This is a genomic window from Streptomyces sp. NPDC001493 (assembly GCF_053597235.1).
On the sequence record NZ_JBSFHV010000010.1, the window covers coordinates 1 to 211,778 of the forward strand.

At 72.4% G+C, this 211,778-nt stretch carries 142 protein-coding genes and 3 pseudogenes; 79 read left to right on the top strand and 66 right to left on the bottom strand.

Going from position 1 to position 211,778, the window contains the following annotated elements:
• The 3 genes and pseudogenes from ACWCWD_RS16160 to ACWCWD_RS16170 all read right to left on the bottom strand — a co-directional run.
• Positions 1 to 94 (bottom strand): annotated as a pseudogene (locus ACWCWD_RS16160) (electron transfer flavoprotein subunit beta); the annotation flags it as partial.
• 482 nt (positions 95 to 576) lie between these two features.
• Positions 577 to 1,083: a flavin reductase family protein gene (locus ACWCWD_RS16165; protein WP_450773418.1), complete on the bottom strand. Its 507-nt coding sequence runs from the start codon at positions 1,081 to 1,083 to the stop codon at positions 577 to 579.
• A gap of 196 nt (positions 1,084 to 1,279) precedes the next feature.
• Positions 1,280 to 1,606, bottom strand: a complete 327-nt coding sequence (locus tag ACWCWD_RS16170) for a TlpA family protein disulfide reductase (RefSeq protein ID WP_450773419.1) — start codon at positions 1,604 to 1,606, stop codon at positions 1,280 to 1,282.
• A gap of 216 nt (positions 1,607 to 1,822) precedes the next feature.
• Between ACWCWD_RS16170 and ACWCWD_RS16175 the strand changes: the two genes are divergently transcribed.
• Positions 1,823 to 2,545 (top strand): lysophospholipid acyltransferase family protein, encoded by a 723-nt coding sequence (locus ACWCWD_RS16175; protein ID WP_450773421.1) that lies wholly within the window; start codon positions 1,823 to 1,825, stop codon positions 2,543 to 2,545.
• A gap of 55 nt (positions 2,546 to 2,600) precedes the next feature.
• On the opposite strand, the gene ACWCWD_RS16180 is transcribed toward ACWCWD_RS16175, so the two are convergent.
• The 4 genes from ACWCWD_RS16180 to ACWCWD_RS16195 all read right to left on the bottom strand — a co-directional run bounded on the left by ACWCWD_RS16180 (position 2,601) and on the right by ACWCWD_RS16195 (position 6,527).
• The gene (locus tag ACWCWD_RS16180) at positions 2,601 to 3,200 is read right to left on the bottom strand and encodes a transglutaminase-like domain-containing protein (RefSeq protein WP_450773422.1); all 600 of its coding nucleotides are present in this window, start codon (positions 3,198 to 3,200) and stop codon (positions 2,601 to 2,603) included.
• A gap of 83 nt (positions 3,201 to 3,283) precedes the next feature.
• The gene (locus tag ACWCWD_RS16185; protein ID WP_450773423.1) at positions 3,284 to 4,363 is read right to left on the bottom strand and encodes a threonine aldolase family protein; all 1,080 of its coding nucleotides are present in this window, start codon (positions 4,361 to 4,363) and stop codon (positions 3,284 to 3,286) included.
• Positions 4,342 to 5,103 carry an SDR family NAD(P)-dependent oxidoreductase gene (locus ACWCWD_RS16190; protein ID WP_450773622.1) on the bottom strand — a complete coding sequence of 254 codons (762 nt, stop codon included), beginning with the start codon at positions 5,101 to 5,103 and terminating at the stop codon, positions 4,342 to 4,344. The genes ACWCWD_RS16185 and ACWCWD_RS16190 overlap by 22 nt, the downstream gene beginning before the upstream one ends.
• A gap of 26 nt (positions 5,104 to 5,129) precedes the next feature.
• Positions 5,130 to 6,527: a DUF6421 family protein gene (locus ACWCWD_RS16195; protein WP_450773425.1), complete on the bottom strand. Its 1,398-nt coding sequence runs from the start codon at positions 6,525 to 6,527 to the stop codon at positions 5,130 to 5,132.
• Positions 6,528 to 6,775: 248 nt separating this feature from the next.
• Between ACWCWD_RS16195 and ACWCWD_RS16200 the strand changes: the two genes are divergently transcribed.
• Positions 6,776 to 7,444 (top strand): glycerophosphodiester phosphodiesterase, encoded by a 669-nt coding sequence (locus ACWCWD_RS16200; RefSeq protein WP_450773427.1) that lies wholly within the window; start codon positions 6,776 to 6,778, stop codon positions 7,442 to 7,444.
• A gap of 137 nt (positions 7,445 to 7,581) precedes the next feature.
• Here the strand turns inward: ACWCWD_RS16200 and ACWCWD_RS16205 are convergent, their stop codons facing one another.
• Positions 7,582 to 8,133, bottom strand: coding sequence for a GNAT family N-acetyltransferase (locus ACWCWD_RS16205; protein WP_450773429.1), 552 nt, complete (start codon positions 8,131 to 8,133; stop codon positions 7,582 to 7,584).
• A 247-nt stretch (positions 8,134 to 8,380) separates the two neighbouring features.
• On the opposite strand from ACWCWD_RS16205, the gene ACWCWD_RS16210 reads away from it, so the two are divergent.
• From ACWCWD_RS16210 to ACWCWD_RS16235, 6 genes are all read left to right on the top strand, one after another.
• A complete protein-coding gene (locus ACWCWD_RS16210) occupies positions 8,381 to 8,962 on the top strand; it encodes a DUF5134 domain-containing protein (protein WP_450773431.1) in 582 nt (193 codons plus the stop codon).
• Between the two features lie 138 nt (positions 8,963 to 9,100).
• Positions 9,101 to 10,039 carry a M56 family metallopeptidase gene (locus tag ACWCWD_RS16215; RefSeq protein WP_450773433.1) on the top strand — a complete coding sequence of 313 codons (939 nt, stop codon included), beginning with the start codon at positions 9,101 to 9,103 and terminating at the stop codon, positions 10,037 to 10,039.
• Between the two features lie 165 nt (positions 10,040 to 10,204).
• Positions 10,205 to 10,999: a phosphatase PAP2 family protein gene (locus ACWCWD_RS16220; RefSeq protein ID WP_450773435.1), complete on the top strand. Its 795-nt coding sequence runs from the start codon at positions 10,205 to 10,207 to the stop codon at positions 10,997 to 10,999.
• Between the two features lie 19 nt (positions 11,000 to 11,018).
• A complete protein-coding gene (locus tag ACWCWD_RS16225) occupies positions 11,019 to 11,732 on the top strand; it encodes an HAD family hydrolase (protein ID WP_450773436.1) in 714 nt (237 codons plus the stop codon).
• A gap of 73 nt (positions 11,733 to 11,805) precedes the next feature.
• A complete protein-coding gene (locus tag ACWCWD_RS16230) occupies positions 11,806 to 11,991 on the top strand; it encodes a hypothetical protein (protein WP_450773437.1) in 186 nt (61 codons plus the stop codon).
• A gap of 86 nt (positions 11,992 to 12,077) precedes the next feature.
• Positions 12,078 to 12,593, top strand: a complete 516-nt coding sequence (locus ACWCWD_RS16235) for a GNAT family N-acetyltransferase (RefSeq protein ID WP_450773438.1) — start codon at positions 12,078 to 12,080, stop codon at positions 12,591 to 12,593.
• A gap of 185 nt (positions 12,594 to 12,778) precedes the next feature.
• On the opposite strand, the gene ACWCWD_RS16240 is transcribed toward ACWCWD_RS16235, so the two are convergent.
• Positions 12,779 to 14,272 (bottom strand): LVIVD repeat-containing protein, encoded by a 1,494-nt coding sequence (locus ACWCWD_RS16240; protein ID WP_450773439.1) that lies wholly within the window; start codon positions 14,270 to 14,272, stop codon positions 12,779 to 12,781.
• A 177-nt stretch (positions 14,273 to 14,449) separates the two neighbouring features.
• Here ACWCWD_RS16240 and ACWCWD_RS16245 point away from each other — a divergent pair, with 177 nt between their 5' ends.
• Positions 14,450 to 15,112 (top strand): DUF305 domain-containing protein, encoded by a 663-nt coding sequence (locus ACWCWD_RS16245; RefSeq protein ID WP_450773441.1) that lies wholly within the window; start codon positions 14,450 to 14,452, stop codon positions 15,110 to 15,112.
• Positions 15,113 to 15,170: 58 nt separating this feature from the next.
• Here the strand turns inward: ACWCWD_RS16245 and ACWCWD_RS16250 are convergent, their stop codons facing one another.
• From ACWCWD_RS16250 to ACWCWD_RS16265, 4 genes are all read right to left on the bottom strand, one after another.
• Positions 15,171 to 15,572 carry an ArsR/SmtB family transcription factor gene (locus ACWCWD_RS16250; RefSeq protein ID WP_450773442.1) on the bottom strand — a complete coding sequence of 134 codons (402 nt, stop codon included), beginning with the start codon at positions 15,570 to 15,572 and terminating at the stop codon, positions 15,171 to 15,173.
• Positions 15,573 to 15,639: 67 nt separating this feature from the next.
• Complete coding sequence (locus ACWCWD_RS16255) at positions 15,640 to 16,449, bottom strand: class I SAM-dependent methyltransferase (protein ID WP_450773444.1); 810 nt, start codon at positions 16,447 to 16,449, stop codon at positions 15,640 to 15,642.
• A gap of 95 nt (positions 16,450 to 16,544) precedes the next feature.
• A complete protein-coding gene (locus tag ACWCWD_RS16260) occupies positions 16,545 to 17,642 on the bottom strand; it encodes an NADH:flavin oxidoreductase/NADH oxidase (protein WP_450773446.1) in 1,098 nt (365 codons plus the stop codon).
• A gap of 232 nt (positions 17,643 to 17,874) precedes the next feature.
• Positions 17,875 to 18,282 carry a hypothetical protein gene (locus tag ACWCWD_RS16265; protein ID WP_450773448.1) on the bottom strand — a complete coding sequence of 136 codons (408 nt, stop codon included), beginning with the start codon at positions 18,280 to 18,282 and terminating at the stop codon, positions 17,875 to 17,877.
• A 253-nt stretch (positions 18,283 to 18,535) separates the two neighbouring features.
• Between ACWCWD_RS16265 and ACWCWD_RS16270 the strand changes: the two genes are divergently transcribed.
• From ACWCWD_RS16270 to ACWCWD_RS16285, 4 genes are all read left to right on the top strand, one after another.
• Positions 18,536 to 19,624 carry a WD40/YVTN/BNR-like repeat-containing protein gene (locus ACWCWD_RS16270; RefSeq protein ID WP_450773449.1) on the top strand — a complete coding sequence of 363 codons (1,089 nt, stop codon included), beginning with the start codon at positions 18,536 to 18,538 and terminating at the stop codon, positions 19,622 to 19,624.
• Between the two features lie 95 nt (positions 19,625 to 19,719).
• Entirely contained in the window at positions 19,720 to 20,397 is a 678-nt protein-coding gene (locus tag ACWCWD_RS16275; RefSeq protein ID WP_450773451.1) for a uracil-DNA glycosylase, read from the top strand.
• Positions 20,382 to 21,503 carry an N-acetylglucosamine kinase gene (locus ACWCWD_RS16280; RefSeq protein ID WP_450773623.1) on the top strand — a complete coding sequence of 374 codons (1,122 nt, stop codon included), beginning with the start codon at positions 20,382 to 20,384 and terminating at the stop codon, positions 21,501 to 21,503. The genes ACWCWD_RS16275 and ACWCWD_RS16280 overlap by 16 nt, the downstream gene beginning before the upstream one ends.
• Positions 21,504 to 21,636: 133 nt before the next feature.
• On the top strand, positions 21,637 to 22,560 hold the full coding sequence (locus tag ACWCWD_RS16285) for a sirohydrochlorin chelatase (RefSeq protein WP_386888660.1): 924 nt from the start codon (positions 21,637 to 21,639) through the stop codon (positions 22,558 to 22,560).
• 116 nt (positions 22,561 to 22,676) lie between these two features.
• Here the strand turns inward: ACWCWD_RS16285 and ACWCWD_RS16290 are convergent, their stop codons facing one another.
• The 4 genes from ACWCWD_RS16290 to ACWCWD_RS16305 all read right to left on the bottom strand — a co-directional run bounded on the left by ACWCWD_RS16290 (position 22,677) and on the right by ACWCWD_RS16305 (position 27,526).
• Positions 22,677 to 23,732, bottom strand: a complete 1,056-nt coding sequence (locus ACWCWD_RS16290) for a lactonase family protein (RefSeq protein WP_450773453.1) — start codon at positions 23,730 to 23,732, stop codon at positions 22,677 to 22,679.
• Between the two features lie 201 nt (positions 23,733 to 23,933).
• On the bottom strand, positions 23,934 to 25,445 hold the full coding sequence (locus ACWCWD_RS16295; protein WP_450773454.1) for an FUSC family protein: 1,512 nt from the start codon (positions 25,443 to 25,445) through the stop codon (positions 23,934 to 23,936).
• A 246-nt stretch (positions 25,446 to 25,691) separates the two neighbouring features.
• A complete protein-coding gene (locus ACWCWD_RS16300) occupies positions 25,692 to 26,579 on the bottom strand; it encodes a helix-turn-helix transcriptional regulator (protein ID WP_450773455.1) in 888 nt (295 codons plus the stop codon).
• A 203-nt stretch (positions 26,580 to 26,782) separates the two neighbouring features.
• Entirely contained in the window at positions 26,783 to 27,526 is a 744-nt protein-coding gene (locus ACWCWD_RS16305; protein ID WP_450773457.1) for a DUF4232 domain-containing protein, read from the bottom strand.
• A 425-nt stretch (positions 27,527 to 27,951) separates the two neighbouring features.
• Here ACWCWD_RS16305 and ACWCWD_RS16310 point away from each other — a divergent pair, with 425 nt between their 5' ends.
• The 5 genes from ACWCWD_RS16310 (at position 27,952) to ACWCWD_RS16330 (ending at position 32,775) form a co-directional block, all read left to right on the top strand.
• Positions 27,952 to 28,968, top strand: a complete 1,017-nt coding sequence (locus ACWCWD_RS16310; RefSeq protein WP_450773458.1) for a zinc-dependent alcohol dehydrogenase family protein — start codon at positions 27,952 to 27,954, stop codon at positions 28,966 to 28,968.
• A 67-nt stretch (positions 28,969 to 29,035) separates the two neighbouring features.
• Complete coding sequence (locus ACWCWD_RS16315) at positions 29,036 to 29,446, top strand: (R)-mandelonitrile lyase (RefSeq protein WP_450773460.1); 411 nt, start codon at positions 29,036 to 29,038, stop codon at positions 29,444 to 29,446.
• 44 nt (positions 29,447 to 29,490) lie between these two features.
• Complete coding sequence (locus ACWCWD_RS16320; protein ID WP_450773462.1) at positions 29,491 to 30,531, top strand: NAD(P)-dependent alcohol dehydrogenase; 1,041 nt, start codon at positions 29,491 to 29,493, stop codon at positions 30,529 to 30,531.
• Between the two features lie 142 nt (positions 30,532 to 30,673).
• Complete coding sequence (locus tag ACWCWD_RS16325) at positions 30,674 to 31,156, top strand: Lrp/AsnC family transcriptional regulator (RefSeq protein ID WP_390964450.1); 483 nt, start codon at positions 30,674 to 30,676, stop codon at positions 31,154 to 31,156.
• A 362-nt stretch (positions 31,157 to 31,518) separates the two neighbouring features.
• Positions 31,519 to 32,775, top strand: a complete 1,257-nt coding sequence (locus tag ACWCWD_RS16330) for a protein kinase domain-containing protein (RefSeq protein WP_450773624.1) — start codon at positions 31,519 to 31,521, stop codon at positions 32,773 to 32,775.
• Positions 32,776 to 32,808: 33 nt separating this feature from the next.
• Here the strand turns inward: ACWCWD_RS16330 and ACWCWD_RS16335 are convergent, their stop codons facing one another.
• Entirely contained in the window at positions 32,809 to 33,801 is a 993-nt protein-coding gene (locus tag ACWCWD_RS16335) for an aldo/keto reductase (protein WP_450773464.1), read from the bottom strand.
• A 129-nt stretch (positions 33,802 to 33,930) separates the two neighbouring features.
• Here ACWCWD_RS16335 and ACWCWD_RS16340 point away from each other — a divergent pair, with 129 nt between their 5' ends.
• Positions 33,931 to 34,491 carry a DNA polymerase ligase N-terminal domain-containing protein gene (locus tag ACWCWD_RS16340; RefSeq protein WP_450773466.1) on the top strand — a complete coding sequence of 187 codons (561 nt, stop codon included), beginning with the start codon at positions 33,931 to 33,933 and terminating at the stop codon, positions 34,489 to 34,491.
• Between the two features lie 73 nt (positions 34,492 to 34,564).
• Here the strand turns inward: ACWCWD_RS16340 and ACWCWD_RS16345 are convergent, their stop codons facing one another.
• Positions 34,565 to 34,747, bottom strand: a complete 183-nt coding sequence (locus ACWCWD_RS16345; protein ID WP_450773468.1) for a hypothetical protein — start codon at positions 34,745 to 34,747, stop codon at positions 34,565 to 34,567.
• Between the two features lie 28 nt (positions 34,748 to 34,775).
• Positions 34,776 to 35,366, bottom strand: a complete 591-nt coding sequence (locus ACWCWD_RS16350; protein ID WP_450773469.1) for a TetR/AcrR family transcriptional regulator — start codon at positions 35,364 to 35,366, stop codon at positions 34,776 to 34,778.
• A 111-nt stretch (positions 35,367 to 35,477) separates the two neighbouring features.
• Here ACWCWD_RS16350 and ACWCWD_RS16355 point away from each other — a divergent pair, with 111 nt between their 5' ends.
• Positions 35,478 to 35,858: a DUF4267 domain-containing protein gene (locus ACWCWD_RS16355; RefSeq protein WP_450773470.1), complete on the top strand. Its 381-nt coding sequence runs from the start codon at positions 35,478 to 35,480 to the stop codon at positions 35,856 to 35,858.
• A 25-nt stretch (positions 35,859 to 35,883) separates the two neighbouring features.
• On the opposite strand, the gene ACWCWD_RS16360 is transcribed toward ACWCWD_RS16355, so the two are convergent.
• Entirely contained in the window at positions 35,884 to 37,701 is a 1,818-nt protein-coding gene (locus tag ACWCWD_RS16360) for an SLC13 family permease (RefSeq protein WP_450773471.1), read from the bottom strand.
• A gap of 337 nt (positions 37,702 to 38,038) precedes the next feature.
• Here ACWCWD_RS16360 and ACWCWD_RS16365 point away from each other — a divergent pair, with 337 nt between their 5' ends.
• Together ACWCWD_RS16365 and ACWCWD_RS16370 are read left to right on the top strand one after the other, a co-directional pair.
• Positions 38,039 to 38,209, top strand: a complete 171-nt coding sequence (locus tag ACWCWD_RS16365; RefSeq protein WP_327174161.1) for a hypothetical protein — start codon at positions 38,039 to 38,041, stop codon at positions 38,207 to 38,209.
• 192 nt (positions 38,210 to 38,401) lie between these two features.
• Entirely contained in the window at positions 38,402 to 39,013 is a 612-nt protein-coding gene (locus ACWCWD_RS16370) for a Dps family protein (protein ID WP_450773473.1), read from the top strand.
• An 85-nt stretch (positions 39,014 to 39,098) separates the two neighbouring features.
• On the opposite strand, the gene ACWCWD_RS16375 is transcribed toward ACWCWD_RS16370, so the two are convergent.
• Both ACWCWD_RS16375 and ACWCWD_RS16380 read right to left on the bottom strand, forming a co-directional pair.
• Entirely contained in the window at positions 39,099 to 39,887 is a 789-nt protein-coding gene (locus ACWCWD_RS16375) for a hypothetical protein (RefSeq protein ID WP_450773475.1), read from the bottom strand.
• Between the two features lie 121 nt (positions 39,888 to 40,008).
• Positions 40,009 to 40,272, bottom strand: coding sequence for a hypothetical protein (locus ACWCWD_RS16380; protein ID WP_450773477.1), 264 nt, complete (start codon positions 40,270 to 40,272; stop codon positions 40,009 to 40,011).
• A gap of 579 nt (positions 40,273 to 40,851) precedes the next feature.
• On the opposite strand from ACWCWD_RS16380, the gene ACWCWD_RS16385 reads away from it, so the two are divergent.
• From ACWCWD_RS16385 to ACWCWD_RS16425, 9 genes are all read left to right on the top strand, one after another.
• Positions 40,852 to 42,723: a flavin-containing monooxygenase gene (locus ACWCWD_RS16385; RefSeq protein WP_450773478.1), complete on the top strand. Its 1,872-nt coding sequence runs from the start codon at positions 40,852 to 40,854 to the stop codon at positions 42,721 to 42,723.
• Positions 42,663 to 44,414: a hypothetical protein gene (locus tag ACWCWD_RS16390; RefSeq protein ID WP_450773480.1), complete on the top strand. Its 1,752-nt coding sequence runs from the start codon at positions 42,663 to 42,665 to the stop codon at positions 44,412 to 44,414. Before ACWCWD_RS16385 ends, ACWCWD_RS16390 begins: the two co-directional genes overlap by 61 nt.
• Positions 44,415 to 45,153: 739 nt before the next feature.
• On the top strand, positions 45,154 to 46,323 hold the full coding sequence (locus tag ACWCWD_RS16395; RefSeq protein WP_450773482.1) for an acyl-CoA dehydrogenase family protein: 1,170 nt from the start codon (positions 45,154 to 45,156) through the stop codon (positions 46,321 to 46,323).
• Between the two features lie 76 nt (positions 46,324 to 46,399).
• The gene (locus tag ACWCWD_RS16400) at positions 46,400 to 48,061 is read left to right on the top strand and encodes an ABC transporter substrate-binding protein (protein ID WP_450773484.1); all 1,662 of its coding nucleotides are present in this window, start codon (positions 46,400 to 46,402) and stop codon (positions 48,059 to 48,061) included.
• The gene (locus ACWCWD_RS16405; protein WP_450773486.1) at positions 48,058 to 49,002 is read left to right on the top strand and encodes an ABC transporter permease; all 945 of its coding nucleotides are present in this window, start codon (positions 48,058 to 48,060) and stop codon (positions 49,000 to 49,002) included. Before ACWCWD_RS16400 ends, ACWCWD_RS16405 begins: the two co-directional genes overlap by 4 nt.
• 3 nt (positions 49,003 to 49,005) lie before the next feature.
• Positions 49,006 to 49,908: an ABC transporter permease gene (locus ACWCWD_RS16410; protein WP_450773487.1), complete on the top strand. Its 903-nt coding sequence runs from the start codon at positions 49,006 to 49,008 to the stop codon at positions 49,906 to 49,908.
• On the top strand, positions 49,905 to 51,782 hold the full coding sequence (locus ACWCWD_RS16415; RefSeq protein ID WP_450773488.1) for a dipeptide ABC transporter ATP-binding protein: 1,878 nt from the start codon (positions 49,905 to 49,907) through the stop codon (positions 51,780 to 51,782). Before ACWCWD_RS16410 ends, ACWCWD_RS16415 begins: the two co-directional genes overlap by 4 nt.
• A complete protein-coding gene (locus ACWCWD_RS16420; protein ID WP_450773490.1) occupies positions 51,779 to 52,555 on the top strand; it encodes a thioesterase II family protein in 777 nt (258 codons plus the stop codon). Before ACWCWD_RS16415 ends, ACWCWD_RS16420 begins: the two co-directional genes overlap by 4 nt.
• Positions 52,556 to 52,635: 80 nt before the next feature.
• The gene (locus ACWCWD_RS16425) at positions 52,636 to 55,569 is read left to right on the top strand and encodes an ATP-binding protein (protein ID WP_450773492.1); all 2,934 of its coding nucleotides are present in this window, start codon (positions 52,636 to 52,638) and stop codon (positions 55,567 to 55,569) included.
• Here ACWCWD_RS16425 and ACWCWD_RS16430 read toward each other — a convergent pair.
• From ACWCWD_RS16430 to ACWCWD_RS16445, 4 genes and pseudogenes are all read right to left on the bottom strand, one after another.
• Positions 55,503 to 56,666: an LLM class flavin-dependent oxidoreductase gene (locus tag ACWCWD_RS16430; protein ID WP_450773493.1), complete on the bottom strand. Its 1,164-nt coding sequence runs from the start codon at positions 56,664 to 56,666 to the stop codon at positions 55,503 to 55,505. The two genes, ACWCWD_RS16425 and ACWCWD_RS16430, sit on opposite strands and share 67 nt — an antisense overlap.
• A 101-nt stretch (positions 56,667 to 56,767) precedes the next feature.
• On the bottom strand, positions 56,768 to 60,775 hold the full coding sequence (locus ACWCWD_RS16435; RefSeq protein WP_450773494.1) for a type I polyketide synthase: 4,008 nt from the start codon (positions 60,773 to 60,775) through the stop codon (positions 56,768 to 56,770).
• A gap of 330 nt (positions 60,776 to 61,105) precedes the next feature.
• Positions 61,106 to 69,553 (bottom strand): annotated as a pseudogene (locus tag ACWCWD_RS16440) (type I polyketide synthase); the annotation flags it as partial.
• A gap of 189 nt (positions 69,554 to 69,742) precedes the next feature.
• Positions 69,743 to 77,995 (bottom strand): type I polyketide synthase, encoded by an 8,253-nt coding sequence (locus ACWCWD_RS16445; protein ID WP_450773495.1) that lies wholly within the window; start codon positions 77,993 to 77,995, stop codon positions 69,743 to 69,745.
• A gap of 393 nt (positions 77,996 to 78,388) precedes the next feature.
• On the opposite strand from ACWCWD_RS16445, the gene ccrA reads away from it, so the two are divergent.
• From ccrA to ACWCWD_RS16460, 3 genes are all read left to right on the top strand, one after another.
• Positions 78,389 to 79,744, top strand: a complete 1,356-nt coding sequence (gene ccrA / locus ACWCWD_RS16450; RefSeq protein ID WP_450773496.1) for a crotonyl-CoA carboxylase/reductase — start codon at positions 78,389 to 78,391, stop codon at positions 79,742 to 79,744.
• Between the two features lie 152 nt (positions 79,745 to 79,896).
• Positions 79,897 to 81,783 (top strand): fatty acyl-AMP ligase, encoded by a 1,887-nt coding sequence (locus tag ACWCWD_RS16455; RefSeq protein ID WP_450773497.1) that lies wholly within the window; start codon positions 79,897 to 79,899, stop codon positions 81,781 to 81,783.
• On the top strand, positions 81,783 to 82,790 hold the full coding sequence (locus ACWCWD_RS16460; protein ID WP_450773498.1) for a beta-ketoacyl-ACP synthase III: 1,008 nt from the start codon (positions 81,783 to 81,785) through the stop codon (positions 82,788 to 82,790). Before ACWCWD_RS16455 ends, ACWCWD_RS16460 begins: the two co-directional genes overlap by 1 nt.
• Positions 82,791 to 82,799: 9 nt before the next feature.
• On the opposite strand, the gene ACWCWD_RS16465 is transcribed toward ACWCWD_RS16460, so the two are convergent.
• Both ACWCWD_RS16465 and ACWCWD_RS16470 read right to left on the bottom strand, forming a co-directional pair.
• Positions 82,800 to 83,645: an SDR family NAD(P)-dependent oxidoreductase gene (locus ACWCWD_RS16465; protein WP_450773499.1), complete on the bottom strand. Its 846-nt coding sequence runs from the start codon at positions 83,643 to 83,645 to the stop codon at positions 82,800 to 82,802.
• A 562-nt stretch (positions 83,646 to 84,207) separates the two neighbouring features.
• The gene (locus ACWCWD_RS16470) at positions 84,208 to 85,203 is read right to left on the bottom strand and encodes a GNAT family N-acetyltransferase (RefSeq protein WP_450773500.1); all 996 of its coding nucleotides are present in this window, start codon (positions 85,201 to 85,203) and stop codon (positions 84,208 to 84,210) included.
• A 170-nt stretch (positions 85,204 to 85,373) separates the two neighbouring features.
• Between ACWCWD_RS16470 and ACWCWD_RS16475 the strand changes: the two genes are divergently transcribed.
• Positions 85,374 to 86,249, top strand: a complete 876-nt coding sequence (locus ACWCWD_RS16475; protein WP_450773501.1) for a maleylpyruvate isomerase family mycothiol-dependent enzyme — start codon at positions 85,374 to 85,376, stop codon at positions 86,247 to 86,249.
• A gap of 193 nt (positions 86,250 to 86,442) precedes the next feature.
• Here ACWCWD_RS16475 and ACWCWD_RS16480 read toward each other — a convergent pair whose 3' ends face one another.
• From ACWCWD_RS16480 to ACWCWD_RS16490, 3 genes are all read right to left on the bottom strand, one after another.
• Positions 86,443 to 87,441 (bottom strand): MerR family transcriptional regulator, encoded by a 999-nt coding sequence (locus tag ACWCWD_RS16480; protein ID WP_450773502.1) that lies wholly within the window; start codon positions 87,439 to 87,441, stop codon positions 86,443 to 86,445.
• Positions 87,428 to 88,117 carry a HEAT repeat domain-containing protein gene (locus tag ACWCWD_RS16485; RefSeq protein WP_450773503.1) on the bottom strand — a complete coding sequence of 230 codons (690 nt, stop codon included), beginning with the start codon at positions 88,115 to 88,117 and terminating at the stop codon, positions 87,428 to 87,430. The genes ACWCWD_RS16480 and ACWCWD_RS16485 overlap by 14 nt, the downstream gene beginning before the upstream one ends.
• Before the next feature lie 139 nt (positions 88,118 to 88,256).
• Positions 88,257 to 89,657: an FAD-binding oxidoreductase gene (locus ACWCWD_RS16490; RefSeq protein WP_450773504.1), complete on the bottom strand. Its 1,401-nt coding sequence runs from the start codon at positions 89,655 to 89,657 to the stop codon at positions 88,257 to 88,259.
• Positions 89,658 to 89,775: 118 nt separating this feature from the next.
• On the opposite strand from ACWCWD_RS16490, the gene ACWCWD_RS16495 reads away from it, so the two are divergent.
• The 3 genes from ACWCWD_RS16495 (at position 89,776) to ACWCWD_RS16505 (ending at position 94,532) form a co-directional block, all read left to right on the top strand.
• Entirely contained in the window at positions 89,776 to 90,717 is a 942-nt protein-coding gene (locus ACWCWD_RS16495) for a LysR family transcriptional regulator (RefSeq protein WP_450773505.1), read from the top strand.
• 141 nt (positions 90,718 to 90,858) lie between these two features.
• Positions 90,859 to 92,529: a cellulase family glycosylhydrolase gene (locus ACWCWD_RS16500; protein WP_450773506.1), complete on the top strand. Its 1,671-nt coding sequence runs from the start codon at positions 90,859 to 90,861 to the stop codon at positions 92,527 to 92,529.
• A 560-nt stretch (positions 92,530 to 93,089) separates the two neighbouring features.
• Positions 93,090 to 94,532 carry a hypothetical protein gene (locus tag ACWCWD_RS16505; protein WP_450773507.1) on the top strand — a complete coding sequence of 481 codons (1,443 nt, stop codon included), beginning with the start codon at positions 93,090 to 93,092 and terminating at the stop codon, positions 94,530 to 94,532.
• A 68-nt stretch (positions 94,533 to 94,600) separates the two neighbouring features.
• Here ACWCWD_RS16505 and ACWCWD_RS16510 read toward each other — a convergent pair whose 3' ends face one another.
• The 3 genes from ACWCWD_RS16510 to ACWCWD_RS16520 all read right to left on the bottom strand — a co-directional run bounded on the left by ACWCWD_RS16510 (position 94,601) and on the right by ACWCWD_RS16520 (position 117,547).
• On the bottom strand, positions 94,601 to 102,232 hold the full coding sequence (locus ACWCWD_RS16510; RefSeq protein ID WP_450773508.1) for an amino acid adenylation domain-containing protein: 7,632 nt from the start codon (positions 102,230 to 102,232) through the stop codon (positions 94,601 to 94,603).
• Positions 102,229 to 116,742 (bottom strand): amino acid adenylation domain-containing protein, encoded by a 14,514-nt coding sequence (locus tag ACWCWD_RS16515; protein WP_450773509.1) that lies wholly within the window; start codon positions 116,740 to 116,742, stop codon positions 102,229 to 102,231. Before ACWCWD_RS16515 ends, ACWCWD_RS16510 begins: the two co-directional genes overlap by 4 nt.
• A 586-nt stretch (positions 116,743 to 117,328) precedes the next feature.
• Positions 117,329 to 117,547 carry an MbtH family protein gene (locus ACWCWD_RS16520; RefSeq protein ID WP_450773510.1) on the bottom strand — a complete coding sequence of 73 codons (219 nt, stop codon included), beginning with the start codon at positions 117,545 to 117,547 and terminating at the stop codon, positions 117,329 to 117,331.
• A gap of 844 nt (positions 117,548 to 118,391) precedes the next feature.
• Here ACWCWD_RS16520 and ACWCWD_RS16525 point away from each other — a divergent pair.
• Both ACWCWD_RS16525 and ACWCWD_RS16530 read left to right on the top strand, forming a co-directional pair.
• Positions 118,392 to 118,952 (top strand): SUKH-4 family immunity protein, encoded by a 561-nt coding sequence (locus ACWCWD_RS16525; protein ID WP_450773511.1) that lies wholly within the window; start codon positions 118,392 to 118,394, stop codon positions 118,950 to 118,952.
• Positions 118,953 to 119,027: 75 nt separating this feature from the next.
• Positions 119,028 to 119,791 (top strand): annotated as a pseudogene (locus tag ACWCWD_RS16530) (transposase).
• 10 nt (positions 119,792 to 119,801) lie between these two features.
• Here ACWCWD_RS16530 and ACWCWD_RS16535 read toward each other — a convergent pair.
• The 4 genes from ACWCWD_RS16535 to ACWCWD_RS16550 all read right to left on the bottom strand — a co-directional run bounded on the left by ACWCWD_RS16535 (position 119,802) and on the right by ACWCWD_RS16550 (position 122,566).
• The gene (locus ACWCWD_RS16535; protein ID WP_450773512.1) at positions 119,802 to 120,083 is read right to left on the bottom strand and encodes a hypothetical protein; all 282 of its coding nucleotides are present in this window, start codon (positions 120,081 to 120,083) and stop codon (positions 119,802 to 119,804) included.
• A 514-nt stretch (positions 120,084 to 120,597) separates the two neighbouring features.
• Positions 120,598 to 120,993, bottom strand: coding sequence for a GNAT family N-acetyltransferase (locus ACWCWD_RS16540; protein WP_450773513.1), 396 nt, complete (start codon positions 120,991 to 120,993; stop codon positions 120,598 to 120,600).
• A gap of 139 nt (positions 120,994 to 121,132) precedes the next feature.
• Complete coding sequence (locus ACWCWD_RS16545) at positions 121,133 to 121,855, bottom strand: alpha/beta fold hydrolase (RefSeq protein ID WP_450773514.1); 723 nt, start codon at positions 121,853 to 121,855, stop codon at positions 121,133 to 121,135.
• 132 nt (positions 121,856 to 121,987) lie between these two features.
• On the bottom strand, positions 121,988 to 122,566 hold the full coding sequence (locus tag ACWCWD_RS16550) for a Dps family protein (protein ID WP_450773515.1): 579 nt from the start codon (positions 122,564 to 122,566) through the stop codon (positions 121,988 to 121,990).
• Positions 122,567 to 123,170: 604 nt separating this feature from the next.
• On the opposite strand from ACWCWD_RS16550, the gene ACWCWD_RS16555 reads away from it, so the two are divergent.
• The 4 genes from ACWCWD_RS16555 to ACWCWD_RS16570 all read left to right on the top strand — a co-directional run bounded on the left by ACWCWD_RS16555 (position 123,171) and on the right by ACWCWD_RS16570 (position 127,134).
• Complete coding sequence (locus tag ACWCWD_RS16555; RefSeq protein WP_450773625.1) at positions 123,171 to 125,051, top strand: amidohydrolase; 1,881 nt, start codon at positions 123,171 to 123,173, stop codon at positions 125,049 to 125,051.
• A gap of 122 nt (positions 125,052 to 125,173) precedes the next feature.
• On the top strand, positions 125,174 to 125,836 hold the full coding sequence (locus tag ACWCWD_RS16560) for a hydrolase (protein ID WP_450773516.1): 663 nt from the start codon (positions 125,174 to 125,176) through the stop codon (positions 125,834 to 125,836).
• A 49-nt stretch (positions 125,837 to 125,885) separates the two neighbouring features.
• Positions 125,886 to 126,425, top strand: a complete 540-nt coding sequence (locus ACWCWD_RS16565; RefSeq protein WP_450773626.1) for a DoxX family protein — start codon at positions 125,886 to 125,888, stop codon at positions 126,423 to 126,425.
• Positions 126,406 to 127,134, top strand: a complete 729-nt coding sequence (locus ACWCWD_RS16570; RefSeq protein ID WP_450773517.1) for a YoaK family protein — start codon at positions 126,406 to 126,408, stop codon at positions 127,132 to 127,134. The genes ACWCWD_RS16565 and ACWCWD_RS16570 overlap by 20 nt, the downstream gene beginning before the upstream one ends.
• Positions 127,135 to 127,238: 104 nt before the next feature.
• On the opposite strand, the gene ACWCWD_RS16575 is transcribed toward ACWCWD_RS16570, so the two are convergent.
• Entirely contained in the window at positions 127,239 to 128,321 is a 1,083-nt protein-coding gene (locus ACWCWD_RS16575; RefSeq protein ID WP_450773518.1) for a helix-turn-helix domain-containing protein, read from the bottom strand.
• Positions 128,322 to 128,777: 456 nt separating this feature from the next.
• On the opposite strand from ACWCWD_RS16575, the gene ACWCWD_RS16580 reads away from it, so the two are divergent.
• Positions 128,778 to 131,543, top strand: a complete 2,766-nt coding sequence (locus ACWCWD_RS16580) for a helix-turn-helix transcriptional regulator (protein ID WP_450773519.1) — start codon at positions 128,778 to 128,780, stop codon at positions 131,541 to 131,543.
• 15 nt (positions 131,544 to 131,558) lie between these two features.
• Here ACWCWD_RS16580 and ACWCWD_RS16585 read toward each other — a convergent pair whose 3' ends face one another.
• The 9 genes from ACWCWD_RS16585 to ACWCWD_RS16625 all read right to left on the bottom strand — a co-directional run bounded on the left by ACWCWD_RS16585 (position 131,559) and on the right by ACWCWD_RS16625 (position 148,847).
• Entirely contained in the window at positions 131,559 to 132,323 is a 765-nt protein-coding gene (locus ACWCWD_RS16585; RefSeq protein ID WP_450773520.1) for an ABC transporter ATP-binding protein, read from the bottom strand.
• Complete coding sequence (locus ACWCWD_RS16590; RefSeq protein WP_450773521.1) at positions 132,320 to 133,120, bottom strand: ATP-binding cassette domain-containing protein; 801 nt, start codon at positions 133,118 to 133,120, stop codon at positions 132,320 to 132,322. The genes ACWCWD_RS16585 and ACWCWD_RS16590 overlap by 4 nt, the downstream gene beginning before the upstream one ends.
• Positions 133,117 to 134,007, bottom strand: coding sequence for an ABC transporter permease (locus tag ACWCWD_RS16595; RefSeq protein WP_450773522.1), 891 nt, complete (start codon positions 134,005 to 134,007; stop codon positions 133,117 to 133,119). The genes ACWCWD_RS16590 and ACWCWD_RS16595 overlap by 4 nt, the downstream gene beginning before the upstream one ends.
• Positions 134,004 to 134,969, bottom strand: coding sequence for an ABC transporter permease (locus tag ACWCWD_RS16600; protein WP_450773523.1), 966 nt, complete (start codon positions 134,967 to 134,969; stop codon positions 134,004 to 134,006). Before ACWCWD_RS16600 ends, ACWCWD_RS16595 begins: the two co-directional genes overlap by 4 nt.
• The gene (locus tag ACWCWD_RS16605) at positions 134,969 to 136,489 is read right to left on the bottom strand and encodes an ABC transporter substrate-binding protein (RefSeq protein WP_450773524.1); all 1,521 of its coding nucleotides are present in this window, start codon (positions 136,487 to 136,489) and stop codon (positions 134,969 to 134,971) included. Before ACWCWD_RS16605 ends, ACWCWD_RS16600 begins: the two co-directional genes overlap by 1 nt.
• Positions 136,490 to 136,541: 52 nt before the next feature.
• Positions 136,542 to 137,282, bottom strand: a complete 741-nt coding sequence (locus ACWCWD_RS16610) for a DUF1684 domain-containing protein (RefSeq protein WP_450773525.1) — start codon at positions 137,280 to 137,282, stop codon at positions 136,542 to 136,544.
• Positions 137,283 to 137,906: 624 nt separating this feature from the next.
• On the bottom strand, positions 137,907 to 138,422 hold the full coding sequence (locus tag ACWCWD_RS16615; protein ID WP_450773526.1) for a hypothetical protein: 516 nt from the start codon (positions 138,420 to 138,422) through the stop codon (positions 137,907 to 137,909).
• 17 nt (positions 138,423 to 138,439) lie between these two features.
• Positions 138,440 to 144,811: an RHS repeat-associated core domain-containing protein gene (locus tag ACWCWD_RS16620; protein WP_450773527.1), complete on the bottom strand. Its 6,372-nt coding sequence runs from the start codon at positions 144,809 to 144,811 to the stop codon at positions 138,440 to 138,442.
• A 277-nt stretch (positions 144,812 to 145,088) separates the two neighbouring features.
• Positions 145,089 to 148,847, bottom strand: coding sequence for a LamG domain-containing protein (locus ACWCWD_RS16625; RefSeq protein WP_450773528.1), 3,759 nt, complete (start codon positions 148,845 to 148,847; stop codon positions 145,089 to 145,091).
• Between the two features lie 805 nt (positions 148,848 to 149,652).
• On the opposite strand from ACWCWD_RS16625, the gene ACWCWD_RS16630 reads away from it, so the two are divergent.
• The 3 genes from ACWCWD_RS16630 (at position 149,653) to ACWCWD_RS16640 (ending at position 155,823) form a co-directional block, all read left to right on the top strand.
• The gene (locus tag ACWCWD_RS16630; protein WP_450773529.1) at positions 149,653 to 151,686 is read left to right on the top strand and encodes a DUF4139 domain-containing protein; all 2,034 of its coding nucleotides are present in this window, start codon (positions 149,653 to 149,655) and stop codon (positions 151,684 to 151,686) included.
• Between the two features lie 8 nt (positions 151,687 to 151,694).
• Positions 151,695 to 153,257 (top strand): mucoidy inhibitor MuiA family protein, encoded by a 1,563-nt coding sequence (locus ACWCWD_RS16635; protein ID WP_450773530.1) that lies wholly within the window; start codon positions 151,695 to 151,697, stop codon positions 153,255 to 153,257.
• Between the two features lie 190 nt (positions 153,258 to 153,447).
• On the top strand, positions 153,448 to 155,823 hold the full coding sequence (locus ACWCWD_RS16640) for a GH92 family glycosyl hydrolase (protein WP_450773531.1): 2,376 nt from the start codon (positions 153,448 to 153,450) through the stop codon (positions 155,821 to 155,823).
• A gap of 51 nt (positions 155,824 to 155,874) precedes the next feature.
• Here the strand turns inward: ACWCWD_RS16640 and ACWCWD_RS16645 are convergent, their stop codons facing one another.
• A complete protein-coding gene (locus tag ACWCWD_RS16645) occupies positions 155,875 to 156,039 on the bottom strand; it encodes a winged helix-turn-helix transcriptional regulator (RefSeq protein WP_450773627.1) in 165 nt (54 codons plus the stop codon).
• Between the two features lie 272 nt (positions 156,040 to 156,311).
• Between ACWCWD_RS16645 and ACWCWD_RS16650 the strand changes: the two genes are divergently transcribed.
• Positions 156,312 to 157,568 carry an MFS transporter gene (locus ACWCWD_RS16650; protein ID WP_450773532.1) on the top strand — a complete coding sequence of 419 codons (1,257 nt, stop codon included), beginning with the start codon at positions 156,312 to 156,314 and terminating at the stop codon, positions 157,566 to 157,568.
• A gap of 60 nt (positions 157,569 to 157,628) precedes the next feature.
• On the opposite strand, the gene ACWCWD_RS16655 is transcribed toward ACWCWD_RS16650, so the two are convergent.
• Positions 157,629 to 158,402 (bottom strand): MBL fold metallo-hydrolase, encoded by a 774-nt coding sequence (locus ACWCWD_RS16655; protein ID WP_450773533.1) that lies wholly within the window; start codon positions 158,400 to 158,402, stop codon positions 157,629 to 157,631.
• Between the two features lie 83 nt (positions 158,403 to 158,485).
• Between ACWCWD_RS16655 and ACWCWD_RS16660 the strand changes: the two genes are divergently transcribed.
• The 3 genes from ACWCWD_RS16660 (at position 158,486) to ACWCWD_RS16670 (ending at position 162,233) form a co-directional block, all read left to right on the top strand.
• Positions 158,486 to 159,094, top strand: coding sequence for an ABATE domain-containing protein (locus tag ACWCWD_RS16660; RefSeq protein WP_450773534.1), 609 nt, complete (start codon positions 158,486 to 158,488; stop codon positions 159,092 to 159,094).
• A 145-nt stretch (positions 159,095 to 159,239) separates the two neighbouring features.
• Positions 159,240 to 159,791 (top strand): hypothetical protein, encoded by a 552-nt coding sequence (locus ACWCWD_RS16665; protein WP_450773535.1) that lies wholly within the window; start codon positions 159,240 to 159,242, stop codon positions 159,789 to 159,791.
• 882 nt (positions 159,792 to 160,673) lie between these two features.
• A complete protein-coding gene (locus tag ACWCWD_RS16670) occupies positions 160,674 to 162,233 on the top strand; it encodes an alpha-L-arabinofuranosidase B (protein ID WP_450773536.1) in 1,560 nt (519 codons plus the stop codon).
• 60 nt (positions 162,234 to 162,293) lie between these two features.
• On the opposite strand, the gene ACWCWD_RS16675 is transcribed toward ACWCWD_RS16670, so the two are convergent.
• Positions 162,294 to 163,346, bottom strand: a complete 1,053-nt coding sequence (locus ACWCWD_RS16675) for a glycoside hydrolase family 43 protein (RefSeq protein ID WP_450773537.1) — start codon at positions 163,344 to 163,346, stop codon at positions 162,294 to 162,296.
• Positions 163,347 to 163,913: 567 nt separating this feature from the next.
• Between ACWCWD_RS16675 and ACWCWD_RS16680 the strand changes: the two genes are divergently transcribed.
• On the top strand, positions 163,914 to 164,411 hold the full coding sequence (locus ACWCWD_RS16680) for a sortase (RefSeq protein ID WP_450773538.1): 498 nt from the start codon (positions 163,914 to 163,916) through the stop codon (positions 164,409 to 164,411).
• A 92-nt stretch (positions 164,412 to 164,503) separates the two neighbouring features.
• A complete protein-coding gene (locus ACWCWD_RS16685) occupies positions 164,504 to 165,391 on the top strand; it encodes a class F sortase (protein ID WP_450773539.1) in 888 nt (295 codons plus the stop codon).
• A 99-nt stretch (positions 165,392 to 165,490) separates the two neighbouring features.
• Here the strand turns inward: ACWCWD_RS16685 and ACWCWD_RS16690 are convergent, their stop codons facing one another.
• Entirely contained in the window at positions 165,491 to 167,239 is a 1,749-nt protein-coding gene (locus ACWCWD_RS16690; RefSeq protein ID WP_450773540.1) for an FAD-dependent oxidoreductase, read from the bottom strand.
• Between the two features lie 255 nt (positions 167,240 to 167,494).
• Here ACWCWD_RS16690 and ACWCWD_RS16695 point away from each other — a divergent pair, with 255 nt between their 5' ends.
• The 7 genes from ACWCWD_RS16695 (at position 167,495) to ACWCWD_RS16725 (ending at position 172,837) form a co-directional block, all read left to right on the top strand.
• Entirely contained in the window at positions 167,495 to 168,613 is a 1,119-nt protein-coding gene (locus ACWCWD_RS16695; RefSeq protein ID WP_450773541.1) for a TcmI family type II polyketide cyclase, read from the top strand.
• A 71-nt stretch (positions 168,614 to 168,684) separates the two neighbouring features.
• On the top strand, positions 168,685 to 169,137 hold the full coding sequence (locus ACWCWD_RS16700) for a cupin domain-containing protein (protein ID WP_450773542.1): 453 nt from the start codon (positions 168,685 to 168,687) through the stop codon (positions 169,135 to 169,137).
• A complete protein-coding gene (locus tag ACWCWD_RS16705; protein WP_450773543.1) occupies positions 169,134 to 170,402 on the top strand; it encodes a beta-ketoacyl-[acyl-carrier-protein] synthase family protein in 1,269 nt (422 codons plus the stop codon). The genes ACWCWD_RS16700 and ACWCWD_RS16705 overlap by 4 nt, the downstream gene beginning before the upstream one ends.
• On the top strand, positions 170,399 to 171,658 hold the full coding sequence (locus tag ACWCWD_RS16710) for a ketosynthase chain-length factor (RefSeq protein ID WP_450773544.1): 1,260 nt from the start codon (positions 170,399 to 170,401) through the stop codon (positions 171,656 to 171,658). The genes ACWCWD_RS16705 and ACWCWD_RS16710 overlap by 4 nt, the downstream gene beginning before the upstream one ends.
• A 16-nt stretch (positions 171,659 to 171,674) precedes the next feature.
• Positions 171,675 to 171,932: an acyl carrier protein gene (locus tag ACWCWD_RS16715; RefSeq protein ID WP_327174252.1), complete on the top strand. Its 258-nt coding sequence runs from the start codon at positions 171,675 to 171,677 to the stop codon at positions 171,930 to 171,932.
• 1 nt (position 171,933) lies between these two features.
• Positions 171,934 to 172,413: an SRPBCC family protein gene (locus ACWCWD_RS16720; protein WP_450773545.1), complete on the top strand. Its 480-nt coding sequence runs from the start codon at positions 171,934 to 171,936 to the stop codon at positions 172,411 to 172,413.
• Positions 172,414 to 172,516: 103 nt separating this feature from the next.
• Positions 172,517 to 172,837, top strand: coding sequence for a TcmI family type II polyketide cyclase (locus ACWCWD_RS16725; RefSeq protein ID WP_328723156.1), 321 nt, complete (start codon positions 172,517 to 172,519; stop codon positions 172,835 to 172,837).
• A gap of 81 nt (positions 172,838 to 172,918) precedes the next feature.
• Here ACWCWD_RS16725 and ACWCWD_RS16730 read toward each other — a convergent pair whose 3' ends face one another.
• The 3 genes from ACWCWD_RS16730 to ACWCWD_RS16740 all read right to left on the bottom strand — a co-directional run bounded on the left by ACWCWD_RS16730 (position 172,919) and on the right by ACWCWD_RS16740 (position 176,231).
• Complete coding sequence (locus ACWCWD_RS16730) at positions 172,919 to 174,019, bottom strand: methyltransferase (protein ID WP_450773546.1); 1,101 nt, start codon at positions 174,017 to 174,019, stop codon at positions 172,919 to 172,921.
• A 34-nt stretch (positions 174,020 to 174,053) separates the two neighbouring features.
• Positions 174,054 to 175,259 carry a right-handed parallel beta-helix repeat-containing protein gene (locus ACWCWD_RS16735; RefSeq protein WP_450773547.1) on the bottom strand — a complete coding sequence of 402 codons (1,206 nt, stop codon included), beginning with the start codon at positions 175,257 to 175,259 and terminating at the stop codon, positions 174,054 to 174,056.
• 138 nt (positions 175,260 to 175,397) lie between these two features.
• On the bottom strand, positions 175,398 to 176,231 hold the full coding sequence (locus ACWCWD_RS16740; protein ID WP_450773548.1) for a GntR family transcriptional regulator: 834 nt from the start codon (positions 176,229 to 176,231) through the stop codon (positions 175,398 to 175,400).
• A 193-nt stretch (positions 176,232 to 176,424) separates the two neighbouring features.
• Between ACWCWD_RS16740 and ACWCWD_RS16745 the strand changes: the two genes are divergently transcribed.
• The 5 genes from ACWCWD_RS16745 (at position 176,425) to ACWCWD_RS16765 (ending at position 182,569) form a co-directional block, all read left to right on the top strand.
• Complete coding sequence (locus ACWCWD_RS16745) at positions 176,425 to 177,681, top strand: extracellular solute-binding protein (RefSeq protein ID WP_450773549.1); 1,257 nt, start codon at positions 176,425 to 176,427, stop codon at positions 177,679 to 177,681.
• Between the two features lie 184 nt (positions 177,682 to 177,865).
• Positions 177,866 to 178,753: a carbohydrate ABC transporter permease gene (locus tag ACWCWD_RS16750; RefSeq protein ID WP_450773628.1), complete on the top strand. Its 888-nt coding sequence runs from the start codon at positions 177,866 to 177,868 to the stop codon at positions 178,751 to 178,753.
• Positions 178,750 to 179,595: a carbohydrate ABC transporter permease gene (locus ACWCWD_RS16755; RefSeq protein ID WP_450773550.1), complete on the top strand. Its 846-nt coding sequence runs from the start codon at positions 178,750 to 178,752 to the stop codon at positions 179,593 to 179,595. Before ACWCWD_RS16750 ends, ACWCWD_RS16755 begins: the two co-directional genes overlap by 4 nt.
• Positions 179,596 to 179,609: 14 nt before the next feature.
• Entirely contained in the window at positions 179,610 to 181,118 is a 1,509-nt protein-coding gene (locus ACWCWD_RS16760; RefSeq protein WP_450773629.1) for a beta-N-acetylhexosaminidase, read from the top strand.
• Positions 181,115 to 182,569: a cellulose binding domain-containing protein gene (locus tag ACWCWD_RS16765; protein ID WP_450773551.1), complete on the top strand. Its 1,455-nt coding sequence runs from the start codon at positions 181,115 to 181,117 to the stop codon at positions 182,567 to 182,569. The genes ACWCWD_RS16760 and ACWCWD_RS16765 overlap by 4 nt, the downstream gene beginning before the upstream one ends.
• 92 nt (positions 182,570 to 182,661) lie before the next feature.
• Here the strand turns inward: ACWCWD_RS16765 and ACWCWD_RS16770 are convergent, their stop codons facing one another.
• Complete coding sequence (locus tag ACWCWD_RS16770) at positions 182,662 to 183,405, bottom strand: 3-keto-5-aminohexanoate cleavage protein (protein ID WP_450773552.1); 744 nt, start codon at positions 183,403 to 183,405, stop codon at positions 182,662 to 182,664.
• 13 nt (positions 183,406 to 183,418) lie between these two features.
• Positions 183,419 to 184,447: a LuxR C-terminal-related transcriptional regulator gene (locus ACWCWD_RS16775; protein ID WP_450773553.1), complete on the bottom strand. Its 1,029-nt coding sequence runs from the start codon at positions 184,445 to 184,447 to the stop codon at positions 183,419 to 183,421.
• 121 nt (positions 184,448 to 184,568) lie between these two features.
• Here ACWCWD_RS16775 and ACWCWD_RS16780 point away from each other — a divergent pair, with 121 nt between their 5' ends.
• The 10 genes from ACWCWD_RS16780 (at position 184,569) to ACWCWD_RS16825 (ending at position 194,380) form a co-directional block, all read left to right on the top strand.
• Complete coding sequence (locus tag ACWCWD_RS16780; protein ID WP_450773554.1) at positions 184,569 to 184,718, top strand: hypothetical protein; 150 nt, start codon at positions 184,569 to 184,571, stop codon at positions 184,716 to 184,718.
• Between the two features lie 3 nt (positions 184,719 to 184,721).
• The gene (locus ACWCWD_RS16785; RefSeq protein WP_450773555.1) at positions 184,722 to 185,951 is read left to right on the top strand and encodes an ATP-grasp domain-containing protein; all 1,230 of its coding nucleotides are present in this window, start codon (positions 184,722 to 184,724) and stop codon (positions 185,949 to 185,951) included.
• 163 nt (positions 185,952 to 186,114) lie between these two features.
• On the top strand, positions 186,115 to 187,113 hold the full coding sequence (locus ACWCWD_RS16790; protein WP_450773556.1) for a hypothetical protein: 999 nt from the start codon (positions 186,115 to 186,117) through the stop codon (positions 187,111 to 187,113).
• Positions 187,114 to 187,118: 5 nt separating this feature from the next.
• A complete protein-coding gene (locus tag ACWCWD_RS16795) occupies positions 187,119 to 187,856 on the top strand; it encodes an SDR family oxidoreductase (RefSeq protein ID WP_450773557.1) in 738 nt (245 codons plus the stop codon).
• A gap of 46 nt (positions 187,857 to 187,902) precedes the next feature.
• Positions 187,903 to 189,243: an aminotransferase gene (locus ACWCWD_RS16800; protein WP_450773558.1), complete on the top strand. Its 1,341-nt coding sequence runs from the start codon at positions 187,903 to 187,905 to the stop codon at positions 189,241 to 189,243.
• Positions 189,244 to 189,259: 16 nt separating this feature from the next.
• A complete protein-coding gene (locus ACWCWD_RS16805) occupies positions 189,260 to 190,243 on the top strand; it encodes a 3-oxoacyl-ACP synthase III family protein (RefSeq protein WP_450773559.1) in 984 nt (327 codons plus the stop codon).
• A 50-nt stretch (positions 190,244 to 190,293) separates the two neighbouring features.
• On the top strand, positions 190,294 to 191,484 hold the full coding sequence (locus tag ACWCWD_RS16810) for an acyl-CoA dehydrogenase family protein (protein WP_450773560.1): 1,191 nt from the start codon (positions 190,294 to 190,296) through the stop codon (positions 191,482 to 191,484).
• A 63-nt stretch (positions 191,485 to 191,547) separates the two neighbouring features.
• Positions 191,548 to 192,813 (top strand): MFS transporter, encoded by a 1,266-nt coding sequence (locus ACWCWD_RS16815; RefSeq protein WP_450773561.1) that lies wholly within the window; start codon positions 191,548 to 191,550, stop codon positions 192,811 to 192,813.
• Positions 192,810 to 193,958 carry a GNAT family N-acetyltransferase gene (locus ACWCWD_RS16820; RefSeq protein ID WP_450773562.1) on the top strand — a complete coding sequence of 383 codons (1,149 nt, stop codon included), beginning with the start codon at positions 192,810 to 192,812 and terminating at the stop codon, positions 193,956 to 193,958. Before ACWCWD_RS16815 ends, ACWCWD_RS16820 begins: the two co-directional genes overlap by 4 nt.
• Complete coding sequence (locus ACWCWD_RS16825) at positions 193,955 to 194,380, top strand: thioesterase family protein (protein ID WP_450773563.1); 426 nt, start codon at positions 193,955 to 193,957, stop codon at positions 194,378 to 194,380. The genes ACWCWD_RS16820 and ACWCWD_RS16825 overlap by 4 nt, the downstream gene beginning before the upstream one ends.
• A 117-nt stretch (positions 194,381 to 194,497) precedes the next feature.
• On the opposite strand, the gene ACWCWD_RS16830 is transcribed toward ACWCWD_RS16825, so the two are convergent.
• The 8 genes from ACWCWD_RS16830 to ACWCWD_RS16865 all read right to left on the bottom strand — a co-directional run bounded on the left by ACWCWD_RS16830 (position 194,498) and on the right by ACWCWD_RS16865 (position 206,188).
• Complete coding sequence (locus ACWCWD_RS16830) at positions 194,498 to 195,271, bottom strand: class I SAM-dependent methyltransferase (RefSeq protein WP_450773564.1); 774 nt, start codon at positions 195,269 to 195,271, stop codon at positions 194,498 to 194,500.
• 60 nt (positions 195,272 to 195,331) lie between these two features.
• Positions 195,332 to 196,078 (bottom strand): SDR family oxidoreductase, encoded by a 747-nt coding sequence (locus ACWCWD_RS16835; protein WP_450773565.1) that lies wholly within the window; start codon positions 196,076 to 196,078, stop codon positions 195,332 to 195,334.
• Complete coding sequence (locus ACWCWD_RS16840) at positions 196,075 to 196,971, bottom strand: TauD/TfdA family dioxygenase (RefSeq protein ID WP_450773566.1); 897 nt, start codon at positions 196,969 to 196,971, stop codon at positions 196,075 to 196,077. The genes ACWCWD_RS16835 and ACWCWD_RS16840 overlap by 4 nt, the downstream gene beginning before the upstream one ends.
• A 66-nt stretch (positions 196,972 to 197,037) precedes the next feature.
• Positions 197,038 to 198,300 carry an aspartate aminotransferase family protein gene (locus ACWCWD_RS16845; RefSeq protein WP_450773567.1) on the bottom strand — a complete coding sequence of 421 codons (1,263 nt, stop codon included), beginning with the start codon at positions 198,298 to 198,300 and terminating at the stop codon, positions 197,038 to 197,040.
• A 131-nt stretch (positions 198,301 to 198,431) separates the two neighbouring features.
• On the bottom strand, positions 198,432 to 202,823 hold the full coding sequence (locus ACWCWD_RS16850) for an AMP-binding protein (protein ID WP_450773568.1): 4,392 nt from the start codon (positions 202,821 to 202,823) through the stop codon (positions 198,432 to 198,434).
• Complete coding sequence (locus ACWCWD_RS16855) at positions 202,820 to 203,386, bottom strand: DUF6309 family protein (protein ID WP_450773569.1); 567 nt, start codon at positions 203,384 to 203,386, stop codon at positions 202,820 to 202,822. Before ACWCWD_RS16855 ends, ACWCWD_RS16850 begins: the two co-directional genes overlap by 4 nt.
• Before the next feature lie 20 nt (positions 203,387 to 203,406).
• Positions 203,407 to 204,255: a phytanoyl-CoA dioxygenase family protein gene (locus ACWCWD_RS16860; RefSeq protein WP_450773570.1), complete on the bottom strand. Its 849-nt coding sequence runs from the start codon at positions 204,253 to 204,255 to the stop codon at positions 203,407 to 203,409.
• Between the two features lie 421 nt (positions 204,256 to 204,676).
• Positions 204,677 to 206,188 carry a cryptochrome/photolyase family protein gene (locus tag ACWCWD_RS16865; RefSeq protein ID WP_450773571.1) on the bottom strand — a complete coding sequence of 504 codons (1,512 nt, stop codon included), beginning with the start codon at positions 206,186 to 206,188 and terminating at the stop codon, positions 204,677 to 204,679.
• Between the two features lie 327 nt (positions 206,189 to 206,515).
• On the opposite strand from ACWCWD_RS16865, the gene ACWCWD_RS16870 reads away from it, so the two are divergent.
• From ACWCWD_RS16870 to ACWCWD_RS16880, 3 genes are all read left to right on the top strand, one after another.
• Positions 206,516 to 207,457, top strand: a complete 942-nt coding sequence (locus tag ACWCWD_RS16870) for an ABC transporter ATP-binding protein (RefSeq protein ID WP_450773572.1) — start codon at positions 206,516 to 206,518, stop codon at positions 207,455 to 207,457.
• Between the two features lie 71 nt (positions 207,458 to 207,528).
• A complete protein-coding gene (locus ACWCWD_RS16875) occupies positions 207,529 to 208,893 on the top strand; it encodes an ABC transporter permease (protein ID WP_450773630.1) in 1,365 nt (454 codons plus the stop codon).
• A gap of 4 nt (positions 208,894 to 208,897) precedes the next feature.
• Positions 208,898 to 211,642 (top strand): alkaline phosphatase family protein, encoded by a 2,745-nt coding sequence (locus ACWCWD_RS16880; protein WP_450773573.1) that lies wholly within the window; start codon positions 208,898 to 208,900, stop codon positions 211,640 to 211,642.
• Positions 211,643 to 211,778 lie beyond the last annotated feature (136 nt).

The following is a 211,778-nucleotide window of genomic DNA, read 5'->3' on the forward strand; positions in this document are numbered from 1 at the left end:
CGTCCTCACGGTCCACCGTCAGGTCATCGGCGAACCCCCGGTCACCGGTCGCGTCGGGCACGTACTTCACACAGACAACGATCCTCAAGCTCACGCCGGCTCTCCTACTGCATCGTGAATTCTGGGCTGCCTCGGTCGGTCGCAGCATAGGCGCCCCAGGAGGCGGTTTCCCGGTCAGGGCGACCGGCACACCGAGCGAAATATTACTCGCCAGTACACCTTTCACGTGCCCGGTGAGCAAGCGCTTGGAACTGTGATGTGGCCAACGCGGCGGGCCCGGAGAAAGGCGGCCGCGGGCGGGGCGGGACCAGGCCGGAAAGAGACGGCTGCGGCGGGGCCGGAGCAGGCCGGCTCCATGGGGCGCGTCTTCTGAACGCCCTCGTTCGGACGGAGGCCGGGCCGGGCGACGTCCGGTGCGTACGCCCGCAAGGCGGAGGATCGTCCTCGTACTGGATGTACGAGGACGATCCGGCGACGCCGCGAGCGTGCGGGCCGGACGTCGCCCGGCAGAAAACACTTCGAAGACGCGCCCCGGGGGTCCCGGCGTCGGGAACGGCCCCGCGACAGCACCTCGGGTCAGTCCCGCAGCGCGGTGAAGCGGCCCTCGTGGTAGACGAGCGGACGGCCCCCGCCCTCGGGGTCTCCGACCTCGACCTGGGCGATGACGATGCAGTGGTCGCCCGCGGGAACCCGGGCCACCACGCGGCAGACCAGCCACGCCAGCACCCCGCCGAGCACCGGCACACCCTCCGGCCCGTGGTGCCAGTCGGTGTCCGGGCCGAAGCGGTCCGCCCCGGAGCGGGCGAAGGTGGCGGCCAGTTCGGCCTGGTCCTCGGCGAGTATGTGCACGCCTATGTGCGCGGCATCGGCGACCACGGGCCAGCTGGAGGACGTGGTGGACACGCCGAACGAGATGAGCGGCGGCTCGGCGGCGACGGAGTTGAGTGAGGTGGCGGTGAATCCGACGGGCTTCCCACCGGAGGCGGTGATCACGGCGACCCCGGCGGCGTGCTGCCGGAAGACGGAGCGCAGCAGCTGGGGGGAGGCGGGCACGGCGGTGCGGAGCTCGGGCGAAACCGTCATGGAATTGGCCTTCTGCGAGTCGGGTGTACGGGGCCGTAGGTGCTCAGGCACCCGGACAGCGCGCACTCGCGTTGCGTGCCAGGTCGACGTGGACCCGGCCGTAGAGAAGGATTTCCGGTGGCATAACGTCAGACTGACGATGGGCGACCGCTACCGTCAAGTGTGTATCGCCATGTGGGAGCGGGGTCACGGCCCGTCACATCGCCTGACCGAGTGCGGCGACGACGTCGACGGTGCGTGGCTGCCCGGCCGCGCGGCGGACGACCGCGCCGTCGGCGTCGAGGACGAGGACGGTCGGCGTGCTGCGGATGCCGAGCCGGCGGACGAGCGCGAGACGGGCCTCTGCGTCGATCTCGACGTGGGCGACACCTTCGACCATGCCCGCGACCTCGGCGAGCGTGCGGCGCGTGGCGCGGCAGGGCTGACAGAAGGCGGTGGAGAACTGCACCAGTGTCGCCCGTTCGCCGAGCTCCGCGCCGAGTTGGGACGCGTCCAGCCTCTGTGCTCCCGTGGTCCTGTCCACCGTCGTCCTTCCGTCGGATTCCTCGCAGGAGGTCAGCGCCGGGGGACGGCGGCGCATTCCCGGCAGGGGCACGTGATGAGAATCTCGCCGCCCGGCCCCATCGGGACTGGCCACCGCGTCGCACATGGGGCACCATCGCCACAATGCCGAAAACCTACGGCCGCGTAACTTCCGCCGGGAGAACCCCCCAGGCGCAGAAGAAGGAGTCTTCTCCAGATGGCAGAACTCGTCTATCGACCGGTCATCGGCGCCGCTCGCACCATGTTCAAGGCGCTGGACCTGAAGATCGACACTCAGGGTTCGGAGAACATCCCGAGAACCGGTGGCGCGGTGCTGGTCAGCAACCACATCAGTTATCTCGACTTCATCTTCTCCGGCCTCGCCGCCCTTCCGCAGAAGCGCCTCGTCCGGTTCATGGCCAAGGAGTCGGTGTTCCGGCACAAGGTGTCCGGTCCGCTGATGCGCGGGATGAAGCACATCCCGGTCGACCGGAAGCAGGGTGAGGACGCCTACGCGCACGCGCTGGCCTCGCTGCGGTCCGGCGAGATCGTCGGGGTGTTCCCCGAGGCGACCATCTCCTCGTCCTTCACCCTGAAGAGCTTCAAGTCGGGTGCTGCCCGGCTGGCCCAGGAGGCGGGGGTCCCGCTGATCCCGATGGCACTGTGGGGCACCCAGCGGATCTGGACCAAGGGGCACCCGCGCAACTTCCGGCGGAACCACATCCCGGTGACCATAAGGGTCGGCGCCCCGGTCGAGGCCCCCGTGGACCAGTACGCGGGGGCCATCACCCGGCGGCTGCGCGAGCGGGTCCAGGAGCTCCTGGAAGCGGCACAGCGCGCCTATCCGGTGCGGCCGAAGGACGCGGGCGACACCTGGTGGGTGCCCGCCCATCTGGGCGGTACGGCTCCGACGGCGGCGGAGGTCCGCGAGCGCGGCTGATCCGTGCGACCGGCCCGCGCGGGTGGACTCGCGCGGGCCCGCACGGGTCCGCTCGTCAGAGTGCGCGCGGCAGCGTCTCCCACAGCTCGTGGCGGTCGCGCGCCCGGCGGAGCACCTCCAGCACCTCGGGGTGGGGGCTCGCGTGCAGGACCGGGTAGTCCACTCCCCCGAAGGCCGGGTGCACCGGCCACGCCAGCCGCTCGCGGTCGAGGGAGAACCGCGCGTCGACGCCGGGCTTGTTGCCGCGCGGGTCGATCCGCGACCAGTGGCCCCGGCCCGGAAGCCGCAGGGCGACGAGCCCGTGCACCCCGGGGACGCCGCCCTCCTCGTCCACGAGCCTCTGGTAGCAGAGCGCGGCGGGAATGTCCGCGACGCGCAGCAGAGCGGCCAGGGCGTGGGATTTGGCGTAGCAGATGCCGTTCCGGGTGGCCAGGACGTCGGAGGCGCGCCAGGCGACCCGGAGGTCCCCCGAGTCCGCGGAGTGCGGGATGGTGTCGCGGACGAAGGTGAACGCGGCCTCGGCGTATGTGTATGCGTCGCTGGTCTCGGCTCCGAGGCGCTGCGCGGTCTCGCGCACGTACGGATGGTGGTGGTCGATCGCCTCGTCCGCCGCGAGATAGGCGTTGAGGTCCGGGTTTTCCTGGATCATTTCCATACCCGCCGACCATAGAAGCGCGGCCGACCGGGAGCAAATACTTTTCCGGTCGGCCGCATTTTCATGCACGTGGTGCCACGGATTCAGCTCTTCAGCTCTTCGGCGAGTGCCTGGACGAAGGCGTCCACGTCGCTCTCGCGCGTGTCGAAGGCGCACATCCAGCGGACGTCCCCCGCCGCCTCGTCCCAGAAGTAGAAGCGGAAGCGCTTCTGGAGCCGCTCGGCGACGTCGTGCGGCAGCCGGGCGAAGACGCCGTTGGACTGCACGGGGTAGAGGACCTCCACGCCGTCCAGGGCACGGACGCCCTCGGCGAGGCGCTGGGCCATCGCGTTGGCGTGCCGGGCGTTGCGCAGCCAGAGGTCGCCCGCGAACAGGGCTTCCAGCTGCACGGAGACGAAGCGCATCTTGGAGGCGAGCTGCATCGACGTCTTGCGCAGGTGCTTCATCGCGCGGACCGCGTCGGGGTTGAGCACCACGACGGCCTCGCCGAAGACCGCGCCGTTCTTGGTGCCGCCGAGGGAGACCACGTCGACGCCCGCGTCGGTGGTGAAGGCGCGCATCGGCAGGTCCAGGGAGGCCGCCGCGTTGGCGATCCTGGAGCCGTCGAGGTGGACCTTCATGCCGAGTCCGTGGGCGTGGTCGCAGATCTCGCGGATTTCCTCGGGGGTGTACAGGGTGCCGAGCTCGGTGCTCTGGGTGATCGAGACCACCTGGGGCATCGCGCGGTGCTCGTCGTCGAAGCCGTACGCCTGGCGGTCGATGAGCGCGGGCGTCAGCTTGCCGTCCGGGGCCGGGACGGTGAGCAGCTTCAGCCCTCCCACGCGTTCCGGGGCCCCGCCCTCGTCCATGTTGATGTGCGCGGACTCGGCGCAGATCACCGCGCCCCAGCGGTCCGCCAGGGCCTGGAGGGACACCACGTTGGCCCCGGTTCCGTTGAAGACCGGGTAGGCCTCGGCGGCCTCACCGAAGTGGCCGCGTACGACGTCCTGGAGGTGTTCCGTGTACGCGTCCCCGCCGTAGGCGACCTGGTGGCCGTCGTTGGCGAGGGTGAGGGCGGCCAGGATCTCCGGGTGGGTACCGGCGTAGTTGTCACTGGCGAAGCCGCGTATCTCCGGGTCGTGATGACGACGCGCGTCGGTCGTTACGGTTGCGGAGTCAGCCACAGGCGCTTTCCGTTCACATCGGGGGCGGGACGCTCCCAGACGCCGGCGATGGCCTCGGCCAGTTCCGTCACGTCGGTGAATCCCGCGAATTTCGCAGTCGGGCGCTCGGCGCGCATCGCGTCGTGCACCAGTGCCTTCACGATCAGGATCGCAGCAGCGGTCCTGGGCCCTTCCTCGCCCCCCGCCTTGCGGAAGGCGTCGGCGAGGGCGAGGGTCCACGCCTCGGCGGCGGCCTTCGCCGCCGCGTACGCCGCGTTTCCCGCAGTGGGCCGGGTGGCACCGGAGGCGCTGATCAGGACGTAACGGCCCCGGTCACTGCGCTGCAGGCCCGCCTGGAAGGCGAGGGAGGTGGACTGCACGGTGCGGATGAGCAGCTTCTCCAGCGCGTCCCAGTCGGAGAGATTGGTGTCGGCGAAGTTCGCGCTGCCTCGCCAGCCGCCGACGAGGTGGACCAGGCCGTCGATCCGGCCGAACTCCGTCTCCGTCTTGTCCGCCCACTCGCGGGCGGCGTCCGGGTCGAGCAGGTCGACGGTCTCCCCGGTGACGGCGGCCCCGCCGTGCGCGTACCGCGCGGCGTCCACCGCCTCGGCGAGACGCTCCGGGTGGGCGTCGGCACCGACGACGGTCGCACCGGCCTCGGCGAGGCGGAGCAGCGTGGCCCGGCCCGCCGGACCGGCCGCGCCGGCCACCGCGATCACGGCTCCTTCGAGTGCGCCGGTTCCGTTACGGACACCGTTCATGGCCACCGCCTCCTTGGGACCCTCGCTCACGCGGCCACCTGCTCGGCGCTCGCCGCGGTGATCCCCACCGTGGACGCGATCACGTGCTTCAGCTTCTTGGAGAGCGCCTCATAGAACATGCTCAGGGGAAACTCGTCCGGAAGCACGTCGTCCACGAGTTTGCGCGGCGGAAGTGTCAGGTCCAGCGCGTCGGGACCCTTGGCCCAGCGCGAGCCGGGGTGCGGGGCGAGATACTCCGCGACCAGGTCGTACGCGGCGAACCAGTGGACGAGCTTGGGACGGTCGATGCCGTCGCGGTAGAGCTTCTCGATCTCGCCGCAGAGCTGGTTGGTGATCTGCGGGGCACGGTCCCAGTCGATCTTCAGGGTGTTGTCCGTCCAGCGGACCACGTCGTGCTTGTGGAGGTAGGCGAAGAGCAGCTGGCCACCGAGGCCGTCGTAGTTGCGCACCCGCTCGCCGGTGACGGGGAAGCGGAACATGCGGTCGAACAGCACGGCGTACTGGACGTCGCGGCCCTGCGGGAAGCCGTCGGCCTCCAGCTTCACGGCCTCCTTGAAGGCGGTGAGGTCGCAGCGCAGCTCCTCCAGTCCGTACATCCAGAACGGCTGGCGCTGCTTGATCATGAAGGGGTCGAACGGCAGGTCGCCGTGGCTGTGGGTGCGGTCGTGGACCATGTCCCACAGTACGAAGGCCTGCTCGCAGCGCCGCTGGTCGCCGACCATCTCCTGGATGTCCGCCGGCAGCTCCAGGCCGAGCAGGTCGACCGCGGCCTCGGTGACCCGGCGGAAGCGTGCGGCCTCGCGGTCGCAGAAGATGCCGCCCCAGCTGAAGCGCTCGGGGGCCTCGCGCACGGCGATGGTCTCCGGGAAGAGCACCGCGGAGTTGGTGTCGTACCCGGAGGTGAAGTCCTCGAAGGTAATGCCGCAGAACAGCGGGTTGTCGTAGCGGGTCGCCTCCAGGTCGGCGAGCCACTCGGGCCAGACCATGCGGAGCACGACCGCTTCGAGATTGCGGTCGGGGTTGCCGTTCTGCGTGTACATCGCGAAGACGACGAGGTGCTGGAGGCCGTCCGCCCGGTTCCTGGCCGGCTGGAAGGCGAGCAGGGAGTCCAGGAAGTCCGGCACTCCGAAGCCGCCCTCGGCCCAGCGGCGCAGGTCGCCGACGAGGGCGCGGTGATAGGCGGCGTCGTGCGGCAGCAGCGGGGAGAGCTCCTCCACCGCGCCGACGATCCGGTCGAGGACGGCGCCGGCGACGGCGGCCGTGGGGGCGCCGTCGGACTCGAAGTCGATCGAGCCGTCCTTGGACTGCCAGGGCCTGATCTCCTCCACGGCGTTCCTGAGCACGGGCCACGCAGCGTGGTCGACCACCCGCTCGGCAGCGACCACGCCGCTGCCGGGGGCGTCGTGTACCAGAATTTCCGTCATAACCGTTTCCTCCACAGGGCCTCGCGTTCGGCGAGCGTATCCGGGCACGGTTCCCCAGGACAAGTGAGATCCAATAAATTATCCTGCCCGACCCCCATGGTCACCGCCGATTTTCCTGCGACTACTCAGAACCACGTTACTTCCGTCACTCGTGTCGTGCCGTGTCGAAGGCTGGGTAGATACGCCCCCGGCAGCCGGGGCGGAGCGAGGAACACGCGCCGGGCCACGTGAGGAATCAGGAGAGTGCCTTGTCCTTCGTCACCATCGGTCATCGCGGGCTCATGGGCGTCGAGCCGGAGAACACGCTGCGGTCCTTCGTCAGGGCGGAGCGGGCGGGGGTGGACGCCGTCGAGCTGGACCTGCATCTGAGCAAGGACGGCGCGCTCGTGGTGATGCACGACGCGGAAGTGGACCGCACGACCGACGGCACGGGCCGGATCGCGGACAAGACGCTGGCCGAGCTGCGGGAGCTGGACGCCGGGCAGGGCGAGCGGGTGCCCCTCTTCGAGGAGGTGCTCGACGCGGTGGGCTCGCCGGTCCAGGCGGAGATCAAGGGCGTCGCGGCGGCCCGGGCGCTGGCCGAGGTGATCACCCGGCGGGGTCTGACGGGCCGGGTGGAGGTGTCGTCCTTCCACGACGAGGCGGTCGCGGAGATCGCAGGGCTGCTGCCGGGCGTGCCGACCGTGCTGATCGCGAGCCGCTGGGGCCCGGACGTGGTGGACCGCGCGCGGGCGGCGGGGGCGGCCACGCTCGCGCTCAACATCCGGCGGCTGACGCTGGAGACCGTGGAGCAGGCGCGCACGGCCGGGCTGCGGGTCATCGCCTGGGTGGTGAACACCCCCGAACAGCTCGCTCTGGTGCGGGCGTTCGGGCTCGACGGCGCGACGACCGACCGTCCGGAGATCATCGGAGCCTGAGCGTCACCGGGTGGGCGGAGAAACGTGGAGGGACCCGCCGTACAGCGGGTCCCTCCACTCGTGCGGGAGCGGAATCAGCGCTCACCCGGGCCGTGTCCGACCCACCGCCCGCCCGACGAGAATGGTCAGACAGGGCTTCAGCGGAGCACCTTGACCAGCAGCTCGAACTCCAGGTCGTCGCGGAGCGGGACGCCGAAGCGCTCGTCGCCGTACGGGAAGGGGCTCATCCGGCCCGTACGGCCGTACCCGCGGCGCTCGTAGAAGGCGATCAGCTCGGCGCGCACGGAGATCACCGTCATCTGCATCTCGGTGGCACCCCACTCCTCGCGGGCCACCCGCTCCGCCTCGGCGATGACGGTCTTGCCCAGTCCGGCGCCCTGATGGCCCGGCCGGACCGAGAACATGCCGAAGTAGGCCGCGTCGCCCCGGTGTTCGAGCTGGCAGCACGCGACAATCGCACCGTCCCGCTCGGCCACGAGCAGGCGTCCACCGGGGGTCGCGATGATCCCGCGCACCTCTTCGTCGTTGGTCCGCCGGCCTTCGAGGATGTGCGACTCGGTGGTCCAGCCCGTGCGGCTGGACTCTCCCCGGTAGGCGGACTCGACCAGCTCCACGAGCGCCGGCACGTCGTCCTCGGCCGCGTCGCGGAAGGTGAGCCGGTGCGTGACGCGCGGCGGGGCGATCTCCATGGAACGGTCTCCGTTTCTCCGCCCTGCACGACAGGCCCTCGGGCCCGCCCGCCGGGCGGTGCTCTGCTTCGGCGCCGGACCTCTGCTCCGGCGCCGCGCACGAGGGTAACCCGACCGCCGGAGCCCACCACGAACCCGGTCACTCCCCCTTGTGCACCCCACGCGCCACTGTGCGCCGGGTTGTCGCGGCGGCCCGCCGGGAATCGAGTACGGGACAGCTTTGGCACACCGGAGGGGGAGGTGCGCTGTGCACGGACCGGCGCTGTCCGGCTGGCTGCTCATGGTGCTGTGCACGGCGACGGGCGCCTACTGCCTGCTGCGGGCGCGCGCCGGAACCGGGGAGGAGCGGCGAGTCGCTCACGCCGAGGCGCTCATGGGGTTCGGCATGGCCGCGATGGCCGTTCCGGCCGCTCTGCTCACGCCCCCGGAGTGGGCGTGGGCGGCGTACGCCGTGCTGTTCGGCGCGGCCGCGCTGCGGTCGGCCTGGTCGGCACGCCGGGGCGGGCACCATCTCCACCATCTGGTCGGCTCCCTGGCGATGGTCTACATGGCCGTGTCCATGGCCCCCGCCACGGCGCCCGGAGCCGGTGGCGGCCCGCACGCCGGACACGCCGGCGCCGGAGCGGGTCTGCCCCTGCTCACCGGGGCGCTCCTCGTCTACTACGCGCTCTACGTGCTGGGGGCCGCCGGGCACCTGATACCCGTCGCCACCGGTGCCGGTACGGGTACGGCCGCGGTGACCGGGAGCTGGCGTGCCCGGCCCGAACTGGCGCTCGCCTGCCGGGTGACGATGGGCCTGGCCATGCTCGCGATGCTGGCGGGCCTCTGACGCGACGGCCGGGCGAGGCTCTCCGGCGCCGCGCCCGAGTCCCGCGCCGTGCGCTCCCATGCGTCCGTGCGCCGTGGCGTACGTCACTTGACCGCCGGAGCCGTATCGGCGCCCCCCGCGCGCTCATAGGCTGACCGCATGTTGGTCTCCCTCGCCCTGCTGTCGCTCGGCGCACTGACCGCCGTGCTGGCTCCCCGCCTGATGGCGAGGGCCCGGTGGCCGGAGCGCGAGCCCGTGGTGGCGCTGTGGGTCTGGCAGTGCGTGGTCGCGGGAGTGCTGGTCTCCTTCGCCCTGTCGATGACGTTCAGCGCGGCGGCGGCGTGGCAGGCGGTCCGGGGCCATGTCTTCGCGCCTGCCCCGCACACGGTGGTCGAGGCGTACGCGCTGGCCGGGTACGGCCCCTGGTCGGCGGTGGTGGCCGTGGTGCTGGCCGCCGCAGGCGCGTGGAGCGGCGCGATGCTGCTGCGCGAGGTGCGCCGCGCGCGCCTCCGCCGGCGTCTGCGCCGCACCGAACTCCTCGTGCGGTCACCGCTGTTGGACGGCGAGGAGCCGGGCGACGAGCGGCTGGTCATCCTGGAGGGCCGACGCCCGGACGCCTGGTGGCTGCCCGGACCGGCCCCGCGGCTCGTCATCACCACCGCGGCACTGGGGCGCCTGAAGGGCCGTCAGCTGGACGCGGTCCTCGCCCATGAGCAGGGGCACGCCCGGGCCCGGCACGACTGGCTGCTGCACTGCTCGGCGGCGTTGGCCAACGGCTTCCCGCAGGTACCGGTCTTCGCCGCGTTCCGCGACGAGATGCACCGGCTGGTCGAACTGGCCGCCGACGACATGGCCTCCCGGCGCTTCGGCCGGCTGACGACCGCCCTCGCGCTGGTCGGACTCAACGAGGACCGGGGCGTGTTCGACCCGTGCCGCGCCCACGACGGACAGGTGCCGCGGCGTGTCAACAGGCTGCTGGAGCCGGGGGAGCGGCTCACCGCCGGGCACCGGCTCCGGCTCACCGCCGCGGCCTCGCTGGTGCCGGTCGTTCCGCTGCTGGTGGCGTTCGTACCGGCGATCGGCACGCTGCGACCGTAGGCCGTGTCCTGCCACCCCCTCGGGCGGCCGGTGCCCGCTGATCCCGGGCGCGTGGCGGATACGACGGACACGGCCTGGAGACACCGGGCGGCCCCGGCCGGAACCCGCCGTTCCGTGCGGGGCCGCGTCCACCGGAAAACGGGCGGGTTCGACGAGGATCTGCGCATGTCCTCTCCCGCCTCTCCCCCAGCGCGGCCCTCCGGACCGGCGAAGGTCACGCGTGCCGTGCGGACCGGGGCGGTCTGCGGCGCGCTCGCCCTCGTCCTGTTGGTGATGGTGGCCACGGCATGGCCGCCGCTGACGACGCTGGACCACGCCGTCGCCGAAAACCTCCACCGCCGTGCCGTGGCCGGGCCCGGGGAGGTCCGGGTCGCCCGGGTGCTGACGGACTGGGTGTGGGATCCGTGGACCGCGCGCGCCCTGATCGCGGTCGCCGTGGTGACGCTGTGGTGGCGCGGGGCCCGGCTGCTCGCGGCGTGGATCGCGGCGACCATGCTGTTCTCGGCCCTCCTCCAGCAGGGCGTCAAGGCGGCCGTGGGCCGGGACCGCCCGCACTGGCAGGATCCGGTTGATTCCGCGCAGTACGCGGCGTTCCCCTCGGGCCACGCGATGTCGGCGACGGTGGCGGGCGGCCTGCTGCTGTGGCTGCTCTGGCGGGCGCGGCCGGCTCCCCCGGTCCGTGGCGCGGCGGTCCCGGTGGCCTGCGTCGCCCTGGCCTGCGTCGCCCTGGCGGTGGTCTCGGTGGTGGGTGTCTCCTTCACCCGGGTCTACCTGGGGGTGCACTGGCTCTCGGACGTGGTGGCCGGGGTGCTGCTCGGGATGAGCGTGGTGGCGTTCTCGGTCGCGGGTCACGCGGTGGTCAGCGCCCGGGCGGGCGGCGGGCGGGACCGGTCGGGGAGCCGCCGGGACCGGTGGAGCGGCGGCCGGGACCGGGCGGGGAATTTGTCACACCGATCCTGAGGGCGACAGGATCAGCCCCATGACGATCAAGGGCGTGCTCTTCGACTTCTCCGGGACCCTCTTCCGCATCGAGTCGGTCTCCTCCTGGCTCCGCGCGGTCTTCGACGAGCAGGGCACGGAGACCGACGAGGAGAGCTTCGACCGGTACGTGCGCGAGCTGACGGAGGCCGGAGCGCTGCCGGGCGGGCCGAGCCCCGTGCGCGTACCGGCCGCGCTGGCCGAGGCGTACGCGGCGCGCGACGAGAGTGCCGAGCTGCACCGCGCCGCGTACTCGGGGCTCGCGCGCGAGGTCGAGCTGCCGGGTGAGGGGACGCACGACGCCCTCTACGCGCGCCACATGTCGCCGGACGCCTGGCTCCCCTACCCGGACGCCGCCGAGGTACTGCGTGGTCTGCGGGCGAACGGCACGGCGGTCGGGGTGGTCAGCAACATCGGCTGGGACCTGCGCCCGGTCTTCCGGGCCCACGGGCTGGACGAGTTCGTGGACACGTACGTCCTCTCCTTCGAGCACGGCGTGCAGAAGCCGGACGTGCGGCTCTTCCGTACCGCCTGCGAGCGCCTCTCCCTGCGTCCCGAGGCCGTGGTGATGGTCGGTGACGACCGTCACGCCGACGGCGGCGCCGCCGCACTGGGGTGCGGGGTGCGCTTCGTGGACCATCTGCCGGTGACCGAGCGGCCGGACGGGCTGCGGCGCCTGGGGCTGGTGGCCCAGGCGGGCGGCGAGGCGGTGTGAGGTGCGTCGGGTGTGAGATGTCCCGCCCGCTCGGCGACCGGATCGCCGGATTCTGCCCCGTAGCCTGGTGGACATGTCCCGTCCTCCCACTCCGTCCCGTTCCGTCCGTCCCGCCGCGGTGATCAACCAGGAGATCCGCGATCTGCTGCAGCGCTCGGACGGCCTCGTGCTGTCCGCGTCGGACGAGGCGACGTACCAGGGGCTGCTGGTCGAGTGGGCGGCCGCCACGGGGACGAGCGCTCGGCGGACGGCGGCCTGAGCCACCGTCCGGGCCCGGGCGCACCCACGTCGCACCCGCGCCGGGCCCGGCCGTACCCGCGTCGGGCCTGCTGCGATGATTCCGGGATGAACGACCGGCCCGCTTTCCGCACCCTGCGCCTCCCCGGCGCCCAGGTCTCCGCCGCGCACGGCCTCACCGCTCTCCTCACCGCCTACCATCTGCGCACGGAGGAGGAGAAGGGCCTGGGTGTCACGCGTCCGGAGGACCTTCCCGAGCGGTACCTCTCCGAGATCCGATCGCCGGACACCGCGTTCGCCGGTGACCTCGTCCTGCTGGCCGTCGACGACGAGACCGCCGTGGGGTGCGCGATCCTGACCGCCCCCGACGACGAGGGGCGCGCGGAGATCAAGCGGCTGTGGGTCGGCCCCGCCTTCCGCGGCGGTGGCGTGGCGTCCTGTCTGCTCCGGGAGGCGCTCGCGGCGGCCGAAGGGAACGGTGTCCGCACCGTGCGTCTCTCCGTCTGGAACTGGCGGGCCGGCGCGATCGCGCTGTACGTACGCCACGGCTTCACCGCCGTCGAGTCCTGGGAGGACCGGCGTGAACTCGTCTGCATGGAGCACCGCCCGGGCTCCGGAAGCTGATCCGACTCCGGCGATCCCCTGCGCCGCCGGAATCAGCGGTGCCGGCGTCTCCCCGCCACCGCTCACCGGCCACCGTTTCACTCCGTCCCCGCCACGTGCCGGGCGACGCGGGGCGGTCCGCCGGGTCCGGACCCGGCGGACCGCGTGATGCTGTTTCTGCTGCGCGCCGCCGATGTGTCGGTGGGTCAGCGGGCGAAGTAGTCGGGCTGCGTCTGGACGTTCAGCTCGTCGAGCCGGACCCGCTTCGCGGGGTCGGTCCGGCGGTCGTGCAGGGCGAGGACGTCCAGGCCCTTCGCGATGTCGTTGGAGTAGATGTAGCCGTTGTAGTAGTACGCCGACCAGGGGCCGGCCGTGGTGACGGCGTCGAGGTTGACGGGGCCGCGCTCGAAGTAGGCGATCTCCTTGGGCTTGCCGGAGTCGGTGAAGTCCCAGACGGAGATGCCGCCCTGGTACCAGGCCTGGACCATCAGGTCCCGGCCCTTGACGGGGATGATCGAGCCGTTGTGGGCGACGCAGACCTCGACGTCGGCCTGGTAGCGGCCGATCTTGAAGTAGCTGCGGAAGACCAGCTTGCGGTGGTCGCCCTTGCCGACGATGTCGTAGATGCCGTCGGCGCCCCGGTTCGGTCCGGTCTCCTCGTTGCAGGTGGCCGCGCCGCCGCCGCCGAGCTCGTCGGTGAAGACGACCTTGTCGGCGTCCTGGTTGAAGGTGGCCGAGTGCCAGAACGCGAAGTTCACGTTGTCCTGCACCCGGTCGATGATCTTCGGGTTGGCCGGGTCCTTGATGGAGAAGAGCAGGCCGTCACCCATGCAGGCGCCCGCCGCGAGGTCCTTGGAAGGCAGCACGGTGATGTCGTGGCAGCCGGTGGTCTTGGAGACACCGGGGTTCGCCGGGGCCCCCGGGTTGCCGCCGTCCGGGAAGAGCACCGGGAAGTTCACGATCCGGGCCTGCTCGGGCGCCTTGCGCGGCACCTTGATGACGGAGATCCCGTCGTGCGGCGGCTGGCAGTCCGGGAACGCCTCGTTGGGCGAGTACGAGGACACGTACACGTACACGTCGTTGCGCTTCGGCACGATGGTGTGGGTGTGCGAGCCGCAGGCCGTCTCGACGGAGGCGACGTACTCCGGGTGGCGCTTGTCGCTGATGTCGAAGACCTTGATGCCCTCCCAGGAGGACTTCTCGGTGGCCGGCTGGGTGGTACTGGCACAGGAGTTGTCGCTGCGCGAGGAGTCGGTGGAGAGGAAGAGCAGGTCACCGGAGACCGAGATGTCGTTCTGCGATCCGGGGCAGAGCACCTGGGCGACGGTCTTCGGCTTCTTCGGGTTGCTGATGTCGAAGATGCGGAAGCCGTCGAAGTTGCCGGCGAAGGCGTACTTCCCCTGGAAGGCCAGGTCCGTGTTGATGCCCTGCAGCGCGTCCTTCGGCACGTTGACGAGGTGCTCGATGTTGTCGCTGTGGACGATCTCGTCGACGCCGGGTATGTCGCCGCTCGCGATGGCCGCCTCCGCCTGCGCGCGGGTGTCCGACGAGACCGTAGCGGCCGCACTCGTGGTGGTGTTCCCGGGTTCGGGCGACGCGACGGCGCTGGTGGCTGTCAACAGTGTCGCGAGGAGCCCGGCCGCGGCTGCTGCCACGCCCAGCCGTCTCCGTCGCACGCTGGTGGTGTGCAACAAGGTCACTTCTTCCTCCCTTGATGCCGTTCGGGGTCGAACGGTTCTCGGTCCTCGGAAGTATGGCTTCTTCCATGTACACATCAACAGCAGGCAACAGAGACGTAATGAAAGTTTCTGATCAACGTGGCGCGGAAGCATGCTAGTTGTTGGTCACCAACACTCCCTTTGGCAACGGAGGCCACCGTGCTGTTCGACCGACGGACGTTCCGCCCGCGTGCGGCGGTCCTTGCCGTGTCCTTGATCGCCGCCGTGTCCGTACTCGCCCTCTCCTCGTGCGACGCGGACGAGGACACGTCGTCCCGGAAGACCACGGGTCAGAGCGTTGTCGCCCCCGGGAAACCCGGCGAGAAGGCCAGAACCCTCACGGCGGACGAAGCGCGGAAGGAGGCGGTCACCGACACCCCGAACTCCGCCGACTTCCAGTACGTGCAGAGGATGATCCACCATCATCAACAGGCTCTCGTGATGACGGATCTGGCCGCGCAGCACGCCACCTCGCCCTCGGTGCGCCGGCTCGCGGAGCGTATCTCGGCCGGGCAGAAGCCGGAGATCGAGGCCATGCGAGGTTGGCTGAAAGACAACGACGGCGAAGAGCGTGCGGCACACGATCACGCCGTGATGCCCGGCATGGCGACCGAGGCGCAGCTGGCGCGGCTGAAGGCCGCACGGGGCAAGGCGTTCGACCAGCTCTTCCTCACCCTGATGATCGCCCACCACCAGGGGGCCATCACGATGGCCACAGCGGCGCTCACCGACGGCAACAACGTGCGGGTGGAGGAGATGGCCACCGACGTCGCCGCACAGCAGGCCGCGGAGATCGACCGGATGCGGGCGCTGCAGGTCTGACCCGCCACCGGAACCGGTCCGCGCGCCCGTCCTTCAGGCCGTGCGCTCGACCGGTCGGTCAGACTCCGGGAAGCCGTGCCGCTTCCTCGTCGGCCGCCCGCAGGACGCTGTCGAGCAGGCCGGGGAAGAGCTTCTCCAGGTCCTCGCCGCGCAGTTCGTTCAGCTTCGCGGTACCCCGGTAGATCTGGTGGATGACCCCGCTCTCCCGCAGCACGCGGAAGTGGTGCGTCAAGGTGGACTTGGCGACCGGGAGTTCGAAGTACGAGCAGACCAGCCCGGTCGAGGCGACGGCCATCTGCCGGACGATGCGGAGCCGTATCGGATCGGACAGCGCGTGCAGCACGTGCTCCAGCCGGATCTCGTCCAGCGCGGGATGGGCGAGCACGCGGGCACCGCCGGCCGCCGCCAGGCGTCCCCGGGTGAGGGACGCGGCGGGGACGGTGTCGCTGGCGGGGGTCACGGTGGGCTCCACTTCGTCCGAAGGTCTCCATGGTACGAAAGCCGCGTGGGCGGCCATGCGGTACGGGTCATCGCGCGGTGGCCACCACGAGCCGGGCCCGCGGGCTGCCGTCCGGGCGCGTCCCCAGGTCCGCGAGGGGGCTCAGGCGCACCGAGAATCCGGTCGCCGCGAGGTCCGTGAGCACGTCGGGCAGCCGGAACGTGCGGTAGTACATGACGAAGCGCGGGCGCCACAGGGCGTTGCGCACGCGCATCGCCGCGTCGAACCCGAGGAGCGTCCAGTACGCGCGCGAGCCGACGGCGGGCGGGGCGCCCACCGGGAAGACGAACCGTCCGCCGGGCCGGAGCGAGGCGTGCACCTGGGCGAAGAGCTCGGGGCGCTCGCGCGGCAGGAAGTGGCCGAAAGCGCCGAGGCTCAACGCGAGGTCGAAGGCCGGCGCGAAGGGCAAAGCCCTGGCGTCGGCCCGTACCCAGTCGACCACGGGCCCGGGCGGGGCGACCGGATCCTCCGCCCCTCCGTCCGGATCCTCCGCCCCTCCGCCCGGGGCCTCTGGCCCTCCGCCGGTGCCCGCCACCGCATCCAGCAGCGAGGACCGGCCGACGGCGAGCATGCCCGCGCTGAAGTCGACGCCGGTGACCCGTTCGTGGCACACCTGGCGCAGCACGCCGATGCCCGCGCCGGTGCCGCAGCAGACGTCCAGCCCGCGGGCGAACGGCCCGAGCGGCCGGAGCGCCCCGGTCACGGCGTCGAGGACGCGGTCCGGGGTGCGGTACGGCGAGTGGTCGAATTTCGGGGCGAGCAGGTCGTACCCGCGCTCGGTCGAGGAGAGCGCCTGGACGGCGAGTTCGCGGAAGGTGGGGCCCTGTGTGGTAGGCATCGCGGCCAGCCTACCGAGGAGCCCGCCTCTCCCCCGGTCCGCACACCTCCGAGAAGATGCGGACCGGGGTTATCCGCGTACGGGCCGGACCGGAGTCAGACCGAGCGGCCGTACTGGTTCGGGACGCGGACCTCGCCGCCCAGTTCGCGCGCCGCGCTGCGGGCGAAGTAGGGGTCGCGCAGCAGTTCCCGGCCGATGAGGACGGCGTCGGCCCGCCCGTCGGTGACGATCTTCTCGGCCTGCACCGGCTCGGTGATGAGGCCGACCGCGGCGACCGGCAGGCCGGTCTCGGTCCGCACGCGCTCGGCGAAGGGGACCTGGTAGTCGGGGCCCACGGGGATCTCCGCACGGGGCGCGTTGCCGCCGGTGGAGACGTCGAGCAGGTCGACGCCGTGCGCCTTGAGGTCGTGTGCGAAGCGGACCGTGTCGTCGCCGGTCCAGCCCTCGCGCGGGTCGTCCGTGTTCTCGGTGAGCCAGTCCGTCGCGGAGATGCGGAAGAAGAGCGGCAGCTCCTCGGGCCACACCTCCCGTACGGCGTCGACGACTTCGAGCGCGAAGCGGGTGCGGTTCTCGAAGGAGCCGCCGTAGGCGTCGGTACGGTGGTTGCTGTGCGGGGAGAGGAACTCCCCGATCAGGTAGCCGTGGGCGCCGTGGATCTCGACGACCTGGAAGCCCGCGGCGAGCGCGCGCCGGGCGGCGTCGGCGAACTGCTGGACCACATCCTTGATCTGATCGACCGTCAACTCGGCCGGGACGGGGCTTCCTTCGTCGAACGCCAGCGGGCTGGGCCCGAGCGGCCGCCAGCCGCCGTCCGCCTCGGACAGCGCGCCGCCACCGAGCCAGGGCGCCTCGGTGGACCCCTTGCGACCTGCGTGACCGAGCTGGATTCCGGAGATGGTCCCCTGGGCTGCCAGGAAGGAGGTGATCTTCCGGAACGCTTCCACCTGTCGGTCGTTCCAGATGCCGAGGTCGGCGGGGCTGATGCGGCCCTCGGGGCTGACCCCGGTCGCCTCCACCAGGATGAGCCCGGTGCCGCCGACCGCCCGGGACGCGTAGTGCGCGAAGTGCCAGTCGTTGGGCACGCCGGCGTCGGGGCCGGTCGGTGCCGCGCTGTACTGGCACATCGGCGGCATCCAGACGCGGTTGGGCACGGTCACCGACCGCAGGACGTAGGGCTCGAAAAGGGCGCTCACGCCGGACTCCGTTTCGCAGGAACGACCGCGCCGCCGGGCGGAGGGCACCGACGACGTTAGTACGAGATCCACCGTACTACGACGATCGCCGAACTAAGGAAGGGGCCTTACGGCGTTCATACAGCCGTTCGCGCAGGGAAGCCTGCAGCCGTTCGCGCAGGAGCACGCCTTGACCCGCAGCCCTCGGCCGTCAGCCTTCCGCCCGCAGCCCTCCGCCCTCTACCCGCAGCCCTCACCCTTCCGCCCGCAGCCGTCGCCGCAGGGTGATCGGCGTCTCGGCGTCGTAGACCTGCGTCCAGCTCCGGCCGCCGGAGCCGGACATCCAGGTGACATGGACGCTCGCCCCGTCGACCCTGGCGCTCTCCACGGTCATCACGCGAGGGCCGTCCCGCACGTCGCCCCGGAGCAGCTCGTCCGCCCGTACGGTGACGGGGCCGGCCGGACTGGAGCGCTCCACCAGGTCTGCCGCGGCAAGGAGTGCCGCCGCCAGTTCCCGGGCCGCCACCGGGGTGCACCCGAGGTCCAGACGCCGGTCCGGAGTCACGATCCTCAGCCCGACCCGGAGCGGATCTCCCGGGGTGCCGGGCTCCACCTCCCAGGCAGCCGTACGCCCCTCGGCGTCCTCGAACCCGCTGCTCATCCTGGTGCTCCGCTCCCGCTCCGGGGCCGCGCGATCTGTGTACCGGGCCCGCCCCGGCATTCCAGCACATCCGCCGCATCCGCCCCATCGGTACGTCCGGGCCGGCGCGCGGCGGAGCCTGGCGCCCCGCTCCCCCGCCGGTCCGCTCCCCCATCGGCCCGCTCCCCCACCGGCCCGGCCGCCGCCCGGCCGTCCGCGTGCGGGTGCAAACTGGCGGATATCCGGTAACCACGATGTTTCGGGAGGTTCGGTCATGACCGACGTTCTGCTCACGGTGGGCACGCGCAAAGGTCTCTTCATCGGACGCAGGCACCATGGCACTTGGGAGTTCGGCGCCCCTCATTTCAACGCGCAGGCCATCTATTCGATCGCGATCGACACCCGCGGCCCGGCGCCACGGCTGCTGGTGGGCGGGGACAGCTCGCACTGGGGGCCGTCCGTCTTCCACTCGGACGACCTCGGTGCGACCTGGGTGGAGCCCACCCGGCCCGCGGTGAAGTTCCCGCAGTTCACCGGAGCGTCCTTGGAGCGCGTCTGGCAGTTGCAGCCGGCCGGGCCCGAGGCACCGGACGTGGTCTACGCGGGGACCGAGCCCGCCGCACTGTTCCGCTCGGAGGACCGGGGCGAGTCCTTCGAGCTGGTCCGGGCGCTCTGGGAGCACCCGACGCGTTCGCGCTGGGTGCCGGGCGGCGGGGGCGAGGGGTTGCACACCATCCTCACCGACCGGCGCGACCCCCGGGCCGTCACCGTCGCCGTCTCCACGGCCGGTGTGTTCCGGACAAGTGACGGCGGCGAGAACTGGGAACCTGCGAACAAGGGGGTGTCCGCATCCCATCTGCCCGACCCGGAACCGGAGTTCGGCCAGTGCGTCCACAAGGTCACCCGTGACGCGGCCGATCCCGACCGTCTCTATCTGCAGAACCACTGGGGCGTGTTCCGCAGCGACGACGGGGGTGACCGGTGGACGGACATCGGGACGGACCTGCCGTCCGACTTCGGCTTCGCGGCGGTGGCGCATCCCCGCCGGGGCGGGACCGCCTACATCTTCCCGATCAACGCCGACATCGACCGGGTGCCCGCGCAGCACCGCTGCCGCGTGTTCCGCACCACCGACGCGGGCGCGAGCTGGGAGCCGCTGTCGCAGGGGCTGCCGGAGGGCGACCACTACGGAACGGTGCTGCGCGACGCGCTCTGCACGGACGGCGCCGACCCTGCGGGCATCTACTTCGGCAACCGCAACGGCGAGGTGTTCGCCAGCGCGGACGACGGCGACAGCTGGACGCAGCTCGCCGCACATCTGCCGGACGTGCTCTGCGTCCGGGCCACGACCCTGGCGACGTGACGCCGCGGCGCGTACCGGCTGCCGACACCGCCGGGCAGCACGCGTACGGACCGGGCAGTTGATCGTTCCGGTCGTACGCCCAGTAGAGTGCGCCCGTGGCAGCACGACCGTTGAAAGAAATCATCGAACCCGGCTGGGCCGAGGCCCTCGAACCGGTGGCCGGGCGCATCGCGGCCATGGGCGACTTCCTCCGTACGGAGATAGCCGCGGGTCGCACGTACCTCCCGTCCGGCGCGAACGTCATGCGGGCGTTCCAGCAACCCTTCGCCGACGTACGGGTCCTGATCGTGGGTCAGGACCCGTATCCGACGCCGGGTCACGCGATCGGGTTGAGTTTCGCGGTGGCGCCTGACGTGCGTCCGGTGCCGGGAAGCCTCGACAACATCTTCCGCGAGATGCACAGCGACCTCGGACTCCCCCGGCCGTCCAACGGCGACCTGACACCCTGGACCCGCCAGGGGGTGCTTCTCCTCAACAGGGCTCTGACCACGGCGCCGCGCCGTCCGGGCGCCCACCGCGGCAAGGGCTGGGAAGAGGTCACCGAGCAGGCGATCCGGGCGCTCGCCGCGCGCGGCACTCCGCTGGTCTCCGTGCTCTGGGGCGCGGATGCCCGCAGGCTGCGACCGCAGTTGAGCGCCTACCCCGCCATCGAGTCCGCGCACCCTTCCCCGATGTCGGCGGACCGCGGCTTCTTCGGCTCGCGCCCCTTCAGCCGGGTCAACGAGTTCCTGGAGCGCCAGGGGGCGCAGCCGGTGGACTGGCAGCTGCCGTGACGCCGGGCGCCGGGGCGTACGTGGTCGGGGTGGACTCCGGCGGGTCCGGGCTCCGGGTCGCGCTCGGCACCGCCGACGCGTCCGTTCCCGCTGCCACGACGGTCTGCCCGGAGCCCGTGCGTACGGGCCCCGACGGCATCGACGCCGAGCATCTGCTGGGCCAACTCCTTCCGGCGGTCGACCGGTTGATGCGTGACGTCACCGATGCGCCGGCGCCCGGCGGAGGAGTGCGCGTCGCGGCGCTCGCGGTGGGAGCCGCCGGGATGGCGACCCTGGGCGACGACCTGCGCGCGCGGCTCCCGCAGGCGCTGGCCGCGTCGCTCGGTGTCCCTCTGCTGGCTCTCGCGGCGGACGGGGTGACCGCGTACGCGGGCGCGCTCGGTCAGCGTCCGGGCGCCGTTGTCGCGGGCGGCACCGGAATGATCGCGCTCGGCACCGACCTCGGCGCGTGGCGGCGGGCGGACGGCTGGGGGCATCTGCTGGGCGACAGCGGGGGCGGTGCGTGGATCGGCCGGGAGGGCCTGGACGCCGCGCTGCGCGCGCACGACGGCCGGCGCGGCGGCTCTCCCGCTCTGCTAACGCGGCTGCGGGCCGTGTTCGGTCCGGCGGCCGGGCTGCCCGGACTGCTCTATCCCCGCGCCGACCGGCCGGCGCTGCTCGCGTCGTTCGCCCCCGAGGTCGCCGCGTGCGCCGAGGAGGACGCCGTCGCCGCGTCGATCCTGCGCCGCGCGGCCGCGCACATCGCCGAGTCGGCCGCTGCCGTGTGTCCGCGGGCGGAGAACTCCGGAACCCGGGGAGCGGCCCCGGAGTCCGGAACCGGGGAACGCGCCACCGGGTCCGGAACCCGGGACCGTACCACGGGCTCCGGCGGGGAGGCCGCCGAAGTAGCTCTTACGGGTGGCCTGTTCCGGATGGGTGATCCGCTGCTCGGGCCGCTGCGGGAGGAGTTGGGGCAGCTGCTGCCGCACGCGTCCCTGGTGCCCGCCGCCGGAGACCCGCTCGCCGGTTCGCTGCTGATCGCACGGGCTCTGGCCAGGTCGGACCTTCGGCTGCCCCGTCACCCGACCCTGCTGCACGTCGTCGGCGACGACATGGGGGACAGTTGAGGAACAGTCATGGAGGCCAGACAGAGCGGGGCAGTTGACCGGTACGTCACTCATCGGACATAAACGGACAGATAACGCCCTGCTGGACCCTCCCTGAACGAGGGGGCAACCAAAACCAGTAGCATGCGGCGCCATGAGCACCCCCACTGGGCCCGCTTCCGGCCTGCCTGTACGAATGCCGCGACCTCGCCAGTCCGGACGGCACCGCCGCCCGGAGCCCGTGGTCGCACCCGAGGGCGCTGCCGCGCTCGTTCTCGCCGTTCCCGGCACCCCTTCCCCGGCCTCCCGAAGCGTGGCCGAGGAAGTCATCAGCATCGCCCGTTCCGAGCTGCCCGGCCTCAACGCGGTCATCGGCTACCTCGAAGGCGACGACGAGGAGTTCCCCGCGCTCGCCTCCGTCCTCGCCCAGCAGGCGACCGAGCGCGTCGCGGCGTACGAGCAGGCCACCGCCGCGGGCCGCGAGGTCCCGGCGCCCGAGGGCCCGTCCGCCGTGGTGGTTCCGCTGCTCGCGGGACCCGACAGCGCCCTGATCCGCCGGATACGGCAGGCGGTCATGGAGAGCGGCACGCAGGTCGAGCTGACCGACGTGCTGGGTCCGCACCCGCTGCTGGCCGAGGCGCTGCACGTGCGGCTGTCGGAGGCCGGTCTGGCGCGTGCCGACCGCGCCCGGCTGTTCACCGTCGCCACCGCCGCGGACGGCATCGTGCTGGCCACGGTGGGCGGCGACGAGGCCGTGAAGGCCGCCGGGATCACCGGCATGCTGCTGGCCGCCCGGCTGGCCGTGCCCGTGATGGCGGCGGCGCTGGACGTGGAGGGCTCGGTGTCCTCGATCGCGGACCAGCTGAAGAACGCGGGTTCCGTCCAGCTCGCGCTGGCGCCCTACCTGGTGGGTCCCGAGGTCGACACGGGCCTGCTGGACGCGGCGGCGAAGGAAGCGGGCTGCGCGACGGCCGAGCCGCTCGGCGCCTACCCGGCGATCGGCAAGCTCGTGCTGTCCCTGTACGCGTCGGCGCTCGGCATCTCCCCGGCGATGCCCCAGGGCGTCCCGGCGCACTGATCGCGCGCCCCTGACAGCACCGCGCGGTGCGTACCCGCCTCGAAGGGGGTACGCACCGCGCGGTGCTGCCGGATGCGGGCCCGGACTCCGGTGCGGGCCCGGACTCGGACGCCGGCTCAGACGAAGAGGACGCAGGAGGCGGCCGGTGCGTCGATCGAGCCCGCGTGGCTCGGCACTCCGGTCTCCTGGTCGACGGCGAACCAGCTGACGTCTCCGGAGCGCTCGTTGGCCGCGTACAGCCACTGCCCGGTGGGGTCGAGCGCGAGGTCGCGCGGCCAGTTGCCGCCGCAGGGGACGGACGCGGCCAGCTGGGCCTTCTCGCCCGTCTCGTCCAGGGTGAGCACGGAGATGCTGTCGTGCCCCCGGTTGGCGGTCCAGACGAACCGTCCGTCGAGCGAGACGACGACCTCGGACGGGTACGTGCGGTCCGGGGCCCCGACCGCCTCCTCGGGCAGCACCGGAACCTCGTGGAGCGGCTCCAGGACGCCCGAGGCCGCGTCCCAGCGGCAGACGGTGAGGGTCGGCTCCAGCTCGTTCAGTACGTAGGCGTGGCCGCCCGCCGGGTGGAAGGCGAGGTGGCGGGGTCCGGTACCGGGGCGCAGCGCGGTCTCCCCGTGGGGGCGCAGTTCGCCGGTGACCCGGTCGACGGCACCGACGTACACCGAGTCGGTGCCGAGGTCCACACTGAGCAGCCAGTCGCCGGACGGGTCGGGCAGCACCTGGTGGGCGTGCGGTTCCGACTGCCGTTCGGCGTCGGGGCCGCTGCCCTCGTGCTGCTCGACGAAGACGGCGGCGCGCAGCGATCCGTCCTCCCGGAGCGGCAGCACGGTGATGCTGCCGGAGCCGTAGTTCGCGGTGACCAGGTGGTTCGCCGCGAGGGTGAGGTGGGTCGGTCCGTCGCCGTTCACCGAGCGCAGGCAGCCGCCGATGAGCCGGGGGGTCTCTCCGGTGATGTCGAGAGCGGCGGCCGCGCCCTCGGACGCCTCGCTGACGGCGTAGAGGATCGTGCCGTCGGCCGATGCCACGAGGAACGACGGGTCGGGGACGGTGTCGGTCGAGCCGACCACAGTGAGCGCGCCGGTCTCCCGGTCCACCTCCGCGACGGTGATGCCCTGCCCGCCCGCGGTGGTGAAAGATCCTATGAACGCCCGCCCGGCGCTGTTGCCGCTCATCGCGCTACCCCTCTTGCCCGTACCTGGTGTCTTGGGTGCGGGCCGTGCGGTCCGCCCGGCCGACGGTAGCAGGGACTCGGCGCCCGGCAGGGCCGGGCACGGGCCGGTGCCGGTGCCGGGGCGGCGGTCCGGGGCGACGGCCCGCGGCGCTCGTGGCGCTCGTGCGGTGCGCCCCGGACCGGAGGGGGTGCGGCGCGGTACTCAGGCGCCGGTCGGCACCGGCCCGGTCCGCCGCAGCGGGACGGCGAGTTCGAGCAGGGCCTGCTCCAGCGCGTGGAGGTGGGCGAAGACCGGTTCGGTCTCCCGTACCGCCGGCGCGACGGGGGCGGCGTGCCGGTGGCGCGGCTCCGGGACCGGCGGTTCGGTGAGCGCCTCGACGGCGGCCTCCACCCGTCGGCAGGCGGCGGCGAGCCGCGCGTCGTGCGAGGCCTCGGGGTCGGCGGCGACCGAGGCGAGCCCGCGCACCTCGCGGGCGCAGCCGTCGAGCAGGGCGAGCACCTGGCGTGCCCGCTCCTTCCGCGCCCTCATGGGGCTCAGCGGGTGGACGAGCGGTGCCAGCGAGAGCCGTACCCGGCCGAGGATGGCCTCCAGTTCGGCCACCAGGGGCGCCGGGTCGGCGTCCGGGCCGCCGGCGAGGCGGGCTGCGGTCTCCGCGGTGCAGGCGTGCACGCAGCGCAGCGCCCGCTCGACCCACGCGTCGGTCACGGAGTGCGTGGTCACCGGGAGGACGAGCAGGACCGCCAGGACGGCGCCGAGCGCGCCGACGGCGGTCTCGCCCACCCGCAGGGCGAGGAGTGCCGGGTCGAGCACGCCGAGGAGCCCGTACAGCATGCTCGCCATGACGGTCACGCCGAGCATCATCCAGGTGTACGAGACGGCCGCGGTGTAGAAGATCACGAAGACGCTCAGCGCGACGACCACCGCCGCCGCGACCGGCTGGTCGTGCAGCGGTACGGCGACGGCGAAGCCGATCCCGATGCCGAGGACCGTCCCCAGGACGCGCCTGAAGCTCCGCACCACGGTCTCCCCGCGCGAGGTGGTGGCCACGAACACCCACCAGGTGGCGCCCACGGCCCAGTACCACCGCTGGTCCGACAGCACCTGTCCGACCGCGAGGGCGAATCCCGCGCCGGCGGCCGCCTGCACGGCCTGTCGGGTGGTGATCCGCGCGAGTCCGGCTCCGCCGGTCGGGGCGGGCACCGCTGCCGGTGCCGGCAGCCGTCGCTCGTAGCACCACGCCCCGAACCGGACGGCCGCCGCGGCGGCCACCGAGAGCAGGACGGCTCCGTACAGTTCCGGAATCCGGGCCGGCACGGCGTGCAGGAACTGCGCCATGAAGCAGGTCATGAAGGCGAACACCCCGAGCGAGTGCCCGCGCGGACCCCACCTCCGCGCGTACACCCCGCCCCCCACGGCGGCAAGGAACACCAGGTCCCGGGCGACGGGCACGGTGTGCAGGGCGCTCGCGAGCACCAGCACCGGCAGCCCGACGACGGGCAGCAGCGCGGTCGTCACGGCCTGTCCGCGCACCGTGGGATCGCCCACCGTGAACAGGGCGAGCAGTGCGGACAGGCCGCCCGCGACCGTGGCCACCAGTGAATGTCCGGTGATCCCGCACAGTGCGACGGCCAGTCCGATACCGAGCACGGCCCTCCCCGCGAACCGCAGCCGCATCCGCCCGGGATCCGGCGCCATGAACGCCCTCCTCAGCAAGTCGCCCGCCCTTCCGTCCGTCGTCCATCCGTATGAGCGCATGAGAAAGGCGCTGCGGAGCCCCTCAGGGGGTTCCGCAGCGCCATCGCTCCGCACATCTCACCATCGACCCGGCCGACGGTTCAATCGACAGCGAAAAGGGTGGTCCATTGGCCCAGATTCTTGCCGTGGTGCTGGACCAGGGCAGAGCCAACGGATCACCGCCGGGCGTGCATGTCCGCCAGGGCCGTCGAAGCAGGTGCGGCGTCAGCCGGAGGACGGAGTCCTCGGTACGGCGGACTCCTGGGTGGCGGCCCAGGAGGCGAGCAGGCGCAGGCCCTCCTCGGAGGGGGAGCCCGGTTCGGCCGTGTAGACGGTCATGGTGAGTCCGGGCTCGGCGGCCAGCTCCAGTACCTCGTAGGCGAGGGTGAGTTCGCCGACCACGGGGTGGCGGAACCTCTTGGTACCGGTCCCGTGACGGCGCACGTCATGGGCGCCCCAGCGGGTGCGGAAGTCCTCGCTGCGGGTGGACAGTTCACCGACGAGGTCGTGCAGGTCCTTGTCGTGGGGGTCGCGGCCGGCCTCGCGGCGCAGGATGGCCACGGCCATGTCGCCGAAGAGTTCCCAGTCCGGGTAGAAGGAACGCGAGGCCGGGTCGAGGAAGTTGAAGCGGGCCAGGTTTCCCTGGTTGTCCGGGTTGGCGAGGAGCTCACCGTAGAAGGCACGGGCGAGCGGGTTGGCGGCGAGGATGTCCGCCCGGCCGTTGCACACGACCGCCGGCCCCGCCGTGATCGCGTCGAGGGTCCACTGCAGGCTCGGGTGCGGACTCCACCGGCGGCCGGTCCGCCGCCGGGGACGCGTCAGCGCGTCGGAGCCGTCGGCGGCCCGGGCGAGGTGGAGCAGGTGGGCGCGCTCGGCGTCGTCCAGGTGCAGCGCCCGGGCGACGGACTCCAGCACGGCCGGGGAGGCGCCCGCGAGGTTGCCCCGCTCCAGCTTCGCGTAGTACTCCACGCTCACGTCGGCCAGCGCGGCCACCTCACTCCTGCGCAGTCCCGGCACCCGCCGCCGCGACCCGCCGGGCAGGCCGGCGCGCTCCGGGGTGATCTTCGCTCGCCGCGAGGTCAGGAACTCGCGGACCTCTTCACGGTTGTCCACACTACGACGATACGGCCTGCTCCCCGGGGACGAGATGCGCGGCCGGTACCCCCGTCCCGGTCGGCACCCACCCTGTGACCTGCGGTTCTTCGAAGACACTCGGCGGCCGACGGGCGCCCGGCGGCTCCGTACCGGGAGGGAGCGGCCGGCCGAAGACTCCTCACCGGGAAAGAGCCCCAGGCCGAGGCGGCGGGTGGGGCCGGTCAGAGCTGGTTGATCGGGCGCATCGCCAGGCCCTCGGTGCCGGCCCAGCCGTTCACCCGTGCCGCGTCGTCGTAGGAGACGGAGTCGAGGCCGTCGGGCAGGTCGAAGACGAGCGTGCCGCCCAGTTCGGTGCCCTCGCCCGCGACCAGGGTGGCCGTGAACCGGTCGGCCTGGTCGTACTCCGCCTCGCCGCCCTCGTCGTTGCCGAAGATGTACAGCCCTGCGTACGCCTTTCCGTCCCCCGCGACGACGAGCGGTTCGGTGTCCGGCTCTTCCAGTGTCGCGACGGTCGGTGCGTCGGCGCCGACCCCGAGCCGTACCAGCGGAGCTTCGTTGAGGACGCACGGCGTCCTGCCGCCGTTGGTGACGGTCAGCAGGAAGTGGCGAGGGGTCTCCCCGGACGAGTCCTGGAGCTCGACCGCGGTGGTGAGGCCGGTGACCTCGCAGTCCTGGTACTCGGTGCCGTTGCCGCCGCCGGTTTCGCCGCTGTCTCCGGCCGGCTCGGCACTCGGGGTGCCGCTCCCGGTACCGGCGCTACCGGTGCCGGAGTCGCCCGAGGGCGCGCTGCTCTTCGGCATGGTCGCCCCGGCCGACACCGGGCCGGAAGGTCCTGCGGCCTCGTCGTCACCCCCGGAGGACTGGCAGGCGGTGGCCGTCAGCAGAGCCGCGGCCACGGCCGCCCCGACGAGGATGCCGCGCGAGCTCCGGTGTACCGAACCGGCTCTGACCGTCTTCGAGTTCATGCCGTTCCCCTACTCCCCCGAGACCGGCCCCCAGGGCCGGCCGTCCGCAAGCTTTCCGGCCATGGTGAAGGTGACCAATCGGTCGCTCCACCCGTAATCCGGCTCTGTTACAGCCTTCGCACCAACTGGGCATCTTGGCGTGACCCTGCCGAATTCGGCACGGGCGCCCACGGTCCGGGCCGTCGCCCGTCGGGCGGGACGCGGTGGGGTGTACTGCTGGTACACCCCTCACTGGTAACTCGCTCGCCGCGCGGAAAGCGGGTTACCTGAAAGACGTGGCACTTCCCGGCCGCGGCGCGACGGCGCGGCGGCCCGAGGTCTGCCCGTCCAGTCGCTCGCGGCGTCGGCGAAGACACCGCCGAGCGCACCCGGGCCATTCGTACGGGCACCAGAGGCCCGTCCCCCAGCACGTAAGGAACCCCCTCATGCGCGGCGCAGTGATTCACGCCCCCGGCGATGTCCGCTTCGAGACCCTGGCAGACCCGAAGATCCTCCACCCCACCGATGCGATCATCCGTACCGCCGTGTCCTGCGTGTGCGGCTCGGACCTGTGGGCGTGGCGTGGCCTGGAGCCGGTCGGCGACCCGCACCCGATGGGGCACGAGTACGTCGGTTTCGTCGAGGAGGTCGGCAGCGAGGTCACCTCGGTCGAGCCGGGCCAGTTCGTCGTCGGTTCCTTCGCGACCTCCGACAACACCTGTGCCAACTGCCGCAACGGCTTCCAGTCGAACTGCCTGCACCGGGAGTTCATGAGCACCTGCCAGGCCGACTACGTCCGCATCCCCAACGCCCAGGGCACCCTGGTCGCCACCGAGGAGATCCCGGACGAGAAGTACTGGCCGAGCCTGCTGGCCGTCTCGGACGTCATGGGCACCGGCTGGTGGGCCGCCGAGGCGGCCCAGCTCCGGCCCGGGTCCACCGCCGTCGTCGTCGGTGACGGCGCCGTCGGCCTCTCCGCCGTGATCGCCGCGAAGGAGATGGGGGCCGGGCGCATCATCGCCATGTCCCGCCACGCCTCCCGCCAGAAGCTGGCTCTGGAGTTCGGTGCCACCGACATCGTCACCGAGCGCGGAGACGAGGGCATCGCCCGGATCAAGGACCTCACCGGTGGCATCGGCGCCGACAGCGTGCTGGAGTGCGTCGGCACCGCCGAGGCCATGCGGCAGGCCCTGGGCTCCGCCCGCCCCGGCGGCAGCGTCGGCTTCGTCGGGGTCCCCCACGACGTCGCCGTCGACGGCCAGGAACTCTTCTTCTCCCACGTCGGCCTGCGCGGCGGCCCCGCCCCCGTACGCCGCTACCTCCCCGACCTCATCGACCGCGTCCTGACCGGCCGCATCGAGCCGGGCAAGGTCTTCGACCTCACCCTCCCGCTCGACCAGGTCGCCGAGGGCTACCGGGCGATGGACGAGCGCCGCGCGATCAAGGCGCTCCTCAAGCCCTGACGGGCCCGCCACACGACCACCGAACCCAGAACACGCACGTCCAGGCCACAAGGAAGAGGGAACGATCATGCAGATCACCCGGAGCTCGATCACCACGGCCAAGGGGCCCGCCGAATGGTTCACCGGTGACGTCTACATCGACGCCGTGGCGGCGGCGCCCGCGCCGTCCCGGGTCACCGCGAACCTGGTGCACTTCATGCCCGGCGCCCGCACGCACTGGCACCGCCACCCGCTGGGCCAGACCGTCTTCGTCACCGAGGGCGTCGGCCTGTGCCAGCGCCGGGGCGGACCCGTCGAGATCATCCGGCCGGGCGACCGCGTACTGTTCGAGGCGGGCGAGGAACACTGGCACGGCGCCGCACCCGACCGGCTGATGGTCCACGTGGCGATCAACGAGGGCGACGCCGACCACGCCGTCGTGCACTGGCTGACCCCCGTCACCGACGAGGAGTACACCGCCACCCCGGCGGCCGGCTGACACCCGCCCGACTCGACCGCCACCGCAGGACAAGGAATCCCCCCATGCTCGTCAACGCCTACGCCGCCCCCTCCGTGGGGGAGCCGCTGGTGCCCACCACCATCGAGCGCCGTGCCGTCGGCACCAACGACGTACTCATCGCCATCCAGTACGCCGGTGTCTGCCACTCCGACATCCACACCGTCAACGGCGACTGGGGCCCCCAGCCCTACCCCGTCGTTCCCGGTCACGAGATCGTCGGCACGGTGGTCGAGGCCGGCGCCGGGGTCACCCGCCACCGGGTCGGTGACCGCGTGGGCGTCGGCTGCATGGTCGGTTCCTGCGGCGAGTGCCCGAACTGCCTGGCCGGCGAGGAGCAGCACTGCCGGGAGGGCATGGTTCCCACCTACGCGGGAACCGACCGCGACGGTTCCACGACCCAGGGCGGCTACTCCACCCACGTCGTCGTGGACGCCGACTACGTACTGTCGGTGCCCGGGGGCCTGGACCCGGCCGCCGCCGCTCCGCTGCTGTGCGCGGGCATCACCACCTACGCCCCGCTGCGCCGCTGGGGCGCCGGACCGGGCAAGAAGGTCGCCGTCGTGGGTCTCGGCGGTCTCGGGCACATGGCGGTCAAGATCGCGCACGCCCTGGGTGCCGAGGTCACGGTGCTGTCGCAGTCGCTGAAGAAGCAGGAGGACGGGCTGCGGCTGGGCGCGGACCACTATTACGCGACCTCCGACCCGGAGACCTTCTCCGTGCTGGCCGGCCGGTTCGACCTCATCGTCAACACCGTCAGCGCCGATCTCGACATCGACGCCTACCTCGGCCTGCTGACCCTCGACGGCACCCTGGCCAACGTCGGCGCGGCCCCGGGCCCCTTCACGGTGAGCGGGTTCCTCCTCGGCAGCGGCCGGCGCAACCTCACGGGTTCCATGATCGGCGGCATCGCCCTGACCCAGGAGATGCTCGACTTCTGCGCCGAGCACCGGATCGGCAGCGAGATCGAGGTGATCTCCGCCGACCAGGTCAACGAGGCCTACGCGCGCGTCCTCGCCTCCGACGTCCGCTACCGCTTCGTCATCGACACCGCCACCCTCGCCTGATCCACGGACACCGTCCGACCGTGAAGCGCTGTGCCATCGGCTCAGCGCTTCACGGTTTCCCGGGCCGTACGGCTCAGACCTGCCGGGCGGGCCGGGATAGGCTCGGGGCACCGTACCCACCCTCCGATAAGGCAGACGCACCATGGCGGTGGACGCTCTCGACACCCGTATCCTGCGGCTCCTCATCGAGCAGCCGCGTACCAGCGCGCGGGAGCACGCCCGCATCCTGGGCGTGGCCCGGGGCACGCTCCAGGCCCGGATGGACCGGCTGGAGCGGGACGGCGTGATCACCGGCAGCGGCCCCGTCCTCTCCCCCGCGGCCCTGGGCCATCCCGTGCTCGCCTTCGTCCACCTGGAAGTCACCCAGGGGCACCTGGACGAGGTGGGGGACGCTCTGGCGGAGGTTCCGGAGATCATCGAGGCGTTCTCGACCACCGGCGGCGGGGACCTGCTGACCCGGGTCGTGGCGCGTGACAACGGCCACCTGGAAGACGTGATCCAGCGGCTCATCCAGCTGCCCGGCGTGGTGCGGACGCGGACCGAGGTGGCGCTGCGCGAGCGGGTGCCGCACCGGGTGCTGCCGCTGGTGGAGGCGCTGGGCCGGGCGGCCGCGGTACGCGGCTGAGCGCCGCCCCACCGGTGCGCGGCCCCGGACCGCCCGGCGGCGCACCGGGCGTTGGGCCGCCCGCACGGCGAACGTACGCCGCACGCCGTTCACTTGCCGCCCAAGGCGCTGTCGGGGGTGCCGCGCCCCCGTGCATCGCGCCGCGGCCGGGTGCCCGGAGAGGTACCGGAACTGACCGGCCGTAACATCGGGTCCACCGGACAGATATCCTGATCATCGCCGCGAGCCCCGCCCCGTCCCGCTCCTCGTGAGCACGACCCGTGCGTCGCCCCGGCTGACGCAACGGGCCACAATTCGAGATAGGTGTACAGGTGCTGGTAGCTGATCGGTACCGGTTGGTGTCCCCCATCGGTCGTGGTGGCATGGGCGAGGTGTGGCGGGCGACGGACGAGGTCCTCGGCCGTGCCGTCGCCGTCAAGCTGCTGCTGGGGGACCGGGCCGACTCCTCTTCCACCGCACGTTTCCGGCTGGAGGCGCAGACGGCCGCCCGGCTGAGTCACCCGCACCTGGTGGCGGTCTTCGACTTCGGTACCTGGGAGGACCGCCTCTATCTCGTGATGGAGCTGGTCGAGGGGCGCAGTCTCGGCGATCTGCTGTCGGCGCAGGAGAGTGTCCACCCCGAGCAGGTCGCGCGGATCGCGGGCGACGCGGCGGCCGGGCTCGCCGCCGCCCACCGGCAGGGTGTGGTGCACCGCGACATCAAGCCGGGCAACCTCATGCTGGACGACGAGGGCTCCGTGAAGATCGGCGACTTCGGGATAGCCCAGTTCGTCGACGATCCGTCGACGGCTCTCACGACGGCCGGCCAGATCGTGGGGACGAGCCTGTATCTGGCACCGGAGCGGGCGCTCGGCCGGACGGCGGGTGCCGACTCCGACATGTACTCCCTGGGCTGCGTCATCTACCACCTGCTGCTCGGCCGCCCGCCGTTCCGCTCGGACACCGCCGCCGCCACGCTGTACCAGCACGTCGACACTCCGCCCGTACCGCTGCGGGACCAGGGCGTCGACATCTCGCCGGCCTTCGACGCGTATCTCCTGAGCCTGCTCGCCAAGAAGCCCGAGGAGCGGCCCACCGCGCAGGAGGCGGCCGACTGGTTCCGTACGGCGGCATGGCGCGGACGCGGTGAGCCGCCGAGGGCGGCGGGCGGGTCGCGCTCCGCGGCGTCGGCGGTCACTTCCGTGGACTCGGGCGGTCCGGGGCACCGGACCGGGGCGTCCGGGGGACGGCGACGGGCCGCGCCGCCGGTGAACCGGGCGACGCCGCGGGCGGGGAGCCGCTCCGGCAGCCGGGCCGCGGGCCGGGGTACGGCGAGATCCGGCGGCCGCAGGCTCGCCGCGAGCGAGGCCATCCGGCGGCGCCCCCGGGTCGCCAGCGCGGTGGCGGGTTCGATCGCGTTCGTGGTGGCCGTCTATCTGGGCACGGTGATCTTCGCGCCCGACTCCGGCTCCGCCGTACCCCCGGGGCCCGGCGCCTCGCAGGGCGTCACCCCGCAGGGCGAGGGTTCCCCCGCCCCCACCGCGTCCGACGCCCGGAGCGGCGGACAGCAGGATTCCGGCTACGGGGACGGGCAGGGCAACGAGGACGGGCAGGGCGGCGGGGACGGGGACGACGACTGAGCGTCGCCCCGCTCCCCACCGGGTGCCCGTGGACTACCAGCGGTCGTGCACGCTCGCGCGGATGCGGCGGTCGTAGAGGTCGCGCACCGCGTCCAGGGTCGGCTGCGGCAGGGGGGCGAGCGCTGCGGCAGCGGCGTTGGCGCGGGCCTGGTCCACGGACCGTGCTCCCGGAATGACGGTGGTGACGCCGGGCTGCTGGATGATCCAGCGCAGCGCGGTCTGGGCGGGAGTGGCGCCCTCGGGTGCGAAGCCGGAGAACTCGGCGGCGGCCTCGATCCCGGTCGCGTAGTCGATGCCGGAGAAGGTCTCGCCCTGGTCGAACGCCTCGCCGTGGCGGTTGTACGTCCGGTGGTCCTCGGGAGCGAAGACGGTCTCGGCCGTGTACCGGCCGGAGAGCAGGCCGGAGGCGAGCGGGACCCGGGCGATGATGCCCACACCGGCGGCGAGGGCGGCCGGGAGGACCTTCTCCAGCGGCTTCAGCCGGAACGGGTTCAGGATGATCTGCACGCTCGCCACGCCGGGGCGGGCGATCGCGGTGAGCGCCTCCTCGCAGGTTTCGACGCTGACCCCGTAGGCGGCGATCCGCTGCTCGGCGACGAGGGTGTCGAGCGCGTCGAAGACGGCGTCGGTCGCGTAGACGCTGGTGGGCGGGCAGTGGAGCTGGACCAGGTCCAGGGTGTCGACGCCCAGGTTGGCGCGCGAACGGTCGTTCCAGGCGCGGAAGTTGTCCAGTACGTAGTTCTCCGGTACCTGGGCCTCGCGGCGCCCCATCTTGGTGGCGACGAAGACGCCGGCGTCCGGCCGGTCCTTGAGATAGCGGCCGATGAGCTGTTCGCTGCGGCCGTCGCCGTAGACGTCCGCGGTGTCGAAGAAGGTGACGCCCGATTCGACGGCCGCGTCGAGTACGCCGAAGGCTTCCTGCTCGCCCACCTCGCCCCAGTCCGCTCCGAGCTGCCATGTTCCCTGTCCGACGACCGATACGTCACGGCCGGTCCTGCCGAGAGTGCGCTGTTCCATGGAGATCATGTTATTGCGCCGCCCGGGCCGGCCGATCCGGTACGGGGGTACCGCCCGCCATGCGGCCGTCCGGGTGGGGCCGCACAGTGGAGGGAGGAGCGGAACGGCCCGCCCCGGGGACGACGGAGGGAGCCCGGCATGCAGAACGAATCCGCGACCCCGCTGCCGCGCTTCGTCGTGCAGATCCACGCGGCACGGCGCATGCACTTCGACTTCCGGCTGGAGGTCGACGGCGTACTGCGGTCCTGGGCGGTGCCGCAGGGCCCCTCGGACAACCCCAGCGACCGGCGGCTGGCGGTCCCCACCGAGGACCACGCACTGGAGTACCGCGAGTTCGAAGGGGTGATCCCGCCGGGAGAGTACGGCAGCGGCACCGTCATCGTCTGGGACCAGGGCACCTACGTACCTCTCGGCCACGACGAGCACGGGGCCCGGGTGCCGTTCACGGAGTCCCTGGAGCGCGGCCACGCCACGTTCCGGCTCGTCGGCGAGAAGCTCCGGGGCGAGTTCGCGCTGATCAGGTTCCGTACGGGCGAGGAGCCGGACGGGCACGGCCAGGAGGCGTGGCTGCTGATCAAGGCCAAGGACGAGCAGGCGGTACGGGACCGGCCGGGCACCCCCGACCCGTACCACGCGCGCTCCGCCCGGACCGGGCGGACCCTGCACCAGGTCTCGGCCGCCGAGGCCCACCAGGACTGAAGGCTGTCCGGCGGCCCGGCAACCACGCACGCCTCGGCGCCGTCTCAGCCGCGTGCGCATCGTCCGGCTCTGCTCATGACCGGCTGATCGCGTTCAAGTCGAGTGCGGAAGCCCGGCCGATCGCGGCGAACAGGATGAGCGGCAGTTCCTTGTCGGCCTGGCCGACCGCCGGCGCGAGCCGGCGATCACCGTCGGGGAGGGGCCACACCCGCATGCTCACGGCATGCCGGCTGAGCTCGTCCAGCGGCTCGGGCACCGACGCAGGGAACCGGCCGGTGCGACTTCTAGACCGTGTCAGGAGCGGGAGTGTCGGCGAACCGGTCGACGAGGAAATCCAGGCGCACCTCCTGGATGTCCACGGGGATGCGTCCGCTGTCCGACAGGACGGCCATGCCGTGCAGAGCGCTCCAGACGACTTCGGCGGAGAGTTCGCGCAGCGCGTTGCCGGGGCCGAAGCAGCTGACGAACTCGGCGAAGGTGGAGCGCAGTTGGGGCGGGGTTTCGGCGTGGGCGAATTTCACGTCGGTCGGCATGACGAACATGGCCCGGTAGAGAGCGGGCCGTTCGGCGGCGAACTCCAGATAGGCGTGGCAGAGGGCACGCAGGGAGGACCGAGGCCCGGGATCGGCCGTCCGGGCGCGGTGCAGGTGAGCGGTGAGCTCGTCGAAGCCGTCGAGCGCGACGGCGCGAACGATGGCCTCCTTGCCGCTGAAGTGGCTGTAGAGCACGGGCTGGCTGTACTCGACGCGCTCGGCGAGTCTGCGCGTGGTCACCGCCTCCCACCCTTCGGCCTCGGCAAGTTCGCGGGCCGCTGTGACGATCAGCCGGTGGCGTTGGACTCGTTCGCGCTCACGGCGCTCGCTGGTGACGGACATGAAGACATTCTAGCAACGCTAGACATTCTGCCGAAGATATCTCTATCGTCGACACAACAGCTAGCGCCGCTAGACATCGGGTCAGCGGCCGCCGCCGAGGGGGAACCATCCATGCTCACCACCATCGCCTACGTGCTCGCCGGACTGATCGGCGCGGGCATCGTCCTCATCGGTGTTCTCGGGATCGTGGCGCCGCGGGGCTCGGTCGGGTTCGGCATCCCCGGCACCCCGGCCGAGAGCCCGAGCTTCCAGGCCTGGCTGACCGTCAAGGCCGTGCGCGACCTGGCCTGCGCGCTCTTCCTCTTCATCCTGCTGGCCGCCGGCCCGACCCGGTTGCTGGGCTGGTTCATGCTGGCCGCCGCCTGCATACCCGTGGGCGACGCGTCGATCGTGCTGCGCGCCGGCGGGCCGAAGTCGGCCGCCTACGGTGTCCACGGCGCGACCGCCACGGTGATGCTGGCGGCCGGCGCTCTCCTCCTCGTCGCCGCCTGACCGACGACCACCGGCCGGGTCCGTCTCACAGCGGCCAGACCCGGGGCACCACCGTCAGCGCCACCACCAGGAACCAGAGGACGACGGGCAGGCCGAAGCGCCAGTAGTCGCCGAAGCGGTAGCCCCCGGGTTCGTACACCATGAGGTTGGCCGCCGTGGCCACCGGAGTCAGCATCGCGGCGGCGGCGGCCACGGCGACCACCATGAGGACGGGGAGCACGGAAACCCCCACGTCACGGGCGGCGACGGTCGCGATCGGGATGACGATCAGCGCGGTGGCGGTGTTGCTGACGAACTGTCCGAGCACGACCGTGACGAGGAAGAGGCCGGCCAGCAGCGCGTACTGGCTGCTACCGGCGATGTCCACGATGAGCCGGGCGACGGAGTCGGCGGCGCCGGACTTCATGATCGCGGTGGAGAGCGGGAACATCGCTCCGACCATCACCACGGTCGGCCAGGAGATGCCCCCGTACGCCTCGTGCACCGAGACGACCTTGAGAAGGATCATCGCCACGGCTGCGATCAGGGCGGCGACGGCCGGGGAGACCAGCCCGGAGGCGAGCAGGATCACCATCGCGGTCATCACGGCGAGAGCCCGCCGTCCGGCGGGTCCCACAGGGGTGTTCTGGCGGCGGACCGCCGCCGGGGAGTCGACCAGCAGCAGGTCGTCGGAGTAGACCGACGCGGTGCCGCTGAGCGCGGGCCAGGACCCGTGCAGCAGAAGGGTGTCGCCCGCGCGCAGCGTGACGGTGCCGGGGTCGGCGTTCTGTCCGTCCCGGTGCACGGCGAGCACCACGATGTCCTGGGCCTCCGTCAGCAGGCCGGGGAAGACGCGCGCGCCGACCAGTGACGAGCGCGGCGAGATCAGCACCTCCGCCAGCCCGACCTCCCGGTTGACGAGCGCACCGGCCCGCTGTTCACCCAGCCGGGCCCGTTGCGGCACCAGCCCGTGGAGCTCCGCGAAAGCGTTCAGCTCCTCGGGTGTTCCCCGGACCACGACCTGGTCGCCCGGGGCGAGCTCGTCGGTGCTGCGCAGCTCGTGGTCCTCCGAGTCCCCGCGCAGCGCCCCGAGCACGACGAGGCCGCCGCCCCCGGTGCCGAGCGAGGGATACGTCGAACCGACGCACGGCGCCCGTGGGGGCACCACGAGACCGCCGAGATTGTCGCCGAGACCGTAGTGGGCGACGAGGGTGAGGGTGTGGTTGCTCAGGTCCGGCGGGAGTGCGGCCGGGCGACGGGAGGGGAGCAGCCGGTCGCCGAGGAAGACGGCCGCCGCGACCGTCCCGGCGACCAGCGGGACGCCCACCCAGAGGAAGGAGAAGAAGCCGAAACCCCGGCCGGTCACCTCCTTCGCCGCGTCGGACACCAGCACGTTGATCGGGGTCCCGGTCAGTACCAGCATCGACCCGGCGTGCGCGGCGAACGCCAGCGGCATCACCAGTTTGGACGGTGGCATGCCCACCCGGACCGCCAGCATCACCACCACCGGCAGCAGCGCGGCGACCGCGCCGTTCATCGTGATCAGCGCCGACAGGCCGGCGACGGAGACCAGGGTCAGCGCGACCAGCCGCCAGCGGCTCTTCCCGGTACGGGCCGCGAGGACCTGTCCCGCCCTGGCGGTCACCCCGGTCACTTCGAGACCGGCGCTGACCACGAACAGCGCCGCCACGAAACCCACCACCGGGTCGCCGAAACCGGAGAAGATCTGGGCCGGCGTCAGCACTCCGATGCCCACGAGGGCCAGCGCGGAACCGAGGGCGACCGCTTCGACGGGCAGGCGGTTCAGCGAGAACAGCACGATCACGGCCGCCAGTACCAGCAGCACCAGGGAGGAATCACTCATCGACTGATGAACCAGTTGAAATCGGTCACGAGGCGAACGTACTGCACAAGGTTCCTCCCTCGCACCGACCGGCGGCACGCGACCTGGTCCGCGCGGCGCGGGCGGGCGACCGGGGTGCGGGGCGGTGTCCAGCGGACCGAGGCCGGACACCCGACGCGGCCCGTCCCGCCTCGACCGGCCGGACACCCCTCCGGCCGATCCACCGTGGCACGAAGGGTGAAGCAGCCCGTCTGAGCGCTGTGTTCGGGGGTACTGGATGTCATGTCCCGCCCAGGAAGCGGCGGGATTCCGCGGAGACGGCCCCATGCGGCCGTCTCCATCCGAGAGGAACCCTTCCATGCTCGCCATCGTCGCAGCGGTCCTGTTCTTCATCTCCTTCCTGATCAACGCCGCGGACATCACCACGAACGATGTCTTCTCGTCCGGCAACGTCATGCTGCTCGGCCTGCTCGCCCTCGCCCTGCACGTGGCGGGGATAGGCGCCGGCTGGTCCGCCCGCCGGCGTTGAGCGTCACCCGGCGCCGGCCAGACCGCTCCGGCTCCTCCGCGACCATGTACCGCCGGCCGGTGAAGGGTCCGGTGAGCCGACCGGACCTGATGCGGGACCAATCCAGTGGCACGGCACGGTCACGGGAGTGGGGGCCGGGCAGGCGGGGGCAGGACTAGGCGTTGTCCGGCCATTCCCACGAGCAGGAGCGACATGCCCCCCAAGACCCCCACCCCCCAGTACACCGTCCCCGGCCTCTCCACCAAGGAGGGGGCCGCGGTGATCGACGCGCTGAAGCTGCGTCTGCACGCGCTCAACGACCTGGCCCTCACCCTCAAGCACATCCACTGGAACGTGGTGGGCCCGCACTTCATCGCGGTCCACGAGATGCTCGATCCGCAGACCGTCGCCGTACGCGAGATGGCGGACTCTGCGGCCGAGCGCATCTCGGCCCTCGGGGGCGAGCCGCAGGGCACGCCGGGTGTCCTCGTGGCCGAGCGCACCTGGGACGACTACAGCATCGGCCGGGCCGACGCGATCGCCCATCTCGCCGCCCTGGACCTCGTCTACACCGGCATCATCGAGAGCCACCGGAAGGCGGTGGAACGGGTGGGTGCCATCGACCCGGTCACCGAGGACCTCCTGATCGAGCATCTGCGCGGCCTGGAGCAGTTCCAGTGGTTCGTCCGCGCCCACCTCGAAACCAGCTCCGGCACGCTCAGCACCGGAGGCAAGGCCACCGAGAAGCAGGCCGCCCGCAGCACCGGCACCACGAAGCGCGCCCCGGCGCGCAAGACGGCGAACGCCCGGCGCACCACGAAGTAGGCCGGACACTCACCGGCAGGGCGCTCACCGGCCCGACACTCACCGGCCGGCCGCGGGCGGGCGGGCCCCGGCAGCGGCCCGGCGGTCAGTCGGTGGGGCGGGTCCGGTGCTCCCCGCGCAGGACCCTGCCGGACGCCTCCGGATCGTACGAACCGCAGGCCGTGCCCGCCCAGATGGACGCCTGGCGGGGCAGCGCGTAGTAGGGCACCAGCAGGGTCACCGGCCTGCCGCGCTGGTCCCGGGCCGTCCACAGGGCGGGCAGCACGTCGGGGGTCTCCCCCGCCAACAGGGCCAGCCGGCAGGGTTCGCAGGCGGGGCGGCGGGCGGCGGCGGCCTCCCGTGCGACGACCCGCCGCCCCTTCCGGCCCCGTTGATCCCGGGGCGGTTCGGCAGCCGGCCCGTGCAGTGGGTTGTAGAAGCAGCGCGGCCGTGGCACGCGGGGGCGCTGCCCCAGATGGCGGGCCCGCGCGGCGGCGAACAGCTCCAGCGCGCGGTCGGCGAGGACCACCGCGGCGGCGAGGTCGGGCAGGTCCGCCGCCTCGTCCAGAAGTTTGCCGGCGGCCTGATAGGCGTCGGTGGCCAGGAGGTAGTCCCGGCGCACTCCGCCCTCTCCGGACTCGGGAGTGAACTCCAGGCGCGGGTCCGCGAGCAGCTCCCCCACCCGTGCGACGTGTTCGGCCGCCGCCGGGGCAAGCCGGGCGCGGAGGGCCTCCCACTCCGCCCTGACCAGACGCTCCCGGTCCCGCGAGCGTGCCCGGCCCCGGGCTCCCCCGTCCGCCGGCCCGCCGACCGGACCGCCGACCGGCCGGGGCAGGCCGGGCCAGACGGCCAGGCCGATACGGCGCAGCGAACCCAGCACACGGTCATTCCCCACGGCTCCCCCTTTGCCCGCCGGGCCGCCCGATCCGGGCTGCCGCCCAGCTTACGACCTCCCCGTGAACGCGGACGGGGCCCGCCCCCGTCAGGGAAGCGGGCCCCGCACCAGGCGGAACGGGTCAGTTGTTGTTCAGGTACTGAGCCCAGAGGAAGCCGCCCTCGAGCGAGGCGGCCTCGTGCTCCTCGTTGGCGTACGTGATTCCGTACGGGCCACCGAGGTTGAGGTACTCGGCGCTCTCACGAGAGGCCTCGGCCTGGAAGTAGCCCGCGGCGACCTCGACGGACTCACCGCCCTTGTCGTTGTCGTGAGCTGCGGCAGGACCTGCGGCCATCAGCCCGGCAGCGGCGACGGTGGCCACCGTGATCGCGATACGGCGAAGCATGTGTACTCCCTTTGTGGGTCGTAACGAGTGGTGCTTTCACCGCATAATCACCCTTTTCGAACACACCCGAAAGCCGTAGGGGAGGGTATATACCTGAACGGATGGCGGCCTTGATCCACATGCGCGCACCCCGCCCCTGATCGGCCCATCACATCCCGGTTCGCCCGCTCCGCAAGGAAGTTGAAGAGCCGATCATCCTCGTGCATTACACACATCGCATGTATTATGCATATGCCTCATCGCACCGCTCCGTCGCTCCCCCACCCCACGCGAGGAGTCTCGTCATGGACGACCCCCGCCCTGGGCCGGGTCTGCCCCGCGGCCAGGTTCCGCTCCGGCGGCACGTCGGCCTCGACGCGCGGAGAAGACGCCCGGCGAGGCCCGGCAGGGGGCGCGTGGGCCTACGGGAGACCCGTAGGCCCTTCCCTTCCGGCGGAGCGGGCGGCTGCCGTCCGGCCCGCCCGTGACGCACACACCCCGCCCACCGGAGTCGTACGGGAATCCGGCGGCGGAGCCGGTGCGCACCGGCCGGACCGCGTCGTCCCGCCGACAAGCATCCGAACAACGCAAGGAGAACGCATGTCCTCCCCCCATTCCCCCGCGACACCCTCCTCCGGCCCCTCCGGCAAGAGGTCGCACGAGCCCGGCCCCGACCCCGCGCTCGACCTCGACCTCGACCGGATCCGGGCCCGCTACCGGGCCGAGCGCGAGCGGCGGATCAGGACCGACGGCGCACAGCAGTACCGGCCGACCACCGGAAGCTTCGGCTACTACCAGGAAGACCCCTACGCGCAAGGGGACTTCGTACGCGAGCCGCACCACGACACCGTCGACGTGGCGATCGTCGGCGGCGGCTTCGGCGGACTCCTCGCGGGGGCCCGCCTCCGCCAGGCGGGCGTCGGTTCGATCCGGGTGATCGAACGCGGCGCGGACTTCGGCGGCACCTGGTACTGGAACCGCTACCCGGGAATCCACTGCGACATCGAGTCGTACATCTACCTGCCTCTGTTGGAGGAGGTCGGTTACGTCCCCCGCTGGAGGTACGCGCCGGGCGAGGAGATCCGCCAGCACGCACGGGCGATCGGCCGGACCTTCGGCCTCTACCGCGACGCGCTCTTCCGGACGAGCGTCACCGGCCTGCGCTGGATCGAGGAGGAGTCCGCGTGGCTCGTCGACACCGATCGCGGAGACCGGATGCTCGCACGGTACGTGGTCACGGCCCAGGGCACGTTGAGCGAGGCGAAGCTCCCCGGCATCCCGGGGATCGAGAAGTTCGCGGGGCACACGTTCCACACCAGCCGGTGGGACTACGCCTACACCGGCGGCAGCGCGGACGGCGGTCTGAGCGCGCTCGCGGACAAACGTGTCGCCCTCGTCGGCACGGGCGCCACCGCCATCCAGTGCGTGCCCCATCTCGGCGCGGACGCGGAGCACTTGTACGTGTTCCAGCGCACCCCCTCCTCCGTCGACGTCCGTGGCAACCGCCCCACCGACCCGGCGTGGGCCGCCGCGCTGGAGCCCGGCTGGCAGCACCGTCGCCGGGAGAACTTCCTCTCGCTCGTCACCGGCGGGCAGGTGGACGAGGATCTGGTGAACGACGGCTGGACCAGCACCGCGCGCCTGCAGCAGAAGCTGATCCCGAGCGACGGCTACCAGGACCTGTCGAGCGAGGAGCGCGAACAGGCGTACGAGCTCGCCGACTTCCGGAAGATGGACGAGATCCGCGCACGCGTGGAGTCGGTGGTGGACGACCCGCGGACCGCCGAGCTGCTCAAGCCGTGGTACCGCTACATGTGCAAGCGCCCCACCTTCAGCGATCACTATCTGCAGACGTTCAACCGCCCCAACGTCACCCTGGTCGACACCGCGGACAGCCACGGCGTGGAGGAGATCACCGAGAACGCCGTCGTGGCCGGCGGGACCGCCTACGAGGTCGACTGCGTCATCTTCTCCACCGGGTTCCAGGTCGGCGCCTCCGGCGTCCTCACGGGCAGCCTGCCGGTCACGGGCCGGGGCGGGATCACCCTGAAGGAGGCCTGGCAGCAGGGCCCCAGGACCCTGCACGGCTTCTACAGCCACGGCTTCCCGAACCTCTTCCAGCTCGGCCCGCTGCAGAACGCCAGTTCCGTCAACTTCACGCACGTGCTGGACGAACAGGCGAGCCACGTGGCCGCGGTCGTCGCCGCCGCACGCGACCGCCGGGCCGCGTACGTGGAGCCCTCGGCGGAGGCGGAGAGCGCCTGGGTCGCCACCATCCGGGAGAAGGCGGCGGATCTGCACGCCTTCCAGGCGGAGTGCACCCCCGGCTACTACAACAACGAGGGCGACCCGAGGAAGCGCGGGCAGTCCTTCGGGGACGGGCCGGTCGCGTTCCACTCGCTCCTGCGGGAATGGCGCGAGGGCGACGGCCTGGACGAGGTGCTGGCCGAGGCCGGGCGGGACCGGGCGTGACGGAGCGACGCACCGGCAGCGGTGCCGAGCCGGCGGCGGGCACGCCCGGGGACCATCGGCGGCGCGCGGCCGGGCCGAAGCCGCCCGATCGGCACCGCCGACGGGCCGAACGGCTCAACGACCCCAATCCGCTGCGTGGTTCGAACGGTGTCGCGTTCGGTCCGGACGGACGGCTGTACGTCGCCCAGTACCTGCTGGGCACGATCAGCGCGGTGGACCTCGCGAGCGGCGACACCGACGTGGTGACACCGGAGGACTGCCCGGTGCGGTCCCCGGACGACCTCGCCTTCGGGGCCGACGGATCGATGTACGTCGCCGATCTGGTGCCCGGCATCGTCTGGCGCCGCAGCCCGCTCGGCGCGTACTCCGTCGTCTCGGACCAGGTGATGCTCCCCAACGGCATCACCTGCGTCGGCGACCGCCTCTTCGTCAACGAGATGAGAATGGGCGGCCGGCTGCTCGAGCTCTTCCCTGACGGCCGGGAGCCGGTGGTCCTCGCGGAAGGCCTGGCCATGGGCAACGCGATGCAGGCCGGGCCGGACGGCTGCCTCTACTACCCGCACATGATGACCGGCGAGGTCTGGCGGGTTCCGCCCGACGGGGGCGTGGCCGAGAGGGTCGCGCGGGAGGTGCACGAGCCGGTCGCGGTCCGCTTCGACCGGGGCGGCGTCCTGCACGTGCTCTCCCGGGGCGTGGCCGGCTTCGTCACCCGTATCGACCTCCACGGAAAGGGATCCCGCTCGGTCGTCACCTCCGGCCTGGTGGGGCTCGACAACGCGGCGTTCGACGCGGAGAACCGCATGTTCGTCTCCAGCTACGCCGGTGGCGGTGTCAGCGAACTGCACCCGGACGGCCGGACCCGCGACGTCGTCAGACGGGGACTGGTCGGCCCGTACGGGGTGACGGGCCTGGGGAGCACGGTCTTCACGGCGGACCACTACCGGCTGACCGCGCCAGAGGGACCGACGCGGAAAGGCGCCGAACCACGGACGGCTGCCGACGCCTCGACGGTGCTGCGCACGTTCGCCCACGGCATCACGTCCGACGGCACGCTGCTGCACACCACCTCGCAGTACGGGGAGGTCGCCACCCACGACCCCGGGGCGGGTACCACCCGGGTCCGGGCCACCGGTCTGGCCAGGCCGCTGGGGATCGCCGCGCACCGGGACGGTCCGCTGTTCGTCGTCGAGGCGGACCGTGGCCGGATCCTGACGATCGACGAGAACGACGTCGTGGGCGTGCTCGTCGGAGGACTCCCGGGGCCGGTCGACGTGGCCCTGGACGCGGACGGCACCTGCTACGTGAGCGACGAGGCACTCGGTGCCGTCCTCCGCGTCGACGAGGACGGCCCGCGCGTCCTCGCGGACGGTCTCGACCGGCCCCAGGGACTGGCGGTCCTCGGGGCCGAGGTCTTCACGGTCGAGACGGGCACGCGACGGCTGGTCGCCGTCTCGCTCGCGACCGGGGAGACCCGGACGGACGCCGAAGACCTGCCGGTCGTACCGTCCTTGGACGTCCCGGGGGCGCCTCGGGCGCTGTTCTCCCACGGGATGCCCGGAATTCCGAGGTCGTTCGCCGGACTCGCCGCGGACCCCTCGGGCGCCCTGCTGCTGTCGGCCAACGAGGAAGGGACCGTGTGGCGCCTCACGCCCGCGGGGCCCGACGAGGAGGCGGCGGACGCCGCACAGTGAGGAAGCGGGGAGAGCCCGCCGGAAGTCCTCCGCGCCAGGACTCCCGGCGGGCTCTCCGGGGCACTCTCCCACCGCGGCCTCCGTTCCCGTCGCGTCGCTGAGCCGTCGTTCCGTCGTTCCGTCGTTCCGTCGTTCCGTCGTTCCGTCGTTCCGTCGTTCCGGAAGAGCGTTGCCAGGCGGTGCGGCACGGGGAGAATCACCGTACGGCCCCGGCGGCAGCGCCGGCTCCCCCCTCGCGGCGCACCGATAAGCAGACGCGATCGATCCCGATCAGTATTCGGCATTGGACGCAGAGTGCCCCTTTCCTGCATGCTCAGTGCCATGTTCAGGCCTGAGATGGTGAGGGAGTCCAGCCGGTACCCGGCAGGCGCTGCCGCATGCCACCACGGACTCAGCGATCACCTGACGCCCCGTCTGACCCAGTGCCGAGTCGTGGACTTCGGAAAGGTCTGGTCGACCAGCTGTCGCTGAGTCGACGCGCGGGTCCTGCCGGACTCCGGTGAACACCACCCCCTCCGCACGGCCGCGCGCCTTCGCGCGCCCTTCCCCGCCACAACCTTCGGCCCCCCATGACCGCCGTACACCCGGGTCCTTCGCGGCCCGGCGGTAGCGCGCGGCCCGGAGCACCGCACACCCTTGCCCGCCGCGCCGCCCCACGTGGCCGGACAACTGCCCGACCCAAGACCTAGGAAGCACCCATGGCCTCCGAACTCACCTTCTCCGCCGCGCTGGAGGGCCGATGAGCTCCGCCACCGAGAGCCGGCCGATACCCGCCGACCTCGGCCGACTGGACGAGGTGACCGCCTCGCTCGCGGCCACCGCCGCCGAGTACGACCGCACCGGGGCCTTTCCCCACAAACCGATCCAACTACTGCATGAGACGGGGCTGTTGACTGCTGGAGTGGATGCCCGCTACGGCGGCTCCGGGGCGACCTTCACCGAGGTCGCGAAGATCCTGCTGGCGGTGGGACGTGGCGATCCGTCGACGGCGCTCATCGCCGGCATGACCATCGTCCCGCACCTCCTCCAGACCCGGAGTCCGTGGCCCGAGGAGCTCTACGCCCGGGTACTGGCGGAGTCCGCCGAGCGTCCGACACTGCTCAACCATGCCCGCGCGGAACCGGACTTGGGATCATCCACCCACGGCCTTCCGACGACCGTCGCACGGCGAACGGCGAACGGATGGTCGATCAACGGGCGCAAGCGCTTCGTCACCGGTGCGGAGGGCCTCAGTTACTTCCTGGTCTGGGCGGTGACCGACGAACCCTCGCCCAGGTTGGGCAACTTCATCGTCCCCGGGGACACGCCCGGCATCGACATCGTGCCCACCTGGTTCCAGTTGGGAATGCGCGCGACGGGCAGCCACGAGGTGGAGTTCCGGGACGTCGAGATTCCCGCGGAGTACGTGCACGAGCTGGAGCACCCCGGTACCCCGCCGGCACCCGGCACACTGCCCGGCAGCATCACGATGCTGCTCTCGTCCTCCCTCTACCTGGGGGTGGCGCGGGCCGCGCAGGACTTCACGACCACCTGGGGCCACGAGCGGGTGCCCTCCGGTCTCGGCCGTCCGCTGGCCACGACGGACCGCTTCCGTCAGGCCGCCGGCGAGATCGAGACCCTGCTCTCCACCGCCGAGCAGCTGATCTTCGCGACGGCCGACCGGGTGGACCGGGGCCTTCCCGTGTCGGGTGCCGACGCCCTGGCGTCGAAGGTGCTGGTCGTGCGCCATGTCACCAGCGCGGTTCAGACCGCGGTGCGCCTGCTCGGCAACCCCGGTCTCGCCCAGGGCAATCCGCTGGAGCGGCACTTCCGCGACATCCAGTCCGTCGGGGTGCACGCACCGGGCGAGGACGCCTCCCTGCAGATCGTCGGCGCCTCCGCTCTCGCGGCGGGAGCTCCGCGTGACTGAGCCGACGCGTCTTTCGTACCCCGCATCCTCCGCATCCTCCGGCCCCCACGGGGGCACCCACTCCTGGAGTTCCGCCATGCGCCCCTCCCTGTCCAGACTCGGCCGCACCCTCGCGGTGGGGGTGAGCGGTCTCCTTCTCCTCTCCGCCTGCTCGTCCGGCGGAGACACCACCACCAAGGCGGCGGGTTCGGGCAAGCCGGTGTCGGGCGGGACGCTCACCACCGCCGTCGACACCGAGCCCGTCTCCTGGGACATCCACGCCAGCACGCAGGACGTGACCGCGGAGATCGCGCGCGGGGTGTTCGACTCGCTGGTCTCGCAGGACTCCGACGGGAAGTTCCACCCGTGGCTGGCCACCAAGTGGGAGGTGTCGGACGACTTCAAGAGCTACACCTTCCACCTGCGCGACGACGTCACCTTCACCGACGGGTCGAAGTTCGACGCCTCGGTCGTGAAGGCCAACTTCGACCACATCGTGGCCAAGGAGACCAAGTCGCTGTACGCGGCGAACCTGCTCGGCCCTTACACCGGTACCGACGTCGTCGACCCGCAGACGGTGAAGGTCAACTTCTCCAAGGCGTTCGCCCCCTTCCTGCAGGCGGCCAGCACCACATATCTGGGCTTCTACTCCCCCGAGGCGCTCAAGGCCGGCTCGGGCAAGCTCGCCGCCGGCGGTCCGGCCGACGTGGGCAGCGGTCCTTTCGTCTTCAGCGCCTACACCAAGGGCCAGTCGGCGACGCTCACCCGGAACCCGGACTACGCCTGGGCCCCGGAGACGGCGACCCACACCGGCGCCGCCTACCTCGACAAGGTGGTCGTCCGCTTCCTGCCCACCGCCTCGGTACGCGCCGGAGCGCTGACGAGTGGTCAGGTGCAGGTGGCGAAGGCCATTCCGCCGCAGAACGTCACCGCGCTCAAGTCGACTCCCGGTTTCGAGCTGATCTCCCGGGCCAACCCGGGCGGCAACTACAACCTCTGGCTCAACGGCTCGCTGGCCCCGCTGGACGACGTCCGCGTGCGCAAGGCGATCCAGCGCGGCATCGACGTCGAGCAGGACGTGAAGACCGTCACCTTCGGCCAGTACCCCCGCGCCTGGAGCCCGATCAGCCCGACCACGCCGAACTACGACAAGTCCCTCGAGGGCAGTTGGCCCTACGACCCGAAGCTGTCGGCCCAGCTGCTGGACGAGGCCGGCTGGACCGGCAAGGACGCGCAGGGGTACCGCACCAAGGCGGGCAAGCGGCTCACCGTGGAGTGGCCGCAGCTGTCCATCCAGGCGACCCGCGAGGGGCGTGACGTGCTCGGGCAGGCCGTGCAGGCGGACCTGAAGAAGATCGGCGTCGAGGTCAAGCGGCCGAACCTGGACATCGGTACGTACAACACCAAGGTCTACGGCGGCAAGGCGAACATCATCGACCTCAGCTGGCCCCGGTTCGACCCGGACGTGCTGTGGCTCTTCTTCAACTCCGGCAGCGCGCCCGCCAAGGGCGGCATCAACGCCACCTTCCTCACCGACCGGTCCTTCGACACGTGGACGGACCAGGGCCGCTCCACGCTGGACGAGAAGACCCGCGCCGACGTCTACCCGAAGGTGCAGCAGCGGGGCATCGATCTCGCGGTCGTCGTTCCCCTGTACACGCAGGTGTCCCTCGTCGGGCAGTCCGACAAGGTGAAGGGGCTCACCTTCAACGCGAGCAACTGGCTGACGTACTACGACGCCTGGCTGGCCAAGAAGTGACGGCGTCGGCGACGGCCCTGGCCGGCGGGGTCGCCAGGCGGCTGGGCTCGGCAGCGGCCGTCCTGCTGGGGGCGGCGACCCTGGCCTTCCTCACCCTCCAGCTCATCCCCGGTGATCCCGTATCCGTCCTGCTCGGCCCCTCCAACGCCGGCTCCCCCGAGGTGCGGGCGGAGATCGCCCGGGAGTACGGATTCGACCGGCCCGTCGCCGACCAGTACCTGCACTACCTGGGACGGCTCCTCCAGGGCGACCTGGGGCAGTCGTACCAACTCCAGCGCCCGGTGTGGTCGCTGATAGGTGATCAGCTCTGGCCGACCGTGCAGCTGGCGCTGGCGGCCCTGCTCCTGGCCGTCGTCCTCGCGGTGGTTTCCGCGGTGGCGACGGCCGGGCGCCGGCCCGCCTTCCGGGCGGTCGCCTCGGTCTGGGAGCTCATCTCGGCGTCGACCCCGTCCTACTGGGTCGGAATCGTGCTGCTGACGGTGTTCTCCTTCCAGTTCCACGTCTTCCCGGTGGCCGGGGCGGAGGGCTTCGCCTCGCTGGTACTGCCCGCCGTCACCCTGGCGCTCCCGCTCACCGGGGTGCTGGCGCAGGTGCTGCGCGAGGGGCTCGAAGCCGCCCTGGAGCAGCCGTTCGTGGTCACCGCCCGCTCACGCGGAGTGGGCCGGACGGCGGTACGGATCCGGCACACCCTGCGGCACTGCGCGGTACCGCTGCTCACTCTGACGGGGTGGCTCACCGGGTCGCTGATCGGGGGCGCGGTGCTGGTGGAGACGGTCTTCGGCCGGCCGGGAATCGGCTCGCTCGCCCTTCAGGCGGTGAGCGCCAAGGACATGCCGGTGGTGATCGGCGTGGTGCTGCTCTCGGCCTTCGTCTTCGTCGTGATCTCCACCGTGGTGGAGCTGCTCTATCCCGTCCTCGACCCGCGGCTCAGGAGCGCCTGACCCATGGCACCTACTCTCGTCCCCGAACCCGCCACCGGCGGCTCCGCCGGCGCCGTGCCCGCGCCGCCGCGGGCACGGCGCCGGGCCGGAGCGTTCACGTCCGTTCCGCCGGCCGTGGTGGTGGCGGGCACCCTGCTGCTGCTCATCGTGCTGGTCGCGGTGGCTCCCGGCCTGTTCACCGACGTCCCGCCGTCCGCGATCGATCCGCTCGACGCGCTGAAGGGGCCGAGTTCCGCGCACTGGCTCGGGACCGACCAGCTGGGCCGGGACCTGTTCTCGCGCATCCTCCACGGCGCCCGGCCGTCCCTGCTGCTGGGCTTCGGCTCGACGGTCATCGCGGTCACCGGAGGGGCCGTGATCGGTCTCGCCGCGGCGTTGGGCGGCCGGGCGGCCGACGGCATCCTGATGCGGCTGGCCGACATCCTGCTGGCGCTGCCCGGACTCCTCCTCGCGCTGCTGGTGGTGACCGTGCTGGGCACCGGCACGGTCAACGTCATGCTGGCCATCGGCATCGCCTTCGTCCCCGGCTACGCGCGGCTCGTCCGCGCGGAGGCCCTGGTGGTGCGCCGCTCCGGTTACATCGAGTCCGCGGTCGCCCTCGGTCTGCCGCGCCGCCAGATCGTGCTGCGGCACGTCCTGCCGAACGCCCTGGCGCCCCTGCTGACCCTGGCGACGGTGGGGTTCGGCACCGCGCTGATCTCCGCCTCCGGGCTCAGCTTCCTCGGCCTCGGCCCCGCCGCCCCCTCGCCCGAATGGGGGGCGCTGCTCTCCGCGGGGCGCGACTTCCTCCAGACGGCCTGGTGGATCGGCGTGTTCCCCGGCGCGGCCGTCACGACGACGGTGATCGCCGTCAACGTGGTCGGCCGCTACGCCCAGCAGCGCTTCACCCGGAGGTCCGACCGATGAGCCCCACCGTGTCACCGCTGCTGACCGTCGAAGGGCTGGACGTCACCTTCCGGCGCGACGGGGAGGTACGCGCCGTGCGTGACGTCTCCTTCTCGCTGGACCGGGGCGAATGCCTCGCCGTGGTCGGGGAGTCGGGGTCGGGCAAGAGCGTGACCGCCCGCACCCTGCTCGGGCTGACCGGGAACCACGCCTCGGTCTCCGCCCGCAGGCTCGAATTCGACGGCACCGACCTCTCGGCCCTCTCCGAGCGTCAGTGGCGTGCCGTGCGGGGGCGCCGCATCGGCCTGGTGCTCCAGGACGCGCTGGTCTCGCTCGACCCGCTGCGCACGGTGGGCGCGGAGGTGGGCGAGACGCTGCGGGAGCATGCGCTCGCCGCCGGTCCCGAGGTGCGGGAGCGGACGCTCGCGCTGCTGTCGGAGGCGGGCATCCCCGATCCGGAGCGGCGGGCGGCGGAGTATCCGCACCAGTTGTCCGGCGGGCTGCGCCAGCGCGCGCTGATCGCCTCCGCGCTGTCCGGGGCGCCGGAGCTGCTGGTGGCGGACGAGCCGACGACGGCGCTGGACGTGACCGTGCAGGCCCAGGTGCTGGAGCTGCTGGGCCGGCTGGTCGGCGAGGGGACGGCGCTCCTGCTGATCAGTCACGACCTGTCGGTGGTGGCCAGGCTCGCGGACCGGGTCGCGGTGATGTACGGCGGCCTGGTCGTCGAGCAGGGGCGGGCCGCGGACGTGCTGGAGGAACCCCGGCACCCGTACACCCGGGCCCTGCTGGCGGCGGTGCCGACGGTCGGTTCCAAGGGCCGCGCGCTCTCGGTGGCCGCCGCGCGCCGTCCCGCCGCCGGTCCGGACGGCTGCCCGTACGCGGCCCGCTGCCTGCTGGCCGACGACCGGTGCCGTACGGAACTCCCGGCGGCGGACGCCGGCGGGGACGGGCACCTGACGCTCTGCTGGCACCCCGGCGAGACGGTCCCGCTCGCGAGCCCGGACGCCTCCCGGCCCCGGGCGAAGGCGACGGCTGCGACTACGGCGACGGCTGCGGCTGCGGTTCACCGGGAGGGGGTCGCGGGTCCGGCGCTGCTGGAGGTGGCGGGCGTCTCCAAGAGTTTCCGGGCGCCCGGCGGGGGGTCCTGGACCGCGGTGCGCGACGTCTCGTTCCATGTAGCCGCGGGCGAGACCCTGGGGCTGGTCGGCGAGTCCGGGTCCGGCAAGACGACGACTGCGCGCATCGCGCTGGGCCTGGTGGAGCCGGACGAGGGCTCCGTACGGTTCGAGGGGGAGGCGTGGAGCGGCCTGCCCGAGCGGGCCCGCCGTGACCGGCGCCGCCATGTCCAGGTGGTCCACCAGGACCCGCTCGGCTCCTTCGACCCCCGGCACACCGTGCGGCGGATCATCGCCGAGGCCGCGGCCAGGGCGGGCATTCCGCGCGGGCGGGCCCGGGCGGCGCGGGTCGCCGAACTCCTGGGCCAGGTCGGCCTGTCGGCCGCGCTCACCGACCGGCGCCCGCTGCAGCTCTCCGGCGGCCAACGCCAACGGGTGGCCATCGCCAGAGCGTTGGCCACCGAGCCCCGTTTGATCGTCTGCGACGAGCCGGTCTCCGCGCTCGACGTGTCGATCCAGGCGCAGGTTCTCGACCTCCTGGCGGAGCTCCAGCGGGAGTTGGGTCTGGCCCTGCTGTTCATCTCGCACGATCTCGGCGTCGTCCACCACGTGAGCGACCGGGTCATCGTGATGAAGGACGGAGGGCTGGTCGAGTCGGGGCACGTGGAGCAGATCTTCGACCGGCCCGCCCATCCGTACACCCGCGAGCTGCTCGCCGCGCTGCCCCGGCCCGACCGGGCCCGGGCGGCCGAGCGCGACCAGGAAGGGGCTCGCGCATGACGGCCGGGCTCGACACCGACCTCTGGATCCGGCGCTTCCACCCCTCCCCCGGAGCCGGTGCCCGTCTGGTGTGCTTTCCGCACGCCGGCGGGTCGGCGGGCTTCTGGTTCGCGCTCTCCGCGATGCTCCACCCCCGGGTGGAGGTGCTGGCCGTGCAGTACCCGGGGCGCCAGGAGCGCCGGTCGGAGCCGCCGGCCGAGGACATCGGGAGCCTTGCCGACGCGCTCGCCGGGGTCCTCGCGCCCCGGTGGGACGAGCCGCCCGCGTTCCTCGGCCACAGCATGGGCGCGGTGGTGGCGTACGAGACGGCCCGCCGGCTGTCCGCGGCCACCGGTACGGGCCCCGCCGCGCTCTTCGTCTCGGGTCGCCGCGCCCCGTCGACGCGCCGCGAGGAGACGCTCCATCTCGCCGACGACAAGGCGTTGCTGGCGGAGATCGTGCGGCAGGGCGGCACTCCGGCCGCCCTGCTGGAGGAGCCGGAGCTGGTGGAGATGATCCTGCCCGCGCTGCGCGGCGACTACCGGGCGATCGAGCGCTACCGGTACCGCCCCGGCACCGCCCTCGACACCCCGGTCACCGTGCTGACCGGCACCGACGACCCCAAGGTGACGGCCGAGGAGGCGCGGGCCTGGCAGGGCCACACCACCGGCCCCACCGAGGTGCTGACCTTCACCGGCGGCCACTTCTTCCCCCTCCTGCACCAGGACCGGATCGCGGCGCTGATCCAGGAACGTCTGCTGCCCGGGGCCGCACCGCCGCGGCCCCGGCCCTGACGCCCTCGCCGGTCCCCACCCGAGAGCAGATGTCCGAAATGCGCGCGACGCGGCTGCGTCGTCGAGATGTGGAGCTTGCTGTGGTTTTTGTCGAGCGTGAGAACCAGTTGACGCGACTTCGAGAGCTGCTGGCCGACTGTCTCGGCGGACGAGGGAGCGTCGTCGCCGTGAGCGGCCCGGTGGCCGCCGGAAAGACCGAACTGCTCCACGTCTTCGGCGAGATCGCCGGCCGTGAGGGCGCGGTGGTACTGCACGCGGCGGCCAGGTGCTCGGAGCAGGACGTACCGCTGGGCGTCGTCGCACAGCTCTTCGGGCGCGAGCACTTCGCGCCCGAAGAGCGTACCCGGGCCCTGCACCTGCCCCAGGAATGCGGCGAAACGGCGTCCTGCGACGCGGACCTGCTGTCCCCGGGCCCGACACCGACGCATGTCGGCCAGATCCACTGGGACCTGATCCGCTCGTTGTCGGAGCGCACGCCGGTGGTGGTCGCGGTCGACGACCTGCACTTCGCCGACCCCGCGTCGCTGAACTCCCTGATCCACATGGGCGGTCTGCTCCGCGCCGCCCGGGTTCTGATCGTGGTGACCGAGTCCGATCCACCGACCGACGGAGACGCGACGGAGCGCGCCTGGCGTACGCCGCTGCTCCGGCAGCGGCACTTCACCCGCGTGCGGGTCCGTCCGCTCTCCGTCGCGGCCACCGGACGGATGCTCGCGGGACTTCCGGGAGGCGTCCTCGCGCCGGGCACCACGGCCACCGCCTGGCACCGGCTCAGCGGCGGGAACCCGCTGCTGCTGCGCGCGCTCGCGGAGGACTGGTACGAACGGCCCGGCGGCCCGGCGGCCGCGCGGGAACCCCGTGCGGGGGCGGAGTTCGGCAGAGCGGTGGACGCGTGCGTACGCAGGGCGGGGCGCCGGTTCCGTGACGCGGCCCGGGCGCTCGCCGTACTGGACGCCTCCGGCTCGCACCACCGCCTGGCGCGTCTGCTGGGTCTGCCGCAGTCCGAGGTGGACGAGACGCTGGGGGCCATGGACGCCATCGGCGTCCTGGACGAGGGCCGCTACCGCCACCCCGCCGCGGGCGCCGCCGTACTGGCCGGCATGCCCTCCGCCGACCGTGCGTCGCTGCACCGGGACGCGGCCCGGCTGCTCCACGGGGCGGGGGATCCCGCGTCCGCGGTCGCCGTCCATCTGCTGGCGGCCGGCCACGGCGACGAGCCCTTCACCTTCCCGGTGCTGCTGGAGGCGGCCCGCGGCGCCCTGCGCCGGGACGACACGGGGTTCGCGGAGGCGTGCCTCGACCTGGCGTCGGAGGCCTGCTCGGACGAGGAGCAGCGGGTGACGGTCACCATGCTGTGGAGCCTCATCGACTCCCGGAGCGACCCGGACACGGCCTGCCGCAGGCTGAGGCCGCTGGTGGAAGCGTTGCGTGAGGGCCGCCTGACGGGGTGCCAGACCGTCTCGCTGCTCGGGCGGTTGCTCCGGAACGGCAGCGGGGACGAGATCGTTCTGGCGCTGCGGCAGCTCGAACGGTTCGTGGACACACTGGACGCTGGTTCCGCGGCCGAATACCTCGCCGCGCGGGAGTGGCTGCGCGCCTCCCACCCGGCACTGCTGCGGGAGACCGACTCCCGGTTCCGTACCGCACGGCCGGCGGCACGGAACGTCGGGAGCGCGCGTACCGGGAGGTCCGAGGCGGCCCGGGCGGCGGAAGGCACGCCGAAGCGGATGGCCGCCGTGCTGAACGCGCTGCTGCGTTCGGGCCCGGACCAGGACAGCGTACGGAGCGCCGAACTCGCTCTCCAGTCCACTCCGTTGGACGACGAAGGGTTCGACTCGCTCCATCTCGCACTGTCCGTGCTGGTCTACGCGGACCGTTCGGACCTGGCGGTGGACTGGTGCGACGCGCTGATCCGGGAGGCCGAGGAACGGGACGCCCCTGCGTGGCAGGCGACATTCGCGGCGGTCCGGGCGGAGATCGCCGTCCGCCAGGGCGACGCACGGCTCGCGGAGCAGACCGCCCGACAGGCGATGTCCCTTATTTCTGTGGGAAGTTGGGGTGTTCTGATCGGTTCGCCACTCTCCAGTCTGCTGCTCTCCGCCACCGCGACGGGCACCGTGCCGGAGACCGGGGTCCCGCGCACGTGGAATCTGCCCGAGCAGTTGTTCCAGACACGGTTCGGTGTCCAGTACCTCCACGCGCGCGGCAGGCAGCGGCTCTCGCTCGATCTGCTGCACGCCGCACTGGACGATCTGACGCGGTGCGGACGGCTGTTGCGGGAGTGGGACATCGACCAGCCCGCGTTCGTACCGTGGCGGAGCGACGCGGTGACGGCACTGCTGCGGCTCGGCAGGACCGACGAGGCGCGGCGTCTGGCGTCCGAACAGCTGGCCCTGGTCTCTCCCGCGCAGCCACGGGCCCGGGGAACGGCGCTGCGGACGGCCGCCTCCGTGGCGGATCCGAGGCGGCGCGCGGTGCTCCTGCGGGAGGCGGTGGACCTGCTGGGCGCGGCCGGTGACCGGCTGGAACTGGCGCGTGCCCTCGCCGATCTGAGCGCGGTCCACATCCGGGCGGGGCAGAGCGGCCGGGCCCGGATGGTCGCCCGGCAGGCCCGGGAGATCGCGGAGGAGCAGGGCTTCGCCCCGCTGTCCCGGCGGCTCGCCGCGCAGGAGTCCCGGGCGGTGAAGGACGACCGGGACACCGGTGTCACGCTGCTCAGCGGTTCGGAGTCGCAGGTGGCGGCGCTCGCGGTGGCCGGCCACTCGAACCGCGAGATCGCCGAGAAGCTGTTCATCACGGTCAGCACGGTGGAGCAGCATCTGACGCACGCCTACCGCAAGCTCCGGGTGAAGGGCCGGGCCGACCTTCCGAGTTCGCTGCGGGAGCACGGCCGGTCCGAGCAGCCCGCCGCCGGCCGGGCGCGTGAGCTCACGCGCCCGGCCGGGGGTCAGGCCACTTCCGGGGCGGGGAGCACCGGCAGTCCGAGCAGCCCGCGCAGCGTGTCCGCCTCGTAGGAGGTCCGGAACGCGCCCCGGGCCTGGAGTTCGGGCACCAGTTCCCGGGTGATGGCGTGGAGGTCGTGGGGCAGGGCGCCGGGGCGCAGGCGGTACCCGGACAGCCCTGCCTCCTGCCATTCCAGGAGCAGGTCGGCGACCTCCGCGGGCGTCCCGGTGATGATCTCGGCGTCGGAGGCGTAGGTGCCGCCGTGCTCCTCGTTCAGACGGGCCAGGCGTTCGGCCGCGCGGCCGGGGGCGCTGTCGAGGAAGACCACGAGGTCCCCGAAGACGTGCACCTTCTGGTCCGCGCGCCCGGCCGCCGCCTGCTCGGCCCTGATCTCCTCGACGGTCGCCCGTGCCTCCTCGGCGCTGTGCGGGGTCACCGAGACGACGTCGGCCGAGCGCGCCCCGTACCGGTACGGCAGGGTGATGTGGGCGACGGTGAACACGACCGGGTGGCCCTGGGGGGCGCGGGGGGCGAGGGACGGCGAGTCGATGGTGATCCAGTCGCCGGCCGCGCCGCCGAGGGGCTCGATCTCGGTGAAGCTGCCGTGCGGGTCCGGGTCTGCGGGGGCGAAGCGGCCGGGCGCGGCGATGTCGCGCAGCGCCTTCTCGTCGTCCACGCCGTCCCAGAGGGCACGTACGACGCGTACCAGGTCGGCGGCGCGTTCGAAGAGTTCCGCCATCGGCGTCTGCACCTCGGGGGTGAAGATGTCGGCGATCACGATCGGCCGCGCGGGGGTGACCGGGGTGCGCCAGCCGGCCCGGCCGTCGCTGAGGTGGTCGAGGGTGGCGATCGCCTTCGCGACGTTCGTCGGCTGGGCGTGGTCGGTCACGACGCTCGGTATCAGTCCGATGCGCTCGGTGCGCGCGGCCAGCGCCGAGGCGACGAGGACGGCGTCCAGACGGTGGTTCACGTGCCCGGCGGGGCGCTTCGGCGGGTCCTCGACCGTGACGAAGTCCAGCAGTCCGCGTTCGGCCTCCTGGGCGAGGGCGGTCCAGTGCGCCAGGCCGAAGAGGTTCCCGGCCGGGGCGTCCGGCCCGGTGCCGGCCGCCGGGTGCCAGCCGACGTTGTCCAGTGCCACGGCGAGGTGCAGCGGCTGTCGTGCGGTCATCGTGTTCTTCTCTCTCGTGTCTTTCGGGGTGCGGGATGCGGTGGATCGGTGCGGTGGATCGGGGGCGGGTCCGGTCGCCGTGCCGGGGCCGGCGTGCGGGCTCAGTCCTGGGAGCTCAGCCACCTCTCGACGGCCGCCGCGGTGGTCGCCGAGTGCTCCTCCAGTACGGAGAAGTGGTCGCCCGGGACGTCGGTGGTGTCGTGGGGCAGCCGCCAGAAGGCGCGGGTGTCCCGGCCGGAGTCGTCCGGTGTACCGGGGAGGGGGGCCTCGGCGCGGAGCAGCAGCGTGGGGGTGGTGACCGACCGGGGCTGCCAGCTGCCGAAGGTGGTGAGGTAACTGCCCATCGTGGTGATGCCGTTGTCGGTGAGCCCGAGGTCGAAGGCGTCGAACCGGTCGACCATTCCGTTGATCATGGCAGGCATCCACCACTCCATTCCCGGCAGGGTCGCGGTGTCCATCGGATAGGTGTCCACCATGGCCAGGCCGGTCGGCGGGGTACCGCGCCGTTCGAGTTCGGCGGTCACCGCATGGGCGACGCAGCCGCCCAGGGACCGCCCCAGCACGGCGAACGGCCGCTTGCCGACGAGGCGTTGCACCGCGTCGGCCTGCATCGCCACGAAGGTCTCCGCCGAGTCGGGCAGGGCACTGTCTTCGGGGTAGCCGGGCGCGGGGACGGCGAGGACGTCCCGTACACCGGCAAGCGCCTGGCCGAACCGGGCGTACTCGTGCGGGCCGGAGAGGGCCGTGAGGGCGGGGAAGCAGACCAGCGCGGTCCGCGCGTCGCCCTGCGCCAGCACCACGGGTTCGGCCGCGTGCCGGGTGCGGTCCACCGTACCGAAGGTGTCCCTCAACCGGGATGCCGCGATGGCCACTTCGGTGGCGGCCTTGATCTCCTGGGCGGCGCACAGCCGCAGATAGAGCGTGGTGAGGGGCCCTTCGGCGGGTGCGGCGGGCTCCTTTCTCGCCCGGAGAAGATCGGCCAAGTGCCGTGCGAGCGAAGCCGGTTCGGGATAGCGGATGGTGAGGGCCCCGCCGAGCGCCAGACCTGTGCGGGCGGCGAGCCTGGTGCGCAGTTCGACGGCGGAGAGGGAGTCCAGGCCCACTTCGACGAAGACCCGGTCGGGGGCGACCGCGTCGGGGGACGTGTGCCCGAGTACCGCGGACACCTCCGCCGTGACGAGGTCGAGCAGCGCGGTGTCGAGTGCGGGCCCGGACAGTTCCGCGTGCCGGTCGGCCCAACTCCTCACGGTCGCGGGCGACTCGGGCTCGGCGAGCGGGGACGCGGCGGCGGCCTGGCGGGTCACGGTGGCGTCGAGCCAGTGGCGGCGGCGCTGGAAGGGGTAGGTGGGCAGGTCGACCGTGCGGGGCCGCGAGCCCTCGAAGACGGCCCGCCAGTCGACCGGCACCCCGTGGGCGTGGAGGCGGGCCAGCGCCGTCAGGAGCGTCGCCGCCTCGGGCCGGCCGCCGCGCAGCAGGGGGACGAGCACGGCGGGCGGTTCCGCGTCCGGGTCCTGGGCGGTCAGGATCTCGGCGGTCAGCCCGGTGAGGACGGAGTCCGGCCCGATCTCGACGAACCGGGTCACCCCCGAGCCGCGCAGCTCCCGGACCAGATCCAGGAAGCGGACCGGCCGCCGGGCGTGCTCGGTCCAGTGGTCGGCGGTGCCGAGTTCCCCCGCCGCGGCGGGAGCGCCCGTCAGGTCGGAGACCACGGGGATGCCGGGCTCCTCGTACCGCAGTGCCTTGGCCGTACGGTGGAACTCGTCCAGCATCGGGTCCATGCGGGGCGAGTGGAAGGCGTGGCTCACCCGCAGCCGGGACGCCCTGCGGCCACGCTCCTTGAAGCCGGCCGCCACGGCGAGGACGGGTTCCTCGTCACCGGAGACGACCACCGAGCGGGGGCCGTTGACCGCGGCGATCGCGACCGTCCCGCCCAGTCCGGCGAGCGCCTCGGCAGCCTCCTCCTCGGTCGCCTCGACCGCCGCCATCGCTCCGCCGGGCGGCAGCGCCTGCATCAGCCGGCCGCGTGCCGCGACCAGGACGGCGGCATCCTCCAGGGAGAGCACCCCGGCCACCTGTGCGGCGGCGAGGCCGCCGATCGAGTGCCCCGCGACGACGTCGGGCCGCACCCCCCAGGTGTCCAGCAACCGGAAGAGCGCGACCTCCACGGCGAAGAGGGCGGGCTGCGCGTACTCCGTGCGGTCGAGCAGCTCGCCGTGGCCGGCGAGGAGCACGACGTCGCGCACCGGGTGGGCGAGGTGGCCGGCGCATGGGCGGTCGAATGCGGCGGCCACCTCGTCGAAGGCGCGGGCGTAGGCGGGGAACCGCTCGTACAGCTCCCGGCCCATGGCGGCCCGCTGGCTGCCCTGTCCGGTGAAGAGGAAGGCGGTGCGCCCGGTGCGGGCCACGCGCGGAAGGTCTTCCCCGGCGCCGACGACGGCTGCCGAGGGATGTCCGTCGGCCAGGGCCCGCAGGCCGGCGAGGAGCTCGTCCCGGTCCCCGGCCACCACGGTGGCGCGGTGCGGGTGCGCGGTGCGGGCGGTGGCCAGCGACCAGGACACGTCGAGCGGGTCGAGGCCGGGGCGGGAGTCCAGCAGCTCCGCCAGCCGGGCCGCCTGGTCCCGCAGCGCCGCCGCCGACCTGGCGGAGAGCAGCCAGGGGAGCACGCCGGAGGTACGGGGCGCGGGAGCCTCGGTCTCCGGCCCGCTCCCGTCCGGGGAGGGCGCGGCCGGGGCCTCCTCGACGATGACGTGGGCGTTCGTCCCGCTCACGCCGAAGGCGGAGACTCCGGCCCGGCGGGGGCGTCCGGTCTCGGGCCACGGCCGGGCCTCGTCCAGCAGCCGTACTCCGCCGCCCGCCCACTCGACGTGCGGGGTGGGTGTGCCGGAGTGCAGGGACTGCGGGAGGACGCCGTGCCGGATCGACTGCACCGCCTTGATCAGTCCGGCCACTCCCGCCGCGGCGGCCGTGTGGCCGATGTTGGACTTGAGCGAACCGAGCCAGAGCGGGGCGTCCTCGGGCCGTCCGGTGCCGTAGACCTCCTGGAGCGCCTGGGCCTCGATCGGGTCGCCGAGGATGGTGCCGGTGCCGTGCCCCTCCACCAGGTCGACGTCGTGCGGCGCGAGACCGGCCGCGGCCAGCGCCTGCCGCACGACCCGCTGCTGAGCGGGACCGTTGGGCGCGGTCAGGCCGTTCGACGCGCCGTCCTGGTTCACCGCGGAGCCGCGTACCACCGCGAGCACCGGGTGCCCCAGGCGCCGCGCGTCCGACAGCCGCTCCACCAGCAGCAGCCCGACCCCCTCGGCCCAGCCGGTGCCGTCCGCCCCGGCGCCGTACGCACGGCACCGGCCGTCCGGCGAGAGCCCGCGCTGGCGGGAGAACTCCACGAAGCCGGCGGGGGTGGACATCACGGTCACCCCGCCCGCGAGGGCGAGGTCGCACTCCCCCGAACGCAGCGCCTGTACGGCCAGGTGGAGCGCCACCAGCGAGGAGGAGCACGCCGTGTCCACCGTCACGGCCGGGCCCTCGAACCCGTACGTGTACGAGATGCGCCCCGACGCCACACTGGCGAGGTTGCCGATGCCGAGGTACCCCTCCAGTTCGGCCGGTACCTCGGCGAGCCGGTGGTGGTAGTCCTGTGCGGTCAGGCCGACGAAGACGCCGGTTCGGCTGCCGCCCAGGGTGTCCGGGGCGATGCCCGCCCGCTCGAACGCCTCCCACGAGGACTCCAGCAGCAAGCGCTGCTGCGGGTCCGTCGCCAGCGCCTCGCGCGGGGACATCCCGAAGAACTCGGCGTCGAAGTCGGCCGCGTCGTGCAGGAATCCGCCGTGCCGGGCGTAGCTGGTGCCGGGGTTGGCGGGATCGGGGTCGTAGAGCGCGTCGAGGTCCCAGCCCCGGTCGGTGGGCCACGGGGTGACGGCGTCGCCGCCGGCGGCCACCAGGTCCCACAGGGCGTCGGGCGAGTCCACCCCGCCGGGGAGCCGGCAGCTCATGCCGACGACGGCGATCGGCTCCCTCAGGCCGGACTCGACCTCGCGCAGGCGCTTGGCGGTCTCCCGGTTCTCGGCGAGCGCGCGCTTGAGATAACTGCGCAGCTTCTCCTCATCGGCCACGACCGGCCACCTCCTCCATGGTCCTCGTGTGCGGGTCGGATTGCTTCGCGGTCGTGCGGAGCGAACGGTCGTGGGTCATCGCGCCTCGTTGTCCATCAGCTCGAAGAGTTCGTCGTCGGTGGCCGCGTCCAGGTCGATCTCCTCGCCCTCCTCCCGGTCGGGCGCGGCCCGGCCGGTGTCCCACCGGGACACCAACGCCCGCAGACGGGACAGGAGTTCGGCGGCGTCCGGGTCGAGCGGGTCGGCGCCGGGCACGGCCTGTTCCAGCAGGGCGAGGGCGTCCGTCGCCGAACCGCGTTCCCCGGCGGGGGAGTCGGGCAGCAGGCCGGCGAGGTGCGCGGCGACGGCGGCGGGTGTCGGGTGGTCGAAGACCAGGGTCGCGGGCAGTCGCACGCCGACGGCGGCGGCCAGCCGGTTGCGCAGATCGACGGCGGTCAGCGATTCCAGGCCGAGCCCCTTGAAGGCGTGGTCCGCGCCGATCTCCCCGGCGTCCTCGTGCCCGAGCACCTCGGCCGTCTGGCGTACCACCAGGTCGAGCAGGGCCTCGGTGCGGGCGGCGGGTGCCAGGGCGGCGAACCGCGCCCCCGGCCCGGCCTGTTCGTGGTCCCCGTCCTGGCCGCGGCCGGGAGTCCCGTCCGAGGCTCCGGCCTGCGCAACGGTCCCGGCGAGCGGACCGGCGGCGGCTGTACCGGCGTCCAGCCAGTAGCGCCGGCGCTGGAAGGCGTACGTGGGCAGCTCGATCCGCTCCACACGCTCCGACGGCCCCGGCAGCAGGCCCTCGAACGCCGGGGACCAGTCCACCTCCGCACCCCGGGCGTGGACGACCGCGGCCGAGGTGAGGAACCGGTCGAGTCCGCCGTGGTCCCGCCGCAGCGTCTCGGTCACCGCGACGTCGGCGGCTGCCGTCCCGTCCACGGTGTCCTGGATACTGCCGATGAGCACCGGATGGGGGCTGACCTCGATGAAGACGGTGTACCGCTCGGCGAGCAACTCCTCGACGACGGGCGCGAACCGCACCGTCTGCCGGATGTTGCGGTACCAGTACTCCGCGTCGAGCTCCCCGGGTCCGGCGAGCGCGGCGGTGACCGTGGACCAGAGCGGTACCTCGCCCGTGCGGGGCGTGACGAAGGCGAGCCGGTCGAGGAGTTCGTCCTTCACCTCGTCGATCACCGGCGAGTGCCCGGCGACCGTGGCCGCCCTGATCCGGCGGGCCCGCTCGCCCCGCGCCTCGCACTCGGCGAGCAGTTCGTCCAGGGCGGATTCGTCACCGGCGACCACGGCGGCCGAGGGGCCGTTGACGGTCGCCACCGAGAGCCGTCCCGGCCAGGCCGCGATCCGGCGCTCGACCTCGGCGAGGGGCAGCGCCAGCGAGGCCATGCCGCCCTTCCCGACGAGCCCGGCCAGGATCAGGCTGCGCTCGACGACGATCCGGGCGGCGTCCTCCAGGGTGAGGATGCCCGCCACGCAGGCGGCGGCGACCTCGCCCTGGCTGTGCCCGACCACCGCGTCCGGCCGCACGCCGTACGCCTTCCACTGGGCCGCGAGCGCCACCAGCACGGCCCACAGGGCCGGTTGGGCCACGTCCACCCGGTCCAGGGTGGGGGCGCCCTGGACCTGGCGCAGGACGTCGGTGAGCGACCAGTCGACCAGGGGCTCCAGCGCCCGGGCGCACTCCTCGATGCGCTCGGCGAAGGCCGGTGCGGTGTCGAGCAGGCCCTCGGCCATCCCGGCCCACTGCGAGCCGTGGCCGGGGAAGACGAAGACCGTGCGGACGCTCTCGGTCGCGGTTCCCCGGACGAGGTTCCCGGCGGGTTCGCCCCGCACGAGCGCGTCCAGGCCGTCCGCGAGGCCGCCCGGGCCCGCGGCGACCACGACCGCCCGGTGGTCGAAGTGCGAGCGGTCGGTGAGGAGCGCGTGGGCGGTGCCGGCCGGGGCACGGTCCGGGCGGTCCAGCGTCGCGAGGAGGCGCGCCGCCTGGTCGGACACGGCTTGCGGGGTCCGGCCGGAGAGCACCCAGGGCAGCGGGGAGCCGGCGCCGGTGGGCGCGGGCCCTTGCTCCGGAAGCTCGGCGGGGGCGGCGGGCTGTTCGAGGATGACGTGCGCGTTGGTGCCGCTCACGCCGAAGGAGGAGACGCCCGCGCGCAGCGGCCGGCCGTCCGACTCCCAGGGCCGTTCCTCGGTGAGGAGGCGTACCCCGCCCGCTTCCCAGTCCACGTCGGGCGAGGCCGCGTCGACGTGCAGCGTCCTCGGCAGGACGCCGTGCCGCATGGCCTGCACCATCTTGATGACCCCGGCGACCCCTGCGGCGGCCTGCGTGTGGCCGATGTTGGACTTGAGCGAGCCGAGCCAGAGCGGCCGGTCCTGGGGCCGTCCGGCGCCGTACGCGGCCACCAGTGCCTGGGCCTCGATCGGGTCGCCCAGGGTGGTGCCGGTGCCGTGCCCCTCGACCGCGTCGACCTCGTGCGGGGTGAGGCCCGCGGTGGCCAGCGCCTGCCGGATGACCCGCTGCTGGGCGGGGCCGCTGGGCGCGGTCAGGCCGTTCGACGCGCCGTCCTGGTTCACCGCGGAGCCGCGTACCACCGCGAGCACCGGGTGCCCCAGGCGCCGCGCGTCCGACAGCCGCTCCACCAGCAGCAGCCCGACCCCCTCGGCCCAGCTCGTGCCGTCCGCCGAGGCGGCGTACGCCTTGACGCGGCCGTCCGGGGCGAACGCCCGGTGCCGGGAGGTGGCGACCATGCCGGACGGCGAGGCCATCACGGCGACCCCGCCCGCGAGCGCCAGGTCGCACTCCCCCGAACGCAGCGCCTGCGCCGCCAGGTGGAGCGCCACCAGCGAGGAGGAGCACGCCGTGTCCACCGTCACGGCCGGGCCCTCGAACCCGTACGTGTACGAGATGCGCCCCGACGCCACGCTGGCCGCGCTGCCGTTGTGCAGGTAGCCCTCCAACTCCGCGGGTAGTTCCCGCAGTCGGGACGCGTAGTCGTTGTACATCACGCCGACGAAGACGCCGGTACGGCTGCCGCGCAGGGTGTCCGGGGCGATGCCCGCCCGCTCGAACGCCTCCCACGACGACTCCAGCAGCAAGCGCTGCTGCGGGTCCGTCGCCAGCGCCTCGCGCGGCGAGATGCCGAAGAAGCCCGCGTCGAACTCGGCCGCGTCGTGCAGGAATCCGCCGTGCTGGGTGTAGGTGCGGCCCGGCTCGTCGGGGTCCTCGTCGAAGAGCTTCTCGTTGTCCCAGCCCCGGTCGGTGGGCCACGGGGTGATGGCGTCACCGCCCCGGGAGACCAGGTCCCACAGGTCGTCGGGCGAGGCCACGTCGCCGGGGAGCCGGCAGCTCATGCCGACGATGACGACCGGGTCGTCCGTGTCCGGGGCCGGTGCGGCCACGGGGGCGGAGGCAGCGGACCCGGGTTGTTCGCCGAGAAGTTCGGCGAGGAGGAAGCGCGCCAGGGACTGCGGGGTGGGGTGGTCGAAGACGAGCGCGGGGGACAGCCGCAGCCCGCTCGCCGCGCCCAGCCGGTTGCGGAGATCCACGGCGGTCAGCGAGTCGAACCCGAGGTCCTTGAAGGCCCGGCCGGAGGCGATGGTCTCGCGGTCGGAACGGCCGAGGACGGTCGCCGCCTCCGCGCGGACCAGATCGGAGAGGAGTTCCTCGCGTTCGGCCGCACCGAGCGGGAGCAGCCGCGCCGCGAGGGTGGTGCCGCCCGTACCGGCGGCGGCCTGGCGGGCGACCGGCCGGCGGGTCCGTACGACGTCGCGGAGGACCGGCGGGATCTGCCCGGGGTCGGCGCCGTGCCGCAGGGCGAGGGGGACGAGGAGCGGGTGGTCCGTCGCTCCGGCCGCGTCGAGGAGCGCGAGGCCCTCGGAGGTGGCGAGGGCGCGGGTTCCGTGCCGGGCGTTGCGCTGGTGGGCGGTGTCGTCCAGGTGGCCGGTCAGCTCGCTGCTCTCGTCCCACAGCCCCCAGGCCAGGGAGGTCCCGACCAGGCCGTGGGCGCGCCGGTACGCCACCAGCGCGTCGAGGAAGGTGTTGGCCGCCGCGTAGTTGCCCTGACCGGGGACGCCGAGGACGCCCGCCGCCGAGGAGAAGACCACGAACGCGGAGAGCGGGGCGTCCCGGGTGAGCGCGTGCAGGTTCCACGCCGCGTCGGCCTTGGGGCGCAGCACGGTGTCCAGCCGGTCGGGGGTGAGCGAGGCGACGACGCCGTCGTCCAGGGTCCCGGCCGCGTGCACGATCCCGGTGAGCGGGTGGACCGCCGGGATGCCGTCCAGCACGGTCCGCAGGGCGTCCCGGTCGGCGGTGTCGGCTGCCGCGACGGTCACCTCGGCTCCCAGGGCGGCGAGTTCGGCCACGAACTCCGGTGCGCCCGGCGTACCGAGGCCGCGCCGACCGGTCAACAGCAGGTGCCGTACGCCGTGTTCGGTGACCAGGTGGCGGGCCACGAGTCTGCCGAGGAGCCCCAGGCCGCCGGTCACCAGAACCGTGCCCCCGGGAGGTCCGAAGCGCCATGTCCTGGTCGAGGGTGCGGAGTCGGGTACGGCGGCGACGAGCCGAGGGGTGCGCGCGGTGCCGGCGCGGAGCGCGAGCTGGCTCTCGCCCGCCTCGACGGCCGTCGCCAGCGCCGCGCGGAGGCCGGGGGACGTGCCCTGTTCGGCAGGTCCGGCCGGGTCGGTGTCGATGAGCAGGAAGCGGCCCGGGTGTTCGGACTGGGCCGAGCGCAGCAGGCCCCAGACGCCCGCCGTGGCGAGGTCCGGCGACTCGCCGTCGACGGAGACCGCGCCCGTGGTCACCACGGCCAGCGGGACGGCGTCCAGTTCGGGGTGGGAGAGCCAGTCCTGGACGAGGGCGAGCACTCGCTCCAGGCTCGCGCGGGCATGCTTCGGCGGAGGCGTGCCGTCCTCCGGCCGCCCTTCGGCGGGTACGCCGTACAGCACCGGCCCGGTCGGGGCACGGCCGGCCCGGACCGCGGCGGCGACACCGGCGGGGTCGCGGAACCGGACGGAGGCGTCCGGGTCCGCGTGGCGCGGTTCGGTGCCCTCGGGCAGGAGGACCGCGAGCGGCCCTGGCGCGGGGGCGGTGAGCGGCAGCGGGGTCCAGCCGAGCCGGTGGAGCCGTTCGACGGTCCCGGGGGCGGAGGAGGCGAGCCGCTCCGCCGCCACCGGGCGGTAGACCAGGGAGTCGAGGGAGACGACGGGCGTGCCCGCCGGGTCGGTGGCGTCCAGGGAGAGCCGGCCGTCGGCGGCGGGTGCGAGCCGTACCCGCAGGGCCGTCGCACCGGAGGCGTGCAGCCGTACCCCGTTCCAGGCGAACGGCAGCAGGACCTCGTCCGGTCCGGCCTGCGACGGGGTGACGAGGGCAGCCGCGTGGAAGGAGGCGTCGAGCAGGGCCGGGTGCAACCCGAACTCCCCTGCTGCCGAATCCTCTTCGCCGTCGAGCGCGACCTCGGCGAAGATCTCCTCGCCGAGTCGCCAGGCCGCGCGCAGCCCCTGGAAGCGGGGCCCGTACGCGACGCCGGACTCCGCGAGCCGGTCGTAGAGGCCGTCCAGCGGGAGCGCGGTGGCACCCGGCGGGGGCCAGCTGCCCGGCGCGCCCTGCGTCGGCGCGGGGCGGGACGTGCGGGAGAGGTGTCCGGCGGCGTGGCGGGTCCAGCCTTCGCCGTCCGCCGCGTCCTCCTGGCGCGAGTGGACGGTCAGCGCGCGGCGGCCGTCCTGGCCGGGCGCGGCGACGGCCACCTGGATCTGGCGGGCGCCGTCGGCCGGCAGCACGAGGGGCGCCTCGATCACGAGCTCGTCGACCGTGTCGCAACCGGCTTCGTCGGCGGCCCGTACGGCCAGCTCCACCAGGGCGGTGCCGGGGACGAGGACGCGGTCGAGCACCGTGTGGTCGGCGAGCCAGGGGTGGGTCCGGAGGGAGAGTCGGCCCGTCAGGAGCAGCCCGTCGCCCTCGGCCGGGCGCAGCGACGCGCCGAGCAGCGGGTGTCCGGCGTCGCGCAGGCCGAGACCGGGGGCGTCGGCCGCCTGGGCGGTGGTGCTCTCCAGCCAGAACCGCTGCCGCTGGAAGGGGTAGGTGGGCAGGCCGGAGAGGTCCGGGCGCGGGCCCGCGAGTACCGGACTCCAGTCGACGGCGGCCCCGTGGACCTGCGCTTCGGCCAGCGAGGTGAGGAAGCGGGCCGTGCCACCCTCGCCGCGGCGCAGCGAGCCGGTGACGACAGCGTCCGTGTCCGCCGCCTCTGCCGTCTCCTGCACGGCGGAGGTCAGCACCGGGTGCGGGCTGGTCTCGATGAACAGGTCGTGGCCCTCGGCGAGCAGCTTCCGGGTGGCCGGTTCGAAGAGGACGGTCCGCCGGAGGTTGGTGTACCAGTACTCCGCGTCCATCGTGGTCGTGTCGAGCCAGTCCCCGGTGACCGTGGAGAGGAGGGGGACGGTCGCGGCGCGCGGGGCGACCGGTGCGAGGGCGGTCAGCAGTTCCTCGCGGACCGTCTCGACCTGCGCCGAATGGGAGGCGTAGTCGACCGGGACCCTGCGGGTGCGTACGCCGTCGCGTTCGGCGGCCGCGATGAACTCGTCGAGCGCGGCGGGTTCGCCGGCGACCACGACGGCGGAGGGGCCGTTGACGGTGGCGACGGAGACGCGCCCTCCCCAGGGGGCGATCGCGGCCTCGGCCTCGCGCAGGGGCAGCACCACGGAGACCATGCCGCCGCCGCCCGACAGGGCGCCGATGGCCCGGCTGCGCAGGGCGACCACCCGGGCCGCGTCCTCCAGGCTCAGGGCCCCGGCTACGTAGGCGGCGGCGATCTCGCCCTGGCTGTGCCCGATCACGGCGTCGGGACGTACCCCGTACGACTTCCAGAGCTCGGCCAGGGACACCATGACCGCCCACAGTGCGGGTTGTACGACGTCCACCCGGTCGTGGCCGGGGGCGCCCTCCACCTCGCGCAGCACGTCGGTCAGGGACCAGTCGGTCCAGGGCTCCAGCGCCCGGGCGCAGGCCTCGATGCCGGCGGCGAACACCGTCGAGGTGTCCAGGAGTTCGCGGGCCATGCCGGTCCACTGGGAGCCCTGGCCCGGGAAGACGAACACGGTGCGGCGCTCACCCCCTGCCGTGCCCCGCACCAGCCCGGGCGCGGATTCCCCCGAGGCGAGCGCGTCGAGCCCGGCGAGCAACTCCTCGTCACCGGCGCCGACGACGACGGCGCGCTCCTCGAACGCGGTTCTTCCCGCGTCGAGTTCACGCGCGACGGCGGCCGTGTCCGGTCCGGTACGGAGGTACGCGGCGAGCTCGGCGGCCCGGGCGGCGAGGGCGGCCGGGGTACGCGCGGAGAGCACCAGGGGGACGGCGGCGGGGCGTCCGGGCTCCGGCTCGCGTCCGGGCTCCGGCTCGGCTTCGGGTTCGGGTTCGGGGGCCTGCTCCAGGATGATGTGGGTGTTGGTGCCGCTCATGCCGAAGGCGGAGACGCCCGCGCGGCGCGGCTCCCCGGTCTCGGGCCACGGCCGGTGGTCGTCGAGGAGGGAGACGGCACCCGACGCCCAGTCGACGTGCGGGGACGGCTCGTCCAGGTGCAGGGTTTTGGGGAGGACCCCGTGCCGCATGGCCTGCACCATCTTGATGACACCGGCCACCCCGGCCGCCGCCTGGGTGTGGGCGATGTTCGACTTCACGGAACCGAGCCACAGGGGCGCTTCCTCGGTGTGCTCCTGGCCGTAGGTGGCGAGCAGCGCCTGCGCCTCGATGGGGTCGCCGAGGGTGGTGCCGGTGCCGTGCGCCTCGACGGCGTCGACCTGCCCGGCGGTCAGCCGCGCGTCGGCCAGCGCCTGCCGGATGACCCGCTGCTGGGCGGGGCCGTTGGGCGCGGTCAGCCCGTGCGAGGCGCCGTCCTGGTTGGCGGCCGTACCCCTGATGACGGCGAGCACCCGGTGGCCGAGGCGGCGGGCGTCGGAGAGCCGCTCGACGAGCAGCAGCCCCGCGCCCTCGGACCAGCCGGTCCCGTCGGCGGCACCGGCGAAGGCCTTGCAGCGGCCGTCCGCCGCGAGTCCGTGCTGGCGGGAGAACTCCACGAAGGTGGAGGGGGTGGTCATGACGGTGACCCCGCCGGCCAGCGCGAGGTCGCACTCGCCGGAGCGCAGCGACCGTACGGCCAGGTGGAGGGCGACCGAGGACGAGGAGCAGGCCGTGTCGACGGTGACGGCGGGGCCTTCGAACCCGAAGGTGTACGAGATGCGGCCGGAGGCGACGCTCGCCGCGTTGCCGACGACGATGTAGCCCTCCAGATCCTCGGGGACCGCTCCGACCGGGGGCGCGTAGTCGTTGCCGTTGCTGCCCACGAAGACGCCGGTGCTGCTTCCGCGCAGGGTGTCGGGGCGGATGCCGGCCCGCTCGAACGTCTCCCAGGCCGTCTCCAGCAGCAGCCGGTGCTGGGGGTCGGTGGCCAGCGCCTCGCGCGGCGAGATGCCGAAGAAGTCGGTGTCGAAGTCACCGGGGGACGCGAGGAACGCGCCTCGCCGGGTGGAGGAGGTGCCGGGCCGGTCCGGGTCCGCGTCGAAGAGGGCCGAGATGTCCCAGCCCCGGTTCTCGGGGAAGTCGCCCACCACGTCCCCGCCTTCGAGGACCAGCCGCCACAGGTCCTCCGGGGAGTCGATCCCGCCGGGGAAGTGGCAGCCCATGCCGACGATGGCGACGGGTTCCTGGCCGCCCTCCTCGGCGTCGCGCAACTTCTTCCGGGTCTCGTGGAGTTCGGCGGTGACCCGCTCCAGGAGATACCGCATCCGGCTGTCGTTCATCAATCCACCCTTCGTGCGGAGTGCCCGGTACTGGGAAGGCCGAGCGGATCAGGCAGGGGGCGAGCGCCCGGGTCCGGGCGGTCGGTGGTGCGTCGTGGTGTCGTACGTGGGGCGGCGCCGGGCCTGCGGAGCGGCAGCCGCCCCCGTGCGGCGGCCGTGTGCCGGGCCGTGCGGGGCGGCCCGGGACACGCCTTACGAGATGCCGAGTTCCTTGCCGATGAAATCCATCAGTTCGTCGTCGGTGGCGGAGGAGAGGCCGGCGGCCACGTCCTGGTCGTCACCCTCGGCCGGCCGGGGCTTTCCGTGGCCGCCCGCCGCCAGGGCGGCCAGTCGGGTCTCCGCACCCTCCCGTTCGGGTCCGCCCGGCGGCAGGGAGGCGAGGAGGGCCTCCAACCGGTCGAGGTGCGCGTCCAGTTCGTGCGCCGCGCCCCCGTCCGTCCGGCCCGCCGGGACGAGCCGCTCGTACAGCAGCTCGGCCAGCGCGTGCGGGGTGGGGTGGTCGAACACCGCGGTGGTCGGCAGGTTCAGCCCGGTGCGCCGGTTGAGGCGGTTGCGCAGTTCCACGGTGGTGAGGGAGTCGAAGCCCTGCTCCTTGAAGCCCCGGTGGATCTCGACCGAGTTGGCCGGCCGCCCGCCCTGGACCTCGCCGACCTGGGTCGTCACGAAGCGGAGCAGCAGCCTGCGGCGCTCCTGTTCGCTCGCGGCTCCGGCCAACTCCGCCACGAGGCCGTTCTGTTCGGGTTCCTCCGACGGGGCTGTCCCGGTGGTGGGCGGTCCGGCGGTCAGCTCCGCCAGCAACGGGTGGGAGCGACCGGCGGCAAGGATCTGCCAGTCGGCACGGCAGACCACCAGATGGGTCTCGTCCCGCTCCAGGGCCTGTTCCAGTACCGAGACGGCGAGTGCGGGCTCCATCGGGAGCAGCCCGCCCCGCGCGTTGCGGTGGGCGCCTTCGTCCCCGGCGATGCCGTCGCCCGCCCACTGGCCCCAGGCGATCGAGGTGGCGGGGAGTCCGGCAGCGCGGCGGGTGTGGGCGAGGGCGTCGAGGTAGGCGTTGCCCGGGGCGTAGTTGCCCTGGCCGGGGGTGCCGGCGATCCCGGTGACGGAGGAGAAGAGCACGAAGGCCGAGAGAGGGAGGTCCCGGGTGAGTTCGTCCAGGTGGCGTGCGCCGAGCGCCTTGACCCGCAGGACCCGGTCGGCCTGCTCGGGGGTGAGAGCGTCGAGCAGGGCGTCGTCGAGTACGGCTGCGGTGTGCACGACCGCCGTCAGCGGATGCTCGGCGGGGACCGAGGCCAGGACTCGGGCGAGCGCGTCGCGGTCGGCGACGTCGCAGGCAGCGAAGGTCACCTCGGCGCCCTGTTCGGAGAGTTCGGCGCGCAGGGCGTCCGCGCCGGGCGCGTCGCCACCCCTCCTGCTGACCAGCAGCAGATGCCCGGCGCCCTTGCGGGCCAGCCAGGCGGCGGTGTGCCGGGCGAGCGCCCCGGTGCCTCCGGTGACGAGGACCGTGCCGCCGGGGGTCCAGCCGCCCGTACGGCCTTCCGGAGCCGGTTCCAACGGTGCGGGGACGAGGCGGCGGGCCAGCAACCCCTGTGGGCGCACGGCGAGTTCGGCTTCCCGGTGACTTCCGATGAGGGCGGCGACCACCCGATCGGCGGCGCGGCCGTCCACGCGCTCGGGCAGATCGACGACACCGCCCCATCGGGGGCTCTCCACGGCGGCGATCCCTCCGAGCCCCCAGACGAGCGCGCCGGTGGGGTCGGTCGTCGGGTCGTCCGTGCCGGTGGTCACCGCTCCCCGGGTGAGGGCCCAGAGCGGCGCCCCGGTCCCGGCGCTGCCCTCCAGAGCCTGGAGGAGCGCGGTGGTGGCGGCCAGGCCGTGCGGAAGGGCCGGCAGTCCGGGGTCCGTGCCGTGGTCCAGAGAAAGCAGCGACAGCACTCCGGTCACCGGCTCGGCCGGAGCCCGGCCGGCCGCCTCCGCGACCAGGGCGGCGAGGGTGTCGCGGTCCGCCCGCGCGTCCGCCACGCGGACCAGGTCGACGCGCGCGCCGCTGTGGGTGAGGGCCTTCTCCAGGAGCGGCGCCCAGGCGTCGTACGGGCGGTCGCCACCGGCGGGCCCGGCCGGTACGAGGAGGAGCCAGCGGGCCGGTCCGGCCGCGGTGGCCGGCTGGTCCGGTACCTGCTGCCAGCGCACCCGGTACCGCAGACTGTCCGCCTCGGCGGCCCGTCCGCGCTCGCTCCGCCAGTGGGCGAGCCGGGGCAGGACGGTGCCCAGCGCCTCGCGGTGTCCCGGTTCGAGGAGGCCGAGCGTGTCGGCGAGGGCGTCGAGGTCTTGGCGCTCCACGGGCTCCCAGAACCGGTCGTCCCCTGCGGGTACGGCGGAGGGGGCGCGGAGTTCGGGTGCTTGGGCCCAGTGGCGGCTGCGCTGGAAGGGGTAGGTGGGCAGCTCCACCCGGCTCGGCCCGGTCAGGCCGAGGACGGCGCTCCAGTCGACCGAGGCGCCCCGGGCGTGGGCGGTGCCGAGCGCCGTCAGGAGGGACTCCGGCTCCGGGCGGCTCCGGCGCAGCAGGGAGGCGAGGGCGGGCGGCGGTGTGCCCTCGGGACGCCCCCCGAGCAGGGCCTCCTGGGTCAGTGCCGTGAGGACGGCGTCGGGGCCCAGCTCCAGGAAGGTCGTGACGTTGTCGCGTTCCAGACGGCGGGCGACGTCCAGGAAGCGCACCGCACCCCGGGCGTGCGCCGCCCAGTAGTCGGGCGCGAGCGGCCTTTCGGCGGTGAAGTGTTCGCCGTCGAGCGCGCTCAGCAGGGGGATGCGCGGGGGGAGATGGGTGAGGCCTGCCGCCACCTCGCCGAGTTCGCCGGTCATCGGGTCCATGAGCGGGGAGTGGAAGGCGTGGCTGGTGCGCAGTCGGCTGGTGCGGCGGCCACGCGCGCGGAAGCGTTCGGCGATCGCGAGGACCGCCGCCTCCTCGCCCGATATGACGGTGGAGGCGGGACCGTTGACGGCCGCGATGCCCACGGCGCCCTCCTGCCCGTCGCGTTCGGGTCGTCCGTCGAGTTCGGCGAGCACCTCGGCTTCGTCCGCCTCCACGGCGACCATGGCCCCGCCTTCCGGGAGCGCCTGCATCAGGCGGGCGCGGGCCGCGACGAGCGCGGCGGCGTCTTCGAGGCCGAGTACCCCGGCGACATGGGCGGCGGCGATCTCGCCGACGGAGTGCCCGGCCACCACGTCGGGGCGTACGCCCCAGGACTCCAGCAGCCGGAAGAGCGCCACTTCCAGGGCGAACAGTGCGGGCTGGGTGTACAGGGTGCGGTCCAGCTCGCCCCCGTCGCCGGTGGGCGTCCCGTCGACGTCCGGGTCGCCGAAGATCACGTCGCGCAGCGGAGCCGACGCGTACCCGGCCATGTGGGCGTCGAGCGCCGCGCAGTTGGCGTCGAAGGAGGCGGCGAAGACGGGGTGGGCCGCGTACAGCTCCCGCCCCATGCCGACCCGCTGGCTGCCCTGCCCGGTGAAGAGGAAGGCGACCCGCCCGTGGGCGGCGGCATGTCCCCGCACGGCTCTCTCGGCCGACTCACCCCGGGCCAGGGCGCGTACGGCGGAGCGCAGCTCGGTGGTGCTCCCGCCCACCAGTACCGCGCGGTGGTCGAAGGACGGCTTCCGGGCCAGCGCGTACGCCACCTCGACGGGGTCGGCCGGCGTGGATTGGCCCTCCGCCGCCGAGTCCTCGTTCTCCGGTGCGGCCAGTCGGACGGCCTGGTCCCGTAGTGCCTGCGGGGTACGGGCGGACAGGACCCAGGGGACGGGGCGGCCGGGGGCGGCGGGGACGCGGGCGGGCTCCGGCGGGGCGGCGGGCGCCTCTTCGAGGATCAGGTGGGCGTTGGTACCGCTGATGCCGAACGCGGAGACGGCGGCGCGGCGCGGGCGGTCGACGGCAGGCCACGGGGTTTCTCGGGTGAGGAGTTCGACGGAGCCCCGGCTCCAGTCGACGTGCGGCGTGGGGCGGTCCACGTGCAGGGTCCTGGGCAGCAGACCATGGCCGAGGGCCTGGGTCATCTTGATGACCGCCGCGACGCCCGCCGCCGCCTGGGTGTGGCCGATGTTGGACTTCAGGGAGCCGAGGAGCAGTGGACGGCCCTCGGGGCGGTGCTGCCCGTAGGCGTGGATCAGAGCCTGGGCCTCGATGGGGTCGCCGAGGGTGGTGCCGGTGCCGTGGGCCTCCACCGCGTCGACATCGGATGCGGTCAGCCCGGCATCCTCGAGGGCCTGTTGGATGACCCGCTGTTGGGAGGGGCCGTTCGGGGCGGTCAGTCCGTTGCTGGCGCCGTCCGAGTTGACCGCGCTCCCCCGGACCAGGGCGAGCACCCGGTGCCCGTGCCGGCGGGCGTCGGAGAGGCGTTCCAGCAGGACCAGCCCCACCCCTTCCGACCAGGCGGTGCCGTCGGCGGCCGCCGCGAAGGGCTTGCAGATCCCGTCCGGGGCCAGGCCGCGCTGCCTGCTGAACTCGGTGAACATGCCCGGTGCGGTCATCACGCTGACGCCGCCCGCCAGCGCGAGGTCGCACTCCCCGGAGCGCAGGGCGCGCGCGGCGAGGTGGAGCGCCACCAGGGACGAGGAGCAGGCCGTGTCCACGGTGAGCGCGGGCCCCTCCAGGCCGAGGGCGTAGGCGATCCGGCCGGAGGCGACGCTGACGGTCGCGCCCGTCAGCCGGTAGCCCGCCCCGTCGCCGGTGGTCTCGTGCAGCCGGGGACCGTACTCCTGCTGGGTCGCGCCCACGAAGACCCCGGTGCTGCTGCCGCGCAGGGTGGCGGGGTCCACTCCGGCGCGTTCCAGCAGCTCCCAGGACGTCTCCAGCAGCAGCCGCTGCTGGGGGTCCATCGCTTCGGCCTCGCGGGGCGACAGGCCGAAGAAGTCGGCGTCGAATTGGTCGGCGTCGTGCAGGAACCCGCCCCGTCCGACGTACGAACCACCGGACCGGTCGGGGTCCGGGTGGTAGAGATCCTCGGGCCAGCCCCGGTTGACCGGGAAGCCGCTGGTCGCGTCGGTGCCCGAGATCAGCAGGTCCCAGAGCTCTTCGGGGGTGTCGGCGCCGCCGGGCCAGCGGCCCGCGGTGGAGACGATCGCGACCGGATCGTCGTCCGCGCCGGTGTCCGGGTCTGGGGACACGTCGGTGTCCGGGTCTGGGGACACATCCACGTGCGCGCCGTCCCGCGTGGTCGCCCGGCGCTGCCGTACGGCTTCCCCGGATTCAGCCTCCAGGTGCCGGGCGAGCGCGAGGGGCGTGGGGTGGTCGAAGGTGAGGGTGGGCGTCAGCCGGAGACCGCTCGCCCGGGAGAGCCGGTCGGCGAACTCCACGGCGCCCAGGGAGTCCAGGCCGAGCGCCTTGAAGGTACGTTCCGTGTCGAGCCCGTCCGTGGAGGTGCTGCCCAGGACCTCTGTGGCGGCGGTGACCACGAGCCGCAGGAAGTCCGTGCGGGCGGCGGTGTCCGGCGTGTCCTCGCGGTGCGGGAGTCCCCGGCCGGGCACCGCCGCCGTCTCCGCGTCCCGGCCGGGGGTCTGCACGGCGGCCTCGGCGCGGGTCGAGAGCGCCGCTTCCGCGTCCGGGCCGGGGTCCTGTGCGACGGCCTCGGAGCGGGTCGAGGTGGCGAACCGGAACGGCCGGCGCTGGAAGGCGTACGTGGGCAGGGCCGTGCGCTCGGGGCCGCCGGCGCCGTCGAAGAAGCCTGCCCAGTCGGCGTCCGTGCCGGTCGTGTGGAGTTCGGCGAGTCCGGTGAGCAGGGAGAGCCGTTCGGGCGCCCTGGGGCGCAGCAGCGGAACCGCGGTCGCGGTGGTGTCGCCGTCCGCCGCCAGGACGGACCGGGTCAGCGCGGTGAGGACGTTGCCGGGGCCGAGCTCGACGTACCCCGTGACACCGTGGGACGCCAGCGTGCGCACGGCGTCGCGGAACCGGACCGGGCGTCGGATGTGCTCGGCCCAGTAGTCGGGGGAGGTCAGCTGGTCAGCTCGGGCCGGCCGTCCGGTGGTGTCGGAGATGACGGTGAGGGTAGGCGGCCGGAAGGAGAGGCCGGCGGCGATCTGCCGGAACTCTTCAACGGCGCTGTCCATGTGCGGGGAGTGGAAGGCGTGGCTCACCGTGAGCGCGCGGGTGCGGCGGCCCAGGGCGGCGAACCGTGCGGCGGCCTCCTCGGCCGCCTCGGCGTCTCCCGAGAACACCACCGCACGGGGGCCGTTGACGGCGGCCAGGGCCAGGCGCCCGGTGTAGTCGGCGAGCACCGGGGCCGCTTCCTCCTCCGTCGCCTCCACCGCGAACATGGCCCCGCCCGCCCGGGCCTCGCCCATGAGGCGTCCGCGCGCCGCCACGAGGGCGGCCGCGTCGGCGAGCGGCAGCACCCCGGCGGCGTATGCGGCGGTGAGACCGCCGACGGAGTGGCCAAGGACGAAGTCCGGTGGCGGAAGGTGACGTTCGGCCACCTCGTGGAGGGCGGCTCCGAGGGCGAATAGGGCGACCTGGGTGTACTCGGTGCGGTCGAGCAGGGCCGCTTCCGGAGTGCCGGCCGCAGCGAACAGGAGGTCGCGCAGGGGGCGTTCGAGGTGGGTGTCGAGGGAGGCGCACACCTCGTCGAGTGCGCGGGCGAAGGCGGGTGTGGTGCGGTGGAGTTCGAGACCGGTGCCGGGGCGCTGGCTTCCCTGGCCGGGGAAGAGGAACGCGACGGGTCCGGCCGCCGTGCGGGCGCGGCCGGTCACCGCGCCGGGGGTGTGGTGACCGGCGGCGACGGCGTCCAGCGCGGCCAGCAGGCTCGTACGGTCGGTGCCGAGGGCCACCGCCCGGTGGTCGAACAGGGCACGGGTGGTGGCGAGGGCGTGCCCGATGCCGTCGGGAGTCGCGTCCGGGTGGGCCCGCACGTGTGCGGCGAGCCGTCCGGCCTGGGCCCGCAGGGCGGCCGGACCGGCGGCGGAGAGGGTCCAGGGCAGGACGGTCTCCGTGCCGGTGGTGGCGCCGCCCCCGGGTCCTGGGCGGGGTGACGGGCGGACGGTCCGGGGCGGTTCGGCCAGCAGGACGTGGCAGTTGGTCCCGCCCATGCCGAAGGCGCTCACCCCGGCGATCAGCCGCCGGTCCGGCCGGGGCCAAGGTCCCAGGGCGCGCTGGACCCGCAGGCCGAGAGCGTCCAGCGGGATGCGCGGGTTCGGTGTCTCGTGGTTGAGGGTCGCCGGGATGCGCCGGTTCTTCAGACTGAGCACGGTCTTGAGGAAGCCGGCGATCCCGGCGGCGCCTTCCAGGTGGCCGATGTTGGTCTTCACCGAACCCACCACGAGCGGCTCGTCGGCTGCGCGGCCCACGCCGTAGGCGGCGCCGAGCGCGGCGGCCTCCACCGGATCCCCCACCGGGGTTCCGGTGCCGTGCAGTTCGACGTACTGGATCTCGTGCGGGTCGACGCCCGCCTCCCGGGCGGCCAGGTGCAGCACCTCACGCTGGGCGTCGGCGCTCGGCACGGTGAGGGCCTCGGTCGCGCCGTCGTTGTTGACCGCGCTGGCGAGGATCACGCCGTGGATGCGGTCGCCGTCCGCGAGGGCCGCGTCCAGCGGTTTGAGGAGGACCAGCCCGCCGCCCTCGCCCCGCACGTATCCGTTGGCGCGGGCGTCGAAGGTGAACGAGCGTCCGTCCGGGGAGAGCCCGCCGAAGCGGGCGGCGGCCGAGGTGCTGTCGGGCGCCAGGTTGAGGTTGACCCCGCCGGCCAGCGCGAGCTCGCAGTCGCCGTCCCGGACCGCCCGGTGGGCCAGGTGGAGGGAGACGAGAGCGGACGACTGGGCGGAGTCGACGGTCAGGCTGGGGCCGCGCAGGCCGAGGTGGTAGGAGACCCGGTTGGCGAGCAGGCCCCGGTTGAGGCCGGTCAGGGTGTGCCGGGTGACGGGCTCGGCGTCCTCGCGGTGGCGCAGCAGCGCGTAGTCGTACGCCATCGCCCCGAGGTACACGCCGACCGGCGTTCCGGTGAGGGAGCCGGGGACGATTCCGGCCTCTTCCAGTGCCTCCCAGGCGAGTTCGAGGACCAGCCGCTGCTGCGGGTCCATCTCGGCGGCCTCACGCGGGGAGATCCCGAAGAACGTGTGGTCGAAATGGTGGATCCGGTCGAGGAAGCCGCCGGGCAGGTCCTCGTCGCGGGGCGCACGGGCTTCCTGGCCACGGTCCGTGCCGCTGCCCGGCCCTCCGCTCCGGAGCGGCCCCGCGCCGGTGGCCGGGCGGCGGTCCCCGGGCAGCGGGCGGATCGCGTCGGCGCCCTTGCTCAGCAGGTCCCAGAAGGCATCGGGGCCGGGGGCTCCGGGCAGCCTGCACGCCAGCCCGATCACGGCGACGGCCCGGCCCTCACCGTGGCCGGAGCCGGCCGTGCGGTTGGCACCTTGACTGGTCATCGTCATCGCCGAGCCCTTCTCGTACGTCGCGCGGAGCGTTTCCGGCGGCATGGGTCCGCTTTCACGGTCCGGGAATTCAGCACCGGGTGGATGGGAATCAGCAGCCGGGTTCTCTCGAACGCGCTTCATTTCTTCCGGGGCCGGAACCCTTCGAGTCCACCCGTTTCCGGAAGGCCGGTCGCAAAGCCCGGCCGAAGCCTCGGCACCACCTCCTCCACCCTTGCCTCCGGGGCGTACCGCGCCTACCCCTAGCCTCCCCCTATGACCCCCATCACTCCGCCCGGACCTGGTATTTCATCACCAAGCCCCTGGTTCGGGCCCCGCCCGCACGTCACCCCCTAGGGGCACGGGGAATAGGGGTTCCGTTCCGGAAAAGGCCCGCCGTAGCGTCGACGGGAAACAATTCGGCAGCTGCACGCATCATCGATCCGAGAGGAATCAGAAATGGATTCTCTGACCGAGGCCGTTCTCCGTGGAGCCTCACCGGAGGAGTTGGAGCGCGCCCCCGTTCCCACGGAATTCACCGCCGCCCACATCCGGCAGGAGGACGTCGGCATCTTCGACGGTGTGGCCGACAAGGACGTGCGCCGTTCACTGAGGGTGGACCGGGTGCCGATGCCCGAACTCGCTCCGGACGAGGTGCTGGTGGCGGTCATGGCCAGCTCCATCAACTACAACACCGTCTGGTCGGCCACCTTCTCGCCCGTCTCCACGTTCAACGCGCTCAAGCGGTACGCCCGCACCGGCGGGTACAACGCCCGTCACGACCAGCCGTTCCAGGTCGTCGGCTCGGACGCGGCCGGCGTGATCGTGCGCACCGGCGCCGGGGTCCGGCGCTGGAAGGTGGGCGACCACGTGGCCGTCAACGCGGCGGTGGTGGACGAGCAGGACCCGGTGACGCACTCCGACGGCATGCTCGGCGCCGATCAGAAGGCCTGGGGATACGAGACCAACTTCGGCGGCCTCGCGCACTACACCGTCGTGCGGGCGAGCCAGTTGCTGCCCAAGCCGGCCCATCTGACCTGGGAGGAGACCGCCTGCGTGCCGCTCTGCGGCGGGACCGCCTACCGCATGCTGGTCAGCGACCGGGGCGCCCGCATCAAGCAGGGCGACATCGTGCTCATCTGGGGCGCGACCGGCGGTCTCGGCGCGTTCGCCGTCCAACTGGTCAAGAACGGCGGTGGCATCCCGGTCGGAGTCGTCAACTCCGAAGCGAAGGCGAAGCAGTTGCAGAAGCTCGGCTGCGACGTGGTGATCAACCGCGAGGAGATCGGCATCGGCGGCGAGCCGGCGGCCGGAGCCGGGACGGTGGAGCTGGCCAAGCGGCTCGGCCGGGCCATCCGGGCGGAGCTCGGCGAGGACCCGCACGTCGTGTTCGACCACGTCGGCCGGGCCACCTTCGGTATCTCGGTCATCGTCGCACGGCGCGGCGGCACCGTCGTCACCTGCGGTTCGAGCACCGGCTACGACCACAGTTTCGACAACCGGTACTTCTGGATGAACCTCAAGCGCATCGTGGGCAGTCACGGGATGAACCTCCACGAGGCGGCGGAGATGATGCGGCTGCTCAAGCTCGGCAGCGTCTCACCGGTGCTCTCCGAGGTGTATCCGCTGGCGGAGGTCGGCGAGGCGGCCCGACTGGTGCAGACGAACAGCCACACCGGCAAGGTCGGCGTCCTCGCCCTCGCCCCCGAGGCGGGCCTCGGTGTCACCGACCCCCAACTGCGCGCCCGGATCGGCGAGGAGCGGCTCGGCCCGCTGCGTTCCGGCCTTCTCCAACAGCCCGCACTCGTCCGGTGAGCACACCTCCCGCAGTACGTACCGCACCGGCCGCCACTGTCATGAGTGCTCAGCGCCGAGCACGCACCGCACCACGTGGCACCGCCGTGAGTGCTGCCCCGAGCCGAACGCACCGGCGCACGACGCCGCAGCGACGAGAGGCCTGACACCCCATGACCGCCACCGCTTCCGCCTCCACCCTCGCTCCCTCCCGGCGCCTCGCCCCGGACACCACGACGGGCGAGCTGCCGAGCCTTCCCGACGTGCTGCGCCTGCGCGCCCGGACCCGACCCGACGACCTCGCGTACGTCTTCCTCCACAACGGTGAGGTCCCCGAACAGACTCTGACGTACCGTCAACTCGACGTCTCCGCTCGATCCCGTGCCGCGAAGCTCGACGCCGCAGGGCTGCGGGGCGGGGCCGTCGTGCTGCTCTACCCGTCCGGCCTGGAGTTCGTCTCCACGCTCCTCGCCTGCATGTACGCCGGTGTCGCGGGCGCTCCCGTCCAGGTGCCGACCCGGCAGCGCGGCCTGGAGCGGCTGCGGCGCATCGCCGACGACGCGGGCACGACCACCGTGCTCACCACGGCCGCGGTCAAAAGCGATCTGGAGCAACGCTTCGACGGAGCGGTGGAGTTGGCGGGGCTCACCTTCATCGCCTCCGACGCCTTCGACGCCGCCGGTCCGTCCGGCGCACCGTCGGACGGACCGGCGGCGGACGGGCCGGCTACGGTTGAGTGGTCCGGACCGCCTGCCGGTCCGGACGACATCGCCCTGCTCCAGTACACGTCCGGCTCCACCGGAGACCCGAAGGGCGTCCGCGTCACCCACGCGAACTTCCGCAGCAACGTCGCCGAGACGGATCAGCTGTGGCCCTGCCGTGCGGACAGTGCCGTGGTCAACTGGCTGCCGCTCTTCCACGACATGGGGATGCTGTTCGGGATCGTCCTGCCGCTGTGGGCGGGTATCCCGGCCTATCTGATGGCCCCCGAGGCGTTCATCCGGCGGCCGTCGCGCTGGCCGGAGGCGATCTCCCGGTTCCGGGGCAGCCACACCGCCGCGCCGAGCTTCGCGTACGAACTCTGCGTGCGGGACGCCGCCGAGAACGGCCTGTCCGAAGGGCTGGACCTGTCCTCGCTCCGGGTCGCCGCCAACGGGGCCGAGCCCGTGCGGTGGGACACGGTGCGCGCCTTCACCGATACATTCGCCCCGGCAGGTTTCCGGTCGAGCGCGATGTGCCCCGGCTACGGGCTGGCGGAGAACACCCTGAAGGCAACCGGCAGCAGGGAGGACCGGGAGCCCACGCTCCTCGTCCTGTCGGCCCGGGCGCTGCGCGAGGGCCGCGCCCAGCCGGTCACCGGGGCGGTGACGCCCGAGACCCCCGAGGACGACGCGTCCGCATCCTCCGCACGCACGGTGCACGCGGTGGGCAGCGGCACCACGGTCGGCGCCACTGCGGTCCGGATCGCGGACCCGGAGAGGCTGACGGCTCTGGCGGACGGATCGGTCGGCGAGATCTGGGTCAACGGCCCCTGCGTGGCGGACGGTTACCACGGGCGCCCCGAGGAGAGTCTGCGAATCTTCGGGGCGCGGCTGGTGGGCGAGGAGGACCTGGGCAGCTGGCTGCGCACCGGCGACCTCGGTTTCGTCCACGACGGCGAGCTGTTCGTGACCGGCCGGCTGAAGGACGTGATCATCCGCAAGGGCCGCAACTACTATCCGCAGGACATCGAGGTGTCGGCGGAGAGCGCCGATCCGGCGCTCCAGCCGAACTGCGCGGCGGCCTTCTCCGTGGACGACGGCGCGGCGGAGCGGCTGGTGCTGGTGGTCGAGGCGGACGGGCGGGCCCAGCGCGACGGGGGCGCCAAGGGCCTGCACGCCCGTGTCCGGGCCGCCGTGCTCGACCGGCAGCGGCTGGAGGCGGACGAGATCCTGCTGGTCCGCCGCGGGTCGCTGCCGAAGACGTCGAGCGGGAAGGTACAGCGCCGCGAGACCCGACGTCGTTATCTGGACGGCGAGTTCCAGGCGCGTACGATCCCGTCGTCCGCCCCGGAGGCGTGATGAGCGCGGCGAAGCTGCGGGCGGCGGCCGCCGTCCCGGGCTCCCGGGTCCTCGGGGTCGGAGCCCACCGGCCCGCCCGGGTGGTGGCCAACGCCGAGGTCGCGGGACCGATCGATTCGAGCGACGAGTGGATCCGGCGCAGGTCGGGCATCGCCGCCCGGCGGTTCGCCGCTCCGGACGAGACGGTCGTCGGCATGGCGGCGGCCGCCTCCGTGAAGGCGCTGGCCCAGGCGGGCATCGCGCCGTCGAGCGTCGACACGGTCCTGCTGGCCTCGATGTCCCACCGGGAGCAGTCGCCGCCGGCCGCCCCACGGGTCGCTCATCTGATGGGCGCGGAGTCGGCGGGAGCCATGGACGTGGGGGCGGCGTGCGCGGGGTTCTGCCACGCGCTCGCGGCGGCCGACTCCCTGATCAGGTCCGGCAGCAGCAGGTACGTGGTGGTGGCGGGCTCGGAGCGGATGTCCGACATCGTCGACCCGACGGATCGCGGCACGGCCTTCCTCTTCGGGGACGGTGCCGGCGCGGTCGTCGTCGGCCCGGCCACCGAGCCCGGGATCGGGCCGGTGGTCTGGGGTTCCGAGGGCGGGCGCCAGGAGGCCATCGCCCACTCCTCGCCGTGGCCGGCGGTCGGTACGGCGGCGGCCGCCGTACCGCCCACCCTGCGGATGGACGGTCCCGCCGTCTTCCGATGGGCGGTCGCGACCGTACCGAAGACGGCGCAGGCCGCGCTCGACGCGGCCGGTCTCACCGCGGGCGACCTGGCCGCGTTCGTACCGCACCAGGCGAACCTGCGGATCATCGACGGGGCGGCCGCCGCGCTGCGGCTACCGCCCCATGTGGTGGTCGCCCGGGACATCGTGCACGCGGGCAACACCTCCGCGGCGTCCATTCCGCTCGCCATGGAGGAGTTGCTCGCCCGGGGCGCGGTGCCCCGGGGCGGGCTGGCGCTGCTGGTGGGCTTCGGCGCCGGACTGGCGCACGCGGCCCAGGTGGTGGCGCTTCCGTGACGGAGGGAGTCAGGAGAGCCAGGGGGTGGTGAACGCCTGGACGGCGGAGCCGTCGACATCGGCCAGCTTGATCCCGGCGAGGTCCCGGGCGAGGCCGGAGGTCTGCACCCGGAACGCGGGCCTCTCGGCGGTGAGTACGTCCACCACGGAGGCCGCCGCTTCGGCCGAGCTCTGCGCCTGGTCGAAGAGGCCCTCCGTGGTCCCGAAGTACGCCTTGAACGCGGCCTCGTACGGCCCCGCAGCCTCGATGAGGCCAGGCACGGACGGACCGAGGGAGGCCACGAACTCACTTGCCACCGGGCCCGGTTCGACCACGGACACCTGGACGCCGGTGCTCGCGGCGACCGGTGCGAGCGACTCCAGGAAGCCTTCGACGGCGAACTTCGCCGCGCAGTAGGCCTCGTTGAAGGGCTGGCCGATCACGCCACCGAGACTGCTGACGGCGATGACCTTGCCGCGGTTCTCGCGCAGATGCGGGAGCGCCGCGAGCGTCACCTCGACGACACCGAAGAAGTTCGTCTCCATGACGGAACGGAACGGCGCGACACCGATCTGTTCGACGGTGCCGAGCTGCCCCACCCCGGCGTTGTTGATCACTGCGTCGAGCCGCCCGTACGCGGCGACCGTCCCGGCGACCGCTTCGGCGACGGAGGCCGGGTCCGTCACGTCGAGACGCGCGACCCGGACCCGCTCGGCGACACCGGCCGCCTCCACGGCGGCGCGCAGGGCGTCGGCCCTGCCGGTGTCGCGGAGGGTCGCGACGACGTTCCAGCCGGCCGTGGCCGCGGCGACCGCGGTGGCCAGGCCGATGCCGGATGATGTGCCGGTGATGAGGACGGTACGGCGGTCGGTCATGGGACCTCCTGCGAAGTGCGCGTTCGCGCGCGCCGGTTCGTACGTGCGCGCGGCCACACGGGCGGGTGCGGGACGGCTCCGTCCCGCACCGGAACGTCGGGTCCGGTGCGGGGCGGGCTGCTCCTGGGATGCGGTCCACCGTGTCACCGCCGCCCGATGGGGGCCAACCCCTATTTCCGGGGCCCCTAGGTGTTTCCAAGAACGCGAGTTGATCTTGAGCTGCAATGATCCCGGTTCATGGGTCGGGGAGATCTCACGAACGAGCGATGGGCGGCGCTGGAGCTGATGTTGCCGAGAGGCACGACGGCATGGGGCCTCCGTCCGGCCCCGGCGAAGCTGATCAATGGCCTGCGGTTCCGGGTCCGTGCCGGTGTTCCGTGGCGCTACCCGATTGTTCGACAGGCCCGGCACCCGCGGCCTGCGTGTCACTCGGAGGCGATCGGGCTCACGGGAGGACCGGCCGCCGGTGGATTCCACTCCCTCGTGGTGGGAGGCGAGGAGAGCGAGGAGAGCCAGGGCCGCCCGTGCCCGGCTCTGGAGATGCCCTTCCCCCGTGGGGCGCTCAGTCGGCGACCGCCTTGCGGTAGCGGACGTACTCGTTCAGGCGCCGGAATCCCACGCTCTCGTAAAGGTCGTAGGAGCGGTACGGGTTGGCGGTCCCGGTGTACAACCGGGCGCTTGCCGCGCCGTGTTCGCGAAGGCACCGCAGTCCGTCGAGCAACAGGGCCCGCCCGAGGCCCGATCGCCTCGACTCCGCGCGGACGCTCAGCTCCTCGACCTCGCCCATGGTGGGGTCGTGGCGGCGGAGGGAGCACAGGGCGACCCCTGCGACCCGCTCACCGTCCCGGGCGGCCCGCCAGCAGGCCGGGGCGGCGGTGGCGAGGAACCTCTCGAAGGTCCAGTTCTCGGTGAAGGCGGCGTCCGCGTACGAGTCGACGACCGTTTTCCACGCCTCGCGGTAGTCGCTCCGGGCGACGGCACCGATACGGATGCCGGCCGGCAACGGGCCGCTGTCGGGGAGTTGGCCCAGGTCGGTCAGTTCCAGCTCCACCAGGCTGAACACACGCAGGTATCCGGCTCCGAGCAGGAGCGCCGTCGCGTCCTGCTCCGAGGCCGTGGCGTTCGCGCCGAACACGGCCCTGGGCGCGGTTCCGTGCTGCCGCACGAGCCGGCGGATCCGGGCTTCCGCCCGGTCGATCATGGCCGAGCCGACCCCACGACCCCGATGGTCGGGAAGCAGATGGCCGCGGTGCAGGTACAGCCATGTCCCGTCCCGCTCCTGCCACCACCTGATCGTCGCGTACCCGACGACGCTCCCGCCGTGCTCCACCAGAAGCTGGTTCCGCTGCGGGTCGTCCAGTTCCGCGCAGGATGCGGCGAGTTCGGCCGCCGTCGGGATTCCTTCCACGACCGAGCGGGCGTCCACCCGGTCCCGCGCCACGCAGCCCAGCCGTACGGCGGCCATCGCACCGTGGTCCTCGGAACCGCGGTACGGCCGGAAGACGTAGCCCGGCGGCAGTGGCGATACCCCGGGGCCGATGCCGTCGTTCCCGCCCATGCCCCGGCCCCCTGTCGCGTCGGCCCCTCGGTGCGCTTGTCCGTCATGGAAGCGTACGGCGTACCGCTCGGGCGGCCGAACCCGTTTTCCACGGCAGGCGGATACGTGGGGAGGCTTGTCCCGCGTCCCCGGGTCTGGTTGGGTTCCCCGCACCCCACGCGACGGACGCGATGGGCGGGACGAAAGCGGGCGGCGTGCGACCGACGGTGCGGCAGGACGGGAACGGGCCCTTGCCCGAGGCACTCCGGCAGGCGATACGGGAGACCGCCGGTGAGATCGCCGCGCTGCTGCGCGACGCACCCGACACCTCGGCCTCGGTGCCCGGTTCCGAGTGGACGGTCGGCGAGGCGGCGGCCCATCTGGCGCTGGCCAACGAACTGATGGCGGACCTGGCGGCCGGTCGCGAACGCCCGTACGGGGACGGTACACCGCAGAGTCTGGCCCCGGCCAACGCGCGGTCCCTCGCCGCCTTCGGGGAACGTGGGGCGGAGCCGCTGGCGGCGATGATCACGGAGCAGGCCGAGGCGTTCCTGGCCGCCGTGGACCGGGTCGCGGCCGGGGCGGCCTCGGCCGACGGGGGCGACGGCCCGGCGCTGGTCACGCCGCTGGGCCCCATGAACCGGGCCGTACTCGGGTCCTATCTGCTGACGCACATGCTGGGCCACGGTTACGACCTCGCCCGCGCGCTGCGCCGCCCGCACATGGTCGACGGCGCCCGCGTGGGCCTGTGCATGCCGTTCATGCTCGACGTCATGCCGCGTGTCGCCGACCCGGCCGCCACCGCCCGCTTCTCGGCCCGGTACTCCGTACGGCTGCGCGGTGGTGGGCCGGTGTTCGGGGTCACCCTGGCCGACAGCGCGGTGACCGTCACGGCCGGGCCACCGGAACGGGCGGACTGCAGCATCCTCATCGACCCCGTCGCCTTCCTCCTCATCGCGCTGGGGCGCCGCGATCCGTGGCGGGCCATGGCCCTGGGACAGGTGTTCGCCCGGGGGCGCAAGCCGTGGCTCGGGCCCCGTTTCCCGGCCCTGTTCACCGCGCCGTGAATGGGCGCTACGTTCACAACACGGCCTGGGCCCGCTGCGGAGTGGGACCAGGCCGCCGGGCGGATCGTGCCGGGCACTCGGGGCCCCGAGTCGCACCTCGACCGGCTGCGAGCGGAGTGGGACGCCGCCCGAGCATGATCCGGCGGAGACGTCCAGGTCGTCCCGCTCCGTGACCCGGCGAAGGCCGGTGCGCTCAGCCCCGCAGCCGGAGGAGGTAAACGGCGGTCAGCCGGACGGCGTCGTCCTCGTCGTGCGAGAGCTCCACGAGGGCGCGTGACGCCGCCGCCCCGGGGATGCCCGCCAGTGCTTGGGTCAGCCGTCCGCGTGCGGGTGCGCCCGTGGTGTCACGGTCGAGGCGGTCGACGAGTCCCGTCGCGATCCGGTCGGCGGTCGCGGGGTCGCCCGCCAGCTCGCTCAGCGCGTCGGCCGCGTCGGTGTCGTTGCCGCCCTCCACGATCATGTCGAGGAGCGTCGGGATCACTTCCGCCACTCCTCGTGTCCCGAGCTCCGGTGCCGCGTACCGGCGCACCACCTCGTCGGGGTGTGCGAGGGCCTCCCGCAGGCGGGCGGTCGCCTCCTCACCGGGCATCTCGGCGAGGGACTGCACGGCACGCTTCCGTACCGCCGCCACCGGTGAGCCGAGGCCCTTCGCCAGCAACGCCGGGCCACCCGCGCCCGACTGGGCCAGCGCCCAGCGCAGGGCGCCCGCGACGTTCGGGTCCGCCTCGTCCAGGACCGCCTCGACCAGGGCCTCCACCGGCACGGGAGCCCGGTCGGCCGAGGAGAGCGCGGCGCGCTGGCGCGCGTCGGCGCTCGGCGACCCCAGCGCCTGGAGGAGCGCGACGACCTGAAGGACGCCCTCCCAGTCCGCGGGGTCCGCGGCGTCGATCCGGCGCAGCCGGGTGAGCAGCTCGGTCTCGGCCGCGATGCGCTCGCCGGTCCGGCGGACGAGGTCGTCCACGAGCTCCGAGGGCGTGAACCCGGGATCGTCGAGGGCGCGCCCGATCTCCCGCAGCGACAGCCCCAGCGACCTCAGGCTCTCGATGTGGAAGATCCGCCGGATGTCCTGTGCGGAGTACTCCCGGTAGCCGGAGCCCGTACGGCCCGAGGGCCGTACCAGGCCGAGTGACTCGTAGTGCCGGAGCATGCGGGAACTGACCCCGGACCTTTTCGACACCTCACCGATCAGCACGGTTCTCATCGTCCGCCCCGGGGGCTCCGGTGAGGGCCGCGACGCGCTTGGCCTCCTCGATCGCGGGCTCGAATCCGGCGTCCGGGTCGCGCAACAGGGCCGTGGTGGCGAGCGCGTGGGTGCGTACGCGCGGGTCGGGGTCCCCCGTCGCGGCGTCCAGGGCGGACACGATCGCCTCGCCCAGTGCGACCAGCGCCTGGCTGAGACTCAGCTGTGTCTGTCGCTCACCGCGTCCGAGCTGCGTCACCAGCACCGCGGCCAGGGAGGGCTGTTCGCCTTCCGGTACGAGCACGACCGCGGCCCGCCAGGCGCTTCGCGCCACCTCGTCGTCGGGGTCCGACAACAGGGCCGGTGTGATCTCCGGCCACGCCCGCCGGTCCCCGATCTTGGACAGCGTGTGCAGCGCCTGGCTGCGCGCCTGCGCCCGCTCGGAGCGGACTTCGCGGAGCAGCTCGGGGAGTGTCAGGTCCACCGGGTGGCGGACGAGGGCCCAGGTCAGCATGTCGCGGACGAAGAACTCGGGTTCGACCGCGCAGCGCTCGACGAGCTTGCCGACGAAGCGCGGGTCGGGCGTCGTGCCGACGGCCAGGGCGGCCCGCAGCCGTACGGTCGGGCTGCTGTCCTCCAGCGCCCGGAGTGCTCGTGCCGCGTCCGTGGCCGGTGTTGTCGTGGTCATCGGGACCACCTCCTCGGACCGCAGTGAAGACCTTGTCACCGTGTCAAGGTCAAGCCGCTTCGGACGCCGGTCCCGAGCCGCCCGGACGCTCGGCGGGAGGCGGCGTCCCGGCGCGCCGCCTCCGTCGCCCCCTTCACGCTCAGACGGCCTTTCCCGGATTCAGGATTCCGTGCGGGTCGAAGGCGGCCTTCACGCGCCGTTGCAGCGCGTGGTTGTCGGCTCCCAACTCCTCGGCGATCCACTGGCGTTTGAGGGTGCCGACACCGTGTTCGCCGGTGAGTGTGCCACCGAGCCTCAGGGCGAGGGCGAAGATGTCGCCCGCCGCTTCCCATGCCGCCTCGGGCAGTTCGGACAGGGCCGCGTCGACCACGACGATGGGGTGCAGGTTGCCGTCGGCCGCGTGGGCCAGGGTGAAGACGGGCACACCGCGCCGGTCGGATATCTCCGCGATGCCCCGTACCGCCTCGGCGAGACGGGAGCGGGGGACGGCGATGTCCTCGATCAGCGGGCGTCCGAGGCGTTCGAGGGAGGGCAGGGCGAGCCGGCGGGCCGCCAGCAGGGCGTCGGCCCCGGCGTCGTCGTCGGCGACGGTGAGCGAGGCGGCGCGCTTCTCCAGGACGGTCACGACCCTCTCGGCCTCGGCCCGCGCCCCGGCACCGTCGCACTGGACGATGAGCAGGGCCGCGCCCCGTACCCGCAGTGAGGTGCCCTCGGCCGCGTCGATCGCGCCGAGCACCGGGCCGTCCAGCAGTTCGGCCATCGCGGGCTCGATTCCGGCCGCCGTGATCGCGGTCGCCGCGTCGGCCGCGTCGGCGAAGGTGTCGAACCAGGCCGCCAGGGTGGCGGTGGCGACGGGCACGGGCCGCAGCCGCACAGTGGCTCCGGTGATGACGGCGAGCGTGCCCTCGGACCCGGTCAGCAGAGCCGTCAGGTCGTATCCGGCGACCCCCTTCACGGTACGCCGGCCGGTCCGTAGGACGGTTCCGTCCGCGAGTACGGCTTCCAGGCCCAGGACGCTGTCCCGGGTGACGCCGTACTTGGCGCAGCGCAGTCCGCCGGCGTTGGTGGCGATGTTCCCGCCGATCGTGGAGAGGGCGGCGCTCGCCGGGTCGGGGGCGTAGCGCAGTCCGTGGGAGGCGGCGGCCCGGTCGAGGTCGGCGGTGATGACGCCCGGTTCCACGACGGCGAGTTGGTCGTCCGGGGAGAGTTCGACGATCCGGTTCATCCGGGACAGGTCGAGTACCAGGCTGCCCTCGCCGGCCGTCGCCCCTCCGGAGAGTCCGGTACCCGCTCCGCGCGGCACGACCGGGACCCGCAGGACGTCCGCGTGGCGCAGCACGGTGGACACGTCGTCGGTGCGCAGGGCGTGCACGACGGCGAGCGGTTCGCCGCCTGCGGGGGCTCCCGAGCGGTCCGTGGCGTACGGGGCCGTGCGGAGGGGGTCGGTGGTGAGCCGGTCGGGGGGCAGGTCCCGGGCGAGCAGGCCGAGTAACCGGGCTCCCGCCGAAGCCTGTTCGACGGTCTGGGTGGATGTGTTCACGGTCCGGCCGTGGTGTGCGACATGCGGCCAGGATGGCGGAACCCGCCGCGTACGTTCAACAAGCAGGAACGATCACAAGCGATCGCGAATGCTTATTGGCTGATGCTAGCGTGCGCCCATGGGACCAGTCTTCGACATTGTCGCTCTACGCAGTCTCGTTGCTGTCGCGGACCGGGGCGGATTCCACCGGGCGGCAGAGGCCCTGACACTCAGCCAGTCAGCGGTGAGTCAGCATGTCCGGCGCCTGGAGCGCGCGTTGGGCAGGCCGGTGGTCGAACGATCGGGCCGGGCAACGAGGTTCACCGACGCCGGCAATCTTCTCCTCGAAGAGGCGCGCCGGATACTCGGCGTGCACGACGAGGCCGCACGCAGACTGCTCGGCTCCGAGCCCGCCACCATCGTCATCGGCTCCACCGAACACGGGGCGGACCAGATCCTCCCCAGGATCACCGAGGCCGTCCACGGAACGCTCCCGCACTGCCGGGTCCGGTTCCGCATCGATCGCTCCGCCCGGCTCGTGGAGGCCGTCGACCGCAGGTCGGTGGACCTGGCGGTGTACGTGACCGAGGCGGCCTCCACCGAGGGCATGCAGGTCGGCGGCATGCCCCTGACCTGGTACGCCGCGCCGGGCTGGTCGCCGCCGCCGGCCCCGGCGCCCCTCCCCCTGGTGGCGGTGGCGGCGCCGTGCGCCATCCGCCGCAGAGCACTCGACGTTCTGTCCACGCACGGCGTGGCCGCCTCGGTCGTCTGCGACGCCGGCTACCTGGCCGGGGTGCTGGATGCCGCGCGCGCCGGGCTCGGGGTGGCCCTGCTGGCTACGGCGGGCCGGGCCCCGGAGGGCTTGGTCGAGTACACGGGCCTCCCGCAGGCACCTGCGATCCGGATGAGCGCGCACGCCCGGCTGGGCGCGGATCCCGCGATGGTCATGCACGCGGTGGAGGCCGTCCGTTCACTGCTGGTCGGGCTGGAACGGCCCGGTGCGGGCGTGCCGGAGCCTTCGCACCCGGCGCCGGAGGCGATCGTCACCGGCTCGGCGCTGCCGGTCGCGCCGGCCCGGTGAGCCGGATCGCCCCCCTGATCACCTCGGCTCTGCGCGATGTCTTGACGTGACCCCGACAGGATGGCTTCATGGGAGCGCTCCCATTTGTGGGAGCGCTCCCATATCGCCCGATGCTCGACGCGTCCACCCTCTGGAGCCGCAGTGAGAACAGCGAGAAGCACGGCACGAACCCACCCCACCACCCTCCTCAGGAGAGTTCTGACCGCTCTCCTCGGGATCGTCCTCGTCGGCGCCCTGGCCCCGGCGACGGCCCTGGCGCAGACCCGGTCGGCGGAGGCCACCACCGGGCTCCACATCAGCAACGGCCGCCTCCTGGAAGGCAACGGCAACGACTTCGTGATGCGCGGGGTCAACCACGCGCACACCTGGTACCCGGGTGAGACCCAGTCGTTGGCGGACATCAAGGCGACGGGTGCCAACACGGTGCGCGTCGTGCTCTCCGACGGCTACCGGTGGACGAAGAACAGCCCCACCGAGGTCGCCGGGATCGTCGCCCAGTGCAAGGCCAACCGGCTCATCTGCGTACTGGAGGTGCACGACACCACCGGTTACGGCGAGGACTCCGCGGCGGGCACCCTCGACCACGCGGCCGACTACTGGATCAGCCTGAAGGACGTGCTGGCCGGTGAAGAGAGCTACATCATCATCAACATCGGCAACGAGCCCTGGGGCAACACCAATCCCTCCGGCTGGACCGCGCCGACCATCAGCGCCGTCCAGAAGCTGAGGACCGCGGGCTTCCAGCACACGATCATGGTGGACGCCCCCAACTGGGGCCAGGACTGGCAGGGCGTCATGCGCGCCAACGCCCAGTCGGTGTACAACGCCGACACCACCGGCAATCTGATCTTCTCGATCCACATGTACAGCGTCTACAACACCGCGCAGGCCGTCACCGACTACCTGCACGCCTTCGTGGATGCCGGACTGCCCATCCTCATCGGTGAGTTCGGAGGACCGGCGGACCAGTACGGCGACCCGGACGAGGACACCATGATGGCCACCGCCGAGCAGCTGAAGCTCGGTTACCTGGCCTGGTCCTGGAGCGGCAACACGGACCCGATCCTGGACCTGGTCATCGACTTCGACCCGACCCGGCTCAGCTCCTGGGGCGAGCGCATCTTCCACGGCGTCAACGGCATCGCGCAGACCTCGAAGGAGGCCACCGTCTTCGGCGGGGCGACGGCCGACACCCAGGCCCCGACCGCTCCCGGCACCCCGACCGCCTCGGCGGTGACGTCCACCTCCGCCACCCTCAACTGGGCCGCCTCGACGGACAACGTCGGCGTGAAGAGCTACGACATCGTGCGCGTCAGCGGCACCACGGAGACGGCGGTCGCCTCCTCCACCACCACCGGTGTGACGGTCAACTCCCTCACGTCCGGCACCGCTTACTCCTTCGCCGTCTACGCGCGCGACGCGGCCGGGAACCGTTCGGCCCGCTCCGCCGCGGTGAGCCTCACCACCGCCACGGGCGGCGGCTCCTCCGGGGCCGCCTGCTCCGTCGCGTACCGCGTGGTCGGTGACTGGCAGAGCGGATTCCAGGGTGAGATCACCCTCCGCAACACCGGCACCGCCGCCATCAGCGGCTGGAAGCTCGGCTTCTCCTTCGCCAACGGCCAGACCGTCAGCAGCATGTGGGGCGGTACGCCCACCCAGAGCGGAAGCGCGGTGAGCGTGGTCCCGGCCTCGTACACCTCCGCGATCGCCACCGGCTCGTCGGTCACCCTCGGCTTCCTCGGCACCCGTGGGGCCACGAACACCGCGCCGACCGCCTTCGACCTCAGCGGCACGGCCTGCACCGTCGTCTGACCGGTCCGACCGGTCCGACCCGATGCCCGGCAGGGGCCCGCCCCTGCCGGGCATCGGCATGACAGGAGCCACCCTGCCCGTCCACCATGTGGACCGCCCATTGCCCCCGTGGGCACGGACTGCCAGGGTCCATGCCCATGACAACCCTCGGGGAACTCGGGTACACGCCCGCCCTGCTCGTGGCCCGTCGCCACGTGGACCAGTGCAGGCAGTCCAGCGCACTCTGTCGCTGAGCCCACCGGTCCGGTCGCGGCGGGGACTTCCGCCGTCCCACGGCGCTCACTCCGCCCCGGGCCCTTTCCCCGGCGGCCCGCCGCGCAACGGCCCCGGCCCGTCGGCCTCCTGGCAGTGACGGCCACCGCCCCGCTCCGTCGCACGAGACTCCGCGGGCGGCCCGGCTCTGCCCTCCTCGCCGTCTGAACGCCGGTCACTGACCGTCCGTCGATGTCCGCCGGTCACTGTTCGCCTGTCACCCACGGATGCCCGTTGTCCCTTGCCGTCCTCCGCCGGAGCCGGCCGCCCTTCGCCGTCCTCTTCCTCCTCTCCCGAATGGAATCCCCGTGCCCCGTCCGTCCCTGTTCCCCCGTGCCGCCGTGCTGGGCGCCGCCGCCCTCTTCACCCTGGCGGCCGCGTTCCCGGCCCAGGCCGCGACGGCCTTCGGCCCGTTGCCGCCGCACAATCCGTACAGCGGCCCCCAGGGCACCGCGACCATGCACGGCGACACCGGATCGTCCGACGCCACGCCGCTCCCGGGACCGGGGGCGGGTTCGCTGACCTCGAAGCGGGTCGCCCTCCAGTCCGCCTGCCCCACGATCCTGGTCGGCTCCGACGGCTACCCGGTCGCCCTGTGCACACCGATCTTCGGCCAGGTGCCCACCGTGCATCTGCTCGACCCCGCGTCCGGCGAGTCGCTGACGACGCTCACCATCGCCAAGGGCTCGCTGCTGGGCGGGGTGTACGCCTACCTCGACGACCAGGACCGGCTCGTCGCGGTCGACGGGAACCGCACCCTGCTCCGCATCGGCCACCGCCGTAACGCTTCGGGCAACTGGGAGCTGTACGTGGCGAGTTCGCTCTCGCTGGCCGGGGCCGTCCCGGAGGGCGACGCCGTCACCGGGGTTTCGCCGGACTGGCAGGGCCGGGTGTGGTTCGCCACCGGCCGTGGCGTGGTCGGTACGGCGGACGACCGCACCGGCACCGTCCGCTCGCTGGCCCTGCCCGCCGGGGAGCGCGTCGACAACTCGATCTCGACGGCGCCGGAGGGCACTTCGGTCGCCACCAGCCACGCCACGTACCTGCTGAACGCGGCCGCGGACGGCACGCCCACCGTCACCTGGCGGCAGCCCTACGACCGCGGGCCCGCCCGCAAGCCCGGCCAGCTGAGCTGGGGCACCGGTTCGACCCCGACGTTCTTCGGCCCGAACACCGGCACCGACTACGTCACCATCGTGGACAACGCCTCGCCCACCGAGAACCTCCTCGTGTACCGGACCGACACCGGTGCCCAGGTCTGCTCGGTCCCGGTGCTGAAGTCCGGCAGCGGAAGCGAGAACTCCCCCGTGGCGGTGGGCAATTCGGTCTTCGTCGCCAGCACCTACGGCTACCCCTACCCGGCGCTGCCGGAGAACGCCGGCACCAGCGTCCCCGCCTCCGCCGACTTCACGGGCGGCTTCAGCCGGGTCGACGTGCGGGCGGACGGTTCCGGCTGCGACCTGAAGTGGGACACCAGCATCCGCTCCTCGGCCGTGCCCCGGCTCTCCACGGCCGACGGTCTCCTCCACACCATCGTGCGCAGCCCGCTCATCCCGGGTACCAACAGCACGTCCATCCTGGACAACTTCGCCTACGCGGAGATCGACCCGGCGACCGGCAAGACGGTCCGCACCAAGTCCGTCGGCACCGGTTCGCTCTTCGACTCCCTCCAGATGGTGGGTTCCATCGCCCCGGGTGGCGTGGTCTATCAGGGGACGATCACCGGAGTGGTGCGCATCGCCAACGGCTGACCGGCCGAGGGCCGGGGAGCGGCGTCCGCGGGAAACCGCCCCGCCTCCCCCCGGCCCTCCACCGCGTGTCAGGACGCCGCCGGCACTCCCCGGGGGGCCGGCAGGAACCTCGTTCCCCGGAAGTACGTCAGGTAGCGGGTCACCACCTCGTCGGTGAGCGGCGGCAGGCGGACGCCGAGGGCGGCCACCGCCTCGGCGGTGCGGCCGGAGTCGAAGCGGCGGTGGTCCGTCGCCCCGCCGCCCGCCCGCTCCCCGTCGCCGAGGAACAGCTGGGCCGCGTTGTCCGGCTGGGCCGCGACGCGGGCCTGCCACTCCTCGGCGGGGAGGGTACGCACCTCGTGGCCGAGGCGGACGGCCGTCTCGAAAACCCGTTCCAGGCCTGGCGCGTCCGGGTTGGTGTGGTGGTACGTCCCGCCGGCCGGCCCCTTCGCGAGGACGAGCGCCACCACCGCCGCGCTGACGTGGTCCACGGGCACCCAGTCGGTCGAGCCGTGCGGCAGGTCCGGCACCGCCTCCGCCTGCAGGCATCCCTTGATCAGCTGCCACAGCAGGTCCCGGTCCTGGCAGGCGCCGGTCGCGGTGTCGCCGCTGATGCGCCCGGGGCGGTGGACGGTCACCGGCAGTCCGCGCTCCCGGGCGAGGCCGACGAGCCCCTCGGCGACCCATTTGCTCCGCGCGTAGCCGTCCGGCAGTGCGGCGGCCGGGCCGGTCGGGCTCGTCTCCGTGAGGGTGACGGGGGCGGAGGCGGGGGCGTGGACGCCGGTGGTCGAGACGTAGTGCATCCCCGGTGACGCCGAGTCGGCGAGCAGGCGCAGCAGCTCCTCCGTCCCCGTGACGTTGGCCGCGCGCAGGTCTTCGTACGGGGCGGCGAAGTTGACGTGCGCGCCGTTGTGCAGGAGGGGGCCGAGGCGGCGGACCAGGGCGGTCCGGTCCTCGGGCGACAGGCCGAGGCCGGGGGCGGCGAGGTCGCCGGGGACGGGGTGGATCAGCTCGGCGTACCTGGGCTGCCAGAGCCCGTAGCGCTCCAGGTTGGTGCGCAGCCGGTCGGCGGCGCGGGGTGCGTCCTCGGCCCTTACCAGGCAGTCGACCGGGCCGCCGGTGGTCTCGATGAGGTCGCGCAGGAGGTAGGCGCCGAGGAACCCGGAGGCGCCGGTCAGCAGGGGGCGGGCGGACGGCCGGGCGGGGCGTCGGGCGGGCGCGGGCAGCGGGGCGTTCCGGCCGGCGCCGGTGATGTCCGGGGCGAGGCGGACCTCGGCGGCGAGGTCCGGCCCGGCGGTGGTCTCCGACGGGCTCTGCTCTCCGGCCGCGCTCGCCAGGAGGCGGTCCACCCCTTCGACCGTGGGTGCCGCGAACAGGGCGCGCAGGGAGGGGCGCCGGCCGCAGCGCTCCTCGATCCGCTGGGCGAGGGTCACCGCGAGCAGGGAGTGGCCGCCGAGGGCGAAGAAGTCGTCGGTGACGCCGACCTCGTCGATGCCGAGGGTCTCCGCGAACGCCTCGCACAGGGCCCGTTCGCGGTCCGTGCGCGGGGCGCGGCCGCCGGCCGGCGCGGCCCGGTCGGGTGCGGGCAGGGCCCGCCGGTCGGTCTTGCCGTTGGGGGTCAGCGGCAGCGCGTCGAGGCGTACGAAGGCGGCGGGGACCATGTGGCCGGGCAGGGCGGCGGCGAGGTGGGCGCGCAGCTCGGACGCGTCGGGTCCGGCAGTGCCGTCGGCCGGGACGGTGTACGCGACGAGGCGACGGTCGCCGGGCCGGTCCTCGCGGACGACGGCGCAGGCCGCCGCCACGCCGGGCAGGGCGGTGAGCACGGCCTCGATCTCGCCGAGTTCGATGCGGAAGCCGCGGAGCTTGACCTGGTCGTCCACGCGGGAGACGTAGACGAGTTCGCCGTGTCCGCCGCCCGGTCCGCCGCCGGTGGTCCACCGGACCAGGTCGCCGGTGCGGTACATCCGGCCCCCCGTGGGGTCGGCCGGGTCGGCCACGAAGCGGGTCGCGGTGAGACCGGGCCGGTCGTGGTAGCCGCGGGCGACTCCCGCCCCGGAGACGTACAGTTCGCCGACGACGCCGGGCGGGACGGGGGCGAGCCGGTCGTCCAGGACGTGGACCCGGGTGCCGTCGACGGGGACGCCGATGGGCACCGTGCGGTCGGGGGCGAGCGGTCCTTCCGGGTGCTGGGCGGCGCTCATGGTCGCGCAGACGGTGGTCTCGGTGGGGCCGTAGGCGTTGACGAGGAAGCGGCCGGCCGCCCAGTCGCGCACCAGGGCCGGGGTGCACGCCTCGCCCGCGAGGACCAGGGTGGTTCCGGTGGGCAGCGAGCCGGCCGGCATCACCGCGAGCGCGGCGGGCGGCAGCGTGAGGTGGGTGGCGCCGCGTTCGCGGACGGTGGCGGCGAGGGCGGGACCGGGCAGCAGGGCGTCACGTTCGTCGATCTCCAGGCAGGCCCCGGAGAGCAGCGCCATGCAGAGTTCCCAGAACGCGGCGTCGAAGCTGACGGACGCCATGTGCAGCACCCGGCTGTCCGGGGTGACGCGCAGCCGTTCCCGCTGGGCCCTGGCCATGGCTCCGGCGCCCCGGTGGGTGACCACGACGCCCTTGGGCCGGCCGGTGGAGCCGGAGGTGTAGATGACGTACGCGGGGTGCTCCGGGAGCGGGCGGCGGGCCGGGGCGGCACCGTCGCCGGGGCCGTCGGGGTTGCCGGGGTCCGTGGCGTGCAGGTGGGGCACCGGGGTCGCGGGGAGCCGGCGGTGGAGGTCGGGGGTGGTCAGGAGCAGGCGCGGGCCGGCGTCTTCGAGCATGTAGGAGAGGCGGTCGGCCGGGTAGTCGGGGTCGAGCGGTACGTACGCCGCCCCCGCCTTGAGGACGCCGAGGAGGCCGACGAGGAGGGCGTGGGTGCGGGGCAGGGCGACCGCCACCCGGTCCTCGGGGCCGATGCCGAGGGCGGTGAGCTGACGGGCGAGGGCATCGGCGCGGGCGTCGAGGGCGGCGTACGTGAGGGTGGTGCGGGCGTCGCGGACGGCGGGCGCGTGCGGAGTGCGCCGGGCCCACTCCTCGTAGAGCGAGACGACGGTGGAGCCGGGCAGGTCGTCCGCGGGGCCGGTGCCCCAGGCGGTGAGACGGGCGCGTTCGGGGGCGGTGAGCACCTCGTACGTGGTGAGCGGGCGGTCCGGGTCGGCGGTGACGGCGTCGAGCAGCAGGACCAGCCGTTCGGCGAGGCCGTGCACGGTCACCGCGTCGAAGAGTTCGGTCGCGTAGTCGACGGTGGCCGCCATGCCGTCGGGCGTCCCGCCGGCGTCGCGGGTCTCGGTGAAGGTGAAGGAGAGGTCGAACTTGCTCACGGCCGTGTCGACGGGCACGGGCGTGACGGTGAGGCCGGGCAGGTCCACGGGGGCGGCCGGGGTGTGGTTCTGGAGGACGAGCATGGTCTGGAAGAGCGGGTGGTGGTTCTGCGAGCGGGCGGGGTTGAGGAGTTCGACCAGCCGCTCGAAGGGCACGTCCTGGTGCGCGTACGCGGAGAGGTCGAACTCCTTGACCCGGCTGAGGAGTTCGAGGAAGGTCGGGTCGCCGGAGAGGTCCGTGCGCAGCACGAGGGTGTTGACGAAGAAGCCGACGAGGTCGTCGGCCGCCTCGTCGGTGCGGCCGGCGACCGCGGTGCCGAGCGGGACGTCGTCCCCGGCTCCGTGGCGTGAGAGCACGAGGGAGAGGGCCGCCTGGAGCACCATGAAGACGGTGCTGCCGGTGGCGCGGGCGAGTTCGCCGACCCGCCGGGCGGTGGCGGGGTCGAGAGCGAAGGCGTGGGTGGCGCCGGTGTGCCGGGAGACGGGCGGGCGCGGACGGTCCCAGGGCAGCTCGACGGCCTCCGGCAGACCCGCCAACGCGGTTTTCCAGTAGGTGAGCTGACGGTTCACCAGTTCGTCCGGACCGCCGCTCCCACCATCGAGCAGGCGGCGCTGCCAGAGGGCGTGGTCCGCGTAGTCCACGCGGAGCTCCGTCCAGGCGGGGGCCTCGGCGCGCAGGCGTGCGCGGTAGGCGGCGGAGAGGTCTCTGGCGAAGGGCGCCAGGGAGGAACCGTCGGCCGCGATGTGATGGATCACCAGGACCAGGACGTGCGCTTCGTCGGCGAGGCGCAGCAGGGTCGCCCGGACGGGGAGGCGGTGTTCGATGTCGATCGGCTCGGTCGCGCACGCGCGGACGCGGTCGGCGAGCTTCTCCTCGTCGGCTGCCTCAACGACGAGCGGGAGCCGCAGGTCACCGGGGTCGGTGATGTGCTGGCACGGGGCGCCGTCGCGCTCCGGGAAGACCGTGCGCAGGGAGGCGTGCCGGATGACGACGTCGTGCAGTGCCCGGCGCAGGGCCTCGGTGTCGAGCGGCCCGTCGAGGCGTACGGCGAAGGGGATGTTGTACGTGGCGGAGGGGCCTTCGAGCCGGTGGAGGAACCACAGGCGCTGCTGGGCGTAGGAGAGCGGGAGCGTCGCGGGGCGTTCTTGCGGGGCGAGGGCGGGGCGGGCGGGGCGGCGGGCGTGTTCCAGGGCGGTGGCGAGCGTGGCGACGGTGGGGTTCTCGAAGAGGGTGCGGATGTCCGCCTCGGTCTCCAGCGCGGTGCGGACCCGGCCGACGAGCCGGGTGGCGAGCAGTGAATGGCCGCCCAGCGAGAAGAAGTTGTCGTCGGCGGCGACGCGGTCCACGCCCAGTACGTCGGCGAAGAGCCCGGCGAGGATCTCCTCGTGGGCGCCGTGCGGCGGCCGTCCGGCCGGTGCGGTCGGCCGGACGGGCGCGGGCAGGGCCTGCCGGTCAAGTTTGCCGTTGGGGGTGAGCGGGAGCGCGTCGAGGGGCTGGATGGCGGCCGGCACCATGAAGGCGGGCAGATGGCGTCCGACGTGCGCGGCCAGCAGGCCCGGGTCGGGGGTGCGGCCGGGGGCGGGGACGACGTAGGCGGTCAGGGTGCGGTCGCCGGGCAGGCCCTCGCGGACCAGGACGCAGGCGGCGCGTACGGACGGATCGGTGCGGAGTACCGCCTCGATCTCGGCGGGTTCGATGCGGTGGCCCCGCAGCTTGATCTGCTGGTCCGTCCGCGCCAGGTGGTGCACGGTGCCGTCCGGGTCGCGGCGGACCAGGTCGCCGGTGCGGTACATGCGGGTTCCGTCCCCGGCGAAGGGGTCGGCGACGAAGCGGGTGGCGGTGAGCCCGGGGCGGCCGAGGTATCCGCGCGCGACGCCGGGCCCCGCGAGGTACAACTCCCCTTCGGCGCGCGGCGGTACGGGGTTCAGGGCGGCGTCCAGGACGTGCGCGCGCATGCCGTCGAGGGGCCGGCCGATGGGGGGCACCCCGTCGGGCGCGTCGCCGGGGTGGACGCGGTGCCGGGTGGCGAAGGTGGTGGTCTCGGTCGGCCCGTAGATGTTGAGGACGGCGGTGCCGGGGTGGGCGGCGGCCAGCCGCTGGAGGACGCCGGGTGCGGCGGCCTCGCCCCCGGCGGCGACCAGCCGCAGCAGGCCGAGGGCGCCGGGGTCGGTCTCGGCGACGACGTTGAACAGGGCGGTCGTCAGGAACGCCGCGGTCACGCCGTGCCGGGCCACCAGGTCGCGGATCGCGGCGGGCTGGAGGGCCCCGTCGGGGGCGAGGACGACGCGGCCCCCGCGCAGGAGGGGCACCCAGATCTCGAAGGTGGAGGCGTCGAAGGCGTACGCCGAGTGCGTGAGGACGGCGTCCGCGACTCCGTCGCCCCAGGTCCGGTCGGCCGCGAGAGCGGTGATGTCGGCGTGGGTGACGCCGACGGCCTTGGGCAGTCCGGTGGAGCCGGAGGTGAACATCACGTAGGCGAGGCGGGCCCCGCCCCCGGCGGAGAGAAGCGCGTCGGAGGGGAGCGCGCCGGGGGCGTCCGGGGCTCCGTGCAGCACCCGGCCGGCCGGGTCCACGGTCACCACCGTTGTGCCGGGCGGGAGTTGACGTACCCAGGGGTGCGTACGGGCGGTCTCGTCGACGACGAGGACGCGCGGGGAGGACACCTCCGCGACGCAGGCGAGGCGCTCGACGGGCCAGCGCGGGTCGAGGGGTACGTAGGCGGCACCCGCGCGCAGGGCCGCGAGGGAGGCCGTGACCTGGGCGGTCGAGCGGCCCACGAGGATGCCGACGCCCCTCTCCGTACCGGCTCCGAGTCCGGTGAGCACCCCGGCCAGTTCACCGGACAGGCGGAGGAGTCCGCCGTACGTGAGCTCCTCGCCGGCGCCGGTGACGGCGACCTCGTCCGGCTGCCGGGCGGCGATGCGCGCCACGGCCTCCGGGACGCTCGCCCCCGTCGCGCCGGGCGGGAGTCCGGCACCCCGCCCCTGCGCCAGCAGCGTCTCCCGTTCGCCGTCCAGGAGGACGGGCACGGCGTCGGCGCGCAGGTCGAGCCCCTGGGCCATCGCGGTCAGCAGCCGGCGCATCCGGGCGGCGGTGCGGGCCACCTCGTCGTGGCCGAGGACGGCGGCGCGGTGGCCGAAGGTGATGCGCAGGGTGTCGCCCGGGGCGATGGTGAGGGTGAGCGGGTAGTGCGCGGCGTCCGTGCCGCTGAAACCGGTCACGGCGAGGCCGGACAGCCCCTGCTGTGCGGTGCGCAGGGCTTCCGCGTCCAGCGGATAGTTCTCGAACACCGTGAGGGTGTCGAAGAGTTCGTCCAGGCCGGTGACCTCGCGGATCTCGGTCAGCCCCACGAACTGGGCTCCCAGGAGCCGCCCTTGCTCCTCCTGGAGGCGGGTCAGGAGGGTGGCCAGGGTGTCGTCGGCGGCCGGCCGCAGCCGTACCGGCACGGTGTTGATGAACAGCCCGACCATCGACTCCACGCCGGGGATCTCCGGCGGACGGCCGGAGACGGTGGTGCCGAACACGATGTCGGCGCGGCCGGTGAGCCGGGTGAGCAGCAGCCCCCAGGCGCCCTGGACCAGGGTGTTGAGGGTGAGCCGATGGGCGCGGGCCGTCTCGCGCAGCCGGGTGGTGGTGGCCTCGTCCAGGTCGAGGACGAGCGTCTCGGGGAGCTCGGCGGAGGGCTGATCCGCGGAGGCGGGTGCGCCGTGAACTCCGTGACCACCGCGCCCGGCGAGCAGGGTCGGGGCCTCGATCCCGGCCAGCGCGGTGCGCCAGGCGTCGAGGGCTTCGGCGCGGTCCTGCTGGGCCAGCCATGCGAGGTAGGTGCGGTACGGGGCGACCCGGGGCAGCGCGGAGTCGTCGCCCCCGGTCGCGTACAGCTCGAACAACTCCCTTACCAGCAAGGGCATCGACCAGCCGTCGAGCAGGATGTGATGGGCCGTCATGACGAGCCGGTGGTGGCGCGGGGCGGTGCGCAGCAGAGTGAAGCGCATCAGGGGCGGGGTGGCGAGGTCGAAGCGCCGGGTGCGGTCGGCGGCGAGGAACGCGGTGAGGCGCTCCTCGGTGGCCGCCGGGTCGTCGGGGCCGGTCAGGTCCACCTCCTCCAGCGGCACCGGCACCCGGGCGGCGACGGCCTGGACGGGCTCGGGCAGGTCCTCATGGAGGAAGCCGACCCGTAGATTGGCGTGCCGCCGCAGCAGGGCGCCGGCGGCGGCGCGCAGCGCGGGGACGTCGGGGGTGCCTTCGAGGTCGAAGACGAACTGCGCGGTGTAGACGTCCACGGCGTGGGAGTCGTACAGCGCGTGGAAGAGCATGCCTGCCTGCAACGGCGTCAGCGGCAGTACGTCCTCCAGCTGGAACCCGTTCACTTGCGTCCACCCCACTTGTTCTGCAGTCGGTCGATCTGGGCCTGGTCGAGGGAGACCAGGGGAAGGTCGGAGGGCGTCCAGCCGCTCGATTCGGGCCGTTCGGCGTGTTCGGCGAGCGCGCCCAGGGCACGGGTGAACGCGTCGGAGAGGGCTTCCACGGCGTCCTCGGGAAGGAGGTCGGCGGGCCAGGTCCAGCGGGTCACCAGGGTCGGGCCGCCCACGCCGTCCTCGGTGTGGGCGTTGATGTCGAGCACGTGGTGGACGGGCATCGCGGGGTCCTGGGCCCGGGGCCCGCCCCCGTCGAGCAGGACCTCCCAGTCGGCGGCTCCGGCCGCTTCGGACGAACCCGCGTACCTGCCCAGGTAGTTGAAGCCGATCTGGGGGTCGGGTGCGGCGGCCAGCCGGGGGGCGGTCGTCGCGTTGAGCCGGCGGAGCATGCCGTGGCCGACTCCGTGGTCGGGGACGGTCCGCAGCTGCTCCTTGACGCGTTTGAGGGCGCGTTCGGCAAGGGCGGCGTCGAAGCGCCCGGGGGTACGGGGGTCGAGGGGGCCGGGGTCGAGGAGGACCGGGTAGAGGCTGGTGAACCAGCCGACGGTACGGGACAGGTCGAGGCGCTCGTCGATCTGCTCCCGGCCGTGGCCCTCCAGGTCGACCAGGACACCCGTTCCCACCGGGCCGGCTCCGCCGGAGGCGCGTTCGGCGCGCCAGGCGCTCACGGCGAGGGCCAGACCGGTGAGCAGCACGTCGTCCACCCCGGCGTGGAAGGCGGCGGGGACGGCGGTGAGGAGGGGCTCGGTGCGAGCGGCGGGCAGCCGGGTGACGAGGGTGCGCGTGCGGCCCGCGGTGTCCCGGGCGGGGTCGAGCGGGCGGAGCCCCAGCTGCGGGTCGGGGGTGCCCGACATCGCTTCCCAGAGCGGGAGTTCCGCCTCGCGTGCGGGGTCGTGCGCCTGGGCGGCGAGGAGGTGCGCCCAGTGCCGGTAGGAGGTGGTGACCGCGGGGAGCCCGGGCCCTCCGGGACTACCAGCGCCTCCAGGCCCTCCGGGGCCTTCGGTGACGGCCCGCCAGGCGGTGGCCAGGTCGGCGGCGAGGATGCGCCAGGAGACGGCGTCGACGGCCAGGTGGTGGACGACGAGGAGCAGGCGTCCCCGCGCGCCGGGTCCGGCGTCGCACCAGACGGCCTCCAGGACGTTCCCGTCCGCGGGGCTGAGCCGTGCGCGGGCCTCCTCACCCGCCTCGGTGACGGCGGCACGGACGGCGTCGGCGCCGAGACCCGTGACGTCGATCCGGGTGAACCGGTCGCGGGCGAGGACGGAGCCCGCCGGGAGCGCTTCGAGGACGTCCTCGCCTCCGGAGGGGCGTCCGACCCGGAGACGGAGCATGTCGTGGTGGTCGATGAGGAGTTGGAGGGCGGCGGTCAGTGTGTCGGCACTCGCCCCCGCGGGTGTGCGCAGGGCCCCGGACTGGTTGTAGCCGTCCGTCGGTCCGGGGCGCTCCAGGAACCAGGCGACGATGGGCGTCGCCGGCATCGTGCCGGTCCCCCGCTCGGTGGGCGCGGGGGTGTCCCGGCCGGGCTCGGCGCCCTGGTCGAGCGCGGTGGACGCGGCGGCGATGGCCTCCGGGGTGCGGTGGACGAAGACGTCACGGGGGGTGACCCGCAGGCCGGCCTCACGGACCCGGCTGACGAGCTGGATGGAGAGGATGCTGTCGCCGCCGAGGGCGAAGAAGTCGTCGTCGGTGCGGACGACCGGTGCGCGCAGGACGGCGGCGAACACCTCGCAGAGCACCTCTTCCCTCGCGGTGCGCGGCCGGCCGCCCGGACGTTCGGCGGCGGGCCGGGCGGGGGCGGGCAGGGCGCGCCGGTCGGTCTTGCCGTTGGGCAGCAGCGGCAGCGCGTCCAGGGTCACGAAGACGGCGGGCACCATGTACGGCGGCAGCGACTCGGCGATCCGGGCGCGGAGTTCACGCTCCGCGGGGGCGGCGCCGACGCGCGGGGCGGGGACGGTGTAGGCGACCAGACGCCGCTCGCCGGGCCGGTCCTCGCGGACCAGGACGCAGGCGGTGGCGACGGTGTCGAGCGCGGTGAGGGCGGCCTCGATCTCCCCCGGCTCGATGCGGAATCCGTTCACCTTGACCTGGTCGTCGGCGCGCCCGACGTGGGTGAGCAGGCCGTCGGCGTCCCGCCGGACGAGGTCGCCGGTGCGGTACATCCGGCTTCCGGCGGGGCCGTACGGGTCGGCGACGAACCGCGCGGCGGTCAGCCCGGGGCGCCCCAGGTAGCCGCGGGCGAGTCCGTCGCCCGCGAGGTGGAGTTCCCCGGTGACTCCGGTGGGCACCGGTCGCAGACCGGCGTCGAGCACGTAGGCGCGGGTGTTGTCGACCGGGTGGCCGAGCGGAACGCTCCCCTCCCCCGCCGGTCCGTCCGCTCCGGCGGTCCTGTGGTGGTGGGCGGTGGCGTCGATGGTGGCCTCGGTCGGCCCGTAGAGGTTGTGCACCTCGGTACGCCACTCCCGGCCGACGCGTGACGCCAGGGCCCGGGGCAGTGGTTCCCCGCCGCAGAGGACGGCCCGCAGGGTGTCGGGCGCCGCGTCCGGGCCGGTCTCGGTGAGGACGACGGAGAGGTGCGAGGGCACGAACTGGGCGAGGGTCACGCCCTCGGCGCGCATCCGGGACAGCAGCCCGGCGGGGTCGTGGTTGAGGGCGGGCGGCACGGGGCAGGTGGAGCCGCCGTGCAGGAGTGGCAGCCAGGTCTCCCAGACCGAGGCGTCGAAGCTCGGCGAGGTGCGGGCGAGGACCCGGTCCTCGCCGCCGAGACCGAGGTGGTCCGCCATCCACGCCATGTGGTTGGTGAGGGAGGCGTGGGTGACGACCACGCCCTTGGGGCGGCCGGTGGAGCCCGAGGTGTAGATGACGTACGCCGCGTCGCGCGGGTCGGGCCCGGCGCCGTCCGGCGCGGGGCGCCCGGTGGACCAGGCGGCCCGGTCGTCGAGGGCGAGGCGGGGCAGGGCGGGGCCGGGGCGCCCGGCGCGGGCGCGGCGGGCGTCAGGGGCGTCGTGGGTGAGGAGCAGCGCCGGGCGGGCGTCTTCGAGCATGTGGGCGATACGCGCCTCGGGGTACTCCAGGTCGACGGGCAGATAGGCGGCCCCGGCCTTGGTGACCGCCAGCATCGCGAGGACATGGTCGGCGGTGCCTTCCAGCGCCAGGGCGACCAGATCACCGCGGCCGATCCCCCGGTCGTGCAGGTGATGGGCCAAGTCGTCCGAGAGCAGGTCGAGTTCGGCGAAGGTGATGCCGTCTCCGCCGTCGCGTACGGCGATCGCCCCGGGGGTACGGGCGGCCTGCGCGCGGAACGCCTCGGGGGCGGTACGGGCGGCCGAGGGGCGGGTGGGGCCGTGGGCGACGCGGGCCAGGCTCCGCCGCTCGTCCGGGTCGAGCACCTCGACGGTGTGGACGCGCCGGCCGGGGTCGGCGGCGAGCGTGTCGAGGAGGCGGGTGAGCCGGGCGGCCAGGGTGTGGGCGGTGGCGGGGACGAAGAGTTCGGTGGAGAACTCCAGGACGCCCCGGAGGCCGGCGGGGTGGCCGGACGCGTCGTGGGTCTCGGTGAAGGTGAAGGTCAGGTCGAACTTGCTGATGCCGGTGTGCACGGGTTGTTCCGTCACCGTCAGGCCGGGCAGGTCGATCGCGGCGTCGCCCTGGTTCTGGAGGACCAGCATGGTCTGGAAGAGCGGGTGGTGGTTCTGGGCGCGTACGGGGCTGAGGGCGTCCACCAGCCGCTCGAAGGGCAGGTCCTGGTGGGCGTAGGCGGCCAGGTCGAAGTCGCGTACCCGGTCCACGACTTCGCCGAAGGTCGGGTCGCCGCTCAGGTCGGTGCGCAGCACCAGGGTGTTGACGAAGAACCCGACCAGGTCGTCGAGTGCCTCGTCGGTGCGGCCGGCGACCGCGGTGCCCAGCGGGATGTCCTCGCCGGCGCCGTGGCGGGAGAGGAGGACCGACAGGGCGGCCTGGAGGACCATGAAGAGGCTGCTGCCCCGGGCCCGGGCGAGGCCGGCGAGCGCCCGGTGGGTGTCGGGGCCGACGGTGAAGGGGTGTGCGTCGCCGCAGTGGGCGGGTACGGCGGGCCGCGGCCGGTCGCAGGGCAGTTCCAGCAGGTCGGGGGCGCCGGCCAGGGCGGTGCGCCAGAAGGCGAGTTGGCGGGCGGCCTGGCCGGCGTGGTCGTCCTCCTCGCCGAGCAGGGCGCGCTGCCAGAGGGTGTAATCGGCGTACTGGACGGCGAGTTCGCTCCAGCCCGGTTCCTCTCCCCCGATCCGCGCCCGGTACGCCTCGCCCAGGTCGCGGGCGAGCGGGGCGAGGGACCAGCCGTCACCGGCGATGTGGTGCAGGACCAGGACGAGGACGTGGGATTCGGGAGAGAGCCTCATCAGCCGTGCCCGCACGGGGAGTTCGGTGCTCACGTCGAAGGGGTGCGTGACCTCGGCGGTGAGTACGTCGTCGAGGCGGGCGGGGTCGGTGTCGCGGGGTGTCAGGTCGAGGTCGGCTCCGGTGGCGTCGAGCACCAGCTGCCGGGCGATGCCGTCGGTCTCGGGGAAGACGGTGCGCAGGCTCTCGTGGCGCTCGACCACGTCCGCGAGGGCGTTCTCCAGGGCTCCGGTGTCGAGCGGGCCGTCGAGGCGGAGTACCAGCGGCACGTTGTACGTGGCGCTGGGGCCCTCCAGCCGGCCGAGGAACCAGAGGCGTTGCTGTGCGAAGGAGAGCGGCAGCGGGTCGGGCCGTTCCCCGGTTCTCTCCAGGGGTCTTCTGGCCTGCTCGGCGCCGTGCAGTGCCGCGGCGAGGGCGGCCGGGGTGGAGTGCTCGAAGAGCTCCTTGACGGGGACCTCCACGCCGAGCACGGTACGGATGCGCGCGGCGAGGCGGGTGGCGAGCAGGGAGTGGCCGCCGAGGGCGAAGAAGTCGCCGTCGGAGTCGAGTCCGTCGAGCCCGAGCACGTCGGCGAAGAGTCCGCGGAGGATCTCCTCGCGGGCGCTGCGGGCCGTGCCGCCGCCGGTCCTCCGGTTCTGCTCCCCGAGGACGGGTGCGGGCAGCGCCCGCCGGTCGACCTTGCCGTTGACGGTCAGCGGCAGCGCGCCGAGCAGTACGAACGCGGAGGGCACCATGTACGCGGGCAGGGACCGGCCGAGCTCCCGGGCGAGGTCGGCGGGCGCGGGGAGGGTACGGGCGGTGGGCACCACGTAGGCGACGAGGCGCCGGTCGCCGGGGGTGTCCTCGCGGACGACGGCGAAGGAGTCGGCGACCCCCTCGCAGCGGGCCAGAACGGATTCGATCTCGCCGAGTTCGATGCGGTAGCCGCGCAGTTTCACCTGTCCGTCCGCGCGGTCGACGTAGGCGATCCGCCCGTCCCTGGTCCAGCGGACGAGGTCGCCGGTGCGGTACATCCGGCTCCCGGCGGGGCCGAACGGGTCCGCGACGAAGCGGCCGGCGGTCAGGGCGGGCTGCCCGGTGTAGCCCCGGGAGACTCCCCGCCCGGCGAGGTACAGCTCGCCCACGACACCGGGTGCGACCGGGCCGAGGGAGCCGTCGAGCACGTACAGCCGCATGCCGTCCAGCGGGCGGCCGATGGGCGGCGGTCCGGCCGGGAGGCCGGCGGTCACGTCGTGGCGGGTGGCGAAGGTGGTGGTCTCGGTCGGTCCGTAGACGTGGAGGACGCGCAGGCCGGGGGTGGCCCCCGCGACGCGCTGCATGGCGTCCGGGGAGGCGAGCTCGCCTCCGGCGCACAGGAGGCGGAGCCCCCGGAACGCTTCCGGAGCGGTCTCGGCGATCACGTTGAAGAGCGCCGTCGTCAGGAAGACCGCGGTCACCCCGTGTTCCTCGACGGCATCGCCGAGGGCGCGGGCTTCCAGCACCCCGTCCGGTGCGACGACGACCTTGCCGCCGTGCAGGAGCGGGGCCCAGATCTCGAAGGTGGAGGCGTCGAAGACGTACGCCGAGTGCATCAGCACCGCGTCGGCGGCGCCCTCGCGCCAGGCGGAGTCCTCGGTGAGCGCGGCCACGTCGGCGTGCGTGACGCCGACGCCCTTGGGCACACCGGTGGAGCCGGAGGTGAACATGGTGTACGCGAGTGCCTGCGGCCCCGGCACGGCGACCGGGCGGCCCGGCCGGTCGGGGCCGCCGCGCAGGACCCGGCCGAGCCGGTCCACGACCAGGACCGGCAGCCGGCCCGCGGTGGCGGTCACCCAGGGGGAGGCGTGGGCGGCTTCGTCGACGACGAGGACCCGCAGCGACGCCACCCCGGCGACCTGGTCGAGACGCTCCTCGGGCCAGCGGGCGTCCATGGGGACGTAGGTGCCGGCGGCGCGGACCGTGCCGAGGGAGGCGGTCACCACGGCGGGCGACCGGGCGAGCAGCACGCCGACTCCGGACTCGGGTCCGATGCCGAGTCCGGCGAGCGCGCCGGCGAGGTCGGCGGAGAGCGTGTCGAGTGCGGCGTAGCTGAGGGTGGTGGCGCCGTCGGCGACGGCGGCGGCGTCCGGTGTGCGGAGGGCCTGGGCCGCGAAGAGGGCGGGCAGAACGGTGTCCGGTGCGGGCTCGCCGAGCGGGCGGCCGGTGCCCCAGCGGGTGACCCGGGTGTGTTCGCCGGGCGTCAGCAGGTCGTGGCCGGCGAGCGGACGGCCGGGGTCGGCGGCCACCTGCTCCAGGAGGCGGACGAGCCGGGCGGCGAGTGCTTCGACGGTGTCCGGGTCGAAGAGGGCGGTGGCGTACTCGATCCCGGCCGAGAGGCCGCCGCCGTCGCGCTCCTCGGTGAACGCGAAGGTGAGGTCGAACTTGCTCAGCCCGTTGTGGACGATCCGGTCCTCCACGGTGAGGCCGGGGAGTTCGGGGCGGACGGTCTCCTGGTTCTGGAGGACCAGCATGGTCTGGAAGAGCGGGTGATGGTCGCGGGCCCGGACGGGATTGAGGCTCTCCACCAGCCGTTCGAAGGGCACGTCCTGGTTCCCGTACGCGGCGAGGTCGAACTCCCGCACCCGGTCCAGGAGTTCCCGGAAGCTCGGACTGCCCGACAGGTCCGTGCGCAGGACCAGGGTGTTGACGAAGAACCCGACCAGGTCCTCCAGCGCCTCGTCGGTGCGTCCGGCGACGGGCGTGCCGAGCGGGATGTCGTCGCCCGCGCCGTGCCGGTGCAGCAGGGCGGCCACCGCCGCCTGGAGCACCATGAAGAGACTGCTCCCCGATTCCCTTGCCAGGATGAGGAGTTGTGCGTGGAGCGCGGGTGGTACGTCGAAGGCGTGGACGTCTCCGCGCGGGTCGGCGGTGACCGGGCGGGGCCGGTCCAGCGGCAGGTCGATCAGGCCGGGCAGCCCCGCGAGGGCGGTGTGCCAGTGCTCCAGCTGCCGCCCGAGCGCGCTCCCGGGTGCGGCGTCGTCGCCCAGGACGGCGTGCTGCCAGAGGGCGTAGTGGGCGTACTGGAGCACGGGGCCGCCCGTCGCCCACGCGGGCTCCCGGCCGGTGAGACGGTCCCGGTACGCCTCGCCCAGGTGCCGGGCGAGCGGGGCGAGGGACCAGCCGTCGCCCGCGATGTGGTGCACCACCAGCAGCAGGACATGGTGGTCGGGGGCGGCGCGCAGCAGCAGGGCGCGCAACGGCAGGTCGGCGGTGACGTCGAACGGCAGGCGCACGGCGTCGAAGACGGCCTCCTCCAGGTCGTCGGGGGCTACGTCCACGACCGGAAGTGCGGGGGTGGCGTCGTCCGCGTCGATGATCAACTGGTGTGGTGTGCCGTGCTGTTCGGGGAAGAGGGTGCGCAGCGACTCGTGCCGCCCGACGACGTCCCCGAGGGCGGCGCGCAGTGCGTCCGTGTCCGGGGTGCCGTGGAGTTCGAGGACGAGCGGGATGTTGTAGGTGGAGCTGGGGCCTTCGAGCCGGTTGAGGAACCAGAGCCGTCGCTGGGCGAAGGAGAGCGGCAGCGGATCGGGTCTGCGCTCGGCCGGTACCACGGGAGGCCGGGTCCGGGCCGCAGGGTCGAGGGCGCGGGCCAGCCCAGCGACGGTCGGGTGCTCGAAGAGGGTGCGTACGGCGATCTCCGCGCCCAGGACCGCGCGGACGCGGCTCACCACGCGCATGGCGAGGAGCGAGTGTCCGCCGAGGTCGAAGAAGCTGCTGCGCGGGCCGACCCGGGGCCGGTCCAGCACGTCGGCGAAGATCCCGGCGAGCAGCTCCTCCCGGAGGCTGAGCCGTCCCGGTGCGGCCGGTCCGCCGGTCTCCGGACCGGGTTCGGGCAGGGCGCGCCGGTCCACCTTGCCGTTGGGCAGCAGGGGCAGGGCGTCCAGCACGACGACGGCGGAGGGCACCATGTGGTGCGGGAGGGCCTCGGCGAGACCGTCGCGCAGGGTGAGGGGGCGTACGGCGGGGTCGTCGGTCACCGCGTACGCGACGAGGCGGCGCCGGCCGGGGGCGTCCTCGCGGATCACCGCGCAGGCGCCGGTGACACCGGAGTTCGCCAGGAGCGCGGCTTCCACCTCGCCCAACTCGATCCGGAAGCCTCGGAGTTTGACCTGGTCGTCGGCGCGCGACTGGTAGTCGAGCAGCCCGTGTCCGTTCCATCGGACGAGGTCGCCGGTCCGGTACATGCGGGTGCCGTCGGCGGTGAAGGGGTCGGCGGGGAAGCGTTCGGCGGTCAGACCGGGCCGGTGCAGGTAGCCCCGGGCGAGGTTGGGCCCGGAGAGGTACAACTCCCCGGTGACGCCGGGCGGTACGGGGCGCAGCCGGCCGTCGAGGACGTAGGCGCGCATGGTGTCCACGGGCCTGCCGATCGGGACGGTCTCGGCCGGGGAGGCGGTCCGGGTGCGGTCCTCGCGGTACGCGGTCGCGTCGATGGTCGCCTCGGTGGGGCCGTACAGGTTGTGCGTTTCGGCGCCCCAGCGGGCGGCGATCTGGTCGGCGAGGGCGCGCGGCAGGGGTTCGCCGCCGCAGAGCACGGCGCGCAGCCGGGGCAGCGGCGCCCCGTGGGCCGCCTCGGCGAGGACGTGGGTCAGGTGCGAGGGCACGAACTGGGCGACGGTGATGTCGAACCGGCCCATCCAGTCGACGAGTTCGGCGGGTTCGCGGTTGGCCCCGGGCGGCAGGACGCAGACTTCGGCGCCGTTCATCAGCGGGAGCCACAGCTCCCACACGGAGGCGTCGAAGCTGGTGGAGGTGCGGGCGAGCACCCGGTCCTCGCCGGTGAGGCGCAGGTGGTCCGCCAGCCACGCCATGTGGTTGGCGAGCGCGGCGTGGGTCACGACCACCCCCTTGGGGCGGCCGGTGGAGCCGGAGGTGTAGATGACGTACGCCGGGTCGTCCGGGTGGGGCGTGTGCGGGGCGGGCGGAGCGGCCCGGTCCGCCGGTGCGTCGAGGGCGAGCCAGGGCAGGTCGACCGGGGGCAGCGACGCGCGGGTGGCGGCGGTGGTGAGCAGCAGGACCGGCCGGGCGTCGTCGAGCATGTGGCGGATGCGGGCCGCCGGGTACTCCGGGTCGACGGGTACGTAGGCGGCGCCGGCCCGAAGTACGGCCAGCATGGCGACGACGGTGTGGACGGAGGACGGCGCGGCGATGGCCACCCGGGCCTCGCGGCCCGCGCCCCGTTCGCGCAGGGTGTGGGCGAGGTCGTCGGCCCGGGCGTCGAGCTCCGCGTAGGTGAGGCTGGTCAGCTCGTCGCGGACGGCGACCGCGCCGGGGGTGCGGGCGGCCTGTTCGCGGACCGCCTCGGGGGCGGTGAGGACGGACAACGACCGCTCCTTGCCCCGGCCTTGGGCGAGAATCTGGTCCCGTTCGGCCGGTCCGAGCGGATCGAGGTCCCGGACGCGGCGGCCGGGATCGGTGACGGCGAGGGTGAGCACGCGGGCGAAGCGGGCACTCAGACCGTGGGCGGTCGCCGCGTCGAAGAGGTCGGTGGCGTACTCCAGATAGCCTCCGATTCCGGCGGACTCGCCGTCAGGGCCGTTGAGTTCGGTCAGCGAGAACGTCAGGTCGAACTTGCTGATCCCGGTGTGCCGGGACCGGTCCCGGGTGGTGATGCCGGGCAGGTCCAGGGCGGTCCGCTCCTGGCTCTGGAGGACCAGCATGGTCTGGAAGAGCGGGTGATGGCCGCCGGAGCGCTCGGGGTTGACGGCCTCCACGATCCGTTCGAAGGGGAGATCGCCGTGACCGAAGGCGGCGATGTCGAACTCTCGGACGCGTTCCAGGAGTTCACTGAAGGTCGGGTCGCCGGAGAGATCCGTGCGCAGGACGACGGTGTTGACGAAGAACCCGACGAGGTCGCCGAGTGCCTCGTCGGAGCGGCCCGCCGCGGCAGTGCCCAGCGGGATGTCGGTGCCGGCGCCGTGCGCGTGCAGCGTCACCGCCAGCGCCGCCTGGAGCACCATGAAGGGGGTGCAGCCGGCGGCGCGGGCGAGCCGGACGAGCGCGGCGTGCTCGGGCGCGGGCAGCGCGAAGGGGACGGCGTCGCCCCGGTGGCCGGGCACGGCGGGGCGCGGCCGGTCGAGGGGCAGGTCGAGCAGGTCGGGTGCACCGCGCAGGGCCTCTCGCCAGTGGGCGAGCTGGATCGCGGCGAGGCTCTCCGGGTCGGTGTCGTCGCCGAGCAGCCGGCGCTGCCAGAGGGTGTAGTCGGCGTACTGCACCGGCAGCGCGGGCCAGTCGGGGGTGCCGGTGCCCTCGGTTCTGGCACGGTAGGCGGCGCCGAGGTCGCGGACGAGGGGGGCGAGGGACCAGCCGTCGGCGACGACGTGGTGGAGGACGAGGACCAGGAGGTGGTGGTCCGGGGCCTCCTGGAGCAGGTGGGCGCGGACGGCGAGGTCGCCGGTGAGGTCGAAGGGCTCGGCGATCAGCCGGCGGACGGTCTCCTCCGCCCAGGCCCCGGCCGCCCCGGCCGCTCCCACAACCCCGGCAGCTCCCACAGCCCCGGCAGACCCAGCCGCACCGGAAGCCCCGGCCGCCCCGGAACCGGCTTCCCCGGCCGGGGGGCGCCGGACGACGAGCGGGACCAGCTCCGCCGCGACGGCGGCGTCCAGGACCTCCTGACGGGGTACCCCGTCGTGCTCGGCGAAGACGGTGCGCAGGCTCTCGTGCCGGGCGACCACGTCGGCCAGCGCGCCCCGCAGGGCCACCGTGTCGAGCGGGCCGTCGAGCTCCAGGACGAGCGGGACGGTGTACGTGTCGCCGGGACCCTCCGCCCGGTTGAGGAACCAGAGGCGCTGCTGCGCGTAGGAGAGCGGCACCGACTCGGGCCGCCGCTGCGGCGTGAGGGCGGGCCGGGCGGAGCCGGCGGTGTCGAGGGCGGCGGCGAGCGAGGCGACGGTGGGGTGGTCGAAGAGGGTACGCAGCCCGAGTTCGGTGCCCAGGGCGGCGCGCACCCGGCCGGTGAGACGGGTGGCGAGCAGCGAATGGCCGCCCAGGGAGAAGAAGTTGTCGTCGGCTCCGACGGCGGCGACGCCGAGGACGTCGGCGAACAGGCCGGCCAGCACCTCTTCGTGTGCGGTGCTCGGGGCGCGCCCCGTGGTGGCCGCGGCGGGGGGTGCGGGCAGGGCGCGGCGGTCGACCTTGCCGTTGGGGTTGAGCGGGAGGGCGTCGAGCGTCACGAACACGGAGGGCACCATGTACGCGGGCAGGGCGCGGCCCACCCGCCGGGCGAGCGCCGTGTGGTCGGGCCGGGTGCCGGTGGCGGGCACGACGTACGCGACGAGGCGGCGGTCGCCGGGTATGTCCTCGCGGACCAGGACGCTCGCGGCCACCACGCCCGGATCGGCGAGCAGGGTGCCCTCGATCTCGGCGGGTTCGATGCGGTACCCGCGCAGCTTGACCTGCCCGTCCGCGCGTCCGACGTACTCGATCTCGCCGCGCGCGGTCCAGCGGACGAGGTCCCCGGTGCGGTACATGCGGGCCCCGTGCGGACCGTGCGGGTCGGCGACGAACCGGCCCGCGGTCAGCGCGGGGCGCCCCCGGTAGCCGCGTGCGACGCCGCGCCCCGACACGTACAGCTCCCCCACCACGCCGGGAGGCACCAGGCCGAGGTCGCCGTCGAGGACGTGGAGCCGCATCCCGTCGAGCGGGCGGCCGATGGGCGGCAGCCCGCCCGAGTCGGCGGCGACCCGGTGGCGGGAGGCGAAGGTGGTGGTCTCGGTGGGCCCGTACACGTGCAGGACCCGGGTGCCGGGCGCGGCGGCGGCCACCCGCTGCATCAGGTCCGGGGTGGCGGCCTCGCCGCCCGCGGCGACCAGCCGCAGCCCGGCGAAGGCCGCGGGATCCGCCTCGGCCACCACGTTGAACAGGGCGGTGGTGAGGAAGAGCGCGGTGACTCCGTACCGTTCGACCAGGCCGGCGAGGACGGGTGCCTCCAGGACGCCGGGGGGCGCGACGACCACCCTGCCGCCGTGCAGGAGGGGAACCCAGATCTCGAAGGTGGAGGCGTCGAAGACGTACGCCGAGTGCAGCAGCACCGCGTCGCACGCCCCGTCCCGCCAGGCGGAGTCGGCGCTCAGCGCGAGGACGTCCGCGTGAGTGACGCCGACGCCCTTGGGCAGCCCGGTGGAGCCGGAGGTGAACGTCACGTAGGCGAGCCGGTCGGCGTGCGTCACGTCCGGCACCCGTCCGGGACGCGGTGGGGCGCCGCGCAGTACCCGGCCGAGGGCGTCGACGACGACGACCGGCAAGATGGCCGCGGTCACCTTCACCCAGTTCTGTCCGGCGGCGCCCTCGTCGACCACCAGGGCACGGACCCCGGCGACGCCCGCGACACGGTCGAGGCGCTCCTGGGGCCATGCGGCGTCCATCGGTACGTACGCGGCGCCCGCGCCGGCCACGCCGAGGGTGGCGGCCACCACCGCGGCGGAACGGTTCACCAGGACGCCGACCCCGTCCTCGGCGGTGAGCCCCCAGCCCGCCAGCGCTGCGGAGATCTCCGCAGCGTGGTGCGCCAGCTCCCGGTAGGTCTGTGTGACGGCACCGTCCACCACCGCGGGGGCGTCCGGGGTGCGGCGCACCCGCGCTTCGAACGCCTGCGGCAGGCTCGTGGCCGGTTCCGGGACCTCCAGGTCGGCGCCCCGGCCGTGGGCGAGGAGTTCGGCGGCGGTCTCGGAGTCGAGCAACGGCAGCTCGCGCAGGGGGGTTTCGGTGTCCGCGCCGGCGAGGGCCTTCAGGAAGGAGATGACGGCGCGCTGGCTCAGCGTCACGTCCTCGGGGCGGTAGAGCTCCTGGTTGGCGTCGAATCCGATCAACGGACCGGTTCCCTCGGAGCGTTCGGAGACGAAGAGCGAGACGTCGTCGACCGGGCCGATGGAGAGCAGGCGGGAGGTGGCGGGGCTGCCGCCGAAGTCGAGGTCGTACGCGTACCCCATGATGTTGACGACCACGTCCGTCAGACGTGCGGCGTCGTCGGCCATGTTGAGTTCGCGGGCGAGCTGTTCGCGGGAGAAGCGCCGGTGGCGCAGGGCTCCGCGCATCTCCGCGGCGACGGCGCGGACGAGTGCGCCGACCGTCATGTCGGTGGTGATCTCCAGCCGCAGCGGCAGGATGTTGGCGGTCATGCCGACGATGTGCCGCAGTCCGCCGTGGCGGCCGTTGGAGGCGAGGCCCACGACGACGTCCCGGGTTCCGGTGACCCGGCCGACGTAGGCGGCGACCGCGCTCACCAGCACGGCGGACCAGGTGGTGCGGTTGGCGGCGGCCAGCCGGCGCAGGTCGTCGAGGACGGAGACGGGCAGGGTTTCTCCGGTGTGCAGTTTCACGCCGTCCGCTCCGCCGGGAGCGACGGGGACCGGGGCGTCGGTACGGCGGCGGATGAGCGGCGTACCGCCCCGCGCGCCGGCCCCGCTGCCGGAACCGGTCGCGTCCGCCGCACGGTCGGCGAACCTGGCGGTCCAGTGGGCCCGGTCGGCCTCGTACCGGTCGGAGTCGAGGTAGGCCGCCTCGTCCGCGAGGAGGTCGGCGAGCGGGGCGGGGGGCAGCTCGGTCCCGGCGATGTCCTCGCCGCGCAGGGCGCGTGCGTAGAGGTCGGCCACCATGCGGGCGAAGACGGCACCGCCGAGGCCGTCGACGACGACGTGGTGGAAGCGGATGTACCAGTAGTGCCGACGGGGTCCGAGACGCAGCAGTACCAGACTGTGGCGCGGGGCTTCGATCCGGTCGACGGTGGCCATGTCGTCGGCCAGGTAGCGCTCGGCCGCGGCGGCGGGGTCGTCGGTGCCGGAGAGGTCGACCAGGCGGAGCCGGTCGGCGGCGGCCCGGGGATGCGGTGTGACCCGTTGGCGTACGGCACCGTCGTGGACGAGGAACTCGACGTTGAGGCTGTCGCAGAGGGCGACCGCACGGGCGACGGCGGCGGCGAACGTCTCCGCGTCGAGATCGCCCCGGATCTCGAAGCACTCGGCGATGTTGAACTTCGGGCTCTCCGGTTCGACCAGTTGGCCGTACCACACACCCTGTTGAGCAACGGTCAGCTCGAAAAGCTCTGCGGGAATCGGACGAGACGGGATCGAGTCGTTTTCATGCATGCCGGTCGACACCTTTGGGGAGAGATTTTGGGGACGACGGAGAAGGCGCGGAGGAACCCGCCGCGCCGGTGTGCACATCGTCGGCAAAGAGGACCGCCGAAGCGGAAAGAAGAGTCGGTGCACCCCGTACAGGAAGGATTCACCGGGGTATCGCGCCGGGCGCATTCATCCGGCGCACACCCCGTGGTCCCCTTCCGCCCAGGGGGACCGCGCGACGAATCGCCGATGTTCTCTGAGTGACTCGGAGAATCCGCACAGCGGCACAGGAATGACTTCAGCCGAGCACGAATCGAATTCCGGCCACACCCTGGCCGATTCCGTTCGAACTAGAACCATCAAAGCCCCATGAGTCGCCGTGCGACCTCAACGGACCCCAAGAGATCCCAAGGGGATCACAAGGGACCTCAAAGGACCTCATCCGGTCCGAGGAAGACAAGAATCGATCAGGATGACGGACCGGACCACGCGCCGGAGCACCGTCCACCCCGACGGGGCGAGGGTGCGCCCCGCACACCGGCGACCGGACCAGGGGGTGTCCCGTGATCCGTCGCGCACCCGCCGGGGAGTTCACGCGTACGGGGCGGTCCTACTCGGCCGCCGCCTCCATCGCCCTCACCAGGCTCGCGGGCCGCATGTCGGTCCAGGCGGCCTCGATCGCGTCCAGACACTCCTGACGCGATCCCTCCGGGCCGACGGCACGCCAGCCGCCCGGGATCTCGATCCGTGCGGGCCACAGCGAGTACTGACCCTCGTCGTTGACCAGCGCCACGAATCGTCCCGACTCGTCGTCGAAAGGATTGGTCACGGCCGTCCCCCACCTGTTCTCGCGCATTCTGCGACATGTTCATCAGACATTCCCGGGCACCTCGCGCCGGACCATTCCCGCCGCGATGCCGCCGGCCCCCGACCCTTTGCCCGGCACACCAGCCCCTGAGAGATCGGCGACGCGTCGCACGCTCTTTCGATGGACCTTCACCGCCGGGACAGGGTCACACCCCGACTTCACCCGTTCATGCCAATCACATTAGAGGATGCACGGCCGCCAAAGTCCCTATTCGCTCCATTGCCCCGCACACCCCGAATCCGACGACGCGACACATCTCGCCCTGGACATATGCCAAGTGATCACCTGTGAAACAGTTCAGTCGCCCCATGTCCCTCTTGCGCGGGTATCACTGAATTTGGGCCCCGGCATTTCACGGAAGCGCCCGCGCGCGCCCGCAGACGCCATAGTGCCGAATGATCCGATCGAGCTACCGTGCGCCGGGCACGCGCCCCGTCCGCCACACGATCGCCCGTGCCCGGAACGCGAAATGTCGTCCCCCTGAGCCGTGTCCGCCCCTTCCCGCCGGGCGGTGGGCGCCCGGCACGGCGCCTCGGACGGGGACGACGAGGCACCTTCCCGATGCTGACGTCAGCCATGGGTGGGGTGGTGCTTCCGGACTCTGCCGCCGGGCATCCTGTCGCGCTGACGCTCCCACTCGGTCTCCCGTGACAAGACGGATCGCGTTCTGAGCGGCGACCGCACCGAAAATCGCTGGCGGCGTCGTGGCCCGGGCACAAAGGGCTGTCCCGTAAGTGCGGCTGCGCCTTGACCTGAGACCAGGTCGATAGGGTCAGGACCACAGCCGACAAAAGAGGATCGTTCGATGGCGATGTACGACCAGCTGACCGAGTGGGCTGGCCAGGGGCATGTCACACGAGCCGGACGGGACGTTGTGGCTGGCTGGCGGATCCCGGAGTTCATGAAGGCACAGCTCGTCGAGGTGGGCATCCCGGTAGCTCCGCGCCTTATCGAACGAGTCGTGATGCAGAGCGAGGCCGATCCCGTCCTGCACACGTCCCGCGGTCCCCTCTACCGCCTCACGGAGGACACCGACCCCAACACGCCCGCTGAGCGGTCGTGGTTCGGCGCCGAGCCAGAGACCGGGGCGGTCTACTTCGTCATGCCGGACGGGGAGGCATGGTTCGCCAACTCGAGTGTCGGCGTGTGGCTCAACGTCCTTCACCGTTACGGCAGTCGCGTCAAAGCCTCCGAGCTTCTCGGTGAACCGGACGGCCCCGAGGAGTACCTCTCCGAAGAGGAGGAAGAGCGGGCTTTCGCCGAGCTGAACCGGCTGGCCGAGGAACTGAAGGAGATCGACCCGGCAGCCTTCAACGGCTACGAGGGGTTTCTCTGGCCAGGGCTCCTGGACCGCTGGCTCTACTGACCTCGGCGGCAGGGCAAGGGCCCGTAGGTCTGGACCGTGCAGGGATGCCAGGCGCATGGCTGAGATGATCTTCGTGTGGGGGCTGTGATCACGGCGTCTGAGCCGTCATGGATAGCGCCGTACTCCGGGCTGAGTCCGAAGCAGTTCGGGAAACTGATCACCATACTGCGGCGCGAAGGCCCGCCCCTCGTTCGCAGGGGACGTCCGTGGAGTCTGCCGCTGGAGGACCGGGTGTTGCTGGTTGCCGCGTACTGGCGAACGAACCTGACCTTGCGGCAGCTGGCTCCCTTGTTCGGGATCTCGAAGTCGGCCGCGGGCCGGATCGTGCGCCAGCTCGGGCCCCTGCTTGCGCTGCGGCTGCGGAGCCGTTTCCGTAGAGACACGGTGCTGATTGTGGACGGCACCCAGGTGCCGACACGGGACCATAGTGTGGCGGAGCAGTCCTACCGCTATTCCACCAACCATCAGGTCGTCATCGATGCCGACTCACGTCTGGTCGTCTCCGTCGGACGGCCCGTGCCCGGCAACCGCAACGACTGCACGGCGTGGGAACTGTCCGGAGCCAAGAGTTCGGTCGGCAACACCACCGTGATCGCCGAAGGCGGCTACCGCGGCACCGGTCTCATCATCCCGCATCGCCGAGAACCCGGCCAGGGCGAGTTACCGGCCTGGAAGGAAGCCCACAACACCTCCCACCGGAGAGTCCGCGCCCGAGTCGAGCACACCTTCGCCCGCATGAAAAACTGGGAGATCCTCCGCGACTGCCGCTTAAAGGCGACGGCGTGTACTACGCCTTGCTGGGTATTGCCCAACTGCACAATCTTGCACTGACCCGGTGAGCGAGAGGGCTCAGCCCGTCTCGGTCACGCCGGAGCCCGCCGGCTTCGGGGGCCTCTGGTGCCCGCACTCCAGCCGCTTACCGTCAGCGTCAGTCACTGTGTACTCCAGGACAACCTTGGTCGGGTCACCGTCCTCATAGAGCCATACCGTGATGCCCTCCTGGCAGACAGCGATAGAGAAGCAGAAATCGATCCCCGCGGCCTCCGGAGCGACCGCGAAGACCTCCCCGGGCTTCAGCCAGTAGTCCTCACCGTACGGTTCGACGAAGAGCCAGAGGTCGTTGGCGCCCACATTCTCCACAGGTAGCCAGCTGCGTCCCACGTGTCCCCCCAGGCCCATTGCTTCATGCACGAACCTCTACACGCTATCCACCCAGCCGCGTCGGCGCCTTGGCGGCCCTCGCCCCACCGACCCTTTGCGGGACAGCCCTGAGGCTCTCGGCGTGACACTTCGTGAGAACGAGATCCGTGTGGATGAGGCGGTCGTCCACTCCGGCTGCTGCGGGAGCAGCAGCCGGAGTGGACCGCCCTTCCCCTCTCACCGGCCGGTGAGGGCACCGACAACAGGATGTACCGGTTCGGCGATCAGCTGCTCGTGCGATTGCCGCGCACCCCGGACACCGCGAAGGCCGTACGCAAGGAGCGGACGTGGCTGCCGCGGCCGGGGACCGGCGAGCGGTGAACACGTCCCGGACGGATCCGGCCGCGGGCTCGGGTGCCACCAAGCCGAACCGGCGGGCTTCCTCCCGCACGGCGGCGCGAGGAAGGCAGAACGAAGACGGGCCCTGTCAGGACCCCGTCCGGCGTCAGAGAGCGATCAGCCCCGCCGGGGTCACCCGGAAGCCGCAGACGTCGACGTAGAACGTACGCAGATGCTCCTCGAAGTCGACGTGCAGCCAGGTGCACCCCGCCGCGCGGGCCTCCTCGACCGCGGCGGCGACCAGTGCCGCACCGACCCCGCGCGACCGGTGATGCCGGGCCACCACCGTGTCGAGCAGGAAAGCGTGGGCCCCGCCGTCCCAGAGGACGTTGACGAACCCGATCAGTGCACCGCCCTCCCGCGCGCAGACCCAGCCCAGGCTGTGGCGCTCCAGGCGTGCCCGCCAGTCGGTCCCGGTGGCCGGACCGCCGAACCCCTCGGCGTGCAGTGCGTCGAGGGCCGCGTTGCCGAAGTCGCCCCGCCACTCGTACGTGATCGTCACACCGGGATCGTAGGGGCGTCGGGGCTCGGCCCGGGTACGGGGAGCCTCAGGGGCGTGTCCGTGATCCCCGGGACACGGCCGGGACGACTGGCGGCCGGTCAGCCCATCAGGTGGTCAGCCCATCAGGTGGTCATCCCGGTCAGCCGGTCGAGCGAACGGCGCGCAGGATCAGGTCGGTCACCGGTCCGGGGTCGCTCACGGAGACCGCGTGGGGTGCGCTGACGCTGACCGTGTGGGCACCGGCCCGCTCGGCCATCCACTCCTCGGCGGCCGGCGGGATGTTGCGGTCCTCGGTGGCCACGAGGTACCAGCTGGGGATCTCCTTCCAGGCTGCCGCGGTGGCCTTGCCCTGGAGCGCGGCGAGGGCGATCGGACGCTGGCCCACGGACATCACCAGAGCGGTCGCGGCAGGCACTCCCGCCGCGAACTGCTTCTCGAAAAGGTGCTGTTCGATGATCAGCTCCTCGCCCTGACCGCCGTCGGGGAGCGGGTAGGACTGGGTGGTGGTCGCCTCGCCCAGGGTGCTGCCGGGGAACTTCCCGGTGAGTTCCAACGCGCTCTCGCCGATGTCCGGCACGAAGGCCGCGATGTAGACGAGGGCCTTGACCTGCGGGGCGCCGGAGGCGGCGATGCTGATGACCGAGCCGCCGTACGAATGGCCCACGAGCACGACGGGGCCCGAAACGCTGTCCAGCACGCTGCGGATGTAGGCGGCGTCGCTCTCCAGTCCGCGCAGCGGCAGTGCGGGCGCCAGGACGGGAATGCCTTCCTGCTGGAGGCGTTCGATCACCGAACTCCAGCTGGAGGCGTCGGCGAAGGCGCCGTGGATCAGGACGACGGTGGGGCTGGTCGAAGAAGACATGGAACAACTCCTGGTGAACCGTGGGACGGACAGGGGTGACCGGCCGGCCGGGGTACGGACGGCCGGTCGTGGAAGAGGAAGGAGCGGGGCGCCGCCGAAGCCTCGGCGGCGAGGCCGCTCGGGGTGACCGCGTCAGGCGCGGACCAGAGGGGTGTCGACCAGGTGCTCGGCCAGGAACCACGCCTGCAGCTCCCCGGTCCGGATGACCTGCGAGACCAGCAGGTCGTTGGTGCCGTCGTCGCCGAGCTCGATGGTCCTGGCCGCCGCGTCGTGGGCGTCCACCAGGATCGCCTCGTGCGCCTCCAGCAGCCGGGACAGCATCGCGGGTACCTCTTCGACTCCGTCCGGGGGCCGCGGGATCGAGGTGATCTCGGCGACGTGCCGGGGGTCGCCCACGGCGACCCCGCCCAGGGACTGGACGCGTTCGGCGATGGTGTCGACGAGTTCGAGCTGCTCACCCGCGTGCTTGTCCAGTACCAGGTGCAGTTGGTAGAAGGTCGCGCCGCGCATCAGCCAGTGGTGCTTCTTGTAGAGGCCGTAAAGGATCTGCGTGTCGGCCAGCACCTTGTTGAGCCGCTGACAGGAGTACATCCGCGCCTCGTAGGTGAGGCCGATCGGGAACTGCTTGACCGTGCCGAACTCCTGGATCACTTCGCCCTTCTGGTGCAGCCACGGCTGGCTGCTGCTCGCGGACGGGGACGAGTTGGTCATGGGTTCCTCCTGTGGTGCCGTGCTGTGACGTGCGCGCGGTGCGTTTCGTGACGTGCGCGCGATGCGTGCTGTGACGTGCGCGCGATGCGTGTCGTGACGTGCGCGCGGTGCGTGACGTGCGCACGGTGCTGTGTCGCGCCGCCCGCACTTCGGCGACGCTAGGCGCCCGAGCCGGCGGCGCGAGTCCCGCAGTGCATGCGGTGATGCCCGTCAGCGCACACGTCGTGACCGGGACGAAAGGAGTGCACTCATGGAACGCATCGGGTGCACTGCCGGACCACGCGGGCGCACCGATTGCTCCTAATCTCCTGACGGAGCGATCGGGGATCGCCCTTTCCACGAACACGGCGAAGGGCCTTCTTCTTTCCCTCCCACCTTTCCGTCTCCCCTTCCGCTCTCCCCCGGTCGCATACGACGCGCGAGCCGGACGATGCCGAATGCGCGCCGACCGTCGAGCGCACGAGGGTGCGGGTACCGGCAGGCACGGAAAACGCACGGAAACGCGGAACGCAGAAACGCGGAACGCGGAACGCGGAAATACGGAAACGCAACACGGTTCCCACTAGCTGCTCTTACTGCAGGAGGTTGTCCAAAGGTGTCCACGATGCCGGTCGGAGGGCTGGTCCCCAGCGCCACCGAAAACGCTGCGGACCTCATCGTCCGCAATGCGAAGATCCACACCGGCGACCCGGGTCGCCCGCAGGCCGGGGCCCTGGCGATCCGCGACGGTGTCATCACGGTCGTCGGCGACGACAATGACGTGGCGCCCTTCGTCGGTCCGGGCACGCGGGTGGTCGACGCACTCGGCCGCCGGATGATCCCCGGCCTCAACGACTCCCACCTGCACGTCATCCGGGGCGGGCTCAACTATGTGCTGGAGCTCCGCTGGGACGGCGTCCGTACCCTGCGCGAGGGTCTGGCGATGCTCCGGGAGCAGGCGGCCCGGACCCCGAAGGGCCAGTGGGTGCGGGTGGTCGGCGGGTGGTCGGCCGAGCAGTTCGCCGAACGGCGGCTGCCGACCGTCGCGGAACTGAACGCCGCCGCACCGGACACCCCAGTGTTCGTGCTGCACCTGTACCAGTCGGCGGTGCTCAACCGGGCGGCGCTCAAGGCGGCCGGGCACACCAGGGACACCCCCGATCCGAAGGGCGGGCAGATCGTCCGCGGCCGGGACGGCGAGCCCACGGGCATGCTGCTGGCCGCGCCGAGCGCGCTGATTCTCTACTCGACGCTGGCAAAGGCGCCGGTGCTGGAGGGCGGGGACAAGAAGATTTCCACCCTTCACTTCCTGCGGGAGCTGAACAGGTTCGGCCTCACGTCGGCGATCGACGCCGCCGGCGGTTTCCAGAATTTCCCCGAGAACTACAGCACCGTCGCCGAACTGGCCGAGGAAGGCCGGTTGTCGCTGCGCATCGCCTACCACCTCTTCCCGCAGACCGCCGGCCAGGAAATCGACGACCTCACGCGCTGGATCGAAATGACGCGTACCGAGGACGGGGACGAATGGCTGCGTCTCAACGGCGCGGGCGAGAATCTCACCTGGGCGGCGGCGGATTTCGAGAACTTCGCCCAGCCGCGTCCGGAACATTCGCCGGATTACGAGGTCGAGTTCGAGAAGGCCGTGCGTCTCCTCATGGAGAACGGCTGGGGGTTCCGGCTGCACGCCACGTACGACGAGACGATCCGCCGGGACCTCGCGGTCTTCGAGAAGCTTGCCGCCGAGGGCCTCTTCCCGGCCGGGAACCGGTGGCTGTTCGACCACGCGGAGACCGTCTCGACGGACAGCCTCGACCGGGTCGTCGCGCTGGGCGGCGCCATGTCCGTGCAGAACCGCCTGTCGTTCCAGGGCGAGGCGTTCCTGCGCCGGTACGGTCCCGGCGTCGCGGCGGACGCCCCTCCGGTGCGGGCCATGCTGGAGCGCGGGCTGACGGTCGGTGGCGGCACGGACGCCACCCGGGTCTCCACGTACAACCCGTGGATCGCCCTGCACTGGCTGGTCACCGGCCGCACAGTCGGCGACGTGGTGCTGCGTCCGGCACTCAACCGTGTCGACCGGGCGACGGCGCTGGCCATGTTCACCCGCGCGGGTGCGGAGCTGACGGGCGAGCAGGACGTCAAGGGCGTGCTGCGGCCGGGCTGCTTCGGCGACCTCGCGGTCCTCTCCGAGGACTACTTCGACGTGCCCGAGCAGGACATCGCGCACATCGAGTCGCTGCTGACCGTCGTCGGCGGCCGGATCGTCTACGCCACCGCCGAGTACGAGGGTCTGGACGAGGAGTTGCCGCCGGTCAGCCCGGAGTGGAGCCCGGTCACCCGTTTCGGCGGCTACCAGGCCGCACCGCGCACGGGTCCTTCGGGCGCCCGCCAGGCCGAGCTGCTCGGTCAGGCCGTCGCCGAGTCCGAGCAGCACCGTCAGTGGCGCGCCCGGCGCGGTCTGGCTCCCGAGAACCAGAGCCCGGTCTTCGACCCCTGCTTCTCCCTCTGATCCTTCCCCGAACTCCCGGGAGGGGCCCGGTCACGAGCCGCCCCTCCCGGGGCACCACCGCATCACCCCGTCCTCGCGCCGGGCGTCCGTCCGCGCGCGTCCCACTCCTGAAAGGTTCTCCCATGGCCGACATCTCCGAGGTCACCGCCGTCCCGAGCGACGCCCTGCTGACCCCCGACAACTGCGCGGTGCTCTTCGTGGACCACCAGCCGCAGATGTTCTTCGGTACGGGCAGCGGTGACCGCACCGCGATCATCAACGCGACGGTGGGCCTGGCGAAGGCCGCCAAGGTCTTCGACGTCCCCGTGGTCCTGAGCACGGTGGCCGCCGAATCCTTCTCCGGCCCGCTCCTGCCCCAGCTGGCCGATGTCTTCCCCGAGCAGAAGATCATCGACCGTTCCACGATGAACGCGTGGGAGGACGTCGCGTTCGTGGAGGCCGTCAAGGCCACCGGCCGCAAGAAGCTCGTGATCGCCGGTCTGTGGACCGAGGTCTGCATCGTCCTGCCCACCCTGTCGGCGCTCGCGCAGGGTTACGAGGTCTACGTCGTCGCCGACGCGTCCGGCGGCGTCACCCCCCAGGCCCACGACCACGCGGTACAGCGGATGGTCCAGGCCGGCGCCGTCCCGGTCACCTGGGTGCAGGTGCTGCTGGAGCTGCAGCGCGACTGGGCGCGTACGGAGACGTACCTGCCGGTCATGGACGTGGTGAAGGAGCACGGCGGCACCTACGGCCTCGGGGTCGTCTACGCGCAGACCGTCATCGGCGAGCACGCGGCCGGCTGATCCGCTCCACCAGGACATCGACGAAACGTCAGGAACGGGCATGAACGCAATGGACACCGGGCTCCTGGTCCTCCGTCTGGTGGTGGGACTCCTCATCGCCGGACACGGGGTGCAGAAGGTCAGCTTCCGGCTGGGCGGCAACGGGTTCGCGGGCGGGACCGAGGAGTTCCGCCACGACGGCTTCCGCGGCGGCCGACTCACCGCGCTCGCCGCGGGCGGCAGTCAGATCGGCGCCGGCCTGTTCCTGGCGGCCGGTGCGCTCACTCCCCTGGCGGCGATGGCCGCCATGGGGGTGATGACGGTCGCCGGAACCGTGAAATGGCACAAGGGCCTGTGGGTCCAGAACGACGGATACGAGTACCCGATGGTCCTCGTCGTCGCTTCGGGGGCGCTCGCGCTCACCGGGCCGGGCCGCTGGTCGGCCGACCGTCTGCTCGGACTGGCCCCCTGGCCGCTGTGGATCGTGGTCGCGGCCCTCGTAGCCGGACCGGCGAGCGGCCTGCTCACCCGGGCGGTGCTGCACCGCCCCTCCGTATCCCACCCCGCCGCCCCGGAAGGAGCGACTGCGCATGCGCGCCCTACTCGTTGACGCGGCTCGCACACTGGTCCCGCCGAAGGGGGACCGGCACGGCCCCCTGCCACCCCTCATGCTGACGCTGACGGTGGTCACCGGCCTGATCGACGCCGTGAGCTATCTGTCGCTCGGGCACGTCTTCGTCGCCAACATGACCGGCAACGTGGTGTTCCTGGGGTTCGCCCTGGCGGGTGCCGACGGCCTGTCCGTGCTCGCCTCCCTGGTGTCGATGGCCGCGTTCCTCACCGGCGCGCTGGCCGGAGGCCGGTTCGGCTCGCGGTTCGCGGCGCACCGGGGGCGGCTGCTGGCCTTCACCACGGCGCTCCAGGCGGTCCTCGTCCTCGGAGCTCTCGTCGCGGTCACGGTCTCCCACGGCGAGGTGACCCCCTGGGCCCGCTACACCCTGATCGTCCTGCTCGGCCTGGCCATGGGCATGCAGAACGCGGTCGCCCGCCGCCTCGGCGTACCCGACCTGACGACGACCGTGCTGACCCTGACCCTGACGGGACTGGCCGCGGACTCCGTCCCGGCCGGTGGAGCCGCGCCCCGGCCCGGACGGCGCGTCCTGTCCGTACTGGCCATGTTCCTCGGCGCGCTCGTCGGCGCGGCACTGCGCACCGAACTCCCCGTCACCCTGGGCCTCGCCCTGGCGTTCCTCGTGGTGACGTCCGTGGTCACCCGCCGTCTCTCGGCCCGGGACGCGGCCTGGGCCGAGCCGGCCTGACCCTGGGCCTTGACGTACTGACCGGGCGCGGGCCGGGATGCCCGCGCCCGGGTCGTACGTGCACCTCGCACGCGGCGACGGGCCGGGGAGCCGTCGGCCACTCCCTACGCGGACAGGACGCGCCGTCCTCCCGCCGGGAGGCTCCAGTCTCCTGTGGGGGGCTGGGTGCGGCCGGGAAACACCGGCTGCTCCGCCGGCGCCGAGGACTGCCACTCGCTGGGAGACATGCCGTAGGCGTCCCGGAAGGCCCGGCTGAAATGCGAGGGGCTGACGAATCCCCAGCGGTGCGCCACGGCCGCCACGGTGAGCCTGCGGTTCGGCGACCGGCCGAGTTCGCGGCGGCACGCCTCCAGTCTGCGGCGGCGGATCAACCGGCTCACCGTGGTGCCCTCGTCCTCGAAGAGCTTGTGCAGGTACCGGACGGAGATGTGGTGGGCGCGGGCGATCGAGCGCGGCGACAGATCGGGGTCCGTCAGATGCAGTTCGATGTGGTTCCGGATGCTCTCCGCCATCCGTGTGCCGGGGTCCGGGGAGTCCGGGTGTTCCGTTCCGACGGCGTCGACGACGAGCGCGGCGAGGATCTCCACCGCGTTGGCGACGAGCCGCTCGCCGCTCCGCGACCGGTGGGTCTCCCTGCTCTCGGCGAGCACCGACAGGGAGTGCGACACCAGCGCCCCCACCCCCTCCGTACAGCGCAGCGGCACCCCCAGGACCCGGCGCAGATCGGTGTCGGTGATCGCCAGGAGGCGGCGCGGTACGTGGAAGACCGTCATGCGGTACGCGTCGCCGGGGCGCGGGAAGGCGGGCGTGCCGGGCCCGCAGAACACGATGTCACCCGGCTCCAGGAAGATGTCGGTTCCGCCGCGGGGGACGGCTGCCGAACCGTGGACGTGCTGCGCGAGGTAGAGGGTCTCCCCGTCGCCGGAGTCCGACAGCCACGGCGGGACGGAGACACGTTCGTGGCCCGGATGAGCCAAGTCTCCTGGGTCGGCGGAACCGTGGGACGCGAGGACCGAGATCCGCAGGCTCTCGACCGCGGCGCCGGGGGCACGCCGGCCCAGCACCGTCAGATGGGGGCGGCCCCGAAAGGCGACCGAGGGGACGAAAGGGGCGGAGAGGCGGGAGTCCGGGAGGGTCGAGGCGTTCGCGAGGTGGGCCGGCTCCGCCGCCGGTGCGTCCACGGCCACGGAACGGCAGCACCCGCCGGCCGGCCGGCCCGCGCTCGCCGTCACTCCTCCTCTCCCGGAGGGGCGGCCTCCCTCGGCCTCGGCGTTCTGCTGGCTGTGCACGGCGTTCCTCACGCTTGATCTCTCCGTCTTCACTGTGATCGTCGGCACCTCGACGAGGACGCGGCCGGGGCGTCCGCACGGCCCCTGGGCGTGGCCCGGCGCGCAGCCGGACGCTCGTCCGTCGGGTGTCTCCGGAGCCACGCCCAAGGCGTCGTGTCCGGGTACTCCGGATGCTGTCAGCGGGGCGGAGCGCCGCGCTTCTGTCATGTGACCAGTCATGTGCCGGCGAGGTGCTCCGACGGGACTCCGCCGGTCGCTTCACCCCGCCGACCTGGCAGGATGCCTCCGAGCGGCCTGTACGTGCGTCGCTCGGCGCCCCTCGGGGCGGGTGGTTCGCGGGAAGGGAAGAGCACCATGGATCTCGGTACCGAGACGGTCGCCGATTCGGGGATCCTGAGCAGGGAACACGAGCTGTCCCGGATCTTCGAGCTGGTCGACACGGCGGACGGCACAGGCTCCAAGGTGCTGGTGCTGACCGGCGAACCCGGTGCCGGGAAGAGCACCCTGGTGGACCGGGCGGCCTCGTACGCCGCCTCCCGCGGCCGGCTGGTGCTCCGGGTACGGGGCGCCGAGGGCGAGCGGGAGCTCGGTTTCGCGGGGATCCATCAGCTGCTCCATCCGCTCCTCGGCGGTATCGGACGGCTGCCGGCCCATCAGGCCGAGGCGCTGCGCCTCGCGTTCGGGATGGCGCAGGCCGAGCCCTCGCAGCGGCTCGACCCGCTGCTGACCCGGCTCGGGGTACTGAATCTGCTCTCGGAGGCGGCCGCGGAGCGACCGCTGCTGCTCGTCGTCGACGATGCCCAGTGGCTGGATCTCGGTTCCCTGGAGGTGCTCGCCTTCGTGGCCCGGCGGCTGGAGGGCGAACCCGCCGCCCTGCTGCTCGCCGCCCGGGACGAGACCGTTCCGGAGCGGTTCGACCGTGTCTTCCCGCACCTGACGGCCGGTCCGCTGGACCGGGCCGCGTCCGTGCTGCTGCTGAACGCCCAGCCGCACCCGCCCCGGGGCCGGGCCCGGTCCCAGATCCTCCAGCAGGCGGCCGGCAACCCGCTGGCCCTCATCGAGCTCGCGCGCGCCTTCGCGAAGGACCCGAGCCGCCGCGACCGGGGGGCGACCGACTCGCTCCCCCTCACCGCCCGGCTGGAGCAGATCTTCGCCGCCGAACTCCCCACCCTCCCCGAGGCGACACGACGGGCCCTGCTCCTCGCCGCGGCGGCCGGTACCGCCCAGCTCTCCGACATCCTCCACACGGTCCCCGGCATGGACGGCCCCGAGGTGTGGCTGCCCGCCGAGCGGACGGGACTGATACGGGTCGAAAGCGGCGAGGTGCGGCTGCGCCATCCGCTCGTACGTTCCGCGATCTACCAGGCCGCCACCTTCGCCGAGCGCCGCGAGGCCCATCTGGTGCTCGCCGCGGCCTTCACCGACGAACCCGACCGCCGCGCCTGGCATCTCGCGGCGGCGGCGCTCGGTCCGGACGCGGAGGTCGCCGACGCCCTGGCCGAGAGCGCCGAGCGTTCACGTTTCCGGGGCGGGTACGCGGCCGCCGCGGCGGCTCTGGAACGCGCCGCGGAACTCACCCCGGACCGGGAGCAGCGCGCCCGCCGTCTGCTCGCGGCGGCCATGTCGGCCACGCACGGGGGCCATCCGCAGTGGGTGAACGAGATCACCTCCCGGGTGACCACGCTCACCGACGACGTGCAGCTCCTCGCCGAGGCATCCGTACTCGCGGGCTGGTCCCTGGCCGTGACGCTCCGGTACGACGACTCCATCGCCTACCTGTTGCCGGTGGCCGAGTCGATGGCCACCGAGTCCCCCGTCCTCGCCCTGGACGCGGCGGGAACGGCCGCGACGCCGGCGTACCGGTCCGGCAACCCCTTCCACCGGACCGAACTCCTGCGGATCACCGACCTCGTCGCGGGGGAACCGTACAAGGTCGACCGCGTCTGGGTGCTGGCCTCGTGCGCACCCTTCACCGCCCGCGACCGGGCCATGGAGCTCTTCCGCCGCGTGCTGGAGGCGCTGCCGGAGGGCGGACTGAACGAGACCATCGTGCTGGGCGGCGCGGCCTGGGCGCTGGACGAGACTGATCAGGCCGTACGCCTTCTCGGGCGGGCGATGGATCATCTGCGCCGGGCCGCGACGGCCGGTGCCAATGCGACCGTCGCGTTCTCGCTCGCCAACTCCCTGTTCGAAAGCGGTGCCTGGACCGCGGCCCAGTCCACCGCCGAGGAGGCGTTCTGGATGGCGACCGAGGCGGGCGCGGACTACATGGCCGTGGGTTCACCGCTCCTCCAGGCCACGCTGCGCGCCGCGCGCGGCGACCACGCGGGTGCGCGTGCCCGGGCCGGCCAGGCCGTACGCGCCGTCGACCTGCGCAAGCTGCCGGGCCTGTACGTGAGCCACCGGCGGGCCCTCGCCATGGCGGCCCTCGCGGAGGGCGACCACGGGACGGCGTACGAGCAGTTCCGGCGTACCTTCACCCGGGACTTCCATCCCCTGCCGGTGCACTACCACGCGTCTCTGTACTGCGTCGCGGATCTCGCCGCCGCGGCCGTCCGCGCCGGGCAGACGGACGATGCCCGCACCGTCCTCACGGCCGCCGAGGCAACCCTGAGCGGGTCACGCTCCGTCCGGCTGGACGCGATTCTGCACCGGGCCCGGGCCCTGCTCACCGAATCCGACGGCGCGGAGGCCCACTTCCGGGCGGCGCTCGCCGACCCGGCCGTCATTCAATGGCCGTTCGAACACGCCCTGGCCCAGCTGGACTTCGGTGAGTGGCTGCGGCGCCACCGGCGGAGCGCCGAGGCGCGTCCGCTGCTCGGCACCGCCCTGGAGTTCTTCGAACGGCTCGACGCGCGCCCGTGGATCGAGCGCGCCTCCGCCGAACTCCGTGCGGCGGGAGTGGCCGTGACGGCCGTGACCGCTCCGGACGCGGCGGCCGACCTGACGCCCCAGGAACACCAGATCGCCCAGCTGGCCGCGGAGGGGCTCACCAACCGGGACATCGGCGCCCGGCTCTATCTGTCGCCCCGCACCATCGGTTTCCACCTGCACAAGATCTTCCCCAAGCTCGGGGTCACCGCGCGCGGTCAGCTCCGCGACGTACTGGGCCGGGACTGACCGCTCCCGCGGGGGTCACGCGGGCAGGCGCGGCACGCTGTCGATGAGGCGGCGGGTGTAGGGGTGCGCCGGTGCGCCGAGCACCTGGGCGGTGGCGCCCTGCTCGACGATCTGCCCGCGTTCCAGCACGGCGGTGCGCTCGCAGAGGGTGGCCACCACGGACAGGTCGTGGGAGACCATCACCAGCGTGAGCCCCCGCTCCTCCTTCAGCTCGGCCAGCAGGTCGACGACCTTCACCCGGGTGGTGACGTCCAGCGCGCTGACCGGTTCGTCGGCGAGCAGGACGCGGGGGTCGCAGACGGTGGCGCGGGCGATGGCGATGCGCTGGCGCTGGCCGCCGGAGAACTCGTGCGGGTAGCGGTCGACGGCGTCCGCCTGGAGGCCGACCCGTTCCAGCGCCGCGGCGACCTTGGGCGCGGCGGACGTACGGCTGTCGAGGCCGAGGGAGCGCAGCGGCTCCGCGACGATCGCGCCGACCTGGCGGCTGGGGTCGAGCGAGGAGTAGGGGTCCTGGAAGACGCACTGCACGCTGCGCCGGAAGCGGCGCATCTGTGCGCGGTCGCGCGGGTTCAGGTCCGTCCCGTCGAAGCGGACGGCGCCGGCCGTGGGCCGGGCGAGGCCCAGCAGCAGGCGGAGCAGGGTCGTCTTCCCGGCGCCGGACTCGCCGACCAGCGCGAGGCTCTCGCCCGCGTCGACGGCGAGGGAGACGTCCCGCACCACGTCGGCGGCGGAGCCCCGGTAGCGTACGGCGGCGTCCTTGAGCTCCAGTACGGGCGTCATCGCGCGCTCCTCAGGTCCAGGGCGGATTCCAGCTTCCGGGCGCTGGCGACCAGGGTGCGGGTGTACTCCTCGCGCGGTGCGTGCACGACGTCGTGGACCGCGCCCTGCTCGACGGTCCGGCCGTCCTTCATCACGAGGACCCTGTCGGTGACCTTGGCGACGACGGCGAGGTCGTGGCTGACGAACAGCACGGCCATCTCCCGTTCCCGCACCAGGCCGTCGATGAGTTCCAGCATCTCCGCCTGGACGGAGACGTCCAGGGCGGTGGTGGGTTCGTCGGCGATGAGCAGCTTGGGTTCGCAGGCGAGCGCCATCGCGAGGGCGACGCGCTGACGCTGTCCGCCGGAGATCTCGTGGGCGAAGGCGCGGGAGATCCGCTCGGGTTCGGGCAGCCGGACCTGTTCCAGGGCCTCGATCACGGCGGCACGCAGGGGCTTGCCCTTGAGGCCGGTGCGCCGGGCGAGCGGTTCGGCGATCTGGCGGCCCAGTCGCATCAGCGGGTCGAGCGCGGTCAGCGGTTCCTGGAAGACGATGGCGGCGTCCCGTCCCCGCACCTCGGTGAGGCGCTTCTCGGGGGCGCCCACCGTCTGGGTGCCGGCGAGTACGACGCTGCCGGCCGAGGTCATGCCCTCGGGGAGCAGTCCGAGCACCGCGAGGGTGGTCAGGGACTTGCCGGAGCCGGACTCGCCGATGAGGCCGAGCCGTTCACCGCCGGCCACCGTGAAGGTCAGGTCGTCGACGAGGGTCCGGCCGTCGTCGGTCCGGACGGTCAGTCCCGTCACGTCGAGGAGAGTCACGCGCGCCTCCGCCGGGTGGCCGGGTCGAGGGTGTCCCGCAGGCCGTCGGCGATGAGGTTGACGCCGATGACGAGGAGGACGAGCAGGATGCCGGGCGCGAGCGCGCCGACGGGTGCCGTGGTGAAGGTGGCCTGGGCTTCCTGGAGCATGCGGCCCCAGGAGGCGTTGGGCGGCGGTGCCCCGAGGCCGAGGTAGGAGAGCCCGGCCTCGGCGAGGACCGCGAGCCCGAACTGGAGGGCGAGGTTGACAACCAGGGTGGGCCAGATGTTGGGCAGCACGTGGGAGAGGACCGTGCGGGGCCAGGAGGTGCCGGAGGTGCGGGCGGCGGTGATGTAGTCGCGTGCCAGGACCCGCTTGACGAGGACGCGCACCAGGCGCGCCACGACCGCGCTCTGCGCCAGGCCGATCGCGAGCACCGCCGAGCTGAGCGTCGCCGAACGCGCGGCGACGATGAGCATCGCCAGCAGCAGCGTCGGGAAGGCGATGAGGATGTCCAGCAGCGCCGAGAACGTGTCGTCGAGCCAGCCCTGCGCGAACGCGGCGAGTACGCCCAGGGTGATCCCGATGAGCGCGGCCACGGCCACCGAACCGAGGCCCGCCTCGACGGCGATGCGGGAGCCGGTCATCACCTGGGTGAACAGGTCGCGGCCGAGCTTGTCGGTGCCGAGCAGGTGGCCGCCGCCGGGGCCGTCGAGCCGTCCGCCGGAGGTGTCCTCCGCGTCGAAGGGCAGCCAGAAGAGCGACACCACGGCCAGCAGCACGATCAGTCCGGCGAGTACGCAGCCGACGATCAGGTTGGCGGAGCGGCGGGAGCGCCGCTTGGACGCGGGGACCGCCGCGGTGGCCGCCGGAGCGTCCGCCGCGGTGGTCAGGCCGGTCCCGGTCATCGGGTACCTCCCGAGAGTCGGCCGCGCAGCCGCGGGTCGATGATCCGCTGGACCAGGTCGGCGACGAAGCCGATCAGGAGCACTGCGAGGGTGGAGATGAAGAGCACGCCCTGGATGACCGGGTAGTCGTGCTGGGAGATGCCGTTCGCGAGGAGCGAGCCGAGGCCCGGCAGCGCGTACACCGACTCCACGACGACGGCGCCGAGCAGCGTCGAGGCGAGCTCGATGCCGAGGATGGAGATCACCGGGACCGACGCGTTGCGCAGGCCGTGCCGCCACATGGCGCGGCCGAAGGACGAGCCGAGCGCCCGGGAGGTGCGCAGGTAGTCGCTGCCGAGCACGTCGAGGGTGGCGGAGCGTACGTAGCGGATCAGCGAGGCGCTCATCACCAGGGCGATGGTCACGACCGGCAGCACGAGGGCGCGGACCGCCTCGGCGGGGTCGGCCCAGCCGTCCGGCGGGAAGCCGCCGGACGGCAGCCAGCCCGCGTTCAGCGCGAACACCGCGATGAGGATCATGCCGAGCCAGAACACGGGGACCGCGATGCCCAGCTGGGACACGCCGCTGAGCAGCGCCCCGTACCAGGTGCGCCGCTTGTACGCGGCGACGAACCCGGCCGGTACGGCGACCAGGACGGCGAGGACGAACGCGGCCAGCGTGAGCGGGAGGGTGACGTCGAGCCGGGCGCTGATCTCGGGGCCCACCGGGAGCGAGCTGACGAACGAGGTGCCGAGGTCGCCGCTCGCCATCTGTGCGATCCAGTGGGTGAACTGCTCGGGCAGCGGGCGGTCGGAACCGATGGAGTGGCGGGCCGCGGCGATCTGCTCGGGGCTGGCGCCGACCGAGGTGAGTGCGTTGGCCGGGTCGCCGGGGAGCAGGCGCAGCAGTGCGAAGAGCACCACGCTCGCCAGGGCCAGCGACACCACGAGGAAGGCGAGCCGGCGCAGGAGGTAGCGCGCCATCAGCCCGTCTTCTTGATGTCGTAAGCGAAGAACTGGGAGTTCAGGCCGTTGACCGGGTAGCCGGAGAGCTTGGTGCTCGCGACGACGATCTGCGGGTAGAGGTAGAGCCAGTCGCTGGCGGCGTCCTTGGCGGTCTGCTCGTTGACCTTCTTGAGCAGTGCGGTCTGCGCGGCCGTGTCGGGAGCCTCTTCGGCTTCCTTGACCCACTGGGTGACCTGCGGGTTGTCGTAGCCCCAGTAGAAGTCGGGGTTGCCGTACCAGACCAGGTCGCGGTCGTTGACGTGCTCCTGGAGGGTGGCCGAGAAGTCGTGGTTCTTGTAGACCTTCGTGTACCACTCGTCGGGGGTGATCGTGTTGATCTTGACGGTGATGCCGACCTTGGCGAGCTGCGACTTGATGAAGGTCGCGGCGGTCGGGTGCGGGTCGTAGTTGGGGGTGTCGAGGGTGAAGCTGAAGCCCTTGGCGTAACCGGCCTCGGCGAGCAGCTTCTTGGCCTTCGTCACGTCGTAGGCGTTGACGGAGGTGAGGTCCTCGTACCAGGGGTCGGTGGGCGGGACCATCGAGCCGATCTGCTTGCCGTAGCCGCCCCAGACGGACTCCAGGAGCTTCTTGTCGTCGATGGCGGCGGAGACGGCCTGGCGCACCTTGACGTCGGTGAAGGGCTTGGCCTTGTCGTTGAAGGCCAGCAGCAGCTTGGTGGTGGAGTCGCCGTCGTTGACCTTGTAGGAGCCGTTGCTCTTGAACTGCTCCAGGGCGTCGGGCGACTGCTCGCTGGTGACCACGTCGACGGCGTTGGTCAGCAGCGCGTTGTTCAGCGCGGTGGCGTCCTTGTAGTAGTGGAAGACGACCTGCTTGTTGGCGGCGGCGTCGCCCCAGTAGCCGGCGAAGCGGTTCAGGCTCAGCGCGGAACCGCGGGTCCACTTGTTCAGGGCGTACGGCCCGGTGCCGTCCTCGGTCGTCTTCAGGTTCTTCGCCTGGGAGTTGATGATCCAGACGTAGGAGAGGTTGTAGACGAAGGAGACCGACTTCTGGGACAGCGTGATCTTCACGGTCCGCGCGTCGGGGGTGGCGATGTCCTTGACGACTTCCAGGTTGCTCTTGCGGGCGGACTGGGAGTCGTCCGCGAGCACCTTCTCCAGGCTGTACTTGACGTCCTCGCTGGTGAGGGCCTTGCCGCTGTGGAACTTCACGCCGTCGCGGAGGGTGAAGGTGTAGGTGAGGCCGTCGGCACTGGTCGTGTAGTCCTCGGCGAGGAGCTTGTCGACCTTGCCGTCGTCGGTGAGCCGGAAGAGGCCCTCGTAGACGTTGCCGTTGAGCACCTCGGTGACGCCCTGGCCGCCGCCGGCGGTGTTGTCGAGGTTCTGCGGCTCGTAGAGGGAGCCGATGTTGACGACCGCGTCCTTGTTCCAGGTGCCGCCGCCGGAGGCGCTGGTGCCGCCGTTGCCGCCGCAGGCGGTCAGGGCCACGGCGAGGGCTGCGACGGTCGCGGTGGAGAGCAGGACGTTCTTCTTGGTGCTCATGGGGTGAGGGCTCTTTCGGTGCGTGGAGCTGCGGGGTGGTCGATACCGGCGATCAGTGCTGTGCGTCGGAGCCGTCGCGGAAGACGGGGAGCTTCTCGCCGGCCTCGATGGGCAGGTGGAAGCGGTTCTGCCGCGGCGGCATCGGACAGTTGTACTGATCGGAGAACCCGCAGGGCGGCACGAAGGCCTGGTTGAAGTCGAGGACGACCCGGTTCTCGTCCTCCGTGCGCCGCACGAAGAGGAAACGGCCGGCGCCGTAGGTGGAGTCGCCGTTGGTCGGGTCGCCGAAGACGAGCAGCAGGGTGCCGTCGTCGTCGAAGGCGCTCAGGGTGTAGTCGCGGCCGTCGAAGGTGAGCGCGATGTCGCCCGGGACGACCAGGTCGCGGCTGCCGCCGTTGTCCCGGATGTGCTCGAAGGCGACGCGCCGGGCGCCGGGGACGGGCGTGTACGTGGCCTCCAGCACCAGGGCGGGGTCGTACGCGAAGGTGTCGACCCGGTCGAAGGCGCGGATGGCGGGCGCGTCGGCGTCCCAGAACCGCAGGCCCCGCTCGGGCTCGCCGCTGACCAGGTCGGTGCGCTGGACCTCGGTGACGGTCACGGTGTCCGGCGCCTGCGCGCGTGCGGCCTCCGCGTCCGGGGTCTCCCCCGTCGGCGCCCAGCGGGTCTCGACCAGGGCGAGGTTGCCCATCGGGGAGGTGAGCGCACGGCGACGCTCGGCGCGCCAGGCGTCCCACTCCTCCGCCGGGTCGACGGTGGCGCGGGCGGGGGTGGAGTCGGACACGGCAGTACTCATTCGTCTAGGCGGGGCAGCCCTCACCTTCCGGTACTACAGGAGGTGAATGCATGGCCAAAGCATCACCTTTATTGGTCATAAGTCCCCCTAATGTCAAACCTTCGATCCACATGGTGAGACAGCCATCCCGGTCACGGAAGCCGTCATTCCGGCCCTACGACCGGCGGAAATACACAAGTCGTATTCCGGTAAGGGGACTTGCACGCCTCCTGCGTACTGGTCGGTCGGCTCCCGGATCAGCACCCGATCGGCACCCAGGGGGATCGTCCCAGGGATCGAGAAGGCGGGACGCGTACGGCGACCAGCCGACCAGGCCCCCGGCGGGGGCCCCGGCGGGGGGGCACCCCGCGTGACCGCGGTGACGCTGAGCGCGCCATCACGGTGGCGCTGGGCGCGATCGCGCCCCTCTCCTCCCCGATCACCTTCAACGAGGCGGGCGGGTGGTCCTGGCGATCACCGCCAGGACCACCCGTCAGGAACGCCCCACCGGGATTGCCGTAGCGGTCGGCGAGGTCCCACAGCGACGGCCCACCGGTCGAACCGGTGGGCCGTGGCGCGGTGACGCGGTGGCGCGGTGGCGCGGTGGCGCGGTGGCGCGGTGGCGCGGCGCCTACGAGGACTCCGTCACGACGCGCAGACGAGTTTCAGAAACACCCGAAGCGCGTCGGTGTGCAGCTCCTGTACATAGATGTAGACGCTGTTTTCGCAGCCGTCGACCACATTGTCATAACTTCCGTACCCCACCTTCACCCCCTTCGGGACTTTCTGCCATTTCCGGCCTTCCGACGACGGGGTGATTTTCACCAGTTCGATCCCCGGCTGACCAGAATCGGCGAGGAACTCTCCCCATTCCTTACGGGATGCGTCGAACTGAATTTCACCCGCGGAGCCCGACCAGTCCTCCTGCTCGCAGAAGCGCAGGTTGGCCACTGCGTCAGGAATGGCGAGACCGTACACCTTCTCGACCTTTTCCAGACTGCGCCCATGCGTGCACCCCGCGTACATACGAGAGTCGGCCCGCGCTACAGGATTCTTGTCGGTCTCTGCGCGAGCGGTCGTGCCGCAGCCCCAGCAGGAAAGCGCGAGGAGTCCCGGCAGGACGAAACCGAGCCATACTCTGGGCCAGATGATTGACTCCATACCATTCCACTTCGCAGTCAGGACGTGTGCATCGAACTGGTTCCGTACATCTCGTACTCCCGAGCCATCCCGTGTTCATGAAGATCCAGGAACTGACCGAGGTCGATCGTCACTCCGAGGTAAGGGATTTCCGCCTTCTTCCCTCTGTCGAAGTTCCAGTTCTTGAAGAGATCAACACTGTAGGTGGCAGAGACGCGCCTGTCCGCGCCGACCGTCACAGAAGCGTTGATCCTCCATTTGACCTTGCCGATCGCGTTCTTTGCATCCATTCCCTGAAATTCACCTTTTCGCCATCCACTGTCTGCCGAATAAATGCACTCCTCGCCCTTCTCGCAACGACCGGAAGCCTCCGCCTTCCAAGCTTCCAGCTGATCGGAAATGTCTCCCTTCACCCCCCTGTCCCCCAGCAGGTTGTCCACCGTGTTCGCACTCAACTCGAAGTCGGTCCCGGTGTCGTCGCCATAGTGCTTCCACAGTGCGCAGGACATGACGAGACCTCTCACGCAGGCCCCCTTCGTCAGAACCCCCAACAGGACATTCGACTTCGCCAGGGAGAGGTTGAAGGCATCCTTCCAGCTCGACTTCGAGCCCCATGCACCCCCCTTGTGCGGTGTGCTCTTCTTATTGCTCCCACTCTTGCTGAGCGTGCCCCTGTTGTGAATGCTGCCGCCGTTGTTCCCGGTGCTGCTCGACCGCACGGGCCCGCACTCGTTCCACCCGCCCACGCAGTCGGCCAAGCGCTCGCCCGTGGGGTCCGAGTAGGTGGCGGGGTTGTTGCCGGCGTAGGCGTAGCCGTTGAGGCTCTGCCCGTCGGTGGTGTCCAGCACCGGGTCCACGCTGATGAACTGCCCGATGAGCGGGTCGTATTCACGGGCGTCGACGTGGGTCAGACCCGTGTCGGCGTCGGCGGACTTGCCGAGGAACGCCTTGTCGTCGACCCAGCTGACACCGCTGCCGCGCTGGGCACCGAACGGCGTCAGGTAGCGCTTCGTCAGCGCCTGGGTGTCGGAGGCGATGGCGACCGAGGCGGAACCGTGCTGGTCCCCCGCGAGGTAGCTGATCTTCTCCGTACCGGTCTGGTTGCTGCGCACCGCGACGGTGGAGCCTCCGAAGGAGTACGAGCGGGCGGCCCACTTCTTGCCGGACTTGAGGTGGACCTCCGTGGCGCCGAGGTAAAGGACGGTCTCACCGTCGCTCGCGGCGCTGCGGCGCAGGAGGAGGTTTCCGCCCACGCCGTAGAGGTAGTCGGTGGCGCGGGCGGCGCCCGCCGGGTTCTCGGTCAGCCGGGACAGCTTGCCCTCGGCGTCCCAGTCCAGGTTCTGCGTGGTGCTGCCGTCCGGGCGCGACGTCGTGTTGCCTTCCGCGTCGTAGCCGTACTCCGCCGTAACCCCGGTGCAGGTGCCCGACGTGACCGTGGCGAGCAGCGTGTGCGGCTGGGTGGTGCCGCCCCGGTAGCAGGAGGTGGTGGTCGTGGAGGTGTCGGCGGTGTGCGTGGTCTCGGTGTTCCGCTGGCTCCCCGCGGTGTAGGTGTAGCTGGTCCAGTAGGGGGCGGCGCCGCCGAGGTTGGCAGTGGTACGGCCGGTGGTGGCGCAGTCGCCGCCCGCCGGTGTCCACGCCTCGGTCAGGCGCTGGTAGCCGTCGTAGTCGAAGCACTGGGTGTCGGCCGCCCCCGTGCCGCCGAGGGTGGTGGTGTCGGAGATCCGGGTGATGTTGCCCGTGGTGTCGTAGGTGTAGTGGACGTTCATGGCGTCGTACGCCTGGGACGAGGCGTGGACCTGGGTCTGGAGCAGCCGGTGGGTGCCGTCCTCGTAGCCGTTGGCTATGTCGACCTTGCCGGTGCCGGTCGCCTCGGAGACACCCAGTTTGAGGGTGGCGAGCTGCGCGAGGTCGGTGTAGGTGGCGTTGAGGACGATGCCCTTGCCGCCGCCGGTGAGGCTGGTGGCCAGTCCTTCGGCGGAGTAGCCGTGCTCGACGGTCTCCGCGGCGAGGCCGCCTGCCGCCGGTTCGGTGGTCTGGTCGAGGGTGCCGTCGATGTTGTAGGCGGACGTGAACTTCACTGTGCTGGACGCGAGGGCGCCCGAAGTGACCAGCGCGTCGTCGGACGGGATCGTCAGGCTGCTCGCGACGGAGTTGGCGCGGGAGTCGTACGCCGTGACGCTCTGGGCGTAGGCCTTGCCGGCGGTCCCCCCGACGTACCGGGTGGAGACGGCGGGCAGGCCCTTGCCGAGGGTGGCGGTGTCGTAGGTGGTGTGGGTGAGCGTGTTGGCGGCGGTCTTCTGTGCGGCGAGGACGGTGGCGTCGGCCAGGTTCGCGCCCGCGGACGCCTTCCAGGTGTCGGTGACCCTGCCCAGCACGTCGTAGCCCAGGATCACGGCCTGTCCGGTCGCCCCCTTCGTCCAGGACACCTGGTCGAGTGCCGTGTACCCGCTGGTAGTGGCGCCCTTGTCCGGGTCGTTCGCCGTGACCTGGCGGCCGTAGAGGTCGTAGGTGTACGACCATGCGGCGCCGTCCGGGCCGGTGACCGTCTTCTGCTTGCCGTCGGGGGTGTAGGTGAAGCGCGTCCGGCTGTACCCCGGGCCCGTGAGGGCGCCGTACTCGCTGTCGGCGGCCGAGGTGCCGGCGTACTTGCGGGTCTCGGTGGTACGGCCGAGGGCGTCGGTGATCGTCCGCGTCGCCGATCCGCCGGTCAGGCCGGTGGTGGCGGTGGAGTCACCGGTGTAGGTGGTCGTCGTCTGCCACTTCTGCTCTCCGCCGGTCCTGAACGTCGTGCTGCTGGCGCGCCCCGCCGCGTCGTAGCCGGTGGTGGTGAGGCTGGGCGCCTCACCGTATTCGAGCTGCGTGTACGTGCCCGAGGGCGCGGCGGAATCGTAGATGTCGGCGTACGTCTCGGTGGCCAGGCCGCGGTTGTCGTAGTGGGTGTAGGTCAGGATGCGGCCGCTGGTCGCCCCGGGCGCCTGTGTCTCGACGGGGCGGAGCAGGGAGTCGAGCAGCGTGTAGGTGGTGGCGTAGGTGCCGTCCTCCCTCAGGGTGCCCGACGAGGACCAGGACGGGGCGGTGTTGGACACCGAGTACGCGAACACCTGGTTCGCGCTCTGGTTGGCGCTGTGGCTGCGGTTGGGCAGCCAGACCGCGGTGGTGCGCCCCAGGGCGTCGTAGGCCGTCTCCGTGATGTTCCCGTTCGCGTCGAATGCCTGGGTGGGCAGTCCGCGCGCCGGGTCGGTGTAGGTGTAAGTGCTGTACAGCTTCGGGTTCTTGGTCCAGGTCCGGGTGAGCGGTCCGGTGGTCGTGGGGGTGTAGGTCGTCGTGGTGGCGTTGCCGCCCGCGTCGGTCGTGATCAGCGGGCGCCCCAGCACGTCGAAGGTCGACGTGCCGACCGTCTGCCAGGCCGAGGGGTTGCGTTCGCCGCCGGAGACGGCCGCCGGGTAGGCGGATGCCCGGCCGGTCCAGGTGGCTTCGCCGAGGGTCGGGGTCTGCGACGCGCTCCACGCGGTGGCGTTCGGGGTGTCGTAGACGGTGGCGGTGTCGGAGACGACGTCACCGGCGGTCGCCGCGGCGGCCGGCAGGGAGAGGTCGGCCTCGGCGACCGAGCAGGCTCGTCCCACCACCCTGGTGCGGGAGGTCAGGGAGTTGATGCCGAGGCTGTCGTTACGGGCGTACCAGGTGCGGGTGCAGGTCTCGTCGCCGGTCCTGGCGGTGTCACCCGTTTCGTCGACCTTGGTCGCCATGCCGTAGTCGTCGTAGGTGGTGCTGGTGGAGACGCCCCGCCAGGTCCCGGAGGCGGTCAGGTAGGTGTACGCCGTCTCCTTGCCGGTGCGGGCGAAGTACGCCTCGGTGTCGGCGTACGACTTGTGCTGCGTGGCGGTCTTCTTGGACCAGGGGTCGTAAACGGTGGTCGAGACGGGGAGGGTGCCGTTGTAGGTGGTCTGCTGGCGCAGGGCGCCGGAGTACGGCTCGCTGTCCTTCTGGTCCGCCACGTTCAGCGCGTCGAAGTCCGTGCCCGGCACGGTCACGCTGCGCCGGGCGGTGGGGTCGAGCTTGCCGTCGGACCCGAGCAGCCGGTCGCCGTCCATGCCCTGGAGGTAGACCGAGGTCACCTTGGACTGGCCGGAGCCGGACCCCTGGGTGACGGTGACGTCGCGGTAGCCGCGCCAGACGGACCAGGTGCGCTCGTCGGCCGGGGTGAACGGTGAGTCGTTGTAGTGCCAGGCGGGCCCGGAGTAGGCGTAGTGGGTCTCCATCGTCTCGCCGGGGCCGTGCTCGTCACTGGTGACGACGTCGGTGACCCGGTACTTGTGGAACCAGTCGACGGTGGCGTCCTTGGCTCCGTTGACGTGCCAGTACTGGGGGTAGCAGGAGGCGGTGTCGTTGTCCTCGGCCGTCGGCATGCTGCTGCCGCGGACGCACTCCTGGCCCGAGAAGGTCACGTCGGTGACGGCGCCCGTCTCCGTCGTGACGGTGCGGATGCGGGGCTTGGTCAGCGGCAGGATGTCGTCCCGGTCGCCGTCGACCCGGTTGGGCCGCATGTCGTAGGTGAAGGCCACCGGGTTCATGCTGATCGCGGTGCCGTTCTTGCCGGTGCGCTTGATGCTCTTGAGCGTCAGGGTCTGGTCGGTGGAGTCACCGATGTCCCCGCCGTCCAGGTACTCCTGGGTGAGGTCCCAGGTGTCCACCGGGGTGAAGGCGCTGGTGGCCGCCGACCAGACCGAGGTGTCGACGCGGGTCAGCCGCTTGCGGGAGAAGAACGTGGGGCCGGTCGCCTTGCAGGTGACGCCCGACGCGCAGATCGAGTCGAAGGGGACGTCGGGCCAGTTCGGCGCGGTGGCGTCCTTCAGTTCGGCGCAGTCGGAGGCGGTGCAACGTTCCGCGTACGTGAAGTCGACCTTGGCGGACGTCACCCCGGAGAAGAGGGAGGCGGCGCGCTGCCCGTACTGGATCCTGTTGAGGTAGCCGCCACGGGTGTAGCCGGCGGTCGCGGTGCTCGCGCCGTTCTTCCCGTAGGAGTTGGTCTCCTTGGTGTACCAGTAGGACATCGCGTTGTCGTGGGTGTCCTCCACGTAGTCGAGGTTCCACCGCCATGCCTGGGTCACCGCGCGGTCCGCGAAGGTGCTGCCCCTGTCGTAGCCCGGCTCGCCGGAGTCGTCACCGAACACCGGTACGGTCCATACCGAGTTGGTGCGCTCGGTGCCGGCGCCGGGCAGCTTGTCGAGTCCGAAGACGTAGCGGGTTCCGTCGCCGGTGGTGACCGTCCAGGACTCGCCGTCGTCGTCGCCGTTGTCGGCGCCGGTGGTCAGCGTGACCGTGGAGGCGTCGTCGTTCTTCAGCCGCCAGACGCCCGTGGTGTCGTCCTTGACCAGTTCGGTGGACTTCCCGTTGAGCACCAGGCTGGCGTTGTCGAACTTCCAGCACAGGTCGTTCTTGTCCGTCTGCCCGTCGTCGTCGCACGACCCGTAGGTCCGCTCGACGTACGAGTTCGCGGACAGGTCGAAACCCTCACCGACCTGGGTGGACTGGTTGTTCGTCGACGCGGTCTTCCCGTCGGTGGAACCCGAGTCGTAGGCCAGGGAGAGCGACGGGGAGGGGCCGGGGGCGGGGGGTGTCGCGATCGGGTAGGACCAGCTGAACGACCCCGACGATCCTCCGCTCTCCCAGGTGGCCGCAGGTGAGAGCGGGGTGGCCTCGTAGGTACCCGAACCGGACGCCGACTCGGCCGACGTCGTCGCGGCGAGTGCCAGCACCGTGGGTACGGTGGCCGACAGGGTGACCGCTCCGGTGACGGTCCGTGCGGAGACGTCGTTGACCGACGCGACCTCCGTGGCGGTACGGCACTCCGCCTTTTCGGGCGTCGTCAGGGCGCACTGCGGCAGGCTGACCAGTCCGAGCCGCCCCGACCAGCCGCCTCCGTAGGCGGACGCGAACGCGCCGTATCCGATGCTCATTTCCCCGGTGCCGGCCTCCGGCGCCTGGGCCGTGAGCAGAACACCCTTGATGCCCAGGTCGGTTGCCGCCCGGTGGCCGAGCACCTTCACCCGGACCGGTCCGCCGTCGAGCGCGGGCGCGGCCTTGCCGCCGGACCCTTCCGCCTTCTGTGCGTTCAGGGCGAGCGGCAGCCCGCCGACCTCGGTGGCGGAGGCCCGGCCCGCCGCGCCCACGGTCAGACGGCCCTCGCCGCTCCCGGGCCAGGTCGTCCTCTGCTCGTTCTTCGCCTGCTTCGCCTGGGATTCGTTCTTCTTCCGCCCCGAAGCGGCCGTCGCGCGCCCCTTCTTGGCGTCGAAACCGGTCACTGCCTCGGTCTTGCTGATCTTCCGCTCCCACAGCGGTTTCAGATCGTGCGAGGTTCCCTGCGCCTGAGCCACCGGCGTGAGGCCGACGACGGACAGCGAACCCGTCACCGCCAGGAACAGTACATATCTGGCAAGGGCACGCCCGAGCCTGGGGCGAGAGCCCCGTCCGACAAACACCAGCAGCCCCCATAGGGTCACAGATCCAGTGGAACGGACCGCCGCCCTCGCACGAGGGCAGCGGGAGATCACGCCGTACGGCTGTCGCGCCGCAGGCGTGGTGAGCGCGGTCGCACGGGGGTGGATCCCCTGTCCGTACGACCGCGCCGGAAAATGACACGCACCGGTGTGCGGCCGGTCCCATGTCGGGGACCGGCCGCACGCCGGCTCATCCGGTCACGTCGTCGCTCTCGTCGTCCTGGGCAATACCGACGAGGCCGGCTACCTGGTCGCTGTCGGCCGCCGCGCCGGCCCAGACGCGGATGTCCGTGATCCGGCCGCGCAGGTAGTGGCCCCAGGCGCCGTTGACGTACCCCTTGCCACCGGCGAACTCCCCGGACCCGATCACCGCGGTGTACGCGGTGTCCTCACCGTTCTGTGTGGAGGCGAGGTACAGCCGGATCGTCCCTTCCTGGGCGTCGTACACCCCGGTCACGCGGACCGCTCCGTCGGACGCCGCCTCGTCGGATTGGACCGCGTCGAACGTCCCGTCGCTGTTGAGACGACCGAAGCGCCAGAACCAGGTTGGACGGTCGAGCAGTTCCCCCGTCTCTTCGTCCATGTACTGCTTGACGCCGGACCGCTGGTGCCACAGACCCCAGGCCGAGCCGTCCGCGCTTCGCTGGCCGAGGACCTGGACCGCGTAACCGTCCTTGTCGGGGTCCGCGTCCAGTGCGGCCGTGTCCGGCTCGACCTCGGTGGTCACGGTGAAGGACTCCCGGTCGTCCACGACCGGACCCGCGGTGGTGACCGAGTCGTCCACCCCGTCCAGCACGATCGCGTCGTCGGTGACGGAGGCTCCGCCGTTGAGCTGCAGGCTGCGGCCGTACACGCTGGTCGTGTCCGCGAGCGCCGCGGTGCCGGTACTGCCCCGGGGCTGCCATGCGGCGACCAGTGCGGTCGACCGTGAACTCCCGTCCGGGTTGAGGAGCTCGGCCACCTTGGCGACCTCGGCGTCCGGCAGTGCCGACTGGTAGGCCGCGACCTCGTCGACTCGGCCCTTCCAGTAGTTGTTGAACGTGCCGCTGCCCGCGCTGGCGCGGCCGATCTGGAGGCCGCTGTCGACCGCGGTCGGCCACCCCTCCTGCGGGACCGCGACGGCATTGCCCTGCCGCCGGCCGTTCACGAAGAGGCTGATCGTGTGCGCCTCACCGTCATAGACACCCGCCAGATGGGTCCACGCCTTCAGGGTGATCCCGGGTGACAGGTTGGCGTTCGCCCCGATGTACCGGCGCTCCGCCCCGACGTACCACTGCATGAGGAACACCCAGCGGCCGATACCGGGCGAGTAGTAGAGCGAGAAGCCCCGGTTGTCGCTGCCGGTCTGGGAGAGCACCGTACGGAAGGCCGTGTCGTCCGTGGGGTAGGCCCAGGCCGAAACGGTGAACGAGGACTGCGAGTTCACCACGGGGCTCGACGTCGCCGCGTAGCCGGTCTGCTGGGTGGTGTTGGCCGTGTCGTTCAGCCACAGCGACCTGTCGCCGTCTCCCCGGCGGGCGAACGACGACCAGCCCGCACCGGCCTCGTGCAGCGTGAGATCGTGCCGGCTGCCCGGCGCCGTTCCCTTGTCCGCCGCGACCGTCACCGCGGAGCCGGAGGTGCCGTCGTCGAAGTGCCAGAGGCCTGCGGGCCCCTCGCCCTCGGCGACGTTGAACCGGACCGCGGTGGTCTCGCCGGACTGCCCGGTGCCCACGCTGTCCACGGCGCGTACGTAGAGAACCTGCACGCCGGACAGGGCGGGCTTGATGCTCCGGCTGACCGACGTCGTCGCCGAGACTTTCGTCCACGCCTTGTCGGTCGCGAGCTTGTACTCGTACGCCACGACGTTGGCGTCCGCGGAGTTCCTGGTGAAGGTGAACTGACCCGCCACGCCCGGACCACCGGTCGCGGCCCCGCAGCCGTCACCGTCGTCCGGACACACCGCGTACACCGCCCCGGAGGGCGTGGTGACGGCGGGCGCCTTGGGCCGGGTCGAGTCGATCGTGAAGTAGCACCAGCCCTTCGTCGTCAGCGTGCTGTGGCCCTCGATCAGGTTCGCCCCGCTGTTGTAGTAGGAGCGGGTGAACACCGCCATCCGGTAGGCCGAGTTCTGCGCGAGCGTGACCGGGGAGTCCACGGCGACCGTGGCGTTGTCCGCCACGAAACCGCTCGACGGCCTGACGGGTTCGGTCGCCACGGTCGCCCATCCCGCGGAGGTCTTCTGCTGCACGTAGAAGTGCGCCCGCAGACTCACCCCGCTCTCACCGCCGGCCGCGGCCTGCACCTGGGCGCTGAACCTGGGCGTCGGGTCGGAGATCCACGCGGGGTCCGCCTCGGTGGTCTCGCACGAGGAGGCGACGGCCGGGCTGGTCGGCACCGCCGGGAGACCCACGTAGGTGACGGCGAGGACGGCGTCGTTGCGGAAGCGCTTCCAGGCCGACGCGTCGGTCTCGTCCTTGGCCTTGAGCATCAGCGTCAGACGGGAGAACTCGCCCTCGGCGAAGTCCCGCACGGTCGGGGTGAGGTTCTCGTAGGTCTCACTCGGGTCGTCGTTGAACTCGATGGGCGCCGCCGGGGTGTCCGGATCGCACGAGGAGCCGCGCCCCGCCGACACGTCCCGGTCGCCCACCAGGTCGAGGTGGGTCGGGCGGGACGCCCACGTGGTGGACGAGGAGATGTTGCTCGTCCGGTACAGCTGCACCCAGCGCGGGTCGCACTGGAACGCCCACGGCTCGGTCGCCCGGAAGGTGGCGTCCAGGACGCGTTTGCCCTTCAGCTTGTCCGGCGCGAACTCGAAGTACAGCCGCTGCGTGTACCCGGGGCCGCAGTAATATCCGCCCCAGTTACCGCACTTGCCGACGCCTTGGCCCTGGCCGTCGTCCCCGTTGCCCCAGCCGTACGACTCGTAGCCGTCCGAGCGCAGCAGCGTCCGCTCCGCCTCGCCCCACGACACGGTGGGGTCGATGTACAGCGGGAAGTCCTCCGCCTCCGTGTGCGCCAGCATCCCGGCGTCGGGGGTGACCGTCAGCACGTCCTGGCCGACCGAGACGTCCATCGGCTTCGTCGTGTCACCGGCCGCGGGCTCCACGCCCGTTCCGTCACCGCCGGCGTCCGCCGCGGCGTCCTGGGCCGTGTCCTGGGCCGTGTCCTCGGCGTAGTCGGCCCGGGTCACGGAAGATCGAGCCGGACTCCGCTCGACGGCGGACGACGTGACCGCCTCGCCCGGGGCGGGAGTGGCGGTGTCCGGACCGGCGGAGTCCCACATCTGCGCCCGCGGCGCGCGGAACACCCAGTTGCCGTCGGCGTCGACGGCGTCGTACCCGCCGCCGCTGTTCTCGGTGACGCTCAGTCCCGACGCCCGCAGCGAGTAGTCGATCTGTTCGAGCTCCGGCTGCGCGGCGGCCTCCGGCGTCCTGACGACCAGCACGTGCCGGAAACCCTCGGTGGACGCGGTGACCTTCAGGTCCACGCCGTCCAGGACGTTCCGGTACAGCGCGCTCGCCCCGTCCAGCTCCGGTTCGGGCAGCGCCCCGGGCCACCCCAGCGCAAGGGACTTGCCGTCCTTCTCGATCCGCGCCAGCGGCTCGTCCGTACCGCCGCCGGAGAACTCCATCGACACGGCGGCCGCCTTCGGCGCGACCGTCCCGTCGGCCCCGCGCACCAGCGTCGCATCCGGGGTCCGCCAGCCACCGTCGGACGTCGCCACCCGGACCGGCACCGCCGACTGCTCCAGCGTGAACGTGGAGCCGTCGGGGTTCGCGTAGACGGTCGTGTCCTGCGACCGCTCCCCCACCACCTCGACCCGTTCGCCGGACTTCTTCGCTTCCGCCGATGCCTGCGCGGCCTCACCCGGCGGAGCGACGTCCTGGGCCACCGGCCCGGTAAGCGGGTCCGCCCACGCCACCGCGGGCAACGGGCCCAGCAGGAGCGCGGCAGCCGTCAGCACCACCAGCGGGCCCCTCGGCCGTCCCTGTCTCCTCGAACGCGTGCGCACCAATTCCCCCCTCGTCATCACACTTCGCGCACCCCCCCTATGCGCCGTGAGCATGAGAACAACACTTTGCGCATATGACAAGAAGATCTATGTGACGAATGGTGGTTACTCCCGGCGGTGCACCAATTGTCGACCCGAAAACCGCACGTCCGGAATCCGACAGGAGATACGGTCGCCAAATACCGGGGAAAGGAGAAGTTAATTCGAAGTGGATTCCTTCCATTCCCTTCACCGCGGGCGAGCGAATCCCCGGCGTCCAAATCCACCCGACTCGAAGGGCATCCCCACCTCACCGCCTCTACCAGGCAGAACACGAGGAGGCGGCGCCGAGTCCACGGACGCGACCATCGACCCGAGGGGCGGCCACAAGGTTCCGGTGCGGGCCTCACGGCGAGCCCCGCACCGTCCTCGCACCCCCGAAAAGGCGCCGCGGAGTTGCCTCCCGCACCCACCCGCAGGGCCGCAATCGCGCCAGTACCAGCATTTCCGACGATTCGTCCGGACAACCCGCCGGCCAATGCTTCGGGTTTCACGTGCAGACCCCGACTTTTCCAGCAGACGAAAAAGAGAAGGAAATGGACAGGAATGAGGATCAATTCCCGGCACGGTCGCGCACAAGTCGTCGTCGCACGACCGGTGAGGAACGGGACTCGGCCCCGCCGACCTTCCCGATCACCCCCTCTTCCGGTAGGACGGCGGACGCCGGGAGAGCCCCGGCGTAAGCTGCGCTCGGCATGAACACGGCGGGGGTGCGGAGCGGATGACGGCTGAATCGACGCTGGGCTGGGAATCGACCCTCGACTCGGTCGTGGTGTACGCACAGGGTGCGGTCTGCCGCCGCCTGACGCGGGGTCACGTTCCGCCCGACGGCCGGGTACGGGTGACGGGGCTGCCGCGCACCGTCGATCCGGGTTCGTTGCGGGCCCGGGTTCTGGGTGCCTCCGGGCTGCGCGTCACCGAGGCAAGGGTGGAGACCGGGGCAGGACGGCTCGGCCCGGACACGCCCCAGGGCCTGCGGGACGAGGTCGAGCGGCTCAAGGACGCGTGCGAGGCGGCGCGGGCGCGCCGGGACCGCGTGCTGAGCCGGATCGAGGAGGTCGGGGCGCTCCGCCCGGTACCTCCGCCGCGCAAGCGCGACGACCCGCAGCACCGCCGTACCCCGGTCGACGCGTGGCTGGAGCTGGCCGGGTTCGTCGACGAACGTCTGGCGGGACTGCACCAGCGCCTCGCCGGGCTGGAGGAAGCACTGCGCGCGGCGGAGCACGAGGTGGAGGTCGCCGCCGACCGGCTCGCCCGTGCTTCCACCGACGCGCCGTCGGCGCACGTGGAGACCACGGTCGGCGCGGTCCTGACCCTCGACGGCACCGGTGAGGTGGAGTTGGAGCTGGAGTACGGCGTGCCCGGCGCCGTATGGGTGCCGGCCTACCGCCTCGCGTACCGGCAGGGCGACGGCAGCGGCCGCCTGCTGCTGCGCGCCTCGGTCGCGCAGCGGACCGGTGAGGACTGGACCGGCGTACGCATCGCCCTGGCCACCGCCGATCTCCGGCGCCGGACAGATCTTCCGAAGCTCCGCTCGATCCGGATCGGTCGCAGTCAGCCCTCCCCCGCTCCGGCCGGATGGCGTGAGCCTCCGGCCGGACTCGCCGGCCTCTTCTCGGGGTACGACGCGGCAGGCCCCCGCACGGCCTCGCCCGTCACCGCACGGGCGGCCTCGCCGATGGTCGGCGGCGCCCCGGCCGAGTTCCTCTCCGCCCCACCGCCACCCCCGCCCCCGCCGTTGTCCGCGCCGATCCGGTCCCGGGCGAAGCACGGCGGCCCCCCGGCGCCGGGCGGCATGTCCTACGGGGCGGCGCCTGCCGCACCTGCCGCAGCAGCGCCCGGTGGACCCGCCCCCATGGCGCCCGGTGCCCAGGCTCCGGCCGCGGCACCTCCCCCGCCGCCGTCACCGCCCGCCGGTCCCCCCAGGCCGAGCAGCGCCGAGCTGGACTACGAGGGCCTCGTCCTCTCCGGCCCCGACGAGCGGGGCGACCGCCGGGGCCGGCTCTTCGGCGACGCGCCGTTCGACCCGGTGGTGGCCGAGCACCGCCGTCGCGCCGAGGCGGTGGCCTCGCTGCCGCTGCCCGGACAGGCCGTGCGGCCCCGCGAGTCGGCGGGTTCCTTCGACCACCGCTTCGACGCCGCAGCCCGGGCCGACGTCCCGTCCGACGGCACCTGGCACACCGTCACCGTCGGCGAGATCCCGGTCGGTCTGCGCGCCGAGTACCTCTGTGTGCCGTCCGTGGAGCAGACCGTCTACGCGACGCTGGTGCTCTCCAACGCCACCGACCAGGCGCTGCTGGCCGGGCCGGTGGAGATCACGGTCGACGACGGGTTCCTGCTGACCGCCGCGCTGCCCACGCTCGCCCCCGGCGGTGTCCGCCGGGTGGGACTCGGGCCGGCCGAGGGCGTCCGAGTCACCCGTCGTACGAACCTGCACGAGTCGACCTCCGGCCTGCGCGGCAACACCACCGTGCTCAACCACGGTGTCCGCGTGGAACTGGCCAACGGGCTCGCGCTCCCCGTCCGGGTGGAGGTCCACGAGCGGGTGCCCGTCACCTCCGATCCGGACGTCCGGATCGAGGAGCGGGCCGGCTGGGCCGCGCCGGTGGACGGCGCGGGGCCCGACCGGTACGCGCCGGGCACCCGTATCTGGCGACTGGACCTGCCCGCAGGAGCCACCGCCGCCCTCGACGGCGGCTACGAGATCCGCATCCCGACCGGCAAGGCCCTGGTCGGCGGCAACCGCAGGAGCTGACACCCGCCATGTCCACGGCTCCGAAGCCCTTTCCCCTCCCCGTCACCGCCGTCACGTGCCTCGAAGACCGGGCCCACGTCGAGCGCTCCGTCGTGCTCGACCTGGAAGCCGGGGTCCAGCGGCTCCGCCTCGGCCCGGTCAGCGCGCTGGCCGTCGACCGCAGCCTCCACGCCGAACTGACCGCCCGGCACCCCGCGACCGTCCTCGACGTACGGATCGTCCGTACGTGGACACCGCGCGGACCGCAGCCGCTCACCGGGGAGGACTCTCCGCTGCGTCACCGCGTGCGCGCCCTCGAAGAGGAGCGGCCGGCTCTGGAGCGGCGGCGCGACCGCCTGCTCACCCGGCTCGACCTCCTCGGCCGTCTCGCCGCCGATCTGCTGCGGGAGATCGGCGAGGGCGCCGGCCACGGCGAGACCGAACACTCCCGCTGGGCCCGTGAACTGGACCGGGTGGACGAGGAACGCGACACCTGCGAAGAGCAACTCCGCTCCGCGCGGGCCCAGCTGTCCGCACTCGACGAGGAACTCGGCGAAGCGGAGCGGGTCATGGCCCTCACCGAGGAGGAGCCCGCCGAACTCGTCGGCCACATCGAGCTCACGGTGGAGGCCACGGTGGCCGGGCCGGCCGGGCTGCGTCTGACCCACCTCACCCCGTGTGCGCTGTGGCGGCCCGCCTACCGGGCCGTGCTCGACAAAGGCTCCCTGACGCTGGAGACGGACGCCGTCGTCTGGCAGCGTACGGGCGAGGACTGGTCGGACGTACCGCTGACCCTGTCGACGGCCCGTTCGGCGTCGGCCGGCGTGCCGCCCCGGCTGACCGAGGACCGGCTGACACTGCGGGACCGCCCGGCGGCGGAACGCCGCACGGTCGAGGTCGAACTGCGCGAGGAGGAGATCGCGACGCTCGGCCCCGTCCCGGTGCTCGGCCTCCCGGGGGTGGACGACGGCGGCGAAACGCGGGTGCTGAGAGCGCCCGCGCGGGTCTCCGTACCCGGGGACGGCCGCGCCCACCGCGTACCGCTCTCCGCGTTCACCGCCGCCGCGCGCGACGAGTACGCCTGCTCACCGGAGTTGTCGCCGCTCGTCACCCGAGTGGTGCGGTTCGACAACCTTTCCGGCCACGCCCTGCTCGCCGGCCCCGTGGACCTGATCGGCGCGAGCGGGTTCAACGGCCGCGGCACGCTGGACTTCACCGCTCCCGGCGGCCCCGTCGAGCTGGCCTTCGGCAGCCGCGACGACTTCCACGTGGTCCGGGAGGCCGAGGAGGCCCGCGACACCACCGGCATCACCCAGCGGACCGTGGTCACCCGCACGGTACGGCTGCACCTGTCGCGGTTCTCCGCTCCCGGGGAGCGGAGTGAGCGGGTGGTGGTCCTCCGGGAGCGCGTCCCGGTCTCCGAGGTCTCCGCCGTGGAGGTGCATCTGCGCAAGGACGCGTGCTCCCCCGCCCCGGACGTGATCGACGCCGAGGGCATCGCCCGCTGGGACGTCGCCCTCCCGCCCGGCGGCCGGCGCACGGTCACCCTGGTCTACGAGGTGTCGGCGAGCGCCAAGGTCGCGGGGCTCTGAGCAGGGCGCAGGCGCGGCGGAAGCAGGGGGAAGCGGGGCGGAAACCGGGCATGGGCAGCGCCTGAGCAGCGCGGAAGCCGGTCGCGTGCGGAACGGAACCAAGCCGTCCGCACGGGTTGACGGGACCATGCCCGAACGGCAAAGATCATCTGGCTCGACTCTGACAACGTTGTCGTACGAGAGGAATGCGATGAAAACGCTGAAAAAACGCGTATTCGGCGTCCTGTTGATCGCCACCACGATGGTCGCGGCCTCCGCCACCTCCGGTGTCGCGAACTCCCGGCCCCAGGGAGCGAAGTTCGCCGCCGACCCCACCACGCTGGTCGACACGTCGATCGGCAACAACGGCGACGGGACCACCTTCCCCGGGGCCTCCGCACCGTTCGGCATGGTGCAGCTGAGCCCCGACACCCAGCTGAACAAGTACGCCTCGTACGACTACGCCCAGGACACCATCCTCGGCTTCAGCCACACGCACCTCTCGGGCGTGGGCTGTCAGACGATGGGCAACTTCCGGTTCATGCCGACCACCGGCGCGGTCACCTCGTCCGACCCGGCCCAGTACGGCGCCAAGTTCAGCCACGACAACGAGACCCGCTCGCCGGGCTACTACGGTGTGAAGCTCGACAACGGCATCGAGGCCGAGCTCACCGCGACGGAGCGCACCGGACAGCACCGCTACACCTTCCCGGCCGGGTCGGACTCCGAGAACGTGCTGATCGAGACCGGCCAGAGCAACGGCAGCACCTACGCCGGTGACATCAAGGTGGTCGGCGACGACACCGTCGAGGGCTGGCTCCAGGGCGGCAACTTCTGCGGCGAGACCGGCAAGGAGCGCTACCGGGTCTTCTTCAGCGCCAAGTTCGACCGGAAGTTCTCGACGTTCGGCACCTGGACCGACAACACCCTCACCCCGGGCGCCCGCGAAGCGACGCGCGGCACCAAGCGCGCCGGGGCGTGGCTGTCCTTCGACCCGTCCGAGGGCGACCAGGTCGGCACCTCGGTGGGCCTCTCCTACACCTCGGTCGACGGTGCCCGCCTCAACCGGAAGGCCGAGCAGCCGAAGTCGTTCGACAAGGCCCGGGCCGGCGTGCACGACGCCTGGAAGGACGAGTTGAACCGGATGCGCGTGGCCGGTGGCACCACCGCCGACCAGCGCACCTATTACAGCGCGCTCTACCACTCGCTGCTGCACCCGTCGATCGGTTCCGACGTCGACAACCGCTACCGCGGCTTCGACGACCAGGTGCACCGCGCGGACTCCACGTACTACCAGATGTTCTCGCTCTGGGACACCTACCGTTCGCAGAACCAGCTGGTGGCCCTGGTCAACCCGGACAAGGCCACCGACATGGCGAAGTCCGTGCTGCACATCTACCAGGACGGCGGCTGGGTGCCGCGCTGGGGTCTCGGCGGCGGCGAGACCAACGTGATGAGCGGTGACCCCATCACCCCCTGGGTCGTCGACCTCTACAACCGCGGCCTGCTCGACAGGAGCACCTCGCGTCAGCTCTTCGACGCGCTCTGGAAGAACGCCAACGAGGTCCCCGCGGACCAGTCGCTCTTCCGCGGCCGCGACGGCAACCCGACCTACGTCCAGAACGGCTGGGTCGCCTACCAGAACCTGCCCGGCTACACGTACGGCGACAGCCGCCAGGCCGGTTCCGCCACCCTGGAGTACGCGCTCGCCGACTGCGCGCTGTCCACCATGGCGCAGGGCCTCGGCTACCGGGACAAGGCCACGGCCCTCGCCGCGCGCTGCGACAACTTCGCGACGCTCTGGGACAACGACGTGACCTCGCAGGGGTTCACCGGCTTCCCGGTCACCCGCAACGCGGACGGCACCGTCGCCGGCGACCCCGACCCCACCCAGTCCGGCGCCTTCCACGAGGGCACCGCCTGGCAGTACCAGTGGCTCGCCCAGCAGGACCCGCAGACCCTGTACGGCCTGATGGGCGGCGCGGACAAGGCCGAGCAGCGGCTCGACACCTTCTTCGACCTGCCGACCGTGCTCGCCGACCCGGCGAAGGCGGCCAAGGAGAGCTGGGTGACGGGGGCGTACGACTACCACAACAACTTCGCCTTCAACCCCAACAACGAGCCCGACTTCCACACCCCGTGGATGTACACGTGGACCGACTCCCCGTGGAAGACCTCGTCCGTGCTGCGCGCGATGCGGACCCTCTTCACCGATGACGCGTACGGCATGCCTGGCAACGACGACCTCGGTGCCACCTCGTCGCTGCTCGTCTTCGCCATGGCCGGCATCTTCGAGGCCCAGCCCGGCTCGGCCGACTACATCGTCACCGCGCCGATGTTCGAGAAGGTCGAGATCCGCCCGGAGCACGGCCGCACGATCAGCATCGAAGCCCCCGGCGCGAGCGCGTCGAAGCTCCAGTACATCTCTTCCGTGACCACCGGCAAGGGCAAGCTGCGCCAGAGCTGGCTCTCCCACGAGAACCTGCTCCACGCCGGCACGATCCGGATCAGCCTCTCCGACAAGCCCACCACCTGGGGCGTCGACGCCGCCCCGCCCGCCATGGGCGCCACCGCCGCCAAGCACTGACGGCCCGGGGTGCGGTCCCTTCCCGGAGTTCCGGGGAGGGACCGCACCCCGTTACGGGACCGGCCGCGCAGAGGACCCGGCGTCGGCATGTGCGCGGGCGCGTTCGATGTCGGGGACGTGGCTCTCGGCCCATTCCCGGACGGCACGCAGAGGTGTCAGCAGTGAGCGGCCGAGGTCGGTGAGGGCGTATTCGACATGCGGCGGATGTGCGGGAATCTCCGTGCGGGAGACTCAGACCGTCGTACTCCGTCGCTCAAAGCCTCTCGGTGAAGCGCCTTCGGCGTGATCCCCCGGATGTGCGCCTTCAACCCCGTGTGTCGCATCGACCGTTGTCCAGCGCGTTGACGACGAACACTGTCCAACGCGCCCCGATCCGGTGCGGAACGGGGCGACTGGGGCAGGTCGCGGCCGTGACATTGTAGGCCTTACCCATGCACGACTCCCGGAAGCCTTGTGTATACCGGTATGGAATTCATACCTTCCAGGTTGTGTCCACTCCCGATTGTGCAACCCGTCCCCCGACGCCTCGGCACGGCCGTTTCGTCGCGGCGATCGTCATCGACTCGCTCGGCACCGGTGTCTTCATCCCCGTTTCGATGCTGTATTTCCTGGCCACGACGTCGCTCACGCTGGTGCAGGTGGGCGCGGCACTGACGACGGCCGGGCTGCTGGCGCTCCCGGCGGGTCCGCTGGCCGGAGGGCTGGTCGACCGGTACGGCGCCAAGCCGGTGTTGCAGGCGGCGAACCTGGCCCAGGCGCTCGGCTTCGCGGGCTATCTCGTCGCGGGGCACACCTGGCAGATCGCCGTCTTCGCCTGGTTGAACAGTGCCGGACGGGCGGTGTTCTTCAGCTGCTACGGCGTGACCGTCACGGCGCTGGCCGCTCCCGGCCGACGCGAGCACTGGTTCGGTCTTCTGGGGTCGGTACGCAACCTCGGCTACGCGCTCGGCGGGCTCCTCTCCGCCGTCGCCGTCGGTATCGGTACTCAGGGCGCCTACGCCACGATCGTGGTCGTCAACGCCCTGTCCTACCTCGCCGCCTTCATGCTGATGCGGGCCGTGCCGAACGTCCGCCCCGAGGCGGGCCAGGACGGTCAGGACGCCGCCGGAGGCTGGGGGCGCGTACTCCGGGACCGGCGGTACCTGACACTGGTCGCACATCAACTGTGCTTCGCGGTCTCCCTGTCCGCCCTCAACGTCGCGATACCGGTCTACGCCGTGGACGTGCTGGGACTGCCCGGCTGGACCGCCGGCGCGGTGTTCACGCTCAACACCCTGATGGTCGGCTTCGGCCAGGGCATCGTCCTCCGGTGGCTCGACGGGCGGATCCGCAGCCGCGTCCTCGTCGCCGGACACGCCTGCTTCGCCGCGGGCTACCTCTTGTTCCTCGCCGCCGACCACGTGGCCGCGCTCGCCCTCGCGGTCGGCGTCGTACTGCTCGGTGCGGGCAGCTACACCCTCGGTGAGATCCTCGGCGGCCCCATCACCTCGACCGTCGCCGCGGAGAGCGCCCCGGACGCTCTCCGCGGCCGGTACCTGGCCCTCAACCAGCTCGCCGTGACGGTCGCGGGAGCGGTCGCTCCGGCGGCGCTCTCCGGGTTGCTGTCCAGCGGGGCAGCCCCGATCTGGCTGACCCTGGTGGGAGTCAGCGCCCTCGGAGCCGCGCTCGCCACGACGATCGGCAGAGCGGTTCCGGCAGCGGGGAGCCGCATCGGAAGTGTCCGACCAGCCGCTTCCCAGGCGTAGTTCGCGGCCGCAGCAGACCAAAGGCTGTCCCGCAGAGCATTCGGCGTGCGCGACGGCGGCTCACGCCCCGGCAAGCTCCAGGCGGTCCAGCAGCCCGGCCGCCGTGAAGGCGTCGACCAGGTAAGTGCGGCCCTCGGTGAAGTGGCCCCAGCTGTCGAAGTGGACGGGGACCACGCGGCGGGCCGCGAGGATGGTGGCGGCTTCGGCGGCCTGGGCGCTGTCGAGAGTGAGCAGGGCACCGTCGAACAGAGCGGTGCGAGCGGCGCCGGCGAAGAGAACTGCGGTGTCCACGGGGGCGAAGCGGTCGGCGATCCGCCGGACCAGCTCCAGTGAGGCGTTGTCGCCGCTGACGTAGACGGTGGGCAGGTCGGGGGAGGTCAGGACGAATCCGATCACCTCGCCGGTGACAGGTTCGCAGCCCTCGGGTCCGTGCTGGGCGGGGACTGCGGTCACCGTCAACGTGCCGCCGTCGGGGCGGGGCAGTTCGACGGTGTCCCACGGGGCCAGGCCCCGTGCGGTGCCGCCCAGACGGCCCGCGCCGCCGCGTGTGGTCAGGACCAGCGGGACGCCGGCCAGCAGGGCACGGCCGGAGTGGTCGAGGTTGTCGGGGTGCTCGTCGTGGGAGAGCAGGACGACGTCGACCGGGGCGAGTTCGGCGGGGTCGACGGCGGCGGGCGCGGTCTTGGTGAGGACGTGGCCGTTGCCCCGGGGGTACTCGCCGGGGGCATCGAAGGCGGGGTCGGTGAGTAACCGCAGCCCGCCGTACTCGATGAGGGCGGTCGGACCGCCGAAGACGCTGACGGGGGTCTGTTCGGTGCGCGTACCGGTCATCATGTCCTCACGGATGGAAAGGAGGTTTTCCGTGAGGCGAAGCTAACCGAGCCTCACGGATAAGTCCAGGACTTAACATGAGGACCATGAAGACGATGGCAACCGGCGAGCCCGCCCGCTCCGCTCCGCCGCCCGCACCAGGTGCGGAGCAGTACCCTGCGCTCGACTTCGCCAACACCGAGCTCACCCTCCCGGGCGGCCGGCACCTGGAGTTGCTCAGCTCCCCCGAGGCGGCGACGCGGTGGCTGGTCGAACGTGACCTCGCACCGGCCGACACCAAGCTGTACGAGGTGTGCACGGCCCGGCTGCGTGCCCTGCGGGATCAGGTGCGCGCACTGCTCGCGTCCCGGATCGACTCTCGCCCCGCGCCGGACGGGACCCTGCAGGCCGTCAATGACGCACTGACCCGCACTCCCGCGGCCGCGCTCCTGCGCTGGGACCCCGTGCAGGGCCTGCACCGGGTCCAGGCCCATCCGACCGACCGGATCGTCGACCACGCCCTGGCCGTTCTGGCAGCCGACGCCGCCGACCTGCTCACCGGTCCGGACGCGGAACGGCTCGCCGCCTGCGACTCGGCTCCCTGCCGCCGCTACCTGCTGCGCACGCACGCACGCCGCCACTGGTGCTCGGTACGCTGCGGGGACCGCGCCCGTGCGGCCCGCGTCTACGCACGCCGCACACAAGCCGCCGAATGAGGAAGCACGTGCCCCGTCGACAACTGACAGACGCCCGCCGGTCGACGGCTGCCGGTCCCGGCATGCCGGCGTTCGGACAGAACGCTCCTGCGGCGAACACCCGGCCCCATCGCTCGACCCGAAAAGCCGACCCCAGGCTACGGCCATGTTGCTGATCCACGACGGGGAGACCGCTGCCGACGCGCCCGGACCGCGCACCGGAGGCGTCCCGCTCGTCCCGGGTGGGTTCGTCTGGCCGAGGTGCCGCGAGTGCGAGGGGGCCATGCAGTTCCTCGCCCATCTCCCCCTCGACATCGGCGTGGTCGCGGTGTTCTTCTGCCAGAACGATCCTGGAATGTGCGACGACTGGGACGCGACTGCCGGCGCGAACCACGCCTACCTCTTCTCCGGAGAGCTCACCCCCGCCGCTGTCCCGTCGGACGGCGAGACGCTCCTGGGCGCGGTGACCGCCCTGCGTATCGATCCGGCCGACGAGCCCACGGACGAGCCGGTCCTCGGGCGGCTGGGCGGCGAACCCGACTGGATTCAGGGCGACGAGTCTCCCGACTGTCCGGTTTGCGCCACCCGCATGATGTTCACGGCCGAACTTGCGGAGGGTCACGACTTCGCCACCTCCGCGAACTTCGGTGGTGGTGGTCGCGGTTACGTGTTCCACTGCCTGCCTTGCGGCGAGGCCGCGTTCCTCTGGCAGAACTGAACACCGTCCCAAAAGGCACGCTGGGTACGTGGTTCGGAGAGGCAGGCCGTCGGCCTCGACCACCACAACAGCCCTCCGAAGACCGGGAACAGCGACTCACGAGAGGCGTTCCACCACTTCAGTTCGGTCCTGCCGGCAACGGCCCGGCCACTACGACACCCCGGCTCAGGCCGCGGAGCGCCTCCAGCGGATCTCGTAACGCCTCAGCGAGTCCTCCAGCCGTAGACCGTCATGCACCCCGGCCTCGGGGACGCCTGCCGCCGACGGAAACCTGGGCGGCCCCCGCCCCGGGCTTCGGCGTGCCCGTCAAGATCAAGGCGATCCGCCGACGAACGAGCAACGCCCCACCACCACGATCCACCGAACTGCCCCACTCCCATCCGCACTTCGCGGGAGTTGGACGAAACTCTTGCGCGCCTCGCCCCCTCGGTTTAGCGTCTGTGCCACCCAAGCGACCTCTCCCCCCACTCGACGTCACGTCAGAATTGTTAGCGCTAACAATTTCTCTCGCCGGCCTGACCTGCGACAGCGCAAGGACCCGCTCCCTCCCGCCGCCCGATTTCCTCGTGCGACGCGGCCACCTCGTCGTACCGGCGCACCCCCGCACCGCCGGACGGCGCAGTCCTGTCCGGCGGCCGACCCCGCACGCTCCCGGCCCGGATCCGCGCCTCGGCATACCCCCCCCACCCGTCACACAGAGCTCGGCGCTGCCCGCCTCCGCGCCCCTGCCCCACCCCGCACCCCCGCAGAACGCCGCACCACGGCGCGTCCCCGCATGCCCGCATGCCCACACATCCGCACATCCGCACATCCGCATGCGCCTTCCCGAAGCCCACCACCGAATCGAGGACAGCGATGAGAGGAATGAACGGAATGAAAGGAATGTCAGGACTCCGGTCCGCTCTTCGACGCCGAGCCGCCGCGCTGACGGCGACCCTGGCCGCCGTGCTCGTCGCGGGGGCCCTGACGGGCACCACCGCCTCCCAGGCCGCGACGTCCCAGCCGTGCGACCTGTACGCCGCGGGCGGCACGCCGTGCGTCGCCGCGCACAGCACCACCCGAGCCCTGTACGGCTCCTACAACGGGGCGCTGTACCAGGTGCGTCGCGCCTCGGACAGCACCACGCGCGACATCGGGGTGCTCAGCGCCGGCGGGTACGCCAACGCCGCCACGCAGGACTCGTTCTGTGCCGGGACCAGCTGCGTCATCACGGTCATCTACGACCAGACGGGCCGCAACAACCGCCTCACCCAGGCGCCTCCGGGCGGGTTCAGCGGCCCCGCGTCGGGCGGCTACGACAAGCTCGCCAACGCCACGATGGCGCCGGTCAACCTCAACGGCAACCGCGCCTACGGCGTCTTCGTCTCGCCGGGAACCGGCTACCGCAACAACGCGACGAACGGGATCGCCACCGGCGACCAGCCCGAGGGCATGTACGCGATCCTCGACGGCACGCACTACAACGACGGCTGCTGCTTCGACTACGGCAACGCCGAGACCAACAGCCGCGACAACGGCAACGGCACCATGGAGGCCATCTACTTCGGCAACAGCCGTGGCTGGGGCTCGGGTGCGGGCAATGGTCCCTGGGTGATGGCGGACCTGGAGAACGGGCTGTTCTCCGGCGTCAACACCGGCAACAACGCAGGCGACCCGACGGTGAACCACCGCTTCCTGACCGCGATCGTCAAGGGCGAGCCGAACCACTGGTCCATCCGCGCGGGCAACGCCCAGTCCGGCTCACTGTCCACCTACTACAACGGGGTCCGGCCGAACGCCTCCGGCTACAACCCGATGAAGAAGGAGGGCGCGATCATCCTCGGCATCGGCGGCGACAACAGCGTCAGCGCCGCGGGCACCTTCTACGAGGGCGTCATAACCTCCGGCTATCCCACCGACGCGACCGAGAACGCCGTCCAGGCCAACATCGTCGCGGCCGGGTACACGCAAGGGGCGAGCGGCGGGACCGCCCTCAATTCCGGTTCTTCCGTCTCGCTCCGGGCGACCACGTCCTGCTGCACCACCAGCTACCTCAGCCACTCCGGCGCGAACGTCAACACCACGGTGGTCTCCTCCGCCAGCTCGGCGACCGACAAGGCGAACGCCTCCTGGATCGTCCGGCCGGGCCTGGCCAACAGCTCCTGCCGCTCCTTCGAGTCGAAGAACACGCCGGGCAGCTATCTGCGGCACCAGAACTACCAGCTCTATCTGCACGCCAACGACGGCTCCGCGCTGTTCGCCAACGACGCCACCTTCTGCTCGCAGGCCGGCGTGAACGGGCAGGGCAACTCCCTGGTCTCGTACAACTTCGCCGACCGCTACATCCGCCACTACAACAACACCGGATACGTCGCCTCCAACGGCGGCTCCAACACCTTCGACGCCACGGCGCTCTGGCCCGACGACGTGAGCTGGGCGGTCGTCACCGCCTGGACTCCCTGATCCTCCCGTGAGAGCGCGGGCGGCCACCCCCGAGGACGGCCGCCCGCGCTCCGCCGCGCCTCACTCGAAGAACTTGAGGCTCCAGCCGGTGTCCGAGGTCGCTCCCGGGACGTTGGCGCGGCTGTAGGTCGTACCGCCCCACCAGCAGAAGGTCCCGGTGTACCAGTACCGGTTGTCCCACGAGTACGCCGTCCCCTTCGGGACCGCGTGGAACATCAGCGGGAACTGCGGTCCGGCCGGCGGGCTGGTGTTGATGTCGCCGTCCAGCAGTACGAAGCTGTGGTGCCCGGGACCGTTCACCTGCAGGGTCGGGTCCCAGCCGGCCATCATCGTCGAGCGGTTCGAGCCGAACAGGCACCCGTTCGACTTGTACCAGTCCCATACGTACGTCGGGTCGCCGCCGGCCCGCAGCCGCAGTTCGCCCAGGCAGTACTGGTCGCTCCAGCTGCCGTTGGCGGAGTACACGATGTGCAGCTGACCGTTCGGGTCCTTGATCGCCTCGGGCGCCTCGTTGATGAATGGGTTGCCGACGACCCGCTCCCAGCTCTCCCGGGGCTGCGAGATGACGTAGCGCGCGCCGGTCGGCGTGGTGGGGCTGCTCATCCTGGCGATGTAGAGGTTCTGCTCGACGTTGGTGTCGCCTGCCCAGCCGGACCAGACGAACCAGCGCTGCCCGTTGAAGGTGAACGCGGTGCCGTCGATGGCCCATTTGTTGTCGGGCAGGGCGAGTTGGGTCTCGGCGGTGTACCCGCTGTCGGGGGCCGTCGAGCTGATCACGTACATCCGGTGCGCGGAACCGGTCCCGGCCGTGAAGTAGATGTAGTACCGGCCGCCGTCCCGTACGACCTCCGGGGCCCAGACCTCACCGAGGCCCCGGGTGTCGGACCAGACCTGCCGCGCGGGTGCGGACGCGAGAGCGGCCGTCGACGACGCCTGGCGCACGGCGATGCCGCCACCGGTCGACTGCACGGAGACATAGGTGGAGTCGACCCGGATCACGCTCGGGTCGGCGGCCCGCATGCTCGTCTGGGAAGCCCGGGCGGGCTGCGCCGACGACACGGACATCACGGCCGTGAGGACCCCTGCGAGAACAAGGGCGGCAAGGCCGTACATTCGGCGGATTGGATTCATGGTCCCGTTCCACGGTTCGCCTCCGTTTCGACACCGGCGGGAACCGGCCGAGGAACGCCGGACCGCGCGCGGCATCCGGCCGGGACCGCTTCGGAGGACGCCGCAGGGGCGGTACCGGCCGTCGAACTCCCCCCACCACCGAGCTCCCCCACTCACCCGCTGAGAGCGCTCTCACAGCATCAAGAATGGACCTGCACATGTCAATAAGCGGGGACGGGCGGGTGGCACGGGCCGCCGTCCCACTGCCCATCAGGTGTCGGACCGTCGGACACCGGCCGAGGCGCCCGCCCTCGCGCTCAACTGCCGGGCCCCGGACCCGGACTGCCTTAGCCCGTTCGCCGTCCGGGCACAGCCGTCTCGCCCGCTCTCCCCCGCAGGAGGATGACCTGCGCAAACGGGAGCCCGATTCGGAATACCGAGCCTGACCGGGTGACAGGTGGGCCCGCCCTCCATGTTGCGGGCGTGACGGAGTGTCGGTTGCCTCGGACGCGGAGCACAGCGGAGGAGCCGCGCAGTCCGGCCGGGCCACGCTGTCGATGGAGGAACCTCATGCGCAACACACGCACCGGTGCGGGTATCTGTCTGGCCGTAGGCCTGCTGGCCCTCGCTGCCCCCGCCGCCGTGGCCGCGGACCCCGCCGGTGAGCAGACCATTCACATCAGCCCGCGGAGCGCCTCCCCCGGTTCGCTGGTCACCGTCTCCACCCGGTCCTGCGGCAAGGAGACCTACGGCAAGGGGACCTCGGAGGCCGCGGGCGCGTTCCACCTCTTCGAGGGCGAGCGCAAAGGTGTGCTCGTCGGCGAGTTCGAGGTGCCGGACGACGCCAAGCCGGGTACGGACACGGTCACCGTGAAGTGTCCCCCGCGCATCCAGATGACGGACACCTACCGGATCGCGGACCGCACGCCCAGCGGCGGGGTGGCCGCCGGATTCAGCGTCCCGGTGAACCACGGCGCGCAGCTCGCCGCGGGTTCCGTGCTGCTCGCCGGAGCGGCGGCCGGGGCCGTGTTCAGGATGCGCCGCCGGGCGGCGTCGGCCCGCGACTGACCGTACGAAACCCGTCCGCGCGCCCCGCACCCCGCCGTGCTCCGGGGCGCGCGGCCGTACCACCCCACCCGCCGCGAAGCAGAGGACACGCGATGGAATCCGGGCGCAGTACCAGTACATCGCCCCAGCCGTTCCCGGCGGTCAAATACCTGGTCTGGGCCGTGGTGGCGGGGACCGTGCTGGTGGTCAGCGGGCTACGGGACGACCGGCCGCCGCAGCCGCCCGACCCGCCGGCCGCCGCCGCACCCCCGCCGCCCTCCGCGGCCCCTTCCTCCGCCCCGCCGCCCGCCGCCGCGCCCCCGGTCCCCGTCCCCGCGGGCCCGGTGTACATGGCCTCGCGGTATCCGGTGCGCCTGCCGCCTTCCCTCGTACGCCGCCCCACCGCGCCGCCGGTCCTCCTCCCCCGGCCGCCCGTCCGGCCGGCGCCCCTGCGGCCCCTGCCGGTGAGTCCCGGGCCGGCCGGTTCCGCCGGCCAGGCCCGTCCGGCGGGGCCCGCTCCGGCGTCCCCCGCCGTACCGCCGCTGCCGCCGTCCCCGCCCGTACGCCTGCGGATTCCCGTGCTCAAGGTGGACTCGCCCATGATGAAGCTGGGCCTCGACGCGTCGGGCGCGTTGAAGCCGCCGCCCGACAACAACCCGGTGCTCAGCGGCTGGTACGCCGACGGGACGGTGCCGGGCTCGGTGGGCACCGCCATCACGACCGGGCACGTGGACACCAGGCTCGGGCCCGGTGTCTTCTTCCTGCTGGGGTCCCTGCGCAAGGGCGCCACCGTCGAGATCGTCCGGGCCGACCGGACCACCGCCGTGTTCACGGTGTACGCCGTCGAGGCCTACAGCAAGAAGGACTTCCCTGACGAGAAGGTCTACGGCCCGTCGAACCGGCCCGAGTTGCGGGTGATCACCTGCGGCGGCGAGTACGACAAGGGGTCCGGGTACCAGGAGAACGTCGTGGTCTTCGCCGCCCTGACCGGTTCGCGCTGACGGCCGCGCGGGAAGACGTGGCGCAGGGGCGACCACGCACTGATCCCCGGCGGGCCGAGGGCCCGCCGGGGATCAGTGTCCGGTGCTGTGGTTCGTGGATCAGGCGCGGTGGAGCAGGGTCGTCAGGACCCCGTACAGCGCCGTCTCCGGGTCGGGTGCCGCGCCCTGTGCGCGCCAGGCGACGAATCCGTCGGGGCGTACCAGCACGGCGCCCTCGGCGGACGTCCCGTGGACGGCTGCCCAGTCGGCACCGTCCTCGGACCGCAGATCCGCCTCCGTGCCGGACCCGATGGTGAAGGCGTCCAGCCGGATGCCCAGTCGCTTCGCCACGTGGCGGGCCGCGCCGCGCCACTCCGGGCTGTCCTCGTCGCAGAGCAGGACGAACGCCTGCTCGTAGAGGTCCAGCGTGGACACCCGCTCACCGTCGCGGCCGAGCCACAGGTGCGGGGCGCGGGTGCCGGGCTCGCCCGTCAGACCGATGCCCTCGGGCACGACCGGGAGGTCCGGGTCGACCCCCAGGACCGCTCCGCGCACGTAGCGGTAGCCGAGGGCGACGGAGAGCATCCCGCCCTGACGGCCGCCACCGGGACCACCGGGACCTCCCTGCCCACCGGGAGCGCCGCCAGGTCGACCGGCACCGCCGGGACCGCCCTGCCCACCAGGGCCGCCAGGTCGACCGGCACCGCTCGGAGCGCCCTGGCCTCCGGGCGGCCCGGCGTACCCCGGGTGACTGTGCTCCCCCGAGCGGGCCGAGGCGCGCGCGCTCGTGGCCCTGGCCACCGGGAGCCGCTCCGCCTCGTACGTGTCAAGGAGCTCCGGGCCCGCCGCCCCGCCGACCACGGCTGCGAGCTTCCATGCCAGGTTGTGGGCGTCCTGGATGCCGGTGTTCGAGCCGAACGCCCCGGTGGGGGACATCTCGTGGGCCGAGTCGCCGGCCAGGAAAACCCTGCCGGAGGCGTACCGTTCGGCGACCCGCTCGGCCGCGTGCCAGGGGGCTTTGCCGGTGATCTCGACGTCGAGTTCCGGGTCCCCCACCGCCCGGCGGATGTGCTCGGCGCACCGCTCGTCGGTGAAGTCCTCCAGCGTCTCGCCCCGGTCGGGCTGCCACGGCGCGTGGAAGACCCACCGTTCCTCGTTGTCGACCGGCAGCAACGCCCCGTCCGCCGCCGGGTTGGTGAGGTAGCAGACGATGAAACGCCGGTCCCCCACCACGGAGGCGAGGCGACGGGAGCGGAAGGTGATGCTGACGTTGTGGAAGAGGTCTCCGGGGCCCGTCTGGCCGATGCCCAGCTGCTCGCGGATCGGGCTTCGGGGACCGTCGGCGGCGACCAGGTAGTCGGCGCGCACCGTGGCGTGCTCCCCGGTCTCCCGGTCCTTCACGACGGCGGTGACCCCGTTCGCGTCCTGCTCGAAGGTGAGCAGTTCGGTGGAGAACCGCAGGTCGCTGCCCTGGTCGCGGGCGTGGTCGACGAGGACGGGTTCCAGGTCGTTCTGGCTGCACAGGCACCAGCCGCTCGGGCTGAACCGGGCGAGGCCGTTGCCCGGGTCGATCTCCTTGAAGAGCCATTCCTGGTCGTCACCGGTGAGTGAACCGGCTTGCAGGATGCCGTGGTTGTCGGCGAGGACGGATGCCGCGTCGCGGATCAGCTGCTCCGCGCCGGCGGCGCGGAACACCTCCATCGTGCGGACGTTGTTGCCCCGGCCCCGGGGGTGGGTCGAGGTGCTGCGGTGTTTCTCCACCAAGAGGTGGTCGACGCCGAGCCGGCTCAGGAAGAGGGAGGTGGACAACCCCACCAGGGAGCCGCCCACGATGAGGACCGGCACGCGGTGGTCGACGCTTTCGTTCATTCGATTGCTCCAGCTCGACGCAGGGGGACGCACTGTCCATGCCCTGGTCGGAGGGGTTGGGCGGGGCTTGTGCCGACGCCTCACCTGAACGGTTCATAAATCTGGCGCCGCCCGTACCAGCGTTCCACGATCGGTCGCGGGGAGCGGTGCGCGCGCCGCACGGGGCGGGACGCCCACCCACCGGCAGGCAGGACCTGCGCGACTTCACCGAAACCGGCCCATGACGGGCGGGAACGGGACAGGAGAACAAAAGCGATGACAATCCTCTCGGAACGGGTATCCCAGTCCGCCTTCGACGGTTCGAGGCTCCGGGTCATACTGCTCCTTGACCTGCACGACGGCGCCCAGAACCAGTTCCTGGAGGCGTACGAGCACATGCGCAACCAGGTCGCCTCGATCCCGGGACACATCAGCGACCAGCTGTGCCAGTCCATCGAGAACCCCTCCCAGTGGCTCATCACCAGCGAGTGGGACAGTGCGCCCCCCTTCCTCGCCTGGGTGAACAGCGAGGAGCACGTGGCGACGGTGCAGCCGCTGCACAGCTGTGTGCGCGACACCCGTTCGCTGCGCTTCAGCGTGCTGCGGGAGACCGGGGCGGCGTTCGAGTCGACCCCCGAGCCCCTCCGGGGCCGCCTCCAGTCCGCGCCGCGCCTGGGCGACGGCGTCGTACGCCACGCGCTCACCTTCACGGTGAAGCCGGGAACCGAGGAGATGGTCGCGAAGATTCTCGCCGACTACGACTCCCCGCAGGCCCGCGTCAACGAGAACACCCGGCTGCGCCGTACCTCGCTCTTCATGCACGGGAACCGCGTCGTGCGGGCCGTCGAGATCGAGGGCGACCTGATGGCGGCACTGCGCCACGTCTCCCGCCAGCCCGAGGTCCGGGCCGTCGAGGAGGCCATCAACCCGTACCTGGAGCAGGACCGGGACCTGAGCGACCCCAACTCCGCCCGGATGTTCTTCACCCGGGCCGCCCTGCCGACCGTGCACCACGTGACGGCCGGCCGCCACAGTGCCGCGGACGTCCAGCGGCACGCGCTGTTCTACCAGGCCAAGGAGGGCTGCGGGATGGCGCTGGCCCGGCTGCTCGCCGGCCAGGACGAGGAGAACGCGGACGACGTCGCGAGCCCCATCGAGAGCAGCACGATCTTCCAGCGCGACGACGTCGTGGTGCGGCTCCTCGAAGTGATCGGCCCGCTCGACGCGCAGCCCACGCAGGCGCTGGGCATCGGCGGCGACCGCAAGGCGGCCGTGCTCGACCGGCTGCTCGACGGCGGTGTGCAGAGCGTGCCGACGAACGACCAGGAAGCCGTGCGCTTCCTCGCCCAGGCCGAGATGAGCCTGATCACGGACCGCCGGTCCGCCGAGTCCTGACGCGTCACCGGCAACGGGGGCCGGCCCCGGCCTGCCGTCACACCTCCCAACGTGCCTGGAGAAAAGCAGCCATGACCATCCACCGGCATCGCATCGTGGATCTCAGCGAGACCCAGCCCAACCGCAGGCGCGGCGGTGACCTGCGCGCCCTGCTCACCCCGACCGCAGTCGGCGCCACCAGCGGCTTCATGGGGCTGGCCCTCGTCGAACCGGGTGACCGGATCGGCGAGCACTACCACCCCTACTCCGAGGAGTTCGTGTACGTCGTGGCGGGACACCTCGAAGTGGACCTGGACGGCGAGACGTATCCCATGCGGCCCGACCAGGGGCTGCTGATCCCGCCGCACGTCCGCCACCGCTTCCGCAACGTGGGGGACGTGGAGGCTCGCATGGTCTTCCACCTGGGGCCGCTCGCCCCGCGTCCGGAACTCGGCCATGTCGACACGGAGGTCACCGAGGCCACCGCGGCCACGGAGACGGCCGAGCGCGGAGCGCCGCCAGAACGAACGGGGGCGTCCTCATGACCCGCCGCGTGGCCGTCACCGGGGTCGGCGTCGTCGCACCCGGTGGCATCGGCGCCCCGGCGTTCTGGGACCTGCTCGCCAACGGGCGTACGGCGACGCGCGGCATCACCCTGTTCGACCCGGCGCAGTTCCGCTCGCGGATCGCCGCCGAGTGCGACTTCGATCCCGTCGTCCATGGCCTGGACGCGGAGCTGATCGCCCGTTCCGACCGGTACGTCCAGTTCGCGCTGGTGGCCGCCAGGGAGGCGCTGGGCGACGCCGGGCTCGACCTGGAGAAGGAGGACCCCTGGCGCATCGGGGTCTCCCTCGGGACGGCGGTCGGCGGCACCACCCGTCTGGAACACGACTACGTCGCGGTCAGCGAGAGAGGCACGCGATGGGACGTCGACCACCGGTCGGCCGGCGCCCACCTGGAGCGGGCGTTCGCGCCGAGCACCCTGGCATCCGCGGTCGCGGAGGAAGTCGGTGCGCACGGGCCCGTACAGACCGTCTCCACCGGCTGCACCTCCGGCCTCGACGCGATCGGCTACGCCTTCCACTCCGTGGAGGAGGGCCGGGTGGACGTCTGCATCGCGGGGGCGTCCGACACCCCGATCACCCCCATCACGGTGGCCTGCTTCGACGCGATCAAGGCGACCTCGGCGAACAACGACGATCCGGAGCACGCCTCCAGGCCGTTCGACGCGCGCCGGGACGGGTTCGTGATGGGCGAGGGCGGTGCCGTCCTCGTCCTGGAGGAGCTGGAGCACGCACGGGCGCGCGGGGCGACCGTCTACTGCGAGATCTCGGGGTACGCCACCTTCGGCAACGCGTACCACATGACGGGGCTGACCACCGAGGGGCTGGAGATGGCCGAGGCCATCAACAGCGCCCTGGCGCACGCCCGGATCGACGGATCGCAGGTCGACTACGTCAACGCGCACGGTTCGGGCACCAAGCAGAACGACCGGCACGAGACGGCCGCGGTGAAGCGGGCCCTGGGCTCGCACGCGTACAAGGTGCCGATGAGTTCGATCAAGTCCATGGTCGGCCACTCGCTCGGTGCCATCGGAGCCATCGAGATCGCCGCGTGCGTCCTGGCCCTCAAGCACCAGACGGTGCCGCCGACGGCCAACTACGAGACCGCCGACCCCGAGTGCGATCTCGACTACGTACCGCGCACCGCACGCCCCCTCAAACTGCGCAGCGTGCTCTCGGTCGGCAGCGGATTCGGGGGATTCCAGTCCGCCGTCGCCCTGACCCGCTCGGGCGGGAGGACCACATGAGCACTCGGGCAGCCGACGCACGTCGCACCTCCGTCATCACCGGTATCGGTGTCGTCGCCCCCAACGGAACCGGCGCCAACGCCTTCTGGAAGCAGACCCAGGAAGGCGTCAGCGTCCTCGACCTGGTCTCCCGCGAGGGCTGCGAGAACCTTCCGCTCAAGGTCGCCGGCGAGGTCAGGGACTTCGACCCGGTCGCGTTCATCGAGGAGCGCTTCCTCGTCCAGACCGACCGCTTCACGCACTACGCCATGGCCGCCGCCGACCTCGCCCTGAGCGACGCGCGGCTCGGCCGCGCCGACTACGAGGGCGCGCCGTTCAAGGTGGGCGTGGTCACCGCCGCCGGTTCGGGAGGCGGTGAGTTCGGCCAGCGCGAACTCCAGCGGCTGTGGGGGGAGGGCTCGCGCTATGTCGGTCCCTACCAGTCCATCGCCTGGTTCTACGCGGCCAGCACCGGTCAGATCTCGATCCGGGGCGGCTTCAAGGGGCCGTGCGCCGTCGTGGCGAGCGACGAGGCCGGCGGCCTGGACGCGCTGATGCACGCGGCGCGTTCCATCCGGCGCGGCACGGACGCCGTGGTGGTCGGTGCGGCCGAGGCGCCGCTCGCGCCGTACTCGGTCGTCTGCCAGCTCGGCTACGAAGACCTCAGCCTCAGCGACGAACCCACCCGCGCCTACCGGCCGTTCACCGCGGACGCCTGCGGATTCGTACCGGCCGAGGGCGGCGGCATGCTGGTCGTCGAGGAGGAGGCGGTGGCCCGCGAGCGCGGTGCCAGGGTGCGGGCCGAACTGGCCGGTCACGCCGCCACCTTCACCGGCGCGTCGCGGTGGGAGGAGTCCCGTGCGGGGCTGGCCCGCGCGATCGAGGGGGCACTGCGGGAGGCCGGCTGCGCGCCGGAGGAGATCGACGTGGTCTTCGCGGACGCGCTCGGTGTGCCCTCGGCGGACCGGGCCGAGGCGTTGGCGATCGCCGACGCGCTCGGCGCGCACGGGCGCCGGGTGCCGGTGACGGCGCCCAAGACCGGGATCGGCCGTGCCTACTGCGGCGCGCCGGTGCTGGACACGGCCGCCGCCGTGCTCGCCATGGAACACGGTCTGATCCCGCCGACGCCCAACGTCTTCGACGTGTGCCACGACCTGGACGTGGTCACCGGGCGGGCGCGCCCCGCCGAACTGCGCACGGCGCTCGTGCTGAGCCGCGGCCTGATGGGGTCGAACTCGGCCCTGGTGCTGCGCCGCCCCACCGACACCCCGCTGTGAGAAGGAGTAGTGCCCCATGACCGCATCGCTGACGTACGAAGAGCTGTCCGCCCTGATGAAGAGCGGCGCCGGCCTGACCGCCGACCCGTCGGAGATGGCGAGCCGTCCCGACTCGGCCTTCGAGGAGTACGGCCTGGACTCGCTCGGTCTGCTCGGCATCGTGGCCGTGCTGGAGAACCGCTACGGTCACGCGCTGCCGGCCGACGCCGACCAGTGCAAGACGCCCGCCGAGTTCCTCGACCTGGTCAACAACACCCTCGTGACAGGAGCCTGACGTGTCCGGACACACCGAGAACGAGATCATCATCGCCGCTCCGCTGGACCTGGTCTGGGAGACGACGAACGATCTGGAGAACTGGCCGCAGCTGTTCAGCGAGTACGCGGCCGTCGAGGTCCTCAAGCGGGAGGGGCAGAAGACGACGTTCCGCCTCACCATGCACCCCGACGACAACGGCAAGGTCTGGAGCTGGGTCTCGGAGCGCACCACCGACCGCCCGGGACGCAACGTCCAGGCCCGGCGGGTCGAGCCCGGCCCGTTCCAGCACATGGACATCCGGTGGGAGTACACGGAGGTCCAGGGCGGTACGCGGATGCTCTGGCGGCAGGACTTCGCGATGCGCCCGGACGCCCCGGTCGACGACGCGTGGATGACGGACAACATCAACCGCAACTCCCGCGTCCAGATGGAGCTCATCCGCGACAAGATCGAGCAGCGCGACCGCGAGCGCCGCGCCGCCTCCGTACCCGCCAACTAGTCCTACGGCCGGGAGGGTTCGCCGCGAGCCGGCGGGCCTTCCCGGCCGCGGTGCTGTCACCACTTCGGCCACCCACACCCCTCACGCCCCGAAAGGCAGCCAGATGCACCACGCTCTGATCGTCGCCCGGATGGCTCCGGGTTCGGCCCCGGACATCGCGAAGCTGTTCGAGGCCTCCGACAACACGGACCTCCCCCACCTCGTCGGCGTGCACCGGCGCACGCTGTTCCAGTTCGGCGACGTGTACCTGCACCTGATCGAGTCCGACCGCCCGCCGGGCCCGGAGATCGCCAAGGTGACGGAGCACCCGGAGTTCAAGGCCATCAGCGACCGGCTCACCGCGTTCGTGAGCCCGTACGACCCGCAGACCTGGCGCGGCCCGAAGGACGCGATGGCCCAGCCGTTCTACACGTGGCAGCGGTAGGGCTCCGCCACCGCACGGCGAAACGCCCCGGGTCCGGCACCGAAGTGCCGGACCCGGGGCGTTTCCGTTCGCGCGGCAGGCTTACGGCACGGTGCACTCGAAGGCGTGGAGGTAGGCGTTGACCGGGTGGACCTCGCCCACCTGGAGGCCCGCATCGGACATGCGCCCGAGCAGGCTCTCCCGGGTGTGCTTCGCTCCCCCGACGTTGAGCAGGAGCAGCAGGTCCATGGCGGTGGTGAACCGCATCGAGGGGGTGTCGTCGACGAGGTTCTCGATGATCACCACGCGGGCGCCGGGACGGGCCGCCGCGACCACGTTGCGCAGGGTCCTCCGGGTGCTCTCGTCGTCCCATTCGAGGATGTTCTTGATGACGTAGAGATCCACCTCGAACGGGATGTCCTCGCGGCAGTCGCCGGCCACGATCCGGACCCGGTCGGCGAGCGGGCCGCCGTCGCGCAGCCGCTCGTCGGCGCGGGCCACGACGCCCGGCAGGTCCATGAGGGTTCCCTGGACCGAGGGGTGCTTCTCCAGCAGGCTGGCGAGCACATGGCCCTGGCCGCCGCCGATGTCGGCGACCGAGGAGACGCCGGTCAGGTCGAGGAGTTCGGCGACGTCGTGTGCGGACTGCACGCTGGACGTGGTCATCGCCCGGTTGAACACGTGGGCGGACTCGCCGGCGTCCTGGTGGAGGTAGTCGAAGAAGCCCTTGCCGAAGGTCTCGGGGAAGACGCTCGTGCCGGAGCGGACCGCGTCGTCGAGGCGCGGCCAGACGTCCCAGGTCCAGGGCTCCGTGCACCACAGGGAGATGTAGCGCAGGCTGTGCGGGTCGTCCTCGCGCAGCAGCCGTGACGTGTCGGTGTGGACGAACTTGCCGTCCTCCGTCTCGGCGAAGACGCCGTAGCAGGTCAGCGCCCGCAGCAGCCGCTGGAGCGGTACGGGCTCCGCGTCGACCACGAGGGCGAGCTCGGCGGCGGAGGCCGGGGTCTCGCCGAGGGCGTCGGCGACGCCCAGCCGGGCCGCCGCACGTACGGCCGCGGCGCAGGCCGCCCCGAAGGCGAGCTCGCGCAGCCGCATGGAGGGCGGCGGGGTCGGGGCGCCCGCGTTGGCGTGGGGCGCGGCGAGGGTGGAGGTGAGGGGGGCCCTCTCGGGGCTGGTCTCGGGGGTGGGGCTCACGGTGGTCATGCCGTCTCGTTCCTCCTGGTGCGGCGGTGGATGGTCATTCGGCGCACATCCCGGCCGGTTCGGAGGTGGCGCAGGTGTTGCCGGTGAAGGTGTTGCCGGTGCCCGAGGTGTCGCGGTTGGCGAGGTCGGCCGGGCTGTTGCCGCTCACGAGGTTGTCCTGGACCGTGTTGTCGGTGTTGAGCGCGCCCACGAAGCTCTTGAAGAGCAGGATGCCGCCGGAGAAATCGGTGGTGCCGACGTTGCCCTGGATGACGTTGGAGCGCACGACCGTGCTCTCGCTGCCGGTGAGGACGATGCCGGACCCCTGGATCGCGGAGAGGCGCGGGGTGGCCGCGCAGAGCTTGTTGTTCTTCACGATGCGGTTGCCGCTGATCGTCATCGCGCCGGCCGCGGGCTTGGACTCGTCGCCCACGACGAAGATCCCGCTGCAGTTGCCGGTGACGGTGTTGTCGTCGATCCGGAGGTTGCGGACCCGGCGCACGGTGACGCCGATGCGGTTTCCGCTCACGGAGTTGTCCGCGACGACCGTCCCGTCGGTGTCGGTCGCCCCGCCCTCCTCGCTGACCGAGTTCGCGACGAAGATGCCCGCGTCGCCGTTGCCGGTGGCGGTGTTGTGCCGGAGGTCGGCGCGGGTGGAGCGCTCCTGGGCGATGCCCCAGGTTCCGTTGTCCCGCGCGGTCACCCGGCGGACCGACAGCCCGTCGGTCCAGGACGCCCAGACGCCGGTCTTGGCGAAGCCGGAGACGGTCAGCGCGCGGATCCTGACGCCGTCGACGGGGTTCGCCGCGGTGCCCACGACGCAGATGCCGTTGCCGCCCGCGGCGCAGGCGTTGACCGCCCTCGGGCCCTTGGCGGCGGGACCCGAGGCGGTCTTGGCGGGCGCCGTCCCGGTCGCCTCCGTCGCCTCGGCCGTCCCGGTCGCCGCTGCCGCCTCTGTCGTCCCGGTCGCCTCCGCCGTCCCGGTCGCCTCGGCCGGCTGCGGTGCGAGGACCGTGCGCTCGCCCGTACCGCGCAGCGTCAGGCCCGGCGTGGTGATCAGCACACTCTCGCGGTAGGTGCCGGGCAGGACGACGACGGTGTCGCCGGAGTGTGCGGCGTCCACCGCTTCCTGGATCGATTCTCCTGGGTGCACCACGTATTCATGGTGTCCGGACGCTGCCGTGGGGCCGGCCGAGAACCCCAGGACGGTGGCCGTGACGGCCGTGACGCCCGCCAGGCATTTCATGTGTTTTGTTCTCATGAGCCGAAGCTATGGGCGATCAACCACTGCCGCCACGCAAGGTGAGCGAGTGGATACAACGCGCCCCTGAATGGCTTACGCGGGCGTCCGCCCCGCCCGGCCGGGCCGTGCCGCGGCCCGCGAACCGCTCCGGAAGACTCAGTGGGCGTCTCCCGTCGTGGACGAGGTGATGATGTCTCCGTGCGCGAAGTCCCCCGGCGGGATTCCCGGGTGGTGACTCTCGGGGCGTGGGTGCGGGGCCGAGGTCCCGAGGGACAGCCGGGAGACGATGCGGTAGCGGTCGCCCCGGTAGAGGGAGTGGACGTACTCGACGGGCCGGCCCGCCGTGTCGGTGGTGAGGCGCTCGATCAGCAGGGCCGGCGAGAGGACCGGGATGTCCAGGACAGCCGCCTCGGCCTCGTTGATGACGGTCGGCTCGATGGACTGGACCGCCTGGTCGACGTGGACGTGGTGATGCTCGCGCAGATGGTCGTAGAGGTCCCCCGCCTCCAGTTCCTGCGGGGTGAGGGAGGGGACGAGCTCCGCCGGGATGTGCAGGTGCTCGATCGCCATCGGTGAACCGTCCACCAGGCGCAGACGGGCGATGTAGACCACCTCGGCCGCGGGCGACACCCGCAGCTTGCGGCCGATGCGCGCTCCCGCACGGATCGTGTCGAGCCGCAGGAGCCTGCTGGACCAGGCGCCGGCCGCCCGGGGCACCACGAAGGCCGCGTCGTCAGGGGCCAACTCCTGGGTGATCTTGGCCGGGGCCACGAACATCCCGCGCCCGTGTTCGCGTACGAGCTGTCCGGTGGCGACGAGTTCGTCGACCGCGGCGCGCAAGGTGGGCCGCGAGACGCCGAGTCCGGCGCTGAGCGTGCGCTCCGAGGGGATCGCGTCGCCGGGCCGGCGCGCCTCGATCAGGCCGAGGAGGTGCTCACGGACCCGCTCCCGTTTGAGTACGCCACCCGAGCCCGAGGAGCTGTTCTGCATGGGATCCGGCCTCTCCGCCTCTTCATCGGCAACTGGTTCGGTGGTAAACGATGGTTGGGTCTCCCGGAAGTGTACAACGCACTCAACTGCCCATATTAAAACGAGGGTTGACGCCACCACTGGTCTATGCCACCTTCTACCCACGCCGTTGTCCAGTTGACCAATTGGTCAACTCCTTTTCGAGGTGAATCCAGTGAAGATCCGCTTCATCCCGGCCGCGGTGGCCCTGGCGGCCATGTGTGCGCTCACCGCGTGCGACAACTCCTCCTCCGGGTCCGGTCAGTCGGACGGGCCCACCGCTCTCACCGTGTGGATCATGAAGGACAGCGTCTCCGACGCCTATCTCCAGCGGTTCGAGAAGGACTTCGAGGCCCAGCACGCCCAGACCCGACTGGACATCCAGATACAGGAGTGGGACGGGATCGGCGAGAAGATCACCGCCGCGCTCGCCAGCAAGGACGCCCCGGACGTGATCGAGGTGGGAAACACCCAGGTCGCGCAGTACGCGCAGAGCGGCGGGGTGCTCGATCTCAGCGACAAGGTCACGGAGTTGCAGGGGGCGGACTGGCTGCCCGGCCTCGCGGAGCCGGGGAAGGTCGACGGGAAGCAGTACGGCGTTCCCTGGTACGCGGCCAACCGCGTGGTGATCTACAACAAGGACCTCTTCGCGAAGGCCGGCATCACCGCGCCGCCCACGACCCGGGAGGAGTGGCTGAAGATCACCGGGAAGCTCGACAAGGGCGGGACGCAGGGCATCTACCTCCCCGGGCAGAACTGGTACACCCTGGCCGGCTTCGTCTGGGAGGAGGGCGGCGAACTCGCCGTGCAGGACGGCGACACGTGGCGGGGCGCGCTCGACAGCCCCGAGGCGCTGCGGGGCATGGAGTTCTACCGCCGGCTCCAGGCCCTGGGCCAGGGCCCCAAGGACTCCGACGAGGCGAAGCCGCCCCAGGCGGACGTCTTCGCCAAGGGCGACGTCGCCCAGATCATCGCCGTACCCGGCGGCGCCAAGATCGTGGAGCAGGCCAACCCCGCCCTCGCGGGCAAACTCGGCTTCTTCCCGATCCCCGGCAAGGAGGCCGGCAAGCCGGGAGCGACCTTCACCGGCGGGTCCGATCTCATCGTCCCGGTCGCCTCGGCCCATCAGGAAGCGGCGTACGAGGTGGTCGCGGCGCTCGCCGGGGAGAAGGAGCAGACCGAGCTCGCCCGCGCCATGAGCTACGTACCCAACCGGACCTCGCTCGCCGGTGTACTCAAGGACGACGAGGGCAACGCGGCGATGGCCGCCGCCGCCGCGCAGGGGCGCGCCACGCCCAACTCCCCCGAGTGGGCCGCCGTCGAGGCGACCAACCCGATCAAGGAGTACATGACGGCCGTGCTCACCGGGACCGACCCGGCGAAGGCGGCGAAGGCCGCGTCCGACGCCATCAGCAAGACCCTCAACCCGTGAGCAGGAACGGGAAGGCGCCGTGTCCGACCGGGACGCCGGCCGAGGGAGGACGCGCGTGACCCGGACCGCGGACCGGACCGGACCGGCGGAGGCCGGCCCGGCCGGCCCCGCCGCCGCCACAGTCGCCGTCGCCCCGGAGAAGGCCGCTCCCCCGGCCCGGGGCCCGGGCAGGCCCCGCCGTACAGTGCCGGGCACCCTCTGGCCGTATCTGCTGATCGCCCCCACCGTGATCGGGTTCGCCTTCCTGCTGGCCTACCCCCTCGCCCGTAACCTGCTGATCTCCTTCCAGCACTACGGCATGGCGGAACTGATCCGCGGGGACGCGGACTTCGCGGGCCTGGAGAACTACTCCACGATCCTCCGGGACGGCGAGTTCTGGCAGGTGGTCCGGCGCACCCTCTGGTGGACCGCGGTCAACGTCGCGCTCATCATGGTGATCGGCACCGGCGTCGCGCTGATGCTGCAACGTCTCGGCAAGCGGATGCGGACCCTGGTCCTCGTGGGACTGGTGCTCGCCTGGGCCAGTCCGGTCATCGCCACCACCACGGTCTTCCAGTGGCTATTCGCCTCCCGGCTCGGAGTGGTCAACTGGCTGCTGGTGCGGCTGGGGTTCGACTCCTTCGACAACTACTCCTGGTTCGCGCACGGTCCGGCCGCCTTCACCGTTCTGGTGCTGCTCGTGGTGTGGCAGTCGGTGCCGTTCGTGGCCATCACGCTGCACTCCGCGCTGACCACGGTCCCGGCCGAGCTCTTCGAGTCGGCGCGGATCGACGGAGCCGGCGGCTGGCGGATCTTCCGCTCCGTCACCCTGCCCATCCTGCGGCCGATCTTCGGGCTGGTGCTGAGCCTCGAAGTCATCTGGGTCTTCCGGTGCTTCGCGCAGATCTGGGCGGTCACCAAGGGCGGTCCGAGCGGCGCGACCACCACCCTGCCCGTCTACTCGTACCAGATCGCCCAGTCGCTGCACCGCTACGACCTCGGGGCGGCGGCGGCCACCCTCATGGTGCTCGTCCTGGTCGGCGCGCTGGTCCTCTACTTCCGCCAGATGTTCCGACAGGAGGCCGAGCTGTGAGCGCCCGTCCCGTCCGCGTGGCCCTGCGTGGACTGCCCCTGAACGCCGGGGCGCTGATCGTCTTCGTGCTCTGTGTCTTCCCCGTCTACTGGATGATCCTCACCGCCTTCAAGCCGACCGCGGACATCCAGGCGGAGACTCCGGTGTTCCTGCCCACCTCGGTGACGCTGGAGCACTTCTCCGACGCGGTGTCGGCCGACGGGTTCTGGTCGTTCTGGCGCAACAGCCTCCTCGTCACGGCCGGCTGCGTGCTGCTGGCCCTCGTCGTGGCCCTCGGTGCGGCGTTCGCGGTGGCCCGGATGCGGTGGAAGGGCCGGCGGGGCTTCGTCCTCATGGTGTTCGTCGCGCAGGTCGCGCCCTGGGAGGCGCTGCTGATCCCGATGTACGTCATCGCCCGCGACACCGACATGCTCGACCGGCTCGCGACGCTGACCCTCGTCTACTTCATGATCACGCTGCCGTTCACCATCGTGACCCTGCGGAGCTTCCTCTCCGCGATCCCCGCCGAGCTGGAGGAGGCGGCCCAGGTGGACGGCTGCACCCGCGCCGCCGCCTTCCGCCGGGTCACCTTCCCCCTGCTGGCACCGGGGCTGCTCGCCACGTCCCTGTTCGGTTTCATCACCGCCTGGAACGAGTTCGCCTTCGCCAACATGCTGATCATCAAGAACCAGGACGACCGGACCCTGCCCGTCTGGCTCTCCTCGTTCTCGAACGTCTTCGGCACCGACTGGGGCGCCACCATGGCCGCCTCCACCCTCTTCGCGCTGCCCGTCCTCGTACTCTTCCTCGTTCTCCAACGACGGGTCGCCACCGGTATGACCGGTGGCGCGGTCAAGGGATAGGAGAAACCGTGTCCATGCCCCCCACCGGCCTCGGCCTCGTACCGGGTCCGTTAAAACTCCACCTCCGACGGGGCCGGTTCACCTTCGACACCGCCACGGCGATCCGCGCGACCGCCGGCACCGGGCCCGCCGCCCTGCTGCTGCGCACCCTGCTCGCCCCGGCGACCGGGCTGCCGCTGCCCCTCGCGGACGACGGCCGGGTGGTCCTCGCCCTCGATCCCGGTCTCACCGGCCTCGGGGAGCAGGGCTACGGGCTCACCGTCGGCGAGGACACCGTCCTGCTGCGGGCGGCCCGGCCGGAGGGTCTGCTGCACGGCGTCCAGACCCTCCGTCAGCTCCTGCCGCCCGCCGCACTCTCCGCCGAGCCGGTGCACGGCACGCCGTGGTCGATCCCCTGCCTGGAGACGACGGACGTGCCGCGTTACGCCTGGCGCGGGGCGATGCTCGACGTGGCGCGTCACTTCCAGCCCGTCTCGTTCCTGCGGCGCTTCACGGACCTGCTGGCCCTGCACAAGCTGAACGTGCTGCACCTGCACCTCACCGACGACCAGGGCTGGCGGATGCCGGTCGGCGCCTACCCCCGGCTCACCGAGGTGGGCGGGGTGCCGCACGGGGGCGCGTACACCCGCCGGGAGCTGACCGACCTGGTCGCGTACGCCGCCGACCGGGGGGTGACCGTCGTCCCCGAGATCGAGATGCCCGGCCACGTCCGCGCCGCCCTCGCCGCCTACCCGCACCTCGGCAACTTCCCCGACCGGCGGCTGGAGGTCTGGAACCGCCAAGGCGTGTGCGACACCGTCCTCGGGGTCCACGACGAGGCGCTCGACTTCTGCCGGACCGTGCTCGGCGAGGTCATGGAGGTCTTCCCCTCGCCGTACATCCACGTCGGCGGCGACGAGTGCCCGACCGACGAGTGGCACACCTCGCCCTCCGCGCTGCGGCGCGTCGCGGACGAGGGGCTGAGCGGTCCGAAGGCGCTCCGCGGCTGGCTGATGGGACAGGTCGGGACGTTCCTCGCCGAGCACGGCCGACAGCCGCTGGGGTGGACCGAAACCGGGGGCGACCTCCCGGACTCGTTCACCGTACTGGCCTGGCTGGACCAGGAGCACGGACTCGCGGCGGCGCGCAACGGCCATCAGGTCATCATGACCCCGCACCGCTCCACCTACCTCGACTACCCGCAGTCCACGCACCCCGAGGAGCCGCCGGGCCAGCCCGGCTTCTCGGTGGACCTGCCGACCGTCTACGCCACCGACCCCGCGCCCGCCCACTGGGACGCGGCGGACGCCGCCCACGTGCTGGGCACCCAGGCGCAGTTGTGGACCGAGTACGTGCCCACCGCGGCGCACGCCGAGTACCTCGTCTTCCCCCGGCTGTGCGCCCTGGCCGACACCGCCTGGTCCGGCGGCCACGACTGGGACGGATTCCGGACCCGGCTGGACCACCACAAGACCCGGCTCGACGCCCTCGGGGTGCCGAGCCGTCCCTCCACGCTCCACCATCCCGAGAGGACCCCCAGGTGACGAGCACCAGCACGAACAAGAGAGAGCACACCCCCCGCCCCGGCGTCTCCCGCGTCCGCGTCGCACTGGCCGCCGCCGCACTGGCCGGACTCGGCTGCGCCACCCTGGCGGCCGTGCCCGCCACCGCGGCCGGCGAGGCGCTGACGGTCCAGTACCGGCAGAGCTCCACCGGCTCCGACCAGGCGGAACCCTGGTTCAAGGCCGTCAACACCGGCAGCACGTCCGTCTCCCTCGCCCAGGTCAAGATCCGCTACTACTTCAAGGCCGACTCCGGAGCCTCGTACACCTACGCCTGTTCCTGGGCGGTCAAGGGGTGCGCCAACATCACGGGCACCTTCGGCACCCTCGCCAACCCCACCGCGACGGCCGACCGCTACCTGGAGATCGGCTTCACCGCCGGGGCCGGTTCACTCGCCCCGGGCGCGGACACCGGGGACATGCAGCTGCGGTTCTACCGCTCGAACTGGCAGCCGCTGAACCAGGCGGACGACTACTCCTTCGGCTCCGGGCAGACCTCGTACGCGAACTGGTCCAAGGTCACCGCGACGGTCGCCGGAACCCAGGTGTGGGGCACCGCGCCCACCGGCAACAACCCGACCGACCCCACCGGCCCGACGAACCCTCCGACCGACCCGCCCGCCGGCGGGACCAGGCTCTTCGACGACTTCAACTACACCTCGTACAGCGACCCGTCCATCGGCGCGCACGGCTGGAACGTGCGCTCCAACTCGGGCGGTCCCGGGGTGCCGGGCGCGAGCTGGCCCGCCGAGAACGTCACCTTCGCCAAGGAGGGGACCAACTCGATCATGAACCTGGAGACCTCCACCGCGGGGACTCCGGAGACCACGAAGCAGACCGAAGTCCTCACCAAGGCGACGAAGTTCCGCAACGGCACCTACGCGGCCCGGGTGCGGTTCGCCGACGCGCCGAAGTACGGCCCCGACGGGGACCACCTCGTGTCCACGTTCTTCACCATCAACGATCTCAAGGCCCCGATGGCCGACGACTACGCCGAGTACGACTTCGAGTACCTGCCCAACGGCGGCTGGGGCGAGCCCTCGAACATCCTCTACACCACGTCCTGGGAGACCTACCGGCCCGACCCGTGGGAGGCGGTCAACCAGCACTCCGAATCACGGATCAGCTACGCGGGCTGGCACGACCTCGTCCTCACCATCGACGACACCGCCATCGTCTACTACATCGACGGTGTCGAGTTCGGGCGCCACGACTCCCGCTACCTGCCGGAACGTCCCATGTCCATCAACTTCAACCAGTGGCTGATCGACCTCGCGGGCCAGACCAGCACCACCCCGCGCGCTTACGACCAGAAGGTCGACTGGATGCTGCACGTCAAGGACCAGGTGCTGACCCCGGCCCAGGTCACGGCGGCGGTCGCCGCCTACCGGGCGGCGGGTACGGCCTTCGAGGACACCGTTCCGGCCACCTGACCGCTCCCGCCCTCCCGGACCGGGGGACGGACGCCGCTCGCGCGGGCGTCCGTCCCCCGCGACGGGTACGCCGGACAGGGCCGGGGCGCGGGTCAGGCCGTACGGGAGAGTGCCAGCCGGATCAGGGCGGCGTTGTCCGCCACCGGGCCGCCGTCCGGGTCCACGAGGGTGTCCTCCAGACCGATACGGGTCTGCAGCCCCAGAGCGAGGGCCCTGTCGAGGACCGGCCAGGTGGAAACACCCTCCCCGTGCAGCAGGACCGGCGTCGTGCAATCCGCCCGCCGCAGCAGGTCCATGATCCGGTCGGCACGGATCAGCGCCTGCTCGGGCGGCAGGTCGATCAGCTCCACGAGCACCCGCGTGCAGGAGCCGGCGCGGGTGCCGCCCAGCAGGGCCAGGGCGTCGCGCTCCGACCAGACGCCCGCCTCGACGCCCACGCCCATCTCCGCCAGGATTTCGGCCAGTTCCTCGAACCCGGCCTCGCTGAGGTTGACGGAGGCGAAGTCGGGGCGGTCCTCCGCCGCGGCCCACTTCAGTACCGTCTCCCTGCGGACCGCGGCGTCGCCCCCGCACATCCACAGCCCCGTCGACACCCCGACCGGCAGCCCGGGACAGGCGCGCCGCACCGCGCGGACCGCCGGTTCCACCCAGAGGACGTCCAGGCTCTCGTCGCCTTCCCCGTCCCGGGGGTGCAGGTGCGCGCTGCCCGCACCGGCCGCCACCGCGGAGCGCGCCGCGGTGGCCAGCTGATCCGGCGTGAGCGGCACCGCACGGTGGTCCGTGGCGGTGCGCCGGCCGTTCAGACATGCCTGGATGGGTTCGACGTGGTGCCGCATCGGGTGTTCCGCCTCAGGGAATGTGGACGTTGTCGGACGACGGAGAAGCAGCCGGTTCGTGCCCGGCGGGCCGCTGCGCGATCCACCCATGGGCGACGGCTTCGACCCCGGCCTGGAAGCGGCTGTTGGCGCCCAGACGCCGCGTCAGGTTGCTGATGATGCGCCGGGTGGTGCGGACCGACAGGCCGACCTGCCGGGATATGGCTTCGTCCAGCTGACCGGCGGCCATCATACGGAGAATGGCCTGCTCGGTGCTGCTGAGCTGGTGCTCGTGTCGCGGGGCGTCCGGGGCGGTCTGCCCCCAGTAGAGGTCGAAGAGGTGGGCGAGGAGGTCGACCAGGGGAGGGTCGTGGACGACCACGGCCCCCCGTGCGGTGTCGTGCGCGTCCAGCGGGATGACGGCCGTCCTCCGGTCGTAGAGCACCAGGCGGGTGGGGAGCAGACAGGTCGTGCGGACCTCCGCCCCGGCGTCGCGCAGTTCGTTCAGGTACCGCTGGGTACCGGGGTGGGAACGCGCCGAGTCGAGGAACAGGCACCGCAGGGCGATGCCGCGGTCCAGTTGGGCCCTGTCCAGCGGAAGAGCCGCCTGGACGGCCCGCTCGCTCTGCGCACCGCCGGGGACCATGGAGTCCACCGAGGTGGTGCACAGGGCTGCGAGCTCGGTCAGGGCGGCTCGTACCGTCTCCAGGCCGTGCAGGGTCTCGACATGGGCGGCGCTGGAGCGCAGGCTGCGGGCCTCCAGGTACTCGGCCGTCAGCGCCGTCAGGTCCTCCCTGCGCCGGGCGAGCTCCATCCGGCGCTCTTCGACTTCCCTCTCCTCGTCGCCGAGTAAGGCGTCGGCCGCCGCGTGCGGGCTGACGGCCACCCAGGTCTCCTCGTCCACCCGTCTCAACAGCCGCAGATCCGCCAGGTGTTGTCTGCGGCGTCTCACCTCGGCGGGGTCCAGCCCCAGCCCGCGTGCCAGTTCCTCGTCGGTGTACCGGGGTTTCTGCAGTTCAGCCCGGTAGAGCTCGATGTCCAGCGGGTCATAGTCCGCACTCACGGGTTCACGCTCCCCTGTCCAGTAGTGGTCTGGCCACTTGCTGTCACACAGGGGTGCGCATGCCCGTGGCACCTCCGGATAACCGTCGGTTGGTCAGACACCGATCATCTGGAGGAAGTTGATGGCACGCATACGGACGACGGGTGGCGCGACGGTGGCCGGTACGGCCCCGTCAGCGGGCGCCGTGTTCGACGGTGTACCTGCGGCGGCGAGGGCGCACGCCGAGGACGAGGGCAACATCTGGGACCTCTTCCCGCGGGACGAGGGCTGAGGCGTGCGTACCGACATCGTCGTCCAGAACGTCGCCTCGTTCCGCATCGATCCCGCGGTGCTGGTGCGTCCGCACCGGCGCACGTGGCTGATCGCCAGTCCCGCGCAGCACCAGAAGCTGGTCAAGCGCCGTCGTGAGGACGCCTTCTCCCGCATCGCGGTGCTGGAGGAGTTCACCGCCGACGCGCTCACCGCGTGCGTCGAGTCCCTGCGGGAGACCCTGCCCGCCGCCGACCGGGACGACGTGGCGCTGCTCTGCCACGACGAGTACTCCCTGGGAGCGGTCGCCGAGGTGCGCCGGCGGCTGGGGCTGGCAGGGGACCTGCCGGACCAGTTGGCACCCTTCATCGACAAGATCGCCATGAAGAGGGCCCTGGAGGGGGCCGGGGTCCGCCTGCCGCGCCACCAGGAGTGGGACGCCCGGGCCTACGCCGCAGACGCCGGCCGCTACGTGGCCGGGCTGGAGGAGGCGCTGGGCTGGCCGATGTTCGTCAAACCGCTGGACGAGTCCGGCAGCGTGGGAGCCAGGCAGCTGGACGACGCCGGCGAGCTCCGCGACTGGGCGGCGACGGCCGGCGACCGCAGGTACGAGGTGGACGAGTTCCTCCGGGGCGTCCTCTACCACGTGGACACCGCCGTCAGCGGCGGAGCGGTCGTGCACGTGGAGGCCAACGCCTACCTCCACCCCTGCTACGACTACGTCCACGGGAAGGTGTGCGCGAGCCACACCCTCCCCGAGGACCACCCCGTCCGCGCGTCGCTCCTCGCGTTCAACCGCCGTGTTCTGGATGCCCTCCCGGACAAGCCGTCCCACGGCGTCTACCACCACGAGATCTACCGGCGCCCCGACGGCGAACTGGTGTTCCTGGAGATCGCCGCCCGGGCGCCGGCCGCCCTCGTGCCCTCCACGAGCCGCATCCGCCGGGGACTCGACATCGAGGAGGCGCACTTCCGCCTCCAGCGCGGCGAGGAGCTGCCCGGCAGCGAGGGCGTCGGGCCGCACGCCGCCTGGGTCTACTTCCCCAAGGTCGAGGGGCGGGTGCGCGAACTGCGCCGGGCCACGCTGCTCAGCGACCACCACTGGCAGTGGAACGTGGAGACCGGGCAGACAACCGAGGCGCCCGAGGACATCCGCGACTTCGCCGCCAGTGTGCTGCTGTGGAACGAGGACTTCGACGTCCTCCTCCAGGATCTGTCGACCCTGGATTCCCACACGGCCGTCGTGACCGACTGAGCCTCCCGGCGGCGCCGTCCCACGCCGTCGACTCCCCCGGCCGTGCCGGGGCGTCCGACCGCCCCGTGGCTCCCGTCCGACGTGCCACCCACCCCGTGTTCCCCCTGTTCCGCCTGTTCGGCCGGCGCCACGGCACCGGCATGCCCTGATGGAAGGACGTTCCATGCGACAGATCGACTACGACTTCGTCTTCACCGACGCCGAGCGCGACTCCCTGCGCGAGGTCCTCCTGGAGATCGCCACCAACCCCTACGGCGACTTCGACAGCTACATGGCCGACGTGTCCCGGCTCCGGGGCGACCAGCGGCTCGGCTCCCGCTTCACCGACTTCTGCGAGATGTCGATGCTCCGCGACTTCTCGAAGGCGCCGCTGGTGGTCATCGGCAACGCGCCCATCGACCTCGATCTGCCCCGGTTCGGCTCGGCGGACCCGGTGCACGAGAAGTACCGCCTGAAGAAGACCTTCGTCGCCGAGGGCTTCCTCGCGGCCTACGGGGTCCTGACCGGCACGGAGATCATCGGGCACCTCAGCGTCAACGAGGGCGACTTCTTCCACGACATCTATCCCAAGGAGTCGATGTTCGACTCGCAGTCGCAGAAGACGCTGGGGACTCTCAAGTTCCACCGGGACTTCGCCAACCACTTCGTGAGCCCCGACTTCGTCAACACGCTGACCCTGCGGGACACGCCCACGAACGAGGTGTACTCGACCTTCACCGTGACCGTCCACGCGCTGGACGAGCTCAGTGACGGCGACCGCGAGATCCTGGCCCAGCCCCGGTTCCACACCCCCTTCGACGACGTCTCCACCCGGCAGGGCGACGTACTGGGCGACCGCCGCGCCCAGAACCACGCCGTCATCAACACGGACGAGGGTGCCCGCGTCTTCGAGGACCGCACCCGTGGCCTGGACGATGAGGCGCAGGCGGTCCTGGACCGCTTCGTGGCCGCCCTGCACAGCCGCAAGCAGATGCGGGTGTCCAGGCCCGGCGACTCGGTCACCTTCTCCAACCGGGACGTCATCCACGGCCGGGAGGTGAACGCCATCCACGACCTCGACGGCCTCAAGCAGCGCTGGCTCATGAAGACGCACAACGTCTACACCCGCAAGGCGTTCGAGGAGTTCTTCCTCGGCGACCGCTACGGCGTGGTCAACGGCTGATTCCCATGATCATCGTTACGGGTGCCGGCCAAGGCATCGGGGCCGCGATCGCCCGCCGTGCCGCGGCGCTGGACCGACCGGTGTGCGTCAACTACCGGTCCAGCGCCGCGGGCGCCGAACAGGTCGTCCGCGACCTCAGGGAGGCGGGCGTCGAAGCGCTGGCCGTGGAAGCCGACGTCACCGAGGAGGACGAGGTCGAACGGCTCTTCGCCACCGCCGTGGAGAAGCTCGGCCCGCTCACCGCCGTCGTCAACAACGCCGGCGTCACCGGCGGTCTGGGCCGGGTCGTCGACCTGGACATCCGGCAACTGGACGTCGCCTACCGGGCCGTCCTGCGCAGCGTCGTGCTGTGCACCCGCGAGGGTCTGCGGTACATGTCCCGCGGTCGTGGCGGCCAGGGAGGCTGCGTCCTCAACATCTCGTCCACGGGCGCCCGCACCGGTGGCGGCCACGAGTGGGTGCACTACGCCGCTCTCAAGGCCGCCGTCAACACCCACACGTGGGGTACCGCCCAGGAGGTGGCCGCGGAGGGCGTCCGCGTCAACGCGGTCGCCCCCGGCCTGATCGAAACCGGCCTCCACCTGGCCAACGGTGTCCCCGACCGCCCCGAGCGCCTGCGGACGTCCGTGCCCATGGGCCGTATCGGCACCCCCGAGGAAGTCGCCGAAGCCGCCGTCTTCCTGCTCTCCCCGAGCGCCTCGTACATCACCGGTTCCGTCCTGGAGGTGGGCGGCGGCCGCTGAGCCCCGCCCCACGCCCGATCGTCCCGTCCACGGAGGAAGTCCTTTCATGCCTGAAGCGACATCGCACATGCTCGAACCGCACAGCGCCCTCTACCTCGACACCCGGCCCCACGTGATCACCGAGGGATCCGGCATCGAAGTACGCGACGAGGACGGGCAGTCGTTCATCGACGGCGTGGCCGGCCTGTGGAGCGTCACCCTCGGCTACAGCGAGCCGCGCCTGGTGGAGGCGGCCACCCGGCAGATGAACAAACTCCCCTTCTACGGTTCGTTCAACCACCGCACCAACGACGTGGCGCTCGCGCTGGCCTCCGACATCGTGGACATCGCGCCCATCCCCATGGGCAAGGTGTTCTTCGGCAACTCCGGTTCGGACGCCAACGACAGCGCGATGAAGTTCGCCCGCTACTACCACTGGTCCCAGGGCCGGCCGGAACGCCGCAAGATCATCTCGCACAGCTGCGGCTACCACGGCACGACTCTCGCCGCCGGTTCGGCCACCGGACTCCCGCACATCCACCACGGCTTCGGTCTGGACACGGGCGACTTCCTCTCGGCCCACTGCCCCAACCCCCTGCACCCCTCCTCGCGGGGCCTGACCGAGGCCGAGCAGGTCGACTGGCTGATGGAGGACCTGGAGAACCTCATCGAGGAAGCAGGCCCGGAGACGGTGGCGGCCTTCATCTCCGAACCCATTCTCGGAGCGGGCGGCCTGATCATCCCGCCGGCCGGGTACTTCGCACGCCTCCAGGAGGTCCTGGACCGGTACGGCATCCTGTTCATCGCGGACGAGGTCATCACCGGCTACGGCCGCACCGGATCGATGTTCGCCAGCACGGAGTTCGGCCTGACCCCGGACATCATCACCACCGCCAAGGGGCTGTCCTCCTCCTATCTGCCGATCTCCGCCACGCTCGTCGGTGAACGCGTCAGTGCCGCCCTCGCCGAAGGCAGCAGGCAGATCGGCACCTTCGGCCACGGCTTCACCTACTCCGGCCATCCCGTCCCGGCCGCCGTCGCCCGCGAAACGCTCGCCATCCTGCGCGAACGCGACATCCCGGGCCACGTGCGGGAGGTCGCCCCGCGCCTCGCCCGCGGACTGGACAAGTTCCGCGGCGACGCGGCGGTCCGCGACGTACGGGGTCACGGACTGCTGGGCGGCGTCGAGTTCGACCCGGCCGCCGTCGGACAGGTGCCCGGGCAGTTCGGCCAGGCCGTCCTCCGGGCGGCGAAGGAGCGCGGGCTCCTCCTGCGCGCCATGGGGGACACCGTGGTCTTCGCGCCCCCACTGATCATCACCGGTGAGCAGATCGACGACCTGATGGAGCGCTTCACCGCCGCGTACCACGACGTAGTCGACTCCCCCCGCCTGCAGCAGGCGGCCTGACACCGAGGAGCGCCCGATGGCCATCGGCATCGTCGCCACCGGCTCGTACCTGCCCGACCACATCGTCACCAACGACGACCTCGCCCGGACCGTGGACACCTCGGACACCTGGATCACCTCCAGGACGGGCATCCGCGAGCGCCGCAGGGCGCACGAGGACCAGAGCACCTCCGACCTCGGCCGGCTGGCCGCCCTGGCCGCACTGCGGGACCACGACATGGCGGCGGAGCAGCTGGACGCCCTGGTCGTGGCCACGAGTTCGCCGGACCAGATCCAGCCCTCCACCGCCTGCAACCTGCACGCCGGAATGGGCCTGCACCAGATACCCGCGTTCGACGTCGGGGCCGTGTGCAGCGGCTTCGTCTACGCCACCGCCGCGGCTGCGGGACTGATGAACACCTTCTCCCAGTACAACCACGTGATGGTCGTCGGGTGCGAGGCGTACAGCCGCGTACTGGACTACGAGGACCGCGGCACCTGCGTCTTCTTCGGGGACGGGGCCGGGGCGGCCGTCCTCGGGAGGGTCCCCGACGGATACGGCATCCTCGGCTGCGACCTGATCGCCGACAGCACCCGGCTCGACGTGGTCGGCATCCCGGCCGGCGGCACACGCGAACCGGCCGACGAGCGCACCGTCGCGGAACGGCGCCACTTCTTCCGCATGGACGGCCGCCAGGTGTGGGACTTCGCCACCCAGGCCGTTCCGCAGGTGGTCAAGGGGGCCCTCGCGGCCGCCGGGCTCGACGTCGACGACGTCGACCTCCTCATCACCCACCAGGCCAACGCCCGCCTCATCGAGGAGTGCGCCGACCGCTGCGGTGTGCCGCTGGACCGGGTCCCGATGACGGTGGACCGCTACGGCAACACGGCCGCCGCCTCCGTACCCATCACCCTGGACGAGGCCGCGGCGGCCGGAAGGCTGCACCGCGGCGACGTCGTCGTCCTGGCCGCCGTCGGCGGCGGGATGACCGCGGGCGCCCTCGTCATGCGCTGGTACTGACCCCCTCGCCCCCTCGCCCCCTCACCCCCTCACCCTGGAGACCACCTCACATGACCGCCCCCGCCATGGCCCACGCAGGCCTGGTCACCCCGCAGCACGACGCACCCGTCCCCACTGCCCTCCCGCACGACGACTCGTTCGCCGAATTCGCCCGGACCCACGTCGCCCGCAGGGCCGACGCCGCCTACGAGGCCGAGATCCTGGACCGCCTGTCCTGGCAGCGCCTGGCCGACCTCGGCCTGTGGCGCATAGGCGTCCCCGAGCGGCTGGGCGGCATCGGAGGGACCTGGGCGGACCTGGCCGAGCACGTCGCCGACATCGCCCGCACGGGCGAGGACCTGGGCTTCGTGCTCTCCCTCATCGCGCACGCCGGGCTCGTACGAGCCCTGGTGGAGCACGGCAGCGACTTCCACCACCGTTCGGTGCTCCCGCAGTTGATGAAGGGGGCCGTCGGAGCGACCGCCCTGACCGAACCCCACGGCGGCTCCGACGTCGCCCGCACCCGCACCGTCGCCACCCGCACCGCCGACGGCTGGACGCTGAACGGCAAGAAGGACCACATCACCAACGCGCCCGTCGCCGACCGGGCCCTCATCCTCGGCCGCGTCCCCGACCTCGGCCGCCGCGACATCACCCTGTTCCTGGTCAACCTCCACAGCCCCGGGGTCCGGCGCGGACCCGCGGAGGAACTCCTCGGTCTGCGGTCCAGCCCCACCGGCGCCATCGAACTCCACGACGTGGCCCTGCCCGAGCCCGCGGTACTCGGCGTACCCGGCGAAGGTCTGCGGACCCTCTACGACATCATCGGCTTCGACCGCGCCCTCTACGGCCTGGTCATCGCGGCCTTCCTCGAACCGCAGCTCGACGAGGCTGTCGACTTCGCCCGCCGGCGTGAGGCGTTCGGCACGCCGATCCTCGACCATCAGTACGTCCAGGGGCGCATCACCGACGTCAGGATCACCATCGAGATCGCCAGGGCCACCGCCCGCGCCGGCATCGACGCTCTGGTGGTCGGCGACCCCCAGGCCTCCCTGCGGTGCTCCGTCGCCAAGCTCGTGGGATCGGAGGGTCTGGTCGAGGCGGCCCAGAACCTGATGCGTCTGCAAGGGCACGCGGGGTACATGCGTGGTGCCCGGACGCGCGTCGTCCAGGACGCGCTCGGCACGCTCATCGCCGGGGGCACCAGCGAGATGCAGCGCAAGAACATCCTCAACCAGATGCTGGCGAACCACCCGGGATGACCCCGGCGCCCCGCTCCCCGGTCCCCGCTCCCCGTGGACGCTTCTTCTCCGAGTGAGGAAGACATGACCGCAACCCCGACGGCGCCCGCCGCCCCGTCCGTGCCCCGACTCGGCCGGCCCTTCCTCTGGTTGTGGAACGCCTGCGCGGGGTCGAACCTGGCGGACGGCGTCTACCAGGTGGCGCTGCCGGTCACCGCCGTCCATCTGGGCGGCGGTGCCGGGGGCGTGGCCGTGGTGGCCGTGATGGCGCGCCTGCCCTGGCTGTTGTTCGCCCTCTTCTCCGGAGTCCTCGTCGACCGCTTCGACGAGCGGCGGCTGATGCGGATCGTCAACTCGGCGCGCGTCGTGGTCCTCGGCGCCACCGCGCTGGCTCTGCTGCTGGACCGGGCGGACATCGCTCTGCTCGCGGCGGCGGCCTTCCTCCTCGGCATCGGTGAGACCGTCTTCGACACCGCCTTCCACACCACCACCCCCAGCCTCGTGCCGCCCTCGCTGCTGGAACGCGCCAACTCCCGTCTCCAGGCGGCGGAGATCACCACCAACCAGATGGCCGGCCCCTCCGTCGGCGGCTTCCTGCTGGGCCTGTCCGCGAGCCTCGCCTTCGGGACCACGGCCGCCCTCTACCTCGCCACCGTCCTCCTCCTCATGGCCCTGCCGGCCGCGCCGGGCCGATCGGGACAGGAGGGGCCGGCCGCCGCACCCGCAGGAGGCGGCGTCCTCGCCGACATCCGGACCGGGCTGCGGTTCCTCTTCGGCGACACCACCCTGACCGTCTACGCCGTGGGCGTGGGCGCCCTGAACATCGCGTGGGCCGCCGTGTACGCCGCGCTCCCTCTCCTGGCTCTGCCGCCCGGTCCGCTGGGCCTCGGCAGCACCGCCTACGGGTCCCTCCTGATGGTGGCCGGCGTCGGCGGTCTCGTCGTGGGGCTCCTGGCTCCGCTCGCCACCTCCCGGCTCGGAAACGGCATCTGCATGGCTCTGGGCCTGGCGGGGATGGGGGTCGGCTTCGCCCTGCCGGGGATCCGCCCCACCCCGCTCGTCCTCGGCCTCGGCCTCGGCTGCACGGGGCTGCTCATCCTCGTCAACGTGATCACGGTGTCCTACCGCCAACGCGCCGTTCCCCACGAGCTCCTCGGCCGGGTCACCTCCGCGTACCGGCTGATCGCCTTCGGCTGCCTCCCCCTGGGATCCGCACTCGCCGGAGTCGTCGGCTCCCACTACGGGCCCCGGGCCGTCCTCGTCCTCGCCGGCTGCATCGTGCTCGCGGCCGCCGTCCCCATGACCCTGTCCGCACGCTCCTCCGCACCCCCCGCCCCGGAGACCCCGTGACCCTCACCCGAGAACCCGACGTCCGCAACGGCACCCACATCACCCCCGGACCGACGGCCCGCACGCTCGACCACCCGCTCGTGCGCGACTGCCCGCATCTCTACTGCAGCCCGCCGTGGCTCCTTGTCGAGGACGGGGCCCACCCCGGTCCGGCATTCCACACCTGGGTCCACGGCGAGGACTTCGCCGCGTACGCCCCTTCCTACGGTTTCGACGCCACGAGCAACCCGTGGCCCTTCGCCCGGCCCGACCTGTTCCTGGCGGACGGCGCCGAGGCGGAGGACCCCGGCCCGCTGCTGCCCGCGTTCACCATCGGCGGCCGGCGCCCCGGGCACAGCACGTTCCGCACGGCCGGCCCCGCCTGGAAGCGCCCGCAGGCCCTGACCCGGCTCCTGGGCGCCGCGGCCGAGCACGCGGCGGAGCGTGGCGCCTCCTGCCTCGCCGCCCTCTACTGCTCGCCCGAGGACGCCGACCTCCGGGCGGCGTTCCTGGCCCACGGCGGTGTCCGGTTCCCCTCCCACGGAACCAACGTGCTCGGCCTGCCCGGTGACGGCTTCGAGGACTGGATGGCGTCACTGCCACGCAAGCAGCGGGCGAAGGAGAAGGCGGACCTGCGCAAACTCCGTGAGGCCGGGGTCGAGTTCGAGGTGTCCCCCCTCCGCGAGACCGACCTCGAATGGATCGTCCCCCTGGAACTGGGCCTGTACGACAAGCACGGCCACGTGTACGCCGTCGAGGAGGCCGCCGGCCTGCACCGTGCCTACCTCGACCACCTCGGCGACGACGCCCTGCTCGTCAGGGCCCGTCGCGACGGCACGTACGTGGGCTTCACCTCCCTGGTGCGCCGCGGCACGCAGGCATACGTCCGCCAGGCCGGCTTCGACCCCGAAGGCTGTGCCGACGCCCCGGTGTACTTCGGCGCGGCCCTGCACGAGCCCATCCGGTGGGCCTGTGCGCACGGTGTACGCCGCCTCGACCTCTCGATCACCGCGGACGCCACCAAACAGCGTCGCGGTGCACGGACCCAGCCGCGCGAAGCCTGGTTCGTCCCGCTCGACGACGCCGCAGGACAGCACCTGAACGACCTCCGGGAACGACGTGACCGGAGCCCGCTCACCCCTCCCACACCCAAGGACCCCACATGACCGCGCCTTCCGCACCCGAACCCGTCCTCTCCGGCATCGACTCCCTCGTGGGGTCGAGCGCGGAGCTCGTCCACCGGGTCACCGTCCGGGACGCCGCCACCAACTGGGGCAACGACCTGCCGGTGCTCGCCACCCCGGTCCTGCTGTGGCTCAGCGAGATCGCCGCGATGAAGGTGGTCGAAACCGCCGTCCCCGAGGGGGACATGACGGTCGGGCTGGCCCACGACTCGGCGCACCTCGCGCCGACGCCCGTCGGCGACGACGTCACCGTCCGCGCCACCCTGACCCGGGCGGACAGCCGCAAGCTCACCTTCGACGTGGAGGCCCGCGACTCCCACGGATCCGTCCTGCGCGGGCGCCACACCCGGGCCCTGATCGACCGGGCACGGTTCACCGACAGGCTCAGCCGGCGCACGGCCTGAACGAGTGCTCCGACCGGCCCGGGGCATCCGGTTGCCCCGGGCCGGCCGGGGGCCACCCGGGCCGGTCGGGGGCCACCCCGGCCCGGGAGAACCGGCGGCCCGTCAGCTGTTCCGCGGTCAGCGGACCGCGACCAGGACGCTGTCGTCGCCGCACTGCCAGACGGTGGCCGCGGTGGAGAACCCGGCGTCGCGCAGGAGGCCGACGTGGTCGGCGGCCGTCAGGCCGTGGGGTTCGTTGAAGGTGCGGCGGGCGATCGGGGAACGGGCCCGGGCCTCGGCGAGGGGGGCGAGTTCGGGGGCGGACAGGAAGATCTTCCACCAGTCGGCCCACTCCTCGCTGCCCCGACGGCCGGTGCGCTGCCCGCGACGGGCGCGGATGTGGCGGCCGAGTTCGAACATGTAGGGGTCGGCGGCGGGGGGACGGATGTCCGCGTCGACGAAGACCCCTCCGGGGCGCAGTCGTTCGGCCAGGGAACGGTAGAGCGTGACGAGTTCGTCCGGGGCGAGCCAGTGGAGGGCGGTGGAGGACACGGCCGCCTGCCAGGAACCGGCCGGGCCGATCTCGTCGGCCCAGCCGGGCACGGTGAGGTCGCGCTCCAGGAGTCGTACCGGCGTACCGGAGACGGCTTCCTCGCCGAGGCCGAGGAGGAGTGGGTCACCGTCGACTCCGACCGTGTCGGCGTCGGGGAAGGCGCCCGCCAGGCGGACGGCGAGGGAGCCGGTGCCGCAGCCCAGGTCCACCAGGCGGGGCCGGGAGAGGGTGCCGGCGCGTTCGAGGGAGTGGGAGACGATGTCGATGACGACCTGGAAGCGCTCCTCCCGGTCCGGGCTGTAGCGCTCCTGTTGTTCGTCCCATCGTCGCAGCCAGGTACGGGCGGTCTCGCCGAGCATGTTCGCCTCTTCCGGTCGGTGGAGCGGGGCTGGGGTACGAGAGGTGGGGGCGGTCGCGGATCAGCCGCGCCCGACGAAGGGCATCGTGGTGGGCAGCACGGTGAGGGACTGCACGTTGGTGGTGACGGGCAGGGAGGCCATCAGCAGCAGCGCGTCGGTGAAGTGGGAGACGGGCAGGGTCGCCTCCACGGCCGTGCTGCCGTCCGCCTGGCGTGCCGCCGGCTGCGGGGCGCCGTCGGTGGGGGCCACGTTGCCGACGTCGATCTGCCCGCAGGCGATGCCGTGGGCGCGGCCGTCGAGGGAGAGCGCGCGGGTCAGCCCGAGAACCGCGTGCTTGGCGGCGGTGTAGGCGACGGAGTGGGGGCGGGGCGCGTGCGCGGACGGGGCGCCGTTGTTGATGATCCGGCCGCCCTTCGGATCCTGCTCGGACATGACGCGGAAGGCCTCCCGCGAACAGAGGAACGTGCCGGTGACGATCGTGCCGAGGACCCGGTTCCAGTCGTCGAACGCCACCTCGGTCACGGGGACGCGGGGCGCGGGGGCACCGGCGTTGTTGAAGAGGAGGTCCACCCTTCCGTACCGGTCGGTCGTGGCGCGGAACAGGGCCGCCACCTCGTCGGGGCGGGTGATGTCGGTGGGCACGGCGAGGGTGCGGCCGGGTCCGGCCGGTGACAGCGCGGCGGTTCCGTCGAGGGCGTCGGGGCGCCGGCCGGCCAGGACGACGGTCCAGCCGGCACCGAGCAGCGCCAGGGCGGCGGCACGGCCGAGCCCGCTTCCGGCGCCGGTGACGACGGCGACGCCACTCACGCCGCCTCCTCGTCCAGCCACAGCCGGAGGACCCGCCGGTGCAGCGGCTCGGGGGCGTCGGTGAACGGCGAACGGCCGTGCATGACGCGGCTGTTGCGGATGATCAGCAGGTCTCCCGAGGCCAGCATGACGGGGTGTGCCGTCTCCGGGCGGTTGAGGACCTCGTCGAGGACGTCCAGCGCCTCGACGCGGGCGGCGTCGAGCGGGGGCCGTCCGCCGTGCCCGGCGGACGCCCTGACCGTACGGGACTGGTAGTAGCAGGTGACCGGTCCGTCCGGTGCGATGGCGAGGATCGGGGTGTGGATGAGGGGGTTGCCCGCGCGGCCGGCCCGGTCGAAGTACCACTTCTCGCCGAGGAGGGCGAGCACGTCGGGACGTTCGTCGGCGAGCACGTCGTGGATGTGCTGGGCGCCCGCGACGCGGGTGGCGCCTCCCTCGGCGGCGGGACGCAGGCAGAGCAGCACGAGGTAGTCGCAGGTGTCGCAGTGGAAGCCGATCTCGTCCGGGTCCCCCGGACGGCGCCGGAGCACCTGGGTGAGGTCGCCGTCGCCGTTCTGCGGCACGATCGCACCGAAGTCGCGGACGAGACGCGAGGCCCGCTCGGTGACCTCCTTCTCCTGGAGGAGGTCCGCGGCGGGTTCGGCGGGGAAGAACCGGCGTACGTGGGCGAAGCCGAAGGCGTCGAGGCCGGTCCGCACCCGGGAGCGCAGGCTCGCCCAGACCGGATCGGGTTCTTCGCCCGGCCGGCCGGCGGCCGTCCAGAGGCGGTCGCGGTCCTGGTCGCTCGTGGTGAGGCACCACAGGTCGCGTCCGGCCCGGAGGCGGTCGGTGTCCCAGGAGAGCGAGGACGGGAGCGGGGGCGTCGGCGTGCTGTCGCGCGAGGTGGTGTCCATCGGGGTCCCTTCTCGTTGCTGTACGGCGTAACGAACCGGTCGTTCCCGCGTACCGTACGGACCGGCTCAGTCCCTCCCGGCGGTGGCGACGGCCTTCGACCAGAGGGTGAGGGCCTCGTCGATCTGGTCGGCGGTGACGGTGAGGGCGGGGATCATGCGGACCGTGTTGCCCCAGACCCCGCAGGTCAGCAGCAACAGGCCGAGTTCGGCGGCGGTCTGCTGGGCGAGGCGTGCGGTGTCCGGGTCGGGGGAGCCGTCGGGACGGCGGAACTCGCTGCCCAGCATCAGCCCGCGCCCCCGGACGTCGGCGACGGCGGGGTTCTCGGCCGCGACCTCGCGCAGCCCGTCGGCGAGCCTGAGGCCCTGCTCGGCCGCGTTGGCGACCAGCCCCTCGTCGCGGATCACGTCGAGGGTCGCCAGGGCGGCGGCGCAGGCCACGGCGTTGCCGCCGTAGGTGCCGCCCTGTGAGCCGGGGCGGGCGCGGCCCATCAGCTCGGCCCGTGCGGCGATCGCCGAGAGGGGGAAGCCGCTGGCCAGGCCCTTGGCCGTCACCAGGATGTCGGGGGTCGCGGCCCCGGTCTCGTACTCGTGCGCCCAGAACCGGCCGGTCCGGCCGAATCCGCTCTGCACCTCGTCGAGGACGAGGAGGATGCCGTGCCGGTCGGCGCGTTCGCGCAGCCCGGCCAGGAACCCGTCGGGCGCGGGGACGTAACCGCCCTCGCCCAGCACCGGTTCCACGACGAACGCGGCGGTCTCCTCGGGGGCGCTGGTCGTGGCCAGCACCCGGTCGAGACCGCGCAGGGCGTACGCCACCGCGGCCGGCTCGTCCATGCCGAGTTCGAAGGCGTGCGGGAAGGGCGCGACCGCGACACCCGGGATCAGCGGCCCGGAGCAGGCGCGGAAGCGGGTGCCGGCCGTGGTCAGCGCGGCGGCGCCCATGGTCCGGCCGTGGAAACCCCCGTCGAAGACGACCGCGTTGGGGCGGCCGGTGGCCTGGCGTGCGAGGCGCAGCGCCGCTTCGACGGCCTCGCTGCCGGAGTTGACGTAGAAGAGGCTGTCCAGCCCCTCGGGCAGGACCTCGCCCAGGCGTTCGGTGAGGGTCAGCAGTGGTTCGTGCAGGACGGTCGTGTACTGGCCGTGGATGAGGCGTCCGGCCTGTTCGCGGACGGCCTCGACGACGCGGGGGTGGCAGTGGCCGGTGCTGGTGACGCCGACGCCCGCGGTGAAGTCGAGATGGCGGCGGCCCTCCGCGTCGAAGAGGTACAGCCCTTCTCCTCGGACGGCGGTGACGGGGGTGGCCTGCTTCAGTACGGGCGACAGCCGGGACATGGTTCACCTCGTGGATTCGGGGGTGGTGGTGGGGCGAGTGGTGGTGGCGCGGTCCTTGAGGGGCGGGCCGTGGCGGGCGTGCACCGGTGGTCGGTGGCCGGAGGACGACGGGGGCCGGAGGCGGCAGGGTGTCAGGGGCCGGAGGGCGGCGGGGGCAGGAAGCCCGTCCCGGTGGCCCAGGCCAGGGCGGAGGCCCACCACGGATAGGACGGCGGGGCGAACCGGACCCCCAGCCGGTCCAGTGCGGCGAGGGTGCGCGTGGAGTCGGTGCGGACGTTGCGGTCCTCCAGCCGGTTCCAGGAGGCGGCCAGCCGGACCGCCTCCGGATGCCCGCCCTCGGCCCGGTCCAGCGCGGCTTCGAACGTCGGGGTGTCGCACAGTTCGATCCGGTGGCCGTACCGCCGCATCCAGCCCACCAGTTCGTCGTGGGGAACGTGGTGCGGGGTCTCCACGTGGTGGACGCCGGGCGCGGTGTGCGGATACAGCGCGAGGGCCGCGATCCCTGCGGCGACGGTGTCCACGTACGAGAACGCGAACGTGGCGCCCGCCGACCGGGGAGCCGCGCCGGCCAGGAGGTAGCCGCGCAGGGTCTGGTAGACGCGGTTGGTGGCGATGCCCGGGTGGAACGCGCCGGAGCGGCTGTGCGCGGCGACGTGCCCGCTCCGGTGGATGTGGCAGCGGCGTCCGGTGGCCGCCCAGGCGCGGACCGTCTCCTCGGCGAGGTACTTGGACCGCTCGTACGGGGTGCGGAAGTGCTGGCCGATCCGCAGGTCGGCCTCCGCGAACCGGCGGGTGGGGGCCGCCGGGTCGATGCCGCCGGACACGGCGAGGGTCGAGAGGTGGTGGAAGCGGACCGGGCCGAGTGTCTCGGAGTCGATCCAGGCCAGCAGCCGCCGTACGCCGTCGTTGTTGGTGCGCTCCAGTTCCTCGGGCGGGGCCACCAGGCGTACGTCGGCGGCGGCGTGGACGACGACCTGTGCCTCGCGGGCGAGGGCGCGTCCCTCCTCGGAGAGGCCCAGCCCTTCCCGGCCGATGTCCCCGGCGACCACATGCACCCCGGGTGAGGGGCTGCCCAGGCGGCCCGCCGCGTCGGTGTCGCGCTCACCGCGTACCAGGCAGGTGACCTGTGCGCCGCGCTCCAGGAGTGCGTCGAGGAGGTGCCCGCCGACGTAGCCGGTCGCCCCGGTCAGCAGCACGCGGGCCGGCTCGCTCAGCACCCTGCAGGACGCGGTCCGGGCGGGTCCGGGGAGCGTGCCGGTGCGCAGGAGCTGGCCGGAGGCGGAGTGGCCGAGCCGCACGGGGGCGGGTGGGGTGACGGGGGCGGAGGCGGGTGCGACGGGGGTGGCGGCGTCGGTCACCGTGCGGGCGAACCGGGCCATGAGCGCGTCCGCTTCGGGGTCGGTCATGTCCGGCCTGGCGTGGACGAGGTCGGTCACCAGCCGGCCCTCGACGATGCGGGCGGTCAGCCGCATCCGGTAGAGCGGATCGCCGTCGGGGCACCGTGCCGGACCGGGCCGTTCATCGGCGGCGGACCATCCGAGGTCCGGTCCGGCGGGCAGGCGGAAGGTGCCCAGGAAGTTGAACGCGACGTCGGGGCGCGGGCCTTCGCTGTCCATGGGCAGCCGGGGAGCGTCCCGGAGCCGGCGTTCCACCTCGGCGATGCGTGCCGCAGCGGGCGAACCGGTGTCCGTGGCGGCCGTGGGTGCCGGTGTGTCGGTCCGGACCCGGGTGACGGCGGTGAACCACCCGACGGTGTCGAGGTGTTCGCCGGTGGTGTCCCGGCCGTGCGTCTCCACCTCTACGGTGAGGGGCCCGTCGCGGCCCTCGTCACGGGCGGCGCCGTCCGCGAAAGCGGTGAGCAGCAACGCCTCCAACTTCCGTGAGCCTCCGTACCGTTGGACGAGCCGGGCGGTGGCCGCCGCGTCCAGGGACCAGCTGACCGTGCCCGGGGCCGTCCGCCGTCCGGCCCGGGACGCGGGCCGGGGTGTGCGGGGGCGGCCGGTGGGTCCGGGCGTGCTCGCCGCCCAGGCGTAGAAGTCGGCCGCGGGCGGCAGGTCCACGGGGCCGCCGGACAGCGCGGCGCGGTAGGCGTGGGCCAGGTCGTCGAGGATGACGCGCCAGGACAGCCCGTCGACCACCAGGTGGTGGGCGATCAGCGCGAGGCGGTCCTCGGTCCCGGGGGCGCCGGAGAAGAGGTGGAAGCGGATGAGGCTGCCCGCCTCCGGGTCCAGGCCGCGTTGCAGTTCGCCGCCGAGCGCGTCGATCTCCTCGGCGGCGTCCTCGGGCCGCCGGATGCGGGAGTGGCTGACCGGGTCGAGGTCGCCCGCCGGGCGGGCGGCGCCCGGCCCCTGGGGGCCGACGGGGCGGCGCAGCGCCGGGTGGCGTGCCACGACCGCCGTCGCGGCGGCGGCCAGGGCGGCCGGGTCGACGCGGGTCGCGCAGCGGAGCAGCACCGACTGGTTCCAGTGGTGGGGAAGGTCGACGTCCTGGTCGAAGAACCAGCGCTGGGCCGGTGCGAGCGCGCCGCGTCCGGCCGGGGGGACGGTGGCTGCCCCGTCGGCCTCGGCGGTGTCCGCCGGATCCGTGGCGCGTACGGAGGCGCGTACGGAGGCGCGTACGGAGGAGGCCAGCCGGCGCGGGGTGGGGTGGTGGTAGAAGTCCGCGTAGTCGACGGGGTGCCCGTGGCGGCGGAGTTGGGAGACGGTGCGCATGGCCAGGATGGAGTCGCCGCCCAGCTCCAGGACGTCGGCGTCCGGGTCCACGGCGGGCAGGCCGAGGGCCGTGGCCCACAGGTCCGCTATCTCCCGGGCCAGGGGAGACACTTCGGCACCGGTCACCGACGGGTGGCCGGCGCGCGCGGCGAGTACCGCGTCGAGGGCCGCTTCCAGTCCCGTGGCGTCCAGCTTCCCGTTGGGGCCGAGGGGGAAGTCCCGGAGCACGACGAGCGGCTGGGGTATCGAGTAGGCGGGCAGCCGGTCGCCCAGGTGCTGCCGTACGGCGTCGAGCAACCGGTCCCCGTCCGTGTCGACCGGGTCACCGGGGCTGGGCTCGTCGGTGGGCCGTACGGCGGCGAGCAGCCGGTTCCCGGTGGCGGTGGCCCGTACGACGACGGCGCAGCGGTCGACGCCGGGGACCTGCTGGGCCAGGGTCTCGATCTCGGTGGGGTCGACCCGGTAGCCCCTGATCTTGGTCTGCCGGTCGGAGCGGCCGAGGAAGACGAGGTGCCCGTCGGGGCGCCGCCGGCAGAGGTCGCCGGTGCGGTAGGTACGGGCACCGAGGTACGGAACGAAGCGCCGGCGGGTCTGTCCGGGGCGGCCGAAGTAGCCGGCGCTGACGCCGCGTCCCCCGATGTGGAGTTGTCCGGGTTCGCCGTCGGGGACGGGCGAACCGCCGTCGTCGAGCAGGTCGAGGGTCACCTCGCCGAGCGCGGTGCCGATCGGGACGGTCTCCTCGTCCGCGGGCAGGTCTTCGGCGGCTTCGGCGAGGAAGCAGGTGGCGCCGACCGTGGTCTCGGTCGGCCCGTAGTGGTTGAGGAGCCGGTGGACGCCCGGGTCGCGCAGGAGGGAGGCGCCGAGGGACCGGGGCAGCGGTTCTCCGCCGAGGATCAGGGTCCGGGGGCGGTAGGTGCCGCCCGGGGTCTTCGTGTCCGGGCGGTCGCGCCAGAGTTCGGCCATGTGGGAGGGGGTCGTCTTCACGACCGTGCAGGCCGCGTCGCGCAGGGAGGCCCAGCATGCCCGGGCGTCCCTGGCGCGCGCGTCGGCGACGACGTGCGTGCGGCCCGCCGTGGCGAGGGCCAGCAGCCAGCTGGTGTGGCCCAGGTCGGCGGCCAGGGTGGTGAGGTGGGCGACGCACGGGGCGTCCGCCCGGGTGAGACCCAGGCGGTCGCGCAGGGCCAGCGCGTAGTGCGCGGCGTTGCCGTGGGTCACGACGACGGCCTTCGGTTCACCGCCCGAGCCGGAGGTGAAGGAGAGGTAGGCGGGGTCCTCGCTCCCCGGCCGGGGAAGGGGCCGGGCGGGGAGCGAGGGGTCGCGGGGCGCGGCGAGCAGGACGTCGGGGTCGACGTGCGCGGTGTGCCGTACTCCCCCGGCCCACAGCGCCCGGATCTCCTCGCCGGAGAGCGCGGAGGTGGTGAGCACCCCGGTGGCCCGTACGGCTTCCAGGCGGCGCAGCCGGTCCGTCGGGCTCCAGGCGGTGTCCAGCGGCACCACGGCCGCGCCGGAGCGGAGGACCCCGTACAGCAGGACGAAGAGCCGGGCGTCGCGCGGGCCCAGGACCGCCACGCGGTCCCCGGGGCCGATGCCCGCGCGCCGTAGCCCGGTGGCGACCCGGCCGGCGGCGGCCCCCAGTTGGGCGTAGGTGATCGCGCGGGTGTGGTCGGTGACGGCGGGGCGGTGCGGACCGGTCTGCTCGGCCAGCCCGAGCAGACCGGTCAGGGTCGACCGGTCCGGGGGCGCGTCCCCGCGGTCCGCGGGTAATCCGACGGGCCTGGTCCGGGCGAGCCCGGACGTGGTGAGGGCCGTCATGCGGTCTCCCCCGCGCCGGAGGGCGTCGCGTCGTCGCGCGACCGGCCGGGGAAGTCGGCGAGGAAGACCTGCACCGGCGTCTCGTGGGAGAGTCTCCCCGCCACCTCCCACCCGAGCATGCGGTGCAGGCCGTCGAGATGGATCAGCCCTTCCCTGATGCGGAGACCGGAATAGTCCACGTGGTCCACAGGCCGGGTGCTCAGATAGACGGGCGTCATGGGCGTGCGGGCGAAGCGGTCGAGTTTCGCGGCGCAGACGGGATTGGCCCTGGCATACGCATCCGGATCGGCGCGGACGATCTCGGCGGCCTGGCCGACCGTCAGGCCCGTGCGGGGTACGAGTTCTCGTCGTCCCGATTCGCCGAGGTGCCAGGGCAGAACGACATCGAGAATATCGGCGCGGCCGAGTTCGGCCCGGTACCAGGAACCGAGCAGGGCGTGGGCCCGGTGCAGATTCCTCTCGCCGTCCTCATTGGTGTTGGACGCGTGCGACCGGCCGGCGGGATGGTCCTTTCCGTACACGTCCAGCACCTCCGAGAACGTGACGGATTCCAGAGTGCGCACGAGAGAACCCCTTTCCGCCGTCATCGTCCCACCACCCCTTGGAATTCGGTGAAATGCCGGTCGGAGAAAAGCTCGGGCCACGTTCCGCGGCCGAGGCCGAGCTCTTCGGCCCGGGCGAGCATGTACCGCCAGTACGGCTTCACGGGCCGCCACCGGGCGCCGGTGCGGCAGTAGGAGGCGTCGACGAAGTACCGGTCCTGTCCGGCCACGGGGGACGGGGCGGGGCGCCGGGCGTGGAAGACGGCCGAGTTGATCAGGACCGTGGATCCGCGCGGCAGGCGGTCGATCACCTCCTCCCCCGGCTGCTCGGCCGTGCCGAGTCCGGCGCGGTAGTCCTTGGCCACGTCCTCGTGGTGCGATCCGGGCAGCACCGCGAGGCTGCCCATCGCCTCGTTCAGTCCACCCAGGTAGTGCAGGGCGTGGACCATCACCAGCGACCTGTCGCCACGGTCGTTGGGCTCGTTGTCGTGGTGCCACGGCTTGCCGGTGTCGCCGGCTCCCTGCCGCTGGCTGTGCATGTGATGGTGGACGAACGGGCCGCCCATGACGTCGGCCAGCAGGCTCATCAGCGGCGGGTGGACGAGCAGTTCGCCGTGGGCGGGCAGTTCGAGTTCCAGCACGGGCGGGTGGGCGCCCGCCGCCGTACCGGTGCTGCAGGCGATGGCCCGGGCGCGCAGCCCCTCGTCCATCCACCGGTCCACCTCGGGCACCAGGCGATCCACGAGCGCGGGGGGCAGGAAGCCGGGAAGCACGAGGTAGCCGAGCTCCTCGAAGCTCTTCCGCGCCTCGATGGCCTCGCCGTATTCCACGGGTTCGGAGTGGGCCTCCCCGGCGGATTCCGTTTCGTCGATCCCGGAAGATGATCGCAAGATGTACCGTCCCCTCGCTCCAGAGGTTGAGTGCATTTCTCTTCGATTTCTCACTGTGGATCACTCGAAACGGCACGGATCGCGGGCCGGACGACACCTTCCTCCGCCGGCGGAACAGCATCCTTTCGAGCACGGGCGCCCGAGTTCGAACTCCCGACTGATCATCGGCGGGCGGAACGAAACGGGAGGCTATCTTGAGGCCATCGGGGCCGCAAGGAACGCCTTTCGGCCATGGATCACCGCCCCGACTGCCGTTCGGTAACCTCGGCCTGGGGCGGCAGAACAAGCCAGAATTGGCCGCTCGTGGAAGCGAGAAAGATCCCTGCCCGTGCCAGGGGAATATCCGGAAGCCGAAAGGGACGAGCGGTGAGTGACCGACGGGACCCCCGCGAGAGCGGGGCGCGCCCGCCGGGGACGCCCCTCAGTCGCGGCGACGGCGCTCCTGCTCCAGCAGCGCGTCGAGATCGGTGAGCCGGTCCAGCCCCCGCACCGCCCGGCTCATCCGAGCGTTGTGCTCGAACCGGTCGCGGTGGCGGTGCAGCAGGTTCCAGTACCCGGCGGTGAAGGGGCAGGCGTCCTCGCCGACCCGTACGGAGGGCTTGTAGCGGCAGGTCCCGCAGAGGTCGCTCATGCGGTCGATGTAGGCGCCCCCGGAGGTGTACGGCTTGGTGGTCATGCGGCCCCCGTCGGCGTACTGCGACATCCCCACCACGTTCGGGACCATGACCCAGTCGTAGCCGTCCACGAAACCGCGGTGGAACCAGTCGGTGACGGCCCGGGGGTCCCAGCCGCGTTGGAGGGCGAGGCTGCCCAGGATCATCAGACGCGGAATGTGGTGGGTCCAGCCGGTCTCCCTGACCTGGTCCAGGACCTGGGCGACGCAGTTCGCGTCGGTGCCCTCCGAGGACAGTTCGGTGAACCAGTCGGGCAGTCGGTTCCGGTGGTGCAGGGCGTTGTTCTCCCGGTAGTCCGGGCCGAAGTACCAGTAGACGTGCCAGACGAACTCGCGCCATCCGGCGATCTGCCGGACGAAGCCCTCGGCGCTGTTGAGCGGCACGTCGCCCGACCGCCACCGCGCCTCGGCCCGTTCGACGCACTCCGCGGGGTCCAGCAGGCCGAGGTTGAGCGACGAGGAGAGCAGACTGTGGCTCATCGTCGCGTCGCCGGCGAGGATCGCGTCCTCGTACGCGCCGAACGTGGCCAGCCGGTGTTCGACGAAGCGGCGGAGCGCCGCGAGGGCTTCGCGGCGGGTGGCCGGAAACCTGCGGGGCGCGTCCTCGCCGACGAACGCGACGTCCCCGTCGCGCGCCCAGCGGTCGAGGTCGGAGCGCACCTCCGCGTCGATGTCGCTCTCCCGGGGCCGGTAGGGAGCCGGAACGCCCAGGCCGGTCGCACCGCGCGGTGGGGGCTGCCGGTTGTCGTGGTCCAGGTTCCACCGGCCGCCGCTCGGCGCCTCGCCCTCCATCAGCAGCTCGTGCGTCCGGCGGACCCACCGGTAGAAGTCCTCCTGACGCAGGCGTTCCGTCCCCCGGCCGTCCGCCCACTTCCTGAACTCGTCGTGCGCCACGAGGAAGCCGCGCGCCGGCAGCACGCGGACGGAGGGCAGCGCGTCCACGAAGGCGCGCGCGGTGTGGGAGGTGGGGTGGTGCACGGTCACCGGGCCGTCCCCGACGGCCTCGCGCAGGCCCTGGCGGTAGGTGTCCGCCTTGACGTACCGCACCCGGTCCCCGAGCTCGGCGGCCCGGTGGCGCATCGCCGAGAGGATCAGATGGGCCTTGGCGCGGTGGAAGCGTCTGCGACGGAAGACGCTCCGGGCCTCGATCATCACCAGCGGCACGCCCCGCTCCGGTCCGCCCCGCGCCGGGTCGGTGAAGTGGGGGCCGAGCTGATCACCGAACAGCCAGTGGGCGGTGGTGGGTTCTTCCTCAGTCATGCCGGGTGCTCCATCGACGGTCCTCGCCCTGCCTCACGGCTGTCCCACAGCCTCTGATCCACCGATCAAAGCGCACGACGGCCGGGACGGTGTCCGCACACGCCGGGTGGTGCCGGAGGGCCGGAGCGGCGGCTCGCCCACCCGCGTGATCAATCCCGCACCAGTCCCGGCGAGTTCGGCGTATCGCCGGTTTCTCCGCAAACGGACGGAAGTCACCGCTGCGGCCGAGGACTGCCTTCTTCCGTTCCCGGACCGTTCAACTCCGCGCCCCTGAAGGGGCCTGGTGCCGAACCTACTGTCCTCGGAGGTCGTTCGAGGAAGGGACTCATGGACACTCTCCCCGCAATCAGGGCTCGCGGGATCACCAAGCGCTTCGGGGACGTCATCGCACTGGACGGCGTCGATCTGGAGGTACCGCAGGGGCAGATCCACGGGCTGGTCGGACCGAACGGAGCCGGCAAGACGACCTTGCTCGGCCTTCTGCTGGGTCTCGCCGTCGCCGACGGCGGCCGGCTCGACATCCTGGGTACGCCGGTCGGCCGGGCGCTCTCCGCGCCCGAGGGCGTCGCCGGGTTCGTGGACGGTCCGGGTCTCTACCCCTCGCTCACCGCACGGCAGAACCTCACCGCGCTGACCACCCTGCGTGGCGGCGGTCCACGGAGCTCCGCGGTCGACGAGGCGCTCGAACAGGTCGGGCTCACCGATGTCGCCGACGACCGCACCCGCGGGTTCTCCCTCGGTATGCGCCAGCGGCTCGGTCTCGCCGCGGCCCTGCTCACCCGGCCCCGGCTCCTCGTACTCGACGAGCCCTCCAACGGCCTGGACCCGGCCGGGAAGAGACATGTGCACGGCGTCCTCGGCAGGCTCGCGGCGGGCGGGACCAGCGTCGTGCTGTCGAGCCACCGCATGGACGACCTCGAAGCGCTCTGCTCCGCGGTGACCATCCTCGCGGGAGGCCGGGTCGTCTTCTCCGGTCCCCTGGGGCGGCTGGCCACCGAGAACCGTGAGCTCTCGTACCGGGTGCTCACGTCGGACCCGGAGGCGGCCCTCCGCGTCGCCGCGGACACGGCCGGGGTCGAGATCGTCGAGGACACCGCGAGGCGGCCCGGCGCCGAGGTGCTCCTGGTACGCGCCCTGGTGCCCGCCCTGGACGACCTGGTGGTGCGGCTCGTCGGGGCGGGCATCGCCCTGCGGGAACTCGCCCCCGTCGTGTCGCCGCTCGAAGCGGCGTTCCTCGCCCTCACCGAGCCGCAGGAGGCCGCCCGATGACCGCGACCCTCACCGACCCGCAGGGGCCGCCCGACGACCGCGCTCCCGACCGACCCGCCGGAGGCCGGCCGATGACCACGCCCCTCGCCGAGCCGCAGGAGGCCGCCGGTCCCGGCGCCCGTCCCGTCTCGGTGGGACGCGTCTACCGTTTCGAAGCGGTCAAACTCCTCTCCCAGTGGCGCGTCCGCCTGGTGGTCCTCGCCTGCTGGGTCGCACCGGCTCTCTTCGTCGCCGCGGTGAGCCGGCAGAGCTCGCTGCCCGTCGACACCCTGTTCGGCCGCTGGATGCACGCCACCGGGTGGGCCGGGCCGCTGGTGGTGCTCGGCTTCGCGGGCATCTGGGCCCTGCCGCTGCTGACCTCGCTCGTCGCGGGCGACGTGTTCGCTTCGGAGGACCGGCTCGGCACCTGGCGCCACTTGCTGGTGGCCGTCCGGTCGCCCCGGCGGATCTTCGCTGCGAAGGCGCTGGCCAGCCTCACCGTCATCCTGATCCTGGTGGCCGGGCTGGTCGTCTCCAGCGTGGCGGGCGGGCTCCTGGCCGTCGGCAACCAGCCGTTGGCGGGTCTCGACGGCCATCAGCTGACGCCGGCGGACGCGGCGGCCAGGGTGCTGCTCGCCTGGGCCTGCGTCCTCGCGCCGACGCTGGCTCTCGCCGGGGTCGGGCTGCTGGGCTCCGTCACGCTGGGGCGTTCCCCGATGGGCCTGCTGCTGCCCGCACTCGTCGCGCTGGCGATGCAGCTCGTCCAGATGATGCCGCTTCCCGTCGCCGTGCGCCTCGCCCTGCCCGGGTACGCCTTCATCGCCTGGAGCGGCCTGTTCACCGAACCGGCACAACTCGGCCCGCTGCTCGTCGGGATGGCGGTCAGCCTCGTCTGGGCGGTGGTGGCGACGGCTCTGGCGTACCTGCACTTCCTGCGGCGCGACTTCACCAACCTGACGGACGAGGGCTCGTCCCGCCGCGCGTTCACCGCCGGTGCCCTGCCGCTCGCCGGACTGCTCGCGGTGACGGTCGGGAGCGTCGCCCTGGCGACCCCGGCCACCGGGAGCGGGATCGAGCAGGACAAGGTGCAGCGCTCGGTCGCCACCTCCTTCGCCCACCTGTACCGCCTGCAGACGGAGCAGCTCCACCGCCCCGGTGTCACCGAGGCGCAGTTGAGGGCGACGGCGGCCTGCACCAAGGGCACCGTCGGGGACGGGGCGCGGGGCGCGGGCAACGACTGGCGCTGCGTCGTCTCCTGGCACCTCCCGGACGTCGAGGCCACCGGGACGGCCGTCTACCAGCTCGACGTCACACCGGACGGGCGGTACATGGCCGACGGCGACGGGCCCAAGGAAGTGAACGGCTACTTCCTGGTGCGGTCCCCGAACGGAGACACCCCGAACCCCCTCTGGCAGTTCGACGGCAATGTCGAACTGCTCGGAACGACGAAGGGATAGTTCCATGCAGGTCATACGCAGGCGCGTCGAGAAGGGCCGTTCCGGCCTGCTCGGCAGACGTGCCGGCCGGATACCCCTGACGGCGGGCGTCACCGTCCTCGCGGTCGCCGCCGCCGGCACCGCCTTCGCGACGACGCGGCAGTTCGGCACCGAGCAGGTGGGGCAGACCACCCACCAGGGCCAGGTCATCTCCAGCGACCAGTACATCGCCCCGTACGGCGACCGTCTCGTCCTCGACAACGGCAAGATCATGTCGTCCTCGGTGAGCCCCGACGGCACGCACCTCGCGGCCTCGGTCACCGACGGCGGGGCGGCGCTGTCGATCGTGGACCTGAAGAGCTGGAAGGTCCAGCAGCTCGTCGGCAACGCGGCGTCCTCCGTACCGCGCATCGGCAGCAACGCCGTGGGCCAGGAGGGCCCCACGTACTCGCCCGACGGCAAGCAGCTGTGGCTGGGCCAGACCGACGGCTACACGCGGTTCGACGTGAACCCCGACGGGACCGTCGCCAATCCGACGACGGTCGCGATCGCGGCGGACGGAGCCAAGCACGCGCTGGTGGGCGAGGCCGTGTTCTCGTCCGACGGTGCCACCGTGTACTCCGCGGTCAACGGGCAGAACCGGGTCGTCGCCGTCGACGCGGCGACCGGGGCCGTCGAGCGGAGCTGGGCGGTGGGCAACGCCCCGCGCGACCTGGTCGAGGCCGACGGCAAGCTCTACGTCAGCAACGAGGGCGGGCGTACGGCCAAGGCCGGCGAGACCACGATCAACTCCTACGGCACCCAGGTACCCGCCGACCCGGCCACCGGCGCCACCACCACCGGCACGGTCAGCGTCATCGACCTGGGCAGGCCGACGGCCGCCGTCCGGAGCATCGATGTCGGGCTGCACCCGACCGCGCTGTTCGCGAAGGGCGGCGCGGTGTTCGTCACCAACACCGCCACCAACGACGTGTCGGTCATCAAGACCTCCAGCGACAAGGTCGTGCAGACCATCGCCACCCGTCCGTGGCCCGAGGCTTCGGTGGGGTACGAGCCCGACGCGGTGGCCCTCACCGGCGACGGGCACCTGCTGGTGACGCTCGGCCGCGCCAACGCGGTCGCCGTCTACCGCTACACGAGCCCGCAGGAGCCGGTGAGTTACGTCGGCCTGCTCCCGACGGACTACTTCCCGGCGGAGATCGCCACCGTCGGAAACGAGGTGGTCGTCTCCCACACCCGCGGAATCGACGCCCGCCGCGCCACCACCGCCGCCGGTCACGCCACCCACGACACGACGTCGAGCCTGACGCGGTTCGCGCTGCCCAGCGACAAGACCGTCAAGTCCGAGACGGCCAAGGTCTTCCGGCAGAACGGCTGGACCAAGGGCGCGGTCGAGGTGGCCAAGGGCAAGGGCAAGGCGAAGCCTGTGCCGGTGCCCGCGCGGCTCGGCGATCCCTCGACGATCAAGCACGTCTTCATGATCGTCAAGGAGAACCGGACCTACGACCAGGTGCTCGGCGACATCCCCGAGGGCAACGGCGACCCGTCGCTGACCCAGTTCGGCGAGAACGTGACCCCCAACCAGCACGCGCTGGCCAAGGAGTTCGGTCTCTACGACAACACCTACGACATCGGCACGAACTCCGCCGAGGGCCACAACTGGCTGATGCAGGCCGACAACCCCGAGTACACGGAGTCCTCGGCCGGCGAGTACCTGCGCAGTTACGACACCGAGGACGACGCCCTCGGCCACCAGCGGACGGGCTTCATCTGGACCGGCGCCCAGGCGGCCGGCAAGTCCGTACGGGACTTCGGTGAGTTCCAGCAGTTCCTCACCAAGCCGGCCGACGCGAGCTGGCAGAACCTGTACTGCGACAGCAAGAACATGGAGGCGACCGGTCAGGACACCGCCTACTCCATGGTCTCGTCCTCGCCGATCCCGTCACTGAACGACGTGTCGGTCCACGGCTTCCCGAAGTTCGACACCAGCGTCCCGGACGTCTACCGCTACGGGATCTGGAAGCAGGACTTCGAGAAGAACGGCCCGGCGAACCTGAACATGTTCTGGCTCTCCAGCGACCACACCGGCGGCCCGGCGAACGCGGCCGCGCAGGTCGCCGACAACGACCTCGCGGTCGGCAGGATCGTCGACGAGATCTCGCACAGCAGGTACTGGAAGGACTCGGCGATCTTCGTCGTCGAGGACGACTCCCAGGCGGGCCTCGACCACGTCGACGGCCACCGCGCCCCCATCCAGATCATCAGCCCCTACGCCCAGCGCTCCACCGTCGACAGCCACTACTACTCGCAGATCACGGTCGTCCGCACCATCGAGCAGATCCTCGGGATCCACCCGATGAACCAGAAGGACAGCGCCGCCACCCCGATGACCGGCGCGTTCACCGCGAAGCCGGACCTCCGGCCGTTCGACGCGCTCGCCAACCGGACCTCGCTGACCGACGGGCTGAAGACCGCGCCCGCCTGCGGCCTCGACACACCGGCGCCGCAGGACCCCGCCGCGGCGGCCGTTCCGGTCGCGAAGGTGCCCGCGGACATGGAACCGCTGGCGTCGCAGTGGGACACCTGGAAGTCCCAGCAGCGCCTGACCGGCCCGAACGCCGTGCCCGACTACGCCAACCCCGCGCAGATGAATCACTTCACCTGGTATCAGACGCACAACTGGAAGCAGCCGTACCCGGGCGAGAAGAAGATCTTCGCGCCCAAGGACGTGCCCGGAGCCTACATTCCCTCGGCCGAGTCCGACGGATGACATAGGTCCCCTCTCCAGCCTCTCCGGCCTCTCCAGCGAGAGCGAGAGCGAGAGCGAGAGCGAGAGCGAGAGCGAGAGCGAGAGCGAGAGCGAGAGCGAGAGCGAGAGCGAGAGCGAGAGCGAGAGCGAGAGCGAC

What these genes read in the sequence shown, in the direction of transcription:
- ACWCWD_RS16165 (WP_450773418.1), bottom strand. Translation starts at nt 1,083, where the DNA reads ATGACGGTTTCGCCCGAGCTCCGCACCGCCGTGCCCGCCTCCCCCCAG.
- ACWCWD_RS16175 (WP_450773421.1), top strand. Translation starts at nt 1,823, where the DNA reads ATGGCAGAACTCGTCTATCGACCGGTCATCGGCGCCGCTCGCACCATG.
- ACWCWD_RS16180 (WP_450773422.1), bottom strand. Translation starts at nt 3,200, where the DNA reads ATGGAAATGATCCAGGAAAACCCGGACCTCAACGCCTATCTCGCGGCG.
- ACWCWD_RS16190 (WP_450773622.1), bottom strand. Translation starts at nt 5,103, where the DNA reads ATGAACGGTGTCCGTAACGGAACCGGCGCACTCGAAGGAGCCGTGATC.
- ACWCWD_RS16195 (WP_450773425.1), bottom strand. Translation starts at nt 6,527, where the DNA reads ATGACGGAAATTCTGGTACACGACGCCCCCGGCAGCGGCGTGGTCGCT.
- ACWCWD_RS16205 (WP_450773429.1), bottom strand. Translation starts at nt 8,133, where the DNA reads ATGGAGATCGCCCCGCCGCGCGTCACGCACCGGCTCACCTTCCGCGAC.
- ACWCWD_RS16215 (WP_450773433.1), top strand. Translation starts at nt 9,101, where the DNA reads ATGTTGGTCTCCCTCGCCCTGCTGTCGCTCGGCGCACTGACCGCCGTG.
- ACWCWD_RS16220 (WP_450773435.1), top strand. Translation starts at nt 10,205, where the DNA reads ATGTCCTCTCCCGCCTCTCCCCCAGCGCGGCCCTCCGGACCGGCGAAG.
- ACWCWD_RS16225 (WP_450773436.1), top strand. Translation starts at nt 11,019, where the DNA reads ATGACGATCAAGGGCGTGCTCTTCGACTTCTCCGGGACCCTCTTCCGC.
- ACWCWD_RS16230 (WP_450773437.1), top strand. Translation starts at nt 11,806, where the DNA reads ATGTCCCGTCCTCCCACTCCGTCCCGTTCCGTCCGTCCCGCCGCGGTG.
- ACWCWD_RS16235 (WP_450773438.1), top strand. Translation starts at nt 12,078, where the DNA reads ATGAACGACCGGCCCGCTTTCCGCACCCTGCGCCTCCCCGGCGCCCAG.
- ACWCWD_RS16255 (WP_450773444.1), bottom strand. Translation starts at nt 16,449, where the DNA reads ATGCCTACCACACAGGGCCCCACCTTCCGCGAACTCGCCGTCCAGGCG.
- ACWCWD_RS16265 (WP_450773448.1), bottom strand. Translation starts at nt 18,282, where the DNA reads ATGAGCAGCGGGTTCGAGGACGCCGAGGGGCGTACGGCTGCCTGGGAG.
- ACWCWD_RS16270 (WP_450773449.1), top strand. Translation starts at nt 18,536, where the DNA reads ATGACCGACGTTCTGCTCACGGTGGGCACGCGCAAAGGTCTCTTCATC.
- ACWCWD_RS16285 (WP_386888660.1), top strand. Translation starts at nt 21,637, where the DNA reads ATGAGCACCCCCACTGGGCCCGCTTCCGGCCTGCCTGTACGAATGCCG.
- ACWCWD_RS16290 (WP_450773453.1), bottom strand. Translation starts at nt 23,732, where the DNA reads ATGAGCGGCAACAGCGCCGGGCGGGCGTTCATAGGATCTTTCACCACC.
- ACWCWD_RS16305 (WP_450773457.1), bottom strand. Translation starts at nt 27,526, where the DNA reads ATGAACTCGAAGACGGTCAGAGCCGGTTCGGTACACCGGAGCTCGCGC.
- ACWCWD_RS16310 (WP_450773458.1), top strand. Translation starts at nt 27,952, where the DNA reads ATGCGCGGCGCAGTGATTCACGCCCCCGGCGATGTCCGCTTCGAGACC.
- ACWCWD_RS16315 (WP_450773460.1), top strand. Translation starts at nt 29,036, where the DNA reads ATGCAGATCACCCGGAGCTCGATCACCACGGCCAAGGGGCCCGCCGAA.
- ACWCWD_RS16320 (WP_450773462.1), top strand. Translation starts at nt 29,491, where the DNA reads ATGCTCGTCAACGCCTACGCCGCCCCCTCCGTGGGGGAGCCGCTGGTG.
- ACWCWD_RS16325 (WP_390964450.1), top strand. Translation starts at nt 30,674, where the DNA reads ATGGCGGTGGACGCTCTCGACACCCGTATCCTGCGGCTCCTCATCGAG.
- ACWCWD_RS16330 (WP_450773624.1), top strand. Translation starts at nt 31,519, where the DNA reads ATGGGCGAGGTGTGGCGGGCGACGGACGAGGTCCTCGGCCGTGCCGTC.
- ACWCWD_RS16335 (WP_450773464.1), bottom strand. Translation starts at nt 33,801, where the DNA reads ATGATCTCCATGGAACAGCGCACTCTCGGCAGGACCGGCCGTGACGTA.
- ACWCWD_RS16340 (WP_450773466.1), top strand. Translation starts at nt 33,931, where the DNA reads ATGCAGAACGAATCCGCGACCCCGCTGCCGCGCTTCGTCGTGCAGATC.
- ACWCWD_RS16350 (WP_450773469.1), bottom strand. Translation starts at nt 35,366, where the DNA reads ATGTCCGTCACCAGCGAGCGCCGTGAGCGCGAACGAGTCCAACGCCAC.
- ACWCWD_RS16355 (WP_450773470.1), top strand. Translation starts at nt 35,478, where the DNA reads ATGCTCACCACCATCGCCTACGTGCTCGCCGGACTGATCGGCGCGGGC.
- ACWCWD_RS16360 (WP_450773471.1), bottom strand. Translation starts at nt 37,701, where the DNA reads ATGAGTGATTCCTCCCTGGTGCTGCTGGTACTGGCGGCCGTGATCGTG.
- ACWCWD_RS16365 (WP_327174161.1), top strand. Translation starts at nt 38,039, where the DNA reads ATGCTCGCCATCGTCGCAGCGGTCCTGTTCTTCATCTCCTTCCTGATC.
- ACWCWD_RS16370 (WP_450773473.1), top strand. Translation starts at nt 38,402, where the DNA reads ATGCCCCCCAAGACCCCCACCCCCCAGTACACCGTCCCCGGCCTCTCC.
- ACWCWD_RS16380 (WP_450773477.1), bottom strand. Translation starts at nt 40,272, where the DNA reads ATGCTTCGCCGTATCGCGATCACGGTGGCCACCGTCGCCGCTGCCGGG.
- ACWCWD_RS16385 (WP_450773478.1), top strand. Translation starts at nt 40,852, where the DNA reads ATGTCCTCCCCCCATTCCCCCGCGACACCCTCCTCCGGCCCCTCCGGC.
- ACWCWD_RS16390 (WP_450773480.1), top strand. Translation starts at nt 42,663, where the DNA reads ATGGCGCGAGGGCGACGGCCTGGACGAGGTGCTGGCCGAGGCCGGGCG.
- ACWCWD_RS16395 (WP_450773482.1), top strand. Translation starts at nt 45,154, where the DNA reads ATGAGCTCCGCCACCGAGAGCCGGCCGATACCCGCCGACCTCGGCCGA.
- ACWCWD_RS16400 (WP_450773484.1), top strand. Translation starts at nt 46,400, where the DNA reads ATGCGCCCCTCCCTGTCCAGACTCGGCCGCACCCTCGCGGTGGGGGTG.
- ACWCWD_RS16410 (WP_450773487.1), top strand. Translation starts at nt 49,006, where the DNA reads ATGGCACCTACTCTCGTCCCCGAACCCGCCACCGGCGGCTCCGCCGGC.
- ACWCWD_RS16415 (WP_450773488.1), top strand. Translation starts at nt 49,905, where the DNA reads ATGAGCCCCACCGTGTCACCGCTGCTGACCGTCGAAGGGCTGGACGTC.
- ACWCWD_RS16420 (WP_450773490.1), top strand. Translation starts at nt 51,779, where the DNA reads ATGACGGCCGGGCTCGACACCGACCTCTGGATCCGGCGCTTCCACCCC.
- ACWCWD_RS16430 (WP_450773493.1), bottom strand. Translation starts at nt 56,666, where the DNA reads ATGACCGCACGACAGCCGCTGCACCTCGCCGTGGCACTGGACAACGTC.
- ACWCWD_RS16445 (WP_450773495.1), bottom strand. Translation starts at nt 77,995, where the DNA reads ATGCCGCCGGAAACGCTCCGCGCGACGTACGAGAAGGGCTCGGCGATG.
- ccrA (WP_450773496.1), top strand. Translation starts at nt 78,389, where the DNA reads ATGGATTCTCTGACCGAGGCCGTTCTCCGTGGAGCCTCACCGGAGGAG.
- ACWCWD_RS16455 (WP_450773497.1), top strand. Translation starts at nt 79,897, where the DNA reads ATGACCGCCACCGCTTCCGCCTCCACCCTCGCTCCCTCCCGGCGCCTC.
- ACWCWD_RS16460 (WP_450773498.1), top strand. Translation starts at nt 81,783, where the DNA reads ATGAGCGCGGCGAAGCTGCGGGCGGCGGCCGCCGTCCCGGGCTCCCGG.
- ACWCWD_RS16465 (WP_450773499.1), bottom strand. Translation starts at nt 83,645, where the DNA reads ATGACCGACCGCCGTACCGTCCTCATCACCGGCACATCATCCGGCATC.
- ACWCWD_RS16470 (WP_450773500.1), bottom strand. Translation starts at nt 85,203, where the DNA reads ATGGGCGGGAACGACGGCATCGGCCCCGGGGTATCGCCACTGCCGCCG.
- ACWCWD_RS16475 (WP_450773501.1), top strand. Translation starts at nt 85,374, where the DNA reads ATGGGCGGGACGAAAGCGGGCGGCGTGCGACCGACGGTGCGGCAGGAC.
- ACWCWD_RS16485 (WP_450773503.1), bottom strand. Translation starts at nt 88,117, where the DNA reads ATGACCACGACAACACCGGCCACGGACGCGGCACGAGCACTCCGGGCG.
- ACWCWD_RS16495 (WP_450773505.1), top strand. Translation starts at nt 89,776, where the DNA reads ATGGGACCAGTCTTCGACATTGTCGCTCTACGCAGTCTCGTTGCTGTC.
- ACWCWD_RS16515 (WP_450773509.1), bottom strand. Translation starts at nt 116,742, where the DNA reads ATGCATGAAAACGACTCGATCCCGTCTCGTCCGATTCCCGCAGAGCTT.
- ACWCWD_RS16525 (WP_450773511.1), top strand. Translation starts at nt 118,392, where the DNA reads ATGGCGATGTACGACCAGCTGACCGAGTGGGCTGGCCAGGGGCATGTC.
- ACWCWD_RS16545 (WP_450773514.1), bottom strand. Translation starts at nt 121,855, where the DNA reads ATGTCTTCTTCGACCAGCCCCACCGTCGTCCTGATCCACGGCGCCTTC.
- ACWCWD_RS16550 (WP_450773515.1), bottom strand. Translation starts at nt 122,566, where the DNA reads ATGACCAACTCGTCCCCGTCCGCGAGCAGCAGCCAGCCGTGGCTGCAC.
- ACWCWD_RS16555 (WP_450773625.1), top strand. Translation starts at nt 123,171, where the DNA reads ATGCCGGTCGGAGGGCTGGTCCCCAGCGCCACCGAAAACGCTGCGGAC.
- ACWCWD_RS16560 (WP_450773516.1), top strand. Translation starts at nt 125,174, where the DNA reads ATGGCCGACATCTCCGAGGTCACCGCCGTCCCGAGCGACGCCCTGCTG.
- ACWCWD_RS16565 (WP_450773626.1), top strand. Translation starts at nt 125,886, where the DNA reads ATGGACACCGGGCTCCTGGTCCTCCGTCTGGTGGTGGGACTCCTCATC.
- ACWCWD_RS16570 (WP_450773517.1), top strand. Translation starts at nt 126,406, where the DNA reads ATGCGCGCCCTACTCGTTGACGCGGCTCGCACACTGGTCCCGCCGAAG.
- ACWCWD_RS16580 (WP_450773519.1), top strand. Translation starts at nt 128,778, where the DNA reads ATGGATCTCGGTACCGAGACGGTCGCCGATTCGGGGATCCTGAGCAGG.
- ACWCWD_RS16585 (WP_450773520.1), bottom strand. Translation starts at nt 132,323, where the DNA reads ATGACGCCCGTACTGGAGCTCAAGGACGCCGCCGTACGCTACCGGGGC.
- ACWCWD_RS16595 (WP_450773522.1), bottom strand. Translation starts at nt 134,007, where the DNA reads ATGACCGGGACCGGCCTGACCACCGCGGCGGACGCTCCGGCGGCCACC.
- ACWCWD_RS16600 (WP_450773523.1), bottom strand. Translation starts at nt 134,969, where the DNA reads ATGGCGCGCTACCTCCTGCGCCGGCTCGCCTTCCTCGTGGTGTCGCTG.
- ACWCWD_RS16605 (WP_450773524.1), bottom strand. Translation starts at nt 136,489, where the DNA reads ATGAGCACCAAGAAGAACGTCCTGCTCTCCACCGCGACCGTCGCAGCC.
- ACWCWD_RS16610 (WP_450773525.1), bottom strand. Translation starts at nt 137,282, where the DNA reads ATGAGTACTGCCGTGTCCGACTCCACCCCCGCCCGCGCCACCGTCGAC.
- ACWCWD_RS16615 (WP_450773526.1), bottom strand. Translation starts at nt 138,422, where the DNA reads ATGGAGTCAATCATCTGGCCCAGAGTATGGCTCGGTTTCGTCCTGCCG.
- ACWCWD_RS16630 (WP_450773529.1), top strand. Translation starts at nt 149,653, where the DNA reads ATGACGGCTGAATCGACGCTGGGCTGGGAATCGACCCTCGACTCGGTC.
- ACWCWD_RS16635 (WP_450773530.1), top strand. Translation starts at nt 151,695, where the DNA reads ATGTCCACGGCTCCGAAGCCCTTTCCCCTCCCCGTCACCGCCGTCACG.
- ACWCWD_RS16640 (WP_450773531.1), top strand. Translation starts at nt 153,448, where the DNA reads ATGAAAACGCTGAAAAAACGCGTATTCGGCGTCCTGTTGATCGCCACC.
- ACWCWD_RS16655 (WP_450773533.1), bottom strand. Translation starts at nt 158,402, where the DNA reads ATGATGACCGGTACGCGCACCGAACAGACCCCCGTCAGCGTCTTCGGC.
- ACWCWD_RS16660 (WP_450773534.1), top strand. Translation starts at nt 158,486, where the DNA reads ATGAAGACGATGGCAACCGGCGAGCCCGCCCGCTCCGCTCCGCCGCCC.
- ACWCWD_RS16665 (WP_450773535.1), top strand. Translation starts at nt 159,240, where the DNA reads ATGTTGCTGATCCACGACGGGGAGACCGCTGCCGACGCGCCCGGACCG.
- ACWCWD_RS16670 (WP_450773536.1), top strand. Translation starts at nt 160,674, where the DNA reads ATGTCAGGACTCCGGTCCGCTCTTCGACGCCGAGCCGCCGCGCTGACG.
- ACWCWD_RS16675 (WP_450773537.1), bottom strand. Translation starts at nt 163,346, where the DNA reads ATGTACGGCCTTGCCGCCCTTGTTCTCGCAGGGGTCCTCACGGCCGTG.
- ACWCWD_RS16680 (WP_450773538.1), top strand. Translation starts at nt 163,914, where the DNA reads ATGCGCAACACACGCACCGGTGCGGGTATCTGTCTGGCCGTAGGCCTG.
- ACWCWD_RS16685 (WP_450773539.1), top strand. Translation starts at nt 164,504, where the DNA reads ATGGAATCCGGGCGCAGTACCAGTACATCGCCCCAGCCGTTCCCGGCG.
- ACWCWD_RS16690 (WP_450773540.1), bottom strand. Translation starts at nt 167,239, where the DNA reads ATGAACGAAAGCGTCGACCACCGCGTGCCGGTCCTCATCGTGGGCGGC.
- ACWCWD_RS16695 (WP_450773541.1), top strand. Translation starts at nt 167,495, where the DNA reads ATGACAATCCTCTCGGAACGGGTATCCCAGTCCGCCTTCGACGGTTCG.
- ACWCWD_RS16700 (WP_450773542.1), top strand. Translation starts at nt 168,685, where the DNA reads ATGACCATCCACCGGCATCGCATCGTGGATCTCAGCGAGACCCAGCCC.
- ACWCWD_RS16705 (WP_450773543.1), top strand. Translation starts at nt 169,134, where the DNA reads ATGACCCGCCGCGTGGCCGTCACCGGGGTCGGCGTCGTCGCACCCGGT.
- ACWCWD_RS16710 (WP_450773544.1), top strand. Translation starts at nt 170,399, where the DNA reads ATGAGCACTCGGGCAGCCGACGCACGTCGCACCTCCGTCATCACCGGT.
- ACWCWD_RS16715 (WP_327174252.1), top strand. Translation starts at nt 171,675, where the DNA reads ATGACCGCATCGCTGACGTACGAAGAGCTGTCCGCCCTGATGAAGAGC.
- ACWCWD_RS16725 (WP_328723156.1), top strand. Translation starts at nt 172,517, where the DNA reads ATGCACCACGCTCTGATCGTCGCCCGGATGGCTCCGGGTTCGGCCCCG.
- ACWCWD_RS16730 (WP_450773546.1), bottom strand. Translation starts at nt 174,019, where the DNA reads ATGACCACCGTGAGCCCCACCCCCGAGACCAGCCCCGAGAGGGCCCCC.
- ACWCWD_RS16735 (WP_450773547.1), bottom strand. Translation starts at nt 175,259, where the DNA reads ATGAGAACAAAACACATGAAATGCCTGGCGGGCGTCACGGCCGTCACG.
- ACWCWD_RS16740 (WP_450773548.1), bottom strand. Translation starts at nt 176,231, where the DNA reads ATGCAGAACAGCTCCTCGGGCTCGGGTGGCGTACTCAAACGGGAGCGG.
- ACWCWD_RS16760 (WP_450773629.1), top strand. Translation starts at nt 179,610, where the DNA reads ATGCCCCCCACCGGCCTCGGCCTCGTACCGGGTCCGTTAAAACTCCAC.
- ACWCWD_RS16770 (WP_450773552.1), bottom strand. Translation starts at nt 183,405, where the DNA reads ATGCGGCACCACGTCGAACCCATCCAGGCATGTCTGAACGGCCGGCGC.
- ACWCWD_RS16780 (WP_450773554.1), top strand. Translation starts at nt 184,569, where the DNA reads ATGGCACGCATACGGACGACGGGTGGCGCGACGGTGGCCGGTACGGCC.
- ACWCWD_RS16790 (WP_450773556.1), top strand. Translation starts at nt 186,115, where the DNA reads ATGCGACAGATCGACTACGACTTCGTCTTCACCGACGCCGAGCGCGAC.
- ACWCWD_RS16795 (WP_450773557.1), top strand. Translation starts at nt 187,119, where the DNA reads ATGATCATCGTTACGGGTGCCGGCCAAGGCATCGGGGCCGCGATCGCC.
- ACWCWD_RS16800 (WP_450773558.1), top strand. Translation starts at nt 187,903, where the DNA reads ATGCCTGAAGCGACATCGCACATGCTCGAACCGCACAGCGCCCTCTAC.
- ACWCWD_RS16805 (WP_450773559.1), top strand. Translation starts at nt 189,260, where the DNA reads ATGGCCATCGGCATCGTCGCCACCGGCTCGTACCTGCCCGACCACATC.
- ACWCWD_RS16810 (WP_450773560.1), top strand. Translation starts at nt 190,294, where the DNA reads ATGACCGCCCCCGCCATGGCCCACGCAGGCCTGGTCACCCCGCAGCAC.
- ACWCWD_RS16815 (WP_450773561.1), top strand. Translation starts at nt 191,548, where the DNA reads ATGACCGCAACCCCGACGGCGCCCGCCGCCCCGTCCGTGCCCCGACTC.
- ACWCWD_RS16825 (WP_450773563.1), top strand. Translation starts at nt 193,955, where the DNA reads ATGACCGCGCCTTCCGCACCCGAACCCGTCCTCTCCGGCATCGACTCC.
- ACWCWD_RS16830 (WP_450773564.1), bottom strand. Translation starts at nt 195,271, where the DNA reads ATGCTCGGCGAGACCGCCCGTACCTGGCTGCGACGATGGGACGAACAA.
- ACWCWD_RS16840 (WP_450773566.1), bottom strand. Translation starts at nt 196,971, where the DNA reads ATGGACACCACCTCGCGCGACAGCACGCCGACGCCCCCGCTCCCGTCC.
- ACWCWD_RS16845 (WP_450773567.1), bottom strand. Translation starts at nt 198,300, where the DNA reads ATGTCCCGGCTGTCGCCCGTACTGAAGCAGGCCACCCCCGTCACCGCC.
- ACWCWD_RS16850 (WP_450773568.1), bottom strand. Translation starts at nt 202,823, where the DNA reads ATGACGGCCCTCACCACGTCCGGGCTCGCCCGGACCAGGCCCGTCGGA.
- ACWCWD_RS16865 (WP_450773571.1), bottom strand. Translation starts at nt 206,188, where the DNA reads ATGACTGAGGAAGAACCCACCACCGCCCACTGGCTGTTCGGTGATCAG.
- ACWCWD_RS16870 (WP_450773572.1), top strand. Translation starts at nt 206,516, where the DNA reads ATGGACACTCTCCCCGCAATCAGGGCTCGCGGGATCACCAAGCGCTTC.
- ACWCWD_RS16875 (WP_450773630.1), top strand. Translation starts at nt 207,529, where the DNA reads ATGACCACGCCCCTCGCCGAGCCGCAGGAGGCCGCCGGTCCCGGCGCC.
- ACWCWD_RS16880 (WP_450773573.1), top strand. Translation starts at nt 208,898, where the DNA reads ATGCAGGTCATACGCAGGCGCGTCGAGAAGGGCCGTTCCGGCCTGCTC.